This is a genomic window from Lentzea sp. NPDC055074 (genome assembly GCF_053608005.1).
On the sequence record NZ_JBSGUQ010000010.1, the window covers coordinates 1 to 225,622 of the forward strand.

The 225,622-nt window shown below is 69.3% G+C and carries 232 protein-coding genes, 1 tRNA gene and 1 riboswitch (1 of these 234 cut by a window edge); of the genes, 160 read left to right on the top strand and 73 right to left on the bottom strand.

Going from position 1 to position 225,622, the window contains the following annotated elements; all coding sequences use genetic code 11:
• Positions 1–216: 216 nt before the first annotated feature.
• Positions 217–648, bottom strand: coding sequence for a TFIIB-type zinc ribbon-containing protein (locus ACWF7A_RS22775; protein WP_452252486.1), 432 nt, complete (start codon positions 646–648; stop codon positions 217–219).
• Between the two features lie 31 nt (positions 649–679).
• On the opposite strand from ACWF7A_RS22775, the gene rsmD reads away from it, so the two are divergent.
• Positions 680–1,234, top strand: coding sequence for a 16S rRNA (guanine(966)-N(2))-methyltransferase RsmD (gene rsmD, locus ACWF7A_RS22780; protein WP_452252487.1), 555 nt, complete (start codon positions 680–682; stop codon positions 1,232–1,234).
• A 53-nt stretch (positions 1,235–1,287) separates the two neighbouring features.
• Complete coding sequence (gene coaD / locus ACWF7A_RS22785; protein ID WP_086660746.1) at positions 1,288–1,770, top strand: pantetheine-phosphate adenylyltransferase; 483 nt, start codon at positions 1,288–1,290, stop codon at positions 1,768–1,770.
• On the opposite strand, the gene ACWF7A_RS22790 is transcribed toward coaD, so the two are convergent.
• Entirely contained in the window at positions 1,767–2,207 is a 441-nt protein-coding gene (locus tag ACWF7A_RS22790) for an N-acetyltransferase family protein (protein ID WP_452252734.1), read from the bottom strand. The genes coaD and ACWF7A_RS22790 overlap by 4 nt on opposite strands.
• 121 nt (positions 2,208–2,328) lie before the next feature.
• Between ACWF7A_RS22790 and ACWF7A_RS22795 the strand changes: the two genes are divergently transcribed.
• The 6 genes from ACWF7A_RS22795 (at position 2,329) to mutM (ending at position 5,847) form a co-directional block, all read left to right on the top strand.
• Complete coding sequence (locus ACWF7A_RS22795) at positions 2,329–3,045, top strand: DivIVA domain-containing protein (protein ID WP_452252488.1); 717 nt, start codon at positions 2,329–2,331, stop codon at positions 3,043–3,045.
• Between the two features lie 148 nt (positions 3,046–3,193).
• Positions 3,194–3,775, top strand: a complete 582-nt coding sequence (locus tag ACWF7A_RS22800) for a YceD family protein (protein ID WP_452252489.1) — start codon at positions 3,194–3,196, stop codon at positions 3,773–3,775.
• 2 nt (positions 3,776–3,777) lie between these two features.
• Positions 3,778–3,960 carry a 50S ribosomal protein L32 gene (gene rpmF, locus ACWF7A_RS22805; RefSeq protein WP_030467958.1) on the top strand — a complete coding sequence of 61 codons (183 nt, stop codon included), beginning with the start codon at positions 3,778–3,780 and terminating at the stop codon, positions 3,958–3,960.
• Positions 3,961–3,976: 16 nt separating this feature from the next.
• Positions 3,977–4,780, top strand: a complete 804-nt coding sequence (gene rnc, locus ACWF7A_RS22810; protein ID WP_452252735.1) for a ribonuclease III — start codon at positions 3,977–3,979, stop codon at positions 4,778–4,780.
• 7 nt (positions 4,781–4,787) lie between these two features.
• A complete protein-coding gene (locus tag ACWF7A_RS22815; RefSeq protein ID WP_030467960.1) occupies positions 4,788–4,988 on the top strand; it encodes a hypothetical protein in 201 nt (66 codons plus the stop codon).
• A 1-nt stretch (position 4,989) separates the two neighbouring features.
• Positions 4,990–5,847 (top strand): bifunctional DNA-formamidopyrimidine glycosylase/DNA-(apurinic or apyrimidinic site) lyase, encoded by an 858-nt coding sequence (gene mutM / locus ACWF7A_RS22820; RefSeq protein ID WP_452252490.1) that lies wholly within the window; start codon positions 4,990–4,992, stop codon positions 5,845–5,847.
• 107 nt (positions 5,848–5,954) lie between these two features.
• Here the strand turns inward: mutM and ACWF7A_RS22825 are convergent, their stop codons facing one another.
• The gene (locus ACWF7A_RS22825) at positions 5,955–7,241 is read right to left on the bottom strand and encodes a TIR domain-containing protein (RefSeq protein ID WP_452252491.1); all 1,287 of its coding nucleotides are present in this window, start codon (positions 7,239–7,241) and stop codon (positions 5,955–5,957) included.
• A gap of 89 nt (positions 7,242–7,330) precedes the next feature.
• Here ACWF7A_RS22825 and ACWF7A_RS22830 point away from each other — a divergent pair, with 89 nt between their 5' ends.
• The 5 genes from ACWF7A_RS22830 (at position 7,331) to ACWF7A_RS22850 (ending at position 11,543) form a co-directional block, all read left to right on the top strand.
• Positions 7,331–7,963 (top strand): DUF4230 domain-containing protein, encoded by a 633-nt coding sequence (locus tag ACWF7A_RS22830; RefSeq protein WP_452252492.1) that lies wholly within the window; start codon positions 7,331–7,333, stop codon positions 7,961–7,963.
• A complete protein-coding gene (locus tag ACWF7A_RS22835) occupies positions 7,960–9,366 on the top strand; it encodes a hypothetical protein (RefSeq protein WP_452252493.1) in 1,407 nt (468 codons plus the stop codon). The genes ACWF7A_RS22830 and ACWF7A_RS22835 overlap by 4 nt, the downstream gene beginning before the upstream one ends.
• Positions 9,363–9,965: a PASTA domain-containing protein gene (locus tag ACWF7A_RS22840; RefSeq protein WP_452252494.1), complete on the top strand. Its 603-nt coding sequence runs from the start codon at positions 9,363–9,365 to the stop codon at positions 9,963–9,965. The genes ACWF7A_RS22835 and ACWF7A_RS22840 overlap by 4 nt, the downstream gene beginning before the upstream one ends.
• Before the next feature lie 151 nt (positions 9,966–10,116).
• Positions 10,117–10,443 (top strand): PadR family transcriptional regulator, encoded by a 327-nt coding sequence (locus tag ACWF7A_RS22845; protein WP_189153829.1) that lies wholly within the window; start codon positions 10,117–10,119, stop codon positions 10,441–10,443.
• On the top strand, positions 10,440–11,543 hold the full coding sequence (locus tag ACWF7A_RS22850) for a DUF1700 domain-containing protein (protein ID WP_452252495.1): 1,104 nt from the start codon (positions 10,440–10,442) through the stop codon (positions 11,541–11,543). The genes ACWF7A_RS22845 and ACWF7A_RS22850 overlap by 4 nt, the downstream gene beginning before the upstream one ends.
• A 34-nt stretch (positions 11,544–11,577) precedes the next feature.
• Here ACWF7A_RS22850 and ACWF7A_RS22855 read toward each other — a convergent pair whose 3' ends face one another.
• Entirely contained in the window at positions 11,578–12,018 is a 441-nt protein-coding gene (locus ACWF7A_RS22855) for a MarR family winged helix-turn-helix transcriptional regulator (RefSeq protein WP_452252496.1), read from the bottom strand.
• Between the two features lie 329 nt (positions 12,019–12,347).
• Between ACWF7A_RS22855 and ACWF7A_RS22860 the strand changes: the two genes are divergently transcribed.
• Both ACWF7A_RS22860 and ACWF7A_RS22865 read left to right on the top strand, forming a co-directional pair.
• Positions 12,348–14,837, top strand: a complete 2,490-nt coding sequence (locus ACWF7A_RS22860; protein WP_452252497.1) for a DUF4118 domain-containing protein — start codon at positions 12,348–12,350, stop codon at positions 14,835–14,837.
• Positions 14,834–15,514, top strand: coding sequence for a response regulator (locus ACWF7A_RS22865; protein WP_452252498.1), 681 nt, complete (start codon positions 14,834–14,836; stop codon positions 15,512–15,514). Before ACWF7A_RS22860 ends, ACWF7A_RS22865 begins: the two co-directional genes overlap by 4 nt.
• 538 nt (positions 15,515–16,052) lie before the next feature.
• Here the strand turns inward: ACWF7A_RS22865 and ACWF7A_RS22870 are convergent.
• The 3 genes from ACWF7A_RS22870 to ACWF7A_RS22880 all read right to left on the bottom strand — a co-directional run bounded on the left by ACWF7A_RS22870 (position 16,053) and on the right by ACWF7A_RS22880 (position 17,891).
• A complete protein-coding gene (locus ACWF7A_RS22870; RefSeq protein WP_452252499.1) occupies positions 16,053–16,538 on the bottom strand; it encodes a hypothetical protein in 486 nt (161 codons plus the stop codon).
• Positions 16,539–16,666: 128 nt separating this feature from the next.
• Positions 16,667–17,137 (bottom strand): hypothetical protein, encoded by a 471-nt coding sequence (locus tag ACWF7A_RS22875; RefSeq protein WP_452252500.1) that lies wholly within the window; start codon positions 17,135–17,137, stop codon positions 16,667–16,669.
• A 22-nt stretch (positions 17,138–17,159) separates the two neighbouring features.
• A complete protein-coding gene (locus tag ACWF7A_RS22880; protein WP_452252501.1) occupies positions 17,160–17,891 on the bottom strand; it encodes a CAP domain-containing protein in 732 nt (243 codons plus the stop codon).
• An 81-nt stretch (positions 17,892–17,972) separates the two neighbouring features.
• Between ACWF7A_RS22880 and ACWF7A_RS22885 the strand changes: the two genes are divergently transcribed.
• Genes ACWF7A_RS22885 through smc form a run of 4 tightly spaced genes read left to right on the top strand, consistent with a single transcriptional unit; the run spans position 17,973 to position 23,137 of the window.
• Positions 17,973–18,245 (top strand): acylphosphatase, encoded by a 273-nt coding sequence (locus ACWF7A_RS22885; protein WP_452252502.1) that lies wholly within the window; start codon positions 17,973–17,975, stop codon positions 18,243–18,245.
• A 33-nt stretch (positions 18,246–18,278) separates the two neighbouring features.
• The gene (locus ACWF7A_RS22890) at positions 18,279–18,785 is read left to right on the top strand and encodes a sigma-70 family RNA polymerase sigma factor (RefSeq protein WP_452252503.1); all 507 of its coding nucleotides are present in this window, start codon (positions 18,279–18,281) and stop codon (positions 18,783–18,785) included.
• Entirely contained in the window at positions 18,782–19,417 is a 636-nt protein-coding gene (locus ACWF7A_RS22895) for an anti-sigma factor family protein (RefSeq protein WP_452252504.1), read from the top strand. Before ACWF7A_RS22890 ends, ACWF7A_RS22895 begins: the two co-directional genes overlap by 4 nt.
• Before the next feature lie 60 nt (positions 19,418–19,477).
• Positions 19,478–23,137 (top strand): chromosome segregation protein SMC, encoded by a 3,660-nt coding sequence (smc, locus tag ACWF7A_RS22900; RefSeq protein ID WP_452252505.1) that lies wholly within the window; start codon positions 19,478–19,480, stop codon positions 23,135–23,137.
• A 350-nt stretch (positions 23,138–23,487) separates the two neighbouring features.
• Here smc and ACWF7A_RS22905 read toward each other — a convergent pair whose 3' ends face one another.
• From ACWF7A_RS22905 to ACWF7A_RS22915, 3 genes are all read right to left on the bottom strand, one after another.
• Positions 23,488–24,201, bottom strand: a complete 714-nt coding sequence (locus ACWF7A_RS22905; protein WP_452252506.1) for a lysophospholipid acyltransferase family protein — start codon at positions 24,199–24,201, stop codon at positions 23,488–23,490.
• A 25-nt stretch (positions 24,202–24,226) separates the two neighbouring features.
• The gene (locus ACWF7A_RS22910) at positions 24,227–24,565 is read right to left on the bottom strand and encodes a hypothetical protein (protein ID WP_452252507.1); all 339 of its coding nucleotides are present in this window, start codon (positions 24,563–24,565) and stop codon (positions 24,227–24,229) included.
• 128 nt (positions 24,566–24,693) lie between these two features.
• Positions 24,694–25,131, bottom strand: coding sequence for a hypothetical protein (locus ACWF7A_RS22915; RefSeq protein ID WP_452252508.1), 438 nt, complete (start codon positions 25,129–25,131; stop codon positions 24,694–24,696).
• Positions 25,132–25,221: 90 nt separating this feature from the next.
• Here ACWF7A_RS22915 and ACWF7A_RS22920 point away from each other — a divergent pair, with 90 nt between their 5' ends.
• On the top strand, positions 25,222–26,145 hold the full coding sequence (locus ACWF7A_RS22920) for a GNAT family N-acetyltransferase (RefSeq protein WP_452252509.1): 924 nt from the start codon (positions 25,222–25,224) through the stop codon (positions 26,143–26,145).
• Here the strand turns inward: ACWF7A_RS22920 and ACWF7A_RS22925 are convergent.
• Both ACWF7A_RS22925 and ACWF7A_RS22930 read right to left on the bottom strand, forming a co-directional pair.
• A complete protein-coding gene (locus tag ACWF7A_RS22925; protein WP_452252510.1) occupies positions 26,095–27,654 on the bottom strand; it encodes a sodium:solute symporter in 1,560 nt (519 codons plus the stop codon). The two genes, ACWF7A_RS22920 and ACWF7A_RS22925, sit on opposite strands and share 51 nt — an antisense overlap.
• Positions 27,642–28,766 (bottom strand): anhydro-N-acetylmuramic acid kinase, encoded by a 1,125-nt coding sequence (locus ACWF7A_RS22930; RefSeq protein WP_452252736.1) that lies wholly within the window; start codon positions 28,764–28,766, stop codon positions 27,642–27,644. Before ACWF7A_RS22930 ends, ACWF7A_RS22925 begins: the two co-directional genes overlap by 13 nt.
• A gap of 120 nt (positions 28,767–28,886) precedes the next feature.
• Here ACWF7A_RS22930 and ftsY point away from each other — a divergent pair, with 120 nt between their 5' ends.
• Positions 28,887–30,182, top strand: a complete 1,296-nt coding sequence (ftsY, locus tag ACWF7A_RS22935) for a signal recognition particle-docking protein FtsY (RefSeq protein ID WP_452252511.1) — start codon at positions 28,887–28,889, stop codon at positions 30,180–30,182.
• Here ftsY and ACWF7A_RS22940 read toward each other — a convergent pair.
• Positions 30,179–30,925 carry an IclR family transcriptional regulator gene (locus ACWF7A_RS22940; protein WP_452252512.1) on the bottom strand — a complete coding sequence of 249 codons (747 nt, stop codon included), beginning with the start codon at positions 30,923–30,925 and terminating at the stop codon, positions 30,179–30,181. The genes ftsY and ACWF7A_RS22940 overlap by 4 nt on opposite strands.
• A 76-nt stretch (positions 30,926–31,001) precedes the next feature.
• Here ACWF7A_RS22940 and aceB point away from each other — a divergent pair, with 76 nt between their 5' ends.
• The 4 genes from aceB (at position 31,002) to ACWF7A_RS22960 (ending at position 35,513) form a co-directional block, all read left to right on the top strand.
• Positions 31,002–32,486, top strand: a complete 1,485-nt coding sequence (gene aceB, locus ACWF7A_RS22945) for a malate synthase A (RefSeq protein WP_452252513.1) — start codon at positions 31,002–31,004, stop codon at positions 32,484–32,486.
• The gene (locus ACWF7A_RS22950; RefSeq protein ID WP_452252514.1) at positions 32,486–33,655 is read left to right on the top strand and encodes a DUF6986 family protein; all 1,170 of its coding nucleotides are present in this window, start codon (positions 32,486–32,488) and stop codon (positions 33,653–33,655) included. The genes aceB and ACWF7A_RS22950 overlap by 1 nt, the downstream gene beginning before the upstream one ends.
• Positions 33,656–33,731: 76 nt before the next feature.
• The gene (locus ACWF7A_RS22955) at positions 33,732–34,199 is read left to right on the top strand and encodes an Imm1 family immunity protein (protein ID WP_452252515.1); all 468 of its coding nucleotides are present in this window, start codon (positions 33,732–33,734) and stop codon (positions 34,197–34,199) included.
• A gap of 30 nt (positions 34,200–34,229) precedes the next feature.
• Positions 34,230–35,513 carry an FAD-dependent oxidoreductase gene (locus ACWF7A_RS22960; RefSeq protein WP_452252516.1) on the top strand — a complete coding sequence of 428 codons (1,284 nt, stop codon included), beginning with the start codon at positions 34,230–34,232 and terminating at the stop codon, positions 35,511–35,513.
• Here ACWF7A_RS22960 and pucL read toward each other — a convergent pair.
• Positions 35,440–36,318, bottom strand: a complete 879-nt coding sequence (gene pucL, locus ACWF7A_RS22965; protein WP_452252517.1) for a factor-independent urate hydroxylase — start codon at positions 36,316–36,318, stop codon at positions 35,440–35,442. The genes ACWF7A_RS22960 and pucL overlap by 74 nt on opposite strands.
• Positions 36,319–36,322: 4 nt before the next feature.
• Positions 36,323–36,805, bottom strand: coding sequence for a 2-oxo-4-hydroxy-4-carboxy-5-ureidoimidazoline decarboxylase (gene uraD, locus ACWF7A_RS22970; RefSeq protein ID WP_452252518.1), 483 nt, complete (start codon positions 36,803–36,805; stop codon positions 36,323–36,325).
• Between the two features lie 143 nt (positions 36,806–36,948).
• Here uraD and ACWF7A_RS22975 point away from each other — a divergent pair, with 143 nt between their 5' ends.
• The 9 genes from ACWF7A_RS22975 to ACWF7A_RS23015 all read left to right on the top strand — a co-directional run bounded on the left by ACWF7A_RS22975 (position 36,949) and on the right by ACWF7A_RS23015 (position 47,307).
• Entirely contained in the window at positions 36,949–37,674 is a 726-nt protein-coding gene (locus ACWF7A_RS22975; protein WP_452252737.1) for a hydroxypyruvate isomerase family protein, read from the top strand.
• On the top strand, positions 37,671–38,543 hold the full coding sequence (locus tag ACWF7A_RS22980) for an NAD(P)-dependent oxidoreductase (protein ID WP_452252519.1): 873 nt from the start codon (positions 37,671–37,673) through the stop codon (positions 38,541–38,543). Before ACWF7A_RS22975 ends, ACWF7A_RS22980 begins: the two co-directional genes overlap by 4 nt.
• Position 38,544: 1 nt before the next feature.
• Positions 38,545–40,245, top strand: coding sequence for a glyoxylate carboligase (gcl, locus tag ACWF7A_RS22985; RefSeq protein ID WP_452252520.1), 1,701 nt, complete (start codon positions 38,545–38,547; stop codon positions 40,243–40,245).
• Complete coding sequence (locus tag ACWF7A_RS22990) at positions 40,242–41,246, top strand: glycerate kinase family protein (RefSeq protein WP_452252521.1); 1,005 nt, start codon at positions 40,242–40,244, stop codon at positions 41,244–41,246. The genes gcl and ACWF7A_RS22990 overlap by 4 nt, the downstream gene beginning before the upstream one ends.
• Before the next feature lie 5 nt (positions 41,247–41,251).
• Entirely contained in the window at positions 41,252–42,541 is a 1,290-nt protein-coding gene (gene allB / locus ACWF7A_RS22995; protein WP_452252522.1) for an allantoinase AllB, read from the top strand.
• Positions 42,538–43,530: an allantoicase gene (alc, locus tag ACWF7A_RS23000; RefSeq protein WP_452252523.1), complete on the top strand. Its 993-nt coding sequence runs from the start codon at positions 42,538–42,540 to the stop codon at positions 43,528–43,530. The genes allB and alc overlap by 4 nt, the downstream gene beginning before the upstream one ends.
• A 48-nt stretch (positions 43,531–43,578) precedes the next feature.
• Positions 43,579–45,102: an alpha/beta hydrolase gene (locus tag ACWF7A_RS23005; RefSeq protein WP_452252524.1), complete on the top strand. Its 1,524-nt coding sequence runs from the start codon at positions 43,579–43,581 to the stop codon at positions 45,100–45,102.
• A gap of 71 nt (positions 45,103–45,173) precedes the next feature.
• A complete protein-coding gene (locus ACWF7A_RS23010) occupies positions 45,174–46,709 on the top strand; it encodes an alpha/beta hydrolase (protein WP_452252525.1) in 1,536 nt (511 codons plus the stop codon).
• A 55-nt stretch (positions 46,710–46,764) separates the two neighbouring features.
• Entirely contained in the window at positions 46,765–47,307 is a 543-nt protein-coding gene (locus tag ACWF7A_RS23015; protein WP_452252526.1) for an FtsX-like permease family protein, read from the top strand.
• A gap of 28 nt (positions 47,308–47,335) precedes the next feature.
• Here ACWF7A_RS23015 and ACWF7A_RS23020 read toward each other — a convergent pair whose 3' ends face one another.
• Complete coding sequence (locus ACWF7A_RS23020) at positions 47,336–48,055, bottom strand: hypothetical protein (RefSeq protein ID WP_452252527.1); 720 nt, start codon at positions 48,053–48,055, stop codon at positions 47,336–47,338.
• A gap of 175 nt (positions 48,056–48,230) precedes the next feature.
• Between ACWF7A_RS23020 and ACWF7A_RS23025 the strand changes: the two genes are divergently transcribed.
• From ACWF7A_RS23025 to ACWF7A_RS23060, 8 genes are all read left to right on the top strand, one after another.
• Entirely contained in the window at positions 48,231–49,574 is a 1,344-nt protein-coding gene (locus ACWF7A_RS23025; protein WP_452252528.1) for an ammonium transporter, read from the top strand.
• Positions 49,571–49,909, top strand: a complete 339-nt coding sequence (locus ACWF7A_RS23030) for a P-II family nitrogen regulator (protein WP_359845425.1) — start codon at positions 49,571–49,573, stop codon at positions 49,907–49,909. Before ACWF7A_RS23025 ends, ACWF7A_RS23030 begins: the two co-directional genes overlap by 4 nt.
• A gap of 18 nt (positions 49,910–49,927) precedes the next feature.
• Positions 49,928–52,252, top strand: coding sequence for a [protein-PII] uridylyltransferase (locus ACWF7A_RS23035; RefSeq protein ID WP_452252529.1), 2,325 nt, complete (start codon positions 49,928–49,930; stop codon positions 52,250–52,252).
• 277 nt (positions 52,253–52,529) lie between these two features.
• On the top strand, positions 52,530–53,540 hold the full coding sequence (locus ACWF7A_RS23040) for a hypothetical protein (RefSeq protein WP_452252530.1): 1,011 nt from the start codon (positions 52,530–52,532) through the stop codon (positions 53,538–53,540).
• 68 nt (positions 53,541–53,608) lie between these two features.
• Positions 53,609–54,169, top strand: a complete 561-nt coding sequence (locus ACWF7A_RS23045; RefSeq protein WP_452252531.1) for an AAA family ATPase — start codon at positions 53,609–53,611, stop codon at positions 54,167–54,169.
• Positions 54,166–54,780, top strand: coding sequence for an HAD family hydrolase (locus ACWF7A_RS23050; protein ID WP_452252532.1), 615 nt, complete (start codon positions 54,166–54,168; stop codon positions 54,778–54,780). Before ACWF7A_RS23045 ends, ACWF7A_RS23050 begins: the two co-directional genes overlap by 4 nt.
• Before the next feature lie 26 nt (positions 54,781–54,806).
• On the top strand, positions 54,807–56,369 hold the full coding sequence (gene ffh / locus ACWF7A_RS23055; RefSeq protein ID WP_452252533.1) for a signal recognition particle protein: 1,563 nt from the start codon (positions 54,807–54,809) through the stop codon (positions 56,367–56,369).
• Positions 56,370–56,371: 2 nt separating this feature from the next.
• Entirely contained in the window at positions 56,372–57,427 is a 1,056-nt protein-coding gene (locus tag ACWF7A_RS23060) for an amidohydrolase family protein (RefSeq protein ID WP_452252534.1), read from the top strand.
• On the opposite strand, the gene ACWF7A_RS23065 is transcribed toward ACWF7A_RS23060, so the two are convergent.
• A complete protein-coding gene (locus ACWF7A_RS23065) occupies positions 57,424–57,903 on the bottom strand; it encodes a carboxymuconolactone decarboxylase family protein (RefSeq protein WP_452252535.1) in 480 nt (159 codons plus the stop codon). The two genes, ACWF7A_RS23060 and ACWF7A_RS23065, sit on opposite strands and share 4 nt — an antisense overlap.
• A gap of 115 nt (positions 57,904–58,018) precedes the next feature.
• Between ACWF7A_RS23065 and ACWF7A_RS23070 the strand changes: the two genes are divergently transcribed.
• Positions 58,019–58,894, top strand: a complete 876-nt coding sequence (locus ACWF7A_RS23070) for an RNA polymerase sigma-70 factor (protein WP_452252536.1) — start codon at positions 58,019–58,021, stop codon at positions 58,892–58,894.
• On the opposite strand, the gene ACWF7A_RS23075 is transcribed toward ACWF7A_RS23070, so the two are convergent.
• A complete protein-coding gene (locus ACWF7A_RS23075; RefSeq protein ID WP_452252537.1) occupies positions 58,895–59,233 on the bottom strand; it encodes an HIT family protein in 339 nt (112 codons plus the stop codon).
• A 252-nt stretch (positions 59,234–59,485) separates the two neighbouring features.
• Here ACWF7A_RS23075 and ACWF7A_RS23080 point away from each other — a divergent pair, with 252 nt between their 5' ends.
• The 17 genes from ACWF7A_RS23080 to ACWF7A_RS23160 all read left to right on the top strand — a co-directional run bounded on the left by ACWF7A_RS23080 (position 59,486) and on the right by ACWF7A_RS23160 (position 72,709).
• Entirely contained in the window at positions 59,486–60,262 is a 777-nt protein-coding gene (locus ACWF7A_RS23080; protein ID WP_452252538.1) for a CPBP family glutamic-type intramembrane protease, read from the top strand.
• Positions 60,262–60,993: a LamB/YcsF family protein gene (locus tag ACWF7A_RS23085; protein WP_452252539.1), complete on the top strand. Its 732-nt coding sequence runs from the start codon at positions 60,262–60,264 to the stop codon at positions 60,991–60,993. Before ACWF7A_RS23080 ends, ACWF7A_RS23085 begins: the two co-directional genes overlap by 1 nt.
• Positions 60,994–61,116: 123 nt before the next feature.
• On the top strand, positions 61,117–61,560 hold the full coding sequence (gene rpsP / locus ACWF7A_RS23090) for a 30S ribosomal protein S16 (protein WP_452252540.1): 444 nt from the start codon (positions 61,117–61,119) through the stop codon (positions 61,558–61,560).
• Positions 61,557–61,796 carry an RNA-binding protein gene (locus tag ACWF7A_RS23095; protein ID WP_030468017.1) on the top strand — a complete coding sequence of 80 codons (240 nt, stop codon included), beginning with the start codon at positions 61,557–61,559 and terminating at the stop codon, positions 61,794–61,796. The genes rpsP and ACWF7A_RS23095 overlap by 4 nt, the downstream gene beginning before the upstream one ends.
• 19 nt (positions 61,797–61,815) lie before the next feature.
• The gene (gene rimM / locus ACWF7A_RS23100) at positions 61,816–62,331 is read left to right on the top strand and encodes a ribosome maturation factor RimM (protein ID WP_452252541.1); all 516 of its coding nucleotides are present in this window, start codon (positions 61,816–61,818) and stop codon (positions 62,329–62,331) included.
• On the top strand, positions 62,321–63,067 hold the full coding sequence (gene trmD, locus ACWF7A_RS23105; protein ID WP_452252542.1) for a tRNA (guanosine(37)-N1)-methyltransferase TrmD: 747 nt from the start codon (positions 62,321–62,323) through the stop codon (positions 63,065–63,067). Before rimM ends, trmD begins: the two co-directional genes overlap by 11 nt.
• A gap of 151 nt (positions 63,068–63,218) precedes the next feature.
• Positions 63,219–63,578 carry a 50S ribosomal protein L19 gene (gene rplS, locus ACWF7A_RS23110; protein WP_452252543.1) on the top strand — a complete coding sequence of 120 codons (360 nt, stop codon included), beginning with the start codon at positions 63,219–63,221 and terminating at the stop codon, positions 63,576–63,578.
• Positions 63,579–63,581: 3 nt separating this feature from the next.
• Entirely contained in the window at positions 63,582–64,322 is a 741-nt protein-coding gene (gene lepB, locus ACWF7A_RS23115; RefSeq protein WP_452252544.1) for a signal peptidase I, read from the top strand.
• A 4-nt stretch (positions 64,323–64,326) separates the two neighbouring features.
• The gene (gene lepB, locus ACWF7A_RS23120; protein ID WP_452252545.1) at positions 64,327–65,190 is read left to right on the top strand and encodes a signal peptidase I; all 864 of its coding nucleotides are present in this window, start codon (positions 64,327–64,329) and stop codon (positions 65,188–65,190) included.
• Positions 65,187–65,978, top strand: coding sequence for a ribonuclease HII (locus tag ACWF7A_RS23125; RefSeq protein WP_452252546.1), 792 nt, complete (start codon positions 65,187–65,189; stop codon positions 65,976–65,978). The genes lepB (ACWF7A_RS23120) and ACWF7A_RS23125 overlap by 4 nt, the downstream gene beginning before the upstream one ends.
• Complete coding sequence (locus ACWF7A_RS23130; RefSeq protein ID WP_030479657.1) at positions 65,978–66,301, top strand: DUF2469 domain-containing protein; 324 nt, start codon at positions 65,978–65,980, stop codon at positions 66,299–66,301. Before ACWF7A_RS23125 ends, ACWF7A_RS23130 begins: the two co-directional genes overlap by 1 nt.
• Positions 66,302–66,498: 197 nt before the next feature.
• Positions 66,499–66,870: a YraN family protein gene (locus ACWF7A_RS23135; RefSeq protein WP_452252547.1), complete on the top strand. Its 372-nt coding sequence runs from the start codon at positions 66,499–66,501 to the stop codon at positions 66,868–66,870.
• A 1-nt stretch (position 66,871) separates the two neighbouring features.
• On the top strand, positions 66,872–68,395 hold the full coding sequence (locus ACWF7A_RS23140; protein ID WP_452252548.1) for a YifB family Mg chelatase-like AAA ATPase: 1,524 nt from the start codon (positions 66,872–66,874) through the stop codon (positions 68,393–68,395).
• A gap of 611 nt (positions 68,396–69,006) precedes the next feature.
• The gene (locus ACWF7A_RS23145; protein ID WP_452252549.1) at positions 69,007–69,219 is read left to right on the top strand and encodes a hypothetical protein; all 213 of its coding nucleotides are present in this window, start codon (positions 69,007–69,009) and stop codon (positions 69,217–69,219) included.
• Positions 69,216–70,385: a DNA-processing protein DprA gene (dprA, locus tag ACWF7A_RS23150; RefSeq protein WP_452252550.1), complete on the top strand. Its 1,170-nt coding sequence runs from the start codon at positions 69,216–69,218 to the stop codon at positions 70,383–70,385. The genes ACWF7A_RS23145 and dprA overlap by 4 nt, the downstream gene beginning before the upstream one ends.
• A gap of 376 nt (positions 70,386–70,761) precedes the next feature.
• Positions 70,762–71,739 carry a tyrosine recombinase XerC gene (locus ACWF7A_RS23155; RefSeq protein ID WP_452252551.1) on the top strand — a complete coding sequence of 326 codons (978 nt, stop codon included), beginning with the start codon at positions 70,762–70,764 and terminating at the stop codon, positions 71,737–71,739.
• Positions 71,714–72,709 carry a FliA/WhiG family RNA polymerase sigma factor gene (locus ACWF7A_RS23160; protein WP_396426188.1) on the top strand — a complete coding sequence of 332 codons (996 nt, stop codon included), beginning with the start codon at positions 71,714–71,716 and terminating at the stop codon, positions 72,707–72,709. Before ACWF7A_RS23155 ends, ACWF7A_RS23160 begins: the two co-directional genes overlap by 26 nt.
• Before the next feature lie 1,091 nt (positions 72,710–73,800).
• Here the strand turns inward: ACWF7A_RS23160 and ACWF7A_RS23165 are convergent.
• Positions 73,801–74,268 (bottom strand): M23 family metallopeptidase, encoded by a 468-nt coding sequence (locus ACWF7A_RS23165; RefSeq protein ID WP_452252552.1) that lies wholly within the window; start codon positions 74,266–74,268, stop codon positions 73,801–73,803.
• A 370-nt stretch (positions 74,269–74,638) separates the two neighbouring features.
• Between ACWF7A_RS23165 and rpsB the strand changes: the two genes are divergently transcribed.
• From rpsB to ACWF7A_RS23190, 5 genes are all read left to right on the top strand, one after another.
• The gene (rpsB, locus tag ACWF7A_RS23170) at positions 74,639–75,490 is read left to right on the top strand and encodes a 30S ribosomal protein S2 (protein WP_452252553.1); all 852 of its coding nucleotides are present in this window, start codon (positions 74,639–74,641) and stop codon (positions 75,488–75,490) included.
• Between the two features lie 71 nt (positions 75,491–75,561).
• Positions 75,562–76,377, top strand: coding sequence for a translation elongation factor Ts (tsf, locus tag ACWF7A_RS23175; protein ID WP_093593403.1), 816 nt, complete (start codon positions 75,562–75,564; stop codon positions 76,375–76,377).
• Positions 76,378–76,498: 121 nt separating this feature from the next.
• Positions 76,499–77,209 carry a UMP kinase gene (gene pyrH / locus ACWF7A_RS23180; protein ID WP_301325822.1) on the top strand — a complete coding sequence of 237 codons (711 nt, stop codon included), beginning with the start codon at positions 76,499–76,501 and terminating at the stop codon, positions 77,207–77,209.
• Between the two features lie 61 nt (positions 77,210–77,270).
• Positions 77,271–77,828, top strand: coding sequence for a ribosome recycling factor (gene frr, locus ACWF7A_RS23185; protein WP_439661074.1), 558 nt, complete (start codon positions 77,271–77,273; stop codon positions 77,826–77,828).
• 68 nt (positions 77,829–77,896) lie between these two features.
• Complete coding sequence (locus ACWF7A_RS23190) at positions 77,897–78,751, top strand: phosphatidate cytidylyltransferase (protein ID WP_452252554.1); 855 nt, start codon at positions 77,897–77,899, stop codon at positions 78,749–78,751.
• A gap of 4 nt (positions 78,752–78,755) precedes the next feature.
• On the opposite strand, the gene ACWF7A_RS23195 is transcribed toward ACWF7A_RS23190, so the two are convergent.
• Positions 78,756–79,574: a VOC family protein gene (locus ACWF7A_RS23195; protein WP_452252555.1), complete on the bottom strand. Its 819-nt coding sequence runs from the start codon at positions 79,572–79,574 to the stop codon at positions 78,756–78,758.
• A 106-nt stretch (positions 79,575–79,680) separates the two neighbouring features.
• Between ACWF7A_RS23195 and ACWF7A_RS23200 the strand changes: the two genes are divergently transcribed.
• Positions 79,681–80,412 carry a class I SAM-dependent methyltransferase gene (locus tag ACWF7A_RS23200; RefSeq protein WP_452252738.1) on the top strand — a complete coding sequence of 244 codons (732 nt, stop codon included), beginning with the start codon at positions 79,681–79,683 and terminating at the stop codon, positions 80,410–80,412.
• 20 nt (positions 80,413–80,432) lie between these two features.
• Complete coding sequence (locus tag ACWF7A_RS23205; RefSeq protein ID WP_452252556.1) at positions 80,433–81,410, top strand: aldo/keto reductase; 978 nt, start codon at positions 80,433–80,435, stop codon at positions 81,408–81,410.
• A gap of 1 nt (position 81,411) precedes the next feature.
• Here ACWF7A_RS23205 and ACWF7A_RS23210 read toward each other — a convergent pair whose 3' ends face one another.
• Positions 81,412–81,798 (bottom strand): PadR family transcriptional regulator, encoded by a 387-nt coding sequence (locus ACWF7A_RS23210; protein ID WP_452252557.1) that lies wholly within the window; start codon positions 81,796–81,798, stop codon positions 81,412–81,414.
• A gap of 194 nt (positions 81,799–81,992) precedes the next feature.
• Between ACWF7A_RS23210 and rlmN the strand changes: the two genes are divergently transcribed.
• From rlmN to ACWF7A_RS23225, 3 genes are read left to right on the top strand one after another with little or no spacing between them, the layout of a single operon-like run.
• On the top strand, positions 81,993–83,099 hold the full coding sequence (gene rlmN / locus ACWF7A_RS23215; RefSeq protein WP_452252558.1) for a 23S rRNA (adenine(2503)-C(2))-methyltransferase RlmN: 1,107 nt from the start codon (positions 81,993–81,995) through the stop codon (positions 83,097–83,099).
• Positions 83,100–83,143: 44 nt separating this feature from the next.
• Positions 83,144–83,773, top strand: a complete 630-nt coding sequence (locus ACWF7A_RS23220) for a hypothetical protein (protein WP_452252559.1) — start codon at positions 83,144–83,146, stop codon at positions 83,771–83,773.
• Positions 83,774–83,787: 14 nt separating this feature from the next.
• The gene (locus ACWF7A_RS23225) at positions 83,788–84,216 is read left to right on the top strand and encodes a hypothetical protein (RefSeq protein WP_452252560.1); all 429 of its coding nucleotides are present in this window, start codon (positions 83,788–83,790) and stop codon (positions 84,214–84,216) included.
• On the opposite strand, the gene ACWF7A_RS23230 is transcribed toward ACWF7A_RS23225, so the two are convergent.
• Positions 84,213–84,704 (bottom strand): beta-class carbonic anhydrase, encoded by a 492-nt coding sequence (locus tag ACWF7A_RS23230; protein WP_452252561.1) that lies wholly within the window; start codon positions 84,702–84,704, stop codon positions 84,213–84,215. The genes ACWF7A_RS23225 and ACWF7A_RS23230 overlap by 4 nt on opposite strands.
• A gap of 118 nt (positions 84,705–84,822) precedes the next feature.
• On the bottom strand, positions 84,823–86,022 hold the full coding sequence (locus ACWF7A_RS23235; protein ID WP_452252562.1) for a ricin-type beta-trefoil lectin domain protein: 1,200 nt from the start codon (positions 86,020–86,022) through the stop codon (positions 84,823–84,825).
• Positions 86,023–86,159: 137 nt separating this feature from the next.
• Here ACWF7A_RS23235 and ACWF7A_RS23240 point away from each other — a divergent pair, with 137 nt between their 5' ends.
• The gene (locus ACWF7A_RS23240; RefSeq protein WP_452252563.1) at positions 86,160–87,728 is read left to right on the top strand and encodes a serine/threonine-protein kinase; all 1,569 of its coding nucleotides are present in this window, start codon (positions 86,160–86,162) and stop codon (positions 87,726–87,728) included.
• On the opposite strand, the gene ACWF7A_RS23245 is transcribed toward ACWF7A_RS23240, so the two are convergent.
• Positions 87,718–88,080, bottom strand: coding sequence for a winged helix-turn-helix transcriptional regulator (locus ACWF7A_RS23245; RefSeq protein ID WP_452252739.1), 363 nt, complete (start codon positions 88,078–88,080; stop codon positions 87,718–87,720). The two genes, ACWF7A_RS23240 and ACWF7A_RS23245, sit on opposite strands and share 11 nt — an antisense overlap.
• Positions 88,081–88,183: 103 nt before the next feature.
• On the opposite strand from ACWF7A_RS23245, the gene ACWF7A_RS23250 reads away from it, so the two are divergent.
• Complete coding sequence (locus ACWF7A_RS23250) at positions 88,184–89,083, top strand: NADP-dependent oxidoreductase (protein WP_452252564.1); 900 nt, start codon at positions 88,184–88,186, stop codon at positions 89,081–89,083.
• On the opposite strand, the gene ACWF7A_RS23255 is transcribed toward ACWF7A_RS23250, so the two are convergent.
• Entirely contained in the window at positions 89,080–89,337 is a 258-nt protein-coding gene (locus ACWF7A_RS23255; protein ID WP_189153759.1) for a DUF2631 domain-containing protein, read from the bottom strand. The two genes, ACWF7A_RS23250 and ACWF7A_RS23255, sit on opposite strands and share 4 nt — an antisense overlap.
• 156 nt (positions 89,338–89,493) lie before the next feature.
• Here ACWF7A_RS23255 and ACWF7A_RS23260 point away from each other — a divergent pair, with 156 nt between their 5' ends.
• Both ACWF7A_RS23260 and ACWF7A_RS23265 read left to right on the top strand, forming a co-directional pair.
• Entirely contained in the window at positions 89,494–90,633 is a 1,140-nt protein-coding gene (locus tag ACWF7A_RS23260; protein WP_452252565.1) for an ABC transporter ATP-binding protein, read from the top strand.
• The gene (locus tag ACWF7A_RS23265) at positions 90,626–91,756 is read left to right on the top strand and encodes a polyamine ABC transporter substrate-binding protein (RefSeq protein ID WP_452252566.1); all 1,131 of its coding nucleotides are present in this window, start codon (positions 90,626–90,628) and stop codon (positions 91,754–91,756) included. Before ACWF7A_RS23260 ends, ACWF7A_RS23265 begins: the two co-directional genes overlap by 8 nt.
• On the opposite strand, the gene ACWF7A_RS23270 is transcribed toward ACWF7A_RS23265, so the two are convergent.
• Both ACWF7A_RS23270 and ACWF7A_RS23275 read right to left on the bottom strand, forming a co-directional pair.
• Positions 91,743–92,855, bottom strand: coding sequence for a cytochrome P450 (locus ACWF7A_RS23270; protein WP_452252567.1), 1,113 nt, complete (start codon positions 92,853–92,855; stop codon positions 91,743–91,745). The two genes, ACWF7A_RS23265 and ACWF7A_RS23270, sit on opposite strands and share 14 nt — an antisense overlap.
• Positions 92,830–93,369 (bottom strand): TetR/AcrR family transcriptional regulator, encoded by a 540-nt coding sequence (locus ACWF7A_RS23275; RefSeq protein ID WP_452252568.1) that lies wholly within the window; start codon positions 93,367–93,369, stop codon positions 92,830–92,832. Before ACWF7A_RS23275 ends, ACWF7A_RS23270 begins: the two co-directional genes overlap by 26 nt.
• A 44-nt stretch (positions 93,370–93,413) precedes the next feature.
• On the opposite strand from ACWF7A_RS23275, the gene ACWF7A_RS23280 reads away from it, so the two are divergent.
• The 4 genes from ACWF7A_RS23280 (at position 93,414) to ACWF7A_RS23295 (ending at position 97,383) form a co-directional block, all read left to right on the top strand.
• On the top strand, positions 93,414–94,253 hold the full coding sequence (locus ACWF7A_RS23280; RefSeq protein ID WP_452252569.1) for an ABC transporter permease: 840 nt from the start codon (positions 93,414–93,416) through the stop codon (positions 94,251–94,253).
• Positions 94,250–95,059 carry an ABC transporter permease gene (locus tag ACWF7A_RS23285; protein ID WP_452252570.1) on the top strand — a complete coding sequence of 270 codons (810 nt, stop codon included), beginning with the start codon at positions 94,250–94,252 and terminating at the stop codon, positions 95,057–95,059. Before ACWF7A_RS23280 ends, ACWF7A_RS23285 begins: the two co-directional genes overlap by 4 nt.
• A 72-nt stretch (positions 95,060–95,131) precedes the next feature.
• Entirely contained in the window at positions 95,132–96,736 is a 1,605-nt protein-coding gene (locus ACWF7A_RS23290; protein WP_452252571.1) for a sensor histidine kinase, read from the top strand.
• Positions 96,733–97,383 carry a response regulator transcription factor gene (locus ACWF7A_RS23295; RefSeq protein WP_355294959.1) on the top strand — a complete coding sequence of 217 codons (651 nt, stop codon included), beginning with the start codon at positions 96,733–96,735 and terminating at the stop codon, positions 97,381–97,383. Before ACWF7A_RS23290 ends, ACWF7A_RS23295 begins: the two co-directional genes overlap by 4 nt.
• A gap of 123 nt (positions 97,384–97,506) precedes the next feature.
• Here ACWF7A_RS23295 and ACWF7A_RS23300 read toward each other — a convergent pair whose 3' ends face one another.
• Positions 97,507–97,773 (bottom strand): GlsB/YeaQ/YmgE family stress response membrane protein, encoded by a 267-nt coding sequence (locus tag ACWF7A_RS23300; protein ID WP_325521849.1) that lies wholly within the window; start codon positions 97,771–97,773, stop codon positions 97,507–97,509.
• 136 nt (positions 97,774–97,909) lie between these two features.
• Between ACWF7A_RS23300 and dxr the strand changes: the two genes are divergently transcribed.
• The 7 genes from dxr (at position 97,910) to map (ending at position 105,219) form a co-directional block, all read left to right on the top strand.
• Positions 97,910–99,040, top strand: a complete 1,131-nt coding sequence (gene dxr / locus ACWF7A_RS23305) for a 1-deoxy-D-xylulose-5-phosphate reductoisomerase (RefSeq protein ID WP_452252572.1) — start codon at positions 97,910–97,912, stop codon at positions 99,038–99,040.
• A 7-nt stretch (positions 99,041–99,047) separates the two neighbouring features.
• On the top strand, positions 99,048–100,259 hold the full coding sequence (locus ACWF7A_RS23310; protein WP_452252573.1) for a M50 family metallopeptidase: 1,212 nt from the start codon (positions 99,048–99,050) through the stop codon (positions 100,257–100,259).
• Positions 100,260–100,309: 50 nt separating this feature from the next.
• Positions 100,310–101,440, top strand: coding sequence for a flavodoxin-dependent (E)-4-hydroxy-3-methylbut-2-enyl-diphosphate synthase (ispG, locus tag ACWF7A_RS23315; protein ID WP_355295022.1), 1,131 nt, complete (start codon positions 100,310–100,312; stop codon positions 101,438–101,440).
• Between the two features lie 122 nt (positions 101,441–101,562).
• Positions 101,563–102,414 carry a GNAT family N-acetyltransferase gene (locus tag ACWF7A_RS23320; RefSeq protein WP_452252574.1) on the top strand — a complete coding sequence of 284 codons (852 nt, stop codon included), beginning with the start codon at positions 101,563–101,565 and terminating at the stop codon, positions 102,412–102,414.
• A gap of 18 nt (positions 102,415–102,432) precedes the next feature.
• On the top strand, positions 102,433–104,223 hold the full coding sequence (locus ACWF7A_RS23325) for a penicillin-binding transpeptidase domain-containing protein (RefSeq protein ID WP_452252575.1): 1,791 nt from the start codon (positions 102,433–102,435) through the stop codon (positions 104,221–104,223).
• Positions 104,223–104,351 carry a hypothetical protein gene (locus ACWF7A_RS23330; RefSeq protein WP_452252576.1) on the top strand — a complete coding sequence of 43 codons (129 nt, stop codon included), beginning with the start codon at positions 104,223–104,225 and terminating at the stop codon, positions 104,349–104,351. The genes ACWF7A_RS23325 and ACWF7A_RS23330 overlap by 1 nt, the downstream gene beginning before the upstream one ends.
• Before the next feature lie 10 nt (positions 104,352–104,361).
• The gene (gene map, locus ACWF7A_RS23335) at positions 104,362–105,219 is read left to right on the top strand and encodes a type I methionyl aminopeptidase (protein ID WP_452252577.1); all 858 of its coding nucleotides are present in this window, start codon (positions 104,362–104,364) and stop codon (positions 105,217–105,219) included.
• On the opposite strand, the gene ACWF7A_RS23340 is transcribed toward map, so the two are convergent.
• Positions 105,206–105,886 (bottom strand): hypothetical protein, encoded by a 681-nt coding sequence (locus ACWF7A_RS23340; protein WP_452252578.1) that lies wholly within the window; start codon positions 105,884–105,886, stop codon positions 105,206–105,208. The two genes, map and ACWF7A_RS23340, sit on opposite strands and share 14 nt — an antisense overlap.
• Positions 105,887–105,914: 28 nt before the next feature.
• Between ACWF7A_RS23340 and ACWF7A_RS23345 the strand changes: the two genes are divergently transcribed.
• Positions 105,915–107,414 (top strand): cobyric acid synthase, encoded by a 1,500-nt coding sequence (locus ACWF7A_RS23345; protein WP_452252740.1) that lies wholly within the window; start codon positions 105,915–105,917, stop codon positions 107,412–107,414.
• Here ACWF7A_RS23345 and ACWF7A_RS23350 read toward each other — a convergent pair.
• On the bottom strand, positions 107,338–108,231 hold the full coding sequence (locus tag ACWF7A_RS23350; RefSeq protein ID WP_452252579.1) for an EamA family transporter: 894 nt from the start codon (positions 108,229–108,231) through the stop codon (positions 107,338–107,340). The two genes, ACWF7A_RS23345 and ACWF7A_RS23350, sit on opposite strands and share 77 nt — an antisense overlap.
• Positions 108,232–108,304: 73 nt before the next feature.
• On the opposite strand from ACWF7A_RS23350, the gene ACWF7A_RS23355 reads away from it, so the two are divergent.
• Positions 108,305–109,198, top strand: coding sequence for a LysR family transcriptional regulator (locus ACWF7A_RS23355; protein WP_452252580.1), 894 nt, complete (start codon positions 108,305–108,307; stop codon positions 109,196–109,198).
• On the opposite strand, the gene ACWF7A_RS23360 is transcribed toward ACWF7A_RS23355, so the two are convergent.
• From ACWF7A_RS23360 to ACWF7A_RS23375, 4 genes are all read right to left on the bottom strand, one after another.
• Positions 109,195–112,875: a phage tail protein gene (locus ACWF7A_RS23360; protein WP_452252581.1), complete on the bottom strand. Its 3,681-nt coding sequence runs from the start codon at positions 112,873–112,875 to the stop codon at positions 109,195–109,197. The two genes, ACWF7A_RS23355 and ACWF7A_RS23360, sit on opposite strands and share 4 nt — an antisense overlap.
• Before the next feature lie 73 nt (positions 112,876–112,948).
• Positions 112,949–114,040 (bottom strand): winged helix DNA-binding domain-containing protein, encoded by a 1,092-nt coding sequence (locus tag ACWF7A_RS23365; RefSeq protein ID WP_452252582.1) that lies wholly within the window; start codon positions 114,038–114,040, stop codon positions 112,949–112,951.
• Positions 114,037–115,140 (bottom strand): epoxide hydrolase family protein, encoded by a 1,104-nt coding sequence (locus ACWF7A_RS23370; protein WP_452252583.1) that lies wholly within the window; start codon positions 115,138–115,140, stop codon positions 114,037–114,039. Before ACWF7A_RS23370 ends, ACWF7A_RS23365 begins: the two co-directional genes overlap by 4 nt.
• A 209-nt stretch (positions 115,141–115,349) precedes the next feature.
• Complete coding sequence (locus ACWF7A_RS23375) at positions 115,350–116,021, bottom strand: FadR/GntR family transcriptional regulator (protein ID WP_452252584.1); 672 nt, start codon at positions 116,019–116,021, stop codon at positions 115,350–115,352.
• A 117-nt stretch (positions 116,022–116,138) separates the two neighbouring features.
• Here ACWF7A_RS23375 and ACWF7A_RS23380 point away from each other — a divergent pair, with 117 nt between their 5' ends.
• Both ACWF7A_RS23380 and ACWF7A_RS23385 read left to right on the top strand, forming a co-directional pair.
• Positions 116,139–117,314: an MFS transporter gene (locus ACWF7A_RS23380; RefSeq protein WP_452252585.1), complete on the top strand. Its 1,176-nt coding sequence runs from the start codon at positions 116,139–116,141 to the stop codon at positions 117,312–117,314.
• A 78-nt stretch (positions 117,315–117,392) separates the two neighbouring features.
• Entirely contained in the window at positions 117,393–117,797 is a 405-nt protein-coding gene (locus tag ACWF7A_RS23385) for a VOC family protein (protein ID WP_452252586.1), read from the top strand.
• 5 nt (positions 117,798–117,802) lie between these two features.
• On the opposite strand, the gene ACWF7A_RS23390 is transcribed toward ACWF7A_RS23385, so the two are convergent.
• The 3 genes from ACWF7A_RS23390 to ACWF7A_RS23400 form a co-directional block, all read right to left on the bottom strand.
• Positions 117,803–118,216 carry a hypothetical protein gene (locus ACWF7A_RS23390; RefSeq protein WP_452252587.1) on the bottom strand — a complete coding sequence of 138 codons (414 nt, stop codon included), beginning with the start codon at positions 118,214–118,216 and terminating at the stop codon, positions 117,803–117,805.
• 64 nt (positions 118,217–118,280) lie between these two features.
• On the bottom strand, positions 118,281–119,654 hold the full coding sequence (locus tag ACWF7A_RS23395) for a mycothione reductase (RefSeq protein ID WP_452252588.1): 1,374 nt from the start codon (positions 119,652–119,654) through the stop codon (positions 118,281–118,283).
• Between the two features lie 582 nt (positions 119,655–120,236).
• Positions 120,237–120,764, bottom strand: a complete 528-nt coding sequence (locus ACWF7A_RS23400) for a YbhB/YbcL family Raf kinase inhibitor-like protein (protein WP_452252589.1) — start codon at positions 120,762–120,764, stop codon at positions 120,237–120,239.
• An 88-nt stretch (positions 120,765–120,852) separates the two neighbouring features.
• Here ACWF7A_RS23400 and ACWF7A_RS23405 point away from each other — a divergent pair, with 88 nt between their 5' ends.
• The 3 genes from ACWF7A_RS23405 to ACWF7A_RS23415 all read left to right on the top strand — a co-directional run bounded on the left by ACWF7A_RS23405 (position 120,853) and on the right by ACWF7A_RS23415 (position 122,458).
• Positions 120,853–121,626, top strand: coding sequence for a polysaccharide deacetylase family protein (locus tag ACWF7A_RS23405; RefSeq protein ID WP_452252590.1), 774 nt, complete (start codon positions 120,853–120,855; stop codon positions 121,624–121,626).
• A gap of 151 nt (positions 121,627–121,777) precedes the next feature.
• A complete protein-coding gene (locus ACWF7A_RS23410; RefSeq protein WP_452252591.1) occupies positions 121,778–121,918 on the top strand; it encodes a hypothetical protein in 141 nt (46 codons plus the stop codon).
• Positions 121,919–121,981: 63 nt separating this feature from the next.
• Positions 121,982–122,458: an AMIN-like domain-containing (lipo)protein gene (locus ACWF7A_RS23415; protein ID WP_452252592.1), complete on the top strand. Its 477-nt coding sequence runs from the start codon at positions 121,982–121,984 to the stop codon at positions 122,456–122,458.
• Between the two features lie 61 nt (positions 122,459–122,519).
• On the opposite strand, the gene lon is transcribed toward ACWF7A_RS23415, so the two are convergent.
• Both lon and ACWF7A_RS23425 read right to left on the bottom strand, forming a co-directional pair.
• Positions 122,520–124,868 (bottom strand): endopeptidase La, encoded by a 2,349-nt coding sequence (gene lon, locus ACWF7A_RS23420; protein WP_452252593.1) that lies wholly within the window; start codon positions 124,866–124,868, stop codon positions 122,520–122,522.
• Between the two features lie 76 nt (positions 124,869–124,944).
• A complete protein-coding gene (locus ACWF7A_RS23425; protein WP_452252594.1) occupies positions 124,945–125,655 on the bottom strand; it encodes a hypothetical protein in 711 nt (236 codons plus the stop codon).
• 85 nt (positions 125,656–125,740) lie between these two features.
• Between ACWF7A_RS23425 and ACWF7A_RS23430 the strand changes: the two genes are divergently transcribed.
• Positions 125,741–126,538 carry an SAM-dependent methyltransferase gene (locus tag ACWF7A_RS23430; RefSeq protein WP_452252741.1) on the top strand — a complete coding sequence of 266 codons (798 nt, stop codon included), beginning with the start codon at positions 125,741–125,743 and terminating at the stop codon, positions 126,536–126,538.
• On the opposite strand, the gene srmL is transcribed toward ACWF7A_RS23430, so the two are convergent.
• The 6 genes from srmL to ACWF7A_RS23460 all read right to left on the bottom strand — a co-directional run bounded on the left by srmL (position 126,511) and on the right by ACWF7A_RS23460 (position 133,562).
• The gene (gene srmL, locus ACWF7A_RS23435) at positions 126,511–127,539 is read right to left on the bottom strand and encodes a PheS-related mystery ligase SrmL (RefSeq protein WP_452252595.1); all 1,029 of its coding nucleotides are present in this window, start codon (positions 127,537–127,539) and stop codon (positions 126,511–126,513) included. The genes ACWF7A_RS23430 and srmL overlap by 28 nt on opposite strands.
• Before the next feature lie 124 nt (positions 127,540–127,663).
• Complete coding sequence (locus tag ACWF7A_RS23440) at positions 127,664–129,544, bottom strand: patatin-like phospholipase family protein (protein ID WP_452252596.1); 1,881 nt, start codon at positions 129,542–129,544, stop codon at positions 127,664–127,666.
• 41 nt (positions 129,545–129,585) lie between these two features.
• On the bottom strand, positions 129,586–130,128 hold the full coding sequence (locus ACWF7A_RS23445; RefSeq protein WP_452252597.1) for an AAA family ATPase: 543 nt from the start codon (positions 130,126–130,128) through the stop codon (positions 129,586–129,588).
• Positions 130,125–130,760, bottom strand: a complete 636-nt coding sequence (locus ACWF7A_RS23450; protein WP_452252598.1) for a CatB-related O-acetyltransferase — start codon at positions 130,758–130,760, stop codon at positions 130,125–130,127. Before ACWF7A_RS23450 ends, ACWF7A_RS23445 begins: the two co-directional genes overlap by 4 nt.
• Complete coding sequence (locus ACWF7A_RS23455) at positions 130,757–132,631, bottom strand: ABC transporter ATP-binding protein (RefSeq protein WP_452252599.1); 1,875 nt, start codon at positions 132,629–132,631, stop codon at positions 130,757–130,759. The genes ACWF7A_RS23450 and ACWF7A_RS23455 overlap by 4 nt, the downstream gene beginning before the upstream one ends.
• A gap of 34 nt (positions 132,632–132,665) precedes the next feature.
• Positions 132,666–133,562 carry an alpha/beta hydrolase gene (locus ACWF7A_RS23460; RefSeq protein ID WP_452252600.1) on the bottom strand — a complete coding sequence of 299 codons (897 nt, stop codon included), beginning with the start codon at positions 133,560–133,562 and terminating at the stop codon, positions 132,666–132,668.
• Positions 133,563–133,631: 69 nt separating this feature from the next.
• On the opposite strand from ACWF7A_RS23460, the gene ACWF7A_RS23465 reads away from it, so the two are divergent.
• Genes ACWF7A_RS23465 through ACWF7A_RS23475 form a run of 3 tightly spaced genes read left to right on the top strand, consistent with a single transcriptional unit; the run spans position 133,632 to position 136,183 of the window.
• Positions 133,632–134,651, top strand: coding sequence for a M48 family metallopeptidase (locus ACWF7A_RS23465; protein WP_452252601.1), 1,020 nt, complete (start codon positions 133,632–133,634; stop codon positions 134,649–134,651).
• Positions 134,652–134,666: 15 nt separating this feature from the next.
• On the top strand, positions 134,667–135,440 hold the full coding sequence (locus tag ACWF7A_RS23470; RefSeq protein ID WP_452252602.1) for a S1 family peptidase: 774 nt from the start codon (positions 134,667–134,669) through the stop codon (positions 135,438–135,440).
• A gap of 14 nt (positions 135,441–135,454) precedes the next feature.
• Positions 135,455–136,183 carry a S1 family peptidase gene (locus ACWF7A_RS23475; RefSeq protein ID WP_452252603.1) on the top strand — a complete coding sequence of 243 codons (729 nt, stop codon included), beginning with the start codon at positions 135,455–135,457 and terminating at the stop codon, positions 136,181–136,183.
• Here ACWF7A_RS23475 and ACWF7A_RS23480 read toward each other — a convergent pair.
• Complete coding sequence (locus tag ACWF7A_RS23480) at positions 136,180–136,788, bottom strand: LysE family translocator (protein ID WP_452252604.1); 609 nt, start codon at positions 136,786–136,788, stop codon at positions 136,180–136,182. The genes ACWF7A_RS23475 and ACWF7A_RS23480 overlap by 4 nt on opposite strands.
• Before the next feature lie 148 nt (positions 136,789–136,936).
• Between ACWF7A_RS23480 and ACWF7A_RS23485 the strand changes: the two genes are divergently transcribed.
• Both ACWF7A_RS23485 and ACWF7A_RS23490 read left to right on the top strand, forming a co-directional pair.
• Complete coding sequence (locus ACWF7A_RS23485; RefSeq protein WP_452252605.1) at positions 136,937–137,671, top strand: serine protease; 735 nt, start codon at positions 136,937–136,939, stop codon at positions 137,669–137,671.
• Between the two features lie 13 nt (positions 137,672–137,684).
• Entirely contained in the window at positions 137,685–138,143 is a 459-nt protein-coding gene (locus ACWF7A_RS23490) for a GNAT family N-acetyltransferase (RefSeq protein WP_452252606.1), read from the top strand.
• Here the strand turns inward: ACWF7A_RS23490 and ACWF7A_RS23495 are convergent.
• On the bottom strand, positions 138,097–139,290 hold the full coding sequence (locus ACWF7A_RS23495; RefSeq protein ID WP_452252607.1) for an 8-amino-7-oxononanoate synthase: 1,194 nt from the start codon (positions 139,288–139,290) through the stop codon (positions 138,097–138,099). The genes ACWF7A_RS23490 and ACWF7A_RS23495 overlap by 47 nt on opposite strands.
• Before the next feature lie 43 nt (positions 139,291–139,333).
• Here ACWF7A_RS23495 and ACWF7A_RS23500 point away from each other — a divergent pair, with 43 nt between their 5' ends.
• Positions 139,334–140,395: a hypothetical protein gene (locus ACWF7A_RS23500; RefSeq protein ID WP_452252608.1), complete on the top strand. Its 1,062-nt coding sequence runs from the start codon at positions 139,334–139,336 to the stop codon at positions 140,393–140,395.
• Here the strand turns inward: ACWF7A_RS23500 and ACWF7A_RS23505 are convergent.
• Positions 140,379–141,212: a quinone oxidoreductase family protein gene (locus ACWF7A_RS23505; RefSeq protein WP_452252609.1), complete on the bottom strand. Its 834-nt coding sequence runs from the start codon at positions 141,210–141,212 to the stop codon at positions 140,379–140,381. The two genes, ACWF7A_RS23500 and ACWF7A_RS23505, sit on opposite strands and share 17 nt — an antisense overlap.
• 83 nt (positions 141,213–141,295) lie before the next feature.
• Between ACWF7A_RS23505 and ACWF7A_RS23510 the strand changes: the two genes are divergently transcribed.
• The 15 genes from ACWF7A_RS23510 (at position 141,296) to ACWF7A_RS23580 (ending at position 159,181) form a co-directional block, all read left to right on the top strand.
• Positions 141,296–141,802, top strand: a complete 507-nt coding sequence (locus tag ACWF7A_RS23510) for a helix-turn-helix domain-containing protein (protein WP_452252610.1) — start codon at positions 141,296–141,298, stop codon at positions 141,800–141,802.
• A gap of 7 nt (positions 141,803–141,809) precedes the next feature.
• On the top strand, positions 141,810–142,772 hold the full coding sequence (locus ACWF7A_RS23515) for a threonine aldolase family protein (protein ID WP_452252611.1): 963 nt from the start codon (positions 141,810–141,812) through the stop codon (positions 142,770–142,772).
• A 132-nt stretch (positions 142,773–142,904) separates the two neighbouring features.
• A riboswitch (cobalamin riboswitch) is annotated at positions 142,905–142,963 on the top strand.
• Between the two features lie 65 nt (positions 142,964–143,028).
• On the top strand, positions 143,029–144,945 hold the full coding sequence (locus ACWF7A_RS23520; protein ID WP_452252612.1) for a putative cobaltochelatase: 1,917 nt from the start codon (positions 143,029–143,031) through the stop codon (positions 144,943–144,945).
• 10 nt (positions 144,946–144,955) lie between these two features.
• Entirely contained in the window at positions 144,956–145,570 is a 615-nt protein-coding gene (gene cobO, locus ACWF7A_RS23525; RefSeq protein WP_452252613.1) for a cob(I)yrinic acid a,c-diamide adenosyltransferase, read from the top strand.
• 4 nt (positions 145,571–145,574) lie between these two features.
• Positions 145,575–146,954 carry a cobyrinate a,c-diamide synthase gene (locus ACWF7A_RS23530; protein ID WP_452252614.1) on the top strand — a complete coding sequence of 460 codons (1,380 nt, stop codon included), beginning with the start codon at positions 145,575–145,577 and terminating at the stop codon, positions 146,952–146,954.
• A gap of 33 nt (positions 146,955–146,987) precedes the next feature.
• Complete coding sequence (locus ACWF7A_RS23535; protein ID WP_452252615.1) at positions 146,988–148,040, top strand: cobalt-precorrin-4/precorrin-4 C(11)-methyltransferase; 1,053 nt, start codon at positions 146,988–146,990, stop codon at positions 148,038–148,040.
• A complete protein-coding gene (locus ACWF7A_RS23540) occupies positions 148,040–148,861 on the top strand; it encodes a hypothetical protein (RefSeq protein ID WP_452252616.1) in 822 nt (273 codons plus the stop codon). Before ACWF7A_RS23535 ends, ACWF7A_RS23540 begins: the two co-directional genes overlap by 1 nt.
• Complete coding sequence (locus ACWF7A_RS23545) at positions 148,858–150,114, top strand: cobalamin biosynthesis protein (protein WP_452252617.1); 1,257 nt, start codon at positions 148,858–148,860, stop codon at positions 150,112–150,114. The genes ACWF7A_RS23540 and ACWF7A_RS23545 overlap by 4 nt, the downstream gene beginning before the upstream one ends.
• A gap of 101 nt (positions 150,115–150,215) precedes the next feature.
• A complete protein-coding gene (locus ACWF7A_RS23550; RefSeq protein ID WP_452252618.1) occupies positions 150,216–151,583 on the top strand; it encodes a M36 family metallopeptidase in 1,368 nt (455 codons plus the stop codon).
• Positions 151,584–151,706: 123 nt separating this feature from the next.
• A complete protein-coding gene (locus ACWF7A_RS23555) occupies positions 151,707–152,483 on the top strand; it encodes a S1 family peptidase (RefSeq protein ID WP_452252619.1) in 777 nt (258 codons plus the stop codon).
• 43 nt (positions 152,484–152,526) lie between these two features.
• Positions 152,527–153,240, top strand: coding sequence for a PIG-L deacetylase family protein (locus tag ACWF7A_RS23560; RefSeq protein ID WP_452252620.1), 714 nt, complete (start codon positions 152,527–152,529; stop codon positions 153,238–153,240).
• Positions 153,241–153,291: 51 nt separating this feature from the next.
• The gene (cobA, locus tag ACWF7A_RS23565) at positions 153,292–154,500 is read left to right on the top strand and encodes a uroporphyrinogen-III C-methyltransferase (RefSeq protein WP_452252621.1); all 1,209 of its coding nucleotides are present in this window, start codon (positions 153,292–153,294) and stop codon (positions 154,498–154,500) included.
• 81 nt (positions 154,501–154,581) lie between these two features.
• Positions 154,582–155,487 (top strand): RICIN domain-containing protein, encoded by a 906-nt coding sequence (locus ACWF7A_RS23570; protein WP_452252622.1) that lies wholly within the window; start codon positions 154,582–154,584, stop codon positions 155,485–155,487.
• Positions 155,488–155,615: 128 nt separating this feature from the next.
• The gene (locus ACWF7A_RS23575; protein WP_452252742.1) at positions 155,616–157,346 is read left to right on the top strand and encodes an ABC transporter ATP-binding protein; all 1,731 of its coding nucleotides are present in this window, start codon (positions 155,616–155,618) and stop codon (positions 157,344–157,346) included.
• Positions 157,343–159,181: an ABC transporter ATP-binding protein gene (locus tag ACWF7A_RS23580; RefSeq protein WP_452252623.1), complete on the top strand. Its 1,839-nt coding sequence runs from the start codon at positions 157,343–157,345 to the stop codon at positions 159,179–159,181. Before ACWF7A_RS23575 ends, ACWF7A_RS23580 begins: the two co-directional genes overlap by 4 nt.
• Here the strand turns inward: ACWF7A_RS23580 and ACWF7A_RS23585 are convergent.
• From ACWF7A_RS23585 to ACWF7A_RS23605, 5 genes are all read right to left on the bottom strand, one after another.
• Positions 159,120–160,298 (bottom strand): MFS transporter, encoded by a 1,179-nt coding sequence (locus ACWF7A_RS23585; RefSeq protein WP_452252624.1) that lies wholly within the window; start codon positions 160,296–160,298, stop codon positions 159,120–159,122. The genes ACWF7A_RS23580 and ACWF7A_RS23585 overlap by 62 nt on opposite strands.
• 74 nt (positions 160,299–160,372) lie before the next feature.
• Positions 160,373–161,932: a DEAD/DEAH box helicase gene (locus ACWF7A_RS23590; protein ID WP_452252625.1), complete on the bottom strand. Its 1,560-nt coding sequence runs from the start codon at positions 161,930–161,932 to the stop codon at positions 160,373–160,375.
• A 225-nt stretch (positions 161,933–162,157) separates the two neighbouring features.
• Positions 162,158–163,126 (bottom strand): serine protein kinase RIO, encoded by a 969-nt coding sequence (locus tag ACWF7A_RS23595; protein WP_452252743.1) that lies wholly within the window; start codon positions 163,124–163,126, stop codon positions 162,158–162,160.
• A gap of 211 nt (positions 163,127–163,337) precedes the next feature.
• Entirely contained in the window at positions 163,338–164,066 is a 729-nt protein-coding gene (yaaA, locus tag ACWF7A_RS23600; RefSeq protein WP_452252626.1) for a peroxide stress protein YaaA, read from the bottom strand.
• A gap of 85 nt (positions 164,067–164,151) precedes the next feature.
• Positions 164,152–164,730, bottom strand: coding sequence for a hypothetical protein (locus ACWF7A_RS23605; RefSeq protein WP_452252627.1), 579 nt, complete (start codon positions 164,728–164,730; stop codon positions 164,152–164,154).
• 12 nt (positions 164,731–164,742) lie between these two features.
• Between ACWF7A_RS23605 and ACWF7A_RS23610 the strand changes: the two genes are divergently transcribed.
• The gene (locus tag ACWF7A_RS23610) at positions 164,743–165,819 is read left to right on the top strand and encodes a hypothetical protein (RefSeq protein ID WP_452252628.1); all 1,077 of its coding nucleotides are present in this window, start codon (positions 164,743–164,745) and stop codon (positions 165,817–165,819) included.
• A 16-nt stretch (positions 165,820–165,835) separates the two neighbouring features.
• Positions 165,836–165,909 (top strand) — tRNA-Ser (locus tag ACWF7A_RS23615).
• 58 nt (positions 165,910–165,967) lie between these two features.
• On the opposite strand, the gene ACWF7A_RS23620 is transcribed toward ACWF7A_RS23615, so the two are convergent.
• Positions 165,968–166,723, bottom strand: coding sequence for an SAM-dependent methyltransferase (locus tag ACWF7A_RS23620; RefSeq protein WP_452252629.1), 756 nt, complete (start codon positions 166,721–166,723; stop codon positions 165,968–165,970).
• An 87-nt stretch (positions 166,724–166,810) separates the two neighbouring features.
• Between ACWF7A_RS23620 and ACWF7A_RS23625 the strand changes: the two genes are divergently transcribed.
• Positions 166,811–167,767, top strand: a complete 957-nt coding sequence (locus ACWF7A_RS23625; RefSeq protein ID WP_452252630.1) for a GNAT family N-acetyltransferase — start codon at positions 166,811–166,813, stop codon at positions 167,765–167,767.
• On the opposite strand, the gene ACWF7A_RS23630 is transcribed toward ACWF7A_RS23625, so the two are convergent.
• Positions 167,764–168,123 carry a VOC family protein gene (locus ACWF7A_RS23630; RefSeq protein WP_452252631.1) on the bottom strand — a complete coding sequence of 120 codons (360 nt, stop codon included), beginning with the start codon at positions 168,121–168,123 and terminating at the stop codon, positions 167,764–167,766. The genes ACWF7A_RS23625 and ACWF7A_RS23630 overlap by 4 nt on opposite strands.
• A gap of 135 nt (positions 168,124–168,258) precedes the next feature.
• On the opposite strand from ACWF7A_RS23630, the gene ACWF7A_RS23635 reads away from it, so the two are divergent.
• Positions 168,259–170,001 carry a proline--tRNA ligase gene (locus tag ACWF7A_RS23635; RefSeq protein ID WP_452252632.1) on the top strand — a complete coding sequence of 581 codons (1,743 nt, stop codon included), beginning with the start codon at positions 168,259–168,261 and terminating at the stop codon, positions 169,999–170,001.
• A gap of 75 nt (positions 170,002–170,076) precedes the next feature.
• Here the strand turns inward: ACWF7A_RS23635 and ACWF7A_RS23640 are convergent, their stop codons facing one another.
• Entirely contained in the window at positions 170,077–171,051 is a 975-nt protein-coding gene (locus ACWF7A_RS23640; RefSeq protein WP_452252633.1) for a hypothetical protein, read from the bottom strand.
• A 119-nt stretch (positions 171,052–171,170) separates the two neighbouring features.
• On the opposite strand from ACWF7A_RS23640, the gene ACWF7A_RS23645 reads away from it, so the two are divergent.
• Positions 171,171–172,130 (top strand): ABC transporter permease, encoded by a 960-nt coding sequence (locus ACWF7A_RS23645; RefSeq protein ID WP_452252634.1) that lies wholly within the window; start codon positions 171,171–171,173, stop codon positions 172,128–172,130.
• Here ACWF7A_RS23645 and ACWF7A_RS23650 read toward each other — a convergent pair.
• Both ACWF7A_RS23650 and ACWF7A_RS23655 read right to left on the bottom strand, forming a co-directional pair.
• A complete protein-coding gene (locus ACWF7A_RS23650) occupies positions 172,026–172,433 on the bottom strand; it encodes a secondary thiamine-phosphate synthase enzyme YjbQ (protein WP_452252635.1) in 408 nt (135 codons plus the stop codon). The two genes, ACWF7A_RS23645 and ACWF7A_RS23650, sit on opposite strands and share 105 nt — an antisense overlap.
• A 4-nt stretch (positions 172,434–172,437) precedes the next feature.
• A complete protein-coding gene (locus ACWF7A_RS23655) occupies positions 172,438–172,995 on the bottom strand; it encodes a sugar O-acetyltransferase (protein ID WP_452252636.1) in 558 nt (185 codons plus the stop codon).
• A gap of 23 nt (positions 172,996–173,018) precedes the next feature.
• Between ACWF7A_RS23655 and ACWF7A_RS23660 the strand changes: the two genes are divergently transcribed.
• Genes ACWF7A_RS23660 through ACWF7A_RS23675 form a run of 4 tightly spaced genes read left to right on the top strand, consistent with a single transcriptional unit; the run spans position 173,019 to position 176,178 of the window.
• Positions 173,019–173,972: a glycosyltransferase gene (locus ACWF7A_RS23660; RefSeq protein WP_452252637.1), complete on the top strand. Its 954-nt coding sequence runs from the start codon at positions 173,019–173,021 to the stop codon at positions 173,970–173,972.
• A gap of 11 nt (positions 173,973–173,983) precedes the next feature.
• The gene (locus tag ACWF7A_RS23665; protein WP_452252638.1) at positions 173,984–174,448 is read left to right on the top strand and encodes a DUF4442 domain-containing protein; all 465 of its coding nucleotides are present in this window, start codon (positions 173,984–173,986) and stop codon (positions 174,446–174,448) included.
• A complete protein-coding gene (locus ACWF7A_RS23670) occupies positions 174,441–175,394 on the top strand; it encodes an aminotransferase class V-fold PLP-dependent enzyme (protein ID WP_452252639.1) in 954 nt (317 codons plus the stop codon). The genes ACWF7A_RS23665 and ACWF7A_RS23670 overlap by 8 nt, the downstream gene beginning before the upstream one ends.
• Before the next feature lie 55 nt (positions 175,395–175,449).
• Positions 175,450–176,178 carry a hypothetical protein gene (locus tag ACWF7A_RS23675; protein ID WP_452252640.1) on the top strand — a complete coding sequence of 243 codons (729 nt, stop codon included), beginning with the start codon at positions 175,450–175,452 and terminating at the stop codon, positions 176,176–176,178.
• Positions 176,179–176,211: 33 nt separating this feature from the next.
• On the opposite strand, the gene ACWF7A_RS23680 is transcribed toward ACWF7A_RS23675, so the two are convergent.
• A complete protein-coding gene (locus ACWF7A_RS23680) occupies positions 176,212–176,640 on the bottom strand; it encodes a ferritin-like domain-containing protein (protein ID WP_452252641.1) in 429 nt (142 codons plus the stop codon).
• Positions 176,637–177,080, bottom strand: a complete 444-nt coding sequence (locus tag ACWF7A_RS23685; protein WP_452252642.1) for a hypothetical protein — start codon at positions 177,078–177,080, stop codon at positions 176,637–176,639. Before ACWF7A_RS23685 ends, ACWF7A_RS23680 begins: the two co-directional genes overlap by 4 nt.
• A gap of 128 nt (positions 177,081–177,208) precedes the next feature.
• Here ACWF7A_RS23685 and rimP point away from each other — a divergent pair, with 128 nt between their 5' ends.
• From rimP to ACWF7A_RS23775, 18 genes are all read left to right on the top strand, one after another.
• On the top strand, positions 177,209–177,733 hold the full coding sequence (gene rimP, locus ACWF7A_RS23690) for a ribosome maturation factor RimP (RefSeq protein ID WP_382440945.1): 525 nt from the start codon (positions 177,209–177,211) through the stop codon (positions 177,731–177,733).
• Positions 177,730–178,743 carry a transcription termination factor NusA gene (gene nusA / locus ACWF7A_RS23695; protein WP_452252643.1) on the top strand — a complete coding sequence of 338 codons (1,014 nt, stop codon included), beginning with the start codon at positions 177,730–177,732 and terminating at the stop codon, positions 178,741–178,743. The genes rimP and nusA overlap by 4 nt, the downstream gene beginning before the upstream one ends.
• Before the next feature lie 126 nt (positions 178,744–178,869).
• Complete coding sequence (locus tag ACWF7A_RS23700) at positions 178,870–179,112, top strand: YlxR family protein (protein ID WP_452252744.1); 243 nt, start codon at positions 178,870–178,872, stop codon at positions 179,110–179,112.
• Positions 179,113–179,199: 87 nt separating this feature from the next.
• Entirely contained in the window at positions 179,200–182,406 is a 3,207-nt protein-coding gene (infB, locus tag ACWF7A_RS23705; RefSeq protein WP_452252644.1) for a translation initiation factor IF-2, read from the top strand.
• Between the two features lie 70 nt (positions 182,407–182,476).
• Positions 182,477–182,773 (top strand): DUF503 domain-containing protein, encoded by a 297-nt coding sequence (locus ACWF7A_RS23710; RefSeq protein WP_452252645.1) that lies wholly within the window; start codon positions 182,477–182,479, stop codon positions 182,771–182,773.
• Between the two features lie 13 nt (positions 182,774–182,786).
• A complete protein-coding gene (rbfA, locus tag ACWF7A_RS23715) occupies positions 182,787–183,236 on the top strand; it encodes a 30S ribosome-binding factor RbfA (protein WP_452252646.1) in 450 nt (149 codons plus the stop codon).
• A 167-nt stretch (positions 183,237–183,403) separates the two neighbouring features.
• Positions 183,404–184,390 (top strand): DHH family phosphoesterase, encoded by a 987-nt coding sequence (locus ACWF7A_RS23720; RefSeq protein WP_452252647.1) that lies wholly within the window; start codon positions 183,404–183,406, stop codon positions 184,388–184,390.
• Positions 184,387–185,520, top strand: a complete 1,134-nt coding sequence (locus ACWF7A_RS23725; RefSeq protein WP_452252648.1) for an ROK family protein — start codon at positions 184,387–184,389, stop codon at positions 185,518–185,520. Before ACWF7A_RS23720 ends, ACWF7A_RS23725 begins: the two co-directional genes overlap by 4 nt.
• Positions 185,521–185,570: 50 nt before the next feature.
• Positions 185,571–186,872 (top strand): MATE family efflux transporter, encoded by a 1,302-nt coding sequence (locus tag ACWF7A_RS23730; RefSeq protein ID WP_452252649.1) that lies wholly within the window; start codon positions 185,571–185,573, stop codon positions 186,870–186,872.
• Positions 186,873–187,010: 138 nt separating this feature from the next.
• Positions 187,011–188,336 carry an MFS transporter gene (locus tag ACWF7A_RS23735; protein ID WP_452252650.1) on the top strand — a complete coding sequence of 442 codons (1,326 nt, stop codon included), beginning with the start codon at positions 187,011–187,013 and terminating at the stop codon, positions 188,334–188,336.
• 11 nt (positions 188,337–188,347) lie between these two features.
• The gene (gene truB / locus ACWF7A_RS23740) at positions 188,348–189,235 is read left to right on the top strand and encodes a tRNA pseudouridine(55) synthase TruB (RefSeq protein ID WP_452252651.1); all 888 of its coding nucleotides are present in this window, start codon (positions 188,348–188,350) and stop codon (positions 189,233–189,235) included.
• A 97-nt stretch (positions 189,236–189,332) separates the two neighbouring features.
• Complete coding sequence (locus tag ACWF7A_RS23745) at positions 189,333–190,265, top strand: bifunctional riboflavin kinase/FAD synthetase (RefSeq protein WP_452252652.1); 933 nt, start codon at positions 189,333–189,335, stop codon at positions 190,263–190,265.
• An 84-nt stretch (positions 190,266–190,349) separates the two neighbouring features.
• The gene (locus ACWF7A_RS23750; protein ID WP_452252653.1) at positions 190,350–190,832 is read left to right on the top strand and encodes a helix-turn-helix domain-containing protein; all 483 of its coding nucleotides are present in this window, start codon (positions 190,350–190,352) and stop codon (positions 190,830–190,832) included.
• Positions 190,833–191,089: 257 nt separating this feature from the next.
• Positions 191,090–191,359: a 30S ribosomal protein S15 gene (gene rpsO, locus ACWF7A_RS23755; RefSeq protein ID WP_045318466.1), complete on the top strand. Its 270-nt coding sequence runs from the start codon at positions 191,090–191,092 to the stop codon at positions 191,357–191,359.
• Positions 191,360–191,591: 232 nt separating this feature from the next.
• Entirely contained in the window at positions 191,592–193,832 is a 2,241-nt protein-coding gene (locus ACWF7A_RS23760; protein WP_452252654.1) for a polyribonucleotide nucleotidyltransferase, read from the top strand.
• 107 nt (positions 193,833–193,939) lie between these two features.
• Positions 193,940–195,232, top strand: coding sequence for a M16 family metallopeptidase (locus ACWF7A_RS23765; protein WP_452252745.1), 1,293 nt, complete (start codon positions 193,940–193,942; stop codon positions 195,230–195,232).
• A complete protein-coding gene (gene dapB, locus ACWF7A_RS23770; RefSeq protein ID WP_452252655.1) occupies positions 195,229–195,966 on the top strand; it encodes a 4-hydroxy-tetrahydrodipicolinate reductase in 738 nt (245 codons plus the stop codon). Before ACWF7A_RS23765 ends, dapB begins: the two co-directional genes overlap by 4 nt.
• Positions 195,963–196,400 carry a tetratricopeptide repeat protein gene (locus tag ACWF7A_RS23775; RefSeq protein WP_452252656.1) on the top strand — a complete coding sequence of 146 codons (438 nt, stop codon included), beginning with the start codon at positions 195,963–195,965 and terminating at the stop codon, positions 196,398–196,400. The genes dapB and ACWF7A_RS23775 overlap by 4 nt, the downstream gene beginning before the upstream one ends.
• Positions 196,401–196,784: 384 nt before the next feature.
• Here the strand turns inward: ACWF7A_RS23775 and ACWF7A_RS23780 are convergent, their stop codons facing one another.
• Positions 196,785–197,990, bottom strand: coding sequence for a winged helix-turn-helix domain-containing protein (locus ACWF7A_RS23780; protein ID WP_452252746.1), 1,206 nt, complete (start codon positions 197,988–197,990; stop codon positions 196,785–196,787).
• A gap of 70 nt (positions 197,991–198,060) precedes the next feature.
• Between ACWF7A_RS23780 and ACWF7A_RS23785 the strand changes: the two genes are divergently transcribed.
• Together ACWF7A_RS23785 and ACWF7A_RS23790 are read left to right on the top strand one after the other, a co-directional pair.
• Positions 198,061–198,603 (top strand): N-acetyltransferase family protein, encoded by a 543-nt coding sequence (locus ACWF7A_RS23785; RefSeq protein ID WP_452252657.1) that lies wholly within the window; start codon positions 198,061–198,063, stop codon positions 198,601–198,603.
• A gap of 21 nt (positions 198,604–198,624) precedes the next feature.
• On the top strand, positions 198,625–199,131 hold the full coding sequence (locus ACWF7A_RS23790) for a hypothetical protein (RefSeq protein WP_452252658.1): 507 nt from the start codon (positions 198,625–198,627) through the stop codon (positions 199,129–199,131).
• A 170-nt stretch (positions 199,132–199,301) separates the two neighbouring features.
• On the opposite strand, the gene ACWF7A_RS23795 is transcribed toward ACWF7A_RS23790, so the two are convergent.
• Together ACWF7A_RS23795 and ACWF7A_RS23800 are read right to left on the bottom strand one after the other, a co-directional pair.
• Positions 199,302–200,177: an SRPBCC domain-containing protein gene (locus ACWF7A_RS23795; RefSeq protein WP_452252659.1), complete on the bottom strand. Its 876-nt coding sequence runs from the start codon at positions 200,175–200,177 to the stop codon at positions 199,302–199,304.
• The gene (locus ACWF7A_RS23800) at positions 200,174–200,716 is read right to left on the bottom strand and encodes a helix-turn-helix domain-containing protein (protein WP_452252660.1); all 543 of its coding nucleotides are present in this window, start codon (positions 200,714–200,716) and stop codon (positions 200,174–200,176) included. The genes ACWF7A_RS23795 and ACWF7A_RS23800 overlap by 4 nt, the downstream gene beginning before the upstream one ends.
• 128 nt (positions 200,717–200,844) lie before the next feature.
• On the opposite strand from ACWF7A_RS23800, the gene ACWF7A_RS23805 reads away from it, so the two are divergent.
• From ACWF7A_RS23805 to ACWF7A_RS23815, 3 genes are read left to right on the top strand one after another with little or no spacing between them, the layout of a single operon-like run.
• Positions 200,845–201,828, top strand: coding sequence for an aldo/keto reductase (locus tag ACWF7A_RS23805; RefSeq protein ID WP_452252661.1), 984 nt, complete (start codon positions 200,845–200,847; stop codon positions 201,826–201,828).
• A gap of 5 nt (positions 201,829–201,833) precedes the next feature.
• Complete coding sequence (locus ACWF7A_RS23810; protein WP_452252662.1) at positions 201,834–202,442, top strand: TetR family transcriptional regulator; 609 nt, start codon at positions 201,834–201,836, stop codon at positions 202,440–202,442.
• Between the two features lie 18 nt (positions 202,443–202,460).
• On the top strand, positions 202,461–202,955 hold the full coding sequence (locus ACWF7A_RS23815) for a hypothetical protein (protein ID WP_452252663.1): 495 nt from the start codon (positions 202,461–202,463) through the stop codon (positions 202,953–202,955).
• A 32-nt stretch (positions 202,956–202,987) separates the two neighbouring features.
• Here the strand turns inward: ACWF7A_RS23815 and ACWF7A_RS23820 are convergent, their stop codons facing one another.
• Both ACWF7A_RS23820 and ACWF7A_RS23825 read right to left on the bottom strand, forming a co-directional pair.
• Positions 202,988–203,902 carry a DUF4097 family beta strand repeat-containing protein gene (locus ACWF7A_RS23820; RefSeq protein WP_452252664.1) on the bottom strand — a complete coding sequence of 305 codons (915 nt, stop codon included), beginning with the start codon at positions 203,900–203,902 and terminating at the stop codon, positions 202,988–202,990.
• 5 nt (positions 203,903–203,907) lie between these two features.
• A complete protein-coding gene (locus ACWF7A_RS23825) occupies positions 203,908–204,420 on the bottom strand; it encodes a toxin-antitoxin system HicB family antitoxin (RefSeq protein ID WP_452252665.1) in 513 nt (170 codons plus the stop codon).
• Positions 204,421–204,488: 68 nt separating this feature from the next.
• Here ACWF7A_RS23825 and thyX point away from each other — a divergent pair, with 68 nt between their 5' ends.
• From thyX to ACWF7A_RS23855, 6 genes are all read left to right on the top strand, one after another.
• The gene (gene thyX / locus ACWF7A_RS23830) at positions 204,489–205,193 is read left to right on the top strand and encodes an FAD-dependent thymidylate synthase (protein ID WP_452252666.1); all 705 of its coding nucleotides are present in this window, start codon (positions 204,489–204,491) and stop codon (positions 205,191–205,193) included.
• A gap of 5 nt (positions 205,194–205,198) precedes the next feature.
• Positions 205,199–205,600 (top strand): ACT domain-containing protein, encoded by a 402-nt coding sequence (locus tag ACWF7A_RS23835; protein WP_452252667.1) that lies wholly within the window; start codon positions 205,199–205,201, stop codon positions 205,598–205,600.
• A 71-nt stretch (positions 205,601–205,671) separates the two neighbouring features.
• Positions 205,672–207,114 carry a protein kinase domain-containing protein gene (locus ACWF7A_RS23840; RefSeq protein ID WP_452252668.1) on the top strand — a complete coding sequence of 481 codons (1,443 nt, stop codon included), beginning with the start codon at positions 205,672–205,674 and terminating at the stop codon, positions 207,112–207,114.
• A gap of 2 nt (positions 207,115–207,116) precedes the next feature.
• Positions 207,117–207,530 (top strand): hypothetical protein, encoded by a 414-nt coding sequence (locus ACWF7A_RS23845; protein ID WP_452252669.1) that lies wholly within the window; start codon positions 207,117–207,119, stop codon positions 207,528–207,530.
• Between the two features lie 54 nt (positions 207,531–207,584).
• Complete coding sequence (locus tag ACWF7A_RS23850; RefSeq protein WP_452252670.1) at positions 207,585–208,220, top strand: hypothetical protein; 636 nt, start codon at positions 207,585–207,587, stop codon at positions 208,218–208,220.
• A 39-nt stretch (positions 208,221–208,259) separates the two neighbouring features.
• Positions 208,260–208,709, top strand: coding sequence for a hypothetical protein (locus tag ACWF7A_RS23855; RefSeq protein WP_452252671.1), 450 nt, complete (start codon positions 208,260–208,262; stop codon positions 208,707–208,709).
• On the opposite strand, the gene ACWF7A_RS23860 is transcribed toward ACWF7A_RS23855, so the two are convergent.
• Positions 208,691–209,350 (bottom strand): Crp/Fnr family transcriptional regulator, encoded by a 660-nt coding sequence (locus ACWF7A_RS23860; protein ID WP_452252672.1) that lies wholly within the window; start codon positions 209,348–209,350, stop codon positions 208,691–208,693. The genes ACWF7A_RS23855 and ACWF7A_RS23860 overlap by 19 nt on opposite strands.
• Before the next feature lie 70 nt (positions 209,351–209,420).
• Between ACWF7A_RS23860 and ACWF7A_RS23865 the strand changes: the two genes are divergently transcribed.
• From ACWF7A_RS23865 to atpB, 5 genes are all read left to right on the top strand, one after another.
• Entirely contained in the window at positions 209,421–210,032 is a 612-nt protein-coding gene (locus tag ACWF7A_RS23865) for a TIGR03085 family metal-binding protein (RefSeq protein WP_452252673.1), read from the top strand.
• Between the two features lie 19 nt (positions 210,033–210,051).
• Complete coding sequence (dapA, locus tag ACWF7A_RS23870; protein ID WP_452252674.1) at positions 210,052–210,948, top strand: 4-hydroxy-tetrahydrodipicolinate synthase; 897 nt, start codon at positions 210,052–210,054, stop codon at positions 210,946–210,948.
• Positions 210,945–212,624, top strand: a complete 1,680-nt coding sequence (locus ACWF7A_RS23875; protein ID WP_452252675.1) for a ribonuclease J — start codon at positions 210,945–210,947, stop codon at positions 212,622–212,624. Before dapA ends, ACWF7A_RS23875 begins: the two co-directional genes overlap by 4 nt.
• A 62-nt stretch (positions 212,625–212,686) precedes the next feature.
• A complete protein-coding gene (locus ACWF7A_RS23880) occupies positions 212,687–214,213 on the top strand; it encodes a CBS domain-containing protein (RefSeq protein ID WP_452252676.1) in 1,527 nt (508 codons plus the stop codon).
• A 102-nt stretch (positions 214,214–214,315) separates the two neighbouring features.
• Positions 214,316–215,119, top strand: coding sequence for a F0F1 ATP synthase subunit A (gene atpB / locus ACWF7A_RS23885; protein WP_452252677.1), 804 nt, complete (start codon positions 214,316–214,318; stop codon positions 215,117–215,119).
• A 97-nt stretch (positions 215,120–215,216) separates the two neighbouring features.
• Here the strand turns inward: atpB and ACWF7A_RS23890 are convergent, their stop codons facing one another.
• A complete protein-coding gene (locus ACWF7A_RS23890; RefSeq protein ID WP_452252678.1) occupies positions 215,217–215,831 on the bottom strand; it encodes a class I SAM-dependent methyltransferase in 615 nt (204 codons plus the stop codon).
• Between the two features lie 104 nt (positions 215,832–215,935).
• Between ACWF7A_RS23890 and ACWF7A_RS23895 the strand changes: the two genes are divergently transcribed.
• Positions 215,936–218,740, top strand: coding sequence for a BTAD domain-containing putative transcriptional regulator (locus ACWF7A_RS23895; RefSeq protein ID WP_452252679.1), 2,805 nt, complete (start codon positions 215,936–215,938; stop codon positions 218,738–218,740).
• A gap of 48 nt (positions 218,741–218,788) precedes the next feature.
• Positions 218,789–219,469 carry a hypothetical protein gene (locus ACWF7A_RS23900; protein ID WP_452252680.1) on the top strand — a complete coding sequence of 227 codons (681 nt, stop codon included), beginning with the start codon at positions 218,789–218,791 and terminating at the stop codon, positions 219,467–219,469.
• On the opposite strand, the gene ACWF7A_RS23905 is transcribed toward ACWF7A_RS23900, so the two are convergent.
• Positions 219,366–220,109: a lysophospholipid acyltransferase family protein gene (locus ACWF7A_RS23905; protein WP_452252747.1), complete on the bottom strand. Its 744-nt coding sequence runs from the start codon at positions 220,107–220,109 to the stop codon at positions 219,366–219,368. The two genes, ACWF7A_RS23900 and ACWF7A_RS23905, sit on opposite strands and share 104 nt — an antisense overlap.
• A gap of 148 nt (positions 220,110–220,257) precedes the next feature.
• On the opposite strand from ACWF7A_RS23905, the gene ACWF7A_RS23910 reads away from it, so the two are divergent.
• A complete protein-coding gene (locus ACWF7A_RS23910) occupies positions 220,258–222,639 on the top strand; it encodes a DNA translocase FtsK 4TM domain-containing protein (RefSeq protein WP_452252681.1) in 2,382 nt (793 codons plus the stop codon).
• 1 nt (position 222,640) lies between these two features.
• Here the strand turns inward: ACWF7A_RS23910 and ACWF7A_RS23915 are convergent, their stop codons facing one another.
• The 5 genes from ACWF7A_RS23915 to ACWF7A_RS23935 all read right to left on the bottom strand — a co-directional run.
• Positions 222,641–223,108, bottom strand: a complete 468-nt coding sequence (locus ACWF7A_RS23915) for a phospholipase (RefSeq protein ID WP_452252682.1) — start codon at positions 223,106–223,108, stop codon at positions 222,641–222,643.
• Positions 223,109–223,192: 84 nt separating this feature from the next.
• Positions 223,193–223,846 (bottom strand): nitroreductase family protein, encoded by a 654-nt coding sequence (locus ACWF7A_RS23920; protein ID WP_452252683.1) that lies wholly within the window; start codon positions 223,844–223,846, stop codon positions 223,193–223,195.
• Between the two features lie 5 nt (positions 223,847–223,851).
• A complete protein-coding gene (locus tag ACWF7A_RS23925) occupies positions 223,852–225,006 on the bottom strand; it encodes a YcaO-like family protein (RefSeq protein ID WP_452252684.1) in 1,155 nt (384 codons plus the stop codon).
• Positions 225,003–225,413 carry a hypothetical protein gene (locus tag ACWF7A_RS23930; protein WP_452252685.1) on the bottom strand — a complete coding sequence of 137 codons (411 nt, stop codon included), beginning with the start codon at positions 225,411–225,413 and terminating at the stop codon, positions 225,003–225,005. The genes ACWF7A_RS23925 and ACWF7A_RS23930 overlap by 4 nt, the downstream gene beginning before the upstream one ends.
• A 94-nt stretch (positions 225,414–225,507) precedes the next feature.
• A protein-coding gene (locus tag ACWF7A_RS23935; RefSeq protein WP_452252686.1) for a hypothetical protein crosses the window boundary here: on the bottom strand, positions 225,508–225,622 show its final stretch. Its footprint extends 680 nt past the window's final position; only the last 115 of its 795 coding nucleotides appear in the window; its start codon lies off the right edge, out of view — the gene reads right to left on this strand; its stop codon occupies positions 225,508–225,510.

A 225,622-nucleotide genomic window follows, 5' to 3' on the forward strand; every position in this document is an offset into this window, starting at 1 on the left:
TGTTTTGTGTTGGGTTTATTTTTTTTTTTTATACCCCCCACAACCTGTTGTGGTTCTACCACACCCCTACCCTGTCGTCCTGTCCCCACCCCTCTTCAGGTGCAGCAAGAGCTGTGGCGCGACTCGTGATGGGACCCCACCGCCCAGGCCCGTATGGAAAGACGGCTCGCCTTCGGCATCGCTTGATGTCCGGCTCGCCTTCGGCATCGCGGTTCGTCAGGCGTTCCTGCTCTGCTGTGCCCCTGCGCTCTCTCGCAGGCGCCGCACTGCCCGTAGAACCTCGTCGCGGTGCTTTGCCGACTTCAGCCACGCTGGCAGCTTCGCCAGGATCGTCATCCGTCGTACCGACGACGGGTCCGGGTCCTCGCGCAGCGTCGCGGTCACGTAGGACTCCAGCAGGTCCAGGTGTGCGGTGTTCAGTGCCCACAGCGTGTGGCCCGCGCATGGGGTCGTCAGCCAGAGGTCTGGCACTACGGCTCGTGCGTCCCAGCACCACACGCGCTTGTACGGGCGGGCGTGTGCGCAGGTGGGGCAGATGAGTCGGTCGTTCGTTGCCAGGGCCTGGGCCGTGCAGGACGGGCACCTCACCAGGACCGGGGTCGTGGCCAGGGCGCAGAGGCAGTCGCCCGAGTCTCGGTGGCGGGTCATGCCGACAGGATGCACCTGGGACGATGGGATCGTGACACGAATCGTTGCCGGGACTGCGGGGGGTCGCAGGCTCAAGGTTCCGCCCAAGGGCACGCGGCCCACGTCCGAGCGGGTGCGGGAGGCGTTGTTCAGCTCCCTCGAGGCCATGGTGGATCTCGAGGGGGCGAAGGTGCTGGACCTGTACGCCGGGTCCGGGGCGCTCGGGTTCGAGGCGCTCAGTCGCGGGGCGGGGCACGCCACGTTCGTCGAGTCGGACAAGCGGGCCGCTGACGTGCTCAAAGGCAATGCCAGGGAGCTCGGGTTCGCCAACACGACGATCGCGAACCGGACTGCTGAGGCCTACGTGAGTGGTGAAGGAGAGAAGTTCGACGTCGTGTTCGCCGATCCGCCGTACGCGGTGGGGGACGACGAGCTCGCCAAAGTGCTTCGGGGGATCGTGCCCAGGCTCGCCGTGGACGCCGTCTTGATCGTGGAACGTGCTTCGCGAAGTGGCGAACCAGCTTGGCCTGAGGAAGTGGAATCCTTGCGTGCCAAGCGTTACGGGGACACGGCTGTGTACTGGGCCCAGGTGCGTTCTGATGGGTGACGAGAACCACGGACACGCCTGGAGGCGTCCGATCGGGTGCTAACGTCCGCCTCATGACACGTGCCGTGTACCCCGGCTCCTACGACCCGGTAACCAACGGTCACCTGGACATCATCGGGAGAGCCGCGCACCTGTTCGAAGAGGTTGTCGTCGCCGTGCTCATCAACAAGAACAAGCGCACCTTGTTCGACGTTGAGGAGCGTCAGGAGATGCTGCGCGAAGTCACCGCTCAGTGGGACAACGTGCGTGTGGACTCGTGGCACGGGCTGTTGGTCGACTACTGCCGCGAGAACAACATCAAGGCCATCGTGAAGGGCCTGCGCGCGGTCAGCGACTACGACTACGAGCTGCAGATGGCGCAGATGAACCATCAGCTCACGGGCGTCGACACGCTGTTCATGCAGGCCAGCCCGCAGTACTCCTACCTGGCGTCCTCGCTGGTCAAGGAGGTCGCGACGTACGGTGGCGACGTCTCCACTCTGCTGCCGGCGACCATCGAGCAGCGGCTGCAGCAGCGCCTCGCCGAGACGCGCTAGAGCGTCAGCTTCATCCCCACGTGCGACGCGGTGAACCCGAGCCGCTCGTAGAACCGGTGCGCGTCCACGCGTGACGCGTCCGTCGTCAGCTGCACCATGCCGCAGCCGCGCGCGCGGGCCTCGTCGACCGCCCAGGTGACCAGCTGTTCGCCCAGGCCGTTGCCGCGCTGGTCGGAACGCACCCGCACGGCCTCCACGGTCGCGCGGGTCATGCCCAGGCGTGACAGGCCCGCCGTGAACGTCAGCTGCAGCGTCCCCACGACCTCGCCGTCCGCCTCGGCCACGGCCAGCAGCTGGTGCGGGTCGGCGTCGATCACCTCGAACGCCTTCAGGTAGGCCGGGTCGCCCGGCCGCTCGCGCCGCGCGCCCAGCGGGTCGTCCGCCAGCATCGCCACGATCGGGTGGACGTCTGCCGCCAGAGCTCGCCTGATTGTGATCTTCACGGTTCCCCCAGGTGGATGTGGGGAAATCCTGACACGCCCTGTCGAAGTCCCGGTCCCGGGTAGATCGGCAGGGCACACTTGCGGGTGGGAGCCACAGGGGTTAGGGGAGTGAGACGTGTACCGGGTGTTCGAGGCACTCGACGAGCTCGTCACGATCGTCGAGGAAGCGCGCGGAGTTCCGATGACCTCGGGCTGCGTGGTGCCGCGCGGCGACGTGCTCGAACTGCTCGACGACGTGCGTGACGCGATCCCCGCGGAGCTCGACGACGCGCAGGACGTGCTGGACCACAAGGAAGAGCTCGTCGGCAAGGCCAAGCACGAGGCCGAGTCCGGGGTGTCCAAGGCGCGTTCCGACGCGGACCGCATGCTCGCCGAGGCGCAGGCCGAGGCCGAGGCGATGCTGTCCGACGCGCGCGCCCGTGCCGAGCGGATGATCGCCGAGGCGGAGGACCAGGCCGAACGGACCGTGGCCGCCGGCCGCCAGGAGTACGACGACCTGGTGGGTCGCTCGCACGCCGAGGCCGAGCGCATGATCCAGGCGGGCCGGGCCAACTACGAGCGCGCCACCGAGGACGGCAGGGCCGAGCAGGCCAGGCTCGTCAACGAGCAGGAGGTCGTCCGGGCGGCGCACGCCGAGTCGGCGCGCCTGCTCGACGCCGCCCAGAACGAGGCCATCCGGCTGCGGTCGGAGTGCGACGCGTACGTGGACGGCAAGCTCGCGGACTTCGAGGACCTCCTCGCGCACACGCTCAGGTCGGTCGGCAAGGGCCGTTCGCACCTGCGCGGGCCGGCCGTCGCGGGCGCCGCCGCACCTTTCGACTACGGTTCCTGACGAACCAGCGGTACGGATCGCGCCTGAACGTGTGATTCGCACTACGTCGGACAGGTGCGATCACCTGCCGATTTCACGCGCGGGGGCGTCGTCCCGTACCCTGGAACGGCTGGACGTGGTAGGTCCCCGCCAGCAACAACCCGAAATCATGACTGAGCATCGTCACGCGTCCACGCGTCCCACAGCATCCGGTCCCTGGGTCATCGACACCAGGGACATCGGCCGTCGCGCCGGTCTGAGCCGACCCCTCGTGAGGTCGGTCCCCGGCGAAGGTGTGGGGCTGCTCGGGGTGATCGCGGTGCCCGAGAGCGGGGAAGTGGAGCTCGACCTCCTGATCGAATCGGTCGTGGAGGGCCTGCTCGTGTCGGGGACAGCGTCCGCGAAGGTCGAGGGGGAGTGCTCGAGGTGCCTCGAGCCGCTCTCCGATGAGGTTGAAGTCCGGATCACGGAGCTCTACGCGTGGCCGGACAGCACCACGGACGAGACCACGGATGAAGACGAGGTCAGCCGGATCGTCAACGATCTGATCGACCTCGAGCCTGTGGTGCGGGACGCCATCGTTCTCGCGCTGCCGCAGGCACCGCTTTGCGAGCCGGACTGCAAGGGGCTTTGCTCCGAGTGTGGTGGCAGGTGGGCGGAGCTCGGGCCCGACCACGGGCATGAGACGATTGACCCTCGGTGGGCCGCGTTGCAAGAGCGGTTCAGCGATGACAACAACGAGGAGAAGTAGTCGTGGCCGTCCCGAAGCGGAAAATGTCGCGTTCGAACACCCGTGCGCGCCGTTCCCAGTGGAAGACGTCTGCCGTGCACCTGGTGGCGTGCTCCAACAAGGCTTGCCGCCAGCCGAAGCCGCAGCACGTCGCCTGCCCGGCCTGTGGTCAGTACGCTGGCCGCCAGGTCGCTCAGCCGGCCTGATCTCCTCGGCGACGTAGTGGGGGGAAAGCCGCCGCGCGCACCGCAAGCGGACCGCGCGGACCTGCTCGAAGCGCTCGGCGTCCACCTGGACGCCGAGCTGCTCGTGCTGTCGCTCACCCACCGGTCTTACGCGTACGAGAACGGCGGCTTGCCGCCGAACGAGCGTCTCGAGTTCCTGGGAGACGCGGTTCTGGGGCTGGTCGTCACCGACCACCTCTACCGCACTCATCCCGACCTTCCCGAAGGTCAGCTCGCGAAGCTCCGTGCCAGCGTGGTCAACATGCACGCACTGGCCGGCGTCGCGCGTGACCTGGGTGAGGGCGGGCTCGGTGCACACCTGCTGCTCGGTCGTGGCGAAGAGCTGACCGGCGGCAGGGACAAGGCGAGCATTCTCGCTGACGGTCTCGAGGCCGTCATCGGTGCGGTGTACCTGCAGTTCGGTATCGATACCGCACGAACGTTCGTTCACCGGCTGTTCGATCCGCTCTTGGCCAAAGCTCCGCTTTTGGGTGCTGGACTGGACTGGAAGACAAGCCTGCAGGAGCTCACCGCTCAAGCCAGCCTCGGCGTCCCGGAGTACCGCGTGGACGACCAGGGGCCGGACCACCGCAAGGAGTTCACCGCAACGGTGCTCGTCGGTGGCCAGCCTTACGGCAAGGGCGATGGGCGCACCAAGAAGGAAGCCGAGCAGAAAGCCGCCGAAGCGGCTTATCATGTTCTGTCGGAACGGGTCAAGGCCGAGCAGGAGTCGGTCCGATCCGCAAACGGACAGAATGGCGCCTCGGTGACGCCAGGGACCGCCCCAACCGAGGAAGACTGAGACCGCAATGTATGCGACCAGGAACCGCACGAACCGCCGCACCCGCACCGTCCGCGGGCCGGTGAACACCTCCCGCAGCGGAGGAATCCAGGGACTTGTGCTGGTCAGGGACACGAGCCGCGCGGGTGTGTGGGTGCTCAAGCCCACCAAGCCGCAGGCCGCCGTGATCGAGGCGCAGCCCGTCGACGAGGGCAAGTCCGAAGCCTGACGTGCCCGAACTCCCAGAGGTCGAGGTAGTACGCCTCGGCCTCGAAGCCCACGTCGCCGGCAGGGTCATCTCCTCGGTAGAGGTGCTGCACCCACGTGCCATCCGTCGGCACGACCTGGGTTCCTTGGACTTCTGCGCGCGCCTGGCAGGCCAGCCCATGGCCGCCGCCAGGCGCCGCGGCAAGTACCTCTGGGTCGAGCTCGCTGACAAAGCCGCCATGCTCGCGCACCTGGGCATGAGCGGCCAAATGCTGATCCAGCCCTCGTCGGCCCCCGACGAGAAGCATCTGCGCGTCCGCTTCCGCTTCGACGACGGCGGCCCAGAGCTCCGTTTCGTGGACCAACGCACCTTCGGCGGCCTCGCGCTGGCCGAACTGGTCGAGGTGGACGGCACCCTCGTGCCCGACTCGGTCGCCCACATCGCGCGCGACCCCATGGACCCCTTGTTCTCCTCTGATGCTGCCGTGCGCGCGTTGCGCCTGCGTCACACCGAGATCAAGCGTGCGCTCCTGGACCAGACCCTCGTGTCCGGCATCGGCAACATCTACGCCGACGAGGCCCTGTGGCGCGCGAAGCTGCACGGCACCCGCATGACGGACAAGCTGACCAAGGTCAAGGCCGCCGAGCTGCTGGACCACGCCACGGACGTGATGCGTGAGGCGCTCGGGCAGGGCGGGACGTCGTTCGACGCCCTCTACGTCAACATCAACGGGCAGTCCGGGTACTTCGACCGGTCGCTCAGCGCGTACGGCCAGGAGAACCGGCCGTGCAAGCGGTGCGGTGCCGCGATCGTGCGGGAGCCGTTCATGAACCGCTCTTCGTACTCCTGCCCGCGGTGCCAGCCGCGGCCGCGCCTCTGATTCACGGGCAAAAACAGGACAGCTTCCGGTCAGTCCTCCCGAGGGCGTAACCGGTGCCTTCGCCCACCCGACTACCTCGCGGAGAAGGTCGGTGAGCGAACCGAAGGCTACGGTGATCTGTCCTGAATCCGCTGAACCTCTGCGTGCACCTCGTCGGAGATCATGCGTCGCGTCCAGGCCTGCCGCCGGTAGGCCGCCTCGATCGTGAGCCCCACGATGAGCGCGATGACGGCCAGCAGGGCAGCGGGCACCCACAGTCGCATCTGAGGCAGGGCCGCCGCCGTCATCAGTCCCAGCGTCGCCGCGGACCAGGTGGTCCCCAGCAGCAGTTGTCCCGCGTGATCCGCCGTGAGCCAGCTCCAACGGCCGCGGCTGCCATCCCTCGCGAGCACGTCGGCCGCGTTCTCCAGGTGCACGAGGTGCCAGCGGACCTTCTCCGGGTCTCCGGTTCCGTGCTTGCGCAGCAGGCGTTCGAGCTCACGGCGGACAGGAGCGGGCTTCACCGGTTCCTTGAGCCGCACCGGCCAGTGGTCCTCGCGGAACCTCTCCAGCCTGCTCTGCCCGAACATGAGGATGACCAGGTACATCGCCCCGAGGCCCGCGATGAGGACGAACAGCGGCCGCTGGCCGGGGTCGACCGGAGAGCTGAAGACGATCGCGACGGCGAACCCCGTGACGACGACCCCGCCCGGCCACAGCACGACCAGTTTGTAGGTGGTGGGGTCGACGCCCTGCGCGACTCGCTCCGCCGCGTTGAGCTGCTTGCGGCCGAGCGAGACCAGGCCGACCGCGACCAGCACCGCGACCAGCACCGCGGTCATGACGACCGAGATGTGGAGGGCGGTGTCGCGTGCGCTGCCCGGCAGGAGCAGGACGGGCGCGGCGAACGCCAGGAGGCCGATCAGTCCGCTGAGAGGTCCGGCCCACGGCCGTGCCGGCGTCAGGCCGATGGCGGCACGTCGCTGGGGCTCTTCGGCGATCTTCTCGCACAGCCGGACGTGCTCGGGGTCGTCGGCCGTGCGGTGCGCCTGGAAGTGGGCGAACTCCCTGATGGTCCGCGGGAGGTCACGCGCCCTGGGCATCTTCGCGCCGTCGAGCAGCACCGGGATGATCGTCTTTCCGGCGGCGAGCGCCCACCTGATCTCGTTGTGCACCCAGTCCGCGCCGTCGGTCCTGAGCTTCTTCGCCCAGCCGTCGTGCACCACCACGACGACCACGTCGGACCGGTCGAGGTGGCGGCGCAACTGGTTGGGGTAGCGGCGGCCGTGCCCGATCGTGGCGGAGTCGAGGAAGACGGTGCTGGGGCCGAACCGCTCCGCGAGCCGCGCGTGGAGCGCCCGGACGAAGGCGATGCGCTCGTCGTGCCGCCGGTAGTTGATGAAGACCCCGCCCATGTCGAGCGACCGTAGCCGGAGGTGCGCGCCATGACACCTGAGTGGACCGAAGTGGCAAGTCCTTGTCCTGCAATGGGAAGCGAGTGGCTGTGAGACTGGTCGGGCTGCGCTGGCTGAAGCCGGGGTTGATCGTGGTGGCGGTGCTGCTCGTGCTGACTGCCGTGCTGCAGCTGACGGGCGCGCTGCCGAACTTCTCGCCGTTCGCCAGGGAGACCATCGACCGCAGCCATCCCGCTGTGCTCGAGGAGCTCCGCAACCTCAGCCAGTACCACGCCGCCACCGGTGACTACGAGGTCGTCATCGACGTCGAGAAGGACGCGCCGTGGCTGCCCGACTTCCTCGCCGGCGAGCGCACGCTCTTCGTCGGAGCGGGCACGGTCAACGCCTACGTCGACTTCAGCGGGCTCGTCGACGAGATGCTGATCATGTCGCCGGACCGCAGGACCGTCGAGGTGCGGATTCCCGAGCCGGTGCTGGACAAGCCGAACCTGAACAACGAGCGCAGCTACGTCTTCGACCAGAAGCGCGGCCTGCTCGACCGGCTGGGCTCGGTGCTCGACACCAAGAGCCAGCAGGAGTTCTACCTCGCGGCGGAGAAGCGGATCGCCGAGGCGGCCGGGGAGTCCGAGCTGCGCAAGCGGGCCACGGAGAACACCGGGGCCATGCTCACGGGAATGCTGCGAGCACTGGGATTCCAGGTCACGGTGGTGGAGAACCGATGAGCGGCGGCATCTTCATCTGTTACCGCAAGAACCACCTCACCGGGCGGCGTGGCACCGCCCTGGCCGTCGAGGCGTTCATCGAACGGCTGCGCACCCACTTCGGTTCCGAGAAGATCCGCGCGGACACGGAGATGATCGGCGGCGACCACTTCCCGACGGTGCTGACGAAGTGGTTGCGGGGCAGCGAGGTCGTTCTCGTGTTCGTGCACCAGGAGTGGCTGGACGACCTGGTCGAGCGCAGGGACGACAAGGGCGACTGGGTCCGTCTCGAGGTCAGCACGGCGCTGGAGATGGGACTGCACGTCATCCCGGTGCTGCTGGACAAGGCCGCCCTGCCGTCCGAACGGACGCTGAGGGAGAAGGGGTTCCCGGACGTCGCCGAGTTCGGCAACCAGCAGTTCCGGCGCATTCCCTTCGGGGAGTGGCAGGTCGCCGGCGGCGAGCTGATCCGGTTGCTCGAAGGGCGCGTCGCCACGGAGCCGCCCCCGGTGCCGCGACGCCCCGATCCCGCACGTCCGCGCAGCCTCTGGCCGGTGATCGCCGCGGCTCTGCTCGGCCTGGCCGCACCGTGGGCGTTGGTCCGGCTGCTGGTACCAGGCGTGGAGCTGAGGCAGGTGTGGCTGGTCGCGCTGGCTCTCGCACTGGTCCTCCCGCTGGTGATTCCACTTGCGACGGTCGCGGTCGTGCACGCGGGCAGGAAGCGGCTCGACGAGAGTGACAAGCACCTGGCCGAGCTGTCGCACGACAGGAAGACCAACGTCACGGTCGGTCTGTTCGTGGCCGCGATGGGCGTCATCGTTCTCTTCATCAGCAACCTGGTGTCGTGGCACTGGCAGCTCCTCGCGATGGCGGTGATCGTCGGGTTCGCCGTCACCTCGGGAGACCGGTGGCTGCGGGAACGACGGAACGGCGACTTCTGGCCCTACGAGAGCCTCGCGCCGAACCCGGCGTCCGTGCGTGGTGCCCTCGCGCACGCCGAGCGGTTCATGGAGGACCACCAGCCGTTGCTGACGAAGAAGCAGCGCGAGCAGGTCGAGTTCGTGTTCGGCCAGGTCGGATGGGCCGTGGAACAGCTCCGCGACCTCAGTGCTCTGTCGCGGTGGGCGTGGTTGCGCAGGTCCGTCGTCTGGCTGCCCGCGCTGCACGTGCTGTTCGTCTCTGCTGTGATCGGTAGTGCGGTGGCCGCGCTCGTCGAGGGTGCCTGGGGCTACACCGGTCTGCTCGCCGGCGCGGTCGTCGCCGCGCTGCTCTGTCACCTCTTCGCCGTCGACCTCGCGTACCGGCTGCAGTGCTGGCGCCGGAAGGTCGTCGCCGACGCCACGCCTGGCGAGGTGGCCCGCCTGCGCAAGGTGCTCGCCGAGATCAGCATCCCGCCCGCCGCTCCCGAGGAGACCACCGGATGAAGATCGCCATCGCCCTTCTCGTGCTCGTCCTCGCCGGGTGTTCCGGTGCCGAGCCGCCCGCTCCCCGGGCAACGACGACCACCACTTCCGCGTCCTCCACTCAGAGCGGGCCGAAGATGCCGAAGGTCGTGGAGATGCGGCTCGCCGACGCGCGGGAGTTGCTGAAGGCGCAGGGATATCGGGTGGCGGAGGAGGACGGGACCGGGCAGAAGCGGGAGATCCTCGAGCCGGTGAACTGGGTGGTCGTCTCCCAGTTGCCCGAGGCGGAGGCCGAGGCGCCCAGCGGGACGCAGGTGTTGTTGAAGGTGCGCAAGCCGACCGACACCTCCGCGAGTGCCGAGCCCCCGGCCAAGGGTGCGGTGCCGAACGTCGTGTGCCTCGATCTGCAGAAGGCGCAGGACACGTTGCAGGCGGCGGGGTTCTTCGTGCTCTGGTCCGAGGACGCAACGGGGCAGGGCAGGCAGCAGGTCGTCGACCGGAACTGGGTCGTGGTGAGCCAGTCGGAGGCGGCGGGGAGCACGCCCGATCCCAAGACCAAGATCACGCTCGGGGCGGTGAAGCTCGGCGAACCGACCGGTGCGTCCGGCTGCAAGAGCTGACGCGCGCCAGTCGAGACGGCCTCCCGGGTCGCTGACCTGGGAGGCCGTTCCCGTCGTACCTGCGGAATGGACAGTACTGCGCACTGCGTAGTACCGTCCACCGCGCAACAGTGCTGAACTCCTGGAAGTGGGAGCTCGGTTGGAGGGGGCCATGGACACCAGTCAGCTGCTCAAGGGAGTGCTGGACCTGGCCGTGCTTGCGGTTCTGCGCAAGGACGACGGGTACGGGTACGACGTGGTGCGCAGACTGCGCGCCGGGGGATTGAACGGCGTGGGCGACGCGTCGGTGTACGGCACGCTGCGGCGGCTCTACAACGCGGGGATGCTGACCTCGTACGTGGTGCCGAGCGAAGAGGGGCCGCACCGCAAGTACTACAGCATCAACGAGACCGGGCGGGCGCGCCTGGCTGAGTCGAGGGAGACGTGGAGGTCGTTCGCCAGCACGCTGGACGGCCTGCTCGAGGAGGTCGCAGCATGAACACGCAAGCGCTCGGTGTCGAGCACTACCTGGCTGGGATGCGCGCCGCCCTCGACGACCTGCCGCCCAACGAGGTCGCCGAGATCATGGAGGACACGGAGGCGCACGTCGCCGAGCTGTCCACCGAGCTCGGTGAGGACGAGACGCTCGAGCAGCGGCTCGGGTCCCCGGAGCAGTACGCGCAGGAGCTCCGCCAGGCCGCCGGCTATCCGTCGCGGACCGAGCGGTTGCCGGTCACGACGAAGAAGCAGGTGCTGACGCGGCCCCGCGCCGCGGCCTGGGGGCTCGTGGTGGCCACCGGCGTCACGTTGCTCGCGGGGGCGGCGGCGTTGCGGGAGCCCGCGGTGCTGCTCCTGCCCGCGGTGATCCTGGTGCTGAGCCTGGCGCTCGTGAACGACCGCGGGCCCCTGCAGCAGGAGATCATGAACCTGCCGGAGACGATCAGGCTCAAGAAGTGGCTGACGCCCGAGGCGGGTACGCCCGCCGAGAGGGCGATCACCTACCTCAAGACGTTGCAGCCCGCCTGGTGGCTGGTGCGGGCGGGCCTGCTCGGTCTCGGCGCCGTGCTGCTCGCCGGCCGCGACATCCTCGGGTTCCTCGCGATCGCCGCCGTCGCCGTCGTGTCGGTGTTCGCCGGGCCGCGCGCCAAGGTCGACCGGCGCTGGCTGTGGTTCAGCCTGCCCGCCTCGGCGCTGGCGGTGGGACTGCTGTTCCAGGTGATCGACGTGACGGCGGGGCAGCTCGGGTACAACGCGTCGCGGTCCTCGTACTCGGGGCCCGTCATGGAGACGTACGAGAACATCTACGCGTACGACGAGAACGGCAAGCTGCTCACGAACGTGCTGCTGTACGACCAGGACGGACGGCCGATCAACGCGCAGCCGGGCTACAGCAGCTGTTACGAGCCCAGTGACGGCCCTGAGCCGGTGATTCCCGCAAACCGCTATCCACGGCCGAAGATCAGCTACGAAAACGGCCGTTGTTACACGATGACACCGAGCGTGTCCGCTCCGTCATCAACGGAGGAGTCGACACCGCCGAGTTCTGGAAGCGCCACTCCGAGCTCGGTGCCACCTACTTCCGTGTCACCAAGCAAGTAAATCCTGGAGCGGGACCCGTCGGGGGGTCCCGCTCCTACTTGTTCTCCTGCGGGTCAGCCAGGTGCCGCAAAACCGGCATGGCTGAGCGCAGGTGTTCTCTGTCTTCCGACGAAAGTTCGGACATTCTTTCACTCAATAGTTCGGCTTCGCCGTGAGCGAGCGACAGGATCGTCTCGCGGCCGACTTCGGTGAGCACGACTATGGTGGCTCGCCCGTCGGCTGCGTCGGGCTCCCGCCGGACGAGACCGGTGGACTCCAAGCTGGTCACGACGGTTGTAGCGGTCGGCTGTGAACACAGCGCGCGCACCGCGATCTCGCCGATCCGCATCGGGCCGTGGGCGCTCAGTTCTGACAGCACCAATAACTGGGTGGGTTGCAAACGGCGGGCCGGAGCGGCCTGCCGAAGACTTCGCACCAGCCGGTGCACGGCCACCACGAGTTGAAGTGCCTCGTGGTTGGTGACGGTGGTGGGCATCGTTTCTCCGCGCGCATGTGATTGTCCGAATTCGGACACGAACCCTGGCACTTTCCCTCATTCACGCTCCGCGCGCTATCCGCCAACTGCCGATAACCCATTCGGCCGTTGTGGTGACACGGGGTGTCACGGCGCGCGTCCGACACACTTAAATGTGCTGGTAAACGGCGTAAAAAGCGCGCCACAGCTCACTCGAACGGGCGCCGGGCTGAAGCATGATTCAACAAGACAGATCTCCTGTCAGAACTGTGGGAAGGCGCACTCGTTTCGCCGTGTGGCCCAGCGCATACCTCCGAACGGGTCACGCCGGGCCAGGGCAGACTGGTCCGGTGAGTCCGAAACCCAGACGTGGAGAGCTCCGCATCCACCTCGGCGCCGCTCCCGGTGTCGGCAAGACGTTCGCCATGCTCGGCGAGGCGCACCGCCGGCGGGAACGCGGCACGGACGTGGTCGTCGGATTTGTCGAGACCCACGGCCGGGCGAAGACCGCTGAACTGGTCGAAGGCCTGGAAATCGTCGCGCGCAGGCACTCCACGCACCGGGGTGTCGAACTCACCGAGATGGACGTGGACGCCGTGCTGGCCCGCGCGCCGCAGGTCGCGGTCGTCGACGAACTGGCGCACACGAACGCACCCGGATCCCGTAATGCAAAGCGTTGGCAAGACGTCGAGGAACTCCTCGAAGCCGGGATTGATGTGCTGTCGACAGTCAACATTCAGCACCTGGAATCCCTCAACGACGTCGTCCAGCGGATAACGGGCGTGCCGCAGAAGGAAACGGTGCCGGACGAGGTCGTGCGCAAAGCCGACCAGACGCAGCTCGTCGACCTCACGCCGGAAGCGCTGCGCCGCAGGCTCGCCCACGGTGACGTCTACGCGGCGAACAAGATCGACGCCGCCCTCGGCAACTACTTCCGCGTCGGGAACCTGACCGCGTTGCGCGAGCTCGCGCTGCTGTGGGTCGCCGACCAGGTCGACGTCGGGTTGCTGCGCTACCGCACCGAACAGCAGATCACCGACACGTGGGAGACGCGCGAACGTGTCGTCGTCGCCATCACCGGTGGCGCGGAGAGCGAGACACTCATCCGACGCGCGCGCCGCATCGCCACGCGCGCGGGCGGCGACCTTCTCGTCGTGCACGTGCTTCGCGGCGATGGTCTTGCCGGCGCCGATCCGCACTCGTTGCAGAAGTACCGCAAGCTTGCCGAGGACGTCGGTGCCACGTTCCACACCGTTGTGGGCGATGACGTGCCAACGGCGTTGCTGGAGTTCTCACGGGGCGTCAACGCCACACAGCTCGTGGTTGGCACCTCGCGCCGTTCGCGGCTCGCGCGCGTGTTCTCGGCGGGCATCGGCTCCACTGTTGTGCAGGAGTCCGGCGCGATCGACGTCCACATGGTCACGCACCCGGCGACGACCAGCGGCTGGCGTGCCCGGTTCGCCGGGAGTCCGCTGAAGCCGAGCCGGCTCGCGTGGGGCTGGGTGCTCGCGGTGGCCGGGCCCGCGCTGGTCACCGCGGCGGGGGCGTCGTTGCGCGGCGGCCTGAACTTCTCCACGAACGTCATCGCCTACCTGCTGGTGACGCTCGTCGTGGCGATCGTCGGCGGGCTCGGTCCTGCGGTCGCCACCGCGTTGATCAGCGCGTTGCTGCTGAACTTCTTCTTCACCGAGCCCTTCTACACGTTCACCATCGACGCCCAGCAGAACGTGCTGACGTTCTTCGCGATGATCATCGTGGGCGTCTCCACGGCGTTGGTGGTGGACTACGCCGCTCGCCGTGCGACCCAGGCAGCGCGCGCTCGCACCGAGGCCACGCTCCTCGCGTCGTACGCGCGCACTGTGCTGACGAACCCGCGGCCGCTTGCGCGGCTGTTGGAGAAGGTGCAGGAGAACTTCGGCCTCACGTCCGTCGCGCTGTTGGAACGCGTTGATGGTTCGTGGGAGCGCGTCGCGTGCGCCGGCATCGGCCCGTGCGACGAGCCCGACGACGCGGACGTCGACATCGCCGTGACTCCGGAAGTGCACCTCGCGCTTCGAGGCCGTTCGCTGCCCGCGTCCGACCGCAGCGTCCTGGAAGCGGCCGCCGGCCAGGCGTTGCTCGCTCTTCGGCAGCAACGCATGGCCGAGCAGACCCTCGAAGCCCAGCGTCAGGCCTCGCGCACGGAACTGCGCACCGCGTTGCTGTCCGCCGTCGGCCACGACCTGCGCACGCCGCTGACCTCGATCAAGGCGTCCGTCGGCTCGTTGCGCGACCCGGAGCTGACCCTGTCCGGCGAGGACACCGCCGAGCTGCTGGAGGCCGTCGAGGAGTCGGCGGACCGGCTGACCGGTCTCGTCGACAACCTGCTCGACTCGTCGCGCCTCGCGACCGGTGCCGTGTCGCCCCGGTTCCGCGCGGTCGGCTACTACGAGGCCGTCGCGCGGGCCCTGGTCGGCCAGACCGGAGACGTGGAGGTCGACGTGCCGGAGTCGCTGCCGCCCGTGCGCGCCGACGTGGGCCTGCTGGAGCGGGTGATCGCGAACGTCGTCGGCAACGCCGTGCGCTACGCCGGTGCCGTGGCGGTGCGCGCCTCCGCCCACGGCAGCGAGGTGGAGCTGCGCGTCGTGGACCACGGCCGAGGCCTGCCCAGCGGCACCGCCGAGGAGGTCTTCGCCCCGTTCCAGCGCCTGGGCGACCGCACGCCGGGTGGCGTTGGTCTCGGTCTGAGCGTGGCGAAGGGCTTCACCGAGGCCATGGGAGGCACGATCACCATGGAGGACACACCCGGTGGCGGCCTCACCGTGGTGATCTCCCTGCCCGCCGAGGAGAGGGTCGCGTGACAAAAGTACTGGTGGTCGACGATGAGCCGCAGATCGTGCGCGCCCTGCGGATCAACCTCTCGGCCCGCGGGTACGAGGTCCTCACCGCGTTCGACGGCGCCACGGCGCTGAAGCTCGCCGCCGACGGCAAACCGGACGTCGTCGTCCTGGACTTGGGCCTGCCCGACATGGACGGCACCGACGTCATCGCGGGCCTGCGCGGCTGGACCAGCCTGCCGATCATCGTCCTGTCCGCCCGCACCGACTCGTCCGACAAGGTCGACGCCCTGGACGCGGGCGCCGACGACTACGTGACGAAACCATTCGGCATGGATGAACTACTCGCCCGGCTGCGCGCCGCCGTCCGCCGCTCGGCCGTCACGGGCCCCGAGGACGAACCGATCGTGAAGACCGCCTCGTTCACCGTCGACCTGGCGGCGAAGCGCGTGCTCAGGGACGGCGCCGAGGTGCACCTCACGCCCACCGAGTGGGGCCTGCTGGAGGTGCTGGCGCGCAACGCGGGGAAGCTCGTCGCGCAGAAGCAGCTGCTGCGCGACGTGTGGGGGCCCGCGTACGAGAAGGAGACGCACTACCTGCGGGTGTACCTCGCGCAGCTGCGGCGGAAGCTGGAGCCGGAGCCCGCGCGGCCCCGGCACCTGCTGACGGAGGCCGGCATGGGATACCGGTTCGAGCTGTGACCGCCGAAAGTGTGGCGCGTGGTCAGCGAGGCCGGCTGAGCAGTCGGCCTCGCGTCCGAACACGGCTGCGTTGGCGCTGGGCCAGACCGTATTCGGATGCGGCGAACCTTCTCCGCGTGTAGACGCGTGAGCTGGACACGGCACTACGCACGTCTGTGCTGCTGTGGCGCTGGTGACGTGCCGCAGTGTCTGCATTGCCGACGATGACTTAGGTGCTGTCCTGCAAGTCTCGTTGGGCGACAGTAGCGGCCGAGGGACCCCGGAGGCGGCACCGCCTCCGGGCCGTTCGCCCACGCTTCTCACTGAACGAACTCGCATGCCAGCGCCCAGCTGTCCGCCGAGAGCTCGGGCCGATGCGGCGACCGTCGTCGCGCGGCGAGCGCTGCGATCTCGAGTTGTCCACAGATCGCCGAGCGGCGGGTTGGCAGGCTGTTTTCGCAGATAGAGTGGCCTTCTTGGCCGGTCTGCCCCCTGGGAGGGCGGGGCCGTGCCCGCGGGCGTTCTCTGCCGAAGGATCGCCTGCCGGCCTGGCTCCGGACTAGGGCTTCGGGTCCGGCGGGGGCGTGGTCGACGAGGACGTCGGCGGCGTGACCGACGGCTCCGAGGACGACGGCGTCGAGGACGGCGGCTCCGTGTGGGGCGGCGGCGTGCTCTGCGTCTCGGTCTGCGTCGGCTGGGGCTGGGCGGTCGTCTGCTGCGGCTGGTCGGGCGTGCCCGGCTTCGGCTGCTCCTGCGACTTCGCGGTCTGCTTGCGGTCCGGCGCGGACGCCTTCTGCGGTGCCGCGGAGGACACGGTCACGACGACGGTGCTGGTGCTGCCGTCCGGCGCGACGCTCGTGATGGTCTGCACGACGTCGGCCGACGTGCGTTCCGGGGCCGCCTCGCGGCCTGAGGCGGCCAGCATCGACGCCACGGTGGCGAACAACGTCGCCACGACCACGCCGCCGGCGGCCAGCATCACGGCCGTGCCCCTGCGCTTCTTCGGGGCCTCGGCCGGTGACTGCGGATGATCTTTCTCGAACACCGATCGCTCCTCGGGGGAAACCCGGTCGGATGGACTTGCGTTCGAGTTATCGGCGGAAACGAACCAACGCCTCAGTCGTGCCACACCTTCGTGTAGCAGTGCGTCACAAGGCGGTGACCGGCGTAACCCTAGGCGGGCGGCGTCGTTGTGGTCGTGCTCGACGCCGTGGTGGTGGTCGTCGTCTGGTTGGTCGTGGTGGTCGTCGTGTTGTTCGCCGACGTGGTCGTCGTGGTGACCACCGGAGGCGGTTCCTCGGTCGTGACCGTCGTCGTGGTGCCGTCGGGGCGCGTGATGGTGGTGACGCGCGTCGGCTTCTTCGTCGTCGTGGTGGTCGAGGACGTCGTCGTCTCGGTGGTCGTAGACGTCTGCTCGGCGGTGGACGACGGCGCGGAGGTCGGCACGATGCTCAGGGCGTCGCGCACGGCCTCCTTGCGGGGCGGCTGTGTCGCCGGGGACTCGGACGCGGTGTCCGAGCCCGCCGCGAAGGACGCGACGGCGGCGAAGACGGTCGCCAGCACGACGCCTGAGGCGGCGAGCACTACCTGCGGTGCACCTCGGAAGAAGCGCGAGCGCGAGTCCGGTTCCGGGCTCTCGTACACGAAGTTTCCCCTGTTAGAACGGTCAGCGGCCGAAGTTCTGGGTCCAGTAGTTGCCGCGGGTGTCGAGCCCGATGCCCATCGTGGTGAAGCTGCAGTTCTCGATGTTCTCGCGGTGGCCGGTCGACTTCATCCAGCCGTCCACGACGGCGGCGGCGTTCGGGTAGCCCATCGCGATGTTCTCGCCGCCCGGCTTCGGGTAGCCGGCCTCGCGCATGCGGACGTCGAACGTGCGGCCGTCCTTCGAGGTGTGCGAGAAGTAGTTCTTGGTCGCCATGTCCGTGCTGTGGGCCTGCGCGGCGGTCGTGATGCGGTCGTCGATCACGAGGGCCTTGCATCCGGCGGCGGCACGGGCGTCGTTGGTGAGTGCGAGCACGGCCTGCTCGGGGGTCTGGCCGGTCGGCGGCTTCGTCTGAGCGGGCGGCTTCGGGGCCTCGGGTGGCGGCGTCGTGGTGGACGGGGCCGCGGGCGTCGAAGGCGTGGAGGAGGGCGTCTCGGACGTCGTCGAGGTGGCGGGCACCGAGGAGGACGTCTGGGGCGCGGGGGCTCCGGTGTCGGCGTTGCCGCCGTCGGAGGGCTGTCTGTTGCCGTTGGGTGCGGCGGCGTTGCCCGTTCCGAACTGGTTCGCCGCGTCGGTGGTCTCCTGCTGCGCGGCATTGGTGAAGTTGATGCCGAGAGGGGAGGTGCCGGTGACGACGAGACCGCCGATACCGGTTGCACCGATCAGCAGGCCGAGTAAGAGGCTGCGGGCACTCACGGGTCGGGACCGTACCACTAATGGGTGACAACCCCAGCGTGCGTCTTTGGTCACCTGGCGTGACTACGCAACCATTCGGAGGTGGACGTGCGACTGAACGCGTGGGTGCGGGGCAGGGTGCAGGGTGTTGGTTTCCGCTGGTGGACGCGAGCCCGGGCACTGGAACTGGGCCTGGTCGGAAGTGCTTCGAACCGGCCGGACGGACGGGTCGAGGTGGTTGCCGAGGGTTCGCGCGAGAACTGTGAACAACTGCTGAATGCTCTCCGTTCGGGTGACACCCCCGGACAGGTCGACTCGGTCGGTGAGCAGTGGTCGGACGCCAGGGGTGATCTGACCGGGTTCATCGAGCGCTGAACCGTTTTCAGGGACACGGCGTAGTAGGGGATCGTGGACTCCTCGGAAGACGTCCTCATCCAGCTGTACGAGCGCTGGAGAGGCCCGCTGCTGCACTACGTGCTGCGGCTGGTCGACGGCGACTACCAGCAGGCGGAGGACGTCGTGCAGGAGACATTGCTCCGCGCGTGGCGGAACTACGAGGATCTGACACCGGACGACGCGGCACCGTGGCTCTACACGGTCGCGAAGAACCTGGTGATCTCCGGTTACCGCCGCCGCAACGCACGCGCGACCGAGGTGCCGCTCGAACCGGTGGACCTCCCACCGGTGAGCGACCAGGTCGACCACGTGCTGCAGACGTGGCAGATCGCGTCGGCGCTGCGGGCGCTCACGCCTGAGCACCGGACGGTCGTCATCGAGCTGTACTACCGCCGCCGCACCGTCGCGGAGGCCGCCAGGACGCTCGGCATCCCGCCGGGCACGGTCAAGTCGCGCTGCTTCTACGCACTGCGGGCGCTGCGCGACGCACTGGAGGAGAGAGGGGTGACCGAGGCGTGAGCTGCCAGCACACCGTCGACGTCGGCGCCTACCTCTTCGGCTCGCTCGACCTCGAGGAACGAGCCGTGTTCGAACGTCATCTCGGCGACTGCGACTGCTGTCAGGCCGAGATGCTGCGGCTGGCCCCGCTGCCGGGGCTGCTCGGCCGCCTGACCCTGGAGGACGTCGAGAACCTCGACGACATCCCGGCCCGTCCACCCGTTCCGGGACACAACCAGCGCCGCGTGCTGATCGCCTGCGCGGCGGTCCTCGTGCTGTTCGCGCTCGCCGGAGGCCTCTTCTTCCTGCAGCCGGTGCCGAAGCCGCCCGACGCGGCACCGGCCACGTCGTCGCCGTCCCTCCCGCCCACCTGGACCTCGAAGGACGCGGCCACCGGCGTGAACGGCCAGGCCGAGATGGTCTCGAAGTCCTGGGGCACCGAGATGTGGTTCAAGCTCGGCGAGGTCAGGCCCGGTGCGCGGTGCAAGGTCATCGTGTTCGACCGCAGAGGACAGCGGGAGGTCGGCGGCTGGTGGGGCTCCGACCACGCGCCTGACGAGCGCATTCCCGGCTCCACGTCGTTCCGGGTCGATCAGATCGAACGGTTGGAGGTCTCCGACGAGAGCGGGCTGTTGGTTACTCTCCGTCCCTAGACGCGCAGGTCAAGGCCCGCCTCCCGCATCACCCGCAAGCGCTTGGGTACTCTGCCCGGCGTGCATCTCAAGAGCCTGACGCTGAAGGGCTTCAAGTCCTTCGCCTCGGCTACCACGCTGCGCTTCGAGCCCGGCATCACCTGTGTGGTCGGCCCCAACGGGTCCGGCAAGTCCAACGTGCTCGACGCGCTGCGCTGGGTGATGGGCACGCAGGGTGCCAAGGACCTGCGCGGCGGCAAGATGGAGGACGTCATCTTCGCCGGCACGTCCGGCCGCGCGCCGCTCGGCCGCGCCGAGGTGACGCTGACGATCGACAACGCCGACGGCATCCTGCCGATCGAGTACACCGAGGTGTCGATCACTCGCCGCATGTTCCGCGAGGGCGGCACCGAGTACGAGATCAACGGCAACTCGTGCCGCCTGATGGACATCCAGGAACTGCTGTCCGACTCCGGCATCGGCCGCGAGATGCACGTGATCGTCGGTCAGGGCCAGCTCGCCGCGATCCTCGAGTCCAAACCGGAGGAACGCCGCGCCTTCATCGAAGAGGCCGCCGGCGTCCTGAAGCACCGCAAGCGCAAGGAAAAGGCGCTGCGCAAGCTCGAGGCGATGCAGGCGAACCTGACGCGCCTGACCGACCTCACCGCCGAGCTGCGCCGCCAGCTCAAGCCCCTGGGCAAGCAGGCCGAGATCGCCCGCCGCGCGCAGGTCGTCCAGTCCGAGCTGCGGGACAGCAAGCTCCGCCTGCTCGCCGACGACCTCGTGACGCAGCGCGAGACGATCGCGCAGGAGGAGCACGACGAGGCGAAGGCCCGCGTGCGCCGCGCCGAGGTCGAGAAGTCCCTGCAGGCCGCGCAGTACCAGCAGAACGAGCTGGAGGAGCGGGTCGCCGCCGACTCGCCGAAGCTGCAGGCCGCGCAGGACACCTGGTACCGGCTGTCCGCTTTGGAGGAACGCCTGCGCGGCACGGTCCGGCTCGCCGCCGAACGCGCGCGGCACCTGTCCGACGTCGTGGACGCGCCCAGCCGCGGCCGTGACCCCGACGACCTCGACCGCGAGGCCAAGGAGACCGCCGAGATGGAGCTGGAGCTCCAGGAAGGCGTCACCGAGGCCCGGATCGCCCTGGCGGAGGCCGTCGAGACGCGGGCCGAGCTGGAGCGCATGGTCTCGCAGGCGGAGAAGGCGCACATCGCCGCCGTCCGCGCGATCGCCGACCGCCGGGAGGGCCTCGCGCGCCTCTCCGGTCAGGTGGAAGCGTTGCGCAGCAAGACGAACGCCACCGCCGAGGAGATCGAACGCCTCTCGGTCACGGTGACCGAGGCCTCCGAACGCGTCGAGTTCGCCTCGATGGAGCTCGCTGAGGCCCGCGAGATCACCGGCACCGAGGACGAGGACGACCACGGCCTCGACGAACGCCTCCACCAGGCCGTGCAGTCCAACGACGCGGCACGCCAGCGCGTCGAGGAACTGGTGAAGGCCGAACGCACCGCCGAACGCGACATCGCGTCGTGGCGCGCTCGCGTCGACGCTCTCTCGCTGGGGCTCACGCGCAAGGACGGTGCGGGCGCGCTGCTCGCGTCGGACGTGCCGGGCCTGCTGGGGTCCGTCGCCGCGCTGCTGACCGTCGAACCCGGCTACGAGGTCGCGCTCGCCGCGGCCCTCGGCCCGATCGCCGACGCCGTCGCGGTGTCGTCCGGTGACGGCGCGCTCGCCGCCCTGAAGCTGTTGAAGGAGAAGGACGCCGGCCGCGCAGGTGTGCTGATCGGCTCGTACGGGTCCACTGTGGACACGGCGCAGTGGGGTCACCTGCCGCACGGCGCACGGTGGGCGATCGACGTCGTCCACGCCCCCGAGGCGTTGCGCCCGGCGTTGGCCCGCGCGCTCGATCGCCTTGCGGTGGTGGAGGACCTGGACTCCGCGGCCAGGCTGAACTGCCGCGCGGTGACCAGGGAGGGCGACCTCTTCGGCACGGACTGGGCCATCGGCGGCTCGGGTGCCCAGGGGCAGAGCGTCATCGAGGTGCAGGCCGCCGTCGACGAGGCGCAGGAGCAGCTCGCGACCGCGGAGCGGGCGCTGGAGCACGCGACGGCCGCGCTCGAAGGTGCCCGCGCCGAGCAGCAGGCCCGCCGCAAGGTGCTCGACGCGGTCAAGGAGGCCGTGCAGGAGGCCAAGGTCCGCCAGGCCCGCTCCGGCGAGCGGCTGAACCGGATGGTCGCCGCGGTCCGGTCCGCGGAGGCCGAGGTCAGCCGCATCAGCGAGCAGCGCGCCAAGGTCGAGCGGTCGCGCGAGGAAGCCCTGATGAAGCTGGGCGAGCTCGAAGAGCGGCTGCTGATGGCCGAAGAAGAGCAGACCATGGACGACGAGCCCGACACCGAGCAGCGCGACGCGTTGTCCGCGGAGCTGGCTCAGGCGCGTCAGGGCGAGATGGACGCACGTCTGGTGCAGCGCACCGCGGAAGAGCGCGCACGGGCCGTGCAGGGCAAGGCAGAGGGCCTGCGTCGTGCCGCCCGCGCTGAGCGTGAGGCTCGCGAACGCCATGCCCGCGCGACGGCGCACCGTGCGCGCGGCGCCGTGGTCGCGAAGGCCGTCGCCCACGGCGGCGAGCAGGCGTTGGAACGCATCGAGATCTCGCTGTCCCGCGCGGCCCGCGAACGCGACCAGGCCCAGGAACGCCGTCAGCAGCACGAGCTCCTGCTGACCCAGGTGCGCAACGTCGTCCGTGAGATGTCCGGCGAGCTGGAGAAGCTCGTCGACGCCGTGCACCGCGACGAGGTCCTGCGCGCCGAGCAGCGTCTGCGCATCGAGCAGCTGGAGACCAAGATCGCCGAGGACTTCGGCATCGGCCTCGACGACCTGATCAACGAGTACGGCCCCGACGTCATGGTGCCCGCCTCCGCCGCCGAGCTGCACGAGTACCAGTCCGCCAAGGAACGCGGCGAGCAGGTCTCCGAGCCGCAGCCGATGCCGTACGACCGCGACACCCAGGCCCGCCGCGCCAAGCGCGCCGAACGCGACCTCTCGTTGCTGGGCAAGGTGAACCCGCTCGCGCTGGAGGAGTTCGCGGCTCTGGAGGAGCGCTACAAGTTCCTCTCGACGCAGCTCGAGGACATCAAGGACACCCGCCGCGACCTGCTCACCGTCGTGAAGGAGGTCGACGACAAGATCCTCGAGGTCTTCACGCTGGCCTACGAGGACGTGGCGCGCGAGTTCGAGATCGTCTTCAAGGTCCTGTTCCCGGGCGGCGACGGCCGCCTCGTGCTGACCGAGCCCGACGACATGCTGACCACCGGCATCGAGCTGGAGGCCCGCCCGCCCGGCAAGAAGGTCAAGCGCCTGTCGCTGCTCTCCGGTGGCGAGAAGTCGCTGGCCGCCGTGGCGATGCTGGTCGCTATCTTCCGCGCCCGCCCCTCACCGTTCTACGTGATGGACGAGGTCGAGGCGGCGCTGGACGACACGAACCTGCACCGGCTGATCGGCCTGTTCCAGCAGCTTCGCGACCGCTCGCAGCTGCTGATCATCACGCACCAGAAGCCGACCATGGAGATCGCGGACGCGCTGTACGGCGTCTCGATGCGCGGTGACGGCATCTCGCAGGTGATCTCGCAGCGGCTGCGCACGTCCGCCGACGAACCGGCCCGTGCGGTCAAGGCTGCCGAGCCCGTGGAGACCGCGGAAGTGCCCGCTGACCCTGCGCCTGAAGCGGCGGAGCCGGAGTCCTGAGAGGGCGGCCAGAGCTGGTGCCTGGGGGGCTTGAACCTGCTCCGGCCGCGGCCTCTGCAAGAGCTGCGTCAGCGCGGTGACCTTCCTCTTGGGAGAGGAAAGCCCCCTTCACCGTGCGGACGCCGCCAGGCACCTGCAGGGGTGAGATCCCCCAGATCCACCTCACCACTCCAGGTGCGCACCGCCACAATGCCGGACGGCGCTTGTGAAAACCTTGTATCGCCAGGTCAGAGGCTGATCTCGGGCGTCAGCTCCCGCGCTGGTGCGGCGCGCAGGCAGCGCGGCACGGCCGGCAGCCGCTCGCCCGGTGGCGACCGGACGGCCATCTCACCGGGCAGGCGGAACCCGCGTCACGCGCCGCGGGTGTCCAGCGTGGCGGCCTCTTCGGGGGTGGGGGCGGTGCCGCCGAGGTGTGCCGGTGCCCACCAGGCGCCGGGCTCGGTGGGGTAGCGGGCCTGCGCGGTGTCCAGCAGGTCCTGCATCCGCTTGCGCAGCAGGCCGTCGCCGGAGTCACCGGGGGCGGCCTCGAACGGCTCGCCGATCAGGATGGTGACGGGGACGTGCCGCTGGGTCAGGTCCTTGGGCCGGCCCTTGGTCCACAGGCGCTGGGTGCCCCACAGCGCGACTGGGACGAGCGGGACGCCGGCCTCGTGCGCCAGGCGGTTCGCGCCGGACTTGATGTCCTTGACCGTGAACGATCGGCTGATCGTGGCCTCGGGGAAGATCCCGACGACCTCGCCGGTGCGGAGCGCGGACAGGGCCTGCTGGTAGGAGGCCTGGCCCGCGCTCCGGTCGACGGGGATGTGGTGCATGCCGCGCATGAGCGGGCCTGCGATCTTGTTGGCGAAGATCTCGTGCTTCGCCATGAACCGCGTGAGGCGCCCCGAGAGATGCGCGCCGTAGCCCGCGAAGATGAAGTCGAGGTAGCTGACGTGGTTCGACGCCAGCACAGCTCCACCCGTGCGCGGGACGTGGTGCGCCCCCTCCACGGTGATCTGCAGGTCGAGCACCTTGAACATGAGCTTCGCTGCGGCGATCACCGGGGGATAAACGCGATCCGACATGCTTCCGAACGGTAGCCTAGGAAAGCTACTGGCCGGTAGGGGCCCCTTCGTGTTCTCGCATGACCTTGGGCACGCCCGCCAGATCCTCGTCGTTGCACAGCAGCTTGAGGTCGTAGTACGGGTTGCCGTGGGTGTCGTCGTAGTCGAGATGGACTGCGATCACGTCCACGGGTTCGCCCAGCCAGTCCTGGGTCTGCCGCAACCAGGCGGCAGCGCGTTCCAGAGCTGACGGAAGATCATCGTCTCGGAATTCGACCGGCCGATACGGAACTCCCTGGACACCGTCCCGGATGTTCGGCGGCAAGGGCAGGTCGACGGCCACCCCGGATTCGTTGAGATCGAGTTGGATCGTTTCCTCACTCACCGTAGAAGAGTCCCCCACCCTCACCTGCCCTGCAAGCCCGAATCTGGGTGTCGTGCCTGCGACGTCGGTGTTCGTGATGCGGCATACCAGTGTCACGCAGTGCGCCGGTGTGAGTGTTGTCTCCCGCGTCAGGGGGAACGCTTGAGGAACGCGATGTCGCGCTTGACCTTCGTGATCCGGTCGTGCGTGGGCAGGAGCACCCGCGACAACGCCGCCTGGAGCTGCTCCAGCTCCTCCGCGGCGCCCTCGGAGTCACCTGTCCTGTACCTCAGGTTGGCGAGCAGCTGGCGGGTCTCCAGGACGGCCTCGTGCTCCGGGCCGAGGACCCGAACCTGGTCGCGCAGCAGCGGTTCGCAGACGCCGACGGCCTTGCTGAACTGCTTCGCGGTGCCGAGCACGCGCGCCAGGCTCAGCCGGACGGTGAGGGTCTGGAGATCATCCGCGCCGGCCGCCGCCACGTGTTCCTTCACGAGCGCGCTGAGCTCGGAGGCCGCCGACCTGAAGTCCCCGGCGTGGGCCTTGGCCTCGGCCGCGGCGGTCCGGACGGCCAGTTCTTCGGACGACATCCTCGTCATTTTACCGGGCCGCGCGTCCGTGACCTGGGACCGCCGAAAACTCCCTCGCTTCGAACGGCCGTGCGAGTGACCATTCCTCCTATGTACGACATCCGTTTCGCCGAACCTGGCGACCTCGGCGCCACGATGGCGCTGCTGGTCCGGCTCCAGGCCGACAACGCGCACCACATCGGGTACCTCGGTGAGACAGTCGAAGAGCTCCGCGCGGAGCTCGGTGAGTTCGAGCCCACCTGGGCGGACTGCACGGTGGTGGCCGTCGACGCCGACGACAACATCACCGGCATGCTCAGCGTGGAGGTCGATGCCGAGCTCGGCCGTGCGTGGCTGCACGGACCGTTCGTCGACGTACCGGTCAACCACCCCGCGGGCAGCCGCATCTGGGACCAGACCGCCGACGCGCTGTTCCGCCGCGCCACCGAGCTCCTCACCGGCATCACCGATCTCGAGCTCTACGGTCACACGGCTCACCGGCGGCTGGCGGCGTTCGCCGAACGGCACGCCTTCAGCGCCGGCAAGGCCAGTGCCATCCACGTACTCGACAACGGGGACCTGCGCACGTTGCTGCTGCGGGACGCGAAATGTCCCAGCAGCCGCGAGATGCGCGTCCTCCCGACCGACGAGTTCGTGCACGAGGCCGTCGCCGTCCTGCACGAACGATGTTTCCCGCACACGTACTTGTCCGGCAAACAACTCGTCGAGTCCGACCCCGCCAAACGCACGGTCGTCGTCGCCATGGACGGCCAGCGCGTGCTGGGCTACGCCGCGGGCAAGGCCCAGCCCGAGGAGTACTACATCGACTTCGTGGCCGTCGAACCCGATGTTCGCGGTCAGGGCGTGGGCGCTGCCCTCGTCACCGAACTGCTGTGGAAGCTCGCGGCGGACCACGGTGCACGACCGCAGGCCGCCGCGTCGATCCACGCGGGCAACGAGTCGTCGCAGAACATGTTCGCCCGCCTAGGATTCCGCCTTCACGTCGAGCTCGTCGCGTACCGCCACACCGCCTGAATGCCGCAATGACAGCAAGCCACCCACGAGCAAGGTGACCGCCACCCCCAGGGGCGTGTTCCACCAGCCGGTCAAGGACTTCAGGTCGGCCGTCGCCTTCCCGAAGTAGATCGTCGGCGTGCTGCCGGCGAACTTGACGCCGAGAATCACGAAACCGACGACCAGCACCGTCGACACGAACGCGACGATCGCGTCCACCTGCGTGGCGCGCTGGAAGATGAGGCCGAGGAGGAAGGCCCCGAGCAGCGCGCCGTAGGTGTAGCCGGCGATGCCGAGCGCCTGCACCACGATCGGATCCGCCGTGGTCTTGTTCGAGGAGGCGAACAGGCCCGCGCACACGATCAGCAGACCCGCCCACACCAGGGTCCAGATCCGGCCGTGGCGCAGGCGTTCCTCGTCGGTCATCGGGGTCTTGCGGATGCGTTCGTAGACGTCGGTGACGGTGCTGGAGGCCAAGGCGCCCAGCGACGACGAGAGCGCGGCGGCGAGGATGCCGGCGATCACGAAGCCGGACAGGCCCGACGGCAGCGAGGTGACGATGAAGTACCCGAAGAGCTCGTCCTTGTTGCCGAGCTTCAGGTCTTTCACCGGGTCGACGCCGTTGTAGAAGGCCCACATCATCACGCCGATGAACAGGAAGAACGCGAACTGCAGGAACACCACGAAACCGGAGGCGATCAACGCCTTCTGCGCGGACTTCACGTCCTTCGTGGACATGAGCCGCTGCACGATCAGCTGGTCCGCGCCGTGCGAGGCCATCGACAGCAGCGCACCGCCGAAGAACGCCGCGACGAACGGGTACGCGCCCGTCAGCGGTGACGAGGTGAAGTCGAAGATCTGGAACTTGTTGACGTCGACGGCCTTCGCGAACCAGCCGTCCTGGAGCTGACCGGACAGCCACCAGATGACGATCACGCCGCCGAGCACGTACCAGAGCATCTGGATGGCGTCGACCCACACGACCGCGCGCACGCCGCCGAAGAAGCTGTAGAACACCATGGCGACGCCGAGCGCGAGGATGATCGTCCAGTAGTTCGCGTTGATCCCGTACTGGCCGAGCACCAGCTTGATCGGGATCGCCGTGGCGAAGAGCCGGATGCCGTCCGCGAGCAGGCGCGTGAAGAGGAACGTCACGGACGCCGTGGCGCGCATGCCGTTGCCGTACCGCTTGCCCAGGAACGCGTACGCCGTCACGAGGTCACCGGCGATGTAGCGCGGCAGCAGCACGAAGCTCACGATGATGCGGCCGACGATGTACCCGAGCGCCAGCGTCAGGTACGTCATGCCGCCTTGCGCGGGCGTCGCCATGTACGCGATCACCGGCACGCTCAGCACCGTGAGCGTCGACGTCTCCGCGGACACGACCGACAGACACACGACCCACCACGAGATGCGCTTCTCGCTGACGAAGTAGTCGGTGGCCGACTTCTGCCTGCCGCCGATCCACATGCCGAGCAACGGCATTCCGACGAGGAACAGGACGATGATCGCGAGATCTAGTCCGCGCACTTCGGGTCCCCCACATTCAGCTTGGTCACGGCGGTGGTGACGGGCTCGGGCATGCGGAGCGGTCCGCTGCCGGGCGTGATGCTGCCGAGCAGCCGCGGCCCGGACGCACCGGTCGCGGACGGCGTGTTGCCCGGAACACCGTGCCACGTCAGGAACCCGAGCAGCGCGGCCAGGTAGGCCTCCTTGCCGTCGCGCGGCAGGCCCAGCGAGTCGCTGATCTTCAACGGGATGGGGTCGAGCGCCTTCTCGAGCGCCTCGACCAGCACCGGGTTGCGCATGCCGCCGCCGGACGCGACGACGGTGCTCGCGTCGTGCGCGCGGCAGGCGTCCGCGATGGTGCGGGCGGTGAGCTCGGCGAGCGTGCGGAGCATGTCCTCGGCCTGGACCGTGGGAAAGCCCTGGAGGTACTCGGCGTTGAAGTGCTCCTTGCCCGTCGACTTCGGCCACGGCTTGGCGTAGTACGGGTCGGCGAGGAGCTTCTTGAGGACGTCCTCCCGGACGCTGCCCCTGCTCGCGAACTCGCCGTTCGTGTCCTGCCGCCGTTCGCCGTGGGACAGGACCTCCATCACGGCGTCCATCAGCGCGTTGCCGGGGCCGGTGTCGTAGGCGACCGGCGCGCTGCCGGGGCTGACGACGGTGATGTTCGCGATGCCGCCGATGTTGAGGGCGACTGCGTTCTTACCCATGCCGGCGAGCCACAACGCGTCGAGCGTGCTCGCCAGGGGTGCGCCGTGGCCTCCCGCGGCGACGTCCCTCACCCGGAGGTCGGCGACCACCGGCAGGCCGGTGCGTTCGGCGATCCAGGCGGGCTGGCCGAGCTGCAGGGTGCCGAGGCAGTCGCCGTCCTGCACCTCGTGGTGCACGGTCTGCCCGAGCGAGGAGATCAGGTCGGCCGGCAGGTACCCGGCGGCGACTTCGCCGAAAGCCTGCCCCAGCGACGTGTCGAAGGCGCACACTTCAGCCAGGTCCCGCGGTTTCTCCAGCAGGTCCTTCGGGAACGGGTGTTCGGCGCACTGCACCGGCACGAGCTCGACCACGTCACCGTTGATCGACAGGTCGGCGACGGCGACGTCGATGCCGTCCATCGACGTGCCGGAAATCAGTCCGATCACCCTCACGACGTGTGGTCTATTCCACAGTGTGGCGCCGCGCAAGGGCTTTGGTGAAATCTTCGCCTAAATGAGCAATACCTAGTTGACAGGTAACATGCGGGTCTGTGAAACCATGAGCCCGTGTCGACGTCCTCCCTTGTCCTGATCCTCGTCGTCGTGGCGGTCGTGCTGATCGCTGCGCTGGTGACCGGTGTGGTGCTGACGCGTCGCCGTCGCATCAGCCTGACCCAGAAGGAGGAAACGCCGAGGCCTGGCGGATACCAGGCGTCGGCGTCGGGGATCTCGCTCGCCCCGGCCGCCCCCGCCGCCGACGCCGTGGTCGACTCCGTGGTCGTGCCGCCGGTGGAACAGCCGGTCGAGCACCCCGTCGCCGACCGCACCGAGGTGGACGGGCAGCCCGGGGTGGGCGACGACGCCTCCGTGCCGCGAGACTCCGTGAAACGCGGCTTCGTCGAGGTCGACCTGCCGGTCGAGGCCTCCGAGGTCGAGGAGATCGAACCGACCGCGGGCCGGTTGGAGCGGTTGCGAGGCAAGCTCTCGAAGTCGCGCAACGCGTTCGGGACCTCGCTGCTCGGGCTGCTCGGCGCGGGTGACCTGGACGAGGACTCGTGGCAGGACGTCGAGGACACGCTGCTGATCGCGGACCTCGGTGCGGCGCTCACCACGGAGATCGTGGAGACGCTGCGGTCGAAGATCGCCGGGTCCGGCATCCGGACCGAGGCCGAGGCGCAGGCGTTGGTGCGCACCGTCCTGATCGACGCGCTCGGGCCGAAGATGGACCGGTCCCTGAAGGCGCTGCCGCACGCCGGCAAGCCCGCTGTGCTGCTCGTCGTCGGCGTCAACGGCGTGGGCAAGACCACGACGACCGGCAAGCTCGCCCGCGTGCTCGTCGCGGACGGCCGCACGGTGCTGCTGGGAGCCGCGGACACGTTCCGCGCCGCCGCTGCCGACCAGCTGGAGACGTGGGGCAAGCGAGTCGGTGCGGAGACCGTGCGCGGGCCGGAGGGCGGGGACCCGGCCTCGGTGGCGTTCGAGTCGGTGAAGCGCGGGGTGGACACCGGGGTCGACACGGTGCTGATCGACACCGCGGGCCGGCTGCACACCAAGAAGGGCCTGATGGACGAGCTCGGCAAGGTCAAGCGAGTCGTCGAGAAGCAGGCCGTGGTGGACGAGGTCCTGCTGGTGCTGGACGCCACGACCGGCCAGAACGGCCTGACCCAGGCGCGGGTGTTCGCCGAGCAGGTCGACATCACCGGCATCGTGCTGACCAAGCTCGACGGCACGGCCAAGGGCGGCATCGTGTTCCAGGTGCAGCGCGAGCTCGGCGTGCCGGTGAAGCTCGTCGGCCTCGGTGAGGGCGCCGACCACCTGGCCCCGTTCGAGCCCGGCGCGTTCGTCGACGCCCTGCTCGGCTAGGCCGTCGCGGCCTGGTCCGCGAGCCTCTTCGCCACCGCCAGCACCTCGGGAAGGATGCGGTTCACCGCGTCCTTCGTGAGCCTGCCTTCGGGACCCGACACCGACACCGCCGCCAGGGTCGGCCCGCCCACCACAGGCACCGCGATGCAGCGCACGCCCAGTTCCTGCTCGGACTCGTCCAGCGCGAACCCGCGTTCGGCGATCTCGTCGAGCGAGTCCAGCAGCTCGGACGCGTCGGTGATCGTGTTCGACGTGTACGCGGGCAGGCCCGTGCGTTCCAGCAGCGCGCGCACGTCGGAACGCGGCAGCTGCGACAGCATCGCCTTGCCGACTCCCGTGCCGTGCGGCAGCAGGCGGCGGCCCACCTCCGTGAACATGCGCATCGAGTGCTTCGAGGGCACCTGCGCCACGTAGACGACCTCGTCGCCGTCCAGGACCGCGAGGTTCGCCGTCTCCTCCACCGAGTCGACCAGCTGCGAGAGCAACGGCCGCGCCCAGGTGCCGTACTGGCGTGAGGCGGTCTCGCCCAGACGGATCAGGCGTGAGCCGAGGGTGTAGCGGCGGTTGCTGTTCTGGCGCACATAGCCCAGCGTGACAAGGGTGCGGATCAGGCGGTGGATCGTGGGGAGCGGTAGGCCCGATGTCGCGGCCAGCTCCGACAGCGAGGCTTCGCCACCGGCGTCTGCCAGGCGTTCTAGCAGGTCGAACGCCCTTTGCAGGGACTGCACGCCACCTGTGGACACGTGCGGCTCCTCCCGTTGCAGTTCCGCAATGCAAAAACTATAGTCCACACAGCAAAACCGAGAGAGGTGGATTCTGGTGCAGGTCCTGACCGAAGAGGCTCTTGAGTTCGTCGCGAAGCTGCACGAGGCGCACGCCGCCCGCAGGGACGAGTTGCTCGCCCTTCGCAAGGAGCGCCGGCCCCTCGGGTTTCTGCCCGGGACGCAGGACGTGCGGGACGGGGAGTGGCAGGTCGCCGAGGCTCCCGAGGCGTTGCGGGACCGGCGGGTCGAGATCACCGGGCCCACCGAGCGCAAGATGACGATCAACGCGCTCAACTCCGGTGCGAAGGTGTGGCTCGCGGATCTCGAGGACGCGAACACGCCGCACTGGGACAACGTCGTGCAGGGCCAGGTGAACCTGTACGAGGCGGAGCGCCGCACGATCGCGTTCACCTCGCCCGAGGGCAAGGAGTACTCGCTCAAGGGCGGGCCGTACCCGACGATCGTCGTCCGGCCGCGCGGCTGGCACCTCGACGAGCGGAACCTGCAGTTCGGCGGGAAGAACGCCGTCGGTGCGCTGGTGGACTTCGGGTTGCACTTCTTCCACAACGCCGAGCTCGGCCGCCCGTACTACTACCTGCCGAAGATGGAGTCGCATCTCGAAGCACGGCTGTGGAACGACGTTTTCACGACGGCACAGCAGTTGTTGAAGGTGCCGCACGGCACGATTCGCGCGACGGTGCTCATCGAGACGATTCCGGCCGCGTTCCAGATGGAGGAGATCCTCTACGAACTGCGCGACCACGCGTCGGGGCTCAACGCCGGTCGGTGGGACTACCTGTTCAGCGTCATCAAGTACTTCCGCGATGCGGGTGCGGACTACGTGCTGCCGGACCGCAACAGCGTGACGATGACGGCGCCGTTCATGCGCGCGTACACCGAGCTTCTGGTGAAGACGTGCCACAAGCGCGGGGCGTTCGCCATGGGCGGCATGGCGGCGTTCATTCCGAACAGGCGTGATCCCGAGGTCACCGAGACCGCGTTGCGCAAGGTCCGCGAGGACAAGACGCGCGAGGCGAACGATGGTTTCGACGGGTCGTGGGTGGCGCATCCTGATCTCGTGCCGATTTGCCGTGAGATCTTCGACGGGGTGCTGGGCGACCGGCCCAACCAGATCGACAAGCAGCGTCCGGAGGTCAGCGTCACCGCCGAGCAGTTGCTGGACTTCAAGTCCGCGGGCGGTTCCGCCACGCGAGCAGGCCTCGAGGCCGCGGTCGACGTCGGCGTGCGCTACATCGCGTCCTGGCTGGGCGGCAACGGGGCCGCGGCGATCCACAACCTGATGGAGGACGCGGCCACCGCGGAGATCAGCAGGTCGCAGATCTGGCAGTGGATCAACAACAAGGTCGTGCTCGACGACGGCACGCAGGTCACCGCCGACGCCGTGCGGTCCGTGCTGGCGCGGGTCGGGAGTGAGCTCGAAGGGCCGCACGTCGCGGCCGCCGTCGAGCTGTTCGAACAGGTCGCGCTGTCCGAGGACTTCGTGGACTTCCTGACACTGCCCGCGTACGAGCGCATCTGATGTACGAGACATCGCTGTCCCCTGGGGACGTCGCGCGCCTCACCGCACGGCTGTCCACTGTGGAACGCAGTTGGCCGGTGGGCCGTCAGCCCGTGCACACGTGCTACGTGCCCGCCGGACGCATCATCGGGTCCACGATCGCCGACTGGGGGCGCGAGGCCCTGGAGTCGATCGAGCCCGACCTGCTCCCGGAGTTGCCGGAAGGCGTGCTGGAGCGCGTCGAGGCGAAGCTCCGCCGGGAGCCGATCGAGGACCTGCGGATCGACTTCGAGGACGGCTACGGCGCGCCCGAGGACGACGTCGAGGACATGGACGCCGAGAGCACGGCGATCCTGCTCTCGCGCTGGGTCGCCGACGGCACCGCGCCTCCGTCGTTCGGTCTGCGCATCAAGTCGTTCGACACGCCCGAACTGCGCGAGCGCGGACTGCGCACGCTGGACATCTTCCTGACGGCGCTGGGCGAGGTGCCGCCGGAGTTCGTGATCACGTTCCCGAAGGTGACCTCGGTCGAGCAGGTCGAGGTCTTCGGTGAGGTGCTCGACCTCTTCGGCAAGGAGCTGAGGTTCGAGATCCAGGTCGAGACCGCGCGGTCCGTTGTGGACGGTGAGGGGCGCCTCGCGATCCCGCGGTTCATCGCGGCGGGACGTGGCCGGGTGACCGGTCTGCACTTCGGAACCTACGACTACACGGCGGACTGCGGGTTGTCCGCCGCACAGCAGCACCTGGCGCATGGCGCGTGCGACTTCGCCCGGCACGTCATGCAGGTGTCCGCGGCCGGCACGGGTGTGCGGCTCTCGGACGGCTCCACCAACGTGCTCCCGGTGGGCGACCAGAAGCAGTTCGGCTGGGACACGCACTACCGGCTGGCGCGCCGTTCGCTGGAGCACGGTTTCTACCAGGGCTGGGACCTGCACCCGGCACAACTGGTGACACGATATGCGGCTGTTTACGGTTTCTACCGCGAAGGTCTGGCCGCGGACGCGGCGCGGTTGAAGGCCTACGTGGAGCACGTCTCGGGAGGCGTGCTGGACGAGCCGGCGACCGCCCAGGCCCTCTCCGCGTTCTTCCTCCGCGCGGTGGACTGCGGTGCGCTCGATCCGGTGGAGGTGGAGGCCGCCACGGGTCTGGACGAGTCAGCACTCCGGGGCCTCGTAACCCGATCGAGCTGATCGGGGCATCACCCGTTCGTGTGGTTCTGTCCATGGGTGTCGAATGTTCCCGGTAGTTGGGTGCAGGGTGGCTCGCATGAGCATGCGAGCCGGCCTCTGGACCGGGTTACCCGACCTCGACTCCGCGGAGCACAAGTACCAGGTCGTCGCGTGTGATGCGGACGTGGACACCCTGATCCGGCTGCTCAGCCGGCCCGAGTGCAACGACGGGTCGCTCGACCACTTCGGCCGCGAGCTCACCGCCGACGGGGAACCTGACCACAACGTCGTGCTCGCCGTGCGCGGCGCGTGGGGCTACATGTACTACGTCGACAACCGCTTCATGGGCTGGCCGAAGGGGTTCGCGGAAGCGCCGTACGTGAACGAGAAGTACACGGACTTCCCGCCCGGCACCGGTGTTCCGCTCGACCTGTACCGGCAGCTGCTGATCGAGTTCATGATCTCCGGCGAACGGCCGACGGGCGTCGACTGGTACTGCGAGGCGGACCTGTTCCACTCGTGGCGCGACCAGCAGATGTCGTTGCGCGCGACCGAGAACCACTGACTCTCAGCGGGCCGCTGGTTCAATGGCCCCATGAAGGCCGTGGTGATGGGTGGGGGAATCGCCGGCTTGCTCGCCGCTCGGGTGCTCACCGAGACGTGCGACGAGGTCGTGGTCCTGGAACGTGACGAACTGACGGACGAGCCCGAGTACCGCGCGGGCGTGCCGCAGGGCCGGCACACGCACGGGTTGCTGGTGCGCGGCGGAGAATTGCTGGAGGAGCTGTTCCCCGGCCTGCGCGACGAGCTCGTGGCGCAGGGCGCGGTGCTCGCCGACGCGGGCGACATGCAGATCCTCAACCCGCTCGGCTGGCTCGCCAAGACGCATCTGGGCATGCCGCTGCTGTCGTTGAGCCGTCCCCTGCTGGAGACCTGCATCCGGCGGCGGGTCACGGCGGAGATCGTGGGCGGCGTCCACGTCATCGGGCTGTCGTTGCGCGACGGGGTCGTCGTCGGCGTGCTCACCCGCGATGGCAGGGTCGACGCGGATCTGGTCGTCGACGCGTCCGGCCGGTCGTCGAAGCTGCCCGCGTGGCTCGCCGCCGCGGGGATCACCACGCCGGAACCCGAGGTGGTCGACTCCGGCACGGGCTATGCGACCCGGCTCTACACCGCGCCGGCGGACTTTCCCGTGGTGTACGCGGAAAGCCTGTCCGCGCCGGACCTCCCGCGCGGGGTCGCGGCGATGCGCGTCGAGGGTGACCGGCTCATGGTCACCGCGCAGGGCGCCGTCGGTGATCACCCGCCGCGCGACCTCGACGGCTACCAGGAGTTCCTGGACTCGTTGCGGGTGCCGATCTCGGAGATGCTCGCCGACGCCGAACCGCTGACGCCGGTCTACCTGTTCGCCCGCACGGCCAGTCGCCGCAACGCCTTCGAGGACGTGCCGAACTGGCCCGGCGGGCTGGTGGCGGTGGGCGACGCCGTGTGCGCGTTCAACCCCGTCTACGGGCAGGGGATCACCGTGGCCGCGATGGAGGCTCTGCTGTTCCGGCGGCACCAGGACTTCAGCGCCAGGGGCTGCCGGCGGTTCCAGCGCAGGGTCGCGCGGACCTCGCAGGCGTCGTGGGCGATGTCGAGCAACGCCGACCGCAACTGGGTGGAGGAGAAGCGCGGCGGGCTGCTCGGCTGGTACCTGAAGAAGTGGCAGGCCGGGATCGTGCACGACCCCGACCTGTTCCGCCGCTTCGTGCGGGTCGTGCACATGGTCGCCTCGCCGGCGACGCTGCTCAACCCGGTGGTGTTCAGAAGGCTGGCAAGGTACTCCAGGCAAGACCCGCGTCCGGAGCGTCGTCCCGCAGGATCGACCCCTCGATGAGCCCGTACGGGCGGTCCGCGGCGTAGAACACCTCGTTGTCGTTCTCCAGGCCGAACGCGCTGAGGTCCACGAGGAAGTGGTGCTTGTTCGGCATGGAGAGCCGTACCTCGGCGACCTCGGGCCGTGACTGGAGAACGGCCTCGCCCATCGCGTACAGCGTCTGCTGCAGCGAAAGGGAGTGCTTGTCCGCGAACGTCTTCAGCATCACGGACCGGATCTCCGCGAACGACTTCGCCCAGTCGACGTCCGTGCCGGCGTAGCGCCAGCGGGCCGTCACCGACGTCGCCAGGATGCGGTCGTCCGTCTCCTTCAACGTCGTGTACGGGTCCTTCGGGTAGCCGTGGAACTCCGACCCCGTCGACTTCAGCACCACCATGTCCCGCACGCCCGACACGACCCACGCCTGCGAGCCCTCGATCGTCACGGCGGTGGTGCGCTTCTCGTTCGAGCCCTGGACGAACGAGTGGTCGTGGCCGTCGATGCGGTCCCACGAGTGCTCGTCGATCAGGATGCGCGCGCCCGTGATCGGTTCCTGCGAGCCGACGTAGTGCCGGCCGAGGCGCAGCGCGAAGTCCTCGATCTCCCCGACCGGCGCCTCCTTGGCGAAGGCGTACACGGTGTTCTTCTGCGTGTCGGTGGCCAGCACCTTCGCGTTGTCGCCTGTGAGGTGCGTGTCGGCGAGGTCTCCGCGCAGCGAGGTGCTGACGGTCAGGTCTTTGATCGTGTGCACGGACCCGTTGCGCGACACCGTGACGAGGCGGTTCTCCGCCTTCCCGTACTGGTTGGGGCCCAGGACGATGGCCATGAAATCAGCTCCCGATCAGCTTCTGCAGCCGCAAGGCGGCGATCTTCGCGAGTTCGTCGTTGACGACGCGGAGCTCGGCATCCGGCGGGTTGTCCATCCTGCTGGACAGGTTGCCGAGCATCTCCGCACCGCTCAGGCCGGTCGCGCACACCAGGTAGATGTGCCCGAACCGATCCTCGTACGCGGCGTTGGCCTCCGCCAGGCGATCAGCCTGGGAGGCGTCCACACCGGACTGTTCGGACCGCGACCACCTCGCCGACACCCCACCTGTCTTCTGTCGTTCGCCGATGCGCGGGTGCCCGGCGATGGCGCCGAGCACCTCCTCGTCGGAAAGTCCTTGTGCGGCAACCGAAGAAGCCGCGAGGAGAGCATCCATCGACGCGTAGGGCCTGCCCGCCACCATCGCGTCGATCCAGCGGGGTACCGCGAGGCACTCGGCGAGCAGTGGACGGAGTTCGGCCTCGGGGGCGCTGTTGAAGCTGTCCACGGTTCTCCAAGTTTCTACATCGCGGAATTGAACTTCCACATTCTTGACCCGGGCCGCGCGAGATGTCTAGTGTCTCCGTAGTACGAAATCCAACTTCCGCAATGTGGAAGGAACCGCCCGAGGTGTTCGACGCAAACCTGTCCATGCTCTTCACCGAGCTGCCGTTGCTGGAGCGTCCGGCCGCGGCACGCGCCGCCGGGTTCGACGCGGTCGAGATCTGGTGGCCGTTCGCGGACGCCGTACCGGAGACGCGCGAGATCGAGGCGTTCGAGAACGCGATCGTCGACGCGCAGGTGCGCCTCGTCGGCCTGAACCTCTACGCGGGCGACATGCCCGCGGGAGACAGGGGACTGACGAGCTGGCCCGGCCGCGAGACGGAGTTCCGCACGAACGTCGAGATCACCGCGGCCATCGCGGCCCGGCTCGGCTGCCGCACGCTCAACGCGCTGCACGGCAACTTCGAGACCACGGCGCAGACCGTCTCCAACTATCGCTTCGCCGCCGACGTCGCGGCCGAGATCGGCGCCCAGCTCGTGATCGAACCGCTGAGCGGCGCCCCGAAGTACCCGATCAGGACCGCCCACCAGGCGTTCGAGCTGATCGACGAGATCGACCGCGGCAACGTGAAGCTGCTCGCGGACCTCTACCACCTCGCCACGAACGGCGACGACCTCGACCTCCTCGCCGACCACGTCGACCGCATCGGTCACGTGCAGATCGCCGACGCCCCCGGACGCGGGGAGCCCGGCACCGGCGAGCTCGACCTCTTCGGGCATCTCGCGAAGCTCCGCGCCAACGGCTACACGGGCTTCGTCGGCGCCGAGTACAAGCCCGTCACCCACTCCTTCGCTTGGAGGGACAACGCATGACCCGCCCCAAGGGATCCACTGTCGGTTTCATCGGCCTCGGCATCATGGGCGGCCCGATGGCGGCCCACCTCGTAGCCGCCGGGCACGACGTGACGGGCTTCGACCTCAGCTCGGCCTCGCTCGACAAGCTCGTCGCGGACGGGGGCAAGGCCGCGTCGTCGGCGCAGGAAGCCGTCTCAGGCGCCGAGGTCGTCATCACGATGCTGCCGAACCACCCGCAGGTCGAGGCGGTGATCGACGAGGTCGTGTTCGACGACGGCACGCTGCTGATCGACATGAGCACGATCCGCCCGTCGACCTCGATCGACATCGCGAAGAAGCTGACGAACGTCCGCGTGCTGGACGCGCCGGTCAGCGGCGGCCAGACCGGTGCCGTCCAGGCGTCGCTGAGCATCATGGTCGGCGGCACCGAGGCCGACTTCGCCGCCGCCAGGCCGTTCCTGGAGGTCGTCGGCAAGACGATCGTCCACGTCGGGCCGCACGGCGCGGGCCAGGTCGTGAAGGCCGCGAACCAGCTGATGGTCGGCGGCATCTACGCGCTGGTCGCCGAGTCGATCGTGCTGCTGGAAGCCAGCGGCGTCGACCCGAAGGCGGGCCTCGACGTGCTCGCCGGCGGACTCGCCGCGAACCGGATCCTCGACCTCAAGCGCGAGTCCATGATCGCGCGCGAGTTCCAGCCCGGCTTCCGGATCGACCTGCACCACAAGGACATGGGCATCGCACTGGACGCGGCACGCGCCGCCGACGTCGCACTGCCGGTCACCAACCAGATCGCCGCACTGGTCGCGGCGGCACGCGCGCAGGGGTACGGGTCGCTCGACCACTCCGCGCTGCTCAAGGTCATCGAGAACTTCGCGGGAAGGGCCTGAAATGCCGAAGATCCCAGTCATGCAGGCGGTCGTCGAGGTCCTCAAGTCCGAGGGCATCGACGTCGTGTTCGGCTGCCCCGGCGCCGCGATCCTCCCGCTGTACAAGGCGATGGAGGCTGACGGCTCGATCGAGCACCTGATCGTCCGGCACGAGGAGGGCGCCACGCACATGGCGGACGGCTGGTCGCGCACGACCGGCAACGTCGGCGTCGCGATCGGCACCTCCGGCCCGGCCGGCACGAACATGATCACCGGCCTCTACACCGCGCAGGCCGACTCCGTGCCGATCCTGTGCATCACCGGCCAGGCCGCGGTCTCCAAGCTGCACCAGGAGGCGTTCCAGGCCGTCGACATCGTGTCGATCGCCGCTCCCGTCACGAAGTGGGCGGTGCAGGTCAAGGAAGCCGCGCAGATGCCGTGGATCTTCCGCGAGGCGTTCCGGATCGCCCGCTCCGGCCGTCCCGGCCCGGTCCTCATCGACCTGCCGATCGACGTGCAGAAGCAGGAGATCGAGTGGGACTCCACGATCGACGAACCGTTGCCGGTGGTGAAAAGCGTTCCGAGTGACGCACGGGTCGAGCGCGCGCTGGACATGCTGCTCGCCGCAGAGCGTCCGCTGCTGCTCGCCGGTGGCGGTGTCATCCTCGGCGAGGCGTCCTCCGAGCTGCTGGACCTGGCTGAGCACCTGCAGATCCCCGTCCAGGCCACGCTGATGGGCAAGGGCGCGATCGACGAGGACCACCCGCTCTACGCGGGCATGACCGGCATCCAGACCTCGCAGCGCTACGGCAACGCGTCGTTCCTGGAGTCGGACCTGGTGCTGGCACTGGGTGCGCGCTTCGGCGACCGGCACACCGGTGACCTCGCGACCTACCGCGGCGACCGGAAGTTCATCCACGTCGACGTCGAGCCCACGCAGATCGGCAAGGTCTTCGGACCGGACCTCGGCATCGTCGCGGACACCAAGGTGTTCCTGCGGGCGATCCTCGAGAAGGCCCGTGCGCGCGGCGCTCGCGAGGCGGGAGCCTGGGTGGAGCGCTGCCAGGAGCTCAAGCGGACGCTTCTCAGGCGTGAGGACTTCGACACCGTGCCGGTCAAGGCGCCGCGGGTGTTCAAGGAGATCAACGAGTTCTACGGCCCGGACACCTACTTCGTCACGGCCATCGGGCTCTACCAGATCTGGTCCGGCCAGCACCAGAAGGCGCACAAGCCGCGGCACTACCAGGTCTGCGGCCAGGCCGGACCGCTCGGCTGGGAGATCCCGGCGGCGATCGGCGTGAAGAAGGCCCGGCCGGACGCCGAGGTCGTCGGTGTCGTCGGCGACTACTCGTTCCAGTTCCTCGTGGAGGAGCTCGCGGTCGGCGCCCAGTACGACGTGCCGTTCGTGCTGATCATGCTGAACAACGAGTACCTCGGCCTGATCCGGATGGCCGAGGACCACGGTGGCTACGACATGAAGTACGAGGTCGACATCCACTACGACACCACGGGCTCGGACAACGTGAAGATCATGGAGGCCTACGGCTGCTCCGGCGTCCGGGTCGCCGATCCGGGCGAGATCCGCACGTCGCTCGAGTGGGCGCGCAAGGAGGCCGACAGGACGTCGCGGCCGGTGCTCGTGGAGATCATGATCGAACGCGAGGGCAACACCGCGAACGGCACGTCGATCGCCGCGATGAGGGAATTCGAGCCGCTGCCGTGACGAAGGTGATCGTCGCGCCGGACAAGTTCAAGGGATCGCTCACCGCCCCGCAGGTCGCCGCCGCCGTCGCGCGCGGCCTGCGGGAGGCGGTCCCGGACGTGGACGTGCGCTGCCTCCCGGTGGCGGACGGTGGCGACGGGACCGTCGACGCCGCCGTCGCCGCCGGGTTCGTGAAGGTGGGGCGCTGGGTCACCGGGCCGGTCGGCAGGCCGGTGCCCGCGTCCTTCGCCGTGCGGGGCACGACCGCCGTGGTCGAGGTGGCCTCGGCGGCCGGGCTCACGTTGCTGGAGCGGCCCGCGCCGCTCGACGCCACCAGCCACGGCGTCGGTGAGCTGCTGAAAGCCGCGCTGGACGTCGGCTGCACCACGATCGTGCTCGGGCTGGGCGGCAGCGCGTGCACGGACGGCGGCGCGGGGATGCTGGAGGCGCTCGGCCGGTCGTCGTTCGGCGCTGTCGACCTGGTACTGGCCTCGGACGTGGACAACCCGCTGCTCGGGCCGTCCGGCGCGGCGGCGGTCTACGGGCCGCAGAAGGGCGCCTCACCCGAGCAGGTGGAGATCCTCGAGGAACGGCTCAGCGCGTTCGCCGGCCGCGTCGGACCGGAGCACGCGTCGCGGCCCGGTGCGGGTGCGGCCGGCGGGATCGGGTTCGCCGCACTGGCGGTGCTCGGCGCCCGGTTCCGGCCGGGCATCGAGGTGGTGCTGGAGCTGGCCGGGTTCGCCGAGGCCGTGCGGGACGCGTCGCTGGTGGTCACGGGCGAGGGCTCGCTCGACGCCCAGACCCGGCACGGCAAGGCGCCGTACGGGGTCGTGAAGGCCTCGGGCGACGTACCGGTGGTCGCGGTGGCGGGGCAGTGCTCGGTCGAACCCGGTGACCTGGGGTTGAAGGCCGCCTACGCGCTGGTGGACGTCGAACCGGACGTCAGCCGGTGCATGGCCCGGGCCGAGACGCTGCTGGTTGATCTCGGCGGTCGCATCGCCCGCGACTGGGTGTCACAGTGAGGGACATGGACCTGGTCTTCCGCGCCCGCAGGGTCGTGACCCCGCAGGGTGAGATCGCGTGTGACGTCGGTGTGACCGACGGCAGGATCGTCGCCGTCGAACCGCGCATCGACTCGCCGAACGTCGTGCAGCTGGCGGACGACGAGGTGTTGCTGCCAGGCCTGGTCGACACGCACGTGCACGTCAACGACCCAGGTCGCAGTGAGTGGGAGGGCTTCGAGACCGCGACCCGTGCCGCGGCCGCCGGGGGCGTCACGACGATCATCGACATGCCGCTCAACAGCATCCCGCCCACGGTCGAGGTCGCCGCGCTGGCGATCAAGCGCAAGGCCGCGGCGGCGGTCTCGGTCGACGTCGGGTTCTGGGGCGGCATCGTCCCCGGCAACCTCGCCGACCTGAAACCGCTGCACGAGGCCGGCGTCTTCGGCTTCAAGTGCTTCCTGCTGCACTCGGGGGTGGACGAGTTCCCCGCCGTCACCACCGACGAACTGGAAGCGGCACTCAGACAGTTGGCGACGCTCGACGCGTTGACGATCGTGCACGCCGAGGACGCGCACACAGTCCGTGACTCCGAACCGGACTACCCGGGGTTCCTGGCCTCACGGCCGCGCGAAGCCGAGAACAAGGCGATCAGCGACGTCGTGGCGTTGACCCGCAAGACCGGCGCACGGACGCACATCCTGCACCTCTCGTCGTCGGACGCGCTCTCGATCCTGGAGGCCGCGAAGCGCGAGAGCCTGCCGATCAGCGCCGAGACCTGCCCGCACTACCTCACGTTCACCGCCGAGGAGATCCGCGACGGGCAGACGGAGTTCAAGTGCTGCCCGCCGATCCGGGAGGCGGAGAACCGCGAGGCGCTGTGGCAGGGCCTGCGCGACGGCGTGATCGACCTGGTCGTCAGCGACCACTCACCGAGCACGGTGGAGCTGAAGGAAGGCGACTTCGCGACGGCGTGGGGCGGCATCGCGTCGCTGCAACTGGGACTACCCGCGGTGTGGACGGGCGCGCGCGAACGCGGCTTCCAGCTCACCGACGTCGTCCGCTGGATGTCCACCCATCCCGCGCGCCAGGTCGGGCTGGAGACCAAGGGCGCCATCGAGGCGGGCAAGGACGCGGACCTCGTGGTCTTCGCGCCCGACGAGACCTTCGTGGTGGACAGGGACAAGCTGCACCACCGCAACCCCGTGACGCCGTACCACGGTCGTGAGCTGCACGGCGTGGTCAGGCAGACCTGGTTGCGGGGCAAGGAAACCGGTACGACGCAAGGAAAGTTGCTCAGAAGAGGAGAAGCATGACCGAGTGGACCCGGCTTCCCGACCTCGCCTCGCGCGCGGCCGGCGGTGGTGTGGTGTGGGCGAACGACGAGCTGTTCGCCGAGCGGGAGAACCTGATCAAGCCCGCCGAGCCGGTCTACCAGACCTACACCTTCGGTCACAAAGGCCAGGTCTACGACGGCTGGGAGACGCGGCGGCGGCGTGAGGAGGGCGTCGACCAGGCCGTGGTCCGGCTCGGCATGCCCGGTGTCGTGCGCGGGATCGTCGTCGACACGGCGTTCTTCAAGGGCAACTACCCGCCGTTCTGCTGGGTCGAGGGCGCCCAGGTCGACGGCTACCCGTCCGCCGAGGAGATCACCGAGTGGTTCCCGCTCGTCGAGCGCACGGCGTTGAAGGGCGACGAGAAGCACTTCTTCGACGTGAGTGAAGGCCGTCGCGTCACGCACGTACGGCTGACCATCGACCCGGACGGCGGTGTGGCCCGTCTGCGCGTGCACGGTGAACCGCTCGCGGACCCGCGTCTGCTCGTGGGCGGGGTCGACCTCGCCGCGCTGGAGAACGGCGCTGTCGTCACCGGCTGCAGCAACATGTTCTACAGCTCGCCCAACAACCTCATCGCGCCTGGTCAGGCCACGGTCATGGGGGAGGGCTGGGAGACCGCGCGGCGCCGTGACGACGGCAACGACTGGGTGTCGCTCCGGCTCGCCGCACCCGGCGTCGTGCGGCTCGTCGAGCTCGACACCAGTCACTTCAAGGGCAACGCGCCGGGCTGGGCGTCCGTCCGCGGCTGCGACGAGCGCGCGGACCCGGACGCGTGGTTCGACCTGCTCCCGCGCACCCGGCTGCAGCCCGACACGCGGCACCGGTTCGTCGTGGAGGCGAAGGAGGCGACGGCCGTGCGCCTGGACATCTACCCGGACGGCGGCATGGCACGCCTGCGCGTCCTCGGCACGCTCACGGACGACGGCGTATCACACCTTGAGAAGATCTGGACCGACGCGACGAGGTGATGTCACGGTCTCCTCCCTTGCAAGATCGTTTCCATTGGGAGGAGATCCATGCGGCTGCGTGTTCTCGTCGTTGCGACGGCCGTGGTGGCGGGGGCGGTGCAGCCCGCGCTCGCGGCCCCGGACGGACAACCGGAGTACGGAGCCGGCTCGATCGCCTGGACGCCCTGTGCGGAGGCTCCGGCGATCGAGTGCGGCTTCCTGGAGTTACCCGTCGACCACGCGAAGCCGCGTGGGGAGAAGTTCCGGCTCGCGGTGTCACGCCGCAAGGCGACCGATCCGTCCCGGCGGATCGGCGCGATGGTGATCAACCCCGGTGGGCCGGGCGGGTCGGGCGTCGAGTTCTCCTTCGTCGCCGAGAGGATCTTCAGCAAGGAGATCACCGACCGGTTCGACGTCATCGGGTTCGACCCGCGCGGTGTCGCCCGCAGTGCGCCCATCAAGTGCTCGGCGGACGTGCTGGCGCGGCAGCCGTCGCTCTACCCGAAGAGCAGGGCCGAGTTCGACGCCGTGGTCGCGTACAACAGGGAACTGCGCGCGGACTGCCGCAAGAACACCGGCGCGCTCTTCGACCACGTGTCGACGACGGACGTCGCGCACGACATCGACGCCCTCCGTCGCGCGCTGGGCGAGAAGAAGATCAACTACTTCGGCGTCTCGTACGGCACGTTCATGGGCCAGCAGTACGCGGAGCTGTACGGCAGGAACATTCGCGCGATGGTCCAGGACTCCACCGTGGACCACAGCCTCGGCACGTGGAGGTTCATCGAGACCCTGTCGCGCGGGGTGGCCGGGGTCTTCGACGAGTGGGTGAGGTGGAGCGACCGCACGCCCTCCTCGCCGTTCTACGGCAAGGACCTCCGCGGGATCTGGAAGGGCCTGCTCGCGAGGGCCGACCGCGGTGAGCTGAAGGACGCGCGGGGCGACGTCGTGACGGCCGAGGCGCTCGGCGCGACCGTTCAGGGCATGGGCTACCTCCCGGAGTGGAAGTGGTTCGCCGACCACGTCGCCGCGCTGGAACAGGGCAACCCGATGCCGGCGAGGGCGTTCGCCGAGGCCGAGCTGGTCGAGTTCCCGGCCGTGGCCATCTTCTGCGACGACTGGAACCTGCGCGTCGGCTCGTGGGGTGAGTACCAGGCCGTCAACGCCATGGACGTCCGCCTCTCGCCCAACACCCGCGGCAACGTGCTCGGCCACACGTTCCTCGTGGCGTGCGCCGGCCTCCCGAAGGCCTCGAACCCGCAGCGGTCGCTGAACATCAGGAACGCGCCGAAGATCCTCATGACCAACTCGAGGTACGACCCGGCGACGGTCTACGAGTGGGCGGTCAACGCACACCGCCAGTCCCGCGACACCACGGTCTTCGTGACCTACGAGGGGTGGGGCCACGTCGTCTACGAACGCAGCGAGTGCACGAGGAAGATCAACGACGACTACCTGCTGTCGCTGAAGCTGCCGCGTGACGGCACGAGGTGCGCCGCGGTCGAGCCACCACTTGAGACGGCTCTGATGTGGGACGAAACGACTGACCGACGGTGGTTGTCCGACTACGGGCTGATTCGGATCCCTACCTAGGACGGTTGTCTGCGTCACACGATCGGTGGAAGCGTTCCTCCCGCAAGATCGGGGATCTAGGGAGGAAATCCATGCAACCGATGGTGCGCGTCTTCGGTGCCGCGCTCGCGAGTTCTGCATTGGTTCTAGGTGCGAGTCAGGTCGCGGTCGCGGCTCCGGAAGGGCAGCGGGAGTACGAGGTCGGCACGGTCGACTGGAAGCCGTGCGAGGAGAAGCCGACGGTCGAGTGCGGCTTCCTCGAACTGCCCATCGACTACAACAAGCCCAACGGTGAGAAGTTCAAGCTGGCCGTGTCGCGCCTGAAGGCGGCCGACCCGTCCCAGCGCATCGGCGCGATGGTGATCAACCCCGGAGGGCCGGGCGGGTCGGGCGTGAACTTCTCGTTCGGCGCCGACGGGTACTTCAGCAAGGAGATCATCGACAAGTTCGACGTCATCGGGTTCGACCCGCGTGGTGTCGCCCGCAGTGCGCCGATCAAGTGCTCCGCGGACGTGCTGCAGAAGCAGCCGTCGGTCTACCCGAAGACCAGGGCCGAGTTCGACGCGCTGGTCGTCTACAACAAGGCGCTGCGCGAGGACTGCCGCAAGCAGTCCGGTGCGATCTTCGACAACGCCTCCACCGCCGAGGTGGCGCAGGACATCGACTCCATCCGGCGCGCGCTGGGTGAGAAGAAGATCAACTACTACGGCATCTCGTACGGCACGATCATGGGTCAGCACTACGCGGAGCGCTTCGGCAAGAACATCCGCGCCATGATCATCGACTCCAACATGGACCACAGCCTCGGCACGAAGCAGTTCCTCGACTCCGAGGCGCGCACCGCCGAGGACTCGTTCAACGAGTGGGTCAAGTGGAACGACCGCGACGCCACGTCGCCGTTCCACGGCCAGGACCTCCGCAAGATCTGGAAGGACCTGCTCGCCAAGGCGGAGCGCGGCGAGGTGCCCGCACCCTGGGACCCGAACGCCAAGCTGACGCCGGAGGACCTCGGCGGTGGCGTGGTCAGCATGGCCTACGGGCCTGCCTGGAAGGGCTTCGCCGACCAGATCAAGCAGATCATCGACGGCTCCCAGGCGCCGAAGTCGGCGTTCTCGGCCTTCGCGGCCGAGGAGACCTTCCCGAACCCGTTCCCCGGCATCTTCTGCAACGACTACAACCTCCGCGTGAGCTCGTGGGGCGAGTACCAGTCGCTGACGAAGTCGGAGTACCGGATCGCGCCGAACACGCGTGGTTCGTCGCTCGGCCACGGCGCCATGATGGGCTGCGTCGGGTTCCCGAAGGCCACGAACCCGCAGCGCACGCTGAAGATCAAGGGTGCGCCGAAGATCCTGCTCACCAACGCCAAGCACGACCCGGCGACGGCGTACGAGTGGGCCGTCAACGCGCACCGTCAGTCCCGTGACACCACCGTCTTCGTCACCTACGAAGGCTGGGGCCACGGCGTCTACGACCGCAGCGAGTGCACGCTGAAGATCAACAACGAGTACCTCGTCTCGCTGAAGCTCCCGCGCAACGGCACGTCGTGTGCCGCCGTCGAGCCGCCGGCCGAGGCGTCGATCATGTCCGCGAAGCCGCGGATCCCGGTGGGCCCCTTTTCGGTCGCCTAACCGCAGGTTGACAGCTATACCCCCGGTGTGTGCGCCGGGGGTATGGCGCTGCGCCGTGACCGTTGGTGTCACGGCGTTGATGCTCTGCCTCACAGCCCAAAGCGCGCTGCAGGGCGCGCTGGTGTTCGCGGCCTCCGCGGCGACGTACCTGAGCGAGGCCGTCGCCGCCCCGCGCGCGATCATCAACACCCGTCGCGAGTTCGTGCTGCGCGAGCAACGGCTCTGGGACGACGTCGAGTCCGCCGTCCACTTCGCCGTCGTGGTCGTCGTGGTGGTGGCGGGCTGCGGGCTCGCGGCCGGAGCGGTCGGGGGCGTGCTCGAACGGCGCCGCTCGTTCGCGTTGCTGCGGGCGACCGGTACGACGCTCGGTCAGCTGCGCCGCGTGGTGCTGCTGGAGACCGGGGTGCCGCTGGTGGCGATGACCGGGCTCGGCGTGGTGCTGGGCGTGCTCACCCTGGTCGCGACGAAGGGACCGCTGCCGACCCCCGGGTTCGCCGCCGTGGTCGCGTCCGGCCTGGCTGTGGCGCTGCTGATCGCCTCCACACCGGTGGTCGTGCTGCGGCGGTCGAGCGGGGGAACGGCGATCATGGGCCGGTGAGCGGGGGAGCGGACGGGCTCGGCACGGGTCATCGGCACGCGGAGCCGTCGCGCAAGGCGTGGTCGCACCAGACGACGTGCCCGGCGACGTCGGCGGGCAACGGCTCGGTGACCAGTGGTCCGGAGTCCTCGCCCTTGGAGACCACCTGCGTCACCGGCACGCCGTCGAGGGTCATGTCCGCCTCGACCTGCCAGGTCGCCGTCCGCGTGCCGGTCACCTCGACCGCGATGTCCTGGCGGAGACCGTTCGGCGACACCCGTTGCGAGGCCGTTCCGGTGTCCACGACCTCTCCCTCGCGGCCCTCCGCACGCACGAGCAGGGGCCGGTGGTCGCCCGTGCCCGGACAGTGGACGAGGTGGTGCGGCGCGGGCTGGGCGGGCGCGGTGCTCACGAACCGGACGCGCACGGCGGTGAGGACGACCTCCTGGCCGGCCCCCGGGACCACCTTCAGCGTCACGGTGCTGCGCCCGGCGTCCGTCACCGTCGGGAGTGCGAAGCGGCGGTGAGCCTCGGCGCACGACGCCGGACCGCCCTCGTCCCGTGGTCGCCAGGACATGAGCAAGGTCCACCCGCTCTGTTCCGCGCGGGAGACCTTCAGGTCGTACGGGGAAGGCTTCGGTGGCGCCGTGGAAGGTGCTTCCACGCCCCGCTGCTCGGGGAAGGCGTGCAGGAGCTTGTAACCGATCACGCTGAGTGCCGCGAACACCAGACTGGCGAGGGCCACCACCACGATCGCGAACGTCCGCATCAGCCCACGGTAACCACGCCACTCCTGTGAGGTGGCCGAATCGGGGCGTTGAACGCCGTGAAACGCGGACGTAACAACGTCGGGCCCACAGTTCACCTCCGCGAAACGTTCCACGCGGCCCGGTGAAACAGGACATCTCGATGCTCCCTGCAACCGACGTGCAGTGGAGGTCGAAGTGGATACAGGGGACACCGCCTGGGTGCTCACCAGCGCCGCATTGGTGCTGCTGATGACGCCGGGCCTTGCCTTCTTCTACGGAGGCATGGTCCGTTCGAAGAGCGTGCTCAACATGATGATGATGAGCCTGGGCGCGATGGCCGTGGTCGGTGTCCTGTGGGTGCTGTTCGGGTACTCGACGGCATTCGGCGCGGACGTCGGCGGAGGCCTGCTGGGCAAACCGTTCGAGTTCTTCGGCCTTGACGGGCTGCTGGCCGCCGACTCGTTGTTCGGCAAGATCCCCAGCACGGTGTTCGTCGCGTTCCAGGCGATGTTCGCGATCATCACGGTCGCGCTGATCTCCGGTGCCATCGCCGACCGCGCCCGCTTCGGCCCGTGGCTGCTGTTCGCCGGCCTGTGGGCCACGATCGTCTACTTCCCGGTCGCGCACTGGGTGTTCGACTTCGACGGCAAGGACGAGGCCGGCAACGTCATCGACCCCGGTGGCTGGATCGCCAACAAGCTCCTCGCGATCGACTTCGCCGGCGGCACCGCGGTGCACATCAACGCCGGTGCGGCGGGTCTCGCGCTCGCGATCGTGCTCGGCAAGCGCGTCGGCTGGCCGAAGGAGCCGATGAAGCCGCACAGCCTGCCGCTGGTCGTGCTCGGCGCCGGTCTGCTGTGGTTCGGCTGGTTCGGGTTCAACGCCGGTTCCGCCCTGGGCGCCAACGGCACCGCGGGTGTCACGTTCGTCAACACCATCGTCGCCACCTGTGCCGCGATGCTCGGCTGGCTGCTGATCGAGCGCATCCGCGACGGCAAGGCCACCACACTCGGTGCCGCGTCGGGTGTCATCGCCGGTCTGGTCGCCATCACGCCCGCCTGTTCCGCCGTCACCCCGATCGGTGCCATCGCGATCGGCGCCATCACCGGTGTCCTCTGTGCGCTGGCCGTGTCGCTGAAGTACCGCTTCGGTTTCGACGACTCGCTCGACGTCGTCGGCGTGCACCTCGTCGGTGGTCTCGCCGGCACCATCCTGATCGGCTTCTTCGCCAGCGACGCCGCGCCCGCCAAGGTCAACGGCCTCTTCTACGGCGGTGGCTTCGACCAGCTGTGGCGCCAGGCCGTCGGTGCGTTCGCGGTGCTCGGCTACTCGTTCGTCCTGAGCCTCGCGCTCGGTTACCTGGTGAAGTTCACCGTCGGGTTCCGCGCCACGGAAGAGGCCGAGGTCGCGAGCATCGACGAGTCCGAGCACGCTGAGCGCGCCTACGAGTACGGCAGCCTCACCAGTGCTCGTGGTACCGGCAAGCCGAGCGTGGCCGCGGGCGCGACCGCGCTCCTCGAGGGGAGCAACAAGAAATGAAGCTGGTCACCGCGATCATCAAGCCGTTCACGCTCGACGACGTGAAGAGCTCCCTGGAACAGCTCGGGGTGCTGGGCATGACCGTCAGCGAAGTGCAGGGCTACGGCCGCCAGAAGGGCCACACCGAGGTCTACCGCGGCGCCGAGTACTCGGTGGACTTCGTGCCCAAGATCAAGATCGAGGTCGTCATCGACGACGCCGCCGTCGACAAGGTGCTGGAAGCGGTCGTCGAGGCCGCCCGCACCGGCAAGATCGGCGACGGGAAGGTCTGGGTCACTCCGGTCGAGACAGTCGTTCGTGTGCGCACGGGCGAACGAGGATCGGACGCGCTTTAAAACTCAAGGAGACGGTCCGTGGAGAACAACGAAACGGCCGTCGTCACGGCTGACGACCTGGTGCGAGCACGCGAAAGGCTGCTCGTGCCAGGTCGTCGTCGCTTGACCGCCGAACCGCTGCGCGAGGCACTCGTGGACCTGCACGAGTTCTGGCTCACCAAACACGCGGGGGGAGCGGGGGTATCCGGATCGGGTATCGCGCTCGTGGCGGTCGGCGGGCTGGGGCGGCGCGAGCTCGTGCCCTACTCAGACCTCGACCTGGTCCTGGTGCACAGCGGCGTCAAGAACGTCGATGAGATCGCTGAGAAGCTCTGGTACCCCCTGTGGAACTCCGGCATCGGCCTCGACCACTCCGTCCGCACGGTCGGGGAGGCGCTGAGGGTCGCCGCCGGTGATCTGCGAACAGCGCTGGGACTGCTGGACGTCCGGCACATCTCGGGTGATCCCGAGATCACGCAGAAGCTCGCGGACGGCGCGCGGCAGGCGTGGCGCGGCAACGTCCGCAACCGGCTCGACGAGATCGCCGAGTCGTCGCAGAAGCGCTGGGCCCGCAGCGGTGAGATCGCGCACCGCGTCGAACCCGACCTCAAGCACGGCCGGGGAGGTCTGCGGGACCTCACGATCCTGGACGCGCTGTCGCTCGCGCAGCTGGTGGACCGGCCGTCCGCCGACGTCGGCGAGGCACGCCGGTTGCTGCTCGACGTGCGCACCGAACTCCGCCGTGTGGCGCGGAAACCTCGTGACGTGCTGCGGGCGCAGGACGGTGACGAGGTGGCCTCCGCTCTGGGGCTGGCCGACCGCTTCGCTTTGGCCCGTTCGCTCTCTTCCGCCGCACGCACGGTCGTCTACGCGTTCGACGTGGCCATGCGCGCCGCCCGTGCCGCCGCGCCCAAACGCGGACTCGGCGCGTTCCTCCGAGGGCAGCCGCCGCGCAGGCCGTTGGACGAAGGCGTTGTGCTGCACGGGTCTGAGGTGTCGCTCGCTCGTGACGCGATACCCAGCCGTGATCCGGCGTTGTTGTTGCGTGTCGCGACGGCGGCTGCACGCAGCAAGCACCCGATCGCGAACGGGACGCTGACCCGGCTCGCCGACTCCGCACCGGAGCTGCGCCAGCCGTGGCCGCGGGAGGCCCGCGAGGAGCTGCTGGCGTTGCTGGGCAGCGGCAGCGGGCTCGTGGACGTCGTGGAAGCGCTGGACCGCACGGGTCTGTGGGGCCGGCTGTTCCCCGAGTGGGGCGCGGTGCGGGACCTGCCGCCGCGCGACGCCGCGCACATGTGGACCGTGGACCGGCATCTCGTGCAGACGGTCGCGCACGCGGCCCGGCTCGCGACCACCGTGGCGCGGCCCGACCTGTTGCTGCTCGGCGCGTTGATCCACGACATCGGCAAGGGACGCCAGCAGGACCACTCCGAGGTGGGAGCCGCGCTGGCGACCCAGATCGGTGAGCGGATCGGGTTGTGGCCGCAGGACGTCGAGACGTTGTCCGCGATGGTCCGCCACCACCTGCTGCTGCCGCACACCGCGACCCGCCGCGACGTCGAGGACGAGGCGACGGTGCACCGGGTCGTCGAGACGCTAGGCGGCGACGCGGTCCTGCTCGAACTGCTGCACGCGCTGGCGGAGTCGGACTCCATCGCGACCGGGCCGGGCGTGTGGACGGACTGGAAGGCCGCGCTGATGGCCGACCTGGTCGCCTGCTGCCGCACGGCGATGGCCGGGGAGGCGCTGCCCAAACCGGAACCGCTCGACCCGGTGCACGTGGCGTTGGCGGAACGTGTCGCGGCGTCGGGGAAACCGGACGTGCTGCTGGAGAAGCAGGACCACGCCGCGATCGTGACGGTGATCGCTCCGGACCGTCCGGGCCTGCTGTCCAAGGCCGCCGGGGTGCTCGCGCTGAACTCGCTGGAGGTGCACGCGGCGACGTTGCACTCACACGGCGGTGCGACGGTGGACGCGTTCACGGTGTCGCCGCGGTTCGGGTCGTTGCCGGACGCGACGTTGTTGCGCGAGCAGCTCTCCAGGGCGATCGAGGGGTCGTTGCCGCTGGCGGACAAGCTCGCCGCGAAGGAACGCGACTACGGCGGCCCGCCGCTCGACCCGCCGCCCGCGCGCGTGCTGTGGTTCGACGACGAGGCGACCGGCGCGGTGGTGCTGGAACTGCGCGCCGCCGACCGGATCGGGCTGCTGCACCGCGTCGCGGGCGCGCTGGAGCAGTGCGGCGCAGACGTGCAGTGGGCGCGGGTGTCCACGTTGGGCGCGACGGTCGTCGACTCGTTCAGCATCGCGGGCGCCGACCTCGACCGGCGCCGGATCGAACGGGCGGTGCTCGGCGCGGCCAGGTAGAGGTTGAGTAGCTCTACGCACAACCTCTCCGGGTGCTCACGCTCCTGCCCGGATCCGAGAACCGGCAGTGTTCGTGGTGTCCGGAAAGCCTCCTCGAGGGGTGGACGGTTTCCCGGACAGGCAGAGGCGGTGGTGCGAGGTGACGGCGCCGGGGGAGGTACCGGGCACCCGCACCACCGCCGATTCCCTTGCCTGACAACGAGACAGGTTCCTGGACAAGCTCCGGAGGGCCTGGGCAGGGTCGAGTTCTCGTTGTTCTGACTGGGGAGGAAGAACGTTGAGAATCGTCATGGTGGCCGCGGTCGTCGCGGCCCTGTTCGTTCCCGGCACCGCTCACGCCGCCCCGCTCGCAGTGGAGGACCTCGGCACGCTGCCGGGTGATCTGCGGAGCGCCGCGGCCGACATCAACGACTCCGGCACCATCGCCGGCGTCTCCTACGGCACGGGCACCACCCAGCACGCCGTCCGGTGGGACCGGTGGGACGGCATCAGCAAGCTCGCGGACCTCGGGTTCGACTCGTGGGCGGCGGCGATCAACCGCGACAACGTTGTCGTCGGTTATGCCGTGACCTCCGCGGGCGCGACCCAGGCCGTGAAGTGGAACTCGTCCGGAGCGCTCGTGCAGCTCACCGTGGCGGGTGCGACGAGCTCGGTCGCGTACGACGTCAACGACTCGGGCACCGTCGTCGGCACCGCCACGATCAACGGCGTCAGCCAGGCGGTGCGGTGGGCGTCCTGGGGCGAGGCGACGATCCTGGGCGCGGGCACCGCGCACCACGTGGCCAACGGTGACACGACCATCGGCAAGAGCGGCGACGACGTCGTCCGGTGGAGCTCCTCGGGCGTGAGGACCGTGCTCGGCGCGGGCACGTTCACCGGGGCCAACCAGCTCGGCGACGCGGTCGGCACCACGGCCGTCGGCGGCGCGTTGTGGCTGCGCAGCGGCACGACCCAGCTGGGAGCGACCGCACGGCCGTCCGACATCAACGACAACGGCGCCGCAGTCGGGGACCTGTCGTCGCAGGCGACCCGATGGGACTACTTCGGCGGTGGGGTGGAAACGCTGGCACCGGCGCCGTCGAGCGCCTCCGAGGTGAACAACTCCTGGGTCGTCGCCGGCACCGTCGGCACCTCGGCCGCGACGTGGGACATGGGCGGCACGCAGACCGTCCTGCCCTCGCTCTCGGGTGCCGCACGTCACTCGGTGACCGGTCTGAGCGAGGTCGGCCAGGTCATCGGCGTCGCGACCTTCTCCGGCGGCACGTTCCGCGCGGTCGTGTGGCGCTGAACCCCGTGCATTTCATCTGAAATCGGACCAAACTGAACGAGAAGGATGGTCAAGACGTCTTCTAGGACATGACCGCCGTGTTGAACACGCAGATCGCCACCGTCCGAGTGAAGCCGCGCTCGCTCGTCGTCCTCGCCGGGATCCCCGGCGCGGGCAAGACGACGCTGCTCACCCGTCTGGACGCGGACGAACCGGTCACCGTCCTCGACTCCGACCAGGTGCGCACGTGGCTCGAGCCGCGAGTGCCCCTGCCGTACAAGTACTGGCGCGTGTTCGTGCACCTCACGCACCGTCTGCGCGTGTTCTGGGCAGCGCTGTTCTGCACTGGCCTGCTGGTGGTGCACGAGCCGTCCACCAGGCCCGGCACGCGCTTCATGCTGGTGCTCGCCGGTCTGCTGTCGGGGCGCTCCCGCCAGTTCCTGTGGCTGGACGCCTCGGCGGCCCAGGCCCTCGACGGCCAGATCGCCCGCAAGCGCGTCGTCCGCACTCACGCTTTCGAGCGACACGTTCGCCGCGGCGACTCGATGCGTTCCCAGTTCGAGGCGGGTTGGGTGCCGTTCGGCTTCGCCGGCGTGACGCTCCTCACCCGTGCGGGGACCTCGGGTGGTCTGCGCATCATGGTGTCGTGATCAAGGCTGTCCTCTTCGACTTCGCGGGCACCCTGTTCGGGCGTCCGACCTACGAGTGGCTCGCGCCGCGGCATCTCTCCGTGCTGCGCGCACCGGCGCCATATGTGGCGCGGATGAACGCCGCGGAGCGTGCGGTGTGGGACGCCCGCGACCTCACCGCGCTGGCGAACCGTTCCGCGCACTGGATCCTGTTCCGCCTGGCGGGGCTTCCGTTCAACGACGAGTTGTTCCAGCGCCTGCACAACCCGGCGTTCTGGCTGCCGTACGCCGACACGGCCGCCGCACTGCAGGCCGTACGCCCGTTGAAGGTCGGGGTGCTGAGCAACGTCTCGTGGGACATCAGGCGGGTGTTCGCCCGTGAGTCGCTGACCGTGGACGCCTTCGCGCTGTCGTTCGAGCTCGGCGTCTCGAAGCCGTCCGCGAGGGCCTTCGACGCGGCCTGCGTCCGTCTCGACGTGGAGCCGTCCGAGTGCCTGTACGTGGGCGACGACCCGGTCGCGGACGGTGCCGCGGTCGCCGCCGGGTTGCGCTTCGCGCAGATCTCCACTGCTCCGGTCGGACGCCGTGAGCCGGTGCTCCTGGAGGCCCTGGCGAGCCACGGGATCGGGTGAACGTTCCGTTAGCTAGTCTGGAAGGCGTGTTCTCCACGCTTTCCGACCGGCTGACCACGGTTCTCCAGGGCCTTCGCGGCAAGGGCCGGCTCAGCGACGCCGACATCGACGCGACCGCCCGCGAGATCAGGGTCGCCCTGCTCGAGGCCGACGTCGCGCTGCCCGTTGTGCGCAACTTCATCGCCAAGGTGAAGGAGCGCGCCAAGGGCTCCGAGGTCCACCAGGCGCTGAACCCGGCGCAGCAGGTCGTGAAGATCGTCAACGAGGAGCTCGTCAACGTCCTCGGTGGCGAGACGCGGCGGCTGAACCTCGCCAAGAACCCTCCGTCGGTGATCATGCTGGCGGGTCTGCAGGGTGCCGGTAAGACGACGCTCGCGGGCAAGCTGGCCAAGTGGCTGAAGGGCCAGGGCCACACGCCGCTGCTCGTCGCGGCCGACCTCCAGCGCCCGAACGCCGTCACGCAGCTCCAGGTCGTCGGTGAGCGCGCGGGCGTGCCCGTCTTCGCTCCCGAGCCCGGCAACGGCGTGGGCAACCCCGTCGAGGTCTCGCGTCTCGGCATCGCCGAGGCCAAGGCCAAGCAGCACGACATCGTCCTCGTCGACACGGCCGGCCGGCTCGGTGTCGACGAGGAGATGATGAAGCAGGCCATCGACATCCGGGCCGCGGTCGACCCGGACGAGGTCCTGTTCGTCGTCGACGCCATGGTCGGTCAGGACGCGATCAACACCGCGACGGCCTTCCGCGACGGCGTCGGCTTCACCGGTGTCGTGCTCACGAAGCTCGACGGCGACGCCCGCGGTGGTGCCGCGCTGTCGGTCCGCGAGGTCACCGGCCAGCCGATCCTCTTCGCGTCCAACGGTGAGAAGCTCGAGGACTTCGACGTCTTCCACCCGGACCGGATGGCGTCGCGCATCCTCGGCATGGGTGACGTCCTCACCCTGATCGAGCAGGCCGAGCAGCACTTCGACCAGGAGCAGGCCGAGAAGGCCGCCGCGAAGCTGCACACCGGCCAGCTGACGCTGGAGGACTTCCTCGAGCAGATGCTCGCCATCCGCAAGATGGGGCCCATCGCGAACCTGCTCGGCATGCTGCCCGGCGCCGGTCAGATGAAGGACCAGCTCGGCATGCTGGACGAGAAGCACCTCGACCGCATCCAGGCGATCATCCGCGGCATGACCCCGGCCGAGCGCGACGACCCCAAGATGATCAACGGGTCCCGCCGCCTGCGCATCGCGAACGGCTCGGGCGTCAAGGTCAGCGACGTCAACGACCTGGTCAACCGCTTCTTCGAGGCCCGCAAGATGATGGCGTCGATGGCCGGCCGGATGGGCTTCGGCGGCGGTGGCGGCAGCAAGACGCGCAAGGGCAAGAAGGGGAAGAAGGGCAAGGGCGGACGCGGCCCGACGCCTCCCAAGATGAAGGGCGGCTTCCCGCCCGGGATGTTCCCCGGCGGAATGCCCGGTGGCATGCCCGGCATGCCTCCCGGTGGGATGCCCGACCTCTCCGCGCTCGGCGGCGGCATGAACGAGCTCCCGCCCGGCTTCGACCCGTCGAAGTTCAAGTTCGACGGGGACGACAAGAAGAAGTGACCATGCACCTGCGCGGCGTCGTCCTGCCGGACGGCGAACCGCGAGACCTGTGGGTCGTCAACGGCCGTGTCCGCACCAAGCCGGTGCCGGGCGCGCAGACCGTGGTCGACGGCGGGTTCCTCGTCCCGGGCCTGGTCGACGCGCACTGCCACGTCGGCCTGGGCCCGAAGGGCGGCGTCGAGCTGCCCGAGGCCGTCGAGCAGGCGATCACCGACCGCGACGCGGGCACGTTGCTGATCCGCGACTGCGGTTCGCCGATCGACACGCGGCCGTTGCAGGAGCGCCTCGACCTGCCGCGGATCATCCGCGCGGGCAAGCACATCGCCCGGCCGAAGCGCTACATCCCGTACATCAGCGTGGAGGTCGAGACCGACCTGGTGAGCGCCGTGGCCGAGCAGGCCGCGTACGGCGACGGCTGGGTCAAGCTCGTCGGAGACTGGATCGACCGCGACGCGGGCGACCTCGCTCCACTGTGGACGGACGACGAGCTGGCGCAGGCCATCAAGGTCGCCCACGACGCCGGAGCCAAGGTGACCGCCCACGTGTTCGGCGAGGACGCGCTGCCTGGTCTGGTCAACGCGGGCATCGACTGCATCGAGCACGGCACCGGGCTGACGGACGACACGATCTCGCTGATGGCCTCACGCGGCACCGCGCTCGTGCCCACCCTGATCAACATCGAGACGTTCCCCGGCATCGCCGAGAAGGCCGGCAAGTACCCGAAGTACGCGAACCACATGCGTGACCTGCACGCCGGCGTCTCCGCCACGGTCGCGTCCGCGATCGAGGCGGGCGTCCCGGTCTACGCGGGCACCGACGCGGGCGGTGGCATCGCACACGGCCGCATCGTCGACGAGATCGTCGCGCTGCACGGCGTGGGGATGAGCGCTGTGGACGCCATCGGCGCCGCGTCGTGGGGTGCCCGCGAGTGGCTCGGCTTCCCGTCGCTGACCGAGGGCGCGGCCGCGGACATCGTCGTCTACGACGAGGACCCGCGGGAGAACCTGGAGGTCCTCCGGTCGCCGCGCATGGTCATGCTCCGGGGCCGCATCCACTAGTCGATGGCCTGGGCGAGCGCGCCCACCTGGTACGAACCGCCCTTCTGCCGCGTGATGACGGCCATCCGGTTGGCGGCGTTGATCAGCCCGAGCAGGCAGACCAGCGCCGCGACCTGCTCGTCGTCGAAGTGCTTCCGCACGTTGCCCCAGGTCTCGTCGCTCACGCCGTCCCGCGTGAGCACCGTGCCCTCCTCGGTGAACGCCAGCGCGGCCTGCTCGGCCTCGGTGAACACCGTGGTCTCGCGCCAGCCGGCCACCAGGTGCAGCCGCAACGGGTCCTCACCCGCCGCGATGGCCTCCTTGACGTGCATGTCGAGGCAGAAGCCGCAGCCGTTCAGCTGGCTCGCACGCAGGCTCACCAGCTCGGCCGTGGTGGCGGGCAACGACGTCTGGTGCACGGCCTGCCCGAGTCCCGCGAACCGCTTCGCGATCTTGCTGCCGGTCTCGGTGCCGAAGAGGTTGAAACGCGGTTCCATGGTCTTGTCCTCCCTCGTGGACTTGCTTGACGACCACGAGATGCCGGAGCCCCTCCTCGTGTGACTGTGATCCAGCCCACTGTCACAAAGCCCGATCGGGTGGTGTCTTGTGTCCATGGACGCCGCGACCGACACGTTCGTCAGCCACCGCAACCTGCTCTTCACGATCGCCTACGAGATGCTCGGCTCCGCCGCCGACGCCGAGGACGTGCTGCAGGAGACGTGGCTGCGCTGGGTCGGCGTCGAGCACTCCACCGTCGAGAACCACCGCGCCTACCTGGTCCGCATCGTCACCCGCCAGGCCCTCGGCCGCCTGCGCACCCTGGGCCGCCGCAAGGAGTCCTACGTCGGCTCGTGGCTCCCGGAACCCCTGCTGACCACCCCGGACGTCGCCGAGGACGTCGAGCTGGCCGACAGCGTCTCGATGGCGATGATGCTGGTCCTCGAAACCCTCACCCCGACCGAACGCGCGGTCTTCGTCCTGCGCGAGGTCTTCGACGTGGACTACGACGAGATCGCGACGGCTCTGGACAAGAACCCGGCGGCGGTCCGCCAGATCGCCCACCGAGCCCGTTCCCACGTGGCGGCCCGCCGCCCGCGCGAGGTGGTCACCCAGGCGGCGTCCCGCGAGGCACTGGCCGCGTTCCGGCGCGCCACCGAGACCGGCGACCTCCAGGCCTTGCTCGACCTGCTCGCTCCGGACGTCGTGTTCCTCGGCGACGGCGGTGGTGTGAAGCAGGCCGTCCCGCGTCCCGTCGTGGGCTCCTCGAAGGTCGCGCGGCTGCTGCTCGGCGGCCTGCTGAAGGTGACCGGCTGGTCGATGGAACCGGCGCAGGTCAACGGCTACCCGGCGCTCGTCGTGCGCTTCGGCGGCGAGCTCGACACCGTGATCGCGGTGCGGGTGGAGGACGGGCGGATCAGCGGCCTGTACGCGGTGCGCAACCCGGCCAAGCTGTCGCACATGACGGAGGAGACGACGCTGCGCCGTTGATCAGCGGGCGACGAACCGCGCGACTCCCGCGCCGGCCGCGACGTGCCAGTGCAGGTGCTTGTTGTGCTGCTCGTCGCCCAGGGTCGTGAGGACCTGGCAGCCGCCGTGCAGCTCGATCACCAGCGCCGCCACCCGCTTCACCGCGGCCAGCAGCTCGACGGCCAGTTCGTCGTCCAGTTCCAGCAACGAGGACACGTGCCGGGTGGGGATCACGATGACGTGGTCGGCGCCGAAGCCGGGGACCGGCGGGCGGAACGCGAGCGTGTTCGCGGTGCGCGCGAGCACCTCCACCTGCACGTTGCCCGGTATGACGTCGTCGCAGTACCAGTCCGGCCCCATGCCACGACGTTAGTGGCGAGGGGTTTAGTAGCAGCGTTTGTACGCCGATCCAACCATCAGGAGTTGGGACATTCGGCGGGGACCCGATCTGACCATCTTTTGGCCAGGTGCTTGGCCCGGTTTCCGTCAATGCCGCACAGTAGCCTCGGATTCTGGGGCCGGCGGCGTCGATCGCGAGGTGGGCTGATCTATGAGAGTGCCATTGCCTGCTGCTGCACCGCTGGTGGCCGCGGCGTGACTAAATTGCAGAGCGTGAGTGAGCCGGATGCCCTGAAGCCGAAACGCGGTTTCCTCGAGAGCGTGCGGGACATCAGCCGCAACCCGGAACCGGAGCGGGTCGGCCAGCGCTGGGGCTTCGGCGCGTTCCTCCTGGTGGAGGCCGTGTTCATCCTCAGCGCCGTGTTCATCACGGCCGTGGGCGCGAGCTTCGGCGCGACCCTGGAGACGTCGACCACGCTCGTGCTGGTCGGCTCGCTGGTGCCGATCATGCTCGCGGCGGCGCTCGCCGTCGTGATCACGTACGTGCGCGGCAACGGTCCCGTCGTCGACCTGAGACTCAGTCTCACCAAGGCCGACGTCGTCTTCGGCCTCAAGATCGGCGTCATCGGCCTGGTCTTCACCTACGCCGCCGCCACGGTCTGGGCGAAGATCGTCGGCAAGGAGAACGCCACCAGTGCCGTCGGCGAGCTCTTCAGCCAGGCGAACCTCCCGTTGTCCGCGGCCATCACGATGTTCGTCTACATGAGCTTCATCGGCCCGATCTGCGAGGAGATCATCTTCCGCGGGCTGCTCTGGGGCGCGGTCGAGCGGCAGGGCTGGAGCCGGTGGGCGGCGTTCGTGCTGACCACGGTGATCTTCGCGGTCAGCCACCTCGAACCTCAGCGCACGTGGCTGCTCCTGGTGATCGCGATCCCCATCGGCGTGGCCCGGTTGATCACCCGCAGCCTCGGGGCGAGCATGGTGGCGCACGTGCTGAACAACTTCCTCCCCGGCCTGTCCCTCCTGCTCCTGTCGGCCGGTGTCATCTGATGGACCTGAACAGCGACCTCGGCGAGGGCTTCGGCATCTGGAAGCTCGGCGACGACACCGCCCTGCTCACCGTCATCACCAGTGCGAACGTCGCGTGTGGCTTCCACGCGGGCGATCCGTCCACGATGCGCAGGGTCTGCGAGGAGGCGGCGAAGAACGGCGTGAAGATCGGCGCCCAGGTGAGCTACCGCGACCTCGCCGGGTTCGGGCGCCGGTTCATCGACGCCGACCCGGTCGAACTCGCCGACGAGGTGCTCTATCAGATCGGCGCGCTCGATGCGTGCGCACGAGCAGCAGGCACCGAGGTCGTCTACGTGAAGCCGCACGGCGCGCTCTACAACGCGACGGTGCATCACGAGAAGCAGGCCGAAGCCGTCGTGAACGGCACCAAGGCGTTCAAGGACCTGCCGATCCTGGGCCTGCCCGGCTCCCAGCTGCTCGCCAAGGCGGAGCGAGCCGGCCTGAGGCCCGTCCAGGAGGCGTTCGCCGACCGCGGCTACACGCCGGAGGGCACGCTGGTGCCGCGCAGCCGGCCGGACGCCCTGCTCACCGACACCGCGCAGATCGTCGAACGGGCGACGCGGCTGCTGGACGGCGAGCTCGTCGCTGTCGACGGCACGGTCATCAAGACCGCCGCGGAGTCGTTGTGCGTGCACGGCGACACGCCGGGAGCGGTCGCGCACGCCCGTGCGGTGAGAGAAGCGCTCGGCACCGTGACGCCGTTCGCCTAGGACCCGATTCGGATCCACCGGCCCCCATCTGGCACAATTGCCCGCTGTCCGTCGTGGTCGGCCCCTCTGCCCGGGCCATGACTGTGCGAGTCACCAACACAGAGTTCGAGGAGTACCAGGCCAATGGCCGTCAAGATCAAGCTTCAGCGTCTCGGCAAGATCCGCCAGCCGTACTACCGCATCGTGGTCGCCGACGCGCGCACCCGTCGCGACGGCAAGGCCATCGAGACGATCGGCAAGTACCACCCCAAGGAAGAGCCGTCGTTCATCGCGGTCGACTCCGAGCGCGCGCAGTACTGGCTGGGTGTCGGCGCGCAGCCGACCGAGTCCGTCCAGCGCCTGCTGGAGATCACCGGTGACTGGCAGAAGTTCAAGGGCCTGCCGGGCGCCGAGGGCACGCTGAAGGTCAAGGAGCCGAAGACTCCGAAGGCCGAGCTGTTCGCCGCCGCGCTCGCCGCCGCGAACTCGGAGCCGATGACCGACGCCACCACGCCGAAGGCCAAGAAGGCGAAGAAGGCCGACGACGCGCCCAAGGCTGACGCCGAGGCGCCCAAGGACGAGGCGTGAGTTTGTTGGCTGACGCCCTCGAACACCTCGTTCGCGGCATCGTCGACCACCCGGACGACGTCCGGGTGAACCTCGTCACGACCCGCCGCGGCCGCACCCTCGAGGTCCACGTCCACCCGGACGACCTCGGCAAGGTGATCGGTCGTGGCGGTCGCACCGCGACGGCTCTGCGCACCGTGATGGCCGGTATCGGCGGTCGCGGTGTCCGGGTCGACGTCGTCGACACCGACCGCTGAGAACGAACTTCAAGGGCAAATGGACGTCGTTGTCGGCCGTGTGGCCAAGGCGCACGGGATCACCGGCGAACTAGCCGTTGACGTGCGCACGGACTCTCCCGAACTGCGATTCGTGGTCGGGAAGACGATGCAAGCCAAACTGCGTGACGGCACGTCCCGAAGCCTCACCGTGTCAGCCGCCCGGCCTCATGCCGGGCGGCTGCTCGTGCGTTTCGAGGAAGTTCTCACGCGGGACGTCGCGGAGGCGTTGCGCGGCACGTTGCTGCTGGGCAGCACCGACGACCTGCCGGAGATCGACGACCCGGACGAGTTCTACGACCACCAGCTCGAAGGGCTCGCGGCCGAACTCGTCGACGGCACGAAGATCGGCACGGTCAAGGAGGTCCTGCACGGGCCGGGCGGTGAGCTGCTCGTCGTCATCCGTGACAAGGGCGAGGCGCTGATCCCGTTCGTGCGCGAGATCGTGCCCACTGTGGACGTTCGCGGCGGCCGTGTCGTGATCGACCCGCCAGAGGGCCTGCTCGATGCAGATTGACGTCGTCACGATCTTCCCCGAGTACCTCGCGCCGCTGCGCGCGGCGTTGCTCGGCAAGGCGATCGACAAGGGCCTGATCAGCGTCGGCGTGCACGATCTGCGTGACTGGACCCAGGACGTGCACAAGGCCGTCGACGACAGCCCGTACGGCGGTGGGCCCGGCATGGTCATGAAGGCCGACATCTGGGGCCCCGCCCTCGATGACGTCTGCACGGACGAGACGCGTCTCATCGTGCCGACGCCGGCCGGACGTCCGTTCACGCAGGCGGTCGCGCACGAGTACGCGGAGGAGTCCCACCTCGTGTTCGCGTGCGGTCGCTACGAAGGCATTGACCAGCGTGTGGTCGATGACGCCCGACGGCGCGTGCGCGTCGACGAGGTGTCCATCGGGGACTACGTGCTGGTCGGTGGCGAGGTGGCGGTGCTCGCGATCGTGGAAGCGGTCGCGCGGTTGCTGCCCGGCGTGCTCGGGAACCCGAAGTCGCACGCCGAGGACTCGTTCCAGGACGGGCTGCTCGAAGGGCCGAGCTACACGCGGCCGCTCGTGTGGCGCGACCTGGAGGTGCCGGACGTCCTGCGTTCCGGCAACCACCGGCTGATCGACCGCTGGCGGCGTGACCAGTCACTCGCCCGCACCTTCGCAAGGCGTCCCGACCTGCTGGAATCCCTGCCGGCGGACGCGTTCGACAAGCACGACCGAGCCCTGCTCACGCGCCTGCGCGAGGGCGGGGAGTAGCCCGATTTCATTCCGGAGTGCCTGGTCTGGCACACTGGAACAGTTGCCGCAGCCGGTGCGATTCCGGCGTGCGCACACAAGCCGACCCCCATCATGTCGTGCACAGCCATGGAGCATGCTCTGGGGAGTTCAAGACACGTGAGGAACACCGATGAACATCCTGGACGCACTCGACGCCCAGTCGCTGCGCACCGACATCCCGGCGTTCCGCGCCGGTGACACGCTGAAGGTCCACGTCCGCGTCATCGAGGGCTCGCGCGAGCGCGTCCAGGTGTTCCAGGGCGTCGTGATCCGTCGCCAGGGTGGCGGCATCCGCGAGACCTTCACCGTCCGCAAGGTCTCGTTCGGCGTCGGCGTCGAGCGCACCTTCCCGGTGCACTCCCCGAACATCGCCGAGATCGAGGTCGCCATCCGCGGTGACGTCCGTCGCGCCAAGCTGTACTACCTGCGCGACCTGCGCGGCAAGGCCGCCAAGATCAAGGAGAAGCGCGAGGCCCGTCCGGTCTCCTGACCGGTGGCTTCGAGCCCAGAAGACTCAGAGGACGCCTCCGCACCGGATGAACCGGAGCGGGGGCGTACCCCTGTTTGGAGAGATGTTCTCTACGTCGTCGTGACGGCCGTCGTGCTGACGGTGCTGATCCAGGCGTTCGTGGCGCGGGTCTACGTGATCCCCTCGGCGTCGATGGAGAGCACGCTGCACGGCTGCACCGGTTGCGAGAACGACCGGGTGCTGGTCGACAAGATCACCTACCGCTTCGGCGACATCGAGCCGGGCGAGGTGGTCGTCTTCCGCGGCCCCGAGGCGTGGACCTCCACCGACTTCCGCAACCCGCGGTCGACCAACCCGGTCGCGGGGTTCGTGCAGAACATCGGTTCGCTGCTGGGCATCGCGCCCGCGAACGAGCGCGACTTCGTGAAGCGCGTGATCGCGTTGCCGGGCCAGACGGTGATGTGTTGCGACGAGCAGCACCGTGTCGTTGTGGACGGCAAACCGCTCGACGAGCCGTATGTGCATTGGCAGGCCGGGACTTCGCCCGCGGACCACGAACCGTTCGCGCCGTTCCGCGTGCCGGATGGACGGTTGTTCGTGATGGGGGACAACCGGATGAACTCCACCGACTCGCGCAAACAGGGCGGCGGGGGCGTAGCGGGCACCGTGCCGGTCGAGAACGTCATCGGGAAAGCCCGGTACGTCGTTTTCCCGAAAGATCGGTGGAGTGTTGTGTCGGATCACAACCCCCAGCCCCTAGGCTGATCTCGTGGTCGACGACGCTCCAGAGCAGAACCCGTCCGGTGACGAGCCCAGTTCGGACGCTTCGGACAAGCCCGCGAAGAAGAAGAAAAAGGGCAACTTCTGGAAGGAACTGCCTGTCCTCATCCTGGTCGCGTTCGGCCTCGCGATAGGCATCCAGATCTTCCTCGGCCGCGTCTACATGATCCCGTCGGAGTCGATGGAGACGACGCTGCACGGGTGCACCGACTGCTACGGCGACCGGGTGCTCGTCGACAAGGTCACCTTCCGCTTCACCGATCCGGCGCCGGGCGACGTGATCGTGTTCCGCGGGCCGCCGTCGTGGCAGAACGACTTCGTCTCCGACGAGCCGGCCAACCCGGTCTCGCAGGGGCTGTCGTGGCTCGGGTCGCTGATCGGGCTGCCGTCGGCGAACGAGGAGGACTTCGTCAAGCGCGTGATCGCCGTCGGCGGGCAGACCGTGAAGTGCTGCGACGAGCAGAACCGCGTGACGGTGGACGGCAAACCGCTCGACGAGCCGTACAAGCACTTCGACGAGGGCACGCCGGCCGAGCAGGAGTCGTTCGAGGAGCTCAAGATCCCGGACGGGATGCTGTTCGTGCTCGGCGACAACCGCAACCACTCGTGTGACTCGCGCTGCCAGGGGCAGGGCGGGCTCAACGGGCTCGTGCCGGTGAGCGACGTGATCGGCAAGGCGCGCGTGATCGTGCTGCCTCCGTCGAGGTGGGGCGGGGTGTCGGACCACGATCCGCAGACCGTGTCGATGGGTGCACCGGGATGGCAGCAGAACGTCCCGCTGGGCCTGGGTATCGTCGCGGCGTGGCCGCTTCTGCTGCTCGGGCGTCGAGTGCGAGACCGATTCCGCCGATGACCATGCTGATGCCGCCCCGCGCGGTGGTGCGGGGCTCGGCCGGGAACTGGGCGTTGCAGAGCACGCTGGAGCGCCGGGGCCTCGGTCCTGTCGCCGGCGTCGACGAGGCCGGGCGCGGACCGTGCGCCGGGCCGTTGGTGATCGCCGCGTGTGTCCTTCGACCGGGTGATGCTTCGCGGTTCGAAGGGCTGAACGACTCGAAGCTGATGACGGCGGCGGCTCGTGATCGGATGTACGACCTGGTGCTCAAGCGTGCGCTGGATCACTCGATCGTGGTCGTTTCGCCCGCCGACATCGACTGGCTGGGCATCCACGTCATGAACATCGAGGGCATGAGGCGGGCGGTGGCGCAGATGGCGACGCACCCCGGTTACGTGCTCACGGACGGTTTCAAGGTGCCGGGGATGCCCGCGCCGAACGTGGCGGTGCTCAAGGGGGACCAGGCCGCGGCGTGCGTCGCGGCGGCATCGGTGCTGGCCAAGGTCACGCGGGACCGGATCATGGCGGATCTGCATGATCGTCATCCCGAGTACGGGTTCAACGTGCACAAGGGGTACTGCACGCCCGACCACACGGCCGCGTTGATGGAGCACGGCCCGTGTGCAGAGCATCGCTGGTCGTATGTAAATGTGGCAGCAGCGGCCGCCAAGCACGGTCTCGCCGCGCCACACAGGGTGGCGCGCGCCACGACCGCGGCGGCCGTGGTCCAGAATGAGGCAGCCCCGGCTGATGCCGGGGAGCTCGCGACGAGGGAGGGCGCGGAGCAGATGACCCGCGCGGAGGCGTAATGAGTGCAGAGGATCTCGAGAAGTACGAGACCGAGATGGAACTGTCGCTGTACAAGGAGTACCGCGACATAGTCAGCCAGTTCTCGTTCGTCGTGGAGACCGAACGGCGTTTCTACCTGGCCAACTCGGTGGACGTGCAGGTGCGCAACGCCGACGGCGAGGTGTACTTCGAGGTGCGCATGTCGGACGCGTGGGTGTGGGACATGTACCGCCCCGCGAGGTTCGTGAAGAACGTTCGTGTCATCACGTTCAAGGACGTGAACGTAGAGGAGCTGGACAAGCCGGACCTGCGCCTGCCGGAAAGCGGGCCGTTCCCCAGCTGATGGAGGGGTGACCCGGAACAGGTGTTTCGGGCCACGCTCCTAGCACACCCCACCGACGTTTTCGCCGTTTCAAGATCTACAACGGCCGAGTTGTCCACAGCCGCCGAGTTGTCCACAGATTCCCCACGGCCCGGCCATCCCCCTCGCCCCGCCCTGCAAGGTCGTGTCCAACGACCCGCAGGGAGGCGAGGGCAGTGGTGGCACAGGCACTGGTCGAGACCAGGCAGCAGGAGAAGGGCCGTCGGGGCGAGGACCTGGCGTGCAGGTACCTGGAGGGGCAGGGCCTGGTCGTCCTGTCGCGGAACTGGACGTGCCGCGACGGTGAGCTCGACGTCGTGGCCGTGGAGGGCGACCGCCTGGTCGTCGTCGAGGTCAAGACCAGATCCGGCCCGGCCTGGGGCCGTCCGGACGAGGCCGTGGACCAGCGCAAGCTCTCGCGCCTGCGTCGCACGGCCCTGCGCTGGCTGGCGTCGCACCACGTCGGCTGGTGCAACGTCCGCGTCGACCTGATCTCGGTCACCTGGCCCGCCTCGGGCGAAGCACGCCTAGAGCACCTGCGGGGAGCCTGAGATGGGCTTGGCGCAGGCCTGGTCCGTCGCGCTCTACGGCGTCGACGGCCTGGCGGTCGAGATCGAGGCCGACGTGGGCGTGGGCCAGCCCCGCACCCACCTCCTGGGCCTGCCCGACGCGTCGCTGCACGAGTCGAAGGAACGCGTGAAGGCCGCTGTCCGCAACAGCGAGGAGGAGTGGCCGAAGCAGCGCATCGTCCTGGGCCTGTCCCCGGCGAACCTGCCCAAGGGCGGCAGCAGCTACGACGTGGCGATCGCCTGCGCCACCCTCGCCGCGGCCGGCTCGGTCCCGTGCGACCGCCTCGCCACCACGGCCCTGCTGGGCGAGCTGGCCCTGGACGGCCGGGTCCGCACGATCCGAGGCGTCCTGCCGTCCCTGCTGGCCGCCCGCAGAGCAGGCCTCACGACAGCGATCGTCCCGGTGGACGCCCTGCCCGAGGCAGCCCTGGTGGACGGCATCACCGTGCACGGAGCCCAGACCCTCGCCGAGGTCCTGGCCTGGCTCCGAGGCGAGCCCGTGCAGCTGCAAGAGCCACCCGAGCCAGCGGACCCGCCACTCCCAGCAGTCCCGGACCTGGCCGACGTGGTGGGCCAGCCAGAAGCCCGCTGGGCCCTGGAGGTAGCCGCGGCAGGAGCCCACCACCTGCTCCTGACAGGCCCGCCGGGCACAGGCAAGACGATGCTGGCCGAACGCCTCCCCGGCCTCCTGCCGCCCCTGAGCCGCCAGGAGTCCCTGGCAGTGACAGCAGTCCACTCGGTGGCGGGAGTCCTCTCCTCCGGCTGCCCCCTGGTAGCCAGCCCGCCGTTCGTGAACGTGCACCACACGACGTCGATGGCGGCCCTGATAGGCGGCGGCAGCGGCATGGCCAAACCAGGCGCGGCCTCCAGAGCCCACAAGGGTGTCCTGTTCCTCGACGAGGCCTGCGAGTTCGGCCAGAAGACGATCGACACCCTCCGCACAGCCCTGGAAGAGGGCGAGATCCGCATCCCGCGCCGAGACGGCATAGCCCGCTACCCGGCCCGCTTCCAGCTGATCCTCGCCACCAACCCCTGCCCCTGCGCCCCGCCGAAGGAGACCGACTGCATCTGCACGGCCACAGTCCGCCGCCGCTACCAGTCCCGCCTCTCGGGTCCACTCCTCGACCGCGTCGACCTGAGGGTCCGCATGAGGGCGACAACGGCCATGGCCAACGCGGACGCCGCCCCGCCAGAACCAACCGCAGTGGTGAGAGCCAGAGTCCTCAAAGCCAGGGCGAGGGCAGCTACCCGCTGGTCGGCCCACGGCCACACCTGGCAGTCGAACGCCCTGGTCCCAGGCCCAGCCCTGCGCAGAGAGTTCGCCCTGCCAAGGCCGACAACGGCCCTGCTGGACCGAGCCCTCGCCGTAGGCGCCCTGACGGGCCGAGGGGCCGACCGTTGCCTCCGAGTCGCCTGGACCCTCGCCGATCTGGCGGAGGCAGACAGCCCAACCCCGGACCACGTGGCCGCAGCACTCCAGTTCCGAGAACGAAGAGCCCACACCTGACCCGCCAGCCGCACTGCTCACATCCAGCAACGCGGCTGACCCCCAGCAGCCGGTCGCGGAGCTCAACGCCCCGACTCCGCGCCCGGCGCCTAACCGAGCGGGCGCTCGTCCCCCGCGAGCGCCGCTCACCCTCCCCAACCCGGCGCGCGACCCCAGGCCGCCCCATGCCGCCGGGCGCGAAGCCCCACTCCCGCTTCGCGCCCGGCACCCACCCCCAGACGTTCGGAGGCCTGTCCCAACCCAGGCCTCCGAGCCACCGGACGCGAGCCCCAAGCCTCAACTCGCGTCCACCCGAGCGGGTCGCCAGCCTTCCCCGACGGGCGACCCGCTCACCTGGGCACCCGCTCACCTAGGCACCCGCCCACGCCGCCCGGCTCTCTTCACCGCTGGGGATCTCGCTGAGCCCACCTCCACGCACCTACTCGTCTCGCTCACCACCACACCTGGCCTCACCTCTGAACTTCCCTCGACCTCCCAGACCTCTCGACCTCGCGACCTCGCGACCTCGCGTCCCCACACGCCTTGACCCCGCCTCCCGTCCCGCGCCCCATCGACTACCGCCCCTCGACTACCGCCCCTCGACTACCGCCCCTCGACCAAGGAGCCCAGCCATGACCCCACTCCTCATCCCCGCGCTCCCCATCCCCATCCCCATCCCCGTCCCCGCAGTGGCCGCGACCCCCATCACCACAGCCGCGGCCGCCGTGCCCGCACTTCTCCAGCTGCACTGCACGGTCCGCAGGCGCACCTCCGGTGCCAGCCCACCGAACCCGTGGCGCCCCGGCCCCTGGCAGCGCTGGCTGCCCTGGTGGTGGTTCCGATGACCGCGCCGAAGACCAAGACGGCGCCGAAGACCAAAACGGCCAGCGAGGCCGTCCGCCTGGCCAGGGCCTACCTGTCCCGCGTCGCGGAGCCGTATCCGGGTGCGCTCGCGGGGCTGGTCGCCGAAGTCGGGCCGGTCCAGGCCGCGGAGATGGTGCGTATCGGCGAAGTTTCGCCATCGGTGGCCAGCCAGACGTCCGCGCGGCGGGCTGCTGACCGTGCCCACGCGGACCTCGAGTTCATCGACGGGCGGGGTGGGCGGCTGGTCGTTCCCGAGGACGACGAGTGGCCTCGCTGGCCGTTGCTCGGGCTCGGGAACGTGGCTGCTCGGCGGTGTGGAGGTGAGCCGCTCGCGCTGTGGGTGCGGGGTCCGCACTTTCTCGCCGACGTGGTCGACAAGGCCGTGGCCGTGGTCGGGTCCCGGGCTGCCAGCGCGTACGGCGAGCACGTTGCCGGCGAGTTCGCCTTCGGGTTGGCGGCGGCCGGGATGACCGTTGTCTCCGGGGCCGCGTACGGGATCGACGGTGCTGCTCACCGCGGTGCGCTCGGAGGTCGCGGGGTGACGATCGCGGTGCTGGCGTGCGGCGCGGACATCGCTTACCCCGGTGGTCACCAGGGCTTGCTCGGTCGTGTCGCGCGAGAGGGCCTGATCGTCAGCGAGTACCCGCCCGGAGTGACACCCGCGCGGCATCGGTTCCTCACCCGCAACCGGCTCATCGCCGGCTTGGGCGGCGGCACGGTCGTCGTGGAGGCCGGGCGTCGTAGTGGGGCCAAGAACACGGCCGCGATCACGCTTGCCCTGGGGCGGCCGTTGATGGTGGTGCCGGGGCCTGTTACGTCCGTGAGCTCGGTCGGCTGTCACGAGTTGTTGCGGGACGGGCAGGCCGTGTCGGTGAGTTCGGTGGCCGAGATCGTCGAGTCGGTCGGACGGTTCGGCGACGACCTCGCCACGCAGCCCGCCGAGAAGGAGAGCGACCTCGGCGCTCCCCAGAGCGAGGCCATGCGCGTGTACGAGGCACTGGGGAAGCGGAACGGTGTCTGCGACGAGGCCGTCTCGGTCGAGTCCGGGGTGCCGTTGGACCGGGTGCGGGCGTTGTTGCCAGAACTGGAACTCGCCGGGCTCGCATTGCAAGTGGACGAAGGCTGGCAGAAGCTGGAGGTGGGTTGACGTTCGTCCATTATGGACGGTAATCGATCGCTGAGCTGCTGCTAAGACTGAACTTGGACTTGCTACTCGCCAGTACGGCGCATGTGATTCCTGGTGGGCCAGGGCCTTTCTGTACCGGGAAAGCGACCGTGCCGAACGAGGCGACATCACCACGCTGATCAGGTCTGAACTGCCGGTGGCGAGTCAGGCGGCGGTGTGGAGGGCGCCGTGGACGGTCGCGACTACTCCGAAAGGTGATCTGTGGGTGCCGATGAAGCCCGACTGGTCACAGGGAGTTGAAACGTTATCGTCTTCCTGATCATGAGAGCGCTCCCAAATGGCGCGAGGGTGTGGCGATACTTGACCAAACGCCCCGACTGGCGCAGCGTCTTGGCCTATGTCCCCGCCGCCGCATGGTCGGACACGTCGTGTCGATCTCGTTCGCCTGCGCGAAAATCTGCCGGCGACGGTGGAAGACGTGTTGCGGCAGTACGAGCGGCACCTGATGTTGGAGCGTGATCTGTCGCCGCACACGGTGCGCGCCTACATCGGTGATGCGGTGGCATTGCTTGGACACGTCGCCGGGAATATCCCGGGAAATGCGGACGTCGAGCGCATCGACCTCACGAATCTGAGGTCATGGCTTGCCGCGCAACGCGCCGCAGGTGCGAGCCGCACGACGCTCGCGCGGCGTGCCGCGGCTGCGCGCGCGTTCACCGCGTGGGCCCACAGAGCAGGGCGTTTGGCCTCGGATCCGGGTCCGAAGCTGGCTGCTCCGCGGCCTCATCGGACGCTGCCCTCGGTGTTGCGCGAAGACCAGGCGAAGGACGCGATGAGGGCCGTATCCTCTGGCGCGTCCCAAGGTGATCCGGTTGCGCTGCGTGATCAGGCCGTGGTGGAGTTGCTGTACGCCACAGGTATCCGCGTGGCTGAACTCTGTGGTCTTGATCTCGACGACGTGGACTACTCCCTAAGGGTGATTCGAGTTCTGGGCAAAGGTGGACGCGAGCGCAGCACGCCGTTCGGCGTGCCGGCCGAGCGTGCGCTGCGGCGGTGGGTGGACGAGGGGCGAAACGCCCTGGTAGCACCGGATTCGCCACCGGCCCTGTTCCTCGGCGCCCGCGGCGGCCGGCTGAACCAGCGGGCTGTTCGCACCCTGGTGCACGAGGTCGTCGCCGTGGTACCGGATGCACCGGACATCGGGCCGCACGGGTTGCGCCACTCCGCTGCGACCCATTTGCTGGAAGGAGGAGCGGACCTGCGCACCGTCCAAGAACTGCTTGGTCACGCTACGCTCGCAACGACTCAGCTTTACACACACGTCACTGTCGAACGGCTGAAGGCGATCCATGACCGAACCCACCCCCGTTCCTGACGCCGCAGGGGGAGGATCGCGTACGGCGACCGTGCCCCCTGAACCCGTCCTGCCCGCACCAGTGTCGAAGCAGGCGAGCAACGGGCACCGTCAGAACGGCGCGCCACGCACCGAGGCGACCCCCGAGCCCGGTGCCAACACGCATGTCAACGGCACGCCAGCGGCCGTTCCGACTGCGGTGACGCGCGCGGACGTGCGGTCCGGTGACGACGTCGAGGCCGGCATCGTCGCCCTGTGGCGCAGCTACGGCGAGTCCCGCGAGCAGAGCCAGCGCGACCGCCTGGTGCTGCACTACGCGCCGCTGGTCAAATACGTCGCCGGCCGCGTCGGCACGGGCCTGCCCGCGCACGTGGACGTGGCCGACCTGATCCAGTCCGGCATCTTCGGCCTGGTCGACGCGATCGAGAAGTTCGAGCCGGAACGCGGCCTCAAGTTCGAGACCTACGCCATGCAGCGCATCCGCGGCGCGATCCTCGACGACCTGCGCTCCCAGGACTGGGTGCCGCGCTCGGTCCGCAGTCGCGCCCGCGACGTCGAACGAGCCCTCGAACGCCTCGGCGCCAAGCTGCAGCGCACGCCCACCGACCGCGAGCTCGCCGCAGAGCTCAAGATCGGTCTGGCCGAGCTCCGCGAGCTCTACGGCCAGCTGCAGCTCACCAGCGTCGTCGCCCTCGACGAGCTGATCGCCCCGAACAAGGGCGGCTCCTCCCTCGCGGAGTCGCTGCCCGACGACGCCGCCGAAGACCCGGTGGCGAGCCTCGTCGACCAGGACAGCCGCCGTCAGCTGGCCGACGCGATCGCCCAGCTCGCAGAACGCGACCGCGTGGTCGTGACCCTGTACTACTTCGAGAACCTGACGCTCGCCGAGATCGGCAAGGTCCTCGGCGTCACCGAGTCCAGGGTCTGCCAGCTGCACACCCGAGCCGTGCTGCGCCTGCGCACGAAGCTCAACGAGCAGTCCGAGGCCTGACCGCACCTCGAACCACCAGCAGCCAGGCCGATGAGCCGGCTGTCGAACACCCGTACCGGGAAGCTTCGCAACACTCACAAAGGGCCTAAAACCCCCTTTCCGCCCGTTGCCAGGCCTAATTCACTCGAACGGGTGGCACTTGTAGCCGCTCCAAGCACGCCGAGTGCCCACTCGGGCATTCCGCCGAACGTCCGAACCACGACTCGGGCGACCGCCAGTCGAACGAGCCGAGCGCCGCACCGACGCCAGGCGGCCGGAGCCGCCGTCGCGCGGTCGCGAACCGCGTGCGCCGCAGGGTGAGCACCTGGTGAGCGCCTGAGCCCGCAGGTGTCGAACGACGAACGGCCTCAGCTGGAACCGGTCAGCCGACGGACACGGATGCCAGAAGTCGGGCGGTTGGCGGCCGCCCACCTGGGTGGGTGCCCCCGGAACCAGTAGGTCGAGGTGTTCGCGACCAGGTGCGCGGGGGAGCCGATGTGCTGGCGGGTGCCTTGAGGTCGGGACGGGTGGGCTTGCTGTCGTCTGCTGGTGATGTGGGCCGATGCCGATGCCGATGCCGATGCCGATGCCGATGCCGATGCCGATGCCTGTGCCTGGTGCTGGTGGTGATGGCTGGTGTGGCGCACCGCGTGGGTCGAGCAGGGGTGGGTCTTGCGCGTGGATGGCGAGCCACCGCGGGGGAGTCGGTCGCCGGAACCGGCAGGCGGTCGTGAAGAGGCGTTGCCTTGGCCGTGAGCGGTGCGGTGGTGACATCGCGTTTGGCACGACCCCGTGCTGGCTGACCCGTGCTGGTCGACCCGTGCTGGTCGACCCTGGGAGAACCAGACCGATGCGGGCCGGAAGCGGGACCAGGTGGGACCGGATCGGTGGGGGCAGGTCAGGCGTGGGGCCGGCCGCACTGGGGAGCGGATCGGGTGTGAGTCAGGTGGGCCGGGAGGCGGCGAGGTGAGGGGTGGCCGCCTCCCGGCACCTGACGGGCGCGCTGCGGCGGGATCGGGGTGCGCCGCGCTGTTCCGGCCGTGGGAAGAGGCGGGAAGCGCCCGTCGGAGCGCCGTGCGAGGGGACGTCGCGGCGCTGGCCTGCGGCCTGCCCTAGGTGGGGGCGGTGGGGAGTGGGAGCAGGCGTACCCGGCCCGAGGTGACCAGGCGGAGCGGGTCCAGGTAGGCGGTGCCCCGGCGGGCGCCCCAGTGCAGGCACGGGGACGGGCAGTGGCCCGGTTGGAGGTGGCCGATCACCTCGCCCCGGCGGATGGTGCTGCCCGCCGTGACGGTGGGGGCGATCGGCTCGTAGGTGGTGCGCAGGCCGTTGCGGTGCTGGAGCGACACCAGGGTTCTGGCGGCCACCGCGCCTGCGAAGACCACTGTCGCGTCGGCCGCGGCCAGCACTGCGGTGCCCGCGGGTGAGGCGAGGTCCGCCCCTCGGTGGCCCGGGCCGAACGGGGTGGCCGGGGCTTCGAAGGCGCGCACCACCGGGTGCGGTGGGGGCAGCGGCCAGGCGAAGCGGTCGGGCGGCGGGGCCAGGAGGGCGGTGAGCAGCAGGGCGGTGGGGAGGAGGGGCATGGGTCAACGGTGGGGGCAGGGGCGGGCTGGGACCAGCGGGTATCGGGGATCTGTGGATTACTCGCCGGTTGTGGACAACTACGCCCTGCGAGATGGGGGCGATTCGAAGTTTGTCGGGGATGGGGAGTAGACTTTTGGGCGCGTCCCGTCTGTGCGCGGGGCGACTTCGCGTGCCAACGCAGATCCGACCGGCTGATCCCAGCTGCGTCGAGTCACGACGTCCGACGGTCCCGAGGGTGCAGAGATGCCTCGCGGGTGCGGACGGAGGCGAAGGCACCAGGGCTGAAGGCCGGACCGGCCGGAGGCGACAACCGGATCGACGCGCAAAGGCCAGACCTGGCGCGTCCTACAGATGAGGTGCGAACCGGCCATGGCCGTCGTAACCATGAGGCAGCTGCTCGACAGCGGCGTGCACTTCGGGCATCAGACCAGGCGCTGGAACCCGAAGATGAAGCGCTACATCTTCACCGAGCGCAACGGCATCTACATCATCGACCTGCAGCAGACGCTGACCTACATCGACCGGGCTTTCGAGTTCGTCAAGGAGACGGTCGCGCACGGCGGGTCGATCCTGTTCATCGGCACGAAGAAGCAGGCGCAGGAGGCCATCGCCAACGAGGCGCTCCGCGTCGGCATGCCCTACGTGAACCAGCGCTGGCTGGGCGGCATGCTCACCAACTTCTCGACGGTCCACAAGAGGCTTCAGCGCCTCAAGGAGCTCGAGTCGATGGAGCAGACCGGCGGTTTCCAGGGTTTCACCAAGAAGGAAATCCTGATGATGAACCGCGAGAAGGACAAGCTGGAGCGCACGCTCGGCGGTATCCGCGACATGTCCAAGGTGCCCAGCGCCGTGTGGATCGTGGACACCAAGAAGGAGCACATCGCGGTCGGTGAGGCTCGCAAGCTGAACATCCCGATCGTGGCGATCCTCGACACGAACTGCGACCCGGACGAGGTCGACTACCCGATTCCGGGTAACGACGACGCGATCCGTTCCGCCGCCCTGCTGACCAAGGTCGTGGCCGAGGCCGCCGCCGCCGGTCTCATGCAGCGCTCCGGTGGTCGCCGCGACGCCGCCGACGGCCAGGACAAGCCCCAGGCCGCCGACGAGCCGCTGGCGGAGTGGGAGCAGGAGCTCCTGACCACCAACGCCGCCGTCGCGACCGAGGCCCCGGCTGAGGTTGCGGCCGAGGTTCCGGCCGAGCAGCCCGTCCAGTCCTGATTTCCCCACGAGGTGCCCGCCCACAAGCGGGCACCTCGTGACCTAAGCGCGTACATCGCAGAAGGAAAACGATGGCGAACTACACCACCGCGGACGTCAAGAAGCTCCGCGAGCTGACCGCCGCCGGCATGATGGACTGCAAGAAGGCGCTGGACGAGGCGGACGGCGACTTCGACAAGGCCGTCGAGATCCTGCGCATCAAGGGCGCCAAGGACGTCGGCAAGCGCGCCGAGCGCACCACGTCCAACGGCCTCGTCGCCGTCAAGGACGGCGCGATGGTCGAGCTGCGCTGCGAGACCGACTTCGTGGCCAAGAACGCCGACTTCATCGCCCTGGCCGACGACATCGTCGCGCTCGCCAAGGCGAACAAGGTCGCCGACGTCGAGGCCCTCAAGGCCGTCGAGGTCGACGGCAAGACCGTGGACGCGCTGGTCCAGGAGTTCTCCGCCAAGATCGGCGAGAAGCTCGAGCTGGCCAAGGCCGTCGACTACGACGGCACCGTCTCGGTCTACCTGCACAAGCGCGCTGCCGACCTGCCGCCCGCCGTCGGCGTGCTCGTCGAGTACACCGGCGACAACGCCGAGGTCGCCAAGGGTGCCGCGATGCAGATCGCCGCGATGCGCCCGAAGTACGTCACCCGTGACGAGGTTCCCGAGGAGCTCGTCGCCAACGAGCGTCGCATCGCCGAGGAGACCGCTCGCGAGGAGGGCAAGCCCGAGGGCGCGCTCCCCAAGATCGTCGAGGGTCGCGTCAACGGCTTCTTCAAGGACGTCGTGCTCACCGAGCAGGCTTCCGTGACGGACAGCAAGAAGACGGTCAAGGCTCTTCTGGACGAGGCCGGCGTGACGGTGACCCGTTTCGCTCGGTTCGAGGTCGGCCAGAGCTGATTCGCACGAGGGCGGGGTTGCGGGTACCAGCGACCCCGCCCTTGGCGTGTCACAAGAAGTTCCCCGGGGCCAAAGGAGAGGACCTGTGAGCGAAGAAGGTAGCCACGGCTACAGCCGGGTGATGCTCAAGCTCGGTGGCGAGATGTTCGGCGGCGGTGGCGTCGGCGTTGATCCCGACGTCGTCCAGACAGTCGCCCGCCAGATCGCGGCCGTCCACAAGTCCGGCGTGCAGGTGGCCGTCGTGATCGGTGGTGGCAACTTCTTCCGCGGGTCCGAGCTCCAGCAGCGCGGCATGGACCGCTCGCGGGCCGACTACATGGGCATGCTCGGCACGGTCATGAACTGCCTGGCGCTGCAGGACTTCCTCGAGCGCGAGCACGGCATCGACACGCGCGTGCAGACCTCCATCCAGATGACGCAGGTCGCCGAGTCCTACATCCCGCGCCGCGCGATGCGCCACCTCGAGAAGAAGCGCGTCGTCATCTTCGGTGGCGGCGCCGGCCTGCCGTACTTCTCCACGGACACCACGGCCGCCCAGCGCGCGCTGGAGATCGGCTGCGAGATCGTCCTGATGGCCAAGGCCGTCGACGGTGTCTACACGGCCGACCCCAAGATCGACCCGGACGCGCTGATGTTCGACAACATCACCCACCGCGAGGTGCTGGAGCGCGGCCTCAACGTCGCCGACGCGACGGCGTTCAGCCTCTGCATGGACAACAACATGCCGATCCTCGTCTTCAACCTCCTCACCGAGGGGAACATCGCTCGCGCGGTGCGTGGTGAGAAGATCGGCACTCTGGTCAGCACCCCCGGTGGCCGTCCGGCCTTCTAGACCTGGTGGGATCTCTCCAGGACCGGGAATTGGGCACGAACACGCAGAGCAAGGAGCAGTCGTGATCGACGAGACCCTCCTCGACGCCGAGGAGAAGATGGAAAAGGCGGTTTCGGTCGCGAAGGAGAACCTCTCCTCCGTCCGAACCGGTCGTGCGACTCCCTCGATGTTCAACCGCATCCACATCGACTACTACGGCTCGATGACGCCGCTGAACCAGATGGCGAGCATCACCGTCCCCGAGGCCCGCATGGCCGTCGTCAAGCCGTACGACGCGGGCCAGCTGAACGCCATCGAGAAGGCGATCCGGGACTCCGACCTGGGCGTCAACCCGAGCAACGACGGCTCGATCATCCGCATCGTCATCCCGCAGCTCTCCGAGGAGCGCCGCCGGGACATGGTGAAGGTCGCCAAGTCGAAGGGCGAGGACGCCAAGGTCTCCCTGCGCGGCGTTCGTCGCAAGGCGAAGGAAGAGATCGACAAGCTCGTCAAGGACGGCGAGGTCGGCGAGGACGACGGCGCGCGTGGTGAGAAGGAGCTCGAGGCTCTGACCCACCGCTACGTGGCGCAGGTCGAAGAGCTCGTGAAGCACAAGGAAGCCGAACTCCTCGAAGTCTGATGTTCCACTGATGGTTCGCCCGGCCGAGTCGCCGCAGGCGTGATTGCCCAGGCCGGGCGGAGGTCTTGATGGGAGCACAGGTGGCAGGCGGTCCCGCGGACGTGCCGACGTCGAAGCCGTCGCGCGCGGGCCGCGACCTGCGGGCGGCGATCCTGGTCGGAGTCGGTCTCGGCGCGATGATCATCGTGTCGTTGCTGACCGTCAAGGAGACCTTCATCGGCATCGTCGCGGCCGCCGCGGCGGTGTCGACGTGGGAGATCGCCAACGCCTTCAAGAAGAGCGGCATCAACGTCGCCCTCTGGCCCGCGCTGATCGGCGGGCAGGCGATCATCTGGCTGTCGTGGCCGCTGGAACGCTCCGGCATGATGACCGCGTTCGTGGTCACCGTGCTGGTGTGCATGATCTGGCGGTTCCGCGGCGGTTCGGACGGCTACCTGCGCGACCTCAGCGCGTCGGTGTTCACCGTCGCGTACATCCCTTTGTTCGCCGCGTTCGCGGCCATGCTCGTCGTCCCGGAGGATGGTGCGGGCCGTGCGTTCGCGTTCATCATCGGTGTCGTGCTGTCGGACGTCGGCGGTTACGCGGCGGGCGTCTTCCTCGGCAAGCACCCGATGGCGCCGACGATCAGCCCGAAGAAGTCCTGGGAGGGCTTCGCCGGCTCGTTGACCGCAGGTGCGGTCGGCGGCGCGATCACGGTGACGACGCTGCTCGACGGCCAGTGGTGGCAGGGCGCGCTGTTCGGTGCCGTGCTCGTCGTCACGGCCACCGCGGGCGACCTGGTCGAGTCGCTGATCAAGCGCGACCTCGGCATCAAGGACATGGGCACGCTGCTGCCCGGGCACGGCGGCCTGATGGACCGGATGGACTCGCTCCTCCCGTCCGCCGTCGCCTCCTGGCTGCTGCTGCACCTCTTCGTGCAGTAGCCCGCTAGTCGTCGAACGGGTCGTCCACCTCGGTGCGCGGCTCGGCCTCGATCACGCGCGACGGGTCGATCACGGAGAACGCCATCCCCGCGTGGTCCTCGACCACGGTGATGCGTCCGAACGGGGTGTCGTAGGGCTCGACGGTCACCCGCCCGCCGAGCTCCAGCACCCGGTACGCCACCGAGTCGATCCCGATCTCGGGCGCGGCGTTGAAGTACACCATCCAGTGGGAGCGCTCCGCGTACGGGAACTCGCGCCCCATCTTCTGCCGGCCGATCACCTCGGTGCCCTCGACGGACCACGACGCGTAGTCCAGCCGATGGCCGTCGCCGATCTGCATGATGTCGTAGTGGCACAGCTCGCCGAAGAACTCGTCGGCCGCCGCGCCGTCACGGGTGTTCAGCTCGGCCCACGCGTAGGAACCGTGGCCTCCCATGCCGAAACGCCAGTCCGGCGGCACGTGCCGGAACCCGACGACGGCGCCGGTCGGGTCGGCGATCACCGTGCTCTGGGTGTGGTCGGCCGCGTCCTCGGGGTTGCGCAGCACCGACCCGCCGAGGTGGAAAGCCTTCTCCGCAGTGGCGCGCGCATGGGGTGTGACCAGGTACAACCGCCAAGCGTCGGGCTCTCCCTGGGGCAGTCCGGCGACGGGGATGCCGTCGACCATCGCCACCGTGTAGCCGGCGTCGTCGGCGTAGTGCCAGCCGAACAGGCCGGTGTAGAACTCGATCGCGCCTTTGAGGTCGTCGACGGTTCTCTCGACCCAGCACGGACTTCCGGACAACAACGGCGCGAGCTTGGGCGTGTTGGGCGCGATCGACACTGCCGCCTCCTGCAGGAAAGAGATGCCAACACGCTACGCCGTGAATGGACGAATTCGAACGGTCGCAGGCAAATGGAGGTCTTACAGTGTCTTCGTGAGGGGATTCGTGCGGGCGGCGTTGAACGCGGTGCGTCCGGTAGATGTCGTGCCGAGCCCGAACATCTGGCACTGGCCCGACGTCTACGAGGTCGAGAACCGTGCCCAGGACGTCAACGGCGCGATTTGGGCGGCGTTAAGCGAAGAATGTCCGTTTGCGGACCGCGATGTCGTGGACGTCGGCTGCGGAGACGGCTTCCACCTGCCGCTGTTCGCGGAGACCGCGAAGTCCGTCACGGGCGTGGAACCGCACCCGCCGCTGGTTGTGCGCGCGAAACACCGAATTGCTTCGATGTCCAATGCACGCGTCGTTTCCGGTCCCGCGCAACGGCTGCCGCTCGACGACGCCTCCGCGGATCTCGTGCACGCTCGCACGGCGTATTTCTTCGGTCCTGGATGTGAACCGGGACTGCGCGAGGCGGACCGGGTGCTGCGGCCGGGTGGCGCGCTCGCGATCGTCGATTTGGACGGCGCGGCCGAGCCGTACGGGCCTTGGTTGCGTGCCGACGAACCTCGTTATGACCCGGCGGTGGTCGAGAAGTTCTTCTCGGACAACGGGTTTTCGTTGCGGCGGGTTGTTGCTGAGTGGCGGTTCGAGAAGCGCGAGGACTTGGAAGCCGTGCTGCGCATCGAGTTCTCCGCGAAGGTGGCCGAACGGGCGATCGCCTCGGTGACCGGATTGAGCTTTCCGGTCGGCTATCGGCTGCACGTCCGGCGCAAGCCGAAAGGGCTGATCCTCTGAATTCGCACTAGGCTCGGTTCGTGGAGAAGCGAATCGCAGGCAGGTTGAACCGCCAGGTCGGCGTCGTCGGGCTGGGTTGCTGGCAGCTCGGCGCCGACTGGGGCGAGGTGGACGAGAGCGACGCCCTCGCGTTGCTGCACGCCGCGGCCGACACGGGGGTCGACTTCTTCGACACCGCCGACGTGTACGGCGACGGCCGCAGCGAGACGTTGGTCGGGCGGTTCCTGAAGGAGCGCAAGGACGACGGGATCTTCGTCGCCACGAAGATGGGGCGGCGGCTGCCGGCTCAGGTCGCAGAGGGGTACAGCCGGGAGAACTTCCTCGCGTGGAACGACCGGAGCCGCCGCAACCTCGGTGTCGACACGTTGGACCTCGTGCAGCTGCATTGTCCGCCCACCGCTGTTTACAGCCGTGACGAGGTGTATGACACCTTGGACGAAATGGTTGAGCAGCAACGGATTGCTGCTTATGGCGTGTCTGTGGAGAAGGTCGAGGAGGCGTTGGAGGCGATCAGGCGTCCGCACGTGGCCAGCGTGCAGATCATCCTGAACGCGTTCCGGCTCAAGCCCCTCGAGGAGGTGCTGCCGAAGGCGGCGGAGGCCGGAGTCGCGATCATCGCGCGGGTGCCGCTCGCTTCCGGGCTGTTGACCGGGAAGTACGACAAGGCCACGACGTTCGGTGCGGACGACCACCGCAACTACAACCGCAACGGTGAGGCCTTCGACGTCGGCGAGACGTTCTCCGGGGTGCCCTACGAGGTGGGCCTGGAGGCCGTGGAACGACTCCGGCCGCTGGTGCCGGAGGGGGCCACGATGGCGCAGTTCGCGCTTCGGTGGATCGTGGACCAGCCTGGCGTCACGGTGGTGATTCCCGGTGCTCGCAACGTCGAGCAGGCGCGGGGCAACTCGCAGGCCGCCGCGCTCGAACCGGTGGACGGCAAGGCTGTCGCCGAGGTGTACGACGAGTTGATCCGGCCGCACGTGCACGACCGGTGGTAGGTCACTCCTCGGCGAGGATGGCGTAGAGCTTGCGCCGCAGTTCGTTGTAGAGCTCGATGGTGCGGGTCTTCTGCTCGGGTGTGCCCGCGTGGGAGATCTGCTCCATCGCGGCGCCCAGCAGACGGACCGCCGTGCGCAGTTCGCCGTCGACCGGGTCCAGCTGGATCTCGATGTCGCGCCACGGTGTGGCCGTGTGCTCCGACCTGCCGTGGTCGGTCACGGTGAACAGCTTCTTGCCTCCTTCTTCGGTCGCGGAGACGAGGCCTTCGTCGGCGAGCATCTGCAGCGTCGGGTAGACCGAGCCGGGGCTCGGGCTCCACACGCCGCCGGTGCGCCTGGCGATCTCCTGGATGATCTCGTAGCCGTGCATCGGCCGTTCTGCCAGCAAGGACAGAACCGCCGCCCGGACGTTGCCGCGCCTCTGGCGGCCGCCCCTGCCGCCGCCCCCGAAGGGACCGCGGCGATGCCTGTGGTGGTGCTCTCTGTGGTGTGGTTTCATCATCATTTCGCTAACGATATATCGGAACCTATCGCGATGCAACGGTCTTGTGTTGGTGAAGTTCGTGGGACACTAGATGTGCTATGACCTCGCTTCCCCTTGTCTTCGACGCGCCCAAGCGCGGCCTGCCGCCGCGCCACCTGGTCGACCTCTCTCCCGCCCAACGCGCGGAAGCCGTTGCGGCCCTTGGTGAGAAGCCGTTCCGGGCCAAGCAGCTGTCGAACCACTACTTCAGCCGCCTGACCGTCGACCCGGCCGAGATGACCGACATCCCGGCGGAGTCGCGCGACAAGCTCGTCGCCGACCTGATGCCGCCGTTGTTCACGGTCGTGCGCAAGGTCACGGCCGACGAGGGCACCACGGCGAAGACGCTGCTCCGCGCGCACGACGGCACGCTCATCGAGTCCGTGCTCATGCGCTACCCGGACCGCGCGACGCTGTGCATCTCGTCGCAGGCCGGCTGCGGCATGGCGTGCCCGTTCTGCGCGACCGGCCAGGGCGGTCTGCAGCGCAACCTGTCGACGGCGGAGATCGTCGACCAGGTGCGCCTCGGCGCCGCCGCCATGCGTGACGGCGACCTGCCGGGTGGTCCCGGCCGCCTGTCGAACATCGTCTTCATGGGCATGGGCGAGCCGCTCGCGAACTACAAGCGCATCCTCGAGGCTGTCCACCGCATCTGCGACCCGGCGCCGGACGGCCTGGGCATCTCGCAGCGCCACGTGACGGTGTCGACGGTCGGCCTCGTGCCCGCGATCAAGAAGCTGACCGAGGAGAACCTGCAGGTCAGGCTCGCGGTGTCGCTGCACACGCCGGACGATGAGCTGCGCGACACGCTGGTGCCGGTCAACACGAAGTGGAACGTCGCCGAGGTCCTGGAGGCGGCCCGCGGGTACGCGGACAAGACCGGGCGGCGCGTCAGCATCGAGTACGCGCTCATCCGCGACATCAACGACCAGGGCTGGCGGGCGGACCTGCTCGGCAAGAAGCTGCGCAAGCACCTCGGGCAGCTCGTGCACGTGAACCTGATCCCGCTGAACCCGACTCCTGGGTCGAAGTGGGACGCGTCGCCGAAGCCGGTCGAGCGGGAGTTCGTGCGGCGGGTGCGCGAGCAGGGTGTCGAGTGCACCGTGCGGGACACGCGTGGCCAGGAGATCGCGGCCGCCTGCGGCCAGCTCGCCGCCGAGGGCTGAAATCAGTCGCTGAGAAGCCCCCGGGCTTCTACCGTTCCCTCTCGATGAGACTCGAGGGGGAACGCTGGCGCACGCTCGTCAGCACGGTGAGGCTGGGCAAGGACGAGTACCGCGTGGTGCAGCCTGCCCGGCCGCTGAAGCACGCGCCGCTGTACGAGGGGTACATGGGCGTCGAGGCGTGCGTGACCAAGGCGTCGGCGCTCGAGATCAGCATGGCCTGGGCGTTCGCGATGCGGTCGCCGCGCACGCTGGTGTACCTGCCGTTGCGGCAGAGCGACTGCGAGTGCCGCAGCACCGACGGCGCCGCGCTGGACCTCGTGCTCCTGCACCACGGTCTCGGGTTTCGCCTGTCGAAGTGGAAGGACGTGCGCGCCAAGATCCGGCAGCCACGGCCGCACACCGTTGTGTGCCAAGGGATGCCGCGCGAACGGCCGGTGCCCCGGTGGAAGCAGGGGCTGCCGCGCGGCGAGATCTTCGAGAGCACCGTGTTCGTCGTGGGGGACAGGCCCTCGTTCCAGGCGGGCGGGGAGGCGTTTCGGCAGTTGGTCGAGGACTGTCCACGGCACATGCACGAGGCGCCCGGTACGCACTGCTGCGCCGAGGTCATGGCCAAAGACCAGCATTGGAACTGGCTGCACGTGGTCTACTGCGACGAACATCGCGTGCACGCCTGAGGGGGCCTCGGATCATGGGTGTCCTGTACGACTACTTCGCCGCGCCGTCCGACGAGCTCGCGGCCACCGCGATCGACGGTGGGCCGGTGGGGGTGTTCCCGACGGTCGAGACCAAGTCGCTCGATCCCGCCGTGGTCATGGGCGAGCTGGAGGAGTTGCTCACCGGACGGCCCTACGACGACGTCTCCGAGGACCCGAGGTGGGGCCACGACGTCGCGATGGAACTGGACGGTGAGGTGCTGGTCCTCACCGTCACCGACGGGCTGCGGGACGGGCTCGCGGCGGCGGACGACCTGGCCGGGACCGCGGTGGCCTGGGCGCGGATCGAGGAGCTCGACGGGTTCGACCCCGTGGTGCTCGCGGACATCCTGGGGAACCTCCGAGCCCTTGCCGTGGAAGCGAAGAAGAACGGCGAACGGCTCTACTGCTGGGCCTCGCTCTAGGGCTTCACCTCGGTCAGCACGCCGGTCGCCACGTCGAAGACGAAGCCGCGCACCGAGTCCTTGACCGGCACGAACGGGTTGCCGGTGATGCGGCCGATCGACTGGCGCACGTCCTCCTCCAGGTCGCCGAACGCCTCGGCGGACCATGAGGGCTTCACGCCGGTCTCGTCCTGGATCGAGCGCTTGAACTCGTCGTCGGTGAACGTCAGCATGCCGCAGTCGGTGTGGTGGATGAGGATGATCTCGCGCGTGCCGAGCAGGCGCTGGCTGATGGCGAGCGAACGGATCTCGTCCTCGGTCACGACGCCGCCGGCGTTGCGGATGACGTGCGCCTCGCCCTCGTTCAACCCCAGCACGCGGTACACGTCTATGCGGGCGTCCATGCAGGCCACGACGGCCACGTGCTTGGCCGGGGGCAGGGGGAGCGGGCCCGAGAACTGGGCGGCGTAGGTGGCGTTGTTCGCGAGCAGTTCGTCCGTGACCGACATGATGCGAAGTCCTCTCACCGGGATGTACAGGTGAGCAAACTGTCGTATGCGCATACCTGCAACAGCGCCCGAAAGGTGAGAAAGGCCCCCACTCAGACACAAGCGGGGGCCGACACGTCTACAGCTGCCAGTTCTGGTTCGCGCCGCCCGTGCACGTCCAGATGTTCAGCCTCGTGCCGTCAGCCGATGAGTTGCCGGCGGCGTCCAGACACTTGCCGGACTGCGGGTTGCGCAACGTGTTCCCGACGCGGGACCACACCTGGGCGCCGGTGCCGTTGCACGTCCACAACTGCACGACCGTGCCGTCGGCGACCCCGGAACCGTTGACGTCCATGCACTTTCCCAAGGCGCGCAACGTGTCCCCGCTGCGCGTCCACTGCTGGGCGCCGGTGCTGTTGCACCCCCAGCGCTGGATCACGGTGCCGTCCGCGGTACCGGAGTTGCTGACGTCGACGCACTTTCCGCCTATACCGACGATCGCGCCGGAGGCCGGACCGGACGACGTGAGGAACTGGCTGCGCGCCACGTTCCAGTGCGTCGCCAGGTAGGAACCCGAAGCGGGGTTGGTGTGGAAGTAGTCGTCACCACCGCAGTCGAGCTGGTTCTCGGGGGCTCCCGGGCAGACGTTCACCAGGCCACCGGGCGGGTTGGGGATGCCGCCGTCGTCGTAACACATGATGTCCTGGTCGTCCCAGCAGTGGCCGTGCGCCGTGGAGTGCGGTGCCGAACGCTGCACGGCGCCCAGTGTGTGCAGCAGTTCGTGGCCGCTGGCCTGCCACGTCCAGCAGCCCGTTCCCACTGCGGCGTAAGAAGGTCCGGAGTTGTAGCCGTTGTCGGCGCCGGGACGGTCGTCGCCCGGCGCTCCCCACGCCACACCGCAGCCGCCGGAGTCGTGCCAGAACAGGTACTTGCGATCGGTGCGGTTGTAGCCGCGCGCCGCCAGTTGGTCCGCGACAGCAGAAGGGGACGACATCGCCGACTGGGGCACGACAACGTTGTCCACCTTCGCGCGGCAGTCGGCCTGCGTCACGAAACGCACGTGCCGAACGCCGCCGCCCAGACGTGAAGCCGCCTCGACGAACAAGGTGTCGATCTGGTCGGCGAACGTCTGGAACTGGCCCACGAGCTGCGGATACCGGTCCGCGGACTGGTCGCCGCGCACGTACACGGCCTGGACGCGCTTGCCGCTCACACCGTCGCCGTCACACACGACGGACTGGACGGACACGGCGGACGAAGGCTGTCGGAACTCGTCCGGCAGGTCGTCCACGATCGGACTGAGCAGGGACAACGCCACGAGCAACACGACAGAAGACATGAGCAGACCGCCTTCAACGCGATGACAGGGAAGCGGTCTAGACCATCTCGAACGGTAGCGAAACCGGCACGGACTGTCAGCGGACAGAACAGGACAGGAAACCAGCCGATACGACCGTGCGGCTACCATGCGGCGTCGTGGGGGATGAGACAAGGCTGGTCGCGGGCAGATACGCGATGCTCAGAGAGCTCGGCCGGGGCGGCATGGGGGTCGTCTGGCTCGCCGAGGACAGGGTCATCGGCCGGCAGGTCGCGCTCAAGGAGCTGCGGACCACCGAGACCGAGCGGGTGCTGCGGGAAGCTCGCACGGCAGGCCGCCTGAACAGCCCGAACGTCGTCGGCATCTACGACGTCCTCGTCGAGCACGGCGCGACGTACCTGGTCATGGAGCTCGTCGAGGCGCCGACGCTCTCCGAGGTCATGACGCGCAGGCGGCTCACCGAGGACGAGGTCGCGGACATCGGCCTGCAGACGCTCAACGCGCTGGAAGCGGCGCACGCGGCGGGCATCGTGCACCGGGACGTCAAGCCCAGCAACATCATGGTGCTGGGCGACGGACGGGTGAAGCTCGCCGACTTCGGCATCGCCCGCGCGATGGACGATCCGGGGCTGACGGCGACCGGCGGCATCATGGGGTCGCCGGGGTACATGGCGCCGGAACTGTTCGCCGGCAAGCAACCTTCACCGGCGAGCGACCTGTGGGCGTTGGGCGCCACCATGTTCCACGCCGTCGAAGGCCGTTCTCCGTTCCAGCGCGACACGACCGCGGCCACCATGCACGCGATCATGTACGAGGAGCCGGTCCTGCAACGGACCCGGGGCCCGCTCGCCGACACGATCATGGCGTTGCTGTCCCAGGACGACAGCCGCCGGCTCACGGCGGCACAGCTGCGGGAACGGCTCAGCGGCGCCACAACGGTGGTCAAGCCGCTCACGCCGTCCGAGCAGACCGTCGTCATCGAACCCGTCACCGGCTACGTGACACCGCAGACGACGAGGGACGACTGGAACGACGGGAAGCCCCAGTCCCGCAAGAAGATCGGGCTGTTCGCCGGTGCCGCGGCGGTCGTCGTGGTGATCGCGCTCGCCGCGGTGTTCCTGGTCAAGCCGGACACGCGGCGGGGGGAGGCGGCCGCCGCACAGCAGGGGCCGGCCTCCGAGCAGCCGTCGTCCACGACGAGCAGTGCGCCGTCCAGCACGGCCTCCAGCAGCAGCGCCGCACCGAGCAGCAGCAGCGCGGCGCCCTCGTCCACCCAGACCTCGAAACCCGCTCAGACGACGACGCAGCCCGCGCAGCAGACCACGCAACCGAAGCCGCCGCGCGACAGCCTCGCGTTCTCCCGCTATCGCAACGGAAAAGGCTGGCACTACAGCGGAACGCCGAACCTCGGCGTCCCGGCCGGGTTCACCGTCGAGAACACCGGCGGCCTCGGCAAGCTCCTCGCGAAGGAGGAGCCGAACACGAAGCCGCTGTACAGCTGCGTGATCAACAACTCCGAGGACCGGATGACGTCGTCCTCCGCGACCTGCGAGGGGCAGACCCGCTACGGCGGCGTCCTCGGGTACGTCTTCACCGCGAAGCCCAGTGACGTCACCACCCTGCCGCTCTACCGCTGCAACCTCGGCGGGCACCACTTCGACTCCGTGACGGAGAACTGCGAGGGCTACCAGCGGGAGTTCCTGCAGGGCTGGGTGCTCACCGGCTAGTCGCGGGCTCCAGGCCGACGGGCTCGGCGCTGTCGAACGTCTCGCGCGCCTCGGCCACGGACTCGTAGTTCCGCTGCGCCCACAGCCGCAGCGCGGCCAGCGGCTCCGTGACGCTGCGCCCGAGCTCGGTCAGCTCGTACTCGACGCGCAACGGCACCGAGGGGTACACAGTGCGCGTGACGAGCCCATCGCGTTCCAGCGTGCGCAACGTCTGCGTGAGCATCTTCTGGCTGACGCCTTCCAACCGGCGCTTCAGCTCACCGAACCGCCTGGGCCCGTCTTCGAGGTCGCCGATCACCAGCGCCGTCCACTTCGAGGCGACCATGTCCAGCAGGTCGCGGCACGGGCACATCTTGAGGTAAACGTCCCTGATCACGGCTAGTTTCTACCAGGTACCTAGTGCACAAGATAGTGCCTGATTGCGGAAAGTGACCTGCTCTCCCAAGCTTGTACGCATGCGAGCGATCATCCAGAACGAGTTCGGCGGCCCCCTCACCCTCACCGACGTGCCCAAGCCTGCGCCACTCCCGACGGAGGTGCTGGTCAGGGTGCACGCGGCCGGCGTCAACCCCGTCGACTGGAAGACCCGCGCGGGCAGTGGCATGGCCGGGATGCAGACCTTCCCGTTCATCAACGGCTGGGACGTCTCCGGGGTGGTCGAGGAGGTCGGCTTCGGCGTCACGACCCTCAAGCCCGGCGACGAGGTCTACGGCATGCCGTGGTTCCCGCGGGCCGCGAGCGCTTACGCCGAGTACGTCACAGCGCCGTCCCGCCACTTCGCGAAGAAGCCGAAGAGCCTCACCCACGTCGAGGCGGCCGCCCTGCCGCTGGCCGCGCTCACCGCCCACCAGGTCCTCATCGACACCGCTGACCTGCAGAAGGGGCAGAAGGTGCTGATCACGGCCGCGGCGGGTGGTGTCGGGCATCTCGCGGTGCAGATCGCGAAGGCCCACGGCGCGTACGTCATCGGCACCGCGCGCGAGCCCAAGCACGCGTTCCTGAAGGACATCGGCGCGGACGAGGTGATCGACTACACGCGGGGCGACTACACGGGCGACGACGTCGACGTGCTCGTCGACCTGGTCGGCGGTGCGTCACCGGCCCCGGTGCGGCCCGGCGGGTTGTTCGTCGGCGTGCCGTCCGGAGTGGACAGGCCGATCCGCGACGACATCAGGACCAGCCCGATCCTGGTCGAGCCCGACCGCGCGGGCCTGGAGGCGATCGCGGCGCTGGTCGAGTCGGGTGAGCTCAGGGTGCACGTCGACGCGACGTTCCCGCTGGAGGACGCCGCACAAGCGCATGCCCTGGGCGAGACGGGTCGCACCCAGGGCAAGATCGTGCTCGAGACGCTCTAGCGGCGCCAGGGCTTCTTGCGGCGCGCGGCGTCCCACAGGAGCAGCGCGATGATCGTGACACCGGAGAGCACGAGCCAGATGTTCTCGGTCTGACCGTGGTGGTTGCCGATCAGCATCAGGAAGCAGAAGATCGCGGAGAGCCAGCCGGCGATGCGCGTGCCCTTGGGCAGCTGGCCGTGCCAGCCCCACTCGTGCGACGGCTCCTCGTGAGGGTCGACGGCAGGACGCTTGTCCAGTTCCGAGGACGTAGCCACGGTTTCCTCCACTGCTCATCCGGATTACGAGGTCATCGTCGCACATGTGAGTGAGCACGGATGTGTGAGGTCGCGCGCGCACGGCTGACCGGCGGGGTCGCGCCGGTCTACGCTCAGCGCGGCCACACCCGTCCGACCTTGTGAAGGCGCCTCGACTTGACCGGCTTCTCTCCCGCCGAGGCCTCCGCCCCGGACACGTTCGCCCCCGTCGAGATCGGTCTCCACGGTGTGCGCAAGCGCTTCTCCGACCAGGTGGCGGTCGACGGCGTCTCGCTCGACGTCCACGAGGGCGAGTTCTTCTCGGTGCTCGGCCCGTCCGGCTGCGGCAAGACCACGGTCCTGCGCATGATCGCCGGGTTCGTCGACCCCGACGAGGGCCGCATCGAGCTCGACGGCAACGACATGGTGGGCGTCCCTCCGTACAAGCGGGACGTCAACACCGTCTTCCAGTCGTACGCGCTGTTCCCTCACATGTCCGTGTGGGACAACGTCGCGTACGGCCTCAAGCGCAAGAAGATCCGCGGCGACGAGCTGAAGAAGCGCGTCGGCGAGCACCTCGAACTGGTGCGGCTGTCGCAGTTCGCCAAGCGCAGGCCCGCGCAGCTCTCCGGCGGTCAGCAGCAGCGCGTCGCCATCGCCCGTGCGCTCGCCGCCGGTCCGCAGCTCCTCCTGCTCGACGAACCACTGGGCGCGCTCGACGCGAAGCTGCGCAAGGAACTGCAGATCGAGCTGATGCGCATCCAGCGCGAGGTCGGTACGACGTTCCTCTACGTCACGCACGACCAGGAGGAGGCGCTGGTCCTCTCGCACCGCATCGCGGTGATGAACGCGGGCAGGATCGAGCAGGTCGGCTACCCCGAGGACGTCTACGAACGGCCCGCGACCCGGTTCGTCGCCGGGTTCATCGGCACGTCCAACATCCTCGACGCCGAGGTGTCCGGTGTGGACGGTGGACTGGTCTCGCTGACGGCTCCGGGCGCCTCGAACCTGCGCGCCAGGTTCTCGGGCGGCGTCAGCCACGGCCGCAAGGTCGCCGCGACCGTGCGGCCGGAGAAGGTGCACCTGTTCAACACCTCCGCCGAGCCGCCGACGGGCTGGTGCGTGCTGGCCGGCGTGGTGCAGGACGTCGTCTACACGGGCGTCTCCACGCAGTTCGTGGTCGGGACCCCGGCCGGCGTGCTGACGGCGTTCGTGCAGAACGCCCAGCGCATCGACGACGCGGGCGCGCCCGGCCAGCCCGTGCGGATGGCCTGGGACCCGGAGTTCACCGTGCTGCTGGAGTCCTCGGATGGCTGAGCTGCGGATCGCCCGGCTGTGGGACGTCGACAGCCCGCGGGTGACCCGGCGCACGATGCTGGGCTCGATGGCGTTCTTCGCGCTCGCCGCGTGCGCGGTCGGCCCGGCGCCGGCGAACTCCGGCGGTCCGAGCGCGGGCAAGGCCGTGAACCTGACCGACGAGCCGAAGCTCAACTTCTACAACTGGACCGACTACATCGCGCCGGAGACGTTGCCGGGCTTCACTTCCGTGACCGGTGTCGAGGTCACGTACGACAACTTCTCGACCAACGACGAGATGGAAGCCAAGATCGCGTCCGGCCAGGCCGGCTACGACCTCGTGGTGCCGAGCGACAACTTCCTGCGGAGGTTCCTGCGTTCCGGCCTGCTGCAACCGCTCGACCACGACGCGATCCCGAACCTGCGCAACCTGGAGCCGCGGTTCGTGGAGGCCGAGTACGACCCCGGCAACCGGTTCTCGGTGCCGTGGGCCTGGGGGACAACGGGTCTGGCGTTCTCGAGGTCGCAGATCGGCGGCGACGTCACCGGGTTCGACGCCTACGACCTGCCGGACGCCCAGGGGCGCAGCTCGATCCTCGACGAGGCCCGTGACGGCATGGCGATCGGACTGCTGAAGCTCGGCCACGACCCGAACACCACCGACGCGCGGCAGATCGACGACGCGGCGAACTTCCTGCTGTCGTTGAAGAAGAAGCTCGGCCAGATCACCTCGGACGTGATCGAACCGCTGACGTCCGGCCAGGTGCGGCTCGCGCAGTCGTACTCCGGTGACGCGTTCCAGGCCCGTGCCACCAACGACGACATCGGGTACGCCATCCCCGTCGAGGGCGGACTGTCCTACGTGGACCTGCTCGTCATCCCGAAGGACGCTCCGCACGCCGCGAACGCGCACCGGTTCCTCGACTACGTCCTGGGTGCGGAAGCGGGCGCCGCGCTGTCCAACGCCGTCCGGTACGGCAGCCCCAACGCCGCCGCGAAGCCGTTGATCGACAAGGAGCTGCTGAACGACCCGGTGGTCTACCCGCCGGACGACCAGCTCGCGAAGCTCCCGTTCACCAAGGACCTCGGCGGCGACGCGGAAGCGCTCTACGCGGACGCCTGGACGAAGGTCAAGACCGGCTGACGGGGAAGCTCCTCATCCCCCTGATCACCACCGAGTCGCGGAACCTCGCGGGTCCGGCCTGCTTCAGCTCGGGCATGCGGCGGGCCAGCGCGCGCAGCGCCACGTCGCCTTCCATGCGCGCGAGCGTCGCACCCAGGCAGTAGTGGATGCCGCTGGAGAACGCGAGGTGCTCCGGCTTGTGCACGCGCATCACGTCGAACTTGTGCGCCTCCGGGTAGACCTCGGGGTCGCGGTTCGCGGCACCGATCAGCACGGTCACCCACTCGTCCTTGTCGATCCCGTCGACCGGCTCGTGCGCGACACGGCTGGTCAGCTGCACCGGCGGCGCCCACCGCAGTGTCTCCTCGACGACCGCCGGTGCGAGATCGGGGTTGGCCTTGAAGAGCCTCCACTGCGACGGGTGGTCGAGCAGTGCCCGCGTGGCGTTGCCGATCAGGTTCACGGTGGTCTCGAAGCCCGCGACCAGCAGCAGCACCAACGTGCCGAGCATCTCCTGGGCCGTCAGCCTCCGCTCGGCCTCCGCGGCGACCAGCGAGCTGATCACGTCGTCGCCGGGCGTCCTGCGCCGCTGCGCGATGAGCCGGTCGAACAGCGCGAGCACCTTGTCGTTGGCGTTGGCCATCTCCGCGGTGACGCCCGAGTCGAACGACGCGGCGACGAGCGCGCCGTAGTCGGCGAACTCGGCGGTGTCGGAGTCGGGGATGCCGAGCAGGTCGCTGATCACCGAGATCGGCAGCGGCGCCGCGAAGTCCGTGATCAGGTCGAACTCGTCGTGGTCGAGCAGGGCGTCGGCGACCTTCTCGACCCGCGCCCGGTACTCGTCGATCTTCTTCGGGCTGAACGCCGGCATCGCGAGCCTGCGCAGCCGCGTGTGGTCCGGCGGGTCGAGCTCCAGGAACGACTCGGGCAGCAGGCTCCCGTTGGCCGGATAGCTGCCGTCGGTGAACCTGACGCCGAACCGGCGGTCGCGCAGGATCTTGTTGGCCAGCGGGTGGCTCGTCGTCAGCCACATGCCGTTGTCGCGCGTCAGCGGGCCGTGCGCGCGTAGCCGTTCATAGATCGGATGCGGGTCTTCATGTCCGGTCAGTTGCTCCAGCATTGCCTACCCCCTCGAACACCGTGGACAGCACGAACCGGGGAGCGTCCAACGGCGCGAGACGGCCGTAACTGATCGCTTCCCAGGCGTTGAAGAGCCCGGCGTAGAGGGTGTGCAGGATCCACCACGCGGGCAGGTCGCGGCGCAGCCTGGTGCCCTGCAGCCGGGTGATCAGGTCGAGCACGGGCCGGTCCATCGCCTCGATGCGAGCCCTCAGCTCCCCGTCGCGTTCGAGGCCGGGGAAGCGGAGCAGGAACTCCACCCTTGGGCCGAGCGCGACCAGGCGCGTCATCAGGTCCTCGAGCGCGTCGTCGCGGTCGAAGTCCACCTGGCAGGCCACCGAGTCGATCAGGTCGAGCGCGTCGTTCGCGACGGCACGGACCAGGTCCGTCCGGGTCGGGAAGCGCTTGTGGAGTGTGGTCCTGCCGACACCGGCCGCCCGCGCCACGTCGCCGAGGGACGCCGTCGGGTCCTTGAGCAGGACGGACGTCGCCGTCTGCAGCAGGTGAACACTCATGTTCACAACGGTACATCAGTGTTCAGCACCTAGGATGCCGTTCCGTGCTCCGACGCTGGCTGAAGGCCAACGCCCTCCTCGCCCCGACCGGCCTCTGGCTGGGGTTCTTCCTGATCGCACCCCTCGTCGTGGTCGTCGAGTTCAGCTTCGCGACGCGCCACACCGGTGTCGCCCGCGCCGTGCTGCCGTGGACGGTCCAGGCGTACCGGACGGCGCTGGACCCGGCGTTCCTGCCGATCTTCGGGCGGACCCTGCTGTACGCGGGCGCCACGACCGTCGCGTGCCTGCTGCTCGGGTTCCCGCTGGCGTGGTTCATCGCGCGGTACGGCGGGCGCTACCGGACGGCGCTGCTCGCGGCGGTGCTGATCCCGTTCTGGTCGAGCTACCTCGCGCGGATCTACGCGTGGAAGGCGCTGCTGGACGGCGAGGGGCTCGTGAACACCGTGCTCGGGTGGGCCGGGCTCGACCGCGACGGCGGGTTCCTGCTCAGCGACGGTGCCGTCGTGCTCGGCCTGACGTACGGGTTCCTGCCGTTCATGGTGTTGCCGCTGTACGTGGCGTGCGAACGGTTCGACGTGCGGTTGATGGAGGCGTCGTACGACCTCGGGCACGGCCGCGTGTCGACGTTCTTCCGCGTGGTGCTGCCGGGGGTCATGAGCGGTGTGCTGGCCGGGTCGCTGCTGGTGCTGGTGCCCGCGGCGGGGGACTTCGTGACGCCGAAGCTGCTCGGCGGGGTGGAGCAGTCGACGTTCGGGTCGGTGATCGACGACCAGTTCCGCGGGGGCAACAACTGGCCGCTCGGGTCCGCGATGGCGGTGTTGCTGCTCGTGCTGGTGGTCTTCGTGCTCGTGGTGCGCGGACGGCGTGGGGAGGACGTGCTGTGAACCGTCGTCCGTGGGTGCTCGGCGCCGTGGTGTGCCTGGTCTTCCTGTTCTTGTACGCACCGATCGCGTGGCTCGCCATCGCGTCGTTCAACTCGTCCCGGTCGTTGTCGCGGATCAGCGGGTTCTCGCTGCAGTGGTACGCGGAGCTTGCCGACGACACGCGCGTGTTCGCGTCCTTGCAGCTCACGTTGCAGTTGGCGTTGGCGTCGGCGGTGATCTCGACGGTCATCGGGACGTTGGCGGCTTTCGGTCTGCGGCGGGCGTTTCCCGGTCGTGGGCTGTGGACCGTCTTGCTGTCGTTGCCTCTCGTGGTGCCCGAGGTCGTCATGGGTGTGGCGATGCTCGGGTTCTTCGTGAAGCTCGTCGGGGTGCCGTTGGGGTTCGGTGCGTTGCTGTGCGCGCACGTGGCGTTCTCGCTGAGCTTCGTGGTCGTCGTGGTGCGGTCGCGGGTGTCCGGGATGGACGTCCGGATGGAGGAGGCCGCGGCCGATCTCGGGGCGTCGCCGTTCGTGGCGTTCCGGACCGTGACGCTGCCGCTGGTGGCGCCCGCGGTGGCGGCCGGCGCGGCGTTCGCGTTCCTGCTGTCGTTCGACGACGTGGTGATCTCGTCGTACCTGACCGGGGTGGGGTCGACGACGCTGCCGGTGTTCGTCTACGCGCAGGCCTCGAAGCGCGGGATCTCGCCGGAGATCGTGGCGCTGTCGACGTTGATGGTGGCGGCCACGGCCCTGCTGCTGATCGTCGGAGTGGTGATCGCGTCGTGGCGGGCGCGCAGGTCCGGATCAGCCGCGAAGCTGGCGCTCTAGTCAACTTTCGTCGCGCGTTCTCGATACTCCAGCGTGCCGCGCGGAAGGTGGGACGTCTCGTAGCTTGAGAGCGTGATTACTGCTGTGCGGACCAGGGCGGAGGCGTTCCGCGCCGACACCCTGGCCCGGTTCCGCGGGCTGACCGTCGTGCGGCTCGTCGGCGACCTGATCGTGATGGTCGCCGCGGTCCTGCTGGACGTGTGGCCGGGGCCGTGGGCCGAGACGAAGGCGTCGGGCTGGGCGCTCGTGGCGATCGCCGCGCTCTACGTGGTGCTGCTCCCGTTGCGGCACCTGCTGCCGGCGACGGTGATGATCGGCAGCGCGGCGATCCCGTTCGTCGGGCCCGCGATGATGGTCCTGGTGAGCTACACGGCCGGCCGCCGGGTCGAGTCGTGGGTCAAGGCGGTGGCGTCGACCGGGGTCACTTTCGTCATCGTGGTGCTGGTGTGGGACTGGGACCAGCGCCCGCTCGAGATCGAGCCCGTCTACGGGATGCTGATCCTGGTCACGATCTTCGGTGTGGGCGTGGCACTGCCGTTCCTCGTCGGGCGGTACCTGGCGCAACGCGAGGCGCTGATCCAGGCGATGCAGGACCGCGAGGCGCGCATGCGCGGTGAGCACAAGATGCTGTCGAGGCAGGTCCGGTTGCGCGAACGCAGCCGCATCGCCCAGGACATGCACGACAGCCTCGGCCACCGGCTGTCGCTGATCTCCGTGCACGCCGGCGCGCTGGCGCTGGACCCGTCGCTGGGGGACAAGCAGCGCGAGGCGATCGGGGTGCTGCGCTCGGCCGCGTTGACCGGCATGGGGGAGCTGCGGTCGATCATCGGCGTGCTGCGGGCGGAGGACGGTCCCGACGACGACCCGGCGACACGGACCGCGGAGTCCATCGACTCGTTGGTGAGCGACGCGCGCAAGGCCGGTGTTCTGGTCAGTCTGGTTCGCGGCGGGCAAGCCCACCCGTTGCCGTCCCGTGTCTCTCACGCGGCCTATCGCGTCGCGCAAGAGGGCCTCACCAACGCCGCGAAGCACGCACCGGGCGCCGCCGTGCAGGTGACGGTGAAGTACGAACCGGACGCCCTCGTCGTTGAGGTGCGCAACAACCCGTCACGCAACGGTTCTTCCGACGGTGCACCGGGCGTGGGTCTCATCGGCCTCACCGAACGCGTGCGCGTGGCGGGCGGCATCCTGCACGTGGGCGGCCTGCCGTCCGGCGGCTTCCGCATCGCCGCTGTGCTGCCGTACGAGGAAACACCGCTCCCCGACGAACCAGAGGACGAGCAGGACGAGACCGAGTCCCCGCGCGGCATCCGCAAGTGGGCGGGCGTCGGCTCCATCGCGGGCGCGTCCCTGGTCATGACGGTCATCATCGGCGGCTTCACCTACCTGGGCGCGCAGCCGGTGACCGAGGTCGTCTCCCAGGAGAACCTCGACCGGATCCAGGAGGGCCAGTCCGAGGCCGACGTGCTCCGGCTGCTCCCGGCGGGCGACGAACCGCTGGTGGCCGACGGCGAACGCACGTCCCAGGCCAGCCCCGAACCGCCGGGCGCACGGTGCGTCTACCACATCACCGACGAGCAGTCGTACCTCGCGAAGGGCACCCGAGTGGTGCGTTTCTGCTTCCGAGACGGCAAGCTGGTCGAGAAGAAGATCCACGTGCAGAGGACAGGTCAATGATCCGGGTGCTCATCGCCGACGACGAGCCGCTGATGCGTGCGGGCATCAAGGCCATCCTCGGCACCGCCGACGACATCGAGCTCGTGGCGGAGGCAGGCGACGGCCGCGAGGCGGTGCAGATCGTCCGCGAGCGCAGGGTGGACGTGGCCGTGCTCGACATCCGCATGCCGCGCATGGACGGCCTGGCGTGCGCCAAGGAACTGCGGGTGGTGGCACCCTCCGTGCGGGTCGTGATGCTCACGACGTTCGGCGAGGACGACAACATCGTGCGCGCGCTGTCCGACGGTGCGGCTGGGTTCCTGTTGAAGGACTCCGCACCCGAGGAGCTGCTGCGGGCCGTGCGTGCTGTGCACAACGGTGAGGCGTATCTGTCGCCGATGGTCACGTCGCGCGTGGTCGGGATGGTGGCGACCTCCGGGCAGCCGAAGCGGCAGGAGGCGCAGAAGGCCGTCGAGGGCCTGACCGATCGCGAGGTCGAGGTGCTCGCGCTGCTCGGGCAGGGGATGTCGAACGCCGACGTGGGCGCGAAGCTGCACATGTCCGAGGCGACGGTGAAGACGTACGTGTCGCGGTTGCTGGCGAAGCTGGGGCTGACGAACCGGGTGCAGGCGGCGTTGCTGGCGCGGGACGCGGGGATCGCGAACTGACCGGACCTGCTCCGATAAGCCACGATCAGCTTCCCGGCGAACGAGCCGGAGTCTGCGGAGCAGCGACCGAAAACACGAGAGGCCGTCCGGGTGACACCCGGACGGCCTCCAACGTCTGTGCGCCTAAGCGTGGGTTCGACGGCCCGTCACCAGGCGATAGATGCCCAGCAGGACCAACGATCCGACGATGGCCAGCAGCCACGTCCGGATTTCGAAGAACGAGCCCAGATCGGTCCCGAAGATGGCAGATCCGATGAATCCGCCCAGGATCGCGCCAACGATGCCGATCAGCATCGTGATGATGATTCCGCCCGGGTCTTTGCCCGGCATGATCGCCTTGGCGATTGCTCCGGCCAACAGGCCGAGCACGATCCATCCGAGGATGCCCACCGAGAGTCTCCTTCCAACGACTTGACGAAGCTGGAATGCCCTCGATCTGGCGACTTCACACCTCCAAAACCACTCCGTTATCAAAGTAACGGGCTGTGCCGAGGCTCTCAGGCACTCTCCGGAACAATGAGGGGCGATGAGTACTCCACGCACTGTCCTGGTCCTGGGGTCGACCGGCTCGGTCGGCACCCAGGCGCTCGACGTCATCCGGCGCAACCGCGACCGCTTCCAGGTCGTCGGGCTCGGCGCCGGCGGTCGTCAGCTGGACCTGTTGAAACAGCAGGCAGCAGAGTTCGACGTGAAGACGGTCGCGGTCGCCAACGGCGCCGACGTGCCCGGTGTCAGGACGCTGACCAGCATGGTCGACCTGATCGAGGCGTGTCCGGCGGACGTCGTCCTCAACGGCATGGACGGGTCCAGGGGGCTGGAGCCGTCGCTCAAGGCGCTCGAGTCGGGGGCGACGCTCGCGCTCGCGAACAAGGAGTCGCTCATCGCGGGCGGGCCGCTCGTGCTGAAGGCGGCCAAGCCCGACCAGATCGTGCCGGTCGACTCCGAGCACTCGGCGCTCGCGCAGTGTCTGCGCGGGGGCACCGAGAACGAGGTCCACAAACTGGTTCTCACCGCGTCCGGTGGCCCTTTCCGGGGCAAAACGCGCAAAGAGCTCGAATCGGTCACCGTGCAGCAGGCGATGGCGCACCCGACGTGGTCCATGGGGCAGGTCGTCACCATCAACTCGGCGAACCTCGTCAACAAGGGCCTGGAGCTGATCGAGGCGCACCTGTTGTTCGGGGTCCCGTACGACCGCGTCGACGTCGTGGTGCACCCTCAGTCCATCATTCACTCGATGGTCACCTTCACGGACGGCTCGACGCTCGCGCAGGCGTCGCCCCCGGACATGCGGCTGCCCATCTCACTGGGGCTGGGCTGGCCCGAGCGCGTCGCGGGGGCGGCCGCCGCCTGTACCTTTGACACCGCCACCTCGTGGACGTTCGAACCGCTGGACAGCGTCACGTTCCCAGCGGTCGAGCTCGCGCGGCAGGCCGGCACCGCTGGCGGTTGCCTTCCTGCCATCTACAACGCCGCGAACGAGGAGGCACTCGCCTCCTTCGTCGCCGGCCACACGTCGTTCCTGTCGATCGTGGACACCATCGGCCAGGTTCTCGGCGAGTCGAACGAATGGCATCACGACCCCGCGGACGTCGCGGAGGTCCTGGCCGCCGAGGACTGGGCACGCGCACGTGCCCGCGAGCTGGTTGGAAGGAACTGAACTTTCCGTGAACACATTCATCAACATCCTCGGGGTGCTGTTGTTCGCGTTCGGCATCGCGGTCTCGATCGCGCTGCACGAGTTCGGGCACCTGCTGACGGCGAAGTTCTACGGCATGAAGGTCACCCGGTACTTCATCGGTTTCGGCCCGAAGCTCTTCTCGTTCCGCAAGGGCGAGACCGAGTACGGCCTGAAGGCGATCCCGGCCGGTGGCTTCTGCGAGATCACCGGCATGACGGCGCTGGAGGACGTGCACCCGGACGACCGCAAGCGCGCCTTCTACAACCAGAAGGTGTGGAAGCGCGTCGTCGTGCTGTCCGCCGGTTCGATCACGCACTTCATCCTCGGTTTCATCATCCTGCTGATCCTCGCGATGTCGCTCGGCCTGCCGAACAACAAGGACCTGCCGGTCCTCGCCGAGATCACGCCCTGCGTGCAGGACCACACCGTCGGCCTCACCGCGCCGTGCCAGCCCGGCGCCCCGGCCCCGGCCAAGGACGCGGGCCTGCAGCCCGGCGACGAGGTCACGTCGATCGCGGGCAAGCCGATCAAGACGTGGTCCGAGATGCTCGAGATCACCCGCGCGCTCAGCGGACCGACCGAGTTCAAGGTCCTGCGCGACGGCAAGGAGATCGCTCTCGACGTGAACGTGCCGCAGGTCACCCGCGAGGTGCTCGACGGCAAGGGCGGCCGCGAGGTCAAGGAGGTCGGCGCCATCGGCGTCACCTGGCAGCAGAACTTCGAGTACAGCCCGCTCGCGGCGGTCCCGGCCTCCATCGCGTTCACCGGCGACATGTTCGTGAACACCTGGAAGGGCCTCATGCGCTTCCCGGAGCGCATTCCGGCGGTGGTGAAGGCCATCGGTGGCGGAGAGCGCGACCTGGACACGCCCATCTCGGTGGTTGGTGCTTCACGGCTGGGTGGTGACGCGGCCGAGCGCGGTCTGTGGGCGTTCTTCATCCTTATGCTCGCGGGGCTGAACTTCTTCGTAGGTGTGTTCAACCTCCTGCCGTTGCTCCCGCTTGACGGTGGTCACATCGCCGTCAACCTCTACGAACGGGTGCGAGACTGGGTGAGGAAGCTGCGCGGGAAGCCCGCCGGAGCCCCGGTCAACTACATGCGTCTGCTGCCCCTCACCTACGTGGTCATCTTCATCGGCGGCGCCATCACGCTGCTGACCGTGACCGCCGACATCGTCAACCCGATCAGGTTGCAATAAGTGATCCACGGAAAGGTGCACAACCCATGAGTGACGGCGTGATGCTCGGAATGCCGGCACTGCCGCCGCCGGTGCTGTCGGAACGACGCAAGACCAGGCAGTTGATGGTCGGCAACGTCGGTGTCGGCAGCGAGTTCCCCGTCTCCGTCCAGTCGATGACGACGACTCTCACGTCGGACGTCAACGCGACGTTGCAGCAGATCGCGGAACTCACCGCGTCCGGCTGCGACATCGTCCGGGTCGCCTGCCCCTCGCAGGACGACGCGGACGCGCTGCCGGCGATCGCCAAGAAGTCCCAGATCCCCGTGATCGCCGACATCCACTTCCAGCCGAAGTACGTCTTCGCCGCCATCGAGGCTGGTTGTGCCGCAGTCCGGGTGAACCCCGGCAACATCCGCAAGTTCGACGACCAGGTGAAGGAGATCGCGGCCGCCGCCAAGGACCACGGCACCCCGATCCGGATCGGCGTCAACGCCGGTTCGCTCGACCCGCGCCTGCTCGCCAAGTACGGCAAGGCCACGCCCGAGGCGCTGGCCGAGTCGGCGATGTGGGAGGCGTCGCTCTTCGCGGAGCACGACTTCCACGACATCAAGATCTCCGTCAAGCACAACGACCCCGTCGTCATGGTGCGCGCGTACGAACTGCTGGCCGAGCAGTGCGACTACCCGCTGCACCTGGGCGTCACGGAGGCCGGCCCCGCCTTCCAGGGCACCATCAAGTCGGCCGTCGCGTTCGGCGCGCTGCTGCGCCAGGGCATCGGCGACACCATCCGGGTGTCGCTCTCCGCCCCGCCGGTCGAGGAGATCAAGGTCGGCCACCAGATCCTCCAGTCGCTCAACCTGCGCCCGCGCAAGCTGGAGATCGTCTCCTGCCCGTCGTGCGGCCGCGCCCAGGTCGACGTGTACACGCTCGCCGAGCAGGTCACGGCGGGTCTGGAGGGCATGGAGGTGCCGCTGCGCGTCGCCGTCATGGGCTGCGTCGTGAACGGCCCCGGTGAGGCCCGCGAGGCCGACCTGGGTGTCGCGTCCGGCAACGGCAAGGGCCAGATCTTCGTGAAGGGCAAGGTCATCAAGACCGTGCCCGAGCACGCGATCGTGGAGACGCTGATCGAGGAGGCCATGCGCCTCGCCGAGGAGATGGAACCGGTCGAGGGCGAGTCCCCGGCCGTCACCGTCGGCTAGGTCCACACGAACGACCGGAGGGCCCCTTCCCACTTCGCGGGAAGGGGCCCTCACCGTGTGTCCAGGCACAGAGCACTGTTGGCTGATGCGACACACACGGTCCATCTGGCACGCTAGGTGACGTGCTGAGGCTTGCCGGAGCGCGCGTTCTCGACGAGCGCGACCTGATCGACGTGCGCGGGGTCTTCGACAACGACCCCGTGGCCGCGTGCATGGTCGCCGCACGCGTCGAGGTCGCCGGCCTGGACCCGTGGCGCCTGGGCGGCGAGATGTGGGGCTCCGACTCCAAGCCGATCCGGGGCAAGGTCGAGGGCCTCTGCTTCTCCGGTCCGAACCTCATCCCGCTCAAGGGCAGCGCGGCGGCCATGCGCATGTTCGCCGACCGCGCCCGCCGCCGCGGCCGGATGTGCTCCAGCCTCGTCGGCCCCGCCGAGCAGGTCCTGACGCTGTGGGACGAGCTCCAGCCCGACTGGGGGCCCGCCCGCGAGGTGCGCGGCGACCAGCCGCTGATGGCCCTCTCGACGGCGCCGAAGATCACTCCGGACCCGACGGTCCGCCAGGTCCGCCCGAGCGAGCTCGGCCGCTACCTCCCCGCCGCCATCTCGATGTTCATCGAGGAGGTCGGCATCGACCCGTGCGCCGAGGACGGTGGCGCGGGCTACCGGGCGCGGGTGTCGGAGCTGATCGCCGCGGGCAGGGCGTTCGCGAGGTTCGAGCACGGCGAGGTCGTCTTCAAGGCCGAGATCGGCGCGATGTCGAGCAAGGTCGGACAGATCCAGGGCGTCTGGGTGCGCCCGGACCGCCGTGGCGAGGGCATCGGCACGGCGGGCACGGCGGCGGTCGCCGACCGGCTGACCAGGGTGCTCAACCGCACGGCGAGCCTCTACGTCAACGGGTACAACCACGTGGCGCAGGCCGCCTACCGCCGAATCGGATTCGAACAAGTCGGGCAATACGCCACCGTGCTCTTCTGAACGGGCATACTCGCGCGGGTGCGCCTTCTCGCGACGATCACGGTGGTGCTGGTGACGGTGAGCGGCTGTGGGCTGTTCGAGTCGGAACCAGGTCCGCCGGAGATCACCAACGACTTCCTGGCCAAGCTCGCCTCCGGTGACGTGCAGGGTGCCGCCGGGATGACCGACAACCCGAACGACGCCAAGGAGACACTCGAGAAGTTCCGGGGAGCGCTCAAGCCGGAGGGCCTGAGCACCAAGGTCGACCAGATCCGCAAGAACGGTGAGCTGGCCTCCGAGGCGTCCGTCACGTTCGACTGGAAACTCGGCAAGAACCGCCACTGGACGTACCCGACCAAGTTCGACGTGCGCCAGGAAGGCGACACGTGGAAGGTCCACTGGGCGCCGTCGGTGGCGCACCCGAAGCTCACGCCGCAGCAGTCCGTCAAGCTCACCGAGCTCACCCCGGACCCAGCGCCGGTGCTGGACCGCGACGGCACGCCGTTGCTCGCCCCCGAACGCGTCGTGTCGGTCCTGCTCGTCGCGAAGGAGGCCGGTGACGTCGGAGCCGTCTCCAAGGCCCTCGCGGACGCGCTGGGCCCGCTCGACAAGGCCATCACCCAGCAGACGATCACCGACGGCGTGGGCAAGACCCCGGAGGGCCAGGCCTACCAGGTCGCGGCGCTGCGCGACGCGGACTACCAGTCCGTGAAGCCGAAGATCTACGAGCTGCCCGGCGTGCGGTTCAGCTCGCAGACGTCGTTGCTGGCGCCGAGCCGCAACTTCGGCACCCAGGTGCTGCCCGCCGTGCGCAAGCTCATGGAGAACGACATCGCCGGCAACGCGGGCTTCCGCGTCAGCACGGTCGACGCGCAGGGCACCGAGGTCGAGGAGCTGCACTCGAAGGCCCCCGAGCCCGCCAAGGCCGTGAACATCGCGTTGTCGCGGGCGATCCAGGCCGCCGCCGAGGACGCCGTCGAGCCGCTCACCCAGCCCACGATCCTGGTGGCCATCCAGCCGTCGACGGGCGACATCCTCGCCGTCGCGCAGAACGACCCGGCCGACGCCCAGGGCGCTCTGGCGCTGACCGGCCGCTTCCCGCCGGGGTCCACGATGAAGGCCGTCTCGGCGCTGGCCGCGATCCAGTCCGGCAAGGTCACCGCGGACACCCCGCTGCCGTGCCCCGGCAAGACCACCATCGACGGACGGCGGATCGTGCCGAACTCCAGCGAGTTCGACAAGGGCACGATCCCGCTGCGCTCGGCGTTCGCGTTCTCCTGCAACACGACGTTCGCGCAGCTCGCCGTCGACATGCCGCCGAACCTGCTGCCGGACGCCGCGCTGTCGCTGGGCCTCGGCGTCGACTTCGACATCGCGGGGCTCACCACCATCACCGGTTCTGTCCCGCCCGCGACCGACGTCGTGGAACGGGCCGAGGACGCGTTCGGTCAGGGCAAGGTGCTGGCCTCGCCGTTCGGCATGGCACTCGTCTCGGCGGCCATCGCGAAGGGCTCGATGCCGGTGCCGCAACTGGTGCGGGGCAAGGAGACCAAAGCGGACAAACAGCCGACCGCACCGCCCGCGGCCTCGCTCGAACCGGTGCGCGCGATGATGCGCGAGGTCGTCGAGTCCGGCACTGCACCGCAACTCAAGCCGTACGGAGACACGAGGGGCAAGACTGGCACCGCACAGTTCGGTGACGGCGTGCACTCACACGGGTGGTTCATGGGCTACCGCGGCGATCTCGCGTTCGCGACCTTGGTGCTCAGCGGAGAAACTTCGACTCCGGCCGTGGAGGTGGCGGCGAGGTTCCTCAAGGCGGTGCCGTGATGAGCAAGACCAGAGAACTGACCATGCGTGAACGCCTGATCCGGGCGGGCATCCTGTTGCCCGTCCCTCGGGTGCCGGAGCCTCGTGCGGAGGACCAGGTTCCTGGTGGTGCGCGCGCGGGCGGCTAATCTGGAGGGCATGGCTGTTCGTGCTGCGCTGCAACCCGGTGTGCAATCTCCGCGGCGTCAGGTGCCCTCGCGCATCGTGCGTCCCGAGTACGTTGGCAAGCCCGCGCCGACGCGCGGGACCGACCCGTGGGTGCAGACGCCGGAGATCATCGAGGCCATGCGGATCGCCGGCCGCCTCGCCGCCCAGGCGTTGCAGGAGGCAGGCAAGGTCGTCGTGCCCGGCGTGACGACGGACGAGATCGACGCGGTGGCGCACGAGTTCCTGTGCGACAACGGCGCGTACCCGTCGACGCTGGGCTACCGCGGCTTCCCGAAGTCGTGCTGCACCTCGCTCAACGAGGTCATCTGCCACGGCATCCCGGACAGCACCGTCGTCGAGGACGGCGACATCGTGAACATCGACGTGACGGCGTTCATCGGCGGCGTGCACGGCGACACGAACGCGACGTTCCTCGCGGGCACCGTCTCCGAGGAGGTCAAGCTCCTCGTCGAGCGCACGCACGAGGCCACGATGCGGTCCATCAAGGCCGTGAAGCCCGGCCGCGAGCTCAACGTCGTCGGCCGCGTCATCGAGGCGTACGCGAACCGGTTCGGCTACGGCGTCGTGCGCGACTTCACCGGCCACGGCATCGGCCGCACGTTCCACAGCGGGCTCGTCGTGCTGCACTACGACGAGCCGTCGGTGAAGACGGTGCTGGAGCCCGGCATGACGTTCACGATCGAGCCGATGATCACGCTCGGGGACTACGAGGGCGAGATGTGGGACGACGGCTGGACCGTCACCACGAAGGACAAGAGCTGGACCGCCCAGTTCGAGCACACGATCGTCGTGACCGAGACGGGCGCGGAGATCCTCACAGTCTGCTGAGGACTGACTTCAGCGCGGCCGCGACCGCCGAGGGCGACGTCGCGGCCGCCAGGTGGTGCGACTCGACGCGCTCGACCGGCCAGCCCAGCTCCTCGGCCTTCTGAGCGGCGTTCTCGTAGACCGGCGAGAGCAGCACGTACCCGCACGCCCCGGACCACTCGACGCTCGGGCGCTGTTCCTTCAGGAACTCCCACGGCACCTCTGGTGCCTCGTCGCGCATCTCCTCGCGCAGCCCCGCCGGCACGAGCCGCAGCGGGTCGGAGTCGAACCAGCGGTCCCAGCGCGGCAGCTTGCCGTCCCGCACCGACGCCTTGACCTGGCTCACGAGGGCGGGGTCGACGGTCTCGCGCCACGCCTTGCCCGGCGTCGGCAGGTCGGAGTCGAGGAACACCAGGCCGGCCACGTCGAGCTCGAGGGCGTCCGCGAAGGCCGGCAGCAGCGGGCCGGCGCCGCTGTGGCCGACCAGCACGAGCGGTCCGGTGACGCCGGCGTCCTCCAGGGCGTCGGCGAACGCGCCGATCAGCCGCTGGTGCACCGGGGCCTCGTTGATCGTCATCTGCAGGTCGGCCAGCAGGACGGTCACCCCGTCGGAGGCCAGTTCGTCGGCGAGCGGTCGCATGCTCGACGGGCCGAGGAACGGGCTGTGCATGAGCACGACGGAGACCATGGGGGTGATGATGGCAGCATTGGCGTCCATGCGGGGCGCGATGTTGATCTGTGGGACGACCTCGGACGCGGGCAAGAGCGTCCTGGTGGCCGGTCTGTGCCGCTTTCTGGCACGCCAGGGCGTCGACGTCGTGCCGTTCAAGGCGCAGAACATGTCCAACAACTCGTTCGTCACACTCGACGGTGGGGAGATCGGGCGTGCTCAGGCGTTCCAGGCGCGGGCCGCGTTCAAGGAACCGAGCGTCCGGTTCAACCCGGTGCTGCTCAAGCCCGGCAGCGATCGCACGTCCCAGGTGGTCGTGCTCGGCCAGGCGGTCGGGGAGGTCTCCGCGCTGAGCTACCGCGAACGCAAGCAGCAGCTGCTCGGCACCGTGCTGTCCACTTTGGACGGGCTGCGGCGCGACCACGAGGTCGTCGTCTGCGAGGGCGCGGGGTCGCCGGCCGAGATCAACCTGCGCGCCAACGACATCGCGAACATGGGTCTGGCGGTCCGGGCGAACCTGCCGGTGCTCGTCGTCGGCGACATCGACCGCGGTGGGGTGTTCGCGCACCTCTTCGGCACGGTCGCGGTGTTGGACGCGGCGGACCAGGCGTTGGTGTCGGGCTTCGTCGTCAACAAGTTCCGCGGTGACGAGCGTCTGCTCGAACCGGGGCTCAGGCAGCTCGAGACCCTGACCGGACGGCCGGTGCTCGGAGTGCTGCCGTGGCGCGAGGAACTCTGGCTCGACGCAGAGGACTCGTTGTCCTACAACGCGGACGGCGTCGTCGGTCGGTCGCAGCCGCCCGTGAAGGACTGGCTGCGGGTCGCCGTGATCCGGTTGCCGCGCATCTCGAACGCCACCGACGTCGAGGCGCTGGCCTGCGAGCCCGGCGTCTCCGTGCGGTTCGTGACGGAGCCGTCCCGGCTGGCCGACGCTGATCTGGTCGTGCTGCCCGGTTCCAAGGCCACCGTCTCCGACCTCGCCTGGTTGCGGGAAACCGGCCTGGCACAGGCGATCCAGCGCTTCGACGGTCCGGTGCTCGGCATCTGCGGCGGGTTCCAGATGCTGTCGAGGCACATCGAGGACGACGTGGAGTCGGGCAGCGGCGCGGTCGACGGCCTCGGCCTGCTCGACGTGGACATCCGCTTCGAGGCACGAAAGACGCTGGCCACGCCGTCGGACGTGGCGTGGGGAGAGCCCGTCACCGGCTACGAGATCCACCACGGCCAGGTCGTGCGCAACGCCGAACGGCCGTTGGTCGGCGAGGAGGGCGCCCAGACCGACCGCGTGCTCGGCACCCACTGGCACGGACTGCTGGAGAACGACGCGTTCCGCCGGAGGTTCCTGAGCTGGGCCGCCGAGTGCGCGGGCCGCGACTTCGAACCGGGCGAGGTGAGCTTCCAGGCCGCCCGCGAGGCCCAGCTGGACCTGCTGGGCGACCTGGTCGCCGACCACCTCGACGCGAAGGCGGTCATCGACCTGCTGGAACGAGGGGCTCCGGCAGGACTTCCGTTCGTACCGCCCGGCGCCCCAGCAGTTGCGGAATAGCGAGCCCCACCAGCACCAGCCCACCGGCGACGGCCTGCAGCGCGGTCAGGTCCTCGCCGAGGAACACCCACGCCGAGAGCATCCCGAACACGGGCACCAGCAAGGAGAACGGCGCCACGACCGATGACTCGTACTGGCGCAGCAGGAACCCCCAGATGCCGAACCCGAGCAGCGTCGAGATCCACGCGACGTACCCGATCGCGCCCACGCCGGACCAGTCGAGGCGGCCGAGCGCGCTCATGTCCTCCGTGAGCGCGGACAGTGCGAAGAGCGGAACCACCGCGACGGCGCTGACCCACACCATGAACCGCACCATGTCCACGGGCCGTGCGTACCGCATCAGCACGTTCGACACGCCCCAGCACGCCGCCGCCGCGACCAGCAGCGCGAACCCCAGCAGCGGCGAGCTCAGCCCGTAGTCCCACGCGATCACGCCGATGCCCACGACCGCCAGCGCGATGCCGGTGACCTGCACGGGCCTCGGCCGTTCGCGCAGCACGACGGCGGCGAACAGCGTCGTGAAGATCACCTGGCTCTGCAGCACCAGCGACCCCAGGCCCGCCGGCATGCCCGCCTCGAGTCCGATGAACAGGAAGCTGAACTTCGCGACGCCCAGCACCAGCCCGACCGCGATGACCCAGCGCCACGCCACCGACGGCCGTCCGATGAAGAACACCGCGGGCACCGCCGCCGCGAGGAACCGCAGCGCGGAGAACAGGATCGGGGGGAACTCGTCCAGACCGACCTTGAGCACGACGAAGTTGAAGCCCCAGATGGCGGCGACGAGAACGGCGAGCAGCACGTGACGGGGACTCATGCCGTCAAGCTTGCGCGCGCTAACTATTTAGCACCAGTTCCGCTTTCTAAGGTGATGAGTTTAGCATCGCTACATGCTTGATCTGGGAAGGCTGAAGGCGCTGCACGCCATCGCCGTGCACGGCACGGTGGGTGCCGCCGCCGACGTGCTCGGCTACACGCCGTCCGCGGTCTCGCAGCAGATCGCCAAGCTCGAACGCGAGACCCGCACCACGCTGCTGGAACGCAACGGCAGGGGTGTGCGCCTCACCGACGCCGCCCGCCTGCTCGCCGAGACCGCGAGCCAGGTGCTGAAGCTCGTCGAGGAGGCGGAGGTCGCGCTGGAGGAACAGCGCGGCGCCGCCATCGGCCGCCTGTGCCTCGGAGCGTTCGCGACGGCCTCCCGAGGCCTGCTGCCCGACGTCCTGGTCGGACTGACCGAGCAACACCCGGCCCTCGACGTTCGCTTGACGGAGATCGACCCGCCGTACGCCACCGAGGCCGTCGCCCGCGGCGAGCTCGACATGGCGATCGTGCACGACTGGGCGAACACACCCCTGCCCGTGCCGGAGTCGCTGTCGCGCGTGTTCATCGGCGACGACGTGGCCGAGGTGCTGATCCCGGCCACGAACCCGTTGTCGCGCAGGGAGTTCCTCGAACCGGTGGACCTCGCCGGTGAGCGGTGGATCTGCCAGACCGAAGGGTCGATCTGCTTCGACTGGCTGGAGCGGACGTTCCACGGCGCGGGCATCGAACCCGTTGTGGCGTACCGGATCAGCGAGTACCGGACGCAGATGGCCCTGCTGGCCAAGGGGATCGGGGTGGCGCTGATCCCGCGGCTCGGCCGGGAGGAGGTGCCGGACGGGGTCGTGGCGGTGCCGTTGCGGCCCACGCCGACGCGGCGCCTGTACGCGGTGTGGCGGACGCAGGCGTCGCGGCGCCCGGCGATCACGGCGACGCTCGAGGTGATCAAGCAGGTCGTGGGTTAGGCCTTGCCCTCACCTCGGCCGCGGAACTTCGTGCCCACCTTGAAGTTGTTCGGTTCCGGGTTGTCGCCGCCCTTGCCCGAGTTGCAGGGGCCGCACATCGCCACGAGCGTCGAACCCCCGGGCCCGCCGTTGTACCAGGTGTTGCGTTCGTCGAAGCTCATGTTGTTGCCGCCGTGGGACATCCAGTGGTTCACGACCGACGGGTTGTGGTCGAACGTGAGCATCTGGTGGTCCTTGTGGTTGATGCGGACCTGGTTGCAGTGCGGGCAGAAGTAGGCCTTGCGATCGCTCAGGGCGGGGGAACCCGCCGGGATGAGAGCGCGCAACCGGTCGAAGGCGTCCTTGCGGTTCTTGCCGCGGGTGGCGTTGTCCTTGTTCCAGCCGCCGTAGACCTGGGGCCGGAAGCTCAGACCGCGGTAGGGGCCCTTGAGCTCCTGTTCGGCGGTCACCCACTCCGATCCGTGCACGAGGTGTTCGAGGCTCTTCATCTTGTACCTGCGTCCGATGTCGACCAGCAGGCCGGCGGCCTCGACGACGTACTCGTTGATGCGCCGATCCAGGTCGGCGGTGTTCTTGCCACCCGGCTGGAACTGCGAGTAGTAGAGGTTCTCCGCCAGGGCGAGGGGACGCTCCACACCGTCGAGCGCCTTGCTCAGGCCCTTGCGGGGCAGGTCCTGCTCGTTGCGTTCGGCCAGTTCGGCACGTGCCCTCGTGAGCAGCTTCCCCATCTCCTCGCGACGGGACGCCATCTCGATCACGAGCTTGGGGCCCGAGGACTTCGCGAAGATCGTGTGGCCGGCGCCGTCCATGTCGACGGGCTTCGAGATGTCGATCGCGGCCGCCGGGGCCTTCTCGCCGCCGGTCAGCTTGCCCTTCACCCACGCCTTGCCGGCGGCGACCTTCGCCTTCACCTTGCCGCTGATCCCCTTGGCGGCCCTGATGAGCGGCCCGGCCAGTGTCAGCCCCTTCTTGATCACCCAGTCCAGCGCCTTGTTCACCGGTTTCTGCAGCGTCTCGATGATCGACCGGATCTTCGCGCCGATGCCGCCGAGCCCGATGGCGCTCGCGAGGAAGCCGATGATGAGCGGGACCATCTGACCGAGCACGTCGTTGATCTTGTTGACGACGCCGCTCACGTTGCCTCGCACGATGTCCGCGACGGAGTCGATCACGGTGTTGACGAACTTCATGATGCGGCTGCCGTTGTTCACGAAGAACATCACGACGTCGTAGATCAGCTTGCAGGCCTTGATGAACGCGGCGGCGGGGTTCAGCAGGCCGATGAGCCAGGTGATGCCCGCGGTGATGATCTTCGTGACCACGAAGTCCTTGACCTGGGCGAGGATCGTCTCCTTGATGTCGCCGAGCTTGTCCATCAGCATCTGCCAGAGTCCGGCGACGCCCTGGGACGTCAGGACCTGGAAGATCTCGACGCCCTTCTCGGCCGCCGACATGGCTTTCTCGCCGATCTGGCGAACCAGGCGGGAGCGGATGTTCGACCAGGTCAGGCCGAAGATCGACGCGAGCAGCCTGACGATGCCGCGCACGTCGAACTTCTCGGGGAGCTCGATGCCCGCCTCGGCCAGCGCGCCGAAGAGCCAGCCCATCAGGCCCTTGCGCAGGTGGTCGAGGATGTTGTCCTTGAACTTGAGGATGCCGCCCTTCACACCGGCGATCAGGTTGCCGAGGAACTCGACGGGCTTCTTGACGATGTCGCCGACCACCCCGGCGGCGCGGGACAGGACGTCGCGCAGCATGGCGGCCAGCTCGCGGATCGTGGTGATCACGCCCTTGACGGCGTCGATCGCGGCGTCGACGAAACCCTTGTTCTCCGCCTGCAGGGCTTCGACGCGTTCGTCGAGTCCTTGGCGCGCCTCGACGTACTTGCTGGCGAGGGTGTCCACGACGGCGTTCTGCTTGTCCGTGACGTCGCTTTCCAGCTGCGAGAACCTGTCGCCGATCTCGGCGGAGGCCTCGGCGCCCACCTTCCGCAGGTCGGGGGAGAGGGTCTTCACGAACGCGGCGATCTCCGCCTTGCCGGACGCGATCCGCTGCTTGGCGAGGGAGAGGTCGCCGCCCACGACGTCGGCGACGTGTGAGATCACGCCGTCCATCTGCTTGAGGTAGAGCTCGCGGCCGGCGGTGTAGAACTCGTTCACCTTGTCCGGCATGCCGAGCAGCTTGTCCTTCGCCCAGCGGAACCCGCCGAGCCAGCCGCTGTAGCGGTCCTGCTTGTAGGCGCCGACCTTGGCCGTGACGAACGACTCGAACGCCTGTCTCGCCTGCGCCTCGCCTTTGGTGAACGCCTCCTCGACCTTGGGGTCGATGCCGTCGAGGATCTTCTTCACGGCGGTCTCGGTGGCCGCGAAGATGCTCTGCACACGGGTCGTGACCTCGGCGCGCTTGGCCTCGTCCTTGGTCTTCGTCTTCCCCTTGTCCGCCACCAGGCCCGCGAGCGCCGCGCCCTTCGCGCCCTGCATTCCCGCCACTCCCGCTGCGGTGACGGCCCCGGCGTCGGCCTTGGCCTGGCCGAGCACCTGCTGTTCCTGCTCGCGGAACTGGCCCGGCGCGGTGTCGGCGTGCGCGGCGGCGGTCTGCTTCGCGTCCAGTGCCTGCTGGAACTGTGGTTCGTTCGAGTGCTGGAGCTGCTCGTCGGTGACGTCGCCCTGCTCCTGCGCGACCTGCTGCCTGCCCGCGCTCAGGTCGGTCCGGGCCGGCGTCGCGGGCTTCGGAACGGCTCCGGCGGCCGGGATCGGCGGTGCCGTGCCGGGGTTCTCCGGTGCCATCGGGGTGACGGGCTTCGGCACGGCCTTCGACTGGTCCGGAGGCGCTTCGGTGGCGGCCTCGACGTCCTTGGTCTGGCCATCCTTGCCCTGCGAGACCATGCCCTTCACCTCGGCGCCGACGCCGTCCGCCTTGCCCTGCGGTGAGGTGGCCTCCTGCAACGTCTTGGGCGACTTGGCCTCGATCGCGGTCTTCACCGCCGCGATGAACGCCTGCTTGTCGAACGACCCCGCCTGCTGCGCGTCCATCGTGTCGACCTTGGACGCCTTCGCCTGGCCCGCCAGGTCGTCGGACGGGGCCTGCGCGGCGTCCTGCGCCTCCTTGGCCTTCGCCGACGCGGGCGGGTGCGCCTTCTTGGCCGCGGCGAAGCCCTTGACCTTCTCGGTCACCTGCAGGAACGCCGGATCGGCCGCGGCGACGGCCGGAACCGCCGGTGCCGCACCGGGTCGCGCCCCCGCGGAACCGGCCGGGGAGGCAGGCCGGGCGCCCGCCTTGCCCAGCTTCGACTGCGCGGGCACGGGTTTCGCGGGAGGCGTGGGCTTCTTGGGCGCGACCGCGTTCGGGCCGAACCCCGTCGTCGTCACGGCGAGCGCGGACGCCGGTGGCTTGGGGCCTTCCAGCGTGACCGGCACCCCGGCCGTCTGCGCCGCCTTCAACCCCTTCTCGACGGTGTCGATCTCCGGCTCGTCGCGGCGGACCTCCTTCAGCGCCGCGTCGATCGCGCTCTCGTCGGGCTGCTTCTGCTTGGCCGCCATGAGTGCGCCCACGGCGGCGTTGCCCGCGTCGCGTTGCAACGCGAGCAGGGCGTGCGGGCTCCCGGAAACGCGGACGGCCTGACGCCTGCCGTCAGCGAGAGCCTCCGTGACCTCGGCTTCCCGGCGTGCGGAGACCATGTCCCGAGCCTGACTCGCGAGGGCACTTCGCGGACCTGGCCGTCAGACACCCCGAAGGGCGGGAAACACCGCCCTAAGGGGCAATGACGACGTGCGGCTTCTTGGGAGCCATCACCTTCAGCACCGCCTTGGCCTCGCGGACGACGCCGGCCATGTCCCTCTTCGTGGTCTTGAAGTACGGCTCGATCGTCAACGTCGCCGCGTCCTTGTTCTCCACCACGTTCCAGGTGCCGCGCAGGAACCCGTCCACGAGGAACGTCGGCGGGAACACGCCGTTGCGCACCGCGCCCCACCGCGACCGCGCGTCCTCGCTCATGATCCGCTTGCGGTCCGCGTGCCCCAGCAGCACGTTGTCGAACGCGGGCAACAACCGCGCGGGCGCCGGGACGTCCTCCGACACGATCACGCCGTCCGGCACGTCCAGCAGCACCTTGCCGTCCTCGTTCCGGTACTCCACCAGGTCGAGGTCCGCCGCGTGCGCCTTCAGCCCGATCAACCGCGACCAGGCCTGCATGTCCGCGAGCGTCGCCGGACCGAACGCCCGCAGGTACCGCTGGATCAGCTCCGGTACCGCAGCCTTCTCGGGGAGGTCGCGCCCGAGCCACGTGGCCATCGCGACGTTCTGCGGCACCCCGCCCACACCCCAGATCCCGCGCGGCGGCACCTGGATCATCGGCACCAGCATCTGCGCCTGCGTCGACATCTCCCGAGCCTTGGCCTCCGGGAAGTGCTCCTCCAGGTGCGCGCCGATCTCCGCGACCGTCCGCGGTTCGGCGTCGATGTACTCCCGCGTGATGCGCGCCAGCTTGTCGAGATCGATCTCGACGCGGGTGGCGGGCGGCATCACGATCTTGGCCCACTTGTTGAGCTCCGGCTGCAACGCCGTCCGCATCAGGTACACGTCGTTGGCCGAGATCAGGTGCAACGTGCCGCGCCACAACGTCATCCGCACCAGCGAACGGTCGATGATGAGCTTGCTCAGCGCGTCGACCTTGTACGGCTTGAGCCGCGTCCACAGCGCGAGGTACGGCGGTATCGGTGCCTGCGCCTGCAGGCCGCCGAGGTGTTCGACGGCCTCCACGATCGGCATGGACGTCCGCTCCAACAGCAGCTGCCGCGCGAGCAGGGTCCGGTTGAGGGTGCGGTTCGAAAGTGTTGTGCTCACAGCGATCCGAAGAACTTCCTGATGTCTTGGACCAACAGGTCCGGCTCCTCCATCGCGGCGAAGTGGCCGCCGCGGTCGAACTCCGTCCAGTGCACGATCGACGGGATCATCTTCTCCGCCAGCGACCGCACCGGCAGGCTGAGGTCGTGCGGGAAGACCGCGACACCGGTCGGCACGGTCGAAGGCTGCTGGTTGCCCCAGTTCGCCGACTGCTCCTTGTAGAGCGCCGCCGACGAGCCCGCCGTGCCGGTGAACCAGTAGACCGACACGTTCGTCAGCATCTGGTCGCGGTCCACCGCGTCCTCGGGCGCACCCTCGTTGTCCGTCCAGTCGTGGAACTTCTCCGCGATCCACGCGAGCTGCCCGACGGCGCTGTCCGTCAGCGCGTACGACAGCGTGCGCGGCCGGCTGCGCTGCAGGTGCATGTAGCCGGAGAGCTCCTTCTGGTAGTGGTCGAGCGACTCCAGCGCGCGCATCTCCTCGTCGCTCAGGTCGTTGACGCCCTGCGGACGGAAGGTCTGCAGCATGTTCACGTGCACGCCGATGACCTGCTCCGGGAACACCCGGCCGATCTCCTGCGCGATGCCCGAGCCCCAGTCGCCGCCCTGCGTGCCGTAGCGGTCGTAACCCAGGCCCTCCATGAGCTTCGCGAACGCCCACGAGACGCGCAGGACGTTCCAGCCGGGCTTCTTGGTCGGGCCGGAGAAGCCGAAGCCGGGGATCGACGGGATGACCAGGTGGAAGTCCTGGGACAGCGGCTCGATCACGTTCAGGAACTCGACGAACGAGCCGGGCCAGCCGTGGATCAGCAGCAACGGCGTCGCGTCCGGGTTCTGCGAGCGCACGTGCAGGAAGTGGATGCGCTGCCCGCTGATCTCGGTCGTGAACTGCGGGTAGGAGTTGAGCCGCTCCTCCTGCACACGCCAGTCGAACCCGTCGCGCCAGTACTCGGCCAGCGGGCGCAGGTAGCTCAGCGGGATGCCGTAGGACCAGCCGACACCGGGCGGGTCGTCCTCCGGCCAGCGCGTGCCGGCCAGACGCGAGCGGAGGTCGTCGACGTCGGTCTGCGGGATCTCGATGCGGAACGGCGTGATCTCCATGGCCCCCACGCTATGAGCTCGTGCGGACAGCCGTTGTCCGCGATTTGGCGTCGTGTCCACAATCTTTGCCAGGTCTATTTCGCGCCCAGGAGGGCGCCTCACGGCACCGCCCCCACGCCCCGATATGCCCGATATCGAGACGTGGGGGCGGCACCGCGATGCACCCGCCTGGCCCCGAAATAGGCCGACAAAGGTTGTGGACACGCCACCTAGCAGAACTTCTCGATCAGCTCCTCGAAGAAACCGCCTGCCTCGATCGCCGCCTTCTCCTGGTCACCGTCCCGGACCGCGTGCAGCAGCCCGGTGTGCGACACCTGGTCCTGACCAGGCTGGCTGGTGTCGACAGAGGCCGCCACCGAAGCTTTGACCGCCTCGGTCAAGCCCTGGTAGAGCTCGGCTAGAAGCGTGTTGTGCGAGCACTGCACGAGCAGCACGTGGAACGCGGTGTCGTGCTCGATCACCTCGGCCCACTGCTCGCCCTCCATCGCCGCGTCGCGCTTCTGCAGCAACTCGGTGAGGCGCGCAAGTTCGGCGTCCGTGCGATGCTTCGCGGCCAGGCGCGCCCCCTCCATCTCGAGGGTGCGGCGGACCTGGAGCACCTCCTTGAGCTCCGTCCCGCACATGCGGCGGACCGCGCCGGAGATCTCGCTGGTCGCGCGGACGAACGTGCCGTCGCCCTGCCGCACCTCCAGCAGTCCGGCGTGGGAGAGCGCGCGCACGGCCTCGCGGACCGTGTTCCGCCCCACCCCGAGCGCGGTGACCAGCTCGGGCTCGGGCGGGATGCGCTGCCCGACGGGCCATTCACCAGTCGTGATCGCGCCGCGCATCTGCTCGATCACCTGGTCGACGAGGCCCGCCCGTCGGGTAGTGGCCAACGGCACAGCGTCATCCTTTCATCCGAACATCCTACGTCTGCGATAGTGAAGCGCGTGACGATGAAGCAGACGACTCTTGCCGCACAGACTGCCACCGATCGAGGTCGCAGGGTGACGGTCGTCATGAATCGTCACGTTCCGCTGGTCGGGTCCGCGTTGCTCGCGATCGGGGTCGCCCTCGCTGCCGCGAATCTCCGTCCTGCGGTGACCAGTCTGGCCTCGGTGCTCGGTGATGTCCGCGCCGCCCTTGGGGTTTCCGCCGCTTGGACCAGTGCGCTGACGGCCGTTCCGGCGCTGTGCTTCGGCTTCGCCGCGTTCGCGGCCCCGTGGCTGGGTCGCCGCCTCGGCATGGCTCGTGCGATCGGACTGTCACTAGGGGTGCTCACGCTCGGCCTGGTGCTGCGCGTGATCGACGGTCCGTGGGTCGTGCTGGGCGGCACCTTCATCGCGTGTGCTGGCATCGCGGTGTCCAACGTGCTGATCCCGGTGGTGGTGAAGGCGTCCTTCCCGTCCAAGGTCGGCCTGATCACCGGTGTGTACACGGGCGCGCTGTCCGCCGGTGCCGCTCTGGCCGCCGCGCTGACGCCGCGGCTGGAGGACTGGCTCGGCTCGTGGCGGCTGGCCGTCGGCGCGTGGGCGTTGCTGTCACTGGGCGCGGTCGTCGTGTGGAGCGCCGCGGCACGGCACGGCGCCGCGGCCTCGGTGGTGCGGTCTGTCGCCCCGGCGGAGAAGCGGTCGATGCTGCGCAGCCCGCTGGCGTGGGTCATCACCGTGTTCTTCGGGCTGCAGTCGCTGTTCGCCTACACCGTCATGGGCTGGCTGCCCGCGATGCTCGTCGACTCCGGCGTCGACCGGAACACCGCCGGCATGCTGCTCGCCGTCTCGATGCTGCTGAGCGTTCCGGTCAGCCTGTTCGTGCCGCCGATCGCCGCCCGGTTCTCCAGCCAGGCGCCGATGGTGCTGGCGCTGGGCGTGCTGTCGTTCGCCGGGATCCTGGGCATGCTGGTGGCACCCGCCGCCGCTCCCGGGCTGTGGGTCGTGCTGATCGGGTTCGGCATGGGCATGTTCCCGCTGGCGCTGCTGGTGATGTCGCTGCGCACCAAGTCCACTTCGGACACCGCGCGGCTGTCGGCCATGGCGCAGAGCCTCGGGTACCTGATCGCGGCCTCCGGGCCGTTCGCGTTCGGGGTGCTGCGGGAGGCCACCGGGACGTGGACGGCGTCGCTGACGTTGCAGCTCGTGCTGCTGGCCGCGCTCACCGTGCTCGGCGTGCTCGCCGGGCGTCCGCGGTACGTCTAGCCAGTCGGCCGGTGCACGCGGGCCGGCTGGTCAGGAATCGAGAAGCGATGCGTTCGCGCTGGTCCTAGCGTTGTCGGCATGGACATCAGCATTCACGCCACGTTCCTCCCGACCACCGACCCCGACGCCTCGCTCGCGTTCTACCGCGACCTGCTCGGCTGGGAGGTCCGGGCCGACGTCGGCAAGGGCAAGATGCGCTGGATCACGGTCGCACCCGTCGGGTCCGCGTCCTCGGTCGTGCTGGAGCCACCTGCCATGGCCGAAGGGCTCAGCGACTCGCAGCGCACCGCTATCGCCGAGATGATCGAGAACGGCTCGTTCGCGTTCATCACCCTGGCGACGCCCGATCTCGATGCCGCTTTCGACAAGCTGCAGGCGGGCGGAGCGGACGTCGTGCAGGAACCGACGTCGCAGCCGTGGGGTGCGCGTGACTGCGTGTTCCGCGACCCCGCCGGCAACACCGTGCGGATCCAGCAGGCCTGACGTCCTCAGTTCGAGACGAAACCGCGGTGCAGCACCGTGAGCTGGTCGGCGAGGTAACGGGCCCAGGCCTTCGCGCGGTCCCAGTCCGGTGCCGCGCCGCCGAAGCTGACCGGACCGACGGCACCGAGCTTGCGGACCATGCGCGTGACGTCGTTCGGCACCGGGGGCGTGCCGCGGTGGAACAACCACATGGGCGTGTACTTGAGGGAAACCCTGTGCCGCGCTACGAACCGTTGCGCATCACGGGTCGCCGCGTCCCCCATGATCACGGCACCGAACCCGTGCAGCGATTCGGCCGCGGCGACCGAGAGCACGGTGACTCTCAGCCCGCAGCCCGCGAGTTCGGTGCCGATGATCCCGGCTATCTCGTCGGTGGCAGCGATTTTCGACGTGTAAGCGACCAGGACTCTGTCTGTCATCGCTGCATCGTGGTCGGTGCGGCGGATTTTCAACAGCGGCGGAAGTCCCTGTCACTCAAGGCATTCAGTCCAGAGGAAGGTTCAGGAGCGCGTTCTCGACCAGTTCGGGCATGGCCGGATGGATCCAGTACTGCCCCCGTGCCATGGACTTCGCGTCCAGACCGAAGCTCATCGCCTGGATCAGAGGCTGGATCACCGTCGACGCCTGCGGGCCGATGATGTGCGCGCCGAGCAGCTGCCCGGTGGCCGGGTCGGCGATCAGCTTCGCGAAGCCGGTCGTGTCCTCCATCGCCCAGCCGTACGCGATGGACGCGTAGGCCTGGCTGGAGGTGACGTACCGGATGCCCTTCGCCTTCGCCTCCTCCTCGGTGAGACCGACGCTCGCGATCTGCGGGCTGGAGAAGACGGCGGCCGGGACGAAGCGGTGGTCGCTCTTGATCTGGTCGTCCGGGTTCACCAGGTTGTGCTGGACGACCTTCGCCTCGTGGTTCGCGACGTGCTTGAGCTGGTAGTCCGAGCTGATGTCGCCCAGGGCGAAGATGTGCGGCTGGCTCGTGCGCTGGTACTCGTCGACCTTGACGCGGCCGTCCTCGTGCTGGTCGATGCCGGCGTTGCCGACCTGGAGCAGGTCGCTGTTCGGCTGCCTGCCGACCGCGATGAGGAGCTGTTGCGCCTCAACGGTTTCCTCGCCGTTGGGGCCTTCGAGGTGGAGCCTCACGCCGGTGTCGGTCTTCTCGGCGCGGGTGGTCTTGCGGTTGAGCTTGACGTCCCACTTGTCCTTGGCGATGTTCGTGAAGCGCTCCGCGATATCCAGGTCCTCGTGGCGGAGGAGGAGGTTCGAGCGGGCGATCATCGTGACCTTGACGCCGAAGCTGCTGAAGACGTGGGCGAACTCCGAGGCGATGAAACCGCTGCCCACGATGATCAGGCTTTCGGGGAGCTCGTCCAGGCGCATGATGGTGTCGCTGGTGTGGAAACCCGTGGTGTCCAGGTCCGCGATCGCCGGGATGGTGGGACGGCTGCCTGCCGCGATCACGACCCGGTCGGTGGTGATCGTCTCGCCGGTGCCGGTGTCGATCGTGTGGGCGTCGATGAAGTGGGCCGTGCCCTCGTAGACCGTGACGTTCGCGTTCTCGTTGGCCCGCCAGTTGCGGCCGCCCTCGGCGATCGGGTCGATCCTGTTGAAGATCCGGTCTCGGATCTCCGGCCAGTGAACCGCGTCCGTGTGCGCGTCCACGCCCAGCTTCTTGGCGTTCGCAGGGGCTGCGGCCTGGTCTGCTGTGTGGACGAACATCTTGGTGGGGATGCAGCCCACGTTCAGGCAGGTGCCGCCGAAGGTGCCTTTTTCCAGGATGGCGATCTGCCAGCCTGCCGTGGCTTCCGTCGGGATGCTGTTGCCGGAGCCGGTGCCGATGATGACCAGGTCGAAGTGCCTCACGTGTGGATCCAACCATTTTGGGGGGATGGGTGTTCCCCTTTGTGGGGTTACGTGGGGCTTACGGGGTTGGTGGGGGCTGGCGCTTGTGTGGGCTGGCCGTTGTGTGTGGGCTGACCGTTTGTGGGGCCAGCTTGCGTGGGGCGAGCTGTGTGTGGGGCGAGCTGTGTGGGGCGAGCTGTGTGGGGCGAGCTAAGACGGTGGTCACCTTGAGGGCGGCCAGGTCACCTTGCGTGCTTTCCCTGGGGCTCTGCCCCAGACCCCGGCAATCTGATCAGGGGGCCAGCGCCATGCGTGGGTAGATGGCACGCCTGTTGCTTAGAGCGGCTGCCTGTTTCGTAGTTTGGTTGCGTTGGCGGTGGGGTCCCATCACAAGCCGAGCCAAGAGCGGGCCACATGCCTGGAGGGGTGTCAAGCGGACGAAAAGCGTGTCCGCTTGACACCCCTCCAGGCATGCAGCAAGAGCTATGGCGCGACTCGTGATGGAACCCCACCGCCCAGCTCTTATGGAAAGACGGCTCGCCTTCGGCATCGCGGTTGATCCGGCGCGTCAGGCGGGTCAGGCGGGTGGGTGTGTCAGGCGCGTTAGTGCTGGTAGGTCGGGGTGATGATGGCCCTGGCCAGGGTGTGGAAGGCCAGGTTGAAGCTCACCACTGCTGCTGAGGCGTTCTCGTCCACGTCCAGTTTGTCCACGTCTACCGCGTGCACCACGAAGTAGTAGCGGTGGGGGTGGTCGCCCTTCGGTGGGGCCGCGCCTCCGAAGGCTCGGGTGCTGTAGTCCGAGCGGACGTGGAACGCGTCGCCTGGGAGCGTGTCGTCTGAGGCGCCTGCGCCTGTGGCCAGTTCGGTGGTGGTGGCCGGGAGGTTCACGGCCACCCAGTGCCAGAAGCCCGAGGGGGTCGGGGCGTCCGGGTCGTAGCAGGTCACCACGAAGCTGCGGGTTTCCTCCGGGAAGCCCGACCAGGTCAGGTGCGGGGAGGTGTTGCCGCCCTCGAAGACCTGGGCGTCGGGGAGCTGTTCGCCGTCGCGCACGTCCGTCGAGGTGACGGTGAAGGTGCCGACCTGCGGTAGCAGCTGGTAGGGGTCGGGAGCGACTGGGCGCTCGAGGCTCATGGGAGTCCTCCTTTTGTGATCACCTCGACCCTAGCCCCGTGCAACCATGAGGGCCTGCGCGACGTCTTTCGCGTGGAGGGGGATTTTCATGTCCAGACTGCGGCTTCTTGCTGCCTTTTTGCTGGTTGCGGGTGTGGTGTCGTGTGCGGACGCGGCCGACTCGCAGTCCGGTGGGCCCGTGCTCACCACTTCTGCCGCGCCGGTCACGACGACGACCACCACGCCACGGCCCGCACGGATGTTCGAGCCGCCCTATCCATATGGGACGGTGCAGGCCAAGGCGCCTGCTGTTGTCGACGGGATGGTGCCCGTTCTCACGCGGATCGAGACGGACAAGCCGTACGTGTTCATCACCATCGATGACGGGGCCGTGCAGCATCCGAAGGCCCGGGAGCTGATGATCTCGGCCGGGGTGTGGCCGTCGGTCTTCCTGAACACGAAGTACGCCGAGGGGCACAAGGACTACTTCAAGCAGCTGCCGGTGACCGTGCACAGCCACACGACCAACCACCCGAACCTCATGGGGAAGGGGTTGGAGTTCCAGAAGAACGAGATCTGCGGGAACGCGGACTTCCTGGCCTCCGAGTACGGGAAGCGGCCCACGTTGTTCCGGCCGCCGTTCGGGAACTACGACTCGACGACCCGGCACGCTGCTGCCAGTTGTGGGTTCAAGGCGCTGGTCAACTGGACCGCCGCCGTCAACGACGGGCGGGTGCAGTTCCAGCAGGGGGACAGGCTCAACCGCGGGGACATCGTGCTCATGCACTTCCGCACGACGTTCGTCGAGGACTTCACGGCCTTCTTGAACCGGGCGAAGCAGGACGGGCTCACGCCGGTGCCGCTGGAGGACTTCCTGGGGTAGCGGGCAACCCGGGGGCGTCGTTGCGCGTGTCGTGCGCGGGCGGCCTTTCCGGGGAAGAGGGGGAGAGATGAAGCGAATCGCTGTCAGCTGACGAACATCCGGACCGGCAAGCACGACGGGGTCGAACTGCGCTTCGGGCAACCCCGTTGCCGTGTCGGGGAACGAGATCATCGAGACGATGTTCCACGGTGCCGCGTCGTACGACGAGAACTTCGACCCGACCTGCACCGGGCCGCGCAACTTCGTGCTGACCAATCCAGACCGAGTCGTCATCGACGTCTGCTCGCACTGACGCAACTGTGGCCTGGGTCACACGTCCTGTAGACATCACAGAGCCCTGGAGAGGGGGCCGAAGATGAACAAACGTCTTGCCGCGCTGCTCGTGGCGGTGCTGGCCGTGTTCACACTGGCGCCGGTGGCGTCGGCGCAGAGCACGCCCACGCTGTCGAACATCCGGACCGGGCAGAACGTCGGGTTCAGCCGCGTGGTGCTGGACCTGACCGGGCTGCCGACGGAGCACCGGGTCAGCGAGGTCACCAGCGTGTCGCAGTGCGCGTCCGGGAACCCGATCACCGTTGCCGGGCCTGGGATCAACGAGATCCTGTCGGTCACGCTGATCGGCGCGGCCGCGCACGACGACAACGGGAACCTGACGTACACGGGGTCGCAGAACTTCGCGACGCCCGGCCTCAGCCACATCCGCGGGGTCGCGCTCACGTGCGACTTCGAGGCCACGCTCGGTGTCGCCGTCGGCTACACCAATCCCTACTCGTGGCACCGGGTCTTCACGCTGACGAGCCCGAACCGGCTCGTCATCGACGTCGGCCTGTAGACAGCGAAAAGCCTCGTGGGGGCAGCAGTCGCCGCTACTGCCCCCACGAGGGGTCTGTTCGTCACGCCGCAACGGTCGCGACGCTCTCCTTCGAGAGTGCGTGCTCCAGCACCTGGGCCACGTCCGAGACGAAGTGCACCGTCAGCTGCTCACGCACCGACTCGGGCACGTCCTCCAGGTCCGGCTCGTTGCGCTGGGGCAGCAGCACGGTCGTGATGCCCGCACGGTGAGCGGCCAGCAGCTTCTGCTTCACGCCACCGATCGGCAACACCCGGCCGGTCAACGAGATCTCGCCCGTCATCGCCACGTCGGAGCGCACCGGGCGGCCCGAGAGCAGCGACGCCAGCGCCGTCGTCATCGTGACGCCCGCGGACGGTCCGTCCTTCGGCACCGCACCCGCCGGGACGTGGATGTGCACTCCCCGGTCGGCCAGTGACGCGGCCTTCTCGTCGTGCGACCGCAGGTACGACAACGCGATCTGCGCGGACTCCTTCATCACGTCGCCCAGCTGGCCGGTCAGCGTGACGCCGGACGCGCCGGTGTCCTTCGGGGCCAGCGAGGCCTCGATGAACAGCACGTCGCCACCGACCCCCGTCACGGCCAGACCCGTTGCCACGCCGGGAACAGAGGTGCGCTCCGCTGACTCGGGCGTGTTCTTCGGGCTGCCGATGTAGGACTTCAGCGACGGCTGGTCGACCGTGATCGGGAACTCCGCCTCGCCCAGTGCCACCTTCGCGGTCGCCTTGCGCAGGATGCGCGCGAGGGCCCGTTCCAGCTGCCGCACACCGGCTTCCCGCGTGTACTCGCTCGCGAGCTGGTGCAGCGCGGGCTTGTCGAAGGTGACGTCCTCGGGCGTGAGGCCGGCGCGTTCGATCTGGCGGGGGAGCAGGTGACCGCTGGCGATCGTCACCTTCTCGTCCTCGGTGTAGCCGTCGAGCTGGACGAGCTCCATGCGGTCGAGCAACGGCGCCGGGATGGACTCCAGCACGTTCGCGGTCGCGAGGAACACCACGTCCGACAGGTCGAGCTCGACCTCCAGGTAGTGGTCGCGGAACGTGTGGTTCTGCGCCGGGTCCAGCACCTCGAGCAACGCCGCCGTCGGGTCGCCGCGGTAGTCCGAGCCGACCTTGTCGATCTCGTCGAGCAGCACGACCGGGTTCATCGAACCGGCCTCGCTGATCGCGCGGACGATCCGGCCCGGCAGCGCACCGACGTACGTGCGGCGGTGACCGCGGATCTCGGCCTCGTCGCGCACGCCACCCAGGGCGACGCGGACGAACTTGCGGCCCATCGCCCGTGCCACGGACTCACCGAGCGACGTCTTGCCGACGCCGGGAGGGCCCGTCAGCGCGAGCACGGCGCCGGAACGACGGCCGCCCACCACGCCCAGGCCTCGGTCGGCACGGCGCTTGCGCACGGCCAGGTACTCCGTGATGCGCTGCTTCACGTCGTCGAGGCCCGCGTGGTCGGCGTCGAGGATCTCGCGCGCCGCCTTGATGTCGTAGGAGTCCTCGGTCCGGGAGTTCCAGGGCATCTCGAGAACCGTGTCGAGCCACGTCCGGATCCAGCCCACCTCGGGCGACTGCTCGGAGGTGCGCTCCAGCTTGTCGACCTCGGCCAGCGCGGCCTTCGCGACCTTCTCCGGCAGGTCCGCCGCCTCCACGCGGGCGCGGTAGTCGTCCTGCTCGGTCGCGGGCTTGCCGTCGAGCTCGGCCAGCTCCTTGCGGATCGCGGCCATCTGCTGGCGCAGCAGGAACTCCCGCTGCTGCTTCTCGACGCCTTCCTTGACGTCCTTCGCGATCGTCTCGTTGACGTCGAGCTCGGTCAGGTGCGCCTGGCCCCACTCGACCAGCTTCTCCAGCCGCTCAGTGACGTCACTGGTCTCCAGCAGCCAGATCTTCTGCTTCTCGTCGAGGTACGAGGCGTAGCCCGCGAGGTCGGCCAGCGCCGACGGGTCGCTGATCTGCTGCACCGAGTCGACCATCTGCCACGCACCGCGCGTCTGCAGGATGTTCGTCACGAGAGCGCGGTACTGCTTCGCGAGCTCTCGCGTGCGGTCGGTGACCACGGAGTCGTCGGCGATCGTCGCGTTGACCCACAGGGCCGCGCCCGGACCCGTGGTGCCCGTGCCGATGCGGACGCGCTTGGTGCCGCGCACGACGGCAGCGCGTTCGCCACCGGGCAGGCGGCCGACCTGTTCGATCTCGGCCAGCGTGCCCACGGCCGCGTACTTCCCGTCCAGCCGTGGGACGAGCAGCACTTGATGATTCGCCGCGGTCGTGGCCGCGTCTACGGCCGCGCGGGCCTCGGCGCTCGCGTCCGCACCGGAGATGCGGATCGGCACCACCATGCCGGGCAGCACCACGACGTCGTCCAGCGGCAGTACCGGCAGGGCCAGGGTTTCGCCCATCTCGTCATCCTCCAAAGTTGAGTCTGTACCGCTCAACCAACTGGAGTCTGCCGGTGTTCCCCTGTCGTGTTCGCTGTCAGCGAGCAGTGGCCCGAAGGCGTCTGACCAGCGCGATCTCGCCGGTCACACGGGCGAGCGCGGTGCTCGTGGGGCACGCCGACAGCACGCCCACGGGCTTGCGCCGCAGGTCGAGGCGGTCGCCGCCGGGAAATCTCACCGAGCACCGGTTGGCCGCCGCGACGAAGGGCAGGACCACCTCGCCTGCCTCGACCGTACGCCCGCTCAGCACGAGTGGGCCGGGCGTCCGGCGGGCGGGGGCGACGGGGATCGGGGTGTCGTAGCGGAGGAGCTCCTCGACGGCGTCCCGGGCGAGCTCCGGGGTGTTCCTGAGCAGGTCGGCCTGAGCGGGATGGTCGTGCAACGCGCGCAGGGCGTTGGTCAGGAACGCCTGCGTGGTCGCGAGAGCGGTGGCGGCGAACGCCTCCACGCCGCGCGCGAGCGCGAACGCCTCCGCCGCCGTGGCCGCGACCGACTGCGCGAAGGTGGTGTCGTCGGCGTCGAGCATCTCGAGGGTGCTCAGGGTGATCACCGGCCGGGCGAGCTTCACGGCGCGGGCGATCGTCCGTTCGGGTAACGGCTCCGGGGCACCGGAATCGATGCCGAGCACTGTGAGTACGTCGTCGTAACGCGTGATGCACCAGCCACCGATAGCGGCGTCGAAGTGCACCGGCGAGCGTTCCCTGAGAAGGCGGAACCTCGCGTGGCGTGCAGCGGTGCTGGAGTGCATGGTTCCTCACACGTGGCCGAAACCGCCCTGGTTCGGATGTGTGGCGGTGGACACCCGTGCGGCGACAACGGAGGATGCGCACGTGATGGAAGAGCTGAAGTGGGTCCCGTCCACGGTCGACGTCACGCGCCCGAGCGTGGCGCGGATGTACGACTACTACCTGGGCGGCTCGCACAACTTCGAAGCCGACCGTGCCGCCGCCAAGCAGGTGGAGCAGATCTTCCCCGGCGTCGCCCAGAGCGCGCAGGCGAACCGCTCGTTCCTGCGCCGGGTCGTCCGCCACCTGATGACGCAGGGCGTCGACCAGTTCCTCGACCTGGGGTCGGGCATCCCGACCGTGGGCAACGTCCACGAGATCGCGCAGCACGACAACCCGGACGCGCGCGTGGTCTACGTCGACTTCGAGCCCGTGGCCGTGTCGCACAGCAACGCGCTGCTCGCCGACAACCCCCACGCGAACGCGATCCTGGCCGACCTGCGCGCCACCTCCACGGTGCTGGCCGGCGCCCGCGAGACGCTCGACTTCTCCCGCCCGGTCGGTGTGCTGGTCATCGCCGCACTGCACTTCGTCTCGGACACCGACAGCCCGTACGAGGCCATCGCCCAGTACATGGCGGACCTGCCGGCCGGCTCGTACCTCGCCATCACCCACGCCACCTGGGACACGCTGTCCGAGGAGGAGCTCGCCGAGGCCCGTGAGGTCGCCAAGATCTACAGCAACTCGGACAACAAGCTCACCATGCGCACACACGCCGAGGTGACGCGGTTCTTCGACGGCATGGAGGTGCTGGAGCCGGGCGTCGTCGCGGTCAACGACTGGCGCCCGGACTCCTTCGACGATGCCCACGTGGGCATCTACGGTGCCGTCGGCCGCAAGCTCTGAAGCAGCCTGTCCCTGATCTCGTTCGTCTCGCGGTCGGTGAGGGTGCGTTCCGGCGCCCTCATCGTCACGCGGATGAGCACGTTCTTCTGACCGGGCAGGGCTTCCAGCCTCGCTCGGACGTGTCCGGGAAGATCCTCCGTCCTGGTCTCGCCGAGGATCTCGATCTCCTCGACCACGTCCTCGGGCACCAGCGCGCGGATGCGGTCGCCGAGCGTCTCGACGTCCTCGTCGCCGCCCGCCATGATCGAGATGTCCCTGATCGCGGCCGGGTGCCGGGAGATCGGCCGGTACTCGGTGAGGTCCAGCATCTGCGCCGCGATGCGCTCGTCGGCGTTGCGCAGCAGGCGGATGTCCGGGATTCCCTTGCGCAGCATGAGAATCCTGTCCAGCCCCATACCCAGCGCGAGGCCGTGCGGGTGGTCTTTGAGCACGTGCCGCGCGGCGCGTCCGCACTCGGCTATCTCCACCCACTCACCGTCGTGCTCGACGTCGATCTGCTTGCCGTGCGTGGTGTACGGGTGCTCGGCATCCGTTGTGCGGTAACGCTTGCCGGGGAGCAACGTCGTGACGACGCGGTGGATGAGGTCGTCGAGCGACTCCTCGTTCCTGCTGATCCGCCAGACGTCGAGCTGGTGCGGGGTGCCGGTGTGCAGGCGGTCGACCGTGTCGCGGCGGTAGACGAGGCCGGGGCAGACGAGCGTCACGTCCGGGGTCGCGTCCCTGAGCGCGGGCGGGATCATCGCCGAGGTGTGGCTGCGCAGCATGCACGTCTCGCTGACGTACCTGGTGTAGCGGGCCTCGCGGGTGATGGCGTCCCTCGGGTAGCCGAGGTGTTCGTAGTTGTGCTCGATCGGCACGAGCGGGTGGTGGCGGACCTCCCGCGGGTCGTCCAGCACGGCTTCGAGGTCGGCGATTAGGAGCTGGAGCGCGTGCGGGCCCTGGGCGGGATCGGTGAGATCGCGGACGTTCAGGGCGTGCACGAGTTCTTCGGTGCGGTACATGGGGATTCCCGTTCTGCTGGTCGGTGTGGGGTGCGGAGTCCCCCGACCAACGGGAATTTCAGGCGCGCGCCACCCACGCGGGTCGGGGGTGGCTAAATCGCGTCACGGGACCAGGCTAGCCGGTCTACTCGGGTGGCGTCAGCCGCAAATCGGGATCCACCGGCGGCACCCCGTCGAACGGCCCGTCGTCCTTCAGCCGTCCGACGTGGTCGAGCGCGACCTCGATCCCGTCCCGGAACGGATCACCGTCGGCCGGCGGGGTGCGGAACCACTCGTGCAGCTCGGCGGGGATCTCGAACCGCGCGAGCACGTCGTCGTACAGCGCGTCCCGTTCGGCGGCCTGCACCCCGAGCTCCTGGTACTCGCGCAACGCCATGCGGAGCCGGATCCAGCGGTAGCGGTCGGTGTTGTGCCGCTGCTGGAACCGTTCGCGCAGCATGTCGCCGGCCTTCTGCCCGCGCAGGGCCAGCCGCTCGATCGTGTCCGGCGGCATGAACAGGTTCGAGCCGCCCTCGTCCTCGGACTGCCGCACGTGCGCGATCCTGCCCCGGTAGCCGGGCAGCGCGGACTGCATGGTGTCGCGCCAGTCCAGGAACGTGTCCAGGATGGACATCAGGAACCGCGGCACCGAGCTCAGCGTCGCGTACGGCGTGCCGGAGGCCGCCGCGTCCTGCTCCGGCAGCCACACGTCGTTCTTGTCGCCGTTCGGGTAGGGCTGGATGGTGAGGCCGAACGTGGGCCAGCGCGGCAGCAGCGCGTCGAAGAAGTGGATGGGGAAGTTGCTGGTGATGCCGCCGTCGGAGAACCAGTGCACGCGCCCGTCCCGGCACAGCGGCACGGCGGCGAACAGGCCGGGGAACGACAACGACATCCGCACGGCTAGCACGACCGGGAGATCTTCCTTCGGCGGCAACGTGCACAACGGCATGTGCTCGTGCAGCGGGCACTTCAAGGCGGTCTCAGCACCGTTCAGCTGCTCCACGACCCGTTGCGGCAACACGTAGCGAAGGCACTCCTCGCAGTACTGCCACTCCTCCTTGAACGGCAACCGGTACGGCCGCCCCTCGGACAGGTCGGTCGTCATCAGCACGAGGTTGATGTCACCGAGGTCGCCGAACGTCAGCGCCTGGGAGGTGCCGGCGATGTCGTCGAGCTGGTCGGCGATCCAGTCGGCCAGCGGCGGCACTCCGGTCGACTTCGGCACCCCGGCCAGCCGGTCGAGCCACGACGGCGTGAAGTCGCCCGTGCCCGGCACGAGTCCGAAGTGGATGGACCGCGCGTTGTTCTTCAGGAACCGCTGCATCGCGTACCCGTACGTGACGATCAGCGCGCTGACGGCCGCCAGCGACAGCACCAGCCACACCAGGAGCACGATCGCCGCGGTGGCGTAGTGCCGCGAGAACGCCAGCCCGAGCACCAACGGCACCGCCGCGACGACCCAGACGGGCCACGGCAGAACCGACCGCAACGGCCACAGCACGATCACCAGGCACGCCAGCGCCACCACCGAGACCGTCACCGCGAGCCAGCCCGGATAGGCCGACGGCGCGAGCCACGCCGAGTACAGCACCGGCCCGCCCAGCCACAGCGACGCCATCAGCGCCAGCACGCCCTTGGCACGCCACCCGACCGCCCCGAGCAACGCGAAGAGAAGACACGAGATCGCACTGCGCCCGGTCGTCTCGCGCTTCTGCATGGACGCCACGACGATCCGGTACAGCGCCCGCGTCTTCTCGGCGGGCTGGAACAGCTGCGCCATCCGCCACCGCTCGGCACCCGACCCGGACGTGAACCACGTGATCAGCCCGGCCAGCTTGTCGAACCCGCCGGACGCACGCCCGCGTTCGGCCGCGGCCGTGAACCCGGCGGCGATCGCCCCGGCGGACGCGCCACCGATCTGCTTGAACTCGTAGTGGCGGGCCAGCGAGGCGACCGCGAGCGGGTACACGACTCCGCTGGTCGTGCCGCCCCGCATGGTCAGGTCGCAGTAGCGGTCGTACTCCATGTGCCGATGATCGCGCGGTCAGGGCGGCGCGATCAAGGAGTTCACTCGGACGCCGCAGGTTCGATCGGCATGCGTTCCACCGTCAGCCACCACGAGATCACGTCCTGCGCCACCTCGGCCACGGGCTGGTCGGCGGACACCACGTAGTCCTCGATCCACGAGTCCGCGAAGAGCATCTCCAGCTCCTCGGCCCGGTTGAGGTGCCACCGCAGGTCGGCCTCGGCGTGGTGCCGCCGCACGAGTCGCTCGTGGACGACGGACAGGTCCGCCTTCAGCCGGCAGACGTTGAGCTTCGCGCCGACGACCTCGGCGTACCGCTCGCGGTCGGCGCGGCTCTCGACCACGCCCGCGAGCACGATGCGCTGCACCCCGGCTTCGACGTAGTTGCGCACCACGGCCCGCAGGTTCCGCAGTTGCAGCTCGAAGTGGAACGGGTCGTCGGCGGGCGCGGGCCAGCAGGACGACAGCCAGTCGAGGTCGATCAACGCGTGCGGGACCTTCGCCTCGGCGAGGCGCGAGCCGACCTCCTCGGCCACGGTCGTCTTGCCCACCCCGACCGGACCGGTGATCAGCAGCGCCTTCACTTCGCCACCTCGGCGAGCTCGGCCGGCGTGCCGGACATGATCACGCGGACGTGCTCGGTCACCTTCTCGACCGGCCAGTCCCACCACGCGACGTGTTCCAGCAGTGCGATGTCCTCGTCGCTGTAGCGCTTCTTGATCAGGCCGGCGGGGTTGCCGCCCACGACGCCGTACGCCGGGACGTCCGACACCACGACCGAGCCGGCGGCGATGATCGCGCCGTTGCCGATCCGCACGCCCGGCATGATCAGGGAGTTGTAGCCGATCCAGACGTCGTTGCCCACCACCGTGTCGCCCCGTGAGGGCGCACCGAGGGCGATGTCCAGGGTCTTCTCGCCCCAGACGCCTCCGAAGATGGTGAACGGGAAGGTCGACACGCCCGCCATGCTGTGGTTCGCGCCGGACATGATGAACCGCACGCCCTCGGCCAGCGCGCAGTAACGGCCGATGACCAGCTTCTCGGTGCCGTAGTTGTAGAGCACGTTGCGCTGCTCGAACTCCGTGGCGTGGTGCGGATCGTCGTAGTAGGTGTACTCGCCCACCTCGATCTGCGGGTTCTTCACCAACGGCTTCAAAAGCACCGTGCGCGCGTAGTCCGGCAACGGGTAGAGGTTGTCGGGCGAGGGGATGGTCACGGTGCTCCGATCGGCTCTTCGCTGAACTGAGTGCGGTACAGCTTGGCGTAGTGGCCTTCCAACGCCAGCAACGCCTCATGCGTACCACGTTCGACGATCTGCCCGCTGTCCACGACGAGGATCTGGTCGGCCGCCCGGATGGTCGAGAGGCGATGCGCGATCACCAGTGACGTGCGGCCCGCCAGCGCCTCGACCAACGCCTCCTGCACGGCGGCCTCCGAGCGCGAGTCCAGGTGTGCGGTCGCCTCGTCCAGGATCACCACGCGGGGCTTGGCGAGCAGCAGTCGCGCGATCGTGAGCCGCTGCCGTTCGCCACCGGAGAGACGGTAACCGCGTTCGCCGACGACGGTGTCCAACTGGTCCGGCAGCGACGCCACCAGGTCCGCGAGGCGGGCGCGGGTCAGCGCGTCCCAGATCTCCTCGTCGGTGGCGGTGGGCGCGGCGAGCCGGAGGTTGGCGCCGATCGACTCGTGGAACAGGTGCCCGTCCTGCGTCACCATGCCGACGGTCTCGCGGATCGCGTCGAACGACAGGTCGCGGACGTCCACACCGGACAGCCGGACGGACCCGGAGTCCGCGTCGTACAGGCGGGGCAGCAGGGAGGCGATCGTCGACTTGCCCGCACCCGACGCGCCGACCAGCGCGATCAGCGACCCCGGCGCGGCGACGAACGAGATCCCGCCGAGGATCTCCTCACCGCCGCGGGTGTCGAGCGACGCGACCTCCTCCAGCGAGGCGAGGGAGACCTTGTCCGCGGACGGGTAGGCGAACTTCACGTCCGAGAACTCGACCTCCACCGGGCCGTCGGGGACGACGGCGGGCGCAGGCTTCTCCTTGATCAACGGCGGCAGGTCCAGGACCTCGAAGACCCGCTCGAACGACACCAGCGCCGTCATCACGTCCACCCGTGCGCCGGCCAACGCCGTCAACGGCGCGTACAGGCGGGTCAGCAGCAGCGCCAACGTCACGATCGTGCCCGGTGCCATCTGCCCGGCGAACACGAAGTACCCGCCCAGCCCGTAGACCAGTGCCAACGCCAACGACGACACGAGCGTCAACGCGACGAGGAACAGCCACTGCGCCACGGCCGTCCGCACGCCGATGTCCCGCACACGCCGCGCACGAGAGCCGAACTCCGCGCTCTCGATGGAGGGCCGGCCGAACAGCTTGATCAACGTCGCGCCCGGCGCGGAGAACCGCTCGGTCATCTGCGTCGTCATCGCCGAGTCGAGGTTCGCGGCCTCGCGGTGCATCGAAGCCAAACGCTTGCCCATCCGCCTCGCGGGCAGCAGGAAGATCGGCAGCAGCACCATCGCGAGCACCGTGACCTGCCACGACAGCGTCAGCATCACGACCAGGGTCAGCGCCAGCGCGATCACGTTCGTGACGACCCCGGAGATCGTCTCGGAGAACGCCCGCTGCGCCGCGATCACGTCGTTGTTCAGCCGCGACACCAGCGCACCGGTGCGCGTGCGGGTGAAGAACGCGATCGGCATCCGTTGCACGTGGTCGAAGACGGCCTGCCGCAGCCGCAGGATCAGGTCTTCGCCGACCCGCGACGACTGCCAGCGCTCGAGCAGCGAGAACCCGGCCTCCAGCACCGCCACCCCGGCGATCGCCAGCGCGAGCCACACGACCAGTCCGTAGTCCCGGCCACCGATGATGGTGTCGACGACCCGTCCGGCCAGCACGGGGGAGACCACCGCGAGCACCGCGGCGACCGACGAGGTGGCGAGCAACGCGTACACCGCACGGCGCTGCGGGTGGGCGAACCGGGCGACACGCTTCAACGTCGCCCGGCTCACGCGACGGCTTTTCTCGTCCTGCATCGCGCTTTCGAGCGCGTACCAGGCGTTGAAGTCGATGTTCATGACGACCAGTCTCGAACCTCGACCTACAACGAGGTCAAGCCGTTTTCAGGAACTCGTCGACCTCGGCGAGAGCCGCCGCACGCACGGGCTCGGGCGACAGGAACAGGTCGTGCATGCCTGCCTTGATCTCCACGACCTTCACCGACGTGCCGAGCTTGGGGCCCCACTTGCGCATGCCCTCGACGTCGAGCACGGCGTCCGCCTTGGACACGTCCTCGCTCCACGCCTTGGCGTTCAACATGCTCCTGTCGGAGTGCAGCACCAGCACCGGCACGCGCACGTCGAGTCCGTTGTGGACCTTCTCCTGCGCGATCAGCACCGCCCGGATCCACCCGGCGAGCACCGGGAAGCCCGCCAGGGGCTTCCACTTCAGGTCGAAGTCCCACTCGCCGTTGCGGGAGTTGTGGATCGCCGCCCCGTACGCCTCACCGAGGTTCGCGCGGATCTTCACCTTCGGCGCGATCCCGCCGATCAGCTTCACGACCTGCCGCACCAACGGCGGTTCGACGACGTCGAGCCACGGGCTGTTGAGCACCAACGCGTCGATGAGGTCGCTGGAACGTCGTTCGTGTGCCCACAACGACGTCGTCAGGCCGCCCGTCGAGTGGCCCATGAGGACCACGCGCGAGTGTTCTTCGCGAACGACGGCGATCGCGGCGTCGATCTCCTCGAAGTACACCGCGATGTCGGTCGTGTAGTTCGGCAGTTCGCCGTCGCGCAGCGAGCGGCCGTACCCGCGCAGGTCGACGGCGTAGAAGTCGTAGCCCTGGGCTGTGTAGTGCTCGGCCACGTGCTCCTGGAAGAAGTAGTCCGCGAAGCCGTGCACGTAGAGGATCGCGCCGCGGTCGTTGGCCACCGCACGGCGGCGGACCAGGGTCGCTGAGGCGCCGCCGCGCAAGGGCAGGACCGTGGTGTCTTCGTCGGTGCTCACCGCGCAAGTTTGCAACGGTCTGACGCCGATTCCGTGCAGCCTTGTCCGGATCGTGTCTAACCTGGGGACATGACGGGGGACATCGAACAGTCATCCAGGGTGCGGTTCCCGGGCATCAGCTCGCGCGCCTACGAACATCCGGCCGACCGTGGTGCCCTCGCGGTGCTGCGCGCCGTGCCCGCCGTGGGACCGGTCATCAAGGCGGTCGCGGCGGCGTTCTCCGAGCGCGGGGAGCGCCTGGTCCAGGTCGCGTCGTCGGTCCGCGTCGGCCCGAAGCAGTTCCCGGACCTGCACCGGCTGCAGAACGAGGTCGCGGCCACGTTCGACCTGCAGGAGGTGCCCGAGATCTTCGTGCGGCACTCCCCGCTGGTCAACGCCTACACCCGCGGCATCGACAAGCCCTTCATCGTGCTGAACTCCGCGCTGGTCGACAGGTTCGACCGGGAGCAGCTGCGCTTCGCCATCGGCCACGAGATGGGCCACGCGATGTCCGGCCACGGGCTCTACAACACGATCCTCGCCCGTCTGCTGGGCCTGCGGCACACGCTCGGCTGGAACGCCGCCGGCACGTTCGCCATGCGCGCGGTGATCGCGGCGCTGTACGAGTGGCAGCGCAAGACCGAGCTGTCGTGCGACCGGGCGGGCCTGCTCGCGGGCCAGAACCCGCAGGCGGCGCTGCGCGTGCACCTCGCCTTCGCGGGCGACACCGGCGACCAGGTCGACATCGCGTCGTTCCTGGAGCAGGCCAAGGAGTACGAGGGCGAGGACATCCGCGACAGCATCCTGAAGCTGCTCGACCTCGAGGACCGCACCCACCCGCTGGCCGTCGTGCGCGCGGCGGAGCTGCAGCGCTGGGCCGCGAGCGAGGAGTACCGCGAGATCCTCACCGGCACGTACCCCCGCCGCGAGGACGACCACCCGACGGGCAACCTGACCGACGACATCAAGAGCGCGGCCCGCTCCTACAAGGAGTCGATGAGCGAGTCCGCCGACCCGTTGATCAAGACGATCAACGACATCGGCGGGACGCTGGTTGGCGCCGCCGGCAAGATGTGGAGCAAGGTTGCTCCGAACGGCTCAGCGGAGTAGCTACCATCTGGAGTCATGAGACGACTCCTGGTGTTGGTTCTCTCCGCTTTGCTCGCGTCGACAGGCACCGCCGCCGCCAACGAGCAGGTCGTTGGCGGTGAGCGGGCGTCCATCAAGGCCAACCCCTGGGTCGTCTACCTGGTCGACGACCGGGGCGCCCAGTTCTGCGGCGGCACGGTCGTCGCGCCGACGAAGGTGCTCACCGCCGCCCACTGCGCGCTGGGCCGCGGTCCGCGGGACGTGCAGGTCGTCGCCGGTCGCGAGGACAAGCAGGACCGCAGGGCCGGGGTGACGGCCGCCGTCACGAAGATCTGGATCCACAAGCAGTACGTCTCGGCTGACGAGGGCGAGGACGTCGCCGTCCTGACGCTCGCGGACGCCCTGCCCTACGAACCGCTGCCGCTCGCCGAACTGTCCGATCGGGCGCTCTACGAGCCCGGCACGGCGCTGCGCGCGCTCGGCTGGGGGCGCACCGCCGAGAACGGCAAGACCTCGCGCTTCCTCATGCAGGCCACCGTTCCGGTGCTGCCGGACGCGTTCTGCGTCGACACCTACCCGCAGTTCGTCAAGGCGGACATGTTCTGCGCGGGCTACGAGGGCGGCAAGGTCGACACCTGCCAGGGCGACTCGGGCGGCCCGATCGTGGTGGACGGCAAGCTCGTCGGCGTCACGTCGTGGGGTGAGGGCTGCGCGCGCAAGAACAAGCCGGGCGTGTACGTCCGGATCTCCCGTTACGCCAAGGACCTTCACGCGGTCGTGGACGCTCCGCCCGTGGTCGTCGACCCGTAGAGGTCTGCGCACCGATGGGAATCACACGCGTGTTGCCGGCGATTCTGGCTCTGCTCGTGATCACGGCGACCCCGGTTCACGCGACACCCAGGATCGTCGGCGGCGTCGTGGTGGACGACGCCGCCGAGGTGCCGTGGATGGTCGCCCTGACGACGCCCTCGGGCCTGCAGTTCTGCGGCGGAGCGCTCCTCGGGCCGCGTGAGGTGGCCACGGCGGCGCACTGCGTCCACGGCCGCATGCCCGCCTCGATCAGCGTTGTCGGCGGCCGGCTCGACCTGCGCACCGACGGCGGTTCGACCTCGCTGGTGGCGTCCTTCCGCCTGGTCGACGGCTACACGACGCCGTCCAGCGGCAAGGACCTCGCCGTGCTGACGCTCACCGAGCCGATGCCGTACCCGCCGCTGCCGATCGCCGCGTCCACCGCGTACATGGGCGGCAGCGTCGGCGTCGTGTACGGCTGGGGGCAGCAGGCCGAGCACGACACGAACAAGAGTCCGTTGCTGCACAAGGCCTACATCCCGATCGTGCCGGACGAGCAGTGCGCCGCGGCCCATGCCCGCTACGACGCCGAGGCCATGTTCTGCGCGGGATATCCCGACGGCGGCATCGACGCGTGCCTCGACGACTCCGGCGGCCCGTTCGTGATCGACGGACGGTTGGCGGGCATCGTCTCGTGGGGCACGGGCTGCGCTCGTCCGCACTCGCCCGGCGTCTACACGCGAGTGGCGACGTACCTGGGTTAGAGGACGAGCCCGACGGACATCGTCAGGAAGACGGCCGCGCACACCGCGTCCAGCGCGGTCGTCACGCCGGGGCGCTTGAGCTTGCCCGCGACGCGGGACGCCGCCAGCACGATCATCAGCTCCCAGACCGCCGCGAGTCCGAGGAACACGACCGCGAGCATCGTGAGCTGCGGTGCCGGTTCACCCGATCCGATGAACTGCGGCAGGAAAGCCAGCGAGAACAGGATCATCTTCGGGTTCGTGATGTTGGTCAGGAAGCCCTGCCGGAACGGTCGCGCGCTCATGGCCTCCTCCGGCTCGCCACCGGTGCGCCTGATCAGCCCGCGCGTGATGGAAACCGCGAGGTAGAGCAGGTAGCCCGCACCGATCCAGCGCAACGCGGTGAGCGCCATCGGGTACCGCGCGAGCACCACGCCGAGGCCCGAGATGACCAGCGCGACCTGGACCGCCGCGGCCGTGTGGATGCCGCCCAGCGCGAGCAGTCCCGCGCGGGTGCCGGAGCGCAGTGACGTGCGCAGGAGCAGGAACGCGTCCACGCCGGGGGTCACGATGACGACCGCACACGCGATGAGGAAGGCCGGAACCTGGCCGAAGTCGAACAACACCGTACATACCCCCGTGATCTATGACACAGGCCGCAAAATCTCCGGCCTAACGGGACATTAGCACGAGAATCTTCGGTTTTGACGCCGTCCTAGCGCGATCGCTACCGTTGGTGACCGGTCGTCCACCTGGCGCAACGAGGAGTGGTCCGTGAGGGGTAAGCGGTTGGCCGTGCTGGTAGCGGTTGTCGCGCTGGTCAGCGGCGGTACGTCGGCTGATGCGATCGTCGGGGGGACACCCGCGCGGGTGGCGGACACCCCGTGGGTTGTGGCGATCACCACCACGGACGGTCAGCTGATCTGCGGCGGCGCGCTCGTCGCCCCGGACAAGGTCATGACGGCCGCGCACTGCGTGACGCTCAAGGGCGTCCTCGGCAAGAACCAGCGCCCCGCCGAGCAGCTGCGCGTGGTCGCCGGCCGCACCGACCTGCGGCAGAAGGGCGAGGGCGTCGAGTCGGCCGTCGCGAGCGTGTGGCGCCACCCCGACTACGTCGAGGTCACCAAGGGCGACGACGTGGCGGTCCTGACGCTGGCCCAGCAGGTGCCGTACCGGACGATCGCGCTCGGCGAGGTCGGTGACGACGGGACGGTGCTCGGCTGGGGCCGCACCGCCGAGAACACCCCGCCCGCGATGTCGCTGCGCAAGGTGACGGTGCCGATCCTGTCCGACTCCGAGTGCCTGCTGAAGGAACCGGACTACCGGCCGGGCGCGATGCTGTGCGCCGGGCGCGGTGGCCGGGACGCCTGCACGGGCGACTCGGGCGGTCCGCTCGTGGTGCGCGGCAGGCTCGCGGGCGTCGTGTCGTTCGGCCGGGGCTGCGCTCGCCCGGACGAACCCGGTGTCTACACCCGGCTCGCGAACTACCGGCAGACGCTGGGCTTCTGATATCCACGACCAGGTGCGAACCACACAGTTTCCCGCCACCCTGCGCCGGCAGTGGGGGCTCGACCTGAGCCCCGCCCAGCTCTACGCGATCCTGCGGCTGCGTCAGGAAGTCTTCGTCGTCGAGCAGAACTGCGTCTACGCGGACGCGGACGGCCGAGATCTCGAGCAGGGCACACGGCACTTCTGGCTGGAGGCCGAGGGATCGCACGATCCGGTCGCCTACCTGCGGTTGCTCGAGGAACCCGACGGCACGTTCCGCGTCGGCCGCGTCGCCACCGCGCGCATGGCCCGCGGCCGCGGCTACAGCCGTCGCCTGATGCAGGCCGCGCTCGTGGACATCGGCACCACACCGTCAGTGCTCGACGCGCAGACGTACGTCGCCGACTTCTACGCGTCGTTCGGGTTCGTCGCCGAGGGCGACGAGTTCATGGACGACGGGATCCCACACCTGCGGATGCGGCGCTCTCGCTGATCACGCGCACCGCGCGCTCGATGTCGGCCTCGGTCAGATCGGCGCGCGCGGTGAGCCGCAGCCTGCTGATCTGGTCCGGCACCGACGGCGGCCGGAAGCAGCCGACGACCACACCGCTCGTGCGGCAGGTCTCGGCCCACTGGAACGCCTGCTCGGGGCTGGGCGCGCGCACGCTCACGACGGCGGCCGTCGGCGTGCTGACCTGGAAGCCGGCCTCCTTCAGGCGGTGGCTCAGGTCGTGCGCCACGGTCAGCGCCCGCTCGGGACGGTCCGGCTCCTCGCGCAGGATCTTGATCGCCGCGAGGGCCGCCGCCGCGCTGCTGGGCGCGAGGCCGGTGTCGAAGATGAACGGGCGCGCGGTGTCGATCAGGTGCTTGATCACCCGGCTCGGGCCGAGGACCGCACCGCCCTGCGCGCCCAGCGACTTGCTCAGCGTCAGCGTGGTGATCACGTCCGGCGCCTTGATGATGCCCGCCGCGGCCACCGCGCCCCGGCCACCGGGCCCGACCACGCCGAGTCCGTGCGCGTCGTCCACGACGAGCGCGGCGCCCGTCGCGCGGCAGACCTCGTGCAGCTCGTTCAGCGGGGCGATGTCGCCGTCGACGCTGAACACCGAGTCCGTGACGACGATCGCGCGCCGCTTGCCGCGGGTCTCGAGCGCGTGCCTGACCTTGCCGACGTCGCAGTGGTCCGCGACGACGACGTCGGCCTTCGACAACCGCGTGCCGTCGATCAGCGACGCGTGGATGTGCTGGTCGGCGACGATCGCCGTGCCGGGGCCCGTCAGCGCCGTGACCGCGGCGAGGTTCGCCATGTACCCGCTGCTGAACACCAGCGCCGACTGCGAGCCGCAGAAGTTCGCGAGCTCGAACTCCAGCTCCGCGTGCAGCTCCGTCGAGCCCGTGACCAGGCGCGACCCCGTGGACCCCGCGCCCCACTTCAGCGTGGCGGCGGCCGCGGCACCCGCGACCCGCTTGTCCTTGGCGAGGCCGAGGTAGTCGTTGCTCGCGAGGTCGAGGTCCGTCGAGTCCGACGTCCGGGGCCGCAGCCGCCGGGTCAGACCCGCCTTGGCTCGCGCTTCAGAGCGGACGTCGATCCAGTCGAACGTCGACTCACCACCACTGGAAATCGCCTCAGTTGTGCTCACGGTCACCGCCTGAGTCTCCCATCCGCCCGCTAGCGTGCCGCTCGTGGACCTGTTCACCTTCACGCGCGCCGAACTCACCTCGCCGGTGCAGTTCCTCGGCGGACGCTGGGTGGTGTCCTCGTATGACGACGTGCGTGCGGTTCTGGCCGATCCGGTCACATACCTGCCCGACAACGCGCTGACCGCCGTGACACCGGTGGCGCCGGCGGCGTTGCGGTCACTGGTCCGCGCCCGCTTCTCCCTGCCGCCGACGCTCGCGAACAACGGGTCCTCGTCCCACGCGGAGCTGCGGCGGCTGGTCGCGTCGTTCTTCACGCCCGCGCGCGTCGCCGCTGCGGAGCCTCGCATCCGGTCCCTGGTTTTGGAACGCCTGGGTGGCGCGGATCTCGTGCGGTCGCTCGCGTGGGACCTGCCCGCGATCGTGCTGATGGAGCTGCTCGAATGTCAGAACGTCGACATTCCGACGTTGAAGCGGTGGAGCACCGGTTCGCTGGAGTTCTTCTGGGGTGACATCACCCGTGAACGGCAGCTGGAGCTGGTCGACGACGTCGGCGACTTCCACCAGTGGCTGATCAAGCGCTACCACGCCCGCGACGGCGAGCTGTTCTGCGCGCTGGCCGATGCCGGAGTGTCCGCGGAGGACTCCGCCGGTCTCTGCTACTTCCTGTTGATCGCGGGCCAGGAGACGACGACCCAGCTGTTGTCGACGGCGTTGCGCCGTGCGTTGCAGGACCGCGCGGTGTGGGCGCGGCTGCCCGAACCCGGTGTGGCCGAGGCGTTCGTCGAGGACGTGCTGCGGACCGAGACGCCCGTGGTGACGTGGCGGCGGCTGACCGCGCGTGAGGTCGTGTTGTCCGGTGTGCGTGTGCCTGCCGGCGCGGAGCTCGTGTTGTTGTTGAGCGGTAAGGAAACCGATCCCCGGCATCTCGCGTTCGGGTACGGCCGCCACTTCTGCCTCGGCGCGGGACTGGCTCGGCTGGAGGCCGCCGTGACGTTGCGGACGGTGGCCGAGCACGAGCCGTCGTTGCACCTCGTCGGGCCGGACCCGGAGTGGCTGAACCTGCTGTCGTTCCGCGCGCCCAAGGCGGTCACGGTCGCGCGATGAGCTTGCCCCGCGTGGTGCGGGCCTCGAGCGCCCGGTGCGCGTCGGCGATCTCGTCGAGCCGGTAGACGTCGCCGAGCACGGGGTCGAGGTCCAGCGCGAACACCTCCTCCGGGGTGGTGCCGTGGGGGAGACCCATGACCGCGACGCCCTTGCGGAAGACGTCGCTCGCCGTCACGTCCAGCGGCTCACCACTGGCGCAGCCGAAGACCACCATCCTGCCGGCGCCGTCCCTGAGCAGCTCGAACGCGCGCTTCCCGACCTCACCGCCGATCGACTCGAACACGACGTCGACCGGGTCGAGGCCGGTCCAGTCGTAGCCGATCCCGCCCTTGCTGGACGCGGCGAGCACGATCGCGCCCGCCCGTTCCGCAAGCTGCACGAGCAGGCTGCCCACGCCCCCGGACGCCGCCTCGACCAGCACCCGGTCGCCGGGCCGGATGCGCGCCGCCTTGGCCGCCGCGACCGCCGTGGTGCCCTGCAGGAGCAGGGCGAGCGCCTCGTGGTCGCCCACGCCGTCGGGGACGTCGATCGGGTGCTCGACGACGGCCTTCGTGGCGTAGGCGCCGTCGCGCGGCACGCCCATCACCCGGCGGCCGTCCTTCGTGGTGCCCACGACCTCGGAACCCAGCACGACGGGCAGCGCCGGTCCGGGATACCAGGGGAACAGCTCCTTCCCCTTGCCCCGGCGGATGACCGTCTCGCCGTAGTTGAGCCCGATCGCGGTGACGTCGACGAGCGTGTCGCCGGCCGGGTCCGGCACCTCCTCGACCCGCAGCACGTCGGGCGCGCCGAACTCGTGGAACCGCACTGCCTTCATCCCCGAACCTCCCCGATAAGCGGACCGTCGGTCCGGTTGCTACTATACGGACCGACAGTCCGCTTGTGTCAAGGGAGAAGCCCGTGGAACGCGCCGACGCAGCCCGCAACCGAGCCGCGATCCTCGCCGCCGCCACCCGGCTGATCAGCGAACGCGGCATCGAGGCCGTGTCCGTGGAGGACGTGGCCACGGCGGCGGGCGTCGGCAAGGGCACCGTGTTCCGCCGCTTCGGCGACAAGGCGGGTCTGGTCCGGGCCGTGGTCGACGAGACGGCGGCGTCGTGGATCCAGACCGCGTCGCTGGAGTGCCGGACCGCGGGGGAGTTCGCCGGCACGCTGTTCGACCACGTGCTGGAGTCGTTGCCGCTGGTCATCGCGGTGGAACGGACGACGGCGCGCAGCTGCGAGGGCAACTTCCGGATCACCGTCGAGCGGCTCGCCCGGCTCGTCGGCTCGACCTTCGCGGCGCACACCGTGCTGGCAGTGCTCCGGGGTGAGCACATCGAGTTCCTGCTGGCCCAGGGCATGACGGCCGGCGAGATCCGAGCGGGCGTCATTTCGCTCGCCGACACGCTCGCCGCTGGGGTTTGATGCGGGGGTGTTGAACCGTCAGCTCTCCGGAGTCCGCAAGAAGACGTTGCTGGAGACGCTCGGCCCCGTGCCGGACGTCGACCCCGACCGCTACGGCGACGGCGGCCCGGTGGGAGCGCTGGAGACGCGGGTGGCGGAGCTCCTGGGCACCGAGGCCGCGCTGTTCGTGCCGACCGGGACGATGGCGCAGCAGATCGCGTTGAAGTGCTGGGCCGACCGCACGCACAACCCGATCGTCGCGATGCACCCGCAGGCGCACCCGCTGCACCACGAGGACGACGCGCTGACCGTGCTGTCCGGGCTCCGCCCGATCAAGGTGCGCAACTCCGACGTCAGCTCGTGCCCCGAACCGTTCGGCACGCTCCTGCTGGAGGTGCCGGACCGCGAGGCCGGGTTCGTCCTGCCGACCTGGGACGAGCTGACCTCGCTGGTCGACGCCGCCCGGGAACGCGACGCGGTCGTGCACCTCGACGGCGCGCGGCTGTGGGAGAGCACGTTCGGCCTGGGCAAGCCGCTGACCGAGATCGCGGGACTGTTCGACTCGGTCTACGTGTCGTTCTACAAGTCCCTCGAAGGCATCTCCGGCGCGGCGCTCGCGGGCACTCAGGACTTCGTCGACCAGGCACGGGTCTGGCGGCACCGGTACGGCGGCATGCTGTTCCAGCAGTGGCCCGCGGCGCTCTCCGCGCTGCACGGCCTCGACACGGTGCTGCCCCGCCTGGGCGCCCAGGTCGAGCACGCCAAGGTCGTGGCCGCCGCCATGGACCTGCCCGAACCGCACACCCACCAGTTCGCGCTGCACCTGCCCGGTGACCCCGCGCGGCTCAAGGAGATCGGCGGGAAGTTCCTCGGCGGGTTCTGGCGCGACGGGACGCTCGCGAAGACCGAGATCACGATCGCGGAGCCCGCGCTCGAGTGGACGGCGGACGAGGTCGGGGAGGCCTGGGCGGAGTTCCGGAGCCTGATCTAGGGCGTGTGCCGGAGTCTGGTCCGCGACAGCCGGGCCGGACTCCGGCACAGGCCCAAAGGCGACGTCGCTCACCTGGCTGTTACACCCGGCCGTGCGAAATGCGACGATGCCGGGGCTGTGAGGGGAGTGCGAGGAAGCCGGTGTGACTCCGGCGCCGTCCCGCGACTGTGACCGACCGCGAGTCGGGAGTCAGGAACTCGTCCCCCTCTTCACCCTGACCGCGGGCGTGGACACCCGAGGAAGGACTTCGCCGAGCATGTTCCCCTTTTCGGCTGTCGTCGGCCACGACGACCTCCGGCTGGCCCTGCTGCTGAACGCCGTGCACCCCGGCATCGGCGGCGTTCTCGTCCGCGGCGAGAAGGGGACCGCGAAGTCGACCATCGTGCGTGCCCTCGCCGCGTTGCTGCCGGAGCTCGACGTCTCGGCGGGCTGCCGGTTCGGCTGCCTGCCCGGCACCACCGACTGCCCCGACGCGCCGCACGACGGTGTCGACCGGCGGCCGGCCCGGCTCGTGGAGCTGCCCGTCGGCGCCACCGAGGACCGGCTGGTCGGCTCGCTCGACCTGGAGAAGGCGCTGACCGAGGGCGTGCGGGCGTTCCAGCCCGGCCTGCTGGCCGCGGCGCACCGGGGCGTCCTCTACGTCGACGAGGTCAACCTGCTGCACGACCACCTGGTCGACCTGCTGCTCGACGCCGCCGCCATGGGGCGCGCGCACGTCGAGCGCGAGGGCGTCTCGGTCTCGCACCCGTCGCAGTTCCTGCTGGTCGGCACCATGAACCCGGAGGAGGGCGAGCTGCGGCCGCAGCTGCTCGACCGGTTCGGGCTGACCGTGGCGGTGAAGGCCGCGCGGGACGTCGGGGTGCGCACCGAGGTCATCCGGCGCCGGCTCGCCTACGAGGCCGACCCCGTGACGTTCGCGGCGAAGTGGGCCGGCGAGGACGCCCAGCTCAAGCAGCGGATCACCGAGGCTCGGTCGAAGCTCGCCGGTGTGTCCCTTCCGGACGGTGAGCTGCGCCGGATCGCCGCCGTCTGCGCGGCTTTCGAGGTCGACGGCATGCGCGCGGACCTCGTCGTCGCCCGTGCCGCCACCGCCCACGCGGCGTGGCGGGGTGCCTCCGAGGTCGAGGAGCAGGACGTCGAGACCGCCGTCCGGCTCGCGCTGCCGCACCGGCGCCGCCGTGACCCGTTCGACGAGCCCGGCATCGAGGAGCAGCAGCTCGAGGACGCGATGAAGCAGGCGGCCGAGCACGCCGCGGAGCCCGACGAGGGCCCGGACGAGGGTCCGGACGACGACGGCCCCGGCGGCGGCGAGCTGCCCGAACCGCAGGAAGGCCCCAAGGGCAACGGGAACGCGCCGCAGGACCGTCCGGCACCGGAGCCCTCGCCCGCGTTCAAGGCGCGGCTGCTGGAGGTGCCCGGAGTCGGAGAAGGCGCGCCCGGCAAGCGTTCCCGGGCCCGTGCCCGCACCGGCCGGATCGTTCGTTCGTCCACAGTGGATGGAAGTGGGCTGCACCTGGTCGACACCCTGACCAACGCCGCGCCGCACCAGACGGCGCGGGGCCGCAGCGGACCAGGACTGCTGCTGACCGCCGCCGACCTGCGCAAGGCCGTGCGGGAGGGCAAGGAGTCGAACCTCGTCCTGTTCGTCGTCGACGCCTCGGGCTCGATGGCGGCGCAGAAGCGGATGGCGGCGGTCAGCGGTGCGGTGATCTCGTTGCTGCGCGACGCCTACCAGCGCCGCGACAAGGTCGGCGTGGTGACGTTCCGCGGCCAGACCGCCGAGGTCGCGCTGCCCCCGACCACGTCCGTCGACGCGGCGGCCGCGCGCCTGAAGAAGATGCGCACCGGCGGCCGCACCCCGCTCGCGGACGGCCTGCTCAAGGCCCACCGCGTGCTGGAGATCGAACGGCTGCGCGACCCGCGGAAGCGGCCCCTGGTGGTGCTGCTGACCGACGGCCGCGCGACGTCGTCCGGCCTCGGGGGAGACCCGACCAAGGACGCGCTCAAGGCCGCGGGCCTGCTCGAACAGACCGCCGTCGTGGTCGTGGACTGCGAACAGGGCCACGTCCGCCTCGGCCTCGCCCAGAAGATCGCCGAAGCGCTGCAGGGCACCTGTGTCCGCCTCGAGCAGCTGTCCGCCGACCACCTCGCCGGCGTCGTCCGGGCCGCATAAGGAGATCGTTGTGCCTCAAGGACAACCCACCGAGGTGCCGAAGGACGGCCTGACCACCCGCCAGCGCCGCAACCGGCCGTTGCTGATGCTGCACACCGGCGAGATGAAGGGGAAGTCGACGTCGGCGTTCGGCATGGCGCTGCGCGGCTGGAACCAGGGCTGGGACATCGGTGTGTTCCAGTTCGTGAAGTCCGCCAAGTGGAAGGTGGGCGAGGAGTCCGCGTTCAAGGCGCTCGGCCGGCTGCACGACGAGACCGGCGAGGGCGGCGCCGTCGAGTGGCACAAGATGGGCGAGGGCTGGTCCTGGACCCGCAAGCAGGGCACCGAGGACGACCACGCCTCGGCCGCTCTCGAGGGCTGGCACGAGATCCAGCGCCGGATCAACACCGAACGCCACGGCTTCTACGTGCTCGACGAGTTCACGTACCCGCTGCACTGGGGGTGGATCGACGTCGACGAGGTCGTGGAGACGCTCGCGAACAGGCCCGGCCACCAGCACGTCGTGATCACCGGCAGGTACGCGCCGCAGAAGCTGGCCGACGCCGCCGACCTCGTGGTGGAGATGACCAAGGTCAAGCACCCGATGGACGCCGGTCAGAAGGGCCAGCGGGGGATCGAGTGGTGACCGGATGGTGAACAGGCTGGTCGTCGCCGCCCCCGCCTCGGGCAGCGGCAAGACCACCGTCGCGACGGGCCTGATGGCGGCGCTGCGCCGGGCCGGGTCGCGGGTGGCGCCGTTCAAGGTCGGCCCCGACTACATCGACCCCGGCTACCACTCGCTCGCCACGGACCGCCCCGGTCGCAACCTCGACCCCGTCATGGTCGGCGAGCACCGCGTCCCGGGGCTCTTCGCGCACGGTGCCAAGGGCTGCGACATCGCCGTGGTCGAGGGCGTGATGGGGCTGTTCGACGGCCGCATCGACACCGCAGGCATCGGCTCGACCGCGCACGTCGCCAAGCTGATCAACGCGCCCGTGCTGTTCGTCGTGGACGCTCGCGGGCAGAGCCGGTCGCTCGCCGCGCTGCTGCACGGGTTCCGCGGCTACGACCCGACGGTCCGGCTCGGCGGCGTGATCCTCAACCAGGTCGGGTCGGAACGGCACGAGCAGGTGCTGCGGTCGGCGTGCGACGAGGTGGGCCTCGACGTGCTCGGCGTGCTGCCACGCGATCCGCAGTTCTCCCTGCCCTCACGGCACCTGGGGCTCGTGACGGCGGCCGAGCACGGGCCGGAGGCCGTCGCCGCGGTGGACGCGATCGCCGCCGCCGTGGCCAGGCACGTCGACCTCGACGCGGTCCGCAGGCTGGCGCAGTCGGTGCCCGCGATGGCCGTCGCCGCGTGGGAGCCGCAGGTCGAGCGCGTGGCGGACGAACCGGTGGTCGCCGTCGCGGGCGGAGCGGCGTTCACGTTCGGCTACGCCGAGCACGTCGAGGTGCTGAAGGCGGCGGGCGCGGCGGTGGCCGTCCTCGATCCGCTGCACGACGAGGAGCTTCCGGAAGGAACCTCCGGGCTCGTCCTCCCGGGCGGATTTCCCGAGCAGCACGCGGAAGCGCTGTCGGGCAACGTGAAGTTGCGCGAGGCGGTGGCCCGGTTCGCTCGATCGGGTGCGCCGGTCCACGCCGAATGCGGAGGGTTGCTGTACCTCGCGCGCTCGCTCGACGGGCACCCGATGTGCGGCGTGCTCGACGCCGAGGGGTTCATGACCCCGAAGCTGACCCTGGGCTACCGGGACGCGGTGGCGTCCGCGGGCTCGCCGCTGCACCCGCCGGGCAGCCGCGTGACCGGCCACGAGTTCCATCGGACCCAGCTGTCCACACCGCACTCGACGCCGCCCGCGTGGCACTGGCGCGGCGTCGACTCACGGCCCGTCGCCGAAGGTTTCGTGGTGGGCGGCGTGCACGCGTCGTACCTCCACACGCACCCGGCCGGTGATCCGGAAGCGGTGGCCCGGTTCGTGCGGGCCTGCCACCCGTTCGTGGCCGGAGTGGCAGACGGTACGGTCTTCGCTTAAGCCTCTCTCCCCCAAACCCCCTGTGGAGCTGTCGTGACGACGACCGGTCGGGTCACCTTCGTCGGCGCCGGTCCCGGTGCCGCCGACCTCATCACCCTGCGAGGCGCGCGCCGCATCGCCGAAGCCGACGTCGTCATCTGGGCGCCCACGGCGGTGGACGCGGAGTGCGTCCGCGAGCACGCCCGCGCCGACGCCGACCTGGTCGACTTCTCGCGCGTCTCGCCGGAGGAGATCACGGACCTGTACCGCCGCGCCGCCGCGTCGCGCCAGGTCGTCGTGCGCCTGCACTCGGGCGACGCCGCGACCGGTGGGGGCGTTCAGGAGCAGCACGACCTGTGCGTGCGCCTCGGCCTCGAGGTCGAGGTCGTGCCGGGTGTGTCCGTCGTCGCCGCCGCGGCCGCCAAGATCGGCCGCGAGCTCACGCAGACCGAGGCGTTCTCCACGGTGCTGATCTCGCCGGAGAGCAGCGAACGCGTCAGCGAGTTCGCCGCGCTGCAGACCACGATGGCCGCCACGGTCTCGGGCGCGCGCACCGGCCAGTTCGTGGAGAAGCTGCTGCAGGGCGGGTACTCCGAGGCCACGCCGGTCGTCGTCGCGTACAAGGTGAGCCAGGCCGACGAGCTGGTCGTGCACACCACGGTCGGCGAGCTGGAGTCGGTCGTGAAGAAGCACAAGCTCTACCGCCCGACGCTGTTCCTCGTCGGTGCGGCCGTGAAGGCGCCGACGCGCCGGGTGTCGACCTCGGCGACGACGTCGGTCGACGAGCCGTTGCGCGCCGCCCGCCCGACGAAGTGGTCGCGCCGTGCCGCCTCGCGCATCGCGACGCGCGTGGACGAGCCGATCCCGGCACGTCCGGACGAGCCCATCCCCGCCGCCCCTGCCACGGCCGCCGTCGCCGAGCCGAACCCGGCGTGGACGGCGGTGGAGGAAATACAGCAGTCGATGCGCAAGCCCGCCGAGGAGCCCGCGCCGAAGCCGAAGCTGACGGTGGTCGCCGCCGAGATGCCGAAGCCGCCGACGGTCAACGTCTCGACGTCCGCGTCGCGCAAGAAGCCGGTCCGCAAGCCCAAGCGGTCCGCTAACTGATGCCGGTCGAGAAGCTGCTGGAGGCAGCGGGCCGCCCCGTCGAGATCGTCGACGCGGCGGACGGCCTGCGCCCCGCGCTGAACGTGTGCCGAGCCCACTCCGCCGTGATCGTCAGGCTGGCCGAGGGCATCGGCCCCGCGGAGATCGGCGCGGGCCTGGCGGGCTGGCGCCGCACGCTGACGGTGCAGGACTCCGGCGAGCTGGTCCCGGTCGACCCGCGTGACGCGGTGACCCGCCGCTGGACTGCCCCGGACGCCGTGTTGTGCCTGGCGGACAACGAGTTCCTCCGTTCCAACGACGGCTGGGCGCTCCCGGACGACGCCTTCGCGAGCCGCGCCCACGTGCTCGGCGCCGAGGTGCGCGCGTTCGTGCTGGCCCGTCTCGCCCCGCGCCCCGGCGTGCTGGTGTGGGACGTGCTCGCGGGTTCCGGCGCGGTCGGCGTGGAGTGCGCCCGGCTCGGTGCCGCGGTGATCGCGGTCGAGCCCGATCCGGTGCAGTGCGTGCGGATCATCGCGAACGCGTCGGCACACGGCGTCGACGTCCGCGTCGAGGAGTCCGAGCTGGACGCGCCCTCGCTGCCGCGCCCGGACGCGGTGTTCGTCGGCCGGGGTGAGCTGAGCGCGGTCAAGGCCTCGGCGGCGGTGTCGGCCCGGCGCGTGGTCGTCGCGACCGAGAGCGTGGACGAGATCGTGCCCGCGCGGGACGCGTTGGCGGCCGCGGGGTACGAGGTGGAGGGCGTGCACTGGACCGCCTCGCGCCTGCTGGACTCGGGGTTCGCTCCGGCGGTCCCGGTGACCTTGTTGTGGGGAAACAAGAAATGATCGGTGTGTTCGCCGGCCCCGCCCAGCGCGGTGACGCCGCCGACCTGGCCGGTCTCCTCGGCGCCGACGCCGTCGTCCCCGACGGCCAGGTCCTGCCCGCCGTCCGCAGCCTCTGGCCCCGTCTCGGTGCCGTGGTGCTCTTCCTCGACGCGGGGTCCGCGGTCCGGCTGGTCGCACCCCTGTTGCGGGACAGGCGATCCGACCCCGCCGTGGTGTGCGTGGACGAGCATTTCGTCGTGGCGCTGGCCGGGGACGCGGACGTCTTCACCCGCCACGTCGCCGACCTGCTGAACCGCACGGCGGTGGTGACGACCGGTCCGACGGTCGACTCGATGCTGGACGAGCTGGTGGAGCAGCTGGACGCCACGGCGGACGGGGACGTCGCGGCCTGCACCGCCGCCATCGAGGCGGGCGAGAAGGTCGTGCTGCGCAACCCGTTGAACTTCCCGTTGCCCGCGTTGCCGCCCAACGTGGTGGCGGGCGGCGAGGACGCGACGTGGGTGATCGTCATCGACGACCGGGCCGCCGCGACGAAGGAGAGCGTGCTGCGGATCGTGCCGCGCACGCTCGTCGTCGGTGTGGGTTCCTCGCGTGGTGCGTCGGCCACGAGCGTTGGTGCCGCACTGTCCGAGTTGGACGCTCAGGGCGGGCTGGACCTGCGGGCCATCAAGGCGTTCGCCACGGCGGACGTCAAGGCGGACGAACCCGGCATCGTGGACGCCGTGGAGGACTGGGGTTTCTGGCACGGCGACACCGCCGACCTGCTCACGTTCCCGACCGAGGAGCTCGCCGAGATCGGCGTGCCGAACCCGAGCTCGGTGGTGCGCAACTCGATGGGCACGGCCAGCGTCGCCGAGGCGGCCGCACTCCGGGGCGCGCGGAGCATCGGGCACGGCGGGCCGGTCGAGCTGGCGGCCGAGAAGTTCAAGCGGGACAACGTGACCGTGGCCGCGGCACGGGTGTTGCCGCGAGGCCGGCTCGCTCTCGTCGGGCTCGGTCCCGGTGCGGCCGAGCAGCGCACACCGCGGGCGGAGGCGGAGATCCGGCGCGCGGCGTTCGTGGTCGGCACGCCCGAGGCGATCGACGCCATCAGCTCGCTTCTGCGCTCTGGCACCGAAGTCCGCCACGAGGGCGCGTGCGATTTGGCCGCTCGGGGTGCGGCGGTCGCGTTCGTCGCTTTCGGAACCGGACCAACGCTGGACAATCCGGTCGAAGCCGACGTAATTGTTGTTCCCGGAGTATGGGAACACTGACGTTTTTCCTTCTTTCGTAGGGTCTCCGCTGAAGTTTTCTTGATTAGCGTCGCCATGCACACGGCCCACCCTGCCCGGGCCCGAAAGCACTGGAGACCGGCATGAGAGCCCGTCGTCTCGTCGCTGTCGCCTGCACCGCCGGCGTCGCACTGTCCCTGCTGACGATCACCGCCCAGGCCGCCGCGCCCAAGGAAGGCCTGCGGCTGCTGACGGTTCGCGACTCGTTGACCGCCACGCACACCTGGTACGAACAGACCTACGACGGAAAACCGGTGCTGGGCGCGTACTACGTCGAGCACGTGGACAAGGCGACCGGTGAGAAGACCGTGGACGACGGCCGCCTGGCGGTCGGTTCGGTCGACGTCACGCCCGCCGTCACGGCCGAGCAGGCCAAGAGCAAGGCCAGTGCGCCCGAAGGCGCGAACCTGAAGGTGCTGCCCGGCACGGGCCTCGTCTACGAGGTGATCTCCGACAACGGCAAGGGATCCGAGCGCACGCTGGTGCACGCGGAGTCCGGTGCGGTCGTGAAGACCGAGAGCCTGGTCAAGCACGCGAACGGCACCGGCAAGGTGTTCAGCCCGAACCCCGTTTCCTCGCAGCAGAACCAGAACCTCAAGGACGCCAACGACGCCGACTCGGCCGTCCCCGCCGCCGCGTACAAGACGGTCACGCTGTCCAACCTGGACGGTTCGGGTTACCTCAAGGGCAACTTCGCCCAGCTGACCGGCGCCAAGAGCAAGCTCGCTTACAACAAGAGCAACAAGTTCGAGTACACGCGGGCCAACGACCTCTTCGAGCAGGTCAACGCCTACTGGGGCGTGACGGAGGCGCAGAGGTACATCCAGAGCCTCGGCTTCACCAACGTCAACAACGAGGCCCAGAAGATCACCACGCTCGGTCTGACCGAGGACAACTCGTTCTACGACCCGAGCAAGGACCAGATCACGTTCGGCACGGGCGGCGTGGACGACGCCGAGGACGTCGAGGTGGTGTGGCACGAGCTCGGCCACGCGATCCAGGACGCCCAGGTCCCCGGCTTCGGCTCCACGGTCGAGGGCGGCTCCATCGGTGAGGGCTTCGGCGACTGGTGGGCGTTGATCATGTCCTCCGCGGACGCCAAGGACACGGCCACGGTCCCGTTGGCGTGCATCATGGACTGGGACGCCACGGCGTACACGACCGAGACGCCGCACTGCCTGCGTCGCACCGACACCGACCTGAAGTACGCCGACCGCAAGGGCGAGGTGCACTTCGACGGCCAGATCTGGTCGCGCGCGTTGTGGGACATCTACAAGAAGTTCGGCCGCGACAAGTCGGCGAAGATCGTCCTGGAGGCGCAGTTCTCCTACTCGCCGTCGACCAACTTCGCGGCGGCGGCCAAGGCGACCGTCGCGGCGGCGAAGAAGCTCTACGGCGACGCCGACGCCGCCTCCGTCCAGGCGGCTTTCACGGCGCGTGGCATCGGCTGAGTCAAAAGTGAAGTCGGACATGTCCGACTAATGGCGGTTACGCCGCCGAATCTCCGCCCTTGACGCTGTGTGTGCCGTGCTTCACACCCTGCACACACAGCGTCATAGGGAAGGACTGGCAACATGGCGAAAACCCTGCATCGCCTGATCGTGTCCGTCGTGGTGTCCGCTCTCGCGAGCATCTTCTTCATCGCTCCTCCGGCCACCGCGGACGACGTCTCGCCGATGATCGTCGGTGGTACGCGGGCGAGCACCTCGACGTACCCGTGGGTCGTCTACCTGGCGTCCACGTCCGGATCGCAGTTCTGCGGTGGAACGCTCGTGAAGGCCAACAAGGTCGTCACGGCCGCTCACTGCGTGTCCGGCCGCTCGGCCTCCAGCACGCGTGTCGTGCACGGACGCGACGACAAGCAGAGCACCGCGGGCACGGTCGCGAGCGTCACCCGGATCTGGGTGCACCCGAGCTACCGCACGGCGACCTCCGGCTACGACGTGGCCGTGCTGACGCTCGACCGCAACATCAGCTCGGCCACCCTGCCGCTGGCCACGCCGGCCGACACCGCGCTCTACGCGGCCGGCAACTCCGCGCTGATCCTCGGGTGGGGCACCACGTCCTCGGGTGGTTCCGCCTCGCGCTACCTGCTCAAGGCGAACGTGCCGCTGACGTCGGACTCGACCTGCAAGACCGCGTACTCGCAGTACAGCAACACCTCCATGGTGTGCGCGGGCTTCCCGCAGGGTGGCGTCGACACCTGCCAGGGTGACTCCGGCGGTCCGCTGGTCTACGGCGGCAAGCTCATCGGTGCCACGTCCTGGGGACGTGGCTGCGCGGGCGCGGGTTACCCCGGTGTGTACGCGCGGATCGCGTCGTACAACTCCGTGATCACCGCTCAGCTGTAAGCCTGTGTTGCAGGGTGCGTGCTCCGGCGCGCACCCTGCACGCATGTCTGATCTGGAAGCTGTACCGGAAGACTGGTCGAGCGCGCTGGTCGTCGTCGCTCACCCCGATGACATGGAGTACGGCGGTGCGGGCGCCATCGCGCGTTGGACCGCCCAAGGCAAGAACATCAAGTACCTGCTCGCGTGCCGTGGCGAGAACGGCATCGACTCGATGGAACCGGCTGCCTGCGCGCCGTTGCGGGTCGAGGAGCAGATCGCGTCCTGTGCGGCCGTCGGCGTCACCGAGGTCGAGTTCCTGGACCACCCGGACGGCACCATCGAGTACGGCATCCCGTTGCGGCGGGACATCGCGGCGGCCATCCGCCGTCACCGCCCGGAGTTCGTCATCACCGGCAACTACCGCGAGACCTGGCCCGGTGGTGGCCTGAACATGGCCGACCACATCGCCGTCGGACGCGCCGCCGTCGACGCGGTCCGGGACGCGGGCAACCGGTGGATCTTCCCGGAGCTCGGGCTGGAGAAGTGGGAAGGCGTGAAGTACGTGGCGGCGGCGTCCTCTCCGTTGGCGACGCACGCCGTGGACATCACCGACTCGTTCGACGCATCCGTGGCGTCTCTACGCGCGCACAAGGCGTACCTGGAGGCGTTGAGCGGCGACATGGCCGATCCCGAGCCGTTCCTCCGTTCGATGGCAGAAGCGGTCGGACAGCGCTTCGGAGGGGTGCTGGCCACGTCTTTCGAGCTGCTGGCCGTGTGACCATGTTCCCTTCGGCTGGACACGGCGTGTCCCGTGTGGATGCTTCTACGCATGCCCTTTGAACAGCACTACCTGGCCGGCCTCGACCTCCGGGGCCGGCGCGTCCTCGTGGTCGGCGGAGGCACGGTCGCGCAGCGCCGTCTTCCTCGCCTGATCGCGTCCGGCGCCGTCGTCGAGCTCGTGTCGCCGTCCGTCACCCCCTCCGTCCAGGGCATGGTCGACGCGGGGGAGCTGACGTGGCACGAGAGGCTGTTCGAGGCCGGTGACGTCGAGGGTGCCTGGTACGTGCTGGCGTGCACGTCCGACGTCGAGGTGAACGCGCAGATCAGCGAAGAGGCTCTCTCGCAGCGTGTGTTCTGCGTGCGCGCGGACATCGCAGTCGAAGGCACGGCTGTTACGCCGGCCAGCGGGATGCACGACGGGATGCTGATTGGTGTGCTGGCCGGGGGAGAGCATCGCCGGTCGGCCTCCGTGCGGGACGGGCTCGTGGCCGCGTTGCGCGACGGACGCATCGCGGATCAGGCCGCACCGCCTGTGGGCGTCGCGCTGGTCGGTGGCGGACCCGGCGACCCCGAGCTGATCACGGTGCAGGGCAAGCGCTTGCTGGCGCACGCGGACGTGGTCGTCGCGGACCGGCTCGCCCCGCGCGAGCTGCTGGAGGAACTGCCCGCGCACGTCGAGGTCGTGGACGCGGCGAAGATCCCCTACGGCCGTGCGGCGACGCAGGAGTTCATCAACCAGACGCTGATCGACCGCGCCAAGGAGGGCAAGTTCGTCGTCCGGCTCAAGGGCGGCGACCCGTACGTCTTCGGGCGCGGCTTCGAGGAGCTGCTGGCGTGCGCCGAGGCCGGGATCCCCGTGACCGTGGTGCCGGGCGTGACGTCGGCGTTCGGTGTGCCCGCATTGGCCGGTGTGCCCGTGACGCACCGAGGCGTGGCGCACGAGGTCGTCGTCGTCTCCGGTCACGTCGCGCCGGACGACCCGCGATCTCTTGTCGACTGGTCCGCGATCGCGCGTCTCAAGGGCACCGTCGTGCTGATGATGGCGGTCGAACGGGCCGGTGCTTTCGCCACGGCGTTGATGGAAGGCCGTCCCGGGTCGACGCCGGTCGCGGTGGTCCAGGAGGGCAGCACCGCATCTCAGCGCGTTCTGCGGTCCACTTTGGACGCTCTGGGCGCGGACGTGAAGGCCCACGAGATCCGTCCTCCGGCGATCATCGTGGTGGGCCCGGTCGCCGACATTGCTTCCGCAAATATTTAGATAAGTTTCTTTACAAAAGCCGCGCAGCCGGTGGACTCTGCTTTCACGCCGCCAAGTCCACCGGTTTTTGCGGAGGCCCGCATGAAACGCGTCCTGTCTCTGGCGGCAGCCATTCTGCTCGCGATGTCCGGTTTGGTCGTTTCGACCCCGGCGAACGCGGCGTCCCACCAGGTCTTCTGGACCTTCTACGGCTGGTACGACAACACGCCGCCCGGTGGTGACATCGCCTATCCCGGCCTGCACGACACGGCCGGCGGAAAGGGCACGTGGTCGGACCCGATCACGTTCGCGACGTCCAGCAAAGAGGCCAAACCGGGCACGAAGATCTATTTCCCGCGGGTCAAGAAGTACTTCGTCATGGAGGACTCCTGCTCCTCCTGTGAGCAGGACTGGAACGGCAACGGCCCCAACGGCGGCCCGAAGCTGTGGCACTTCGACGCGTGGATCGGCGGCAGGGGCGGCAACGCCATGAACGCGATCGACTGCGAGGACGCGCTCACGAACTACCACGACGACGGCAAGCCGGTGATGGAGGAGACCATCCTCAACCCGCCGTCGAACCTGCAGGTGGATCCGACTCCGATCTTCAACACCTCGACCGGCGAGTGCTACGGCGGCGCGAAGCCCAAGACCACCAACGGCGAGTACAAGAACGTCTCGACCGGCAAGTGCCTTCAGGGCGGCTCGTCCGGCGCGCAGCTCACGACGGCCACCTGCAACGGCTCCGAGAAGCAGCAGTTCAAGTTCCACGGCGCGTTCATGGAGCAGGGTTCGCCCCAGCAGTGCACCACGTTGTCCTCGGGCAAGGTGCTGCTGAGGAAATGCGACGGCGGGCCGAACCAGCAATGGTCGATCAACCCGAACAAGACGATTTCGGACATGCAGTACAACACGAAGTGTTATCGGGACGCGTCGGGCAAGGTGACCGCGGCGTCGTGTTCCGGAAGTGCCGCCCAATGGACGTTCAAGGCGGCCGCCGAGAAGTAACCTCGTTCTGCGGCTTCACGACCCACCGTTCAGGCTTCGGTCTGGACGGTGGTTTTTCGTGTTCCTCTCGACCCACAGGAGCTTTCGTGCCGACCCAGCGGACAGCCTCGCCGCCCGGCGGGGACCGGGTGCTCACCCGCCTGCTGACCACCTACCTGCAGCCGTACCGCCGGGAGCTCGGCATCGTCGTCGCGCTGCAGCTCGTCGGCACGATCGCCTCGCTGTACCTGCCGAGCCTCAACGCCGACATCATCGACCACGGCGTCGCGCGCGGGGACACGTCGTACATCGTGGACCAGGGCGTCTGGATGCTCGCCGTCTCGCTGCTGCAGATCGCCTGTTCGGTCGTGGCCGTCCGGTACGGCACGCGCACCGCGATGGCGTTCGGGCGCGACGTGCGGTCAGGGGTGTTCCGCCGCGTCGGCTCGTTCTCGGCGCAGGAGGTCGCGCGGTTCGGGGCCCCGTCGCTGATCACCCGCACGACGAACGACGTGCAGCAGGTGCAGGTGCTCGTGGTGATGCTGACGACGATGTTCGTCGCCGCGCCGATCATGTCCGTCGCCGGCGTGGTCATGGCGCTGCGCGAGGACGTCGGGCTGTCGTGGCTGCTGCTGGTCTGCGTGCCGGTGCTGGCGATCGCGATCGGCATGATCACCGTGCGGATGGTGCCGTTGTTCCGCCGCCAGCAGGAGCGGATCGACCACGTGAACCGAGTGCTGCGCGAACAGCTCACCGGCGTGCGGGTGGTGCGGGCGTTCGTGCGGGAGAAGTCCGAGACCGAGCGCTTCGCCGACGCCAACGCGCAGCTCACCGACATCGCGCTGAGGGCGGGCCGGCTGCAGGCGATGATCTTCCCGACGGTCATGCTGATCTTCAACGTCTCCAGCGTCGCGGTGCTGTGGTTCGGCGCGCACCGGGTGGCGGACGGCGAGATGCAGGTCGGCGCGCTGACCGCGTTCCTCGCCTACCTCCTGCAGATCCTGATGTCGGTGATGATGGCGTCGTTCATCTCCACGATGGTGCCGCGCGCCTCCGTCAGCGCCGGTCGGATCATGGAGGTCATCGAGACCGAACCGTCGGTGCACGCTCCCGCCGAGCCGGTGGCCGCCTCCTCCGGCCGCGGTGAGGTGTCCTTCCGCAGCGCGGAGTTCCGCTATCCCGGTGCCGACGCGCCGGTGCTCAGGAGCACGTCGTTCACCGTGGGCGCGGGGCAGACCACCGCGATCATCGGCAGCACCGGATCCGGCAAGACGACGTTGATGAGCCTCATCCCGCGGCTGATCGACGTGACGGCGGGGGAGGTGCGGGTCGGCGGCGTCGACGTGCGGGCGCAGGACCCCGGGGCGTTGCGGTCGCGGATCGGGCTCGTACCGCAGGTGTCGTACCTGTTCACCGGCACCGTTCGGTCGAACCTGAGCCACGGCGCGCCTGACGCCACCGACGAGCGGATGTGGACGGCGCTGGACATCGCGCAGTCACGGGACTTCGTCACGGCGATGGGCGGTCTCGACGCCAAGATCACGCAGGGAGGTACCAACCTCTCCGGCGGTCAGCGGCAACGGCTCTCCATCGCACGGGCCCTGGTGCGCAGGCCGGACGTGTACCTGTTCGACGACTCGTTCTCCGCTCTCGACCTCGCGACCGACGCGGCGTTGCGCGCGGCGCTGAAGCCGTACACGCGCGATGCCGCCGTGATCGTCGTGGCGCAGCGGGTGTCCACAGTGGCCCAGGCCGACCAGATCCTCGTGCTGGAGAACGGCGAGATCGTCGGCAGGGGCACGCACCGCGAGCTGATGGACAGCTGCCCCACCTACCTGGAGATCGTCCACTCGCAGCTCACGCCGGAGGAGGCGTCATGACCACCACCCGTGAGCAGCCGCGGCCGATGGGCGGCCCCGCCGGACGGTTCGCCATGCAGGCGCCCGTGAGCAAGGCCGCGAACTTCGGCACCTCGGCCCGCCGCGTGGCCGGGCTCATGAGACCCGAACGCGTCACGTTCGTCGCCGTCGTCGGACTCGGCGTGCTCGGTGTCGCGTTCACCGTCCTCGGACCGAAGATCCTCGGCGACGCCACCGACATCATCTTCAACGGCCTGCGCGGCCCGGGCATCGACTTCGGCTCTCTCGCCTCCGTGCTCTCGTTCGCGGCGGGCCTGTACGTGCTGGCCTCGCTGTTCAGCTGGTTGCAGGGGCGGCTGCTGAACGGCGTGGTGCAGCGCGTGGTCTACCGGCTGCGCGAGAGCGTCGAGGAGAAGCTGCACCGGTTGCCGCTCAAGTACTTCGACGGCCAGCCGCGCGGCGAGCTGCTCTCCCGCGTCACCAACGACATCGACAACATCTCGACGACGTTGCAGCAGACGATGAGCCAGCTGCTCACCGCCGTGCTGAGTCTCGTCGGCGTGACCGTGATGATGTTCGTGATCTCACCGCTCCTGGCCGTGGTGATGATGCTCGTCATCCCGATCTCGGTGATCCTGACGGGGGCGATCGGCAAGCGCGCGCAGAAGCAGTTCGTGGCGCAGTGGAAGCACACCGGCGAGCTGAACGCGCACATCGAGGAGGCGTTCAGCGGTCACCAGCTCGTGACCGCGTTCGGCCGGCAGGAGGAGTCGGAGGCGGAGTTCCGGCGCCGCAACGACCAGCTCTACGAGGCGGCCGCGGGCGCGCAGTTCGTGTCCGGCCTGATCATGCCGTCGATGATGTTCCTGTCGAACCTGAGCTACGTGGCCATCGCGGTCATCGGCGGCCTGCGCATCACGTCCGGTGGCATGACCCTGGGCGAGGTGACGGCGTTCATCCAGTACTCGCGCCAGTTCACCCAGCCGCTCACCCAGGCCGCCTCGCTGTCGAACCTGCTGCAGTCCGGCGTGGCCTCGGCGGAGCGCGTGTTCGAACTACTCGACGCCCCCGAGCAGCTCCCGGACCCGGCCGGCGCCGCCACACCCCCGTGGCGCTGCGGCAAGGTCGAGTTCCAGGACGTCTCGTTCTCCTACGAGCCCGACAAGCCGCTGATCGAGAACCTCTCGCTGGTCGCCGAACCCGGCCAGATGATCGCCATCGTCGGCCCGACCGGCGCCGGCAAGACGACCCTGGTCAACCTGATCATGCGGTTCTACGAGCTCAGCGGCGGCCGGATCACCCTCGACGACGTCGACATCACCTCGCTGCGCCGCGAGGACCTGCGCGCACAGGCCAGCATGGTGCTGCAGGAGACGTGGCTGTTCGGCGGCACGATCCGCGACAACATCGCCTACGGCAAGCCAGACGCCACGGAGGAGGAGATCCTCGCAGCAGCCGAGGCGACCTATGTGGACCGTTTCGTGCGATGCCTGCCCGACGGCTACGACACCGTCATCGACGAGGAGGGCTCGAACGTCTCGGCTGGCGAGAAGCAGCTCCTCACCATCGCGCGGGCGTTCCTCTCCGACCCGACGCTGCTGATCCTCGACGAGGCCACCAGCTCCGTGGACACCCGTACGGAGTCGTCGGTGCAGCACGCCATGGCAGCGCTGCGGTCGTCGCGCACGTCGTTCGTCATCGCGCACCGGCTTTCCACGATCCGCGACGCCGACCTGATCCTGGTGATGGAGGCCGGACGCATCGTCGAGCAGGGCACGCACGACGAGCTGCTGGCTAGGGGAGGCGCCTACCACCGGCTGTACTCAGCGCAGTTCGCCGCAGCGATCTCAGGCTGAGCAGCCCCACGACGGTTCGCAGCGCGACCGACACGTACCAAGGAGCAAGCAGTCCGAAGTAGTCAGCGGTGAGTCCGCCCAGCAGCGCGCCGACCGGCTGAACACCCCAGGTGATCAGGGTCTGCGCGCTGCTGACGCGGCCGAGCAGCTCCGTGGGCACCACTCTCTGCCGGAAGCTCGCGGTCGCCACGCCCCACACCGCCGTGCAGAACGAGCTCACGACCGCGAACACCGCGACCGTTGCGAGGTCGTGGGCGAGCGTCGCGATCCCCAGCCACATCAACGGAATCAGCACGACGGTCGCCGTGACCGTGTTGCGGTACCTCGCGAGCAGCCGCTCGGCGAGCAGCCCACCTGCCACCCCGCCGCACGCCAGCGTGGCCAGAAAGGCCCCGAACCCGGCGTTCGTCAGCCCGAGCCTCTGCTGGGCGAACAACACCAGCGTCGCCATCGTCATCGCGATGCACAGGTTCGTTGTCGCGGACACGACCGTGATGGTCCTCAGCGCCTTGTGCGCCACCAGCCACCGCAAGCCTTCGGTCACCTTCGGTCTGGCCGGAGGTTCTCTGCGTTCGGTGCGCATCTTCATGACCAGTCCCGCCGCGATGGCGAACGTCAGCGCGTTGACCCAGAACGGCGCAGGCACCGCGATCGCGAACAGCAGCCCGCCGAGTGGCGGCCCCGCGAACTGCAACGCCACCGCCTGAGACGCGAACAACCGCCCGTTCGCTCTCTCCAGCAGATGGTTCTCCACGGTGGCCTTGATGAGTGGCTGCCCCACGGCTCTGGGGATGTTCTCGGCCGTGCCGATCAGAAACGCCATGCCGTACAGGAACGCGATGTGTGCGCTGTGGGAAGCGGCGAGCAACGCCATGAGCGCGCACTGGACCCACAACGCCGCAAGCAAGAGTTTCCGGCCGTCATACCGGTCCGCGGCCGCTCCGGCAGGGAGCGCGGCCAGCAGCCAGGGGAGTGCTCCGAAGAAGCTGACACCCGCGATCAGCTTCGGATCCTGGGTGAGCGTGGTGGCGAGCAACGGGAGTGCCGCCAGAAAGATGCCGTCCCCCAGCGCTGAGATGGCGCTGCCGCTCCACAGCAGGTACCAGTTCCGCCCCATGCCGCACCGTACACACGACGAAGGCCGCCTCCCCGGAGCGGGAAGGCGGCCTTCAGCCGTTGATCAGATCAAGCTCAATGCTGCGGTGCTGCCCGGCGCGGACGACCCGCGCCGCGCTCGGTCCGCCCGAACGTGCGACCACCCTCGGAACGCTCCGAACGGCGCGGTCCACCGCGGAACTCGCCACCCTCGGTGCGGCGACCGGAGCCACCGCGGTAGCCACCGCCACCGCTGCCGGCGGCGGCAGGAGCACCGAAGCGACGACCACCGGAGCCACCGCTGCGGCGGGCCGGCTTCTCGCGCTCGATGATCGGCTCGCCCGAAGGCGTGCGAGCACCGGTGATGCGGACCAGGTCGTCGTCGCCGGGGCGCACCTTCGTGCTCTCCGGACGGATGCCGGCACGCTGGGCCATGCCCTGGACGGCGCGGCGCTGGTCGTGCGTGACCAGCGTGACGACCGTGCCGGACTGACCTGCGCGAGCCGTGCGGCCCGCGCGGTGCAGGTAGTCCTTCGGGTCGGCCGGCGGGTCGACGTGGACGACCAGGGACACGTCGTCGACGTGGATGCCCCGGGCCGCGACGTCCGTCGCGATCAGGACGGGCGTGGTGCCCTCGCGGAACTCGCCGAGCACGCGGGTGCGGGCGCTCTGCGCCTTGCCGCCGTGCAGGGCGCCCGCGTGGACGCCGACCGAGCGGAGCTTCTTGGCCAGGCGGTCGACGTGGTGCTTGGTGCGCACGAACATGATCGTGCGGCCCTCGCGCGCGGCCACCTCGGTCACCACGTTCTGCTTGTCCTCAGCGGACACGAACAGCAGGTGGTGCTCCATGGTCGTGACGCTCGCGGTGGACGGAGCCACCGAGTGCGTCACCGGGGAGTGCAGGTACTGGCGGACCAGCTTGTCCACGTCGCCGTCGAGCGTCGCGGAGAACAGCAGGCGCTGCCCGTCCTGCGGGGTCAGGTCGAGGATCGCGCGGACCTGGGGCATGAAGCCCATGTCCGCCATCTGGTCGGCCTCGTCCAGCGCGGTGATCTCGACGGAGCCGAGGTCGCACGTGCCCTGGCGGACGTGGTCGGACAGACGGCCGGGCGTCGCGATGAGCAGGTCGACGCCGCGGCGCAGGTGTTCGATCTGGCGCGGGAACGACGTGCCGCCGACGACGACGCGGCACCACAGGCCCAGCGAGCGGGCGTGCGGCATGAGCGCCGTCTCCACCTGCATCGCGAGCTCGCGGGTCGGGACGAGGATCAGGCCGCGCGGCTTGTGCGGCACCGAGCGGCCGCCCGCGAGGCGGGACAGCATCGCGAGACCGAACGCCAGCGTCTTGCCGGAGCCGGTCTGGCCCCGGCCGAGGATGTCCTTGCCCGACATCGCGTCGGGAAGGGTGGCCGCCTGGATGGGGAACGGCTCGGTGATCTCATTGGCGACGAGCGAGCGGATCAGCACGTCGGCCAGGCCGAGCTCAGCGAACGAGGGCAGCGGGCCTTCCGGCAACGTGCTCTCGAAGTGCTCGGCGACGATCGGTTCCTCGACCCGCTGCTGCGGACGCGAGGAGTTGCCCTGGCGACCCGAGCGGCGCCGCGGTGACCTGCGGCTTTGTCCGCGCTCGGAACGACCTTCGGACATTGATGGCAAAACAAACCTCCGGGACATGGCACGTCTCGAGGCTGCCCCGCGTGCTACCGCGGTGCCGATCACAAGGACGGGCCCGACGTGATGGTCACGCCGCTGATGAGTGGGTGGAAACACCGGTCAACGGCCGTCAAGCCTTCATCGGTGTACAGCACAGTCTAGCTGATCAATGAGAACACCTCGCGCGCCCGGCAGTGTCGTTGGACACGGCCGGGCGCGCAACGTGGGTCAGGCCATACCCGCCACGTCCAGCAGCGTCGCCACCAGCGCGGACGGGTCGCCGATCTCCGCGGGCAGGCCGCGCGAGGCGAACCAGCCGCAGATGTTGCGGACGTCGCGGTCGAGGAACTCGACGCCGCGAGGGTTCGCGACGAGGTCGACCACCTGCGGCAGGTCGATCATGACCAGCCTGCCGTCGTGGACCATCAGGTTGTACGCCGAGAGGTCGCCGTGGGTGATGCCCGCCTCGGCGAGCGTCATGAGCGTCGCGACCAGCTGGCGCCACAGGTCGAGCAGCTCGTCCTCGTCGGGACGGGTCTGCGCGAGCCGCGGTGCCGCGTTGCCCTCGGCGTCCCCGATGAACTCCAGCAGCAGCTCGGTGCCGCTGCGCTGCACCGGATACGGCACGGGTGCGCCGATCTGCCACAGCTTGGTGAGCGCCGCGAACTCGGCGACCGTCCACTGTTCCGCGATCAGGTTGCGCCCGAACGCGGTGCGGTTCGCGATCGCCCGCGTCTCACGGGACTTCTTCATGCGACGGCCCTCGAGGTACCCCGCGTCGCGGTGGAACATCCGGTGGTCGTTGCTGCGGTAGCGCTTGGCGGCGAGCAGGCACGCCCGGTCGCCCATCGCGCGTTCCAGCAGGAAGACGTCCGCCTCCTTGCCGGTCTTCACGATGCCGAGCTCGCGGTCGACCGCGGCCAGCTCCGTGATGAGCCAGTTCGGGTGCGGTTTCGGGCCCTGCTCGGCGTCACCCCACGTGGACCAGCGGTCGCCGTCCTCGGGAGTGTCCGCCGCGCTCAGCTGGTCCTCGCGCACACGCGCGACTCGCAGCTTCTCTTCTTCGGTCATGCGGCCGCGACGCGTGGGTTCCGCGTCGTCGGTCCGGCGATTGGTGCGCTTTCCCTTGCGCCGCATGGTGTCGTCGGCGCCGTCGAAAGCAGATTCGTAGCGTTCGAAAAGATCGTGCTCGCGCACGGTGGGGTCTCCCAAGACGATGAAGGGTGACCGCCCTACTGGCGCTCTGCGATCAAACGATGCTGATCAGGCGCGAAGGACGGCTGGACGGGTCGCGAATGCGGTGCCGCGCCCAAAGACAGGCTCTGACATCTCGCACCTCCTCGATCCAGCTCCGTTGTCACGCTTCAGGGAGAAGCCTGCACTGCGGGCTCCGGTGCCCGCAACCGATTTAACCGGTGATCAGGTCCGCGGTCCTCTCGCCCGTCGGCACCATCCTCAGCCCGGCCTTCTGCGCGAGCCTGACCAGTCCTTTCAGGTCCTGTGGCTCCACGCTCGACTTCGTGATGGCGCGGGCGAGCAGGCCCTTGTGCGCCTTGTTGAAGTGGCTGACGACCTTGCCCTCGCTCGTGACCACCCGGACGACGACGGCGTGCGGGATCCGCGCGAGGCTCGAGTACGCGCCGGACCGCAGGTCGACGACGAACTCGTCGGCGTCCTTCAGCACCGGCTCCAGTGCGGGCTTCCACACCGTGCGCAGGCTGCCGTGGGACGGGAGCGTGCTGCCGCCGGACAACCGGTACGCGGGCACCGGATCGCCGCCCTTGAGCGCCCCGAACAGCGCGGACGAGACCGCGAGCCGCTCGTAGGCCCGTTCCTTCTCGACCTTCCTGAGCGACGGGAAGTCGAGGTTGTCGTAGAGCACGCCGGTGTAGCGCAGCAGCGCGGGCGTGGTCTCCGACGTGCGCAGCGAGGCGTTGCGGTGCACCTCGTCGACCTGGCGCTCCGAGATGTCGAGGGCCTTGAGGCTCGCCGGCACGTCGCGCGCGAGGTCGGCCAGCGCCGACACCAGCTTGTCGCGCACGGGGTTGAGCTCGGGGAACGACAGCGCGCCGAGGTCGAGCGGCGAACCCTCGCCGCCGATCGCCTTGGTCTCCGACGGGGGAAGCAGCACCAGCACGGTCCAAAGGGTAGGGCAGCGCCGGAAAACCGCTGGACCTGCGTGGTCTTCTGGGTGCGTGGACGCACTCGACCGCCTGTACCGCTCACTCGACGCCCGGCTTCGCCCGGAGGACGTCGCGGTTCTGGTGGGGGAGGCGCTGCCTGCCTTGACAGACGCTGAGCACCGCGTTCTGGCCGGGGTGTCGGTGCACGCGCGTCGCTGGCACGGGATGTCGGGGATGAGCGACGACTACGGCCGTCCTGTCGGGGCCGGTCGGCAGGTGGCGGCGACGCGGGTGGTGTTCGGGGCCGGGAGCGCTGCTGCCGCTGACGCTGCTGCCGCTGACGCTGCTGCCGCTGCCGCTGCCGCTGCCGCTGCCGCTGCTGGCGCTGACGCTGCTGGCGCTGACGCTGCTGCCGCTGCTGGCGCTGACGCTGCTGCCGCTGCTGGCGCTGACGCTGCTGCCGCTGCTGGCGCTGACGCTGCTGCCGCTGACGCTGCTGCCGCTGACGCTGCTGCCGCTGACGCTGCTGCCGCTGACGCTGCTGCCGCTGACGCTGCTGCCGCTGACGCTGCCGGTGAGGGTTCCGCTGCCGCCGATGCTGCGGGTGAGGGGCCCGGTGTCGCCGCAGCCGCAGCCGCTGCCGCTGCCGCTGCGCCCGGCGGTGCTTTCGATCCTCACGGTCTCGTCGACGTGGACGACCCGGTGTCCGTGCTGGAGTTCGCGTCGTTGGTGGGCGCGGAGATCTCGTGGGACCCGGACCGCACCGACTTCCTCCACGACCGCCTCAACCGCGACGCCCGCGCCACGGCGGGCATCGAACTGTCGAAGCGCCAGTACAACCGTCGCTTCCGGATGCTGCGCCGTCTCGCGGCCAAGGCGGACCGTCTCGACCGCATGATCGTGACTCGCGACGTGACACTGCTGGCCGCTGCGGGCTTCGTCGACGCGATCGACCGTGATCGGTTTCGTGCGGACGTCGACGCGGCCTGCTTCATCGCCTACTACACGGCTCGGCGCAAGAAGCGTCGTGAGTTCACGTTGCAGGGGCGGGACAACGCGTTCGACGAGGTCGCGGCCGCGCTGTTCCGTCGTTGCCGGCTGGCGTCCGGTACGGACTGGGCGATGATCGCCCTGGCTCACCCGACCGAGGAGGTGCTCGGGCACCTCACGCCTGCGGAGCTCGGCGACCTGATCGGGCGGTGGTCCGCCGCCACCCGCGCGGCGGCGACCGTCCTCGGGGACCTCTGGCACGAGAACGACTTCGACCAGGCGAACATGGTGGTCCGTCGTGGGCACGACTCGTCCACCTGGAACACCTTCGCCCGTGCCTACAACGCTGCTCGCGCAGGGTGGATCGCCTGTCTGGACGCCGCCGGCGCGGTCGATCTGCTGGCCGGTGCCTGGCCTGGCAAGGCGATGCGGCTGATGGCGGCCGACCTCGCGTGGTGGCATCGCAACTCTGGTGGTGACCTGCACTCGGACACCGACGTGTGGGCCGCGCTGCCGTTGCCCTGGGACGTCCTCGACGGCAGCGCCACCTGCACTCGGGCCGACGTCGAGCACGCATGCCGCCGGCTCGAGATGGATCCGGCCCGTTCCGGGTGGTCGGCTCCTCCTGCTCGCGGGGCCGTGGCCCGGTCCCGGCCCACACCGGAGCTCGTGCACGGTGTGGCCGTGGCGGATCCGGTGTGGGGCATGGCGTTGCGTCGTGCCGGGGTCTACAGCGGGAAGGCTCCGGTATTCGGTGGACAGGACGCCGTCGGGTGAGCAGGCTGGGCGCTGTTCGGCTGTAGTTCAGTGGTAGAACGCCCGGCTCGACTCTCCGGGTGGACGCCGGTTCGAGCCCGGTCGGCCGAACACCCCTTCTTGCTGTGCAACGGAAGCGACCGCCTCGGAGCAGGCCTGCTGTGGTGAGCTAGGGCACCTGCAGCGTCAGGTAGGCGAGGCCCATCGTGCGTCGCCAGCCGCGCAGGCGGTAGTTGCGCTGGCGGTCCGCCTTCGCCCTGATCTCCTCGGCGTGTTCGGAGTCGGGGTTGGCTCGCAGCCATCGTTCCCAGGCGAGGCCGTGGCCGTTCTCGAAGACGTCCCACTCGTCGAGGCTGGCCTGTTCCACCGCCAGCGGGCGGTAGCCGTGGGACAGGGCCAGGTCCACGAGGTCGGCCAGCGAGCCGTACTGGTCGCGGGGGACCGGCATCGCGGCCAGTTCGGCCTCGGTCGGTTCGCGTTCCCAGAAGCCCTCGCCCAGCAGGAGCCGACCGCCGGGGCGGAGCAGCTCCTTGGCGGCGGTGAGCGTGTTCACCGTGTGGTCCAGCGGGTCTCCGCCGAACACCTGGGTGGCGCCGTTGACGATCACGGCGTCGGCCGGCCGGTCCGGCTGCCACTCGGTCACGTCGGCCACCTGGAGGCTGACGCGGCCGGTCAGGCCTCGGGTGTCGGCGTTGGCCTGGGCGTGGGCGATGTCGACCGCGTTGCGGTCGACGCCCGTGCCGGTGGCGGTGGGGGCGGCTTCCAGCGTGCGCAGCAGGAACTCGGCCCAGCCGCAGCCGAAGTCGACCACGTGGGCGTCGTCTAGCGGCAGCAGTGAGCGGATGAGGCGGGCGGCTCGCTCCTCGGACAACGGTCCGTGGAACGTCACGTCCTCGTACAGCGGTGTGATCTTCGGTGGCGTCATCGCCCGCAAGAATGGCCCTGGTGGTGCGTCTGCGGCAACGCGATATTCGGTTGTCGGGGGTGGCTCCCTTCCGTAGCTTCGGTTGGCGTGGAACTCGTGTGGCGCGCGCTGACGACGGCGGACATCCCGGTGGTCGCCGCGCTCTACAACGCGGGTGAGGCGGTCGACGACACCGGCGAACTGTTGTCCGAAGAGGACTTCGCGCACTCATTCGGCAAGACCGACCTGCCCCGGGGCTCGCTGGCCGTGCTCGCGGACGGAACGCTGGTGGCCTACGGGCTCGTCGCGTTGCGCGACAACCCCGTTGGCACGCACCGGATCCGGCTCGACGGCATGGTGCACCCCGAGTTCCGGCGCGCGGGCATCGGACTGCGGCTCCTGCCCCGCCTCGCCGCGCTCGCGCGAGACCTCCACGTCGCCCGGCATCCGGACATGCCGCTCACCGTGAGCGCCATGGTCGAGAGCACGGCGAAGGGACACCTCGCACTGGTGGAGAAGCTCGGCTTCACCGCCGACCGCCACTTCCACGAACTGGAGGTGGCACTGGGCGAGTCACTCGCCCAGGCGCCGGTCCCGCCCGGCTACGACATCGTGCCGTTCTCCGCCGCCTACGACGACGAGGTCCGCCTGGTCTGCAACGCGGCGTTCGCCCAGCACTGGGGTGCGGTCGACCGCACCCCGGAGGAATGGGCGGCGTCGTTCACCGACAACCGGCGGTTCGTACCGGAGTCCTCCTTCCTGGCGCTCGCGAACAACTCCGTGGTCGGCTTCGTGCTCTCACGGCACTACCCGGTCGTCGAGGAGCTCACGGGCGTCCGCGAGCTGTGGATCGGGGACGTCGGAACCCTGGAGGAGCACCGCGGGCGTGGTGTGGCCTCCGCCTTGCTGAGCCGGACGCTGGCTCAGGGCAAGGCGAAGGGCTACCACCGCGCGGGGCTCTCCGTGGACACGGCCAACTCGACCAGTGCGCTCGGCGTGTACGAGCGCGCCGGGTTCGCGGTGGCGCGGACCTGGATCGACTACGGGAAGCCGGAAGAGCTCTAGAGCTCCTCGCCCGGCTGGCCGACGCAGAACTGGTTGCCGTCCGGGTCGGCCAGCACGGACCACACGAGGCCGGGAACGCTGTGCACCCCCACCTCGGTGGCGCCGAGCGCGACCAGGCGGGCGACCTCGGCCAGGCGGTCCGGCACGTGCGAGTCGAAGTGGACTCTGTTCTTGCCCGGCGTCGCGTCCGGCACCTGCTGGATGCCGAGCGCGACACCGGACTCGGTGGTCGGCGCGAGCACGATGAACTCTCCCCAGTCGTTCTGGATCGTCGTGCCCAGAGCGGCCGTCCAGAACTCCGCGAGCTTGTGCGCGTCGCCCGTGTCGATCGTGATCATGTCAATGGTCAGCGGCATGGGAAGGACGCTACCCAGGGGGTCTGACAATTATTGTCGCCGCAGGTCAGAGCCCACGCGGCGCACCGCGCGCGATTTCGCGGAACGTCCAACCAGTACGCTGTTTCAACTGCCCGTGAACGAGGAGTACCCACCGTGATCACCAGGATGTCGTCGCTGTTCCTGCGCACCCTTCGCGAGGATCCGGCGGACGCCGAAGTGCCCAGCCACAAGCTGCTGGTGCGCGCCGGCTACGTCCGCCGCGTCGCGCCGGGCGGGTACACCTGGCTGCCGCTGGGCCTCAAGGTCCTGCGCAACATCGAGGCCGTCGTCCGCGAGGAGATGGACGCCTTCGGCGCGCAGGAGATCCAGTTCCCCGCGCTGCTGCCCAAGGAGCCCTACGAGGCGACGAACCGGTGGGAGGAGTACGGCCCCAACCTGTTCCGCCTCAAGGACCGCAAGGGCGCGGACTACCTCCTCGGCCCCACGCACGAGGAGATGTTCACCCTCACCGTGAAGGGCGAGTACAGCTCCTACAAGGACTACCCCGTCACGCTGTACCAGATCCAGACCAAGTACCGCGACGAGGCGCGTCCCCGTGCGGGCATCCTGCGCGGCCGCGAGTTCCTGATGAAGGACTCGTACTCGTTCGACCTCACCGACGAGGGCCTGAGCCAGTCGTACAAGGACCACCGCGACGCCTACATCCGCATCTTCGACCGGCTCGGCCTGGAGTACGTGATCGTCTCCGCCACGTCCGGCGCGATGGGCGGGTCGGCGTCCGAGGAGTTCCTCGCCGTCGCCGAGACCGGCGAGGACACGTTCGTGCGCAGCACCGAGTCCGGCTACGCGGCGAACGTCGAGGCCGTCGCCACGCCCGTGCCCGCCGAGCAGTCGATCGACGACAAGCCCGCCGCGCAGGTGCACCACACGCCGAACACGCCCACCATCGAGACGCTGGTGGACTTCCTCAACGCGAACACCGACCGCAAGTTCACCGCGGCCGACACGCTGAAGAACGTCCTCGTGAAGGTCAAGCACCCCGGCAAGGACTGGGAGCTGCTCGCGATCGCCGTCCCCGGTGACCGCGAGGTCGACTTCAAGCGCCTCGAAGCGGCACTGGAGCCCGCCGAGGTCGCGATGCTGGAGGCGGCCGACTTCGCCAAGAACTCGTTCCTGGTCAAGGGGTACATCGGTCCGGGCGCCATCCAGGCCAACGGCATCCGCTTCCTCGCCGACCCCCGCGTCGTCAAGGGCACCGCGTGGGTCACCGGCGCGGACAAGGCCGACCACCACGTCGTCGACCTGGTCGCGGGCCGCGACTTCACCCCCGACGGCGTCATCGACGTCGCCGAGGTCCGCGAGGGCGACGCCTCCCCGGACGGCAAGGGCGTGCTGGTCGCCGCGCGCGGCATCGAGATCGGTCACATCTTCCAGCTCGGCCGCAAGTACGCGGACGCGTTCTCGCTCGACGCCCTCGGCCCGGACTCCAAGCCCGTCCGCATCACCATGGGCTCGTACGGCGTCGGCGTCTCGCGGCTCGTCGCGGTCATCGCGGAGCAGTCGCACGACGAGCGCGGCCTGATCTGGCCCCGCAACGTCGCCCCCGCCGACGTCCACGTCGTGGTCGCCGGCAAGGACGAGACGCTGATGAACGCCGGTGAGGACTTCGCGAAGCAGCTCAGCGCCAAGGGCCTCAACGTCCTGCTGGACGACCGCAAGGCCAGCCCCGGCGTGAAGTTCGCGGACGCCGAGCTCGTCGGCATCCCGACGATCCTGGTGATCGGCCGCGGCCTGAAGGACGGCACGGTCGAGGTCAAGGACCGCCGGTCCGGCGAGCGCGTCGAGGTGCCCGTCGCGGAGGCCGTCGAGCACCTGGTGCAGGTCGTCACCAGCTGAAGCGGACACTGAAACGCCGGGTCGCGCTGAGATGCGCGGCCCGGCGTTCTGCGTTTCAGGGGCGGGACGACGGCCCTACGAGGTCGGCACCAGCGAGTCGACCATCTTCTGCAGGTCCGACTCCTTGGGCAACGGCGGGGTGGTGCCGCCTCCGCCGCCCTCCAGGTCGCCGTTCACGGCCAGCACGTGCAGCTTGTTGCTGCCGTTGAGCACCACGACCTTGACCATGCCCTTGCCGGCCAGGCACTTGTTGCCGGTCTGCGTGACGGTGGCGTCGACCTGCACACCCTCGACGGTGACCTTCGAGCCGTCCTTCTGGGTGTGCTGGAACTTCACCGGCTTCGGCTGCGTCGTCGTGACCTGCGGTTCGCCGCCCGAGGAGTAGTACTGCTTGGCGATGGCCTTGGTGAAGTCGGTGGCCGCCGTGTTGATCTCGCTCTTCGGCAGCAGCGTGCCGCCGTTCGTGCCCTTGGTGTACGACTTGCCCTCGCAGGTGTAGTCGCCGTAGGTGGTGATGCCCGACAGCGAGATGCCCGTGATGCCCTCCACCGGGATCCGCGCGTCCGCGAGGATGTCCCAGTTCTTCGGGACCACGTAGTTGTAGCCCAGCGTCGTCTCCACGCACTGCTGGCCGTCGCTCTTCGGGCAGGGGCCCGCGACCGGCTGCGAGGAGGAGCTGGCCGTGGTGGACGGGCCGGGCTCCGCGGTCGTGCCGCCCGAGCGCGAGAGCAGGAGCCAGGTGAGGCCGCCGCCGACGAGCAGCACGAGGACCACGGCACCGAGCACGAGCCAGAGCGTCTTCTTGTTGTTCTTCGGCGGTTCGCTGTCGAAACCGCCGTACACGCCGAGACCGCCGTACCCGCCGCCGTACGCCTGCTGCGGGAAGCCGCCCTGCTGCTGGTCGGTCCAGCCGCCCTGCTGCGGGAAGCCACCGGTCTGCGGGTAGCCGCCGGTCTGGTAGCCACCGCTCTGGTGGTCACCCTGTTGCTGCTGGCCCCAGCCCTGCTGGTCGTTCCAGCCGCCCTGTCCGCCGCCACCTGGGTAAGTCACGGGGGAACGGTACCTGGTGGGTCCGACAGCGACTTAATTCATCACGCGTTGACTTGCGAGACGGGCGCGGCGTACCGTTCCTGTTAAATTCAACGCTTGATGAACTAAGGGGATCGATGATGCGCACCGTGCTGGTCACCGCCGTCGCAGGTGCTGTGGTGGCGTTTCTCCTGGGGCTGCTGACGTTCGGCGTGCAGGCGACCGTGCACCCGCACGACGTCCCGCTCGCCGTGGTGGCGCCTCCGCCGATGGCGGAACGCGTCGCGAGAGCCGACTCGGCCGAGGTCGACATCAGGGTCGTCGGGGCGGAGGAGGCCCGGAACCTCCTGCGGGACAAGGAGGTCTACGGCGTGCTGGAGATCGCGCCCGGTCAGGCGACGATCCGGCTGAACCCCGCGGTCAACCCGTCCGGCACGCAGGTCGCGCAGCAGGTGCTGACCGGCGTCGCACAGGGCGCCGGGCTGCCGGTGAAGGTCGAGGCCACGACCCCCACCGCCGCCGAACGCACCGCGCCCCTCGCCGCGAGCGCGCTGCTGTGGGTCGGCGGGATGATCGCCGGACTGCTGTTCGTGGTGCTGAAGGGCACCCGTGGACGGTGGTTGTCGGCGCTGACCACGGCCGTCCTCGTCACCGGCTCGACCGTCGGACTGCTGGCGTGGTGGGGCGTCACGCTCACCGCGCAGGCGCTCGCGTTCATGCTCGCCGTCGCCGCGTCGTTCGCGCTGCTGCAGGCCGGGCTGTTCAAGCACCTCGGCATCCGCGCGATGGGCGTCCTCGGCATCCTCTACCTGATGGCACCGGCCGTCGCGGGCCAGGTCCCGGAGCTGCTCAACCCGGTCTACAAGGCGGTCCTGTGGTCGTGGACGCCGTTCAGGTTCTCCGCGGAAGGCCTGCGCAGCCTCATGTACGACAACGCCATCAGCACCGAGTGGTGGGTGTTCGGCGGGATCGCTCTTATCGGGCTCGTGCTGCTGCTAGCCGGCAAGAAAGCTCAGACGGACCGTGCGGACGGGATTGTCGACGTTGGTGTCGACCAGACAGATGGACTGCCACGTGCCGAGCGTCAGCACACCGCCTAGAACGGGGATCGTCGCGTAGGGCGGCACCAGCGCGGGCATCACGTGGTCACGGCCGTGGCCAGGGGTGCCGTGCCGGTGCCGCCACTTCACGTCGCGGGGCAGGATGCGCTCCAACGCGGTCAGCAGGTCGTCGTCACTGCCCGAACCGGTCTCGATGATGGCGACACCCGCGGTCGCGTGCGGCACCCACACGTGCAGCAGGCCGTCGCCGCTCTCGTCCTCGAGGAACCGCTGGCACTCTCGCGTGAGGTCGTGCACGACCTCGTCGGCACCGGTGCGGATCTGGATCTCCTCGCTGCGCATGACCTCAGATCTTACGAACCACCCGCGCGGGGTTGCCGACCGCGAGCACGTGAGCAGGCAGATCACGCGTGACGACACTGCCCGCGCCCACCACCGTGTTGTTGCCGACGGTGACACCGGGGCACACGATCACGCCGCCGCCGAACCACACCTTGTCCCCGATGACGATCGGGGCGGTCGTCTCCCAGCCCGCGATGCGCGCGTCGTGGTCCTCGACGGGGTGCTGCGCCGTCAGCAGCTGCACGTTCGGACCCATCATCACGTGGTCGCCGATGGTCACCGGGCCGCAGTCGAGGATGACGCCGCCGTAGTTCATGAAGCTGTTCGCGCCGATGCGGGTGTTGTAGCCGTACTCGATCTGCAGGCGCTGCATGAACGTCGAGTTCTCGCCGAGCTCCGCCACGAACCCCTTGAGGATGTCGTACATCCCGTCGAGGTCCTCCGGGTCGTGCGCGTTGAACCTGGCCATCTCGCGCCAGCCGCGGCGCCGGTCCGCGTCGAGCTCGGGGTCCGCCGGCAGGTAGGGCCCGCCGTTGATCATCTTCTCCCGGTTGGTTCCCATGGAGACTCAGTATCGTCACGGGCATGCGCGTGCTCTTCGCCAGCATGGCCGCCGTCGGCCACACCTACCCGCTGATCCCGCTGGCGTCGGCCCTGCGCAAAGCGGGGCACGAGGTGCACTTCGCGGTCGGCGAGGACATGCACCCGGTGCTCGGGAAGCTCGGGCTGCGGCCGTTCCGTCCCGGGCTCGTGTTCGGGGAGATCTACGCCGAGGACATCGCGCAGGAGCTCGAACGGCTGCTGCCCGACCTCGTGATCGCCGAGTGGGCGGTGCCGGAGGTCTTCTCCGAGGCACGCCGCCGCGGCTTCCCCGCGCTGTGGCACGGGTTCGGGCGGATGTTCCCCGAGGGCATCGGCCTCGTCCGGCCCACCGGTGGCCGGCACCTCGACATCTGCCCGCCCTCGCTGCAGGATCCCGCGTTCCTGCGGGAGGACCGGATCCCGCTGCGGCCGGTGCCGTTCTCGCCGCCCGGTGACGTGCCGACGCGCACCGCCGGGAAGCTCGTCTACCTCACGCTCGGCACGGCGTTCGGCACGCGCGAGCTGCTCGCCGAGGCGGTTGTCGGGCTCGGCAAGATCCCCGACGCTCAGGTGGTCGTGGCCGCGCCACACGTCGAGCTCGCCCGCCTGCCGCCGAACGTCGCGGTGTACCCGTGGCTGCCCCAGGCCGAGGTGCTCCGGTACGCGGACGTCGCCGTGCACCACGGCGGCAGCGGCACGATGCTGGGCGCGCTCACGGCCGGCGTGCCCCAGGTCGTGCTGCCGCAGGGGGCGGACCAGTTCGGCAACGCGGACGCGCTCGTCTCGGCCGGCGCGGCGCTGCGCCCGGCCGCGTTCAGTGCCGGGCCGATCGCGGACTGTGTGCGGCAGCTGCTCACGGACGCGTCCTACCGCGAAGCCGCTGGTCAGATCGCCCGGGAGATACGTCACACGCCCTCGCCGGAGGAAGTTGCGGACAGTCTGGCGGACGTTGTGTAACACTGTTTTTTATGAAGGCAAGCCGCCTGCGCTTCGGGATGAACCTGTGGCCGCCGTTCCTGTTCGCCGGCATCCGGGTCGAGGAGATCTCCCCGGACTACCGGTACGCGCGAGTGCGGATGCGCCTGCGTCCGTGGAACCGCAACTTCTTCGGCACCCACTTCGGCGGGTCGCTCTTCGCGATGACCGACCCGTTCTGGGTGTTGCTGCTGTTCAACCAGCTCAAAGGTGAGCACGTCGTGTGGGACCAGGCCGGGGAGATCGAGTTCGTCGCGCCCGGACGCGGCACCGTGCGCGCCGAGTTCCGGCTGACCGACGAGCACGTCGAGCAGGTGCTGGAGCAGACGAAGGGCAGTGAGAAGGCTTTGATCTGGTTCGACACGGACGTCGTCGGGCAGGATGGGGCCGTGATCGCACGGGTGAAGAAGCAGGTCTACGCGCGCCGCAAGCGCGATAAGCAGCTCGCGCATGCGTGAGGCCTTCGGAGCGGTTTTCGACGTCGAGCCCGGTTACCTGAACACGGCGTCCATCGGTGTGCCGCCGCGCCACGTCGCCGACGCGGTGATGGCCTCCCACGAACGGTGGCGGCGCGGCCAGGACACGTCGTCCACGTTCAACGAGGTCGTCGAGACCTCGCGTGAGGCGTTCGGACGGCTGGTCGGGGTGCCCGCGACGTCGGTCGCCTGCGGCGCAACGGTTTCGCAGTTCGTCTCCCTGGTTGCGCAGTCACTGCCGGCCAGGTCGAAGGTCTACACCGACCCCGGTGACTTCACGAGCGTCACGCTGCCGTTCGTCGCGGCCGGGCACCGGATCGTGTCCACAGTGGAGGAAGCCGACCTCGTTGCCCTGAGCGTGGTCCAGTCGGCGGACGGGACGATCGCGGACCTCGACGCGCTCCGGGCGAGCGGTACACCGGTGCTGCTCGACGTGTCGCAGGCCGCCGGGTGGCGCCCGTTGTCGTTGGCGTGGGCCGATTTCGTCGTCGGCGTGGCCTACAAGTGGCTGATGGCACCGCGCGGCGCCGCCTGGATGGCCGTGCGGCCGGACCGGATGGAGTCCCTCAAGCCGTTGGCGGCCAACTGGTACAGCACCGGCGAGAACTACGGCACCGAGCTCGTGCTCCGTTCGGACGCACGGCGGTTCGACCTCTCGCCGTCGTGGGTCTCACACGTCGGTGCGGCGGTCGCGCTCCCGTGGGTGGCCTCTTTGGACCTCGAAGCCGTACGCGCGCACTGCGTGAGCCTGACGGATCGCCTCCTGACCGGTCTGGGCCTGCCGCCCAACGGCTCCGCGATCGTGTCGGTCTCAGCATCACCTGTCCAGGGGGTCGTGTCCTCGGTTCGCGCAGGTCGCACGCGGTACGCGTGTCACATGTACAACACGATCGAGGACGTTGACCGGGTGCTCGAAGCGCTCACCTGACTGCCGTCCGTTACCGTGGGTCCTTGTGTCGGAACCACGCCAGTCACCTGAAGAGGTGACCCAGAACCTGCCTCGCTTCCCACCGAGGCCCACCGACACCGCGCCGTTGTACCCGGCCGACGAGCTCGTGAAGCTGCAGTCGATCATGGACAACCGCCAGGGGCAGCTGCCCCCGCCGCCGCCTCCGCCCCAGCGCAAGACGACGTGGGTGGGCAAGGCGCTGGCGCTCGTCGGCGTAGCGGTGATGTCGGGGTTCGTGTGGTGGGTGTTGCAGCCGTCGGACCCGGTGGACAAGCAGGTCGCGCAACCGCAGAAGACCGCGGGGGAGTTCGAGTTCGCCAGCGTGCCGGAGTTGCCGGAGCCTGTGAGGGACAGCGACTGCGCAGCCCACGCGACGAGCCAGACGCAGGCCTTCTTCAAGACCACGCCGTGCATCCAGCTGACGCGTGCCTTCTACACGGCCAAGTTGCCGGACGGCCGCACCGTGTACTCGTCGGTGTCCGTCGTGAAGATGAAGTCGGCGGACGAGGCGCGGCAGCTGCGGGAGCTGACCCAGAAGGACGGCACCGGCAACGTCAAGGACCTGGTGCTGGACAAGGCCATCAGCGTGCCGCCGCTGACCACGCTGGCCAACGGCGGGTACGCCTCGGAGCAACGCGACCAGCTGGTCGTGATCGTGGAGTCGGACTCGCCGACCAAGGGCACGGACGCGCTCGCGCACAACAAGGAGATGAAGAAGGTCTCCAACGACGCGATCAGACTCGCATCCTCCTTCGGTGACTAGTGGCGCGGCCCGGCACCGTTCCGGGCCGTGTCACTAACCGGAGGCGACACCCGGCATCGCGATCGACGCCGGGTTCGACCCGGCCGCCTTGCGCCACCGCGTCGCCCGCACCGCCGCCGTCGTCAACGCCTCCAGCGCCGACGTCCGCAGCGCCGAGTCGTCGGTCCGCTCCAGCACCCCTCGCCACGCGGCACAGGTGTCCTGCTCGACCGCCACCAGCGAGGCGAGCGCCGAAGGCCCGTCGGACACCGGCGACGGCGGCAGGTAGGCCGCTGCGGGCGGGTTCGGCGTCGCACCGTGGTCGCGCAGCCAGCGTTCGGTCGTGTCGCGGCGCGCGCGGTGCAGGTTCGCGCCCTCCGCGACGGCGGCGGCCTGGTCGTTCAGGAACGCCGACACCATGCCGTAGGTCCACAGCGCCGCGTGTTCGGTGCCGAGAGCGGTCTGGACGGACTCGACGCTCATCCGAGCACCTCCCGCAACGAGGCGCAGCCGGCGGCCACCGAGCCGACGAGGCCGGCGCGGTAGGAGGGCAGCGAGGCGACGATCGCCGAGGCCTCGCGGACGGACTCGTCCAGGGCTGTGCGCAGCGCGGCCAGCGGGTCCGGTGGCGTGGGCGGCGAGGTGGGGGCGGGCGGTGCCGTCGACGACAGCGGCGGGCGTTCGCGGTCGACCTCCGCCTGAAGCAACGAGGCGTGCGTCTCACGTGCCTTCGCGATCTCGGCGGCCGCGGGCACCGTCGTCATCGCCTGGGCCAGCTTCACGTCCGCGCGGGCCTGCGCCGCGAGGGCCGAGAGCGGGTCCGGAGGCGGTGGTGGCGGCGGTTCTGCGGTGCACGCGGCGGCGAGCGGTGCGGCGGCCACCGCGAACAGCACACGGCGGCGGCTGACCGATTCGGAGATCACGCGACCCATGTTGCCAGCAGCCGTGCGGCGCGGTGGGAGCCGGGCGAAGGAGATAGTCTGGTCGTCCACGGCCGCCGTAAGTACCGTCGGCCGGGGTTTTCATGCGTTCGAACTGAAGGAGACACCACGTGTCCAGCCCGCCGCGCGGAGAGCTTTCCGCGCAGCTAGCACCCGTTGTGCGGGAAGCTCTCGAAGCCGCCGGCTTCGACCTCGACGCGCTCGACGTGAATCAGGCTGGGCGCCGCCGTCTGGTCAAGGTCGTCGTGGACGGTGAGGACGGCATCGGGCTCGACGAGGTCGCCGAGGCGAGCCGCGTGGTCTCCGCCGCGCTCGACGAGCACGACCACATCATCAACGGGCCCTACACCCTCGAGGTCACCTCGCCGGGTGTCGACCGCCCCCTGACGCGCCCGCGCCACTGGAAGCGCGCTCACCTGCGTCTCGTGAAGGTCAAGCAGCCGGAGAAGGCCGAGTGGTTCGGCCGGGTCGGCGAGTGCGACGAGACCGGTGTCGAGCTGCTGCACAAGGACGAGCTGCGACGCGTGGAGTACCGCCACATCGAACGCGCGGTCATGGAGATCGAGTTCAAGCAGCCGCCGGTCGAGGAACTGGCTCGGCTCACTCGGAAAGCACCGAAGGAGGAGCCGAGGTGAACGTCGACATCGCCGCCCTGAGGGCGATCGAACGTGAAAAGGACATCCCCTTCGAGACGGTCCTGGAGGCGATCGAGTCAGCACTGCTGACCGCCTACAAGCACACCGAAGGACACGCCACGCACTCGCGCGTGGAGATCGACCGCAAGTCCGGCGTCGTGCGCGTGCTCGCGCAGGACCTGGGGCCGGACGGCACGGTCCAGGAGGAGTGGGACGACACTCCCGAAGGCTTCGGCCGCATCGCGGCCACCACGGCGCGCCAGGTCATCCTGCAGCGCCTGCGCGACGCCGAGCACGAGCGCACGTTCGGTGAGTTCGCCGCCAAGGAGGGCGAGATCATCGCGGGTGTCGTCCAGCGCGACGCCCGTGCGAACGCCCGCGGCATGGTCGTCGTCCAGGTGGGCGACACCGAGGGAGTGCTGCCGCCGGCCGAACAGGTGCCGGGCGAGCAGTACAACCACGGCGAGCGCATCAAGTGCTACGTCGTGAGCGTCTCCCGCGGCGCCCGCGGTCCGCAGATCGCCCTCTCGCGGACCCACCCGAACCTCGTGCGGCGGCTGTTCGCCCTCGAGGTCCCGGAGATCGCGGACGGCACCGTGGAGATCCCCGCGGTGGCACGTGAGGCAGGTCACCGTTCGAAGATCGCGGTGAAATCAACGGTTGCCGGAGTGAACGCCAAGGGCGCCTGCATCGGCCCGATGGGTGCCCGTGTGCGCAACGTCATGCACGAGCTCGGTGGCGAGAAGATCGACATCATCGACCACTCGGACGACCCCGCCACTTTCGTCGGGAATGCATTGTCACCAGCGAAGGTTGTGTCCGTACGGGTGCTCGACGAGCGGGCCAAGACGGCCCGTGTCGTGGTGCCGGACTTCCAGCTCTCGCTGGCGATCGGCAAGGAGGGGCAGAACGCCCGCCTGGCCGCCCGTCTGACGGGCTGGCGCATCGACATCCGCAGCGATGCGGAGGCTCCGGCCGCCGGTGCGGTCACATCCGGTTCGGCTGAGTGAGCTCCAGGGGATAGAATTATCAACGGTTCAACGTCGGGATCGGTTTCGCAGCACATCGGCCCTGTTCGTACGTGTATCGGATGCCGTACCCGGACGTTGCCGTCTGAGCTGCTGCGTGTGGTCGCGGTGGACGGTTCGGTGGTTCCGGACGTTCATCGGCGACTTCCTGGTCGGGGTGCTTGGTTGCATTTCGATCTCGAATGTCTCCGCAACGCCGAGCGGCGACGGGCGTTCTCGCGGGCCCTCAAGGTCCAGGGAGCACTCGACGTCGCTTCGCTGCGCGAGCACGTGGAGCAGCAGCAAGGGAACTTGGCCTCGGGACAGCCCCGCGGCCAGCAAGCATCAAGGAAGCAGGTCGACCCGTCATGAGTCAGCCGTGAAGCTGAAGACATGAACGCGCGACGTTAAGACGAGGTCGATGGGACTTGCCCGCCGGCCTCACGACCTAGGAGAGCAGTGGCAGGCAAGGCCCGCGTGCACGAGCTCGCAAAAGAGCTCGGTGTTACGAGCAAGGAAGTTCTCAACAAGCTCGCCGAACAGGGCGAGTACGTGAAGTCCGCGTCGTCCACCGTCGAGGCCCCCGTGGCCCGGCGGCTTCGTGACGCCTACGAAGCCAAGTCCTCGAAGCCGGCTCCCAAGCCGTCCGCTCCGAAGCCGAAGGCACCCGCACCCGCTGCCGCAGCAGCGCCCGCCGCACCGGCGGAGTCGAAGCCTGCGGCCGACAAGCCCGCTGCGCCCAAGGGCATGCCCGGACCCCGTCCGGCCGCCCCTGGCCCGCGCCCGCCGGCTCCGAAGCCCGCCCCGGCAGCTCCTGCCGCGCAGGCCCCGGCAGCCCCCGCGGCGCCCGCACCGGCACCCGCTGCCCAGCCCCAGGCTCCGGCCGCCGCACCGGCTCCCGCCGCGTCGGCTCCGGCAGAGCCCAAGGCCGCCCCGGCTCCCGGCACCAAGCCGGGTGGCGGACCGCGTCCGGGCCCGCGCCCGGCTCCGCAGCAGCAGCCCCAGCAGCCGCAGGCACCCGCCGCGGCCGCCGGTGGTCAGCAGTCCCAGTCCGTGGTCCCGCCGCGCACGCAGGGCGCCAAGCCCGCAGGCCCGCGCGCACCGCGTCCTGGCAACAACCCCTTCGGCGTCGGTGGCGGCAACGCTCCCTCGCCGCGCCCCGGCCCTCGTCCCGGCCCGCGGCCCGAGCAGGGCGGCGACCGCCCCGCAGGCGGCCCGAAGCCCGGCGACCCGCGTCCGGCGAACCCGCGTCCCAGCGGTGCTCCGGGCCAGGGTGGCCCGCGTCCCGCGGCAGCGCAGGGTGGCGGCCGTCCCGGCCCCGGCCAGGGTGGTCCTCGTCCCGGTGGTCCCGGTCAGGGCGGTCCCCGTCCGAACCCGGGCAACATGCCCCCGCGGCCGAACCCCGGCATGATGCCGGGCAACCGTCCGGCCGGTAACCGGCCTGGTCCCGGCGGTGGCGGCGGTGGCCGTCCCGGTGGTGGCGGCGGTGGCGGCGGTCGTCCCGGTGGGGGCGGCGGCGGTGGCGGCGGCTTCCGCGGAGGCGGCGGCGGTGGCGGCGGTGGCGGCTTCCGTCCCGGTGGCGGCGGTGGCGGTGGCGGTGGCTTCCGTCCCGGTGGCGGCGGTGGCGGTGGCGGTGGCTTCCGTCCCGGCGGTGGCGGCGGCGCAGGCGGCGGTGCCCCTGCCGGTGGTGGCGGCGGTTTCCGCGGTCGTCCCGGTGGTGGCGGCGGCGCTGGTCGCGGCGGTACCGCTGGTGCCTTCGGTCGTCCGGGTGGTCCGGCGCGTCGTGGACGCAAGTCCAAGCGGCAGAAGCGCCAGGAGTACATGGACAACATGCAGGCGCCTTCGGTCGGTGGCGTCCGCCTGCCCAAGGGCAGTGGCGAGACGATCCGCCTCCCGCGCGGTGCCTCGCTGACCGACTTCGCCGACAAGATCAACGCCAACCCGGCGTCGCTCGTGCAGGTGCTCTTCCACCTGGGCGAGATGGTCACGGCGACGCAGTCGGTGTCCGACGAGATCTTGGAGCTCCTCGGCACCGAGATGAACTACGTCGTGCAGGTCGTGTCCCCCGAGGAGGAGGACCGCGAGCTGCTGGAGACGTTCGACATCACCTACGGCGAGGACGCCGGTGACGAGGACGACCTCCAGATCCGTCCGCCGGTCGTGACCGTCATGGGTCACGTCGACCACGGTAAGACGCGACTGCTCGACACCATCCGCAAGGCGAAGGTGGCCGAGGGCGAGGCCGGTGGCATCACGCAGCACATCGGTGCGTACCAGGTGCAGACCGAGCTCGAGGGCAACCCGCGCCTCATCACCTTCATCGACACCCCGGGTCACGAGGCGTTCACCGCCATGCGTGCTCGTGGTGCGAACGCGACCGACATCGCGGTCATCGTCGTCGCCGCCGACGACGGCGTGATGCCGCAGACGGTCGAGGCCATCAACCACGCGCAGGCCGCTCAGGCGCCGATCGTGGTCGCGGTCAACAAGATCGACAAGGAGGGTGCGAACCCCTCCAAGATCCGTCAGCAGCTGACGGAGTACGGCCTCGTCGCAGAGGAGTACGGCGGCGACACGATGTTCGTCGACATCTCGGCGAAGCAGGGCATCAACATCGACAGCCTGCTCGACGCGATCCTGCTCACCGCCGACGCCTCGCTGGACCTCCGGGCCAACCCGGACATGGAGGCCCAGGGTGTCGCGATCGAGGCGCACCTCGACCGCGGTCGCGGTCCGGTCGCCACGGTGCTCGTGCAGCGCGGTTCGCTCCGCGTCGGCTCCTCGATCGTCGCGGGTGACGCGTACGGTCGCGTGCGCCGCATGGTCGACGAGCACGGCGATGACGTCACCGTCGCGACCCCGTCGCGTCCGGTGCAGGTCATCGGTCTGACCTCGGTGCCCCGCGCCGGTGACTCGTTCCTCGTCGTCGACGAGGACCGGGTGGCCCGCCAGATCGCCGAGCGTCGTCAGGCCCGCACCCGCAACGCCGCCAACGCGGCGAAGCGCAAGCGCGTCAGCCTGGAAGACCTGGACGCCGCGCTCAAGGAAACCAGCGCTCTCACCTTGATCATCAAGGGTGACAACTCGGGTACCGTCGAGGCCCTCGAGGACGCGCTCATGAAGATCGAGGTCGGCGACGACGTCGAGCTGCGCGTGATCCACCGCGGTGTCGGTGGCATCACCGAAGGCGACATCAACCTCGCCGTGGCCGGTAACGCCATCGTCCTGGGCTTCAACGTCCGGGCCGAGGGCAAGGCGACCGAGCTCGCGAACCGCGAGGGCGTGGACGTCCGTTACTACACGGTCATCTACCAGGCGATCGACGAGATCGAGGCGGCCCTCAAGGGTCTCCTCAAGCCGGAGTACGAAGAGGTCCAGCTCGGCCGCGCCGAGGTCCGCGACGTCTTCAAGTCCTCCAAGGTCGGCACGATCGCGGGTTGCATGGTCCTGTCGGGCGAGATCCGTCGCAACGCCAGGGCTCGCCTGCTCCGTGACGGCAAGGTGATCGCGGAGAACCTCCCGATCAGCTCGCTCAAGCGGTTCAAGGACGACGCCACCGAGGTCCGCGAAGGTTTCGAGTGTGGTCTCACGCTCGGCAACTACAGCGACCTCAAGCTGGAAGACATCATCGAGACCTTCGAGATGCGCGAGAAGCCGCGCGCCTAGTCGGTAGGTGAGGGGTGCGGAGCCGTTTAACCGGTGGCTCCGCACCCTTTTCTTCTGGAGGATCTCGTCCATGTACGTGGGTGCTCTGGAACTGGACGTGCTTCTGGGTGACGTCCACTCGTTGAAGGAGAAGCGCTCGGTGGTGCGGCCCGTCGTGGCCGAACTGCGCAGGCGTTTCGAGGTCGCTGTCTCCGAGGCCGGTCACCTGGACCTGCATCGGCGCAGCTTGATCGGGGTGGCGGCGGTCGCCGCCGACCTGGAGCACGTCAGGGACGTCCTCGCCGGCTGTGAAAGGCTCGTGGCGGGACGGCCCGAACTCGAACTGCTCTCCGCCCGGACGCGATTCGTCGGGCCGGAGGACGACTAGGAAGGGGAGGCTCGTGGCCGACACGGCACGTGCCCGCAAGCTCGCCAAGCGGATCTCGCAGATCGTCGCTTCGGCTTTGGAGCACGAGGTCAAGGATCCGCGGCTGGCTCGGGTCACGATCACCGACACCAGGGTGACCGGCGACCTGCACGACGCGACCGTCTACTACACCGTTCTGGGCGAGCGCCTGGACGTCGAACCCGACTTCGCCGGTGCCGCCGCGGCCCTGGAGAAGGCCAAGGGTGTGCTGCGATCCATGGTCGGAGCGCAGACCGGGGTGCGGTTCACGCCCACGCTCACGTTCATGACCGACACCGTGCCCGACGAGGCCCGGAAGATGGACGAGCTGCTCGCCAAGGCCCAGGCGTCCGACGCCGAGGTGGCCAAGCGCGCGGTGGGGGCCACTCCCGCGGGAGAAGCCGATCCGTACAAGGCGCCTCGCGAGGCCGAGGACGAGGACTGAGTCCTCGTCAGACTCCGCACATGACCAGGGCGGGCACGTTCATCGTGTCCGCCCTTTGGTTTGCGCCGATGGTCCACTTGGCACACTCACGCCGAAATTGGATGGAAACTGTCTTGTCTGAGGGTGCCGCACAGCACTTCGAGACGGTTAGCGGCTAACGTCTCCCTGTGGCAGACGACCTGAGCACCACCATTGCCGAGGCCGCGCGGTTGCTGGCCGGCGCCCGTGATGTGACCTTGCTGAGTCACATCAACCCCGATGCTGACACGCTCGGGAGTGCGCTGGCGGTGGGGCTCGCGTTGCATCGGCGCGGGGTCGCGGTGCGGGTCGCGTTCGGTGAGCCCGAGGCGGTGCCCGAGTCGCTCAAGGCGCTGGACACGGCGGGGTTGCTCGTTCATCGGGACGAGGTGCCGCAGGCGCCGGAACTGCTCGTGGTCATGGACACCGGCAGCTTGGAACGGCTCGGACCGCTCAAGGGGCGTGTCGCCGCCTGCCGTGGGCCCGTCATCGTTGTTGACCACCACGTGTCGAACACCAGATACGGGACGTTGCACTGCATTGACGAGCATGCCGAGGCCACGGCGCTCATCGCGCTCAAGCTGCTGGACGAGATGAACGTTGAAATCGACGAGCCGATCGCGCGGTGCATTTACGCGGGGCTCGTGACCGACACCGGTGGCTTTCGGAAGGCGGGGCCCGAGGCCCACCACACCGCCGCTCGGTTGTTGGAGACCGGTGTGGACGCGTACGCGGTCACACGGCCGTTGATGGATTCACATCCGTTCGCCTATCTCGGGATGTTGTCTCGTGTTCTGGCCAAGGCCGAGCTTGATCAAAAGGCTGCGCACGGGCTGGGGCTCGCTCATGCTGTCGTGAGCATCGAGGACGCTCGTGGCGTTCGTAGTGAAGAGGTGGAGAGCGTCATCGACGTGGTGCGTTCAGCTTCGGAGGCTGAGGTCGCTGCCGTGGTGAAGGAGCTCAAGCCCGGCTTCTGGTCCGTGTCGCTTCGGGCCGTGAGCCAGGTCGACGTTCGTGAGGTGGCGCAGGTCCTCGGGGGTGGTGGGCACCGGCTGGCGGCCGGGTTCACGTTCGACGGGACCTCGGAGCAGGTCGTCGCCGCGCTGAAGGGCGCGTTGGAGCGGGTGGGGTCATGACACGGACAGGGAGCCCGCGGCTGCTGCGGGAGATCAACGACCGGGCCGCCATCGAGACGTTGCTGAGCAGCGGGGCGATGACACGGGCCGAGCTGGAAGAGGTGATCGGGCTCTCGAAGCCCGCCACCGCCCAGTTGCTGGCGCGGCTCGAAGAGGACGGCATGGTCGTCCGCACCGGGTTGCGCGGCGGTGGGCGTGGGCCTCGGGCGCAGATGTGGGCCGTCAACGGCGGTGTCGGGTACGTGGCCGCGGTGGCGTTGACACCCGAGCTGATCGACGTGGCCATCGCGGACATCACCGGGTCGCTGCTGGCCGAGCACAGCGCGCCGATGCCCAAGGACGGCACGCTGCGCGCGTTCCGGGAGACGGTGCAGAAGGCGGCGGCGCTGGCGGGGCTCAAGCTCGACGCGTTGTCGCACGTCGTCGTCGGCACGCCCGGCGCGGTCGACCCGTCCACCGGGCACCTCGGGTTCGCACCGCACCTGCCGGGACTCGTCGACGTCGACCTGCCGTCGACGCTGCGGGAGCTGCTCGGGACGTCGGTGTCGATCGAGAACGACATCAACCTCGCCGCGCTGGAGGAGATGAGCTCCGGGCGTGCGATCGGGGTGCGCGACTTCGTGCTGTTCTGGCCCGCGGACGAGATCGGCTCGGCGGTCGTGATCAACGGCGTGCTGCTGCGCGGCGTCACGGGCGGCGCGGGTGAGATCGACTCGATGCAGGTGCCCGGCGGGCGCTACGGCGACCAGGTCGACAGCGAGGCGATCGTCGCCCTCGCGGCCGAGCACGGCATCACCGAGGCGTCCGGGCTGGAGGCCGTCGCGCACGCGCTGAACGCCGGCACCGAGGGCAAGGCGTTCCTGACGGCGCTGGCGCATCGGATCGCGCTCGGGCTGGCGAACGTCGTGTGCGTGCTCGACCCCGAACTGGTGCTGCTCTCCGGCGGGGTGGCGCACGCGGGCGGCGAGACGTTGTGCGACCTGGTGGCGCAGGAGCTGCTGAAGCTCGTCGTGCCGCGGACGCCGGTGCACCTCGCGCAGATCACCGCGAACCCCGTCCGGTCCGGCGCGTTGCACTCGGCGCTGGCCGTGGCGCGCGAGCAGGTCTTCGGGTTGCCCCAACGGTCGTGAGTGGCCGCCGTCACCGGACGAAAGAGCTTCGCAAAGCTTAGGTTCATCGGGTGGAGGATCGGGTTCCCGCTCGGCGGGTCATCGGGCTGGCGGTGCCCGCACTGGGGGTGCTGGCGGCCGAGCCGTTGTACGTGCTCGTCGACACGGCGGTCGTGGGGCATCTAGGGGCGTTGCCGCTCGCTGGGCTCGCTCTCGGCGGTGTGCTGCTCACGCAGGTGTCGACGCAGCTGACGTTCCTCTCGTACGGCACGACGGCGCGCACGGCTCGGTTGCACGGGGCTGGACGCCGCCAGGAAGCCGTCGAGGAGGGCGTGCAGGCGACGTGGCTGGCGCTGGCCGCCGGTGTGCTCGTGGTGCTGCTGGGGCAGCTGTTCGCGCGGCCGCTGGCGGAACTGCTCGCGGGGCCTGGCGCCGTGGCGGACGCGGCGGTGGAGTGGGTGCGCATCGCGTTGTTCGGTGCGCCGTTCATCCTCGTCACGATGGCCGGCAACGGGTGGATGCGCGGTGTTCAGGACACGAAACGGCCGCTCAAGTACATCCTGATCGGCAACGGGATCAGCGCGGTGTTGTGTCCCGCGCTCGTCTACGGCGCGGACTGGGGTCTTGAGGGCTCGGCCATCGCGAACGTCGTGGCGCAGCTGCTGTCGGCCGGGTTGTTCTTCAAGGCGCTGTTCGCCGAGCACGTGTCGTTGAAGCCGCAGTGGACCGCCATGCGCGCGCAGCTGGGCATGGGACGTGACCTGGTGTTGCGGAGCCTCGCGTTCCAGGCGTGCTTCATCAGCGCGGCCTCGGTGGCGGCACGGACGTCCGTCGGGGCGTTGGGCGCGCATCAGGTCGTGTTGCAGCTGTGGACGTTCCTCGCGCTTGTGCTCGACTCGCTGGCCATCGCGGCGCAGTCACTCGTCGGCGCGGCACTGGGGGCGTCGAAACGACGGCAGGCGGAGAAGCTCGCCTGGCAGATCACGCGGTACGGACTGGTGTTCGGCATCGGGCTCGGACTGGTGTTCGCGGCGTTGGTCACCGTGCTGCCGCGGGCGTTCACGACGGACGCCGGGGTGCTGGCCGAGATCCCGAACGCGTGGTGGTTCTTCGTTGCGCTGCAACCGATCGCGGGCGTGGTGTTCGCGTTGGACGGGGTGCTGCTGGGTGCCGGTGACGTGAAGTTCATGCGCACGGCGACGCTGGGGTCGGCGGTGATCGGGTTCCTGCCGCTCGTGTGGGCCTCGTACGCGTTCGGCTGGGGGCTCGCCGGCATCTGGACGGGCCTGTCGGCGTTCATGGTGCTGCGGCTGCTGGCCGTGGTGTGGCGGACGCGGTCGGGGGAGTGGGCGGTCGAGGGCGCGGTCCGGTAGGCCCTGTGAGCAGGGCCACCGAGCGACTCCCCGAACGGGCGCTGTGGGCGACCTCACGGCATGAAACCGTTACCAAGAAGGTTGCTTAGTGCGATGTAACTAATATCCGCCCCGCCTCTGAACTGGGAGAGTGCCGCCTTGCCGCCGGTCGATCGCGCCACCCGCACCTCGTGGCTGATCTGGACCACCGCCGTCTTCGTCTACTTCGCCGCTCTCTTCCACCGCACCACGCTCGGCGTGGCCGGACTGGAGGCGAGCGAACGCTTCGGGCTCGGCCCCGCTCAGCTCGGTGTGTTCACCGTGCTGCAGATCGGCGTCTACGCCCTGATGCAGATCCCCACCGGTCTGCTCGTCGACCGTTACGGGCCGCGCCGCGTGCTCACGGTCGCCGCCCTGCTCATGGGCACCGGCCAGGTGCTCTTCGCCGTCGCGGACTCCTACGCGCTCGGACTCACCGCGCGAGCCGTCCTGGGCATGGGCGACGCGATGACGTTCATCAGCGTGATCCGCCTCGTCGCGACCCACTTCCCGCCGCGCCAGTACTCGCTCGTCGTCGCCGTGACGGCCGCGATCGGTGGTGTCGGCAACCTCGTCGCCACCGTGCCGCTGACGCTCATGCTCGGCTCGATCGGCTGGACCTGGGCGTTCCTCATCGCCGGCGGTGTCACGGCGCTCTACTCGGCCGTGGCGTTCCTGCGGGTGCGCGACGTGCCAGAGGGGTTCGTCGCGCCGAAGCCGGAAGTCGTGCCGTTCAGGAAGATCTGGCCGAAGGTGCGGCAGGCGTGGAGCGTGCCCGGCACCCGGCTCGGGTTCTGGGCGCACTTCAGCACCATGTCGACGCCCGCCGTCATCGGCCTGCTGTGGGGGTACCCGTACCTCGTGCAGGCGCAGGGGATGTCGCCGCGGGCGGCGTCCTCCACGCTCGGGCTGCTCGTGATCGGCGCGATCGTGGCGAGCCCGATCATCGGCGGGCTGTTCTCGCGCAACCCCGAGTGGCGCATGCCGATCTCGGTCGGGTTCCTGGCGTTCGCGTTCACCGGGTGGGGCGTGCTGTTGCTCTGGCCGGGCGGGCACGTGCCGGGTCCGGTCATCGCCGTGGTGTTCCTCGTGCTCACGGTCGGTGGGCCGATCTCGGGCGTGGCGTTCGCTCTCGCGCGTGACTACAACCCGTCGCACCGGCAGTCCACGGCCAGTGGGCTGGTCAACGTCGGAGGCTTCCTCGCGGTGACCGTGACGGCGCTCGGCGTGGGTGTGCTGCTGGACCTCCTCGAGGGCGTTCTGGCGCCCGTGTCGGCGTTCCGGGTGGCCCTCAGCTTCTGCGTGCTCGTGCTGGTCCTGGGCGGCTGGCGGATGCTCGTCTGGTGGCGTCGCGCGCGTGCCGCGGTGTTCGAGGCGGAGGAGCGCGGAGAGACGGTTCCGGTGCAGATCCGGCGTCGTCGCTGGGACGCTCTGAACGTCGCTTAAGATTTCGCGCCGTGAAACCCTCTGTTGCACCGGGCCTGGTCGTCGTCGACAAGCCGGACGGCATGACCTCGCACGACGTGGTGGCGCGTGTGCGCAGGATTCTCGGCACCCGCAAGGTCGGGCACGCCGGCACGCTGGACCCGATGGCGACCGGCGTGCTCGTGCTCGGCATCGAACGCGCGACGAAGCTCCTCGGCCACCTCGCGCTCGACAGCAAGGCCTACCTCGCGACGATCGTGCTCGGCGCGTCCACCACCACGGACGACGCCGAGGGCGAGGTGCTGTCCACTGAGGACGCTTCCGGTGTCGCGGACGACGCGATCGCCGCCGAGATCGCGAAGCTGACCGGCCCCATCCAGCAGGTGCCGTCGTCCGTGTCCGCCGTGAAGATCGACGGCAAACGCGCCTACGCCCGCGTGCGTGCCGGTGAAGAGGTCGAGATCCCCGCACGGCCCGTGACCGTGCACCGGTTCGACGTGCTGTTCTCGCGCCGTGAGGACAAGACGGTGCTGCTCGACGTGATGGTCGAGTGCTCCTCCGGCACGTACGTGCGCGCGCTGGCCCGCGACCTCGGCGCCGCGCTGGGCGTCGGCGGGCACCTGGGCGCGTTGCGGCGCACCAGGGTCGGTCCGTTCGACCTCCGCGTCGCCAAGACCCTGGAGCAGCTCGAGGAGACGCCCGGTCTGTCGCTCGACCTGGACTCCGCGGTCGCGACGGCGTTCCCGCGCCGGGAGATCGACCCGAACGAGGCGTCGGCGCTGTCGCACGGGCAACGGCTGCGCGCCGGCGGGATCGAGGGGACCTACGGGGTGTTCGGCCCGGACGGGCACGTCATCGCGCTGGCCAAGGACGAGGGCACGGCCTGCAAGCCCGTTGTGGTTCTGAGCCCCGCGGGCTGACCGAGTTCTGCCCGGTCGGGAGCCCTCGTCTCAACTCGCCGAGTGCCTGGCGAGGTTGACGGGCGGTGGCTCTCGCCGGGGTCGTAGGCTGATCACCGTGCAACGCTGGCGCGGACTTGACCACCTTCCCGGCGGCTGGGGCCGCTGCGTCGTGACCATCGGCGTGTTCGACGGAGTCCACAAAGGCCACCAGGCCCTGATCGGACGTGCCGTCGGCCTCGCGGAGCAGCGCGGCCTGCCGAGCGTGCTGATGACCTTCGACCCCCACCCGTCCGAGGTGGTGCGGCCCGGCAGCCACCCCGCGCAGCTCACGACGTTGCGGCGGCGGGCGGAGCTGGTCGAGGAACTGGGCATCGACCACTTCGTGGTGGTGCCGTTCAGCCTCGAGACCAGCAGGATGCCCGCGGACCAGTTCGTCCACGAGGTGCTCGTCGAGAAGCTGCACGCCGCCGCCGTCGTGGTGGGTGAGAACTTCACCTTCGGGCACAAGGCGGCCGGTACCGTCGCGATGCTGCGCCAGCTGGGGCAGCGGTTCGGATTCGTGACCGAGGGGGCTGACCTGGTGTCCGCAGACGACGTGACGTACTCGTCCACCTACATCCGGGCGTGCATCGACGCCGGTGACGTGAAGGCGGCGGCCGAGGCGCTGGGCCGTCCGCACCGCCTCGAGGGGATCGTCGTCAAGGGCGACGGGCGCGGCAAGGACCTGGGGTTCCCGACCGCCAACCTGTCCACGCCCAAGTTCGCGGCGGTGCCCGCCGACGGCATCTACGCGTGCTGGTTCACCGACGCCAAGGGCAAGACCCTGAAGGCCGCGGTCAGCGTGGGGACGAACCCGACCTTCTCCGGCCGCGAGCGCCGGGTGGAGGCGTTCGTTCTCGACGTCGACGAGGACTACTACGGGCAGCGCGTCGCCGTGGACTTCGTCGAGCGGCTGCGCGAGATGGAGAAGTACGACACCGTCGAGGCACTGCTCGAACAAATGCATCGAGATGTAGACCGAACGAGGGAACTGCTGACCGAGTCGTGACCGTCAGATCAGGCGAAGTGGGCATCTGAAAGCCTCTGTGCTGGCAGGATGCGGGTTTCAGGGTGGGCTACCGGAGAGGCCAAGGTGGAGGACCACAAGATCGTTCAGCGCAACCTCGCCCTGCAACGGGAGTGGTACGGGGAGCCTCTGGGTGACCGGGTGCGCCGGTTGGTCGTGGCCTTCAACGTGTCCCAGGCGCAGCTCGCCGACGTGCTGGGGATCAGCGCCCCGATGCTCAGCCAGGTGATGAGCGGCCGGCGTGCCAAGATCGGCAACCCGTCGGTCCTCGCTCGCATGATCATGCTCGAACGGAAGGTCCTCACGCCGGACGTGGCGACCGGGGCGCCGGAGGCGTTGCAACGCGCGCTGGACGACGTGCGCGACTCCAAGCCGACGGTGTCCCGCGACTCGTTGCCGGTCAACGGGGACGAGAGCGTCGCGTACCCGGTGCTGCGTCGCGTCGCGGACCGGGTCGAGCTCCAGCAGGCCGCGGATCTGCTGCACAGCGACTTCCCGGCGATCGCGGAGCTGTTCCGTCGCGCCATCCGGGCCGCCGGGCCGCGCTGAGGACGTAAATCAGTTGGCAGGAGCGGCCCGCGCGCACCACAATCGGTTCGCGCACCAGTGCTCGTGAGCAGCGCGGACGGAGTGCCCGCACCCGTGTATCGGGTGGGGTTGCGCACGTCAGCGCGCCGCTGAGCACTGTGCCTGATAGCCTTCGCAGTTGGGTCTGGCTGCGGTCCGTGGCGGCCAGCACCGGCTACCCCGGCCAGCAATTCGGCGGACGGGGCCGCACGGACCTGAACAAGTAGGAGAAGTACCTAGTGGCACTGTCCACGGATCAGAAGAAGTCCATCCTCGGTGAGTACGGTCTGCACGACTCGGACACGGGCTCGACCGAGGCGCAGGTCGCCCTGCTGAGCAAGCGCATCGCTGACCTCACGGAGCACCTCAAGCAGCACAAGCACGACCACCACTCCCGCCGTGGTCTTCTGCTGATGGTCGGCCGTCGCCGCCGTCTGCTGAACTACCTGACCAAGGTGGACATCAACCGCTACCGCGCGCTGATCCAGCGCCTCGGTCTGCGCAGGTGATTTCTACCGAGGGGGAGTGACCGGCCGGTCACTCCCCCTCGGTGCACAACCAGGTGTATACAGAGCCCTGGTTGCAAAGAGGCAGAAAAACAGGACCCGCGTCGCGCGAAGCAGTTTCCGCGCCGGTCCTCGGTAGTGGCCTCCTGGTGGAAACGCCCCAGGAGACTTCGATCGAAGACCGGCCTCGTCAGAACGCGTGAGCGGTGTCCAAAAGACGAGGAGCAACAAGTAAATGACGGACATCGAGGTCCACGAGGCGTCTGCCGTTATCGACAACGGCAAGTTCGGCTCGCGCACCATCCGCTTCGAGACCGGGCGCCTCGCGCGTCAGGCCGCCGGCAGCGTGGTGGCGTACCTGGACGACGAGACCATGCTTCTGAGCGCCACGACGGCGTCGAAGCACCCCAAGGAGCACTTCGACTTCTTCCCCCTCACGGTGGACGTCGAGGAGCGCATGTACGCAGCGGGCCGCATCCCCGGCTCGTTCTTCCGGCGTGAGGGCCGTCCGAGCACGGACGCCATCCTCACCTGCCGCCTGATCGACCGCCCGCTGCGCCCGTCCTTCGTGGACGGTCTGCGCAACGAGATCCAGGTCGTCATCACGGTGATGAGCCTGAACCCGAAGGACCTGTACGACGTCGTGGCGATCAACGCCGCGTCCGCGTCGACGCAGCTCGCGGGTCTGCCGTTCTCCGGCCCGATCGGTGGCGTCCGCGTCGCTCTGATCGAGGGCCAGTGGGTCGCGTTCCCGACCTACGAGCAGCTCGAGAAGGCCGTGTTCGACATGGTCGTCGCGGGCCGCGTGGTCGACTCCGGCGACGTCGCGATCATGATGGTCGAGGCCGAGGCCACCGACAACGTGATCGACATGATCGCCGAGGGCGCCACCGCCCCGACCGAAGAGGTCGTGGCCGCGGGCCTCGAGGCCGCCAAGCCGTTCATCAAGGTCCTCTGCGAGGCGCAGTCGCAGCTCGCGCAGGTCGCCGCGAAGGCCACCGGCGAGTACCCGACGTACCCGGCCTACCAGGCCGACGCGTTCGAGGCCGTCGAGGCGTCCGCCTCGGGCGAGCTCGCGCAGGCGTTGACCATCGCGGGCAAGGCCGAGCGCGAGGGCAAGCTCGACGAGATCAAGGCCGCCACGCTCGAGAAGCTGGCCGAGCAGTTCGAGGGTCGCGAGAAGGAGGTCGGCGCCGCGTTCCGCTCGCTGACCAAGAAGCTCGTGCGCCAGCGCATCCTGCGCGACAAGGTCCGCATCGACGGCCGCGGCCTCACGGACATCCGTGACCTCGGTGCCGAGGTGGCCGTGATCCCGAGGACGCACGGCTCGGCGCTGTTCGAGCGCGGCGAGACCCAGATCCTGGGTGTCACCACGCTGAACATGCTGCGCATGGAGCAGCAGATCGACTCGCTCGCTCCCGAGACGCACAAGCGCTACCTGCACCACTACAACTTCCCGCCCTACTCGACCGGTGAGACCGGCCGCGTGGGCTCGCCGAAGCGTCGTGAGATCGGCCACGGTGCTCTCGCCGAGCGCGCCCTCATGCCGGTGCTCCCGAAGCGCGACGAGTTCCCCTACGCGATCCGCCAGGTGTCCGAGGCGCTGAGCTCCAACGGCTCGACGTCCATGGGCTCGGTCTGCGCGTCGACCCTGTCGCTGCTCAACGCGGGTGTCCCGCTGAAGGCGCCGGTCTCCGGCATCGCGATGGGTCTCGTCTCCGACGAGGTCGACGGTGAGACCCGCTACGTGGCGCTGACCGACATCCTCGGTGCCGAGGACGCGTTCGGCGACATGGACTTCAAGGTCGCGGGCACCAAGGAGTTCGTGACGGCGCTGCAGCTCGACACGAAGCTCGACGGCATCCCGTCCGAGGTGCTGGCGGCGGCGCTGGGCCAGGCCCGCGACGCGCGCTACACCATCCTGGAGGTCATGGCCGAGGCCATCTCCGACCCGGACGAGATGAGCGCCTTCGCTCCGCGCGTGACGTCGGTCAAGATCCCGACCGACAAGATCGGCGAGGTCATCGGCCCGAAGGGCAAGATGATCAACTCGATCACCGAGCAGACCGGTGCCGACATCTCCATCGAGGACGACGGCACGATCTACGTCGGTGCGGCGGACGGCCCCTCGGCCGAGGCCGCGATCGGCATGATCAACGCGATCGCGAACCCGCAGCTGCCGAAGGTCGGCGAGCGCTTCCTGGGCACCGTGGTGAAGACCGCGGCGTTCGGCGCGTTCGTCTCGCTGCTGCCCGGCAAGGACGGCCTCGTCCACATCTCGAAGCTGGGCAACGGCAAGCGCATTGCGAAGGTGGAGGACGTCGTCAAGGTCGGCGACAAGCTCCGCGTCGAGATCGCCGACATCGACCAGCGCGGCAAGATCAGCCTCGTCGTGGTGTCCGAAGAGGACGCCGCGAAGCCGGCTGACGCTCCCGCTGCCGAGGAAGCTGCTCCTGAGGCGGCTCCCGCGCAGTGAGTGCGACTGACAACAACGTGACGGCCGCGGGTGCATCCACCCGCGGCCGTCCGCGTACCACCACGTTGGGGCACCTCCAGAAGCCCGGCAGCACGCGGGTGCTGGAGATGTCCGCCGGGTCCGAGGTGCGGCGCAGCATGCTGCCCTCGGGCCTGCGGGTCATCACCGAGCGCATCCCGGGCGTGCGGTCCGCCTCGGTCGGGCTGTGGGTGCAGGTCGGGTCCCGTGACGAACGGCCCGAGGTCGCGGGTGCGGCGCACTACCTGGAACACCTGCTGTTCAAGGGCACCTCGCGGCGCACGGCGGCGGCCATCGCGGAGGAGATCGACGCGGTCGGCGGCGAGCTGAACGCGTTCACCGCGAAGGAGCACACCTGCTACTACGCGCATGTCCTGGACGAGGACCTGCCGCTCGCGGTCGACCTCGTCGCGGACGTGGTGTTCGAGGCGATCTGTGGCCCGCGTGACTTCGAGACCGAACGCGGTGTCGTGCTCGAGGAGATCGCGATGCGCGACGACGACCCCGAGGACCTGCTGCACGACGCGTTCACCGAGGCGTTGTTCGGCGGGCACGCGCTGGGGCGTCCCGTCCTGGGGACCGAGAAGTCCATTCAGGACATGCAGCGGGACAACCTGTTCTCGTTCTACAAGAAGCGCTACACGTTGCCGCGCATGGTGTTCGCCGTCGCCGGCAACATCGAGCACGCGCACGTCATGCGGTTGGTGCGCAAGGCCATCGGCGACCGGCTGTCGCGGGAGGGCAGCGCTGTCGTGCCGCGGGCGGGTCGCGCGCGCATCGCCGACGCCCGCAAGCTGGTGCTGCACACCGACGACACCGAGCAGGCGCACCTGATGCTCGGCATGAAGGGCCTCGACCGCCACGACGAGCGCCGGTTCGCGTTGAACGTGCTGAACGCGGCCATCGGCGGCGGCATGAGCTCGCGGCTGTTCCAGGAGGTGCGTGAGCGGCGAGGCCTGGCTTACCAGGTGTACTCGTCGGTCGGCCTCTACGCGGACACCGGCACGTTCGCCGTCTACGCGGGCTGCCAGCCGGACCGCCTCGGCGAGACCGCCGGCGTGATCCGCGAGGTGCTCGTGGACGTCGCGCAGGGCGGCCTGTCGGACGCGGAGGTGGCGCGCGGCAAGGGCCAGCTCCGCGGTGCGCTGGTGCTCGGGCTGGAGGACACCAGCTCGCGGATGTCGCGCATCGGCAAGTCCGAGCTCAACTACGGTGACCACCTGAGCGTGGAAGCGACTTTGGCGCGGATCGACGCCGTTTCCGCCGAAGAGGTGGCGCTGCTCGCACGTGAGCTGCTCCGCCGTCCCGTCGCCGCGGCGGTGGTCGGCCCATACGATCACGCCGACGATCTGCCAGACCAGGTACACGAGGTGATTGCATGATTCGCGTCGGTGTTCTCGGCGCGCGGGGCCGCATGGGTGCCGAGGTGGTCCGCGCGGTCGAGGCCGCGAAGGGCATGGAGGTCGCGGCGGCCATCGACTCCGACGACCCGTTGTCCGCTCTGGTCGAGGCGGGCGTTCAGGTCGTCGTCGACTTCACGCACCCCGACGTGGTGATGCAGAACCTCTCGTTCTGCATCGACGCCGGAATCCACTGCGTGGTGGGCACTTCCGGCTTCGACCAGGCGCGGTTGGACGCGGTGTCCACGTTGCTCGCCGACCGTCCGGACGTCGGTGTGCTCGTCGCGCCGAACTTCGGCATCGGCGCCGTCCTGCTGATGCGCTTCTCGGAGATCGCGGCCCGCTACTACGAGTCGGCCGAGATCGTCGAGCTGCACCACCCGGGCAAGGCCGACGCCCCTTCGGGCACGGCGGCGCACACGGCTCGTCTGATCGCGGCGGCGCGTTCCGGCATGGACCCCATGCCCGACGCGACCACGCAGGACGAGGTGGGCGCGCGCGGCGCTCTCGTCGACGGCGTGCGGGTCCACTCGCTGCGGATCTCCGGGATGATCGCGCACCAGGAGGTCGTGTTCGGTGGTGAGAGCGAGACCCTGACGATCCGGCAGGACTCGTTGCACCGCACGTCCTTCATGCCCGGCGTGGTGCTGGCCGTGCGGGAGATCGTCGGCCGTCCCGGCCTCGCGGTCGGCCTCGACAAGTACCTCGACCTGTGAAGGTCCGCGTCACCGTCGGAGTGCTGATCGCGGCCCTCGCGGTCTACTTCGTCCTGCTGACCGGCCGGGCTGTGGCGTTGCTGCAGACCGGCGAGGTCGTCGGCGTGCTGCTGGGCGTCGGCGTGCTGATCCTGCCGCTGCTCGGGGTCTGGCTCGTGTACTCGAACCTGCGGTTCGGGTGGGAGACCGAGAAGATGGCCCGCGAGCTCGACGCGGACGGGCTGCTGCCCGACGTCTCGCACCTGCCGCGCCGGCCTTCCGGCCGGGTCGACCGGGACGCCGCGGACTCGTGGTTCGAGGAGCGGCGGGCCGAGGTCGAGGCCTCACCCGAGGACTGGCGGGCGTGGTTCCGGCTGGCCTACGCGTACGACATCGCGGGGGACCGAGGGCGGGCGCGGGAGACGATGCGCAAGGCGATCGAGCTGCACGCCTGATCTTGTCGGTGGTGCCGAGTACGGTGAAACGCAGGGGTTCCCGATCAGGGGGTACCCCTGCGTCAGCTCGTCCTCAGCTGGGCTGCTGACGACGAGGTGCGGCTGCGGCAGTTCGTGTCGGGCTCAGCCGAAGACGTAGGGCTGTGTCAGCTCGTGCTCGGCTGAGCCGCTGACGACGAGGTACGGCTGCGTCTGCTCGTGCTCGGCTGAGCCGCTGACGACGACGTAGGGCTGCGTCAGCTCGTGCTCAGCTGAGCCGCTGACGACGACGTAGGGCTGCGTCAGCTCGTGCTCAGCTCAGCCGCTGACGACGATGTACGGCTGCGTCAGCTCGTGTCGGGCTCAGCCGACGACGACGTAGGACTGCGTCCGCTCGTGTCCGGCTCAGCCGTTGATCACGGCCGCGATCAGCTCCGCCGCCAGATCGCCCTTCTGCACCACCAGCACGTCCTCCAGCCCCAGCCAGTCGGCCATGTGCCGCAGCTCCGCCGCGAGCTCCGAGGCGACGCGCCCCCGGTCCACCCCGGGCTCGGCCCACGCCGACTGCACCCGCAGCACCCCGGCCGCCCGGTCCGCCTTGATGTCAACACGGGCCACGAGCGAGCCGTCCAGCAGGAACGGGAACACGTAGTACCCGTGCACCCGCCGGGGCTCGGGAACGTAGATCTCGATGCGGTACCGGAACCCGAAGATGCGCTCGGTCCGCGCCCGCTCCCAGATCAACGGGTCGAACGGGCACAACAGGGCACGCCCGACGACACGGCGCGGGGCGCGCGCCTCCACGTGCCGATAGCCGACGCCCTTCCAGCCCTCGACCGCCACCGGTTCGAGCAGGCCATCCTCGACCAGCGAGGCGACGGCGGCCTGCGAGCGGCGCGGGTCCAGGCGGTAGTAGTCGCGCAGGTCCGGCTCCGTCGCCACGCCCAGGGCCACGGCGGAGCGCAAAACCAGTTCGCGGGCTCCTGAGTCCGGGGTCCACTTCTGGGCCAGGACGTCGGCGGGGATGACGCGCTCGGTCAGGTCGTAGAGGCGTTCGAAGCTCCGGCGGGTGCCCGTGGTCAGTACGCCCACGCCGAAGAGGACCTCGCAGATGCGCTTGACCTCGGACCAGTCCCACCACGGGCCCTTCGCGCGGCCCCGGTCGCCCATGAGAGCCTTCTCCAGCGCGCCGGCGCCGATCGGGCCCAGCTCCTTCACGGCGGCGAGCACGTCCTCCACCAGCTGCGGGGAGCGTTCGAGGATCGTCTGGTAGTTCTGCCACCAGCCGCGCTTCTTCGCGCCCGAGTGGAACAGCGGCCAGTCGCCCACCGGCACCAGGGACGCCTCGTGCGCCCAGGTCTCGACGAGCATGCGGGGCTTGCGGGCGGAGTGCGTCCAGGCCGCCTCGTCCAGCAGTTCGGGTGCGTAGGAGCCCAGACGGGAGAACAGCGGCATGTAGTGCGCGCGCACGGCCACGTTCACCGAGTCGATCTGCAGCAGCTGCACGCGGGACAGGACGCGTTGCAGGTGTCTGCGGGTGGCCGCGGACGGCCTCAGGTCGGTGAAGCCCTGGGCTCCCAGCGCGATTCGACGGGCCACGTCCGCACTCATCCTCTGCACGTCGCCGATGGTGCCACGCACCCCTGACAATCCCGCGACACGACGTCGATAAGCTGCGTTTATGGCCGACGCCGGCGTCCAGACCGCCACCGCTGCTGACCTTTCGGAGATCATCCGCATCCATCGGGAGACGTGGCGGCTCGCCTACGCCGAGCTCCTGCCGCCGGAGGTGCTCGACGCGCTCGACACCGACGACGCGTGGTCGCACGCCGTTGCGGGAGGTGCGGTGCTCAAGGCGACCGAGGGGGAGTGGACCGTCGGGTTCGTCGTGGCGAGCAAGGCGCCCGAGGACGAGGTGGCCAGGGCGGACGGGTCGCTGCCCGAGGACGCGGGCACCACCGCGCTCGTGAGCGTCCTCGTCGAGCCGCGGTGGGGACGCCGCGGGCACGGCACGCGGCTGCTGGCCGAAGCCGGGAAGAGGCTCCAGGAGACGGGCGCGACGCGCGGCATCGCGTGGGTGCCGGAGGCGGACAAGGCGTCCAGGAACTTCTACGAGCGACTGGGCTGGACGGGTGATGGCACGGTGCGCACGTTGGACGCAGGCGGGCGTCCGTTGCGCGAGGTCCGGGTGTCCGGGGCGCTCGAGGTCCGACTCGGCCAGTGAGATGTGTGTAGCCTCGGCCGGGTGCTCGCCTTGGTTGGCCTCACCTTCGGGGTCGCACTCGGCTCAGCCGTGATTCCCTTGATCAGCATCGAGATGTTCGTGCTGGGACTCTGCGCGCGCTGGCCGGACACGTCGTTCTGGATCGTCGGCCTCTCGGTCGCGGTCGGCCAGGTGCTGGGCAAGCTGCTGTACTTCTACGCCGCGCGCGGCGACATCCACCTGCCGAAGTTCCTGCGCCGCAAGCCGAGCGAGAAGCCCTCGAAGCTCGCGCGCTGGTTCGGTCCGGGCACGCGCATGCACCGCTGGGGCGACTGGATCCACGTGAAGTGCAAGGCTCACCCGAACTGGATGGCCGGCACGCACGGCGTGAGCGCGCTGGTCGGGGTGCCGCCGTTCATGGCGACGAGCGTGCTCGCCGGGCTCGCGGGCATGTCCACGGCGATGTTCGTCGCGACGGGCATGGCCGGCCGGTTCGTGAGGTTCAGCTTCCTCGCTGCCTCACCGGCCGTGGTCATGGCCTGGTTCTAGTAGTTGAAGAGGACCGCCGCCGTCACGGAGAAGGCGATCAACACGGCTGCCACGGTGATTCGCGCTGACTCGAGCACGACCCCGAAGATATCGATCAAGTGCCGACGAATGCCAGGCGCAAACGAGTGAGAGCCGGATGATCTGGCTCTCACTCGCTGTTTCACACCCGATCATTCGAGAACGAGAACCCCGTTGGGCAGACCGGGCGCCTCGTAGGAGTGCCACATCGGGCGCCACGACGGCAGCTCCAGCATGCGGCGCATGTCCGCGAACCCGGACAGCCAGCCCATCCACGAGCCGTACGGCGGGTCGGCCGGGTCGAAGCCGCTCTGCACGAACGTCAGCCGCGTCTTGCCCTCGGACCCCTTGAGCTCCCAGGACGACACCATCCCGTCCGCGAACTCGATCGCGAAGTGCTCCTCGTCGAGGGCGATGATCTTCGCCGGGTTCGGCTCGTCCTCGAAGCTCCCCATGGCCCACCGGCCGCCGACGTGCGGCTCGATCGAGCACCGCGCCCCGAAGTACCGCGCGAACACGTCCTCGTCGGTCAGCGCGTGCATGACGGCCGCGGGCGGCGCCGCGATGTCGACCTCGATCCGCTGCTCCGGTGCCACGAAGTCGCAGAGCGCGAAGACCGGCCGGTCCTCGACGTGCTCGACCAGGTTCGCGAGCGCCAGCGACCAGAACGTGTGGATGACGCCCGCGCCGCCCTCGTCCTCGACGGCCGCGCCCCACTCCGGGTACGGGGACTGCGACGCCACGACCAGCGTCTGGCCGTCGCGCTCCTCCACGCCGAGCTCGATCGTGTACTCGGTGCCCTTGAGCAGCCACGAGAAGCGCACGGCGGAGGGCGTCACCTCCAGCAACTTCTGCCTGCCGCGCTCGCCGTCGGGCGTGTAGCGGCCCCAGAACTCGTACACGCCGTGTTCGAGGTCCACGTCGGCGTGTTCGGCCAGCCACACGCGCAGGTCGTCCGCCGTCGTCAGCGCCCGGTAGGCGGCGGCGGGGTCGGCGGAGGTGCGTACTCGGACGATTCCGGTGCTCATCGGTCTTCTCCCTTGGGGTAGCAGGCGAGCGCGATGCGGAACGCATCCCCCTCCGCGCCGCCGTATCTGGTGAAGAGGTCCTGCAACGTCGTCTGCAGCTCGGCCAGGAACTCCTGGCGTTCCTCCGGTCGTACCCGGATCTCTCCGGAGACGCCGACGGACGGCAGTTCGCTCGACCTGTCGAGCGCAGCCACGTCGACCTGGATCTGTTCGGCGAGGTCCACGAGGTGTCCCAATGCCAGTTCGTCACGCGACCCGATCCGGCCGACCAGGCGCGGCGAAAGCCAGTAGGACCGCGCCACGGCCTGATAGAGGCCTTCCTGGACGCCGCGCACCTTGCGCTCGGAGACCTGGGTGGCGAGACCGGCCTTGACCAGCTGTTTGACGTGGTAGTGCACGCGTTGCGGCGTCTGGTCGAGCACCTCGGCGACCTCGGTGCACGAGCGCGGCGCGGCGAGCTGCCGCAGCACCTCCACGCGCTGCGGCTTGAGCAGGGTCTCGGCCTGCTCCATCCGGTCCAGATAGATCACGTCTCTCATCGCAAAAAAGACTTTGAACGTTCAAAACTCTTTTGTCAATCGTGCGGACAACTATGGACTGACAGATATTGAAATCTGTCAGTTGATCGGGCAGGCTGGAGGTCACCGAAGAGACGAAGGGGTTCGAAATGCAGAAGCGTCAGCTCGGAGCCACCGGCCCGGTCGTGTCCGCCCTCGGTCTGGGCTGCATGGGCATGTCCAACGCCTACGGCCCGGCCGACCGGGACGAGAGCATCGCGACCGTGCGCGCCGCCCTCGACGCGGGCGTCACGCTGCTCGACACCGGTGACTTCTACGGCCAGGGTCACAACGAGCTGCTGGTCGCCGAGGCCATCGAGGGCCGTCGCGACGAGGTGCAGCTCAGCGTCAAGTTCGGCGGCATGAGGGACGCCGACGGGGCCTTCATCGGGTTCGACACCCGTCCGGTCGCGGTGGCCAACTTCCTCGCGTACTCGTTGCAGCGACTCGGCACCGACCACGTCGACATCTACCGGCCGGCGCGGCTCGACCCGAGCGTGCCGATCGAGGACACCATCGGCGCCATCGCCGAGCAGATCGACAAGGGCCGCGTCCGGCACATCGGCCTGAGCGAGGTCGGTGCCGAGACGATCCGCCGCGCGCACGCCGTGCACCCCATCGCGGACCTGCAGATCGAGTACGGCCTGCTGGAGCGCGGTGTCGAGCGGGAGATCCTGCAGACCACCCGTGAGCTGGGCATCAGCATCACGGCGTACGGCGTGCTGTCCCGCGGCCTGATCTCCTCGAAGCCGCTCACCCTCGACGCGGGCGACTGGCGGGGTCACGCGCCCCGGTTCCAGGGCGACAACCTGACCCGCAACCAGGACCTCGTCGAGAAGCTCGACGAGATCGCGCGGTCCAAGGGCGTCACGGTCGCGCAGCTCGCGATCGCCTGGGTCGCCGCGCGCGGCGAGGACGTGGTGCCTCTGGTCGGCACGACCAAGCGTGCGAGGCTTGAGGAGGCGATCGGTGCCGTCGGCGTGACGTTCACCGAACGGGAGCTGCAGGAGATCGAGGCCGTTGTTCCCGTCGGAGCCGCTGCGGGCACGCGCTACGCGGCCGAGCAGATGGCGATGCTGGACAGCGAGAGGTGAGTGGCGTGGCGGAGGCGCTGACCGCGGAGGCGATCCTCGTGGCGACCGAAGAGGTGCTGCGCAGGTACGGCCCGGCCAAGGCGACGGTGGTCGACGTCGCCAAGGCGCTCGGGGTCAGCCACGGCAGCGTCTACCGCCACTTCGCGACCAAGGCGGCACTGCGCGAGGCGGTGACCACGCGCTGGCTCGACGCGATCCACCGTGAGATGGAGCCGGCGTTCGGAGAGGGTCTTTCCGCCTCCGAGGTGCTGAGGGAGTGGCTGCAGAGGCTCTTCGACAAGAAGCGGAGCTCGCACACCGACGACCTGGAGCTGTTCACGACGTACAAGACCCTCGTCGGCGAGAGCAGCGGCGTCGTCGAGCAGCACATCCAGCACCTGGTGGGGCAGATCGCACGCATCATCCAGTCGGGAGTGGATACCCACGAGTTCGTGACGGACGACGTCGGCACGACGGCACAGGCGGTGTGGGACGCGACGCAGGTGTTCCACCACCCGGCTCACGCCCAGGAGTGGGGGAATCCTCACATTCAGGACGCGTTCGACGCCGTCGTCTCACTGGTCACCGCCGGACTGCGGTACAACCGAATCCCTAGTGCCACAGGCGATGCTTGAGGGTCACGGAGGTGAACGGTGCCGCCTGACGAGTGGATCGATCTGCTGGGAGCGCCCGAGAGGCGCCCTGACCCGGTTGACTGGGACGCGCTCAAAGCCCGCGTCGGCACAGCGCTGCCCAGCGACTTCGTGCATCTCGCCGAGGCCTACCCACCGCTGATCGTGGGCGGTTACGTCCGCATCCTGCACCCGACGGCACGTGCCGGTTTCATGAACTGGATGTCGACGGCGCCCAAGATGTTGCGAGCGTTGCGCCGGCAGCCGGGCCTGCGCGCACACCCGGACTCTCCCGGTCTGCTGCCGTGGGGCATGACGGTCAACGGCGAGCACTGCCTGTGGTTCACCAAGGGCGAGCCGGACGAGTGGACCGTGCTGATCACGGACATGCGGGAGAAGTGGTCCTACGACGGGAACTTCTCGAGCTTCGTCCGGAGGTTCCTGACCGGCGAGATCCGCTGCCCGATCTTCCCGGACGACGTCCCCGGCGGCTCCAAGCCGTTCCAGGAGCCGTAGGGACGTCGTCCGGGCCTTACCCGACCCCCCGGTCAGTTCGAAGCGGCGGTCACCAGCGCGTTGCCGCTGCCCGTGCGGCCCGTGACCGACAGGGCGGCGTCACCCAGCGGCTCGGACGAGACGTCGAAGTCGCTGCGGGCGGTGCCGGACGTCGACACGAGGTCGATGCGCGCGAGCGTGCCCTGGCGGATGCCGACGCGGATGTGGCCCGAGCCGGTGCCGAGCTGGATCTCGCCCGACGCCGCGTCGGCCACGGTCAGGTCGCCGCTGCCGGTGCGGACCTGGACGTTGCCCTGCACGGCGCCCAGCCACACGTCACCGGTCCCGGTGACGAGCGTGGTCGTGCCGCCGACCGACGACACCTCGACGTCACCACTTCCCGTCTTGGCCTTGAGCGTCGACAGCATCGTGCCCAGGCGCACGGTCCCGGCACCCGAGTTCACCTTGGCCTCGCCGGTCGCGCGGTCCGCGGACACGCTGCCCGTGCCGGTGTTCAGGTCCAGACGACCCGCACCGCCCGTGACGAGGACATCGGCCGCACCTGTCCGCGATGTCACGTGCGACCCCACGGGAGCCGTCACGACGACGGCCAGAGGCACGGCACGCAACGGCAGCGCCTTGGACGACTCGATGCGCAAACGGTTGCCCAGCAGCTCGACGCGTGCGTCGCGCACGGCCTCCTCCGGGCCCGACGGCGGAGCTGTCTTGTCGGGGCCGAGTTGGCCGCTGACCCAGCTCAGCACGCTCGACAGGCCCTCGGTCCACGAGTTGCCGGCGTTCGGGTCGTGCCGCACCTCGACGTGCACGCCCGGCGCGTCGACGAGCTGCACCTGCACGCGGCCGCTGAGCAGCGAGACGTCGATCTCGGCGACGCCCGCGAACTCGAAGCTCTGCTGACGCACGACGCCCGCGGGCTCGGACGCCGGTTCTGAAGTCGGTTCGGTCATCCCGCTCACCCCTGCACCCATCCGCGGACGCGCGAGCCCGAGCCGGCGTTTCCGCTCCACCCCTTGTGCTGATGCTTGTGCTTGCCGTGCACCGCGCCGCCCACGGCCTGCTGGATGAACGAGTTCAGCGACACGCCCTGGGCCGACGCGGCGGCCTCGGCCTTCGACTTGAGCTCGTTGATCATGCGCAGCGTGATGCGGCTGATGTCACCCGTGGCGTCACCGGCGCCGAAGTTCGGCACCTCGTGACGCGGGGCGGGCTCCGGCTCCGGTTCGGCCGATCCCGTGACGACCACCTGGACGTCACGACCGGACAGGCGAACGTCCACGACCTGGCCGTCCAGGGAGGCGGTGACCTCTGCGGCCAGGTCGGACAGTGCATTCATGATCGCCAGTCGCGCGGCTGGCTCGAGCGCTGCGGACAACGCGGCGGCCGTTCGACGGGTGTTCTCGTCCCCCGCAGATGCGGCCGTCGCCAGGTCCTCGCGCAGTGACGCGATGTACGGCGACAGATCCATGACACCACTATGACGTCACACCAGACATCGTGCAACCACCACCTGACGTCAGGGCTAATGTCGGCACCATGCCGAGAGTGCGCTTGGTGGCGAAAACCGAGTTCATCCCGCCGGACGACGTGCCGTGGACGACCGACGCGGACGGCGGCGCGGCGCTCGTCGAGTTCGCCGGACGGGCCTGCTACCAGTCGTGGGACCGCTCGAACCCCATGACGAACACCAACGCGACGTTCCTGCACCACCTGCTCGACGTCGGCCACCTCGCCGCGTTCGAGCACGGCAGCGCCTCGCTCTACCTGACCGAGCTGCCGCGCTCGCTCACCCACGAGCTGATCCGGCACCGGCACTTCTCGTACTCGCAGCTCTCCCAGCGCACCGACCCGACCGACGTCGTGGAGCCGGACCTGATCGCGCGGGACCCGGAGCTGCACGCCCGGTTCGTCGCCGCGACGGAGGCGAGCCTGCAGGCGTACGAGGACCTGGTGCAGAGCCTGGAGCAGACCGTCAACGGGCGGCGCGCGCGGCAGATCGCACGGTCCGTGCTGCCCAACGCCACGGGCACCGAGATCGTCGTGACGGGCAACTACCGCTCGTGGCGGCACTTCATCGCGATGCGCGCCACCGAGCACATCAACGTCGAACTGCGCGAGCTCGCCGTCGCCTGCCTGCGCGAACTGACGAAGGCGGCGCCCAACGCGTTCGCGGACTTCGTGATCTCGACACTCCCGGACGGCACAGAAGTTGCCTCCAGCCCACTGGTGGTTGAAGGCTGAGAGCCATGAAGCGGCTCATCGTGGACGTCCGGCCCGGCGAATACGCGGTCACACGCCTGGCACCGGACGCTCCGGTCCCCAGCGGGCTGCTCGACCTCACCGACGTCCTGGTCTCCGTGACCAGGACCCCGGCCGAGCTGTCGATCATCGCGCCGGCATCGTTCGCAGTGGACGGTGACACGGCGGAGAAGGGCTGGCGCCTGCTGACCGTGCGCGGTCCGCTCGAGTTCACGCTCACCGGCATCATGGCCGCTCTCGCGGGTGAACTGGCCGCGGCCGGCGTCTCGTTGTTCGCGCTGTCCACTTACGACACGGACCACCTGTTGGTGAAGCACAAGGACCTGGGGCGTGCGGTGCTCGCTTTGCGTGCCGCAGGTCACGAACTGGTTGTAGCGCCGGAAGCTTAGGAACCGATCCTCCAGTTGGCGGGTCTCAAGTACCGTCAACGCCCCCGGTTCCGAGGTTGTAGGAGCGCACGTTGCACGGACAGGCAGTCGAACCGCGCGTCATCGCCGGCAGGTACGCCCTGGTGGCGGAGCTCGGCCGCGGCGGCATGGGCATCGTCTGGCGCGCCCAGGACCGTCACATCGGGCGCTTCGTCGCGATCAAGGAGCTCCACCTGCCGGACGGCATCGCGCACGAGGAACGCCGCGTGCTCGAGGAGCGCGCCCTGCGTGAGGCGCGCACCGCCGGCAAGCTCAACGACCCCGCCGTGGTCACGGTGTTCGACGCGATCAACGAGAACGGCACGACCTACATCGTCATGGAGCTGGTCGAGGCGGCCACGCTGTCGACGTTGATCAGCACGCACGGACCGATGCCGCCGAACCAGGTCGTGTCGATCGCGCTGCAGTCGCTGTCGGCGCTCGAGGCCGCGCACCAGGCCGGGATCGTGCACCGCGACGTCAAGCCCGGCAACCTGATGATCCGCCCGGACGGCAAGGTCAAGCTCACCGACTTCGGCATCGCCCAGGGCATGGACGACCCGCGCCTGACGACGAGCGGCAGTCTCATCGGCTCGCCCGCGTACATGTCGCCGGAGCGCATCCACGGCCACGAGGCCGGTCCCGCGTCCGACCTGTGGGCCCTGGGTGCCACGCTCTGCTACGCCGTCGAGGGCTGGAGCCCGTTCGAACGCTCCTCCACGGCCTCGACGCTGCACGCGATCATGAGCGAGACCCCGCGGCTGACCCGTGCGACGGGCGTTCTCGGCGCCGTCATCACCGGTCTGCTGATCGCGGACCCGAACGCCCGGCTGTCCGGCCCGCAGGCCCGCGCGATGCTCGCCAGCATCGGCAACCAGCCGACGCCGCCCACCGGCATCGCCCCGGCGCAGACCCAGCAGTACCAGCAGGCTCCGGCCGCCGATCCCGCCAAGAAGAAGCGCAACCGCGTCATCGCGCTGGTCGGTGCCGTGGTCATCGCCGCGGCGGCGTTCACGGGCGGCATCTTCGCGCACAAGGCGTTCACGACGCCCGGCGCCAGCAGCGGCAGCACCGCGCTGACGTACGGCGAGGGCGCCGAGATCCCGGTCTTCGGCCTCTACGAGAACACCTGCGGCCTCGGTGAGGTCGCGCCGACCAAGCTGCTCAACTCGGAGACCCGCGAGGAGTGCGACAAGCCGCACGACTTCGAGGTGTTCGACGTGATCGACACCCTGCCGATCGCCTCGAACCTGCCCGACACCGCGTATCCGGGCGTCGACGCCCTGAAGAGCCTCGGAGTCGCCCGCTGCGAGATGACGCTGAACTCCGAGTGGATCAAGGACGGGTCGAAGCTCAAGGTCACGACCCTGGTCCCGAGCGAGAGCGCGTGGGCCAAGGACAAGGACGGCAACGCGGAACGCAAGATCTGGTGCCTGGCCGGCGCCAAGGACGGCAGCAAACTCGACGGCACCATCAGCGCGAAGAAGGACAACTGAACGTGAAGCGACGGATCATCTCCGCCCTGCTCGTCCTCGGCAGTGCCGCCGCCCTGACGGCGTGCGCGAGCAACGAGGACAAGTTCGTCAACGAGCTCAAGGCCGCCGGGTTCAGCAACCCCGGTGAGCCCAGCACCGAGAAGGAGAAGAAGTCCCGCAAGATCGGCAAGCGCACGGTCAAGTCCTCGGAGAAGATCATCGAGGTCGTGGTCCGGGTGAAGGGCTGCGACCTGGAGATGTCCAAGGTCTCCGGTCAGTCCGGCTACTGGCTCGACGAACTGCACGTCAACGGGCAGGAACCGGAGTGGCCGGGCTACCCGGAGAACCTGAAGCGCGACCAGGTGGTCAAGCTGCTCTCCGACAACTCGTCCAAGCCGACCGGCTTCACCGCCTGCTACAAGCCGAACGAGGCCTGACCCCGCGGCAACCGGAGCACCCACTCCCGCGTGTAGCTGCCAGGGGTGGTGCAGGTGCTTCGGAACGTCCTCAGCGCGTGGAGAACGGCGCGGATCCGCCACTGCGGCCTGCTGGCGGTGGACGTCGCGTCGTCGGGGCAGTGGGACTCCGAGCAGTTCGTGCGGGCGCGCGCGACGCTCTTCGGGTCGCTGCGGACGGCGTTCGAGGACAGCGGTGTCCTGTGGCGCGCGTGCCGCACCAGCGACCGGGGCGACGGCATGGTGGTCGTCGTCCCGCAGCGGTTCCCGGTCCACCGCCTGGCGTACCCGCTGCTCGACCGGCTGTCCGCGCAGATCAAGCACCACAACAGGTACGCGAGGTCACCGTTGCGCGTGCGGGTGGCGCTGCACGCGGGCACCGTGCACATCGACCGGTACGGCGCGACCGGTTACGCCAAGGTGCTGCTGGCGCGGCTGCTGGAGTCGCCGCCGTTGCGCGGTGCGCTCGCCGAGGCGCCGGACTCGTGCCCGGTGGCGGCCATCGTGTCGAACACCTTCTACGACGACGTCGTGCGCAACGGGTACCCCGGCATCGAGCTGGAGCGGTACGTCCCCGTCGACGTGCACGTGAAGGAGTCGAGTCTGCGCGGATGGCTGCACGTTCCCGGCAATGTGTCATCTGACGCAGAACGGCGGCTGCGTTCGGTGTGACTCTCTGTGGCGTTGTGAACACGCACAGAGGGGGTTCTCATGCGTAAGGCATTCACGGTGCTCGGCGCGCTGGCCATGTTGCTGGCCGTCGTGGCACCGGCCCGGGCCGACGTCGGCGCGGCCGCGTTCTCCTGCTCGGGCAGCAACACCTACACGGGAAGCGCTGGCGGGGTCGGCCAGCTCAAGATCTTCTACAGCAGCGCGAACGGGGGCACGAACACCGCCTGCTACTACCACATCGGTGCGGCTGCCGGAGTGCCCGCGCAGACCTACGTCCTGATCGAGCGGTGTGCCGAGACCAGTGGCGAGGGCGTCAAGTCCTGCACGACCACAGCCCTGGACGAGGACGGCCCAGGGGACTGGTCGAAGCTGGCAGGGCCCGTAGGAGTCGTGAACACGGCCAGGGTCTGCGTGCGGGCCTACGGCTTCATCCTCTGGAACGGCGTGTTCCGCGAGGTCGACAGCGGCCGTCAGGGTTGTCCGAACTGAGTCCGCAGCGCGTCGACGTCCCGCACCAGCAGCCGGCGTCTGCCGGTCGTGATGAGGCCTGAGTCGCGCAACGACCGCAGAGCCCTGGCCACCGCCTCCCTCGAGGTGGCGGCCAGGCCCGCGAGGTCCTGCTGGCTCAGGCGCAACGTGATGAGCGTGCCGTTCTCCTGCGGCACCCCGTAGCTCGTGGCGAGCTCGGCGATCAGCACGGCCAGGCGCTGGGCCGAGGTGCTGTCGCCGAACTCGCTGCGGCGGTTGTTCGCGTACCGCAGCCGGGCGGTGATGATGCGGACGAGGGCCGCGGACACGGCGGGTTCGGCGTCCACCACGCCCAGGAAGGCCTTGGCGGACAACCACAACGCCGTCACCGGGTCGATCGCGACCACTGAGGCGGACCGCCGCGCGCCGTCCATCACGGCCATCTCGCCCAGCACGTCACCAGGCCCGCGCACCGCCAGCACCGCGTCGTAGCCGCCGGGGGTCACCGCGACGACCTTCACGTGCCCGCTCGTCACCACCAGCGCCCAGCCGCCGGGGTCGCCCTCGCACATGATCACCGTGCCGGCCGGGTAGTGCCTCGGTTGCCCGGCGGCCTGGAACCGCGCCCGCTGGGCCTCGGTCAGCGTCTCCCACAGGTTCACGAACGTCCCCGAGCACGCGTAGTAGGTTCGTGTCGACGGTAGATGGTGCTGATCGGGAGGACGACCGGACGTGAGTCTCGCCCGCGACGAACGCAAGGCCCTGGTCGACCTCATGACCGAGCTCGGCCCGGACGCGCCCACGCTCTGCGGCGACTGGTCGGCCAAGGACCTGGCCGCCCACCTCGCGATCCGCGAGCGCCGCCCCGACACCGCGCCCGGCATCGTGCTGCCGGTCTTCGCGAAGTGGACGGAGAAGGTCCAGGAGGACTACACGCACAAGGCGTGGAGTGAGCTCCTCGACCTGGTGCGCACGCCGCCGTTCTGGATCCAGCCGGTCGACAAGGCCATGAACACGGCCGAGTACTTCGTGCACCACGAGGACGTGCGGCGCGCGCAGGCGGGCTGGGAGCCACGGCCGTACGACGCCCGGCGTGAGGCGACGCTGTGGAAGCTGCTGCCGTTCACCGCGCGGATGACGTACAAGTCGTCGCCGGTCGGCGTGACGCTGGTGCGCCCCGACGGCGAGCACGTCGTCGCCAAGCAGGGGGCCAACGGCGTGGTGATCACCGGTGAGGTGTCCGAACTCGTGATGCTGGCGTTCGGGCGCGACGAGGCCCGGGTCGAATACAGCGGTGACGCCGACGCGGTGCAACGGGTGCGGTCGTTGAACCGAAGTGTGTGAACTCGGGTAGTTTCTGCGCATGCCAGGAAGCCCGTACGCAGGACCGAACCGCCCGTTCGGCCGCGTTCTCACCGCCATGGTCACGCCGTTCGACTCGCGCGGCGAGATCGATCTCCCCAAGGCGCAGGAGCTGGCGAAACACCTGGTGGACCTGGGCAACGACGGCCTGGTCGTGAACGGCACGACCGGCGAGAGCCCCACGACGACCGACCGCGAGAAGGCCGCGCTGATCACGGCCGTCGTCGAGGCCGTGGGGGACCGCGCGACCGTGGTCGCCGGCGCGGGCACGTACGACACCGCGCACAGCATCCACCTGGTGCAGCAGGCCTCGAAGGCGGGCGCGCACGGCGTGCTCGTCGTGACGCCGTACTACTCGCGGCCGCCGCAGGAAGGCCTGCTGGCGCACTTCACCGCCATCGCCGACGCCTCCGAGCTGCCGGTGATGCTCTACGACATCCCGCCGCGCGCGGTCGTGCCGATCGAGGTCGACACGCTGCTGCGCCTGGCGGACCACCCGCGGATCCTCGCTGTGAAGGACGCCAAGGGCGACCTGCACGCGGGCAGCCGCGTGATCGCCTCGACCGATCTCGCCTACTACTCGGGCGACGACCCGCTGAACCTGCCGTGGCTGTCCGTCGGCGCCGTGGGGTTCGTGAGCGTCATCGGTCATCTCGCGGCGGACCGCCTGCGGGACCTTGTTGATGCGTATGAAGCCGGGGACGTGGCCCGGGCCAAAGAAATCCACGAGTCGCTGCTGCCGCTGCTGCGACCCTTCCGCCGGGTTCCCGGCGTGACGTACACGAAGGCTGCGCTGCGCCTGCGCGGACTGGACGTGGGAGAGCCCCGTCTACCGCTGGTGCCCGCCGCAGCCGAGGACATCGAGGCCATCGCGGCCGAACTGGGAGTCAACGCGTGACCCAATCGACCGAACTGCCGCCCGCGCTGCCGGAAGGCGGGCTCCGCATCGTCGCCCTCGGCGGAATTGGCGAGATCGGCCGCAACATGACCGTCTTCGAGCACGCCGGCCGGCTGCTCGTGGTGGACTGCGGCGTTCTGTTCCCCGAAGACGACCAACCGGGCGTCGACCTGATCCTGCCCGACTTCCGCGCCATCGAGGACCGCCTCGACGACATCGAGGCCATCGTCCTGACGCACGGCCACGAGGACCACATCGGCGCGGTCCCGTTCCTGCTGAAGCTGCGTCCCGACCTGCCGGTCGTGGGCTCCCGCTTCACGCTCGCGCTGCTCGCCGCCAAGTGCCGCGAACACCGCCAGACCCCGCGCCTGGTGGAGGTGAAGGAGGGGGAGCGCCGCTCGTACGGTTCGTTCGAGCTGGAGTTCTTCGCCGTCAACCACTCCATCCCGGACGCGCTCGCGGTCGCCATCCGCACCGCTGCCGGGCTCGTGCTGCACACCGGTGACATCAAGCTCGACCAGCTGCCGCTCGACGGCCGCCTGACCGACCTGGCGGGCTTCTCGCGCCTGGGCGACGAGGGCGTGGACCTCTTCCTGGTCGACTCGACCAACGCCGAGGTGCCCGGTTTCGTGGTGCCCGAGCGCGAGATCGGCCCCGTGCTGGAGAACGTGATCCGCAAGGCCGACCAGCGCGTCATCGTCGCGTGCTTCGCCTCGCACGTGCACCGCGTGCAGCAGGTCCTCGACGTGGCCGTGCAGTACAAGCGCAAGATCGCGTTCGTGGGCCGCTCGATGGTGCGCAACATGGGCATCGCGTCCGAGCTGGGCTTCCTGAACGTGCCGGACGGCCTGTTCGTCGACCTCGACGTCGCGATGCGGATGGAGGAGGACGAGGTCATCTTCGTCTCCACCGGCTCGCAGGGCGAACCGCTCTCCGCGCTGTCGCGCATGGCCCGCGGTGAGCACCGCCAGATCTCGATCCGCGAGGGCGACACGGTGATCCTCGCGTCGTCGCTGATCCCCGGCAACGAGAACGCGGTCTTCAACGTCGTCAACGGCCTCGCCAAGCTCGGCGCGACCGTCGTGCACCAGGGCAACGCCAAGGTGCACGTCTCGGGCCACTCGCCCGCCGGCGAACTGCTGTTCCTCTACAACGCCGTGCGGCCGTCGAACGTGATGCCCGTGCACGGCGAGTGGAGGCACTTGCGCGCGAACGCGGCTCTCGCGGTCGCCACCGGTGTCGCCGAGGACCACGTCGTGATCGCGGAGGACGGTGTCGTCGTCGACCTCGTCGACGGCAAGGCGGCGGTCTCCGGCCGTGTCGTCGTCGGCCACGTGTACGTCGACGGCCTGTCCGTCGGCGACGTCGGCGAGTCGACGCTGTCCGACCGCCTGGTGCTGGGCGAGGGCGGCTTCATCTCGATCTCGGTCGCCATCGACAGGGCCTCGGGCCGTGCCGTCACGGCGCCGACGATCTCCGGCCGTGGCTTCTCCGACGACCCGAAGGCGCTGGAGGCCGTCGTGCCGCTGGTCGAGATGGAGCTGGCGCGCACCGAGGCCGAGGGCATCACGGACACGCACCGGGTCGCGCAGGCCGTGCGACGCGTCGTGGGCCGCTGGGTCGCGGAGACCTACCGTCGCCGGCCGATGATCGTTCCCACGGTCATTCCGGTCTGACACTTCAGTTTGGTGGCGAACGAGCCAATCGGTACCGTTGTCCCGTTTCAAGAGGGGGCGACATGGGCGAAACACCCGCCGCGTGGCTCGTGCGCGGAGGCAGGAACGGGGAACGCGAAGCCGATGCGCTCGGCCAGGATCTGTTCATCGCAGGCTGGCCGGGCCTGGGCGACATCAGCGGGTGTGTGGACCGCGACGAGCTGAGGTTCGCGTTGCGCACCGCGTACCCGGAGGCCAAGAAGGGCTCGATCGACAACTGGGTCGGACAGTTGTGGCGCCTGTTGCGCGAGATCGAGACCGGCGACCACGTCGTCATGCCGCTCAAGAGGACCCGGCTGATCGCAATCGGCCGGGTGAGCGGTGCGTACCGGTTCCGTGCTGAGTGTTCGCCAGGCTTCCAGCACGTGCGGCCAGTGGAGTGGTTGCGCTCGGACCTGCCGCGCGATGCCGTGGGGCCTGATTTGCTGCCAAGCCTCAACTCGTTGCTGACCATCGCCGGCCTGCGCAGGGCTGGTGCTCCGCGGCGGATCGCGGAACTGGCTGCGTCCGGCGAGGATCCGGGTTCCACTGCCGGTGATGCGACGAGCGCCGTGCCCGCCGCCGCCCAGGTGTTTCTGGCGGCCGCGGCGCAGTCAGCGCCGGATCGGCCGAAACGGGTCAGGGTGGCCGAATTGCTGAGGCTGCTCGACGTGACCCGCAAGACCGCCGACGTGTCGGCCACGATCGAGGCGGCACTCGCGGAAAAGGGGCTTGTCGCCCGGCCGTCGATCATGCAGAGCGACGCCGACGACGTGGTCTCACTGGAGTCGGCCGTTGACGACGACATCAAGGTCGAGTCCGAGCCCGCGGCCCCCGCAGGGGAGCGCCTGATCAAGCTGCACATCGGGCGGATCAGGTCGGCTACTGCCGGCGTGATCTCCGTGCGGCTGCGCGACCCGTTGGTCAAGGCGCGGACGCTCATGCTCACGCACAACTTCTCGCAGCTCGCGGTGATCGAGGAGGACGGCGAGTTCCGCGGCGTGGTCAGCTGGGAGTCGATCGGCCAAGCGGACATGGCCGGACGCGCGGTACAGGTCGAGGACGCGCTTGTCCACGCGCGGGTAGTCGAGCACCACGAGGACCTGCTGAACCAGATCGGTGAGATCTACGCAAGTGGTCATGTCTTCGTGCGCGGCGCTGACCGCGCGATCTGCGGCATCGTCACCGCGGCCGATCTCACGCAGCAGTTCGACGGGGTGGTGCGGCCGTTCGTGTTGCTGGAAGAGATCGAGCAGCGCTTGCACCGGACCGTCGGCACGGAGTTCACGCCCGAGGAGATCGCCGTGAAGGCGGGCTCACGCCAGCGGCTGCAGCTTCTGGACGGGCAGAAACCGATGCTCGGCCTCTACCAGCAGGTACTGAAGGACTCGGCGATGTGGGCACGACTGCGGTGGCGGCTGGACCACGAGGCGTTCCTGCGGTTGTTCAACGAGGTTCGCGAGATGCGCAACAGCCTGATGCACTTCAGCGGCGGCACTCCGTCCGACGACGAATTGGCGCCGCTGCACGGCTTGCTGCGCATGCTGCGGGTCGTCGACCCATTGCCCTGACACTTCAGTGTGAAAACGGAACATTTCGTGACACCGCTGTGATCTGCGTCCCCCTCGTCCGATAAGGTTTGATCCCAGACCATGGACGAGGGGGTTCGCCCAATGGCCGGTAACGACGTGTTCAGCCCACCGGGCAAAGACGACATTCTTCTCCCGCCGATGTTCACCTGGCACGAGCCTCTGGGCCTGCCGTTCGACTTCTCGGTGACGAAACCGCAGGCCCTGCTGGTCCTGTCGGTGGTGATCATCCTGACGTTCTTCCTGGTCACGACCAGGAGCATGAAGCTCGTCCCGACCCGCTGGCAGTTCGCCGCCGAATCGGTCTACGACTTCGGCCGCAACACCATCGCGCGGGAGCAGATCGGCGCCAAGGAATTCGCGCCGTACGTGCCGTTGATCGTCAGCATCTTCTGCTTCGTGCTGGTGAACAACGTCTACGGGCTGATTCCGTTCATCCAGTTCCCGACGTTCACGCACAGCGGGTTCCCGGCGGCCGTCGCCCTGCTGATCATCTTCCCGCTCTACCACTACGTGGGCATTCGCAAGTTCGGCCTGCGCGGCTACCTGCGCAACCAGTTCATCGTCCCGGACGTGCCGAAGCCGGTGCTGTGGGGCCTGCTCATCCCGACCGAGGTCATCCTCAAGTTCTTCTTCGACCCGGTGAACCTCGCGATCCGGGTGTTCGCGGCGATGTTCGCCGGGCACCTGCTGATCCTGGTGTTCACGCTCGGCAGCGAGTTCCTGCTGTTCAACGCGCCGATCTACCTCAAGCCGGTGTCGGTGCTGGGGTTCGCCCTCGCGATCGCGTTGTTCTTCCTGGAGGCGCTGGTGCAGGTGCTGCAGGCGTACATCTTCGCGCTGCTGTCCGCGCACTTCATCGGGCGCGCGCTGGCCGAGCAGCACTGATGAGCCGTCCGTCGGCCGGCCGCGGGTCGCCGAACTCGCGACGAGGACCAGTTGGTCGTGCGCGGGCCGGCGGAAGTGGCGCTCGGGCGTTGCCCGGCTAAGGGCGCTGGCACACCAGGTGCAGCGACTCCTCGGGCGTGGCGCCGGGGTAGGACGGGGTGAAGACCGGGCGGCTCCGGCGCACGACGCGCAGGCCGACCTCGCCCAGGTGCTTCTCGAAGTTCTCCTCGGAGAACGACGACACCTCGATCTCCTGGCCCATCCAGGGCAGAGTGACCTGTTCCACGTCGATGGCGACGGTGGCGAGGAAGAAGTGACCGCCGGGCCGCAGCCAGGTGGAGATCTGGCCGAGGGTCTTGATGATCTCGGCCTGCGTCATCTGCAGCAGCGAGAAGACGGCGCAGATGACGTCCCACGAACCAGGGGGTGACTCGAAGTCGCGGATGTCGATCTTGTGGAACGTGGCGTCGGGGACCTGCGTCGACGCGATGTCGACCATGACGGGGGAGACGTCGAGACCGGTGACCCTCATGCCCGCCTTGGCGAGGACGCGTGCGACGGGAACGCCCGTGCCGCAACCGATGTCCAGCACGCGCGAACCCGAGGGCTGCGTCGCGGCGAACCAGGCGAGGGTGCCGTGCAGTGCGGGCTGGTGCGACCACGCGCGTTGGTATTCCAGCCCGAGCGTGTCGAAGACCTCGGCCGCGTTCATACCCCGCCCCTCATTTCGACCCAATCCACCTGAGTGAAGTGTGGAGAAGCTCTCTGCACGCCTTCTGGATGGCTTCTGGACGAAAACTGACGGTAGGTTGCTAGATGAACGCGGACAGCGACGAAGTGAGAGTGCTAGTGCAGAACGAGTTGCGCGTCAGCTTGCTGGGCGCGCTCGCGGCCACGGTGGACGGCAAGGAGCTCACGCTCGGTCCCCCGCGGCAGAGGGCTGTGCTCGCGGTTCTCGCCCTGCGCGCCAATCACGTCGTGTCGCGCAGTGAACTCATCGACGCCGTGTGGGGCGATGATCCACCTGCGAGCGCGGACAACGGCATCCACACCTACGTCGCCGGACTGCGCAGACTCTTCGAGCCGGACAGGGCGTCGCGGGCGCCGAGCTCCGTGCTGCTCTCCACGGACGCTGGATACTTGCTGAGGCTCCCGTCCGGCAGCTCGGACGCCGCTGTGTTCCGCGCGCACCTGGACGAGGCCGGACGGCTGCGCGACCAGCCCGCCGACGCCGTCGCCGCGTTCGACGCGGCGCTGGGGCTGTGGCGGGGAATCGCACTCGACGGCGTGCCGGGGCCGTTCGCGGCGGTGGAGCGCGCGCGTCTGGCCGAACTGAGGCTCACGGCCGTGGAACAGCGTGCGGCGTTGTTGCTGACGGTCGGTCATGAGGCCGAGGTGGCGGCGGAGCTGACGACGCTGGTGAGCGCGCACCCGTTGCGCGAGAGGCTGCACGGCCTGTTGATGTCCGCGCTGTACCGCGGCGGCAGGCAGGCCGAGGCGCTCGCCGTCTACACGGACCTGCGCCGGTTGCTGATCGAGGAGCTCGGCATCGAGCCCGGCCCCGAACTGCGCCGGCTGCACGAACAGCTGCTCGTCGGCCGGCACGACCCGCAGCCCGAACCGGCGGCGCCCGTGCTCGTGCCCGTCCAGCTGCCGCACGAGATCCGCGACTTCACCGGCCGCGAGAAGGAGCTGGCGAAGCTCGCCGAGGTCGTCCCGCACGACCACGCGCCGGTGCTCGTCGCGATCACGGGAACCGGTGGCGTCGGCAAGACGGCGCTGGCCGTGAGGTTCGCGCACCAGGTGGCCTCGCGGTTCCCGGACGGGCAGCTGCACGTGGACCTGCGCGGGTTCGACGCGTCGGCACCGCCCGTGCAGCCCGGTGCCGCGTTGCACCAGCTGTTGCAGAGCCTCGGCGTGCCGTCCGAACGCATCCCGGAGGACCTGCCGGCGAAGTCCGCGCTGTACCGCAGTGTCCTCGCGGGCAAAAGAGTTCTGGTGCTGCTCGACAACGCGCGGCTGGCCGAGCAGGTCCGTCCGCTGCTGCCGGGCCGCTCCACGTCGATGGTGCTCGTGACGTCGCGCAACCACCTGGGCGGGCTCGTGGCCCGCGACGGCGCGCACTCGGTGACGTTGTCCGTCCTCACCCGCGACGAGGGGCTGGCGTTGCTGACGTCCGCGGTGGGCCCGGACCGGGTCGCCGCCGAACCCGCCGCCGCCGCGAAGCTCGTCGAACTGTGCGGGCACCTCCCGCTGGCGGTGCGGATCGCGGCCGAACGCGTGGTGACGCGGCCCCACCTGACGCTGGCGGACCTGGCGAGCGACCTCGCCGACGAGCGGGACAGGCTGGACGTGCTGGCGACGGGAGACGACGAGGACACGGCCGTGCGCGCCGCGTTCTCGTGGTCGTACCTGGCCCTGAAACCCGACGCCGCGAGGACGTTCCGCCTGATCGGCCTGCACCCCGGCGCCGAGATCAGCCTGAACGCCGTGGCGGCGCTCGTGGGCGTACCGGTGTCGCGGGCGCGGGCGTTGCTCGACTTGCTGGCGGGCGGGCACATGCTGGAGGAGGTCGCGCGCGGCCGGTTCCGGCTGCACGACCTGCTTCGCCTGTACGCCACGGAGCTCAGCGCCACCGAGGAGTCCTCGGACGGCCGCGCCGAGGCCGTGACGCGTCTGCTGGGGTGGTACTTCGACACCGCGAACGCCGCCGGCACCGTCATCGCGCCACCGGACCATCCGGCGTTCCTGCTGCCGCCACTGTCCACTCAGGACTTCACCTCGCACGACGAGGCCTTCACCTGGTGCCGCACGGAGTCCTCGAACCTGCTGGCCGTGGCGAGGCTCGCCGAGGAGCACCACTCGCCGACGGCGTGGCAGATCCCGGTGGCGTTGTGGAACTACTTCATCGTGTCGAGCGCGCTGGACGAGTGGACGCGCACGTACCGCGTCGCCGAACGCGCCGCGACGCGCGACGGCAACCAGTCCGCCCGTGCGTGGGCGGTGCACGGCCAAGGCCTCTCGGCGTTCCGCGGCCAGCGCTTCGCCGACGCCCTCGAACTCTTCGACCGCGCGCTCGCCATCCGCCGAGAGATCGGTGACCTGGCCGGCGCGGCCTGGAGCCTCACGGGCCTGGGCATGGCGTACGGCGGACTGCGTCAGTTCGACCTCGCCGTCGACCGGTTCGGCGAGGCGCTGCGCGGGCACGCCGAGGTCGGTTCGTGGTTCGGCGAGGGCGGCACGAGGCTGTTCCTGAGCGACATCCTGCGTTCGGCGGGCCAGTTCGAGGCGTCGCTGGAGTCCGCGCGCACGGCGTTCGAGCTGATGGACTCGCACGACGCCGTGCACGGCAAGGCGATGGCGCTGGTCAGCATCGGCTGGGCGCAGTCGAGGCTGGGCAGCCGGGCCGAGGCGCGGGAGTCGTTCCGGCGGGCGGTCGAGTTCCTGCGGGTGCTCGGCGACCGCAAGAGCCTCGCGGAGGCGTTGCACGGCCTAGGGGCGACGAGTGCGGGACAGCCCGATGTGGCGCGCACGCACCTGCTGGAAGCGCTGACGATCTACGAGGACTACGACCACCCGCTCACACCGGAGATCCACGCGAGGCTCCACGAGCTCTCCTAGGGGCGATACCTGATGTGCTCGCGCTGATGCGTAGGCAAGCTACATGTCATGCAGAAGCGCGCTCGGACCCTGTTGGTGTGGCTGCACGTCGTGACGTCCGTGGGCTGGCTCAGCCAGGCCGTCGCCCTGCTCGCCCTGGTCCTTTACGGCATGAGGACGGGCGACCTCAAGGCCTTCGAAATGGCGCGCTACCTGGACCACGGCGTGCTCGCGATCATGGCCAACACCAGTGCGTTCACCGGCTTCATGCTCAGCGCCACGACACCGTGGGGCTACTTCAGGCACTGGTGGGTGCTCGCGAAGTTCGTGATCACGATCAGCCAGCTCTACATCGGCATCTTCATCCTGAGCGGCAACCTCCAGGAGGCCGTGGCCGGGCATGTCACCGCCTGGATGCCGGTCGGGACGGCGCTCATGATCAGCGCGATCGCGTTCCAGGCGTGGCTCAGCGTCGCGAAGCCGTGGGGTCGCACGCCGTGGGCGGACCCGAAGGTCAAGCTGCCCACGGCGAGCACCGTCACGTTCGTCGCGGCGCTGGTGATCCCGGTGATCGACTTCGTGATCAGCCTGTGGCAGGGCAACCCGATGCCGATGCTCATGCTGGTCACGGTGATCGCCTACTCGATCAGGCGGGCCGCCAGGGCGAGGAGCCGGTCGTCGGCCGCGTCGGGTCGTGGAAGCGCGGCAGGTCGGGCTCGTCGAGACGCAGCGGCACCAGGCCCTCGGTGATCGCGACCATGATCCGCTCGTGCGCGCGCCGGGCGTCGCCCATCGTCTCGGCCCTCAGGTCGGACAGCTCGACCGGCTTGCCGAAGTGCACCTTGAGCTTGGGGCGCTTGCGAACCGCGCGCAGCCACGAGGTCAGGTACGGCAGGACGTCCTTCCAGCCGCTGACGCTCAGGTTGCCCCAGTACACGGCCTCGTGCGCGCCCCACTGGCTGATCGGGATCACCGGGATGCCGCCGCCCAGCGCCATGCGGGCGACGCCGGTCTTGCCGCGCTCCGGCCACAGGCCGGGGTCCAGGCTGATCTTGCCCTCGGGGTAGACGGCGATCGGGTCGCCGCCCTTGTTCAACGCCTCGACCGCGCGGTGCATGGCCTCGCCGACGTTCGCCGACCTCCGGTCGACGCGCAGGTGACCGCACGCCTTGAGCGCCGGTCCCATGACCGGCGCGTCGAGCAGGCCGCCCGCGAGCATGAAGCGCGGGTTGACGCCGAGCTTGCGGCAGGCCGCGATCAGCACCATCGGGTCGAGGTTCCCGATGTGGTTGGAGGCGAGCAGCAACGGCTTGCCGAGCAGCTCCGGGGGGATGTCACCCGATACCTCGAGCTTGCCGGTCAGCGCGATCAGGCCCCGGTCGACCACCATGAGCACGCGCCAGAAGAGCGGTGTGGACACGCGGGGCAGCGTACGGCGTGTCGGAACGACACCGTGCCCGATCCGGTGAACCATGAGGTTTCGCACGCGTCCCGGTTGCAAACGTGGCTGGTGAGACGCAAGGGACTACCTTGTACACATGGCCGGGCGCACAGGGACTTCGAGAAAGACCACGTCACGCGGCAAAGCACCAGCCAAGCCGCGGGCGCGATCCACCGCGTCCAGAAAGCCCGCTCCACGCAAGAGCGGCGGCGCCATCAGCGCCGTGTGGGGTGCGTTGGGCCGTGGCGTCGGCAGTCTCGTGCGCACCGTCAGCCGTACCAAGGACCTTGATCCCGAACACCGCCGTGACGGTCTCGGACTGTTGCTGATCGCCCTCGCCGTCATCACGGGCGCGGGGGTCTGGTGGCAGGCCGGCGGTCCGGTCGGGCAATGGGTCGACGTCGCCGTCCGCAGCTCCGTCGGGTTCCCCGCGGTGATCGTCCCGGTCGTGCTGCTCGGCATCGGCATCACGTTGATGCGCACCGACCCGAAGCCGGACGCGCGCCCGCGGCTGATCATCGGCTCGTTGCTGATGATGATCGGCGTGCTCGGCATGTTCCACCTCATCGGCGGCCTGCCGATGGACCCGCTCGAACGCCGCAGCGCCGGTGGCGCCCTCGGGTACCTGGCCGGTGGGTTCCTCGCGCAGGGGCTGACGCCGTGGGTCGCCGGGCCGTTGCTGTTCCTGATCTTCTCCTACGGCCTGCTGGTCGTGACGCACACGCCGATCCGCCAGGCGCCCGAACGCATTCGCTCGTTGCTGCACCCCGGCACTTCGAAGGACGAGGCGCCTTCCGACGAGGAGGAGTTCGCCGAGGAACCGAAACCGGTGCGTCTGCGCCGCCCGTCCCGCCGCCGTCAGGCCGTGGAGCCCGTCGAGGAGGAGACGCAAGCCGAACTTCCCCTGGAGGAGCCCGCGGAGCCCCCGCCCTCGAAGCCCGCCAAGGAGAAGAAGGCCGCCGCCGCACCGGCGATGGCCGTGCGCGCGGTCGAGGGCGAGTACCAGCTGCCGCCGCCGGACGTGCTCAAGGACGGCGACGCGCCGAAGACCCGCAGCAAGGCGAACGACCTCATGATCGAGGCGATCTCCGGCGTGCTGGACCAGTTCTCGATCGACGCCCAGGTCACCGGGTTCACCCGCGGCCCGACGGTCACGCGCTACGAGGTCGAGCTCGGCCCCGGCGTGAAGGTCGAGAAGATCACCGCGCTGACCAAGAACATCGCGTACGCCGTGGCTACGGACAACGTCCGCCTGCTGGCGCCGATCCCCGGCAAGTCGGCCGTGGGCATCGAGGTCCCCAACAGCGACCGCGAGATGGTGCGGCTGGGCGACGTGCTGCGCGCGCCGTCCACGGTCAAGGACACGCACCCGATGGTGATCGGCCTCGGCAAGGACATCGAGGGCCACATGGTCACCGCGAACCTGACGAAGATGCCGCACCTCCTGGTGGCGGGCTCCACGGGTTCCGGCAAGTCGTCGTTCGTGAACTCGATGCTGGTCTCCTTGCTGGCGCGGGCTACGCCCGACGAGGTCCGGATGATCCTCATCGACCCGAAGATGGTCGAGCTGACGCCGTACGAGGGCATCCCGCACCTGATCACGCCGATCATCACGCAGCCGAAGAAGGCCGCGGCCGCGTTGGCGTGGCTCGTCGAGGAGATGGAGCAGCGTTACCAGGACATGCAGGTCAACCGGGTGCGGCACGTCGACGACTTCAACCGCAAGGTGAAGTCCGGCGAGATCACCGCGCCTCCCGGTTCCGAGCGCGTCTACCGGCCGTACCCGTACATCATGGCGATCGTCGACGAGCTCGCCGACCTGATGATGACGGCGCCACGGGACGTGGAGGACGCGATCGTCCGCATCACGCAGAAGGCCCGTGCGGCGGGTATCCACCTCGTGCTCGCGACGCAGCGCCCGTCCGTCGACGTCGTCACCGGTCTGATCAAGACGAACGTGCCGTCGCGCCTGGCGTTCGCGACGTCGTCGCTCACGGACTCGCGGGTCATCCTGGACCAGCCCGGCGCCGAGAAGCTGATCGGCATGGGCGACGCCCTGTACCTGCCGATGGGCGCCTCGAAGCCGGTGCGCATCCAGGGCGCGTTCGTCGGTGACGAGGAGATCTCCTCGATCGTCGAGTTCACCAAGAACCAGGCGCAGCCGGAGTACACCGACGGCGTCACGGCGCAGAAGGCCGGCGAGAAGAAGGAGATCGACGCCGACATCGGCGACGACCTGGAGCTGCTCGTGCAGGCGACCGAGCTGATCGTGACGTCGCAGTTCGGCTCGACGTCGATGCTGCAGCGCAAGCTGCGCGTCGGGTTCGCGAAGGCGGGGCGCCTCATGGACCTGCTGGAGACCCGTGGCGTCGTCGGGCCGTCCGAGGGCTCGAAGGCACGCGAGGTGCTGATCAAGCCGGACGAGCTCGAGAACGTGGTCTACCTGATGCGCGGAGGCGGCCCCGCCGACGACGAGTGACCTACTTCAGGCCGGCGTTCTGGATGCTGGTGGCCGTCGAGCTCGCGCTGCCACCGAACTCGCGGACCGCCGCGTAGTACAGGTCGGCCGTGCGCTTGCAGGCCCAGTTCGAGCCGCACTGCTTGTACATGTCGGACTTGAAGTTGTTGTCGATGCGCAGGCGGTTCGCCTCGCTCCACCGGCCCTGCCGCTTGTAGTTGCGGTAGCCGAAGTCGTGCCGGTGGCAGGTCGGCAGGAACTTGAAGCCGAAGGGGTTGTCCGGCGAGTACGAACAGCCGTCGGACGACCAGTCGAGCTGGCCCGCGTACGGCTGTTGGGCGCGCAGTGTTGTGAACTGGCCGAGGGTCTTCGTGTAGAGGTAGTCGTCGGTGACGGCGACGATGTCCACGGCCTGAGCCGGGGTGCCCGTGAAGATGAGGGCGATCGAGGCGGCGGCACCCACGAACGCCGAGCGCAGGGTCTTCGACATGGCGAGCTCCTCTGGGTGTGAGCAGGGTCTCGCCCAGTTGTAGCCCGTGATCGTCTGTCCTCGGTAGACACGATCTGATGAACGTCAGGTGATCATGTGCCCGCACGCGATCGCCGTGGCCACGCGGAGGTCGCGCGGCAGCCCCAGGCAGTGGAGCATTTCGTGGTCCGCTACTCCGCCGAGCAGGTGACCGCCGAGTTTCTGTTCCGCCAAACGGAGGCAGATGGTCTGCGCGGCGGCTCCTGCTTCGATCAAGCCGAAGCGGCCCGCGCGTTCGCCGTACTTCTCGAACGACTCTTTGTCCGTCAACACCAAGACGATCGTCAGCGGGGGCACGTCCGGCGTGCCGAGGATCCCGGCGAGGTCGTCCGGTGCGGGGCCGATGTCCTGCACCGCGTGGCGGCGGATGTCGTAGCGGAGAGCGCGGCCGCGCGTGAACGCGTAGCAGCGCAACGGGTTGAGTCCGCCCGCCGAGGGACAGCTGTTGTCGGACAAGGCGCCCAGCACCGTGCCCAGCTGCTGGTCCGTCAGGGGCCTGTCCGAGAACTCGCGGGTGCTCCTGCGTGCCTGGAACAGCTTCTGCAGGCGGTCGTGCGGGCGGGGGAGCGGAACCGGTGCTCCCGGCAGCTCCAGCGGGTCGACCAACGCGGGTTCGGGCCGGAAGTCCCGCAGCCGGTGGCCGAGCCTGCGCTGGTGCAGCGTCGAGTACCGGCTCGCGGCCCAGAAGTCGTCGAACATCGGCGTCACCCCAGCGGATGCGGTGCGGGATTGGGGAACACGCCCGGTGAGGCGTGCGGGTAGCGCCAGGCGAGGTCGCGGGCGCGGCCCGCCAGGTGCGGCCAGCGGTGGTCCGAGTGCAGGGGCGCGAGGTCGGGGGACAGGACGCGGACGCAGTGCAGGCCGACGGCCGACAGCTCCGGCGTGGTGAGCTCGCGGTAGGCGAGCCGGACGTCCGCGCGGTCGAGGGCGTGCACGAGCTCGGTCAGTTCCGCTGCTGTGCCACGGGATTCGGCGTCGGGCGGCGGGTCCGTCTCGAAGCCGGCGAACCACGGCAGCGCGTCCCACTCCGCCGGGTACGTGGCGTAGTAGACGGCGTGCTCGTCGAAGTCGGTGACGTCCTCGACGGGGCTGTCCCCGTTGCGCGCCAGCCACACCTCGATGAACACCGTGCCCTGCACCCATTCCTCGTAGGCCTTGCGCACGGCCTCGGCCGTGGTCGCCCGGCACGCGAGGCCGAGCGTGGGCCTCGGCCTGCCGGCGATCGGCAGCGACCCCGCGACGGCGACCACGGGGTGCGGGCTGTAGGCGGGCGTGAGGTCGAACGCCTGCACGCCGTGCGGCAGATCGGTGGCGAACTTCTGCGGTGCGATGGAATGCAGCCACGTCGTGGTGAACGCGTCGCGCTCGACGAGTTCCTGGGTGGCCCTCAGCAGCGCGCTGGTCGTGGACGGCCCGGCCGCGAGCCCGGACGAGGTCGCGGGCAGCCCGTACGACGCGTCGAGGCCCACGAGCCCGGCCGGAACGCGGATCGGGTCGTTGCCGGGCAACGTCCACGCCCGCGTGTACCGGGTGTCGACGTAACCCTTGCGGTAGCGGTAGTTCGGTGCCACTCGCTGCTCGACCGCGTGCAGGCTGAAATGTTCCAGCGGCCAGCATTCGCCGTCGGTGACGGTCTCCAGCGGAGCCCGTGCGGCCGCGTGGCGTTCCAGTGCCTCGGCGATCGCGGCGATCTTGCTGGTGCCACCGGAGGTGCCGCCGGTGGCGAACGGCTCGGGCACCGCGGCCCAGCCTTCGAGGTCCACGTCGGACAGGCTGTGCGGCACGGGATGCAGCCGGGACACCACTCCCTGCCGCCAGCCGACCGCGCGCTCGGCGAGCGCCTCCGCGACGGTCCTCACGACCTCCTCCGGTGGTGCCGGAAGATCCAGTACCCGAGTGCCAGCGCTCCACCGACGTAGAGCGTGCCTACGACCCACACGGCGCCTTCACCGATGGTGGCGATCGGGCCGAGCACGAACAGCACGGCGAACGGCTCGAGGCACCACAGCACCATCCAGCCGAGCAGCCGGACCAGGCTCGTCCACGGCTTCGGCGATCGGGCGATGAACCCCGACGCGACGGCCCAGGCCAGTGCGGCACCGAGTGCGCCGGCCCACCAGCCCCAGTGGAGGTCGAAGACCGCGCCCATCGTGACGAAGGGCAGCACGACCACCAGCAGCGGAAAGATCGCGGAGGGCAGGACCAGCGCACCGCGTGGTTCGGGAAGATCTTTCGTGTCGCGGTGCAGGGCCGCCGGGATGTGCACGGCCGCACCGACCGAGGAAACCGCACAGCAGCAACAACAACAGCAACAGGTTGGTGTGGCGGCGTTGGTGGCGGCCGCACCGGGTGAGAACTGGTCAGGTAACCGTACTGCCGTCGCGTTCATGGTTCCCCCAAGGAAGTGACACGCGCCCGAACTCGACCGTCGGGCAGATCTCGCAGTCAGCCGCGGGCAGGACGCTCTCGCGCGTC

Bases quoted from the DNA above. Each gene is read 5' to 3' on its own strand.
- ACWF7A_RS22815 (WP_030467960.1), top strand. From the start codon at position 4,788: ATGTATGCGACCAGGAACCGCACGAACCGCCGCACCCGCACCGTCCGC.
- ACWF7A_RS22975 (WP_452252737.1), top strand. From the start codon at position 36,949: ATGCTCTTCACCGAGCTGCCGTTGCTGGAGCGTCCGGCCGCGGCACGC.
- ACWF7A_RS23295 (WP_355294959.1), top strand. From the start codon at position 96,733: ATGATCCGGGTGCTCATCGCCGACGACGAGCCGCTGATGCGTGCGGGC.
- dxr (WP_452252572.1), top strand. From the start codon at position 97,910: ATGAGTACTCCACGCACTGTCCTGGTCCTGGGGTCGACCGGCTCGGTC.
- ACWF7A_RS23225 (WP_452252560.1), top strand. From the start codon at position 83,788: ATGGGTGTCCTGTACGACTACTTCGCCGCGCCGTCCGACGAGCTCGCG.
- ACWF7A_RS23380 (WP_452252585.1), top strand. From the start codon at position 116,139: ATGAATCGTCACGTTCCGCTGGTCGGGTCCGCGTTGCTCGCGATCGGG.
- ACWF7A_RS22835 (WP_452252493.1), top strand. From the start codon at position 7,960: ATGAGCGGCGGCATCTTCATCTGTTACCGCAAGAACCACCTCACCGGG.
- ACWF7A_RS23920 (WP_452252683.1), bottom strand. From the start codon at position 223,846: ATGTTCGACGACTTCTGGGCCGCGAGCCGGTACTCGACGCTGCACCAG.
- ACWF7A_RS23655 (WP_452252636.1), bottom strand. From the start codon at position 172,995: ATGGGAACCAACCGGGAGAAGATGATCAACGGCGGGCCCTACCTGCCG.
- ACWF7A_RS23430 (WP_452252741.1), top strand. From the start codon at position 125,741: ATGGAAGAGCTGAAGTGGGTCCCGTCCACGGTCGACGTCACGCGCCCG.
- ACWF7A_RS22845 (WP_189153829.1), top strand. From the start codon at position 10,117: ATGGACACCAGTCAGCTGCTCAAGGGAGTGCTGGACCTGGCCGTGCTT.
- ACWF7A_RS23030 (WP_359845425.1), top strand. From the start codon at position 49,571: ATGAAGCTGGTCACCGCGATCATCAAGCCGTTCACGCTCGACGACGTG.
- ACWF7A_RS23825 (WP_452252665.1), bottom strand. From the start codon at position 204,420: ATGGATCTGTCGCCGTACATCGCGTCACTGCGCGAGGACCTGGCGACG.
- ACWF7A_RS23530 (WP_452252614.1), top strand. From the start codon at position 145,575: ATGGTGAACAGGCTGGTCGTCGCCGCCCCCGCCTCGGGCAGCGGCAAG.
- rpsP (WP_452252540.1), top strand. From the start codon at position 61,117: ATGGCCGTCAAGATCAAGCTTCAGCGTCTCGGCAAGATCCGCCAGCCG.
- lon (WP_452252593.1), bottom strand. From the start codon at position 124,868: ATGGGCGAAACCCTGGCCCTGCCGGTACTGCCGCTGGACGACGTCGTG.
- ACWF7A_RS23140 (WP_452252548.1), top strand. From the start codon at position 66,872: ATGGGCTTGGCGCAGGCCTGGTCCGTCGCGCTCTACGGCGTCGACGGC.
- ACWF7A_RS23350 (WP_452252579.1), bottom strand. From the start codon at position 108,231: ATGAGTCCCCGTCACGTGCTGCTCGCCGTTCTCGTCGCCGCCATCTGG.
- thyX (WP_452252666.1), top strand. From the start codon at position 204,489: ATGCCGAGAGTGCGCTTGGTGGCGAAAACCGAGTTCATCCCGCCGGAC.
- ACWF7A_RS23340 (WP_452252578.1), bottom strand. From the start codon at position 105,886: ATGGTCTCCGTCGTGCTCATGCACAGCCCGTTCCTCGGCCCGTCGAGC.
- ACWF7A_RS23145 (WP_452252549.1), top strand. From the start codon at position 69,007: ATGACCCCACTCCTCATCCCCGCGCTCCCCATCCCCATCCCCATCCCC.
- rpsB (WP_452252553.1), top strand. From the start codon at position 74,639: ATGGCCGTCGTAACCATGAGGCAGCTGCTCGACAGCGGCGTGCACTTC.
- ACWF7A_RS23710 (WP_452252645.1), top strand. From the start codon at position 182,477: ATGTACGTGGGTGCTCTGGAACTGGACGTGCTTCTGGGTGACGTCCAC.
- ispG (WP_355295022.1), top strand. From the start codon at position 100,310: ATGCCGGCACTGCCGCCGCCGGTGCTGTCGGAACGACGCAAGACCAGG.
- ACWF7A_RS22955 (WP_452252515.1), top strand. From the start codon at position 33,732: ATGAGCATGCGAGCCGGCCTCTGGACCGGGTTACCCGACCTCGACTCC.
- ACWF7A_RS23540 (WP_452252616.1), top strand. From the start codon at position 148,040: ATGCCGGTCGAGAAGCTGCTGGAGGCAGCGGGCCGCCCCGTCGAGATC.
- ACWF7A_RS23230 (WP_452252561.1), bottom strand. From the start codon at position 84,704: ATGTCGGTCACGGACGAACTGCTCGCGAACAACGCCACCTACGCCGCC.
- ACWF7A_RS23250 (WP_452252564.1), top strand. From the start codon at position 88,184: ATGCGAGCGATCATCCAGAACGAGTTCGGCGGCCCCCTCACCCTCACC.
- ACWF7A_RS22905 (WP_452252506.1), bottom strand. From the start codon at position 24,201: ATGTCGGATCGCGTTTATCCCCCGGTGATCGCCGCAGCGAAGCTCATG.
- ACWF7A_RS23245 (WP_452252739.1), bottom strand. From the start codon at position 88,080: ATGTGCCCGTGCCGCGACCTGCTGGACATGGTCGCCTCGAAGTGGACG.
- ACWF7A_RS23880 (WP_452252676.1), top strand. From the start codon at position 212,687: ATGGGCGAAACACCCGCCGCGTGGCTCGTGCGCGGAGGCAGGAACGGG.
- ACWF7A_RS23265 (WP_452252566.1), top strand. From the start codon at position 90,626: ATGGCTGAGCTGCGGATCGCCCGGCTGTGGGACGTCGACAGCCCGCGG.
- ACWF7A_RS23370 (WP_452252583.1), bottom strand. From the start codon at position 115,140: ATGGAGATCACGCCGTTCCGCATCGAGATCCCGCAGACCGACGTCGAC.
- ACWF7A_RS22980 (WP_452252519.1), top strand. From the start codon at position 37,671: ATGACCCGCCCCAAGGGATCCACTGTCGGTTTCATCGGCCTCGGCATC.
- ACWF7A_RS23910 (WP_452252681.1), top strand. From the start codon at position 220,258: ATGGCCGGGCGCACAGGGACTTCGAGAAAGACCACGTCACGCGGCAAA.
- ACWF7A_RS23130 (WP_030479657.1), top strand. From the start codon at position 65,978: ATGAGTGCAGAGGATCTCGAGAAGTACGAGACCGAGATGGAACTGTCG.
- ACWF7A_RS23785 (WP_452252657.1), top strand. From the start codon at position 198,061: ATGGCCGACGCCGGCGTCCAGACCGCCACCGCTGCTGACCTTTCGGAG.
- alc (WP_452252523.1), top strand. From the start codon at position 42,538: ATGACCGAGTGGACCCGGCTTCCCGACCTCGCCTCGCGCGCGGCCGGC.
- pucL (WP_452252517.1), bottom strand. From the start codon at position 36,318: ATGGCCATCGTCCTGGGCCCCAACCAGTACGGGAAGGCGGAGAACCGC.
- ACWF7A_RS23805 (WP_452252661.1), top strand. From the start codon at position 200,845: ATGCAGAAGCGTCAGCTCGGAGCCACCGGCCCGGTCGTGTCCGCCCTC.
- ACWF7A_RS22800 (WP_452252489.1), top strand. From the start codon at position 3,194: ATGACTGAGCATCGTCACGCGTCCACGCGTCCCACAGCATCCGGTCCC.
- ACWF7A_RS23725 (WP_452252648.1), top strand. From the start codon at position 184,387: ATGACACGGACAGGGAGCCCGCGGCTGCTGCGGGAGATCAACGACCGG.
- ACWF7A_RS23465 (WP_452252601.1), top strand. From the start codon at position 133,632: ATGACGGGGGACATCGAACAGTCATCCAGGGTGCGGTTCCCGGGCATC.
- ACWF7A_RS23585 (WP_452252624.1), bottom strand. From the start codon at position 160,298: ATGGGGCGGAACTGGTACCTGCTGTGGAGCGGCAGCGCCATCTCAGCG.
- rimM (WP_452252541.1), top strand. From the start codon at position 61,816: ATGGACGTCGTTGTCGGCCGTGTGGCCAAGGCGCACGGGATCACCGGC.
- ACWF7A_RS23020 (WP_452252527.1), bottom strand. From the start codon at position 48,055: ATGCGGACGTTCGCGATCGTGGTGGTGGCCCTCGCCAGTCTGGTGTTC.
- dapA (WP_452252674.1), top strand. From the start codon at position 210,052: ATGCCAGGAAGCCCGTACGCAGGACCGAACCGCCCGTTCGGCCGCGTT.
- ACWF7A_RS23070 (WP_452252536.1), top strand. From the start codon at position 58,019: ATGGACGCCGCGACCGACACGTTCGTCAGCCACCGCAACCTGCTCTTC.
- ACWF7A_RS22915 (WP_452252508.1), bottom strand. From the start codon at position 25,131: ATGTCGTCCGAAGAACTGGCCGTCCGGACCGCCGCGGCCGAGGCCAAG.
- ACWF7A_RS23010 (WP_452252525.1), top strand. From the start codon at position 45,174: ATGCAACCGATGGTGCGCGTCTTCGGTGCCGCGCTCGCGAGTTCTGCA.
- atpB (WP_452252677.1), top strand. From the start codon at position 214,316: ATGGCCGGTAACGACGTGTTCAGCCCACCGGGCAAAGACGACATTCTT.
- ACWF7A_RS23415 (WP_452252592.1), top strand. From the start codon at position 121,982: ATGAACAAACGTCTTGCCGCGCTGCTCGTGGCGGTGCTGGCCGTGTTC.
- rplS (WP_452252543.1), top strand. From the start codon at position 63,219: ATGAACATCCTGGACGCACTCGACGCCCAGTCGCTGCGCACCGACATC.
- dapB (WP_452252655.1), top strand. From the start codon at position 195,229: ATGATTCGCGTCGGTGTTCTCGGCGCGCGGGGCCGCATGGGTGCCGAG.
- ACWF7A_RS22855 (WP_452252496.1), bottom strand. From the start codon at position 12,018: ATGCCCACCACCGTCACCAACCACGAGGCACTTCAACTCGTGGTGGCC.
- ACWF7A_RS23005 (WP_452252524.1), top strand. From the start codon at position 43,579: ATGCGGCTGCGTGTTCTCGTCGTTGCGACGGCCGTGGTGGCGGGGGCG.
- ACWF7A_RS23650 (WP_452252635.1), bottom strand. From the start codon at position 172,433: ATGCGCAGCGAGGAGATCCAGATCCGCACCGGTGCCGACGAGGTCGTG.
- trmD (WP_452252542.1), top strand. From the start codon at position 62,321: ATGCAGATTGACGTCGTCACGATCTTCCCCGAGTACCTCGCGCCGCTG.
- ACWF7A_RS23235 (WP_452252562.1), bottom strand. From the start codon at position 86,022: ATGTCTTCTGTCGTGTTGCTCGTGGCGTTGTCCCTGCTCAGTCCGATC.
- ACWF7A_RS23795 (WP_452252659.1), bottom strand. From the start codon at position 200,177: ATGAGCACCGGAATCGTCCGAGTACGCACCTCCGCCGACCCCGCCGCC.
- ACWF7A_RS23155 (WP_452252551.1), top strand. From the start codon at position 70,762: ATGTCCCCGCCGCCGCATGGTCGGACACGTCGTGTCGATCTCGTTCGC.
- ACWF7A_RS23905 (WP_452252747.1), bottom strand. From the start codon at position 220,109: ATGGTGGTCGACCGGGGCCTGATCGCGCTGACCGGCAAGCTCGAGGTA.
- pyrH (WP_301325822.1), top strand. From the start codon at position 76,499: ATGCTCAAGCTCGGTGGCGAGATGTTCGGCGGCGGTGGCGTCGGCGTT.
- srmL (WP_452252595.1), bottom strand. From the start codon at position 127,539: ATGTACCGCACCGAAGAACTCGTGCACGCCCTGAACGTCCGCGATCTC.
- ACWF7A_RS23520 (WP_452252612.1), top strand. From the start codon at position 143,029: ATGTTCCCCTTTTCGGCTGTCGTCGGCCACGACGACCTCCGGCTGGCC.
- ACWF7A_RS23355 (WP_452252580.1), top strand. From the start codon at position 108,305: ATGCTTGATCTGGGAAGGCTGAAGGCGCTGCACGCCATCGCCGTGCAC.
- rlmN (WP_452252558.1), top strand. From the start codon at position 81,993: ATGACCTCGCTTCCCCTTGTCTTCGACGCGCCCAAGCGCGGCCTGCCG.
- ACWF7A_RS23560 (WP_452252620.1), top strand. From the start codon at position 152,527: ATGTCTGATCTGGAAGCTGTACCGGAAGACTGGTCGAGCGCGCTGGTC.
- ACWF7A_RS23645 (WP_452252634.1), top strand. From the start codon at position 171,171: ATGCGCACCGTGCTGGTCACCGCCGTCGCAGGTGCTGTGGTGGCGTTT.
- ACWF7A_RS22775 (WP_452252486.1), bottom strand. From the start codon at position 648: ATGACCCGCCACCGAGACTCGGGCGACTGCCTCTGCGCCCTGGCCACG.
- ACWF7A_RS23900 (WP_452252680.1), top strand. From the start codon at position 218,789: ATGCAGAAGCGCGCTCGGACCCTGTTGGTGTGGCTGCACGTCGTGACG.
- ACWF7A_RS23670 (WP_452252639.1), top strand. From the start codon at position 174,441: ATGCGTGAGGCCTTCGGAGCGGTTTTCGACGTCGAGCCCGGTTACCTG.
- ACWF7A_RS23580 (WP_452252623.1), top strand. From the start codon at position 157,343: ATGACCACCACCCGTGAGCAGCCGCGGCCGATGGGCGGCCCCGCCGGA.
- ACWF7A_RS23545 (WP_452252617.1), top strand. From the start codon at position 148,858: ATGATCGGTGTGTTCGCCGGCCCCGCCCAGCGCGGTGACGCCGCCGAC.
- ACWF7A_RS23915 (WP_452252682.1), bottom strand. From the start codon at position 223,108: ATGTCGAAGACCCTGCGCTCGGCGTTCGTGGGTGCCGCCGCCTCGATC.
- ACWF7A_RS22825 (WP_452252491.1), bottom strand. From the start codon at position 7,241: ATGGGCGGGGTCTTCATCAACTACCGGCGGCACGACGAGCGCATCGCC.
- allB (WP_452252522.1), top strand. From the start codon at position 41,252: ATGGACCTGGTCTTCCGCGCCCGCAGGGTCGTGACCCCGCAGGGTGAG.
- ACWF7A_RS23835 (WP_452252667.1), top strand. From the start codon at position 205,199: ATGAAGCGGCTCATCGTGGACGTCCGGCCCGGCGAATACGCGGTCACA.
- ACWF7A_RS23060 (WP_452252534.1), top strand. From the start codon at position 56,372: ATGCACCTGCGCGGCGTCGTCCTGCCGGACGGCGAACCGCGAGACCTG.
- ACWF7A_RS23620 (WP_452252629.1), bottom strand. From the start codon at position 166,723: ATGACGCCACCGAAGATCACACCGCTGTACGAGGACGTGACGTTCCAC.
- ACWF7A_RS23765 (WP_452252745.1), top strand. From the start codon at position 193,940: ATGTCCGCCGGGTCCGAGGTGCGGCGCAGCATGCTGCCCTCGGGCCTG.
- ACWF7A_RS23890 (WP_452252678.1), bottom strand. From the start codon at position 215,831: ATGAACGCGGCCGAGGTCTTCGACACGCTCGGGCTGGAATACCAACGC.
- ACWF7A_RS23895 (WP_452252679.1), top strand. From the start codon at position 215,936: ATGAACGCGGACAGCGACGAAGTGAGAGTGCTAGTGCAGAACGAGTTG.
- ACWF7A_RS23570 (WP_452252622.1), top strand. From the start codon at position 154,582: ATGAAACGCGTCCTGTCTCTGGCGGCAGCCATTCTGCTCGCGATGTCC.
- ACWF7A_RS23330 (WP_452252576.1), top strand. From the start codon at position 104,223: ATGAGCAAGACCAGAGAACTGACCATGCGTGAACGCCTGATCCGGGCG.
- ACWF7A_RS23855 (WP_452252671.1), top strand. From the start codon at position 208,260: ATGCGTAAGGCATTCACGGTGCTCGGCGCGCTGGCCATGTTGCTGGCC.
- ACWF7A_RS23125 (WP_452252546.1), top strand. From the start codon at position 65,187: ATGACCATGCTGATGCCGCCCCGCGCGGTGGTGCGGGGCTCGGCCGGG.
- ACWF7A_RS22850 (WP_452252495.1), top strand. From the start codon at position 10,440: ATGAACACGCAAGCGCTCGGTGTCGAGCACTACCTGGCTGGGATGCGC.
- tsf (WP_093593403.1), top strand. From the start codon at position 75,562: ATGGCGAACTACACCACCGCGGACGTCAAGAAGCTCCGCGAGCTGACC.
- ACWF7A_RS23345 (WP_452252740.1), top strand. From the start codon at position 105,915: ATGCGGGGCGCGATGTTGATCTGTGGGACGACCTCGGACGCGGGCAAG.
- ACWF7A_RS23390 (WP_452252587.1), bottom strand. From the start codon at position 118,216: ATGACAGACAGAGTCCTGGTCGCTTACACGTCGAAAATCGCTGCCACC.
- ACWF7A_RS23165 (WP_452252552.1), bottom strand. From the start codon at position 74,268: ATGCCCCTCCTCCCCACCGCCCTGCTGCTCACCGCCCTCCTGGCCCCG.
- cobA (WP_452252621.1), top strand. From the start codon at position 153,292: ATGCCCTTTGAACAGCACTACCTGGCCGGCCTCGACCTCCGGGGCCGG.
- ACWF7A_RS23475 (WP_452252603.1), top strand. From the start codon at position 135,455: ATGGGAATCACACGCGTGTTGCCGGCGATTCTGGCTCTGCTCGTGATC.
- ACWF7A_RS23360 (WP_452252581.1), bottom strand. From the start codon at position 112,875: ATGGTCTCCGCACGCCGGGAAGCCGAGGTCACGGAGGCTCTCGCTGAC.
- ACWF7A_RS23780 (WP_452252746.1), bottom strand. From the start codon at position 197,990: ATGAGTGCGGACGTGGCCCGTCGAATCGCGCTGGGAGCCCAGGGCTTC.
- ACWF7A_RS23190 (WP_452252554.1), top strand. From the start codon at position 77,897: ATGGGAGCACAGGTGGCAGGCGGTCCCGCGGACGTGCCGACGTCGAAG.
- ACWF7A_RS23275 (WP_452252568.1), bottom strand. From the start codon at position 93,369: ATGAGTGTTCACCTGCTGCAGACGGCGACGTCCGTCCTGCTCAAGGAC.
- ACWF7A_RS23470 (WP_452252602.1), top strand. From the start codon at position 134,667: ATGAGACGACTCCTGGTGTTGGTTCTCTCCGCTTTGCTCGCGTCGACA.
- ACWF7A_RS23425 (WP_452252594.1), bottom strand. From the start codon at position 125,655: ATGCACTCCAGCACCGCTGCACGCCACGCGAGGTTCCGCCTTCTCAGG.
- ACWF7A_RS22840 (WP_452252494.1), top strand. From the start codon at position 9,363: ATGAAGATCGCCATCGCCCTTCTCGTGCTCGTCCTCGCCGGGTGTTCC.
- ACWF7A_RS23665 (WP_452252638.1), top strand. From the start codon at position 173,984: ATGAAGGCAAGCCGCCTGCGCTTCGGGATGAACCTGTGGCCGCCGTTC.
- ACWF7A_RS23455 (WP_452252599.1), bottom strand. From the start codon at position 132,631: ATGAACATCGACTTCAACGCCTGGTACGCGCTCGAAAGCGCGATGCAG.
- map (WP_452252577.1), top strand. From the start codon at position 104,362: ATGGCTGTTCGTGCTGCGCTGCAACCCGGTGTGCAATCTCCGCGGCGT.
- ACWF7A_RS23220 (WP_452252559.1), top strand. From the start codon at position 83,144: ATGAGACTCGAGGGGGAACGCTGGCGCACGCTCGTCAGCACGGTGAGG.
- ACWF7A_RS22950 (WP_452252514.1), top strand. From the start codon at position 32,486: ATGTACGAGACATCGCTGTCCCCTGGGGACGTCGCGCGCCTCACCGCA.
- ACWF7A_RS23800 (WP_452252660.1), bottom strand. From the start codon at position 200,716: ATGAGAGACGTGATCTATCTGGACCGGATGGAGCAGGCCGAGACCCTG.
- ACWF7A_RS23550 (WP_452252618.1), top strand. From the start codon at position 150,216: ATGAGAGCCCGTCGTCTCGTCGCTGTCGCCTGCACCGCCGGCGTCGCA.
- ACWF7A_RS23085 (WP_452252539.1), top strand. From the start codon at position 60,262: ATGGACCTGAACAGCGACCTCGGCGAGGGCTTCGGCATCTGGAAGCTC.
- ACWF7A_RS23065 (WP_452252535.1), bottom strand. From the start codon at position 57,903: ATGGAACCGCGTTTCAACCTCTTCGGCACCGAGACCGGCAGCAAGATC.
- ACWF7A_RS22920 (WP_452252509.1), top strand. From the start codon at position 25,222: ATGTACGACATCCGTTTCGCCGAACCTGGCGACCTCGGCGCCACGATG.
- dprA (WP_452252550.1), top strand. From the start codon at position 69,216: ATGACCGCGCCGAAGACCAAGACGGCGCCGAAGACCAAAACGGCCAGC.
- ACWF7A_RS23680 (WP_452252641.1), bottom strand. From the start codon at position 176,640: ATGAGCGTCGAGTCCGTCCAGACCGCTCTCGGCACCGAACACGCGGCG.
- ACWF7A_RS23400 (WP_452252589.1), bottom strand. From the start codon at position 120,764: ATGAGCCTCGAGCGCCCAGTCGCTCCCGACCCCTACCAGCTGCTACCG.
- gcl (WP_452252520.1), top strand. From the start codon at position 38,545: ATGCCGAAGATCCCAGTCATGCAGGCGGTCGTCGAGGTCCTCAAGTCC.
- ACWF7A_RS23160 (WP_396426188.1), top strand. From the start codon at position 71,714: ATGACCGAACCCACCCCCGTTCCTGACGCCGCAGGGGGAGGATCGCGT.
- ACWF7A_RS23045 (WP_452252531.1), top strand. From the start codon at position 53,609: ATGACCGCCGTGTTGAACACGCAGATCGCCACCGTCCGAGTGAAGCCG.
- ACWF7A_RS23820 (WP_452252664.1), bottom strand. From the start codon at position 203,902: ATGACCGAACCGACTTCAGAACCGGCGTCCGAGCCCGCGGGCGTCGTG.
- ACWF7A_RS23270 (WP_452252567.1), bottom strand. From the start codon at position 92,855: ATGCTGGAGCAACTGACCGGACATGAAGACCCGCATCCGATCTATGAA.
- ACWF7A_RS23660 (WP_452252637.1), top strand. From the start codon at position 173,019: ATGCGCGTGCTCTTCGCCAGCATGGCCGCCGTCGGCCACACCTACCCG.
- ACWF7A_RS23385 (WP_452252586.1), top strand. From the start codon at position 117,393: ATGGACATCAGCATTCACGCCACGTTCCTCCCGACCACCGACCCCGAC.
- ACWF7A_RS23630 (WP_452252631.1), bottom strand. From the start codon at position 168,123: ATGCCGCTGACCATTGACATGATCACGATCGACACGGGCGACGCGCAC.
- ACWF7A_RS23440 (WP_452252596.1), bottom strand. From the start codon at position 129,544: ATGGAGTACGACCGCTACTGCGACCTGACCATGCGGGGCGGCACGACC.
- ACWF7A_RS23760 (WP_452252654.1), top strand. From the start codon at position 191,592: ATGACGGACATCGAGGTCCACGAGGCGTCTGCCGTTATCGACAACGGC.
- coaD (WP_086660746.1), top strand. From the start codon at position 1,288: ATGACACGTGCCGTGTACCCCGGCTCCTACGACCCGGTAACCAACGGT.
- ACWF7A_RS23505 (WP_452252609.1), bottom strand. From the start codon at position 141,212: ATGAAGGCAGTGCGGTTCCACGAGTTCGGCGCGCCCGACGTGCTGCGG.
- ACWF7A_RS23075 (WP_452252537.1), bottom strand. From the start codon at position 59,233: ATGGGGCCGGACTGGTACTGCGACGACGTCATACCGGGCAACGTGCAG.
- ACWF7A_RS23555 (WP_452252619.1), top strand. From the start codon at position 151,707: ATGGCGAAAACCCTGCATCGCCTGATCGTGTCCGTCGTGGTGTCCGCT.
- ACWF7A_RS23405 (WP_452252590.1), top strand. From the start codon at position 120,853: ATGTCCAGACTGCGGCTTCTTGCTGCCTTTTTGCTGGTTGCGGGTGTG.
- ACWF7A_RS22960 (WP_452252516.1), top strand. From the start codon at position 34,230: ATGAAGGCCGTGGTGATGGGTGGGGGAATCGCCGGCTTGCTCGCCGCT.